Annotated in this window: 205 protein-coding genes, 2 tRNA genes, 1 other RNA gene, 2 pseudogenes and 1 riboswitch; of the genes and pseudogenes, 90 read left to right on the plus strand and 120 right to left on the minus strand. The window is 66.9% G+C overall.

The features are described 5' to 3' along the window. Positions 1-398: 398 nt before the first annotated feature. The 3 genes from tyrS to J0A90_RS11595 form a co-directional block, all read right to left on the minus strand. Complete coding sequence (gene tyrS / locus J0A90_RS11585) at positions 399-1,598, minus strand: tyrosine--tRNA ligase (protein ID WP_207036153.1); 1,200 nt, start codon at positions 1,596-1,598, stop codon at positions 399-401. Between the two features lie 92 nt (positions 1,599-1,690). Further along, the gene (locus tag J0A90_RS11590; protein ID WP_207036155.1) at positions 1,691-2,830 is read right to left on the minus strand and encodes a PilT/PilU family type 4a pilus ATPase; all 1,140 of its coding nucleotides are present in this window, start codon (positions 2,828-2,830) and stop codon (positions 1,691-1,693) included. Between the two features lie 84 nt (positions 2,831-2,914). Continuing rightward, positions 2,915-3,955, minus strand: a complete 1,041-nt coding sequence (locus J0A90_RS11595) for a type IV pilus twitching motility protein PilT (RefSeq protein ID WP_207036158.1) — start codon at positions 3,953-3,955, stop codon at positions 2,915-2,917. 40 nt (positions 3,956-3,995) lie between these two features. Between J0A90_RS11595 and J0A90_RS11600 the strand changes: the two genes are divergently transcribed. The 5 genes from J0A90_RS11600 (at position 3,996) to metW (ending at position 8,042) form a co-directional block, all read left to right on the plus strand. Continuing rightward, positions 3,996-4,712: a YggS family pyridoxal phosphate-dependent enzyme gene (locus tag J0A90_RS11600; RefSeq protein WP_207036160.1), complete on the plus strand. Its 717-nt coding sequence runs from the start codon at positions 3,996-3,998 to the stop codon at positions 4,710-4,712. Between the two features lie 37 nt (positions 4,713-4,749). After that, a complete protein-coding gene (proC, locus tag J0A90_RS11605; protein ID WP_207036162.1) occupies positions 4,750-5,589 on the plus strand; it encodes a pyrroline-5-carboxylate reductase in 840 nt (279 codons plus the stop codon). 28 nt (positions 5,590-5,617) lie between these two features. After that, positions 5,618-6,208 (plus strand): YggT family protein, encoded by a 591-nt coding sequence (locus J0A90_RS11610; protein WP_207036164.1) that lies wholly within the window; start codon positions 5,618-5,620, stop codon positions 6,206-6,208. Between the two features lie 80 nt (positions 6,209-6,288). Beyond that, positions 6,289-7,446: a homoserine O-acetyltransferase gene (locus tag J0A90_RS11615; protein ID WP_207036166.1), complete on the plus strand. Its 1,158-nt coding sequence runs from the start codon at positions 6,289-6,291 to the stop codon at positions 7,444-7,446. Next, a complete protein-coding gene (gene metW / locus J0A90_RS11620; protein ID WP_035476190.1) occupies positions 7,446-8,042 on the plus strand; it encodes a methionine biosynthesis protein MetW in 597 nt (198 codons plus the stop codon). The genes J0A90_RS11615 and metW overlap by 1 nt, the downstream gene beginning before the upstream one ends. Before the next feature lie 7 nt (positions 8,043-8,049). On the opposite strand, the gene sfsA is transcribed toward metW, so the two are convergent. Continuing rightward, positions 8,050-8,820, minus strand: a complete 771-nt coding sequence (sfsA, locus tag J0A90_RS11625) for a DNA/RNA nuclease SfsA (RefSeq protein WP_233076725.1) — start codon at positions 8,818-8,820, stop codon at positions 8,050-8,052. Beyond that, the gene (locus J0A90_RS11630; RefSeq protein ID WP_207036167.1) at positions 8,817-9,986 is read right to left on the minus strand and encodes an aminotransferase class I/II-fold pyridoxal phosphate-dependent enzyme; all 1,170 of its coding nucleotides are present in this window, start codon (positions 9,984-9,986) and stop codon (positions 8,817-8,819) included. The genes sfsA and J0A90_RS11630 overlap by 4 nt, the downstream gene beginning before the upstream one ends. Positions 9,987-10,261: 275 nt before the next feature. On the opposite strand from J0A90_RS11630, the gene dksA reads away from it, so the two are divergent. The 9 genes from dksA to J0A90_RS11675 all read left to right on the plus strand — a co-directional run bounded on the left by dksA (position 10,262) and on the right by J0A90_RS11675 (position 19,105). Next, entirely contained in the window at positions 10,262-10,699 is a 438-nt protein-coding gene (gene dksA, locus J0A90_RS11635; RefSeq protein WP_035476187.1) for an RNA polymerase-binding protein DksA, read from the plus strand. A 283-nt stretch (positions 10,700-10,982) separates the two neighbouring features. Next, the gene (gluQRS, locus tag J0A90_RS11640) at positions 10,983-11,861 is read left to right on the plus strand and encodes a tRNA glutamyl-Q(34) synthetase GluQRS (RefSeq protein WP_207036169.1); all 879 of its coding nucleotides are present in this window, start codon (positions 10,983-10,985) and stop codon (positions 11,859-11,861) included. An 897-nt stretch (positions 11,862-12,758) separates the two neighbouring features. After that, positions 12,759-14,192, plus strand: a complete 1,434-nt coding sequence (gene pcnB, locus J0A90_RS11645; protein ID WP_207036171.1) for a polynucleotide adenylyltransferase PcnB — start codon at positions 12,759-12,761, stop codon at positions 14,190-14,192. Beyond that, on the plus strand, positions 14,185-14,679 hold the full coding sequence (gene folK, locus J0A90_RS11650; RefSeq protein WP_207036173.1) for a 2-amino-4-hydroxy-6-hydroxymethyldihydropteridine diphosphokinase: 495 nt from the start codon (positions 14,185-14,187) through the stop codon (positions 14,677-14,679). Before pcnB ends, folK begins: the two co-directional genes overlap by 8 nt. A 111-nt stretch (positions 14,680-14,790) precedes the next feature. Further along, on the plus strand, positions 14,791-15,582 hold the full coding sequence (gene panB, locus J0A90_RS11655) for a 3-methyl-2-oxobutanoate hydroxymethyltransferase (RefSeq protein ID WP_207036175.1): 792 nt from the start codon (positions 14,791-14,793) through the stop codon (positions 15,580-15,582). Then, positions 15,582-16,445, plus strand: coding sequence for a pantoate--beta-alanine ligase (panC, locus tag J0A90_RS11660; protein ID WP_207036177.1), 864 nt, complete (start codon positions 15,582-15,584; stop codon positions 16,443-16,445). Before panB ends, panC begins: the two co-directional genes overlap by 1 nt. Continuing rightward, complete coding sequence (locus tag J0A90_RS11665) at positions 16,438-16,944, plus strand: GNAT family N-acetyltransferase (protein ID WP_207036178.1); 507 nt, start codon at positions 16,438-16,440, stop codon at positions 16,942-16,944. The genes panC and J0A90_RS11665 overlap by 8 nt, the downstream gene beginning before the upstream one ends. Before the next feature lie 41 nt (positions 16,945-16,985). Further along, positions 16,986-17,942 (plus strand): type I pantothenate kinase, encoded by a 957-nt coding sequence (gene coaA / locus J0A90_RS11670; RefSeq protein ID WP_207036180.1) that lies wholly within the window; start codon positions 16,986-16,988, stop codon positions 17,940-17,942. A 137-nt stretch (positions 17,943-18,079) separates the two neighbouring features. Next, the gene (locus tag J0A90_RS11675) at positions 18,080-19,105 is read left to right on the plus strand and encodes an acyltransferase (protein WP_207036182.1); all 1,026 of its coding nucleotides are present in this window, start codon (positions 18,080-18,082) and stop codon (positions 19,103-19,105) included. 111 nt (positions 19,106-19,216) lie between these two features. Here the strand turns inward: J0A90_RS11675 and pnp are convergent, their stop codons facing one another. From pnp to rlmE, 15 genes are all read right to left on the minus strand, one after another. After that, complete coding sequence (pnp, locus tag J0A90_RS11680) at positions 19,217-21,346, minus strand: polyribonucleotide nucleotidyltransferase (protein WP_207036184.1); 2,130 nt, start codon at positions 21,344-21,346, stop codon at positions 19,217-19,219. 443 nt (positions 21,347-21,789) lie between these two features. Further along, positions 21,790-22,059 (minus strand): 30S ribosomal protein S15, encoded by a 270-nt coding sequence (gene rpsO / locus J0A90_RS11685; protein ID WP_035476178.1) that lies wholly within the window; start codon positions 22,057-22,059, stop codon positions 21,790-21,792. Between the two features lie 141 nt (positions 22,060-22,200). Then, the gene (gene truB / locus J0A90_RS11690; RefSeq protein ID WP_207036186.1) at positions 22,201-23,127 is read right to left on the minus strand and encodes a tRNA pseudouridine(55) synthase TruB; all 927 of its coding nucleotides are present in this window, start codon (positions 23,125-23,127) and stop codon (positions 22,201-22,203) included. Continuing rightward, the gene (gene rbfA, locus J0A90_RS11695; protein WP_207036189.1) at positions 23,127-23,618 is read right to left on the minus strand and encodes a 30S ribosome-binding factor RbfA; all 492 of its coding nucleotides are present in this window, start codon (positions 23,616-23,618) and stop codon (positions 23,127-23,129) included. The genes truB and rbfA overlap by 1 nt, the downstream gene beginning before the upstream one ends. A 45-nt stretch (positions 23,619-23,663) precedes the next feature. After that, entirely contained in the window at positions 23,664-26,186 is a 2,523-nt protein-coding gene (gene infB, locus J0A90_RS11700; RefSeq protein ID WP_207036191.1) for a translation initiation factor IF-2, read from the minus strand. 27 nt (positions 26,187-26,213) lie between these two features. Continuing rightward, positions 26,214-27,707, minus strand: a complete 1,494-nt coding sequence (gene nusA, locus J0A90_RS11705; RefSeq protein WP_035476175.1) for a transcription termination factor NusA — start codon at positions 27,705-27,707, stop codon at positions 26,214-26,216. A gap of 142 nt (positions 27,708-27,849) precedes the next feature. Continuing rightward, positions 27,850-28,311, minus strand: coding sequence for a ribosome maturation factor RimP (gene rimP, locus J0A90_RS11710; protein WP_106418827.1), 462 nt, complete (start codon positions 28,309-28,311; stop codon positions 27,850-27,852). Positions 28,312-28,470: 159 nt separating this feature from the next. Continuing rightward, a tRNA-Met gene (locus J0A90_RS11715) sits at positions 28,471-28,547 on the minus strand. Between the two features lie 118 nt (positions 28,548-28,665). Further along, positions 28,666-28,752 (minus strand) — tRNA-Leu (locus tag J0A90_RS11720). A 79-nt stretch (positions 28,753-28,831) separates the two neighbouring features. Continuing rightward, positions 28,832-29,212: a preprotein translocase subunit SecG gene (gene secG, locus J0A90_RS11725; protein ID WP_207036194.1), complete on the minus strand. Its 381-nt coding sequence runs from the start codon at positions 29,210-29,212 to the stop codon at positions 28,832-28,834. 4 nt (positions 29,213-29,216) lie between these two features. Further along, positions 29,217-29,966 (minus strand): triose-phosphate isomerase, encoded by a 750-nt coding sequence (gene tpiA, locus J0A90_RS11730; protein ID WP_207036196.1) that lies wholly within the window; start codon positions 29,964-29,966, stop codon positions 29,217-29,219. A gap of 79 nt (positions 29,967-30,045) precedes the next feature. Next, positions 30,046-31,431: a phosphoglucosamine mutase gene (gene glmM / locus J0A90_RS11735; protein ID WP_207036198.1), complete on the minus strand. Its 1,386-nt coding sequence runs from the start codon at positions 31,429-31,431 to the stop codon at positions 30,046-30,048. Beyond that, the gene (gene folP, locus J0A90_RS11740) at positions 31,424-32,293 is read right to left on the minus strand and encodes a dihydropteroate synthase (RefSeq protein WP_233076727.1); all 870 of its coding nucleotides are present in this window, start codon (positions 32,291-32,293) and stop codon (positions 31,424-31,426) included. The genes glmM and folP overlap by 8 nt, the downstream gene beginning before the upstream one ends. Positions 32,294-32,527: 234 nt before the next feature. Then, complete coding sequence (gene ftsH / locus J0A90_RS11745; RefSeq protein WP_035476169.1) at positions 32,528-34,492, minus strand: ATP-dependent zinc metalloprotease FtsH; 1,965 nt, start codon at positions 34,490-34,492, stop codon at positions 32,528-32,530. A 288-nt stretch (positions 34,493-34,780) separates the two neighbouring features. After that, positions 34,781-35,440: a 23S rRNA (uridine(2552)-2'-O)-methyltransferase RlmE gene (gene rlmE, locus J0A90_RS11750; RefSeq protein WP_207036202.1), complete on the minus strand. Its 660-nt coding sequence runs from the start codon at positions 35,438-35,440 to the stop codon at positions 34,781-34,783. Positions 35,441-35,717: 277 nt separating this feature from the next. On the opposite strand from rlmE, the gene J0A90_RS11755 reads away from it, so the two are divergent. After that, a complete protein-coding gene (locus J0A90_RS11755; RefSeq protein ID WP_207036204.1) occupies positions 35,718-36,044 on the plus strand; it encodes a YhbY family RNA-binding protein in 327 nt (108 codons plus the stop codon). Positions 36,045-36,163: 119 nt separating this feature from the next. Here J0A90_RS11755 and greA read toward each other — a convergent pair whose 3' ends face one another. The 4 genes from greA to dapB all read right to left on the minus strand — a co-directional run bounded on the left by greA (position 36,164) and on the right by dapB (position 42,307). After that, entirely contained in the window at positions 36,164-36,640 is a 477-nt protein-coding gene (greA, locus tag J0A90_RS11760) for a transcription elongation factor GreA (protein ID WP_035476167.1), read from the minus strand. Beyond that, positions 36,633-39,866 carry a carbamoyl-phosphate synthase large subunit gene (carB, locus tag J0A90_RS11765; protein WP_207036207.1) on the minus strand — a complete coding sequence of 1,078 codons (3,234 nt, stop codon included), beginning with the start codon at positions 39,864-39,866 and terminating at the stop codon, positions 36,633-36,635. The genes greA and carB overlap by 8 nt, the downstream gene beginning before the upstream one ends. A gap of 103 nt (positions 39,867-39,969) precedes the next feature. Beyond that, entirely contained in the window at positions 39,970-41,127 is a 1,158-nt protein-coding gene (gene carA / locus J0A90_RS11770) for a glutamine-hydrolyzing carbamoyl-phosphate synthase small subunit (protein ID WP_207036209.1), read from the minus strand. Between the two features lie 358 nt (positions 41,128-41,485). Continuing rightward, positions 41,486-42,307: a 4-hydroxy-tetrahydrodipicolinate reductase gene (dapB, locus tag J0A90_RS11775; RefSeq protein ID WP_207036211.1), complete on the minus strand. Its 822-nt coding sequence runs from the start codon at positions 42,305-42,307 to the stop codon at positions 41,486-41,488. Positions 42,308-42,543: 236 nt separating this feature from the next. Here dapB and J0A90_RS11780 point away from each other — a divergent pair, with 236 nt between their 5' ends. The 3 genes from J0A90_RS11780 to J0A90_RS11790 are packed head-to-tail and all read left to right on the plus strand — an operon-like array spanning position 42,544 to position 45,486. Then, complete coding sequence (locus tag J0A90_RS11780; RefSeq protein WP_207036878.1) at positions 42,544-43,650, plus strand: ABC transporter substrate-binding protein; 1,107 nt, start codon at positions 42,544-42,546, stop codon at positions 43,648-43,650. Then, positions 43,640-44,743, plus strand: coding sequence for an iron ABC transporter permease (locus J0A90_RS11785; RefSeq protein ID WP_207036213.1), 1,104 nt, complete (start codon positions 43,640-43,642; stop codon positions 44,741-44,743). The genes J0A90_RS11780 and J0A90_RS11785 overlap by 11 nt, the downstream gene beginning before the upstream one ends. Then, positions 44,737-45,486, plus strand: a complete 750-nt coding sequence (locus J0A90_RS11790; RefSeq protein WP_035476162.1) for an ABC transporter ATP-binding protein — start codon at positions 44,737-44,739, stop codon at positions 45,484-45,486. The genes J0A90_RS11785 and J0A90_RS11790 overlap by 7 nt, the downstream gene beginning before the upstream one ends. A gap of 46 nt (positions 45,487-45,532) precedes the next feature. Here the strand turns inward: J0A90_RS11790 and J0A90_RS11795 are convergent, their stop codons facing one another. Continuing rightward, positions 45,533-46,462 (minus strand): DMT family transporter, encoded by a 930-nt coding sequence (locus J0A90_RS11795; RefSeq protein WP_207036215.1) that lies wholly within the window; start codon positions 46,460-46,462, stop codon positions 45,533-45,535. A 143-nt stretch (positions 46,463-46,605) separates the two neighbouring features. On the opposite strand from J0A90_RS11795, the gene J0A90_RS11800 reads away from it, so the two are divergent. Both J0A90_RS11800 and J0A90_RS11805 read left to right on the plus strand, forming a co-directional pair. Beyond that, positions 46,606-47,670: an esterase-like activity of phytase family protein gene (locus tag J0A90_RS11800; protein ID WP_207036217.1), complete on the plus strand. Its 1,065-nt coding sequence runs from the start codon at positions 46,606-46,608 to the stop codon at positions 47,668-47,670. A gap of 246 nt (positions 47,671-47,916) precedes the next feature. Beyond that, complete coding sequence (locus J0A90_RS11805; protein WP_207036219.1) at positions 47,917-49,572, plus strand: OFA family MFS transporter; 1,656 nt, start codon at positions 47,917-47,919, stop codon at positions 49,570-49,572. Between the two features lie 180 nt (positions 49,573-49,752). Here J0A90_RS11805 and J0A90_RS11810 read toward each other — a convergent pair whose 3' ends face one another. Further along, a complete protein-coding gene (locus J0A90_RS11810) occupies positions 49,753-50,841 on the minus strand; it encodes a substrate-binding domain-containing protein (RefSeq protein WP_233076729.1) in 1,089 nt (362 codons plus the stop codon). 191 nt (positions 50,842-51,032) lie between these two features. Between J0A90_RS11810 and J0A90_RS11815 the strand changes: the two genes are divergently transcribed. Genes J0A90_RS11815 through J0A90_RS11830 form a run of 4 tightly spaced genes read left to right on the plus strand, consistent with a single transcriptional unit; the run spans position 51,033 to position 56,286 of the window. Further along, the gene (locus J0A90_RS11815; protein ID WP_207036224.1) at positions 51,033-51,539 is read left to right on the plus strand and encodes a formate dehydrogenase subunit gamma; all 507 of its coding nucleotides are present in this window, start codon (positions 51,033-51,035) and stop codon (positions 51,537-51,539) included. Beyond that, positions 51,539-53,095 (plus strand): NADH-quinone oxidoreductase subunit NuoF, encoded by a 1,557-nt coding sequence (locus tag J0A90_RS11820; RefSeq protein ID WP_207036226.1) that lies wholly within the window; start codon positions 51,539-51,541, stop codon positions 53,093-53,095. Before J0A90_RS11815 ends, J0A90_RS11820 begins: the two co-directional genes overlap by 1 nt. 2 nt (positions 53,096-53,097) lie before the next feature. After that, positions 53,098-55,986: a formate dehydrogenase subunit alpha gene (fdhF, locus tag J0A90_RS11825; RefSeq protein WP_233076731.1), complete on the plus strand. Its 2,889-nt coding sequence runs from the start codon at positions 53,098-53,100 to the stop codon at positions 55,984-55,986. Positions 55,987-56,022: 36 nt separating this feature from the next. Continuing rightward, a complete protein-coding gene (locus J0A90_RS11830) occupies positions 56,023-56,286 on the plus strand; it encodes a formate dehydrogenase subunit delta (protein ID WP_207036228.1) in 264 nt (87 codons plus the stop codon). A 127-nt stretch (positions 56,287-56,413) separates the two neighbouring features. Here J0A90_RS11830 and dnaJ read toward each other — a convergent pair whose 3' ends face one another. The 3 genes from dnaJ to grpE all read right to left on the minus strand — a co-directional run bounded on the left by dnaJ (position 56,414) and on the right by grpE (position 60,352). Further along, entirely contained in the window at positions 56,414-57,565 is a 1,152-nt protein-coding gene (gene dnaJ / locus J0A90_RS11835) for a molecular chaperone DnaJ (protein WP_207036230.1), read from the minus strand. 98 nt (positions 57,566-57,663) lie between these two features. Beyond that, positions 57,664-59,604: a molecular chaperone DnaK gene (gene dnaK / locus J0A90_RS11840; protein WP_207036232.1), complete on the minus strand. Its 1,941-nt coding sequence runs from the start codon at positions 59,602-59,604 to the stop codon at positions 57,664-57,666. A 124-nt stretch (positions 59,605-59,728) separates the two neighbouring features. Continuing rightward, complete coding sequence (grpE, locus tag J0A90_RS11845) at positions 59,729-60,352, minus strand: nucleotide exchange factor GrpE (RefSeq protein WP_035476152.1); 624 nt, start codon at positions 60,350-60,352, stop codon at positions 59,729-59,731. A gap of 256 nt (positions 60,353-60,608) precedes the next feature. Here grpE and recN point away from each other — a divergent pair, with 256 nt between their 5' ends. Further along, positions 60,609-62,282, plus strand: a complete 1,674-nt coding sequence (gene recN / locus J0A90_RS11850) for a DNA repair protein RecN (RefSeq protein ID WP_207036235.1) — start codon at positions 60,609-60,611, stop codon at positions 62,280-62,282. Positions 62,283-62,394: 112 nt separating this feature from the next. Here recN and fur read toward each other — a convergent pair whose 3' ends face one another. Beyond that, on the minus strand, positions 62,395-62,844 hold the full coding sequence (fur, locus tag J0A90_RS11855) for a ferric iron uptake transcriptional regulator (RefSeq protein ID WP_035476150.1): 450 nt from the start codon (positions 62,842-62,844) through the stop codon (positions 62,395-62,397). Positions 62,845-62,916: 72 nt separating this feature from the next. Between fur and J0A90_RS11860 the strand changes: the two genes are divergently transcribed. Further along, on the plus strand, positions 62,917-63,339 hold the full coding sequence (locus J0A90_RS11860) for an outer membrane protein assembly factor BamE (RefSeq protein WP_035476149.1): 423 nt from the start codon (positions 62,917-62,919) through the stop codon (positions 63,337-63,339). Between the two features lie 21 nt (positions 63,340-63,360). On the opposite strand, the gene J0A90_RS11865 is transcribed toward J0A90_RS11860, so the two are convergent. Together J0A90_RS11865 and J0A90_RS11870 are read right to left on the minus strand one after the other, a co-directional pair. Then, on the minus strand, positions 63,361-63,735 hold the full coding sequence (locus J0A90_RS11865; protein WP_207036237.1) for an RnfH family protein: 375 nt from the start codon (positions 63,733-63,735) through the stop codon (positions 63,361-63,363). Positions 63,736-63,739: 4 nt separating this feature from the next. Further along, on the minus strand, positions 63,740-64,174 hold the full coding sequence (locus tag J0A90_RS11870; RefSeq protein WP_207036239.1) for a type II toxin-antitoxin system RatA family toxin: 435 nt from the start codon (positions 64,172-64,174) through the stop codon (positions 63,740-63,742). 123 nt (positions 64,175-64,297) lie between these two features. Here J0A90_RS11870 and smpB point away from each other — a divergent pair, with 123 nt between their 5' ends. The 4 genes from smpB (at position 64,298) to J0A90_RS11890 (ending at position 66,308) form a co-directional block, all read left to right on the plus strand. Next, complete coding sequence (smpB, locus tag J0A90_RS11875) at positions 64,298-64,777, plus strand: SsrA-binding protein SmpB (RefSeq protein WP_035476147.1); 480 nt, start codon at positions 64,298-64,300, stop codon at positions 64,775-64,777. 78 nt (positions 64,778-64,855) lie between these two features. Continuing rightward, positions 64,856-65,234: a transfer-messenger RNA gene (ssrA, locus tag J0A90_RS11880) on the plus strand. A gap of 433 nt (positions 65,235-65,667) precedes the next feature. Then, positions 65,668-66,000, plus strand: a complete 333-nt coding sequence (locus J0A90_RS11885; RefSeq protein ID WP_207036880.1) for a type II toxin-antitoxin system RelE/ParE family toxin — start codon at positions 65,668-65,670, stop codon at positions 65,998-66,000. After that, the gene (locus J0A90_RS11890; RefSeq protein ID WP_207036240.1) at positions 65,997-66,308 is read left to right on the plus strand and encodes an addiction module antidote protein; all 312 of its coding nucleotides are present in this window, start codon (positions 65,997-65,999) and stop codon (positions 66,306-66,308) included. Before J0A90_RS11885 ends, J0A90_RS11890 begins: the two co-directional genes overlap by 4 nt. A 213-nt stretch (positions 66,309-66,521) precedes the next feature. On the opposite strand, the gene J0A90_RS11895 is transcribed toward J0A90_RS11890, so the two are convergent. Next, the gene (locus J0A90_RS11895) at positions 66,522-66,713 is read right to left on the minus strand and encodes a hypothetical protein (RefSeq protein ID WP_207036242.1); all 192 of its coding nucleotides are present in this window, start codon (positions 66,711-66,713) and stop codon (positions 66,522-66,524) included. Positions 66,714-67,151: 438 nt separating this feature from the next. Here J0A90_RS11895 and J0A90_RS11900 point away from each other — a divergent pair, with 438 nt between their 5' ends. After that, a complete protein-coding gene (locus J0A90_RS11900; RefSeq protein WP_370635779.1) occupies positions 67,152-69,599 on the plus strand; it encodes a mechanosensitive ion channel domain-containing protein in 2,448 nt (815 codons plus the stop codon). 126 nt (positions 69,600-69,725) lie between these two features. Here J0A90_RS11900 and J0A90_RS11905 read toward each other — a convergent pair whose 3' ends face one another. The 5 genes from J0A90_RS11905 to hemC form a co-directional block, all read right to left on the minus strand. Beyond that, positions 69,726-70,646 carry an ROK family protein gene (locus J0A90_RS11905; protein WP_207036244.1) on the minus strand — a complete coding sequence of 307 codons (921 nt, stop codon included), beginning with the start codon at positions 70,644-70,646 and terminating at the stop codon, positions 69,726-69,728. An 84-nt stretch (positions 70,647-70,730) separates the two neighbouring features. Then, positions 70,731-71,954, minus strand: a complete 1,224-nt coding sequence (locus J0A90_RS11910; RefSeq protein ID WP_035476143.1) for a heme biosynthesis HemY N-terminal domain-containing protein — start codon at positions 71,952-71,954, stop codon at positions 70,731-70,733. Further along, positions 71,951-73,483 carry a uroporphyrinogen-III C-methyltransferase gene (locus J0A90_RS11915; RefSeq protein WP_207036246.1) on the minus strand — a complete coding sequence of 511 codons (1,533 nt, stop codon included), beginning with the start codon at positions 73,481-73,483 and terminating at the stop codon, positions 71,951-71,953. Before J0A90_RS11915 ends, J0A90_RS11910 begins: the two co-directional genes overlap by 4 nt. A gap of 140 nt (positions 73,484-73,623) precedes the next feature. After that, a complete protein-coding gene (locus tag J0A90_RS11920) occupies positions 73,624-74,370 on the minus strand; it encodes a uroporphyrinogen-III synthase (RefSeq protein WP_207036248.1) in 747 nt (248 codons plus the stop codon). Next, positions 74,370-75,311, minus strand: coding sequence for a hydroxymethylbilane synthase (hemC, locus tag J0A90_RS11925; protein ID WP_233076733.1), 942 nt, complete (start codon positions 75,309-75,311; stop codon positions 74,370-74,372). Before hemC ends, J0A90_RS11920 begins: the two co-directional genes overlap by 1 nt. A gap of 282 nt (positions 75,312-75,593) precedes the next feature. Between hemC and argH the strand changes: the two genes are divergently transcribed. From argH to J0A90_RS11960, 7 genes are all read left to right on the plus strand, one after another. Beyond that, positions 75,594-77,006: an argininosuccinate lyase gene (gene argH / locus J0A90_RS11930; protein WP_035476140.1), complete on the plus strand. Its 1,413-nt coding sequence runs from the start codon at positions 75,594-75,596 to the stop codon at positions 77,004-77,006. Next, complete coding sequence (locus J0A90_RS11935; protein WP_207036252.1) at positions 76,996-77,241, plus strand: lipoprotein; 246 nt, start codon at positions 76,996-76,998, stop codon at positions 77,239-77,241. Before argH ends, J0A90_RS11935 begins: the two co-directional genes overlap by 11 nt. Beyond that, on the plus strand, positions 77,238-78,500 hold the full coding sequence (gene lysA / locus J0A90_RS11940) for a diaminopimelate decarboxylase (RefSeq protein ID WP_207036254.1): 1,263 nt from the start codon (positions 77,238-77,240) through the stop codon (positions 78,498-78,500). The genes J0A90_RS11935 and lysA overlap by 4 nt, the downstream gene beginning before the upstream one ends. Next, positions 78,500-79,333, plus strand: coding sequence for a diaminopimelate epimerase (gene dapF / locus J0A90_RS11945; protein WP_207036255.1), 834 nt, complete (start codon positions 78,500-78,502; stop codon positions 79,331-79,333). The genes lysA and dapF overlap by 1 nt, the downstream gene beginning before the upstream one ends. A gap of 131 nt (positions 79,334-79,464) precedes the next feature. Then, positions 79,465-80,205, plus strand: a complete 741-nt coding sequence (locus J0A90_RS11950) for a DUF484 family protein (protein WP_207036257.1) — start codon at positions 79,465-79,467, stop codon at positions 80,203-80,205. Continuing rightward, positions 80,189-81,091 carry a tyrosine recombinase XerC gene (locus J0A90_RS11955; protein WP_207036259.1) on the plus strand — a complete coding sequence of 301 codons (903 nt, stop codon included), beginning with the start codon at positions 80,189-80,191 and terminating at the stop codon, positions 81,089-81,091. The genes J0A90_RS11950 and J0A90_RS11955 overlap by 17 nt, the downstream gene beginning before the upstream one ends. A gap of 5 nt (positions 81,092-81,096) precedes the next feature. Next, a complete protein-coding gene (locus J0A90_RS11960; RefSeq protein WP_207036261.1) occupies positions 81,097-81,828 on the plus strand; it encodes an HAD family hydrolase in 732 nt (243 codons plus the stop codon). A gap of 60 nt (positions 81,829-81,888) precedes the next feature. On the opposite strand, the gene yihA is transcribed toward J0A90_RS11960, so the two are convergent. Further along, positions 81,889-82,509, minus strand: a complete 621-nt coding sequence (yihA, locus tag J0A90_RS11965; protein WP_035476133.1) for a ribosome biogenesis GTP-binding protein YihA/YsxC — start codon at positions 82,507-82,509, stop codon at positions 81,889-81,891. Between the two features lie 282 nt (positions 82,510-82,791). On the opposite strand from yihA, the gene J0A90_RS11970 reads away from it, so the two are divergent. After that, complete coding sequence (locus J0A90_RS11970) at positions 82,792-83,430, plus strand: thiol:disulfide interchange protein DsbA/DsbL (RefSeq protein WP_035476132.1); 639 nt, start codon at positions 82,792-82,794, stop codon at positions 83,428-83,430. Positions 83,431-83,434: 4 nt separating this feature from the next. After that, positions 83,435-84,265, plus strand: coding sequence for an endonuclease/exonuclease/phosphatase family protein (locus tag J0A90_RS11975; protein WP_207036263.1), 831 nt, complete (start codon positions 83,435-83,437; stop codon positions 84,263-84,265). Between the two features lie 105 nt (positions 84,266-84,370). Here the strand turns inward: J0A90_RS11975 and nuoN are convergent, their stop codons facing one another. The 13 genes and pseudogenes from nuoN to ndhC all read right to left on the minus strand — a co-directional run bounded on the left by nuoN (position 84,371) and on the right by ndhC (position 99,791). Next, positions 84,371-85,828, minus strand: coding sequence for an NADH-quinone oxidoreductase subunit NuoN (nuoN, locus tag J0A90_RS11980; RefSeq protein WP_233076734.1), 1,458 nt, complete (start codon positions 85,826-85,828; stop codon positions 84,371-84,373). Then, positions 85,825-87,351, minus strand: a complete 1,527-nt coding sequence (gene nuoM, locus J0A90_RS11985) for an NADH-quinone oxidoreductase subunit M (RefSeq protein WP_233076735.1) — start codon at positions 87,349-87,351, stop codon at positions 85,825-85,827. Before nuoM ends, nuoN begins: the two co-directional genes overlap by 4 nt. Before the next feature lie 90 nt (positions 87,352-87,441). Continuing rightward, positions 87,442-89,307, minus strand: a complete 1,866-nt coding sequence (gene nuoL, locus J0A90_RS11990) for an NADH-quinone oxidoreductase subunit L (RefSeq protein ID WP_233076736.1) — start codon at positions 89,305-89,307, stop codon at positions 87,442-87,444. Continuing rightward, positions 89,304-89,612 carry an NADH-quinone oxidoreductase subunit NuoK gene (gene nuoK, locus J0A90_RS11995; RefSeq protein ID WP_035476129.1) on the minus strand — a complete coding sequence of 103 codons (309 nt, stop codon included), beginning with the start codon at positions 89,610-89,612 and terminating at the stop codon, positions 89,304-89,306. The genes nuoL and nuoK overlap by 4 nt, the downstream gene beginning before the upstream one ends. A gap of 140 nt (positions 89,613-89,752) precedes the next feature. Continuing rightward, positions 89,753-90,253: pseudogene (gene nuoJ / locus J0A90_RS12000) on the minus strand (NADH-quinone oxidoreductase subunit J); the annotation flags it as partial. Between the two features lie 138 nt (positions 90,254-90,391). After that, a complete protein-coding gene (gene nuoI, locus J0A90_RS12005; RefSeq protein ID WP_035476127.1) occupies positions 90,392-90,940 on the minus strand; it encodes an NADH-quinone oxidoreductase subunit NuoI in 549 nt (182 codons plus the stop codon). A gap of 12 nt (positions 90,941-90,952) precedes the next feature. After that, positions 90,953-91,936 (minus strand): NADH-quinone oxidoreductase subunit NuoH, encoded by a 984-nt coding sequence (gene nuoH, locus J0A90_RS12010; protein ID WP_207036266.1) that lies wholly within the window; start codon positions 91,934-91,936, stop codon positions 90,953-90,955. After that, positions 91,933-94,716 carry an NADH-quinone oxidoreductase subunit NuoG gene (nuoG, locus tag J0A90_RS12015; RefSeq protein ID WP_207036269.1) on the minus strand — a complete coding sequence of 928 codons (2,784 nt, stop codon included), beginning with the start codon at positions 94,714-94,716 and terminating at the stop codon, positions 91,933-91,935. Before nuoG ends, nuoH begins: the two co-directional genes overlap by 4 nt. Before the next feature lie 15 nt (positions 94,717-94,731). Further along, on the minus strand, positions 94,732-96,072 hold the full coding sequence (gene nuoF, locus J0A90_RS12020; protein WP_207036271.1) for an NADH-quinone oxidoreductase subunit NuoF: 1,341 nt from the start codon (positions 96,070-96,072) through the stop codon (positions 94,732-94,734). 31 nt (positions 96,073-96,103) lie between these two features. Beyond that, entirely contained in the window at positions 96,104-96,607 is a 504-nt protein-coding gene (gene nuoE, locus J0A90_RS12025; protein ID WP_207036273.1) for an NADH-quinone oxidoreductase subunit NuoE, read from the minus strand. Between the two features lie 19 nt (positions 96,608-96,626). Continuing rightward, the gene (gene nuoC / locus J0A90_RS12030) at positions 96,627-98,408 is read right to left on the minus strand and encodes an NADH-quinone oxidoreductase subunit C/D (RefSeq protein WP_207036275.1); all 1,782 of its coding nucleotides are present in this window, start codon (positions 98,406-98,408) and stop codon (positions 96,627-96,629) included. Positions 98,409-98,541: 133 nt separating this feature from the next. Next, the gene (locus tag J0A90_RS12035; RefSeq protein WP_207036277.1) at positions 98,542-99,219 is read right to left on the minus strand and encodes an NADH-quinone oxidoreductase subunit B family protein; all 678 of its coding nucleotides are present in this window, start codon (positions 99,217-99,219) and stop codon (positions 98,542-98,544) included. A gap of 116 nt (positions 99,220-99,335) precedes the next feature. After that, complete coding sequence (gene ndhC / locus J0A90_RS12040) at positions 99,336-99,791, minus strand: NADH-quinone oxidoreductase subunit A (protein WP_207036279.1); 456 nt, start codon at positions 99,789-99,791, stop codon at positions 99,336-99,338. Between the two features lie 370 nt (positions 99,792-100,161). Between ndhC and thiD the strand changes: the two genes are divergently transcribed. Beyond that, positions 100,162-101,007 carry a bifunctional hydroxymethylpyrimidine kinase/phosphomethylpyrimidine kinase gene (gene thiD, locus J0A90_RS12045; RefSeq protein WP_207036281.1) on the plus strand — a complete coding sequence of 282 codons (846 nt, stop codon included), beginning with the start codon at positions 100,162-100,164 and terminating at the stop codon, positions 101,005-101,007. A 200-nt stretch (positions 101,008-101,207) separates the two neighbouring features. After that, positions 101,208-102,251: a TRAP transporter substrate-binding protein DctP gene (gene dctP / locus J0A90_RS12050; protein WP_207036283.1), complete on the plus strand. Its 1,044-nt coding sequence runs from the start codon at positions 101,208-101,210 to the stop codon at positions 102,249-102,251. A gap of 128 nt (positions 102,252-102,379) precedes the next feature. Here the strand turns inward: dctP and J0A90_RS12055 are convergent, their stop codons facing one another. Beyond that, positions 102,380-103,663, minus strand: a complete 1,284-nt coding sequence (locus J0A90_RS12055) for a TRAP transporter large permease (protein ID WP_207036284.1) — start codon at positions 103,661-103,663, stop codon at positions 102,380-102,382. Between the two features lie 88 nt (positions 103,664-103,751). Continuing rightward, the gene (locus J0A90_RS12060) at positions 103,752-104,372 is read right to left on the minus strand and encodes a TRAP transporter small permease (RefSeq protein WP_207036286.1); all 621 of its coding nucleotides are present in this window, start codon (positions 104,370-104,372) and stop codon (positions 103,752-103,754) included. A gap of 284 nt (positions 104,373-104,656) precedes the next feature. Here J0A90_RS12060 and dtd point away from each other — a divergent pair, with 284 nt between their 5' ends. Further along, positions 104,657-105,094 carry a D-aminoacyl-tRNA deacylase gene (dtd, locus tag J0A90_RS12065; RefSeq protein WP_207036288.1) on the plus strand — a complete coding sequence of 146 codons (438 nt, stop codon included), beginning with the start codon at positions 104,657-104,659 and terminating at the stop codon, positions 105,092-105,094. 319 nt (positions 105,095-105,413) lie between these two features. Beyond that, positions 105,414-106,190: an SDR family NAD(P)-dependent oxidoreductase gene (locus J0A90_RS12070; RefSeq protein ID WP_207036290.1), complete on the plus strand. Its 777-nt coding sequence runs from the start codon at positions 105,414-105,416 to the stop codon at positions 106,188-106,190. A gap of 268 nt (positions 106,191-106,458) precedes the next feature. On the opposite strand, the gene chaB is transcribed toward J0A90_RS12070, so the two are convergent. After that, positions 106,459-106,689 carry a putative cation transport regulator ChaB gene (gene chaB / locus J0A90_RS12075; protein ID WP_207036292.1) on the minus strand — a complete coding sequence of 77 codons (231 nt, stop codon included), beginning with the start codon at positions 106,687-106,689 and terminating at the stop codon, positions 106,459-106,461. Between the two features lie 113 nt (positions 106,690-106,802). Further along, entirely contained in the window at positions 106,803-108,716 is a 1,914-nt protein-coding gene (locus tag J0A90_RS12080; RefSeq protein WP_207036294.1) for an ATP-binding cassette domain-containing protein, read from the minus strand. A 67-nt stretch (positions 108,717-108,783) separates the two neighbouring features. Between J0A90_RS12080 and J0A90_RS12085 the strand changes: the two genes are divergently transcribed. Together J0A90_RS12085 and J0A90_RS12090 are read left to right on the plus strand one after the other, a co-directional pair. Further along, positions 108,784-109,353 carry a TIGR02444 family protein gene (locus tag J0A90_RS12085; RefSeq protein ID WP_207036296.1) on the plus strand — a complete coding sequence of 190 codons (570 nt, stop codon included), beginning with the start codon at positions 108,784-108,786 and terminating at the stop codon, positions 109,351-109,353. Positions 109,354-109,441: 88 nt separating this feature from the next. Beyond that, positions 109,442-110,209 (plus strand): FKBP-type peptidyl-prolyl cis-trans isomerase, encoded by a 768-nt coding sequence (locus tag J0A90_RS12090; protein WP_207036298.1) that lies wholly within the window; start codon positions 109,442-109,444, stop codon positions 110,207-110,209. A gap of 39 nt (positions 110,210-110,248) precedes the next feature. Here the strand turns inward: J0A90_RS12090 and J0A90_RS12095 are convergent, their stop codons facing one another. Then, complete coding sequence (locus J0A90_RS12095) at positions 110,249-110,821, minus strand: hypothetical protein (protein WP_207036300.1); 573 nt, start codon at positions 110,819-110,821, stop codon at positions 110,249-110,251. A gap of 87 nt (positions 110,822-110,908) precedes the next feature. Between J0A90_RS12095 and J0A90_RS12100 the strand changes: the two genes are divergently transcribed. Next, complete coding sequence (locus J0A90_RS12100) at positions 110,909-111,829, plus strand: AEC family transporter (protein ID WP_207036302.1); 921 nt, start codon at positions 110,909-110,911, stop codon at positions 111,827-111,829. A gap of 274 nt (positions 111,830-112,103) precedes the next feature. On the opposite strand, the gene J0A90_RS12105 is transcribed toward J0A90_RS12100, so the two are convergent. Then, entirely contained in the window at positions 112,104-113,024 is a 921-nt protein-coding gene (locus J0A90_RS12105) for a LysR family transcriptional regulator (RefSeq protein WP_233076737.1), read from the minus strand. A 135-nt stretch (positions 113,025-113,159) separates the two neighbouring features. Between J0A90_RS12105 and J0A90_RS12110 the strand changes: the two genes are divergently transcribed. Further along, positions 113,160-114,101 (plus strand): DMT family transporter, encoded by a 942-nt coding sequence (locus tag J0A90_RS12110; RefSeq protein ID WP_207036305.1) that lies wholly within the window; start codon positions 113,160-113,162, stop codon positions 114,099-114,101. 7 nt (positions 114,102-114,108) lie between these two features. On the opposite strand, the gene trmB is transcribed toward J0A90_RS12110, so the two are convergent. From trmB to J0A90_RS12130, 4 genes are all read right to left on the minus strand, one after another. Beyond that, the gene (gene trmB, locus J0A90_RS12115; RefSeq protein WP_207036307.1) at positions 114,109-114,834 is read right to left on the minus strand and encodes a tRNA (guanosine(46)-N7)-methyltransferase TrmB; all 726 of its coding nucleotides are present in this window, start codon (positions 114,832-114,834) and stop codon (positions 114,109-114,111) included. A gap of 65 nt (positions 114,835-114,899) precedes the next feature. After that, positions 114,900-115,697 (minus strand): thiazole synthase, encoded by a 798-nt coding sequence (locus J0A90_RS12120; protein WP_207036309.1) that lies wholly within the window; start codon positions 115,695-115,697, stop codon positions 114,900-114,902. Between the two features lie 28 nt (positions 115,698-115,725). Then, positions 115,726-115,926 (minus strand): sulfur carrier protein ThiS, encoded by a 201-nt coding sequence (gene thiS, locus J0A90_RS12125; RefSeq protein ID WP_035476393.1) that lies wholly within the window; start codon positions 115,924-115,926, stop codon positions 115,726-115,728. 160 nt (positions 115,927-116,086) lie between these two features. Continuing rightward, positions 116,087-117,559: a sodium:alanine symporter family protein gene (locus tag J0A90_RS12130; protein ID WP_035476390.1), complete on the minus strand. Its 1,473-nt coding sequence runs from the start codon at positions 117,557-117,559 to the stop codon at positions 116,087-116,089. Between the two features lie 275 nt (positions 117,560-117,834). On the opposite strand from J0A90_RS12130, the gene J0A90_RS12135 reads away from it, so the two are divergent. Next, complete coding sequence (locus tag J0A90_RS12135) at positions 117,835-118,233, plus strand: DUF423 domain-containing protein (RefSeq protein WP_207036311.1); 399 nt, start codon at positions 117,835-117,837, stop codon at positions 118,231-118,233. A 15-nt stretch (positions 118,234-118,248) separates the two neighbouring features. Here the strand turns inward: J0A90_RS12135 and J0A90_RS12140 are convergent, their stop codons facing one another. Both J0A90_RS12140 and J0A90_RS12145 read right to left on the minus strand, forming a co-directional pair. Next, positions 118,249-118,665 (minus strand): PaaI family thioesterase, encoded by a 417-nt coding sequence (locus tag J0A90_RS12140; RefSeq protein WP_035476385.1) that lies wholly within the window; start codon positions 118,663-118,665, stop codon positions 118,249-118,251. 470 nt (positions 118,666-119,135) lie between these two features. Next, a complete protein-coding gene (locus J0A90_RS12145) occupies positions 119,136-121,304 on the minus strand; it encodes a malate synthase G (protein ID WP_207036313.1) in 2,169 nt (722 codons plus the stop codon). 254 nt (positions 121,305-121,558) lie between these two features. On the opposite strand from J0A90_RS12145, the gene J0A90_RS12150 reads away from it, so the two are divergent. From J0A90_RS12150 to J0A90_RS12160, 3 genes are read left to right on the plus strand one after another with little or no spacing between them, the layout of a single operon-like run. Then, positions 121,559-122,575 (plus strand): alpha/beta hydrolase, encoded by a 1,017-nt coding sequence (locus J0A90_RS12150; protein WP_207036315.1) that lies wholly within the window; start codon positions 121,559-121,561, stop codon positions 122,573-122,575. Beyond that, positions 122,572-123,090, plus strand: coding sequence for a hypothetical protein (locus tag J0A90_RS12155; protein WP_207036316.1), 519 nt, complete (start codon positions 122,572-122,574; stop codon positions 123,088-123,090). The genes J0A90_RS12150 and J0A90_RS12155 overlap by 4 nt, the downstream gene beginning before the upstream one ends. A gap of 39 nt (positions 123,091-123,129) precedes the next feature. Beyond that, positions 123,130-124,248 (plus strand): aminotransferase class I/II-fold pyridoxal phosphate-dependent enzyme, encoded by a 1,119-nt coding sequence (locus J0A90_RS12160; protein WP_207036318.1) that lies wholly within the window; start codon positions 123,130-123,132, stop codon positions 124,246-124,248. Positions 124,249-124,264: 16 nt separating this feature from the next. On the opposite strand, the gene rhtB is transcribed toward J0A90_RS12160, so the two are convergent. From rhtB to J0A90_RS12175, 3 genes are all read right to left on the minus strand, one after another. After that, positions 124,265-124,891 (minus strand): homoserine/homoserine lactone efflux protein, encoded by a 627-nt coding sequence (gene rhtB, locus J0A90_RS12165; protein WP_207036321.1) that lies wholly within the window; start codon positions 124,889-124,891, stop codon positions 124,265-124,267. Positions 124,892-124,983: 92 nt separating this feature from the next. Next, positions 124,984-126,504, minus strand: a complete 1,521-nt coding sequence (locus tag J0A90_RS12170) for a YifB family Mg chelatase-like AAA ATPase (protein ID WP_207036323.1) — start codon at positions 126,502-126,504, stop codon at positions 124,984-124,986. Between the two features lie 262 nt (positions 126,505-126,766). After that, complete coding sequence (locus tag J0A90_RS12175; protein WP_207036325.1) at positions 126,767-127,084, minus strand: accessory factor UbiK family protein; 318 nt, start codon at positions 127,082-127,084, stop codon at positions 126,767-126,769. Positions 127,085-127,368: 284 nt separating this feature from the next. Between J0A90_RS12175 and J0A90_RS12180 the strand changes: the two genes are divergently transcribed. The 3 genes from J0A90_RS12180 (at position 127,369) to glnK (ending at position 129,605) form a co-directional block, all read left to right on the plus strand. Next, the gene (locus J0A90_RS12180; protein WP_035476366.1) at positions 127,369-127,707 is read left to right on the plus strand and encodes a P-II family nitrogen regulator; all 339 of its coding nucleotides are present in this window, start codon (positions 127,369-127,371) and stop codon (positions 127,705-127,707) included. Between the two features lie 28 nt (positions 127,708-127,735). Beyond that, positions 127,736-128,986: an ammonium transporter gene (locus tag J0A90_RS12185; RefSeq protein WP_207036327.1), complete on the plus strand. Its 1,251-nt coding sequence runs from the start codon at positions 127,736-127,738 to the stop codon at positions 128,984-128,986. A 280-nt stretch (positions 128,987-129,266) separates the two neighbouring features. Then, entirely contained in the window at positions 129,267-129,605 is a 339-nt protein-coding gene (gene glnK / locus J0A90_RS12190) for a P-II family nitrogen regulator (RefSeq protein ID WP_035476361.1), read from the plus strand. 119 nt (positions 129,606-129,724) lie between these two features. Here the strand turns inward: glnK and J0A90_RS12195 are convergent, their stop codons facing one another. Then, complete coding sequence (locus J0A90_RS12195) at positions 129,725-130,501, minus strand: ferredoxin--NADP reductase (protein WP_035476359.1); 777 nt, start codon at positions 130,499-130,501, stop codon at positions 129,725-129,727. Positions 130,502-130,655: 154 nt separating this feature from the next. On the opposite strand from J0A90_RS12195, the gene J0A90_RS12200 reads away from it, so the two are divergent. Continuing rightward, positions 130,656-131,582 carry a LysR family transcriptional regulator gene (locus tag J0A90_RS12200; RefSeq protein WP_035476357.1) on the plus strand — a complete coding sequence of 309 codons (927 nt, stop codon included), beginning with the start codon at positions 130,656-130,658 and terminating at the stop codon, positions 131,580-131,582. 140 nt (positions 131,583-131,722) lie between these two features. On the opposite strand, the gene J0A90_RS12205 is transcribed toward J0A90_RS12200, so the two are convergent. The 10 genes from J0A90_RS12205 to hemE all read right to left on the minus strand — a co-directional run bounded on the left by J0A90_RS12205 (position 131,723) and on the right by hemE (position 141,416). Further along, on the minus strand, positions 131,723-132,145 hold the full coding sequence (locus tag J0A90_RS12205) for a host attachment protein (RefSeq protein WP_035476355.1): 423 nt from the start codon (positions 132,143-132,145) through the stop codon (positions 131,723-131,725). Positions 132,146-132,239: 94 nt separating this feature from the next. Then, the gene (locus tag J0A90_RS12210) at positions 132,240-134,072 is read right to left on the minus strand and encodes a methyl-accepting chemotaxis protein (RefSeq protein ID WP_207036331.1); all 1,833 of its coding nucleotides are present in this window, start codon (positions 134,070-134,072) and stop codon (positions 132,240-132,242) included. 168 nt (positions 134,073-134,240) lie between these two features. Then, positions 134,241-134,636: a RidA family protein gene (locus J0A90_RS12215; RefSeq protein WP_233076738.1), complete on the minus strand. Its 396-nt coding sequence runs from the start codon at positions 134,634-134,636 to the stop codon at positions 134,241-134,243. Between the two features lies 1 nt (position 134,637). Beyond that, positions 134,638-135,366: an amino acid ABC transporter ATP-binding protein gene (locus J0A90_RS12220; protein WP_207036885.1), complete on the minus strand. Its 729-nt coding sequence runs from the start codon at positions 135,364-135,366 to the stop codon at positions 134,638-134,640. 146 nt (positions 135,367-135,512) lie between these two features. Beyond that, positions 135,513-136,622 carry an amino acid ABC transporter permease gene (locus tag J0A90_RS12225; RefSeq protein ID WP_051896484.1) on the minus strand — a complete coding sequence of 370 codons (1,110 nt, stop codon included), beginning with the start codon at positions 136,620-136,622 and terminating at the stop codon, positions 135,513-135,515. Position 136,623: 1 nt separating this feature from the next. After that, positions 136,624-137,814: an amino acid ABC transporter permease gene (locus J0A90_RS12230; protein ID WP_207036333.1), complete on the minus strand. Its 1,191-nt coding sequence runs from the start codon at positions 137,812-137,814 to the stop codon at positions 136,624-136,626. 137 nt (positions 137,815-137,951) lie between these two features. After that, on the minus strand, positions 137,952-138,980 hold the full coding sequence (locus J0A90_RS12235; RefSeq protein WP_207036335.1) for an amino acid ABC transporter substrate-binding protein: 1,029 nt from the start codon (positions 138,978-138,980) through the stop codon (positions 137,952-137,954). 531 nt (positions 138,981-139,511) lie between these two features. Beyond that, on the minus strand, positions 139,512-139,889 hold the full coding sequence (locus tag J0A90_RS12240) for a VanZ family protein (RefSeq protein WP_207036337.1): 378 nt from the start codon (positions 139,887-139,889) through the stop codon (positions 139,512-139,514). After that, complete coding sequence (locus tag J0A90_RS12245; protein ID WP_207036340.1) at positions 139,886-140,383, minus strand: thiol-disulfide oxidoreductase DCC family protein; 498 nt, start codon at positions 140,381-140,383, stop codon at positions 139,886-139,888. Before J0A90_RS12245 ends, J0A90_RS12240 begins: the two co-directional genes overlap by 4 nt. Continuing rightward, the gene (hemE, locus tag J0A90_RS12250) at positions 140,355-141,416 is read right to left on the minus strand and encodes a uroporphyrinogen decarboxylase (RefSeq protein WP_207036342.1); all 1,062 of its coding nucleotides are present in this window, start codon (positions 141,414-141,416) and stop codon (positions 140,355-140,357) included. The genes J0A90_RS12245 and hemE overlap by 29 nt, the downstream gene beginning before the upstream one ends. A gap of 126 nt (positions 141,417-141,542) precedes the next feature. Here hemE and ribA point away from each other — a divergent pair, with 126 nt between their 5' ends. Together ribA and J0A90_RS12260 are read left to right on the plus strand one after the other, a co-directional pair. Further along, complete coding sequence (gene ribA / locus J0A90_RS12255; protein WP_035476335.1) at positions 141,543-142,178, plus strand: GTP cyclohydrolase II; 636 nt, start codon at positions 141,543-141,545, stop codon at positions 142,176-142,178. 139 nt (positions 142,179-142,317) lie between these two features. Then, positions 142,318-143,052 (plus strand): hemolysin III family protein, encoded by a 735-nt coding sequence (locus J0A90_RS12260; RefSeq protein ID WP_233076739.1) that lies wholly within the window; start codon positions 142,318-142,320, stop codon positions 143,050-143,052. On the opposite strand, the gene soxR is transcribed toward J0A90_RS12260, so the two are convergent. Further along, positions 143,022-143,525, minus strand: coding sequence for a redox-sensitive transcriptional activator SoxR (gene soxR / locus J0A90_RS12265; protein WP_233076740.1), 504 nt, complete (start codon positions 143,523-143,525; stop codon positions 143,022-143,024). The genes J0A90_RS12260 and soxR overlap by 31 nt on opposite strands. Positions 143,526-143,700: 175 nt before the next feature. On the opposite strand from soxR, the gene J0A90_RS12270 reads away from it, so the two are divergent. After that, a complete protein-coding gene (locus J0A90_RS12270) occupies positions 143,701-145,548 on the plus strand; it encodes an ABC transporter ATP-binding protein (RefSeq protein WP_207036347.1) in 1,848 nt (615 codons plus the stop codon). 7 nt (positions 145,549-145,555) lie between these two features. Here J0A90_RS12270 and J0A90_RS12275 read toward each other — a convergent pair whose 3' ends face one another. The 10 genes from J0A90_RS12275 to J0A90_RS12320 form a co-directional block, all read right to left on the minus strand. Then, positions 145,556-146,056, minus strand: coding sequence for a DUF421 domain-containing protein (locus tag J0A90_RS12275; protein WP_207036349.1), 501 nt, complete (start codon positions 146,054-146,056; stop codon positions 145,556-145,558). Positions 146,057-146,245: 189 nt separating this feature from the next. Next, positions 146,246-148,063 carry an allophanate hydrolase gene (gene atzF, locus J0A90_RS12280; RefSeq protein ID WP_207036350.1) on the minus strand — a complete coding sequence of 606 codons (1,818 nt, stop codon included), beginning with the start codon at positions 148,061-148,063 and terminating at the stop codon, positions 146,246-146,248. Further along, complete coding sequence (gene uca, locus J0A90_RS12285) at positions 148,060-151,677, minus strand: urea carboxylase (protein WP_207036886.1); 3,618 nt, start codon at positions 151,675-151,677, stop codon at positions 148,060-148,062. Before uca ends, atzF begins: the two co-directional genes overlap by 4 nt. A gap of 130 nt (positions 151,678-151,807) precedes the next feature. Then, positions 151,808-152,446, minus strand: coding sequence for an urea amidolyase associated protein UAAP2 (locus J0A90_RS12290; RefSeq protein WP_207036352.1), 639 nt, complete (start codon positions 152,444-152,446; stop codon positions 151,808-151,810). A gap of 14 nt (positions 152,447-152,460) precedes the next feature. Then, positions 152,461-153,195, minus strand: coding sequence for an urea amidolyase associated protein UAAP1 (locus J0A90_RS12295; RefSeq protein WP_207036354.1), 735 nt, complete (start codon positions 153,193-153,195; stop codon positions 152,461-152,463). Next, on the minus strand, positions 153,192-154,013 hold the full coding sequence (locus tag J0A90_RS12300; RefSeq protein ID WP_207036356.1) for an ATP-binding cassette domain-containing protein: 822 nt from the start codon (positions 154,011-154,013) through the stop codon (positions 153,192-153,194). The genes J0A90_RS12295 and J0A90_RS12300 overlap by 4 nt, the downstream gene beginning before the upstream one ends. Then, positions 154,010-154,837 (minus strand): ABC transporter permease, encoded by an 828-nt coding sequence (locus J0A90_RS12305; protein WP_207036358.1) that lies wholly within the window; start codon positions 154,835-154,837, stop codon positions 154,010-154,012. Before J0A90_RS12305 ends, J0A90_RS12300 begins: the two co-directional genes overlap by 4 nt. A 36-nt stretch (positions 154,838-154,873) precedes the next feature. After that, positions 154,874-155,926: a putative urea ABC transporter substrate-binding protein gene (locus J0A90_RS12310; protein WP_207036360.1), complete on the minus strand. Its 1,053-nt coding sequence runs from the start codon at positions 155,924-155,926 to the stop codon at positions 154,874-154,876. 69 nt (positions 155,927-155,995) lie between these two features. Continuing rightward, positions 155,996-156,133, minus strand: a riboswitch (guanidine-I (ykkC/yxkD leader). A 223-nt stretch (positions 156,134-156,356) separates the two neighbouring features. Next, positions 156,357-156,692: a multidrug efflux SMR transporter gene (locus J0A90_RS12315; RefSeq protein WP_207036362.1), complete on the minus strand. Its 336-nt coding sequence runs from the start codon at positions 156,690-156,692 to the stop codon at positions 156,357-156,359. Beyond that, the gene (locus J0A90_RS12320; RefSeq protein ID WP_207036364.1) at positions 156,689-157,036 is read right to left on the minus strand and encodes a multidrug efflux SMR transporter; all 348 of its coding nucleotides are present in this window, start codon (positions 157,034-157,036) and stop codon (positions 156,689-156,691) included. The genes J0A90_RS12315 and J0A90_RS12320 overlap by 4 nt, the downstream gene beginning before the upstream one ends. Before the next feature lie 492 nt (positions 157,037-157,528). Between J0A90_RS12320 and J0A90_RS12325 the strand changes: the two genes are divergently transcribed. Then, positions 157,529-158,113, plus strand: coding sequence for a TetR/AcrR family transcriptional regulator (locus J0A90_RS12325; protein WP_035476326.1), 585 nt, complete (start codon positions 157,529-157,531; stop codon positions 158,111-158,113). 10 nt (positions 158,114-158,123) lie between these two features. On the opposite strand, the gene J0A90_RS12330 is transcribed toward J0A90_RS12325, so the two are convergent. From J0A90_RS12330 to J0A90_RS12350, 5 genes are all read right to left on the minus strand, one after another. Continuing rightward, complete coding sequence (locus tag J0A90_RS12330) at positions 158,124-158,723, minus strand: methyltransferase domain-containing protein (RefSeq protein WP_207036365.1); 600 nt, start codon at positions 158,721-158,723, stop codon at positions 158,124-158,126. Positions 158,724-158,805: 82 nt separating this feature from the next. After that, complete coding sequence (gene djlA, locus J0A90_RS12335; RefSeq protein ID WP_035476322.1) at positions 158,806-159,582, minus strand: co-chaperone DjlA; 777 nt, start codon at positions 159,580-159,582, stop codon at positions 158,806-158,808. Positions 159,583-159,592: 10 nt separating this feature from the next. Next, positions 159,593-161,665 (minus strand): 1-deoxy-D-xylulose-5-phosphate synthase, encoded by a 2,073-nt coding sequence (locus J0A90_RS12340; RefSeq protein ID WP_207036366.1) that lies wholly within the window; start codon positions 161,663-161,665, stop codon positions 159,593-159,595. Positions 161,666-161,683: 18 nt separating this feature from the next. Then, on the minus strand, positions 161,684-162,586 hold the full coding sequence (locus J0A90_RS12345; protein ID WP_207036367.1) for a polyprenyl synthetase family protein: 903 nt from the start codon (positions 162,584-162,586) through the stop codon (positions 161,684-161,686). Next, complete coding sequence (locus tag J0A90_RS12350; RefSeq protein WP_207036368.1) at positions 162,576-162,845, minus strand: exodeoxyribonuclease VII small subunit; 270 nt, start codon at positions 162,843-162,845, stop codon at positions 162,576-162,578. Before J0A90_RS12350 ends, J0A90_RS12345 begins: the two co-directional genes overlap by 11 nt. Positions 162,846-163,252: 407 nt before the next feature. On the opposite strand from J0A90_RS12350, the gene serA reads away from it, so the two are divergent. Further along, positions 163,253-164,503, plus strand: a complete 1,251-nt coding sequence (gene serA / locus J0A90_RS12355) for a phosphoglycerate dehydrogenase (RefSeq protein WP_207036369.1) — start codon at positions 163,253-163,255, stop codon at positions 164,501-164,503. Between the two features lie 161 nt (positions 164,504-164,664). Here serA and J0A90_RS12360 read toward each other — a convergent pair whose 3' ends face one another. From J0A90_RS12360 to J0A90_RS12385, 6 genes are all read right to left on the minus strand, one after another. Next, positions 164,665-165,111, minus strand: a complete 447-nt coding sequence (locus J0A90_RS12360; RefSeq protein WP_207036370.1) for a group 1 truncated hemoglobin — start codon at positions 165,109-165,111, stop codon at positions 164,665-164,667. Between the two features lie 13 nt (positions 165,112-165,124). Continuing rightward, positions 165,125-165,994 (minus strand): DUF3034 family protein, encoded by an 870-nt coding sequence (locus J0A90_RS12365; protein WP_207036371.1) that lies wholly within the window; start codon positions 165,992-165,994, stop codon positions 165,125-165,127. Positions 165,995-166,013: 19 nt separating this feature from the next. Next, a complete protein-coding gene (locus J0A90_RS12370; RefSeq protein ID WP_207036373.1) occupies positions 166,014-168,479 on the minus strand; it encodes an EAL domain-containing protein in 2,466 nt (821 codons plus the stop codon). Beyond that, a complete protein-coding gene (locus J0A90_RS12375; RefSeq protein ID WP_207036375.1) occupies positions 168,480-169,178 on the minus strand; it encodes a Cupredoxin in 699 nt (232 codons plus the stop codon). It lies immediately after the preceding gene. A 182-nt stretch (positions 169,179-169,360) separates the two neighbouring features. Next, positions 169,361-169,540, minus strand: coding sequence for a hypothetical protein (locus J0A90_RS12380; protein WP_207036377.1), 180 nt, complete (start codon positions 169,538-169,540; stop codon positions 169,361-169,363). A gap of 123 nt (positions 169,541-169,663) precedes the next feature. Beyond that, positions 169,664-171,730 (minus strand): TonB-dependent receptor, encoded by a 2,067-nt coding sequence (locus J0A90_RS12385; protein WP_207036379.1) that lies wholly within the window; start codon positions 171,728-171,730, stop codon positions 169,664-169,666. Between the two features lie 265 nt (positions 171,731-171,995). On the opposite strand from J0A90_RS12385, the gene J0A90_RS12390 reads away from it, so the two are divergent. Next, the gene (locus J0A90_RS12390; RefSeq protein ID WP_207036381.1) at positions 171,996-172,793 is read left to right on the plus strand and encodes an SDR family NAD(P)-dependent oxidoreductase; all 798 of its coding nucleotides are present in this window, start codon (positions 171,996-171,998) and stop codon (positions 172,791-172,793) included. A gap of 70 nt (positions 172,794-172,863) precedes the next feature. Here the strand turns inward: J0A90_RS12390 and J0A90_RS12395 are convergent, their stop codons facing one another. The 3 genes from J0A90_RS12395 to J0A90_RS12405 all read right to left on the minus strand — a co-directional run bounded on the left by J0A90_RS12395 (position 172,864) and on the right by J0A90_RS12405 (position 176,207). Then, the gene (locus J0A90_RS12395) at positions 172,864-173,619 is read right to left on the minus strand and encodes a YdiY family protein (protein WP_207036383.1); all 756 of its coding nucleotides are present in this window, start codon (positions 173,617-173,619) and stop codon (positions 172,864-172,866) included. Positions 173,620-174,117: 498 nt separating this feature from the next. After that, positions 174,118-175,356 carry an amino acid deaminase gene (locus tag J0A90_RS12400; protein WP_207036385.1) on the minus strand — a complete coding sequence of 413 codons (1,239 nt, stop codon included), beginning with the start codon at positions 175,354-175,356 and terminating at the stop codon, positions 174,118-174,120. Between the two features lie 92 nt (positions 175,357-175,448). Continuing rightward, on the minus strand, positions 175,449-176,207 hold the full coding sequence (locus tag J0A90_RS12405; protein ID WP_207036386.1) for an IclR family transcriptional regulator: 759 nt from the start codon (positions 176,205-176,207) through the stop codon (positions 175,449-175,451). A 275-nt stretch (positions 176,208-176,482) separates the two neighbouring features. Here J0A90_RS12405 and J0A90_RS12410 point away from each other — a divergent pair, with 275 nt between their 5' ends. The 8 genes from J0A90_RS12410 to J0A90_RS12445 all read left to right on the plus strand — a co-directional run bounded on the left by J0A90_RS12410 (position 176,483) and on the right by J0A90_RS12445 (position 184,255). Continuing rightward, complete coding sequence (locus J0A90_RS12410) at positions 176,483-177,319, plus strand: transporter substrate-binding domain-containing protein (protein ID WP_207036388.1); 837 nt, start codon at positions 176,483-176,485, stop codon at positions 177,317-177,319. 71 nt (positions 177,320-177,390) lie between these two features. Continuing rightward, a complete protein-coding gene (locus J0A90_RS12415) occupies positions 177,391-178,056 on the plus strand; it encodes an amino acid ABC transporter permease (RefSeq protein WP_207036390.1) in 666 nt (221 codons plus the stop codon). 1 nt (position 178,057) lies between these two features. Beyond that, positions 178,058-178,732 (plus strand): amino acid ABC transporter permease, encoded by a 675-nt coding sequence (locus J0A90_RS12420; RefSeq protein WP_207036392.1) that lies wholly within the window; start codon positions 178,058-178,060, stop codon positions 178,730-178,732. Continuing rightward, on the plus strand, positions 178,729-179,493 hold the full coding sequence (locus tag J0A90_RS12425) for an amino acid ABC transporter ATP-binding protein (RefSeq protein WP_233076742.1): 765 nt from the start codon (positions 178,729-178,731) through the stop codon (positions 179,491-179,493). Before J0A90_RS12420 ends, J0A90_RS12425 begins: the two co-directional genes overlap by 4 nt. A 150-nt stretch (positions 179,494-179,643) precedes the next feature. After that, complete coding sequence (locus J0A90_RS12430; protein ID WP_207036394.1) at positions 179,644-180,507, plus strand: MurR/RpiR family transcriptional regulator; 864 nt, start codon at positions 179,644-179,646, stop codon at positions 180,505-180,507. A gap of 16 nt (positions 180,508-180,523) precedes the next feature. Next, entirely contained in the window at positions 180,524-181,999 is a 1,476-nt protein-coding gene (locus tag J0A90_RS12435) for an amidohydrolase family protein (protein WP_207036395.1), read from the plus strand. Positions 182,000-182,060: 61 nt separating this feature from the next. Further along, entirely contained in the window at positions 182,061-182,453 is a 393-nt protein-coding gene (locus tag J0A90_RS12440) for a RidA family protein (RefSeq protein WP_106418911.1), read from the plus strand. Positions 182,454-182,764: 311 nt separating this feature from the next. Next, positions 182,765-184,255, plus strand: a complete 1,491-nt coding sequence (locus tag J0A90_RS12445; protein ID WP_207036397.1) for a sodium:solute symporter family protein — start codon at positions 182,765-182,767, stop codon at positions 184,253-184,255. Between the two features lie 130 nt (positions 184,256-184,385). Here the strand turns inward: J0A90_RS12445 and J0A90_RS12450 are convergent, their stop codons facing one another. Further along, positions 184,386-184,868, minus strand: a complete 483-nt coding sequence (locus tag J0A90_RS12450) for an ureidoglycolate lyase (protein ID WP_207036399.1) — start codon at positions 184,866-184,868, stop codon at positions 184,386-184,388. A 303-nt stretch (positions 184,869-185,171) separates the two neighbouring features. On the opposite strand from J0A90_RS12450, the gene J0A90_RS12455 reads away from it, so the two are divergent. The 8 genes from J0A90_RS12455 (at position 185,172) to J0A90_RS12490 (ending at position 194,620) form a co-directional block, all read left to right on the plus strand. Beyond that, complete coding sequence (locus J0A90_RS12455; RefSeq protein WP_207036401.1) at positions 185,172-186,122, plus strand: 4-hydroxyproline epimerase; 951 nt, start codon at positions 185,172-185,174, stop codon at positions 186,120-186,122. 27 nt (positions 186,123-186,149) lie between these two features. Further along, positions 186,150-187,094, plus strand: coding sequence for a dihydrodipicolinate synthase family protein (locus tag J0A90_RS12460; protein ID WP_207036403.1), 945 nt, complete (start codon positions 186,150-186,152; stop codon positions 187,092-187,094). Positions 187,095-187,649: 555 nt separating this feature from the next. Then, positions 187,650-188,600: a galactofuranose ABC transporter, galactofuranose-binding protein YtfQ gene (gene ytfQ, locus J0A90_RS12465; RefSeq protein ID WP_207036405.1), complete on the plus strand. Its 951-nt coding sequence runs from the start codon at positions 187,650-187,652 to the stop codon at positions 188,598-188,600. Between the two features lie 97 nt (positions 188,601-188,697). Continuing rightward, positions 188,698-190,260 (plus strand): sugar ABC transporter ATP-binding protein, encoded by a 1,563-nt coding sequence (locus J0A90_RS12470; RefSeq protein ID WP_207036407.1) that lies wholly within the window; start codon positions 188,698-188,700, stop codon positions 190,258-190,260. Next, on the plus strand, positions 190,257-191,291 hold the full coding sequence (locus J0A90_RS12475; protein ID WP_233076743.1) for an ABC transporter permease: 1,035 nt from the start codon (positions 190,257-190,259) through the stop codon (positions 191,289-191,291). The genes J0A90_RS12470 and J0A90_RS12475 overlap by 4 nt, the downstream gene beginning before the upstream one ends. After that, on the plus strand, positions 191,288-192,262 hold the full coding sequence (gene yjfF / locus J0A90_RS12480; RefSeq protein ID WP_207036888.1) for a galactofuranose ABC transporter, permease protein YjfF: 975 nt from the start codon (positions 191,288-191,290) through the stop codon (positions 192,260-192,262). The genes J0A90_RS12475 and yjfF overlap by 4 nt, the downstream gene beginning before the upstream one ends. 128 nt (positions 192,263-192,390) lie before the next feature. Continuing rightward, complete coding sequence (locus tag J0A90_RS12485) at positions 192,391-193,053, plus strand: GntR family transcriptional regulator (RefSeq protein ID WP_207036889.1); 663 nt, start codon at positions 192,391-192,393, stop codon at positions 193,051-193,053. A 214-nt stretch (positions 193,054-193,267) separates the two neighbouring features. After that, a complete protein-coding gene (locus J0A90_RS12490) occupies positions 193,268-194,620 on the plus strand; it encodes an FAD-binding oxidoreductase (protein ID WP_207036409.1) in 1,353 nt (450 codons plus the stop codon). Positions 194,621-194,677: 57 nt separating this feature from the next. On the opposite strand, the gene J0A90_RS12495 is transcribed toward J0A90_RS12490, so the two are convergent. After that, a complete protein-coding gene (locus J0A90_RS12495) occupies positions 194,678-195,541 on the minus strand; it encodes a bifunctional allantoicase/(S)-ureidoglycine aminohydrolase (protein ID WP_207036411.1) in 864 nt (287 codons plus the stop codon). Positions 195,542-195,849: 308 nt separating this feature from the next. Between J0A90_RS12495 and J0A90_RS12500 the strand changes: the two genes are divergently transcribed. Then, positions 195,850-197,289, plus strand: coding sequence for a YfcC family protein (locus J0A90_RS12500; protein WP_207036414.1), 1,440 nt, complete (start codon positions 195,850-195,852; stop codon positions 197,287-197,289). Between the two features lie 49 nt (positions 197,290-197,338). Here the strand turns inward: J0A90_RS12500 and J0A90_RS12505 are convergent, their stop codons facing one another. The 6 genes from J0A90_RS12505 to puuE form a co-directional block, all read right to left on the minus strand. Beyond that, the gene (locus J0A90_RS12505) at positions 197,339-198,181 is read right to left on the minus strand and encodes a MurR/RpiR family transcriptional regulator (RefSeq protein ID WP_207036415.1); all 843 of its coding nucleotides are present in this window, start codon (positions 198,179-198,181) and stop codon (positions 197,339-197,341) included. A 193-nt stretch (positions 198,182-198,374) separates the two neighbouring features. Further along, on the minus strand, positions 198,375-199,103 hold the full coding sequence (locus J0A90_RS12510; RefSeq protein WP_233076744.1) for an amino acid ABC transporter ATP-binding protein: 729 nt from the start codon (positions 199,101-199,103) through the stop codon (positions 198,375-198,377). Next, on the minus strand, positions 199,084-199,740 hold the full coding sequence (locus J0A90_RS12515; RefSeq protein WP_207036418.1) for an amino acid ABC transporter permease: 657 nt from the start codon (positions 199,738-199,740) through the stop codon (positions 199,084-199,086). Before J0A90_RS12515 ends, J0A90_RS12510 begins: the two co-directional genes overlap by 20 nt. Beyond that, positions 199,737-200,420, minus strand: a complete 684-nt coding sequence (locus J0A90_RS12520; protein WP_207036419.1) for an amino acid ABC transporter permease — start codon at positions 200,418-200,420, stop codon at positions 199,737-199,739. The genes J0A90_RS12515 and J0A90_RS12520 overlap by 4 nt, the downstream gene beginning before the upstream one ends. A 14-nt stretch (positions 200,421-200,434) precedes the next feature. After that, positions 200,435-201,250 carry a transporter substrate-binding domain-containing protein gene (locus J0A90_RS12525; RefSeq protein WP_207036421.1) on the minus strand — a complete coding sequence of 272 codons (816 nt, stop codon included), beginning with the start codon at positions 201,248-201,250 and terminating at the stop codon, positions 200,435-200,437. Positions 201,251-201,569: 319 nt separating this feature from the next. Then, positions 201,570-202,502 (minus strand): allantoinase PuuE, encoded by a 933-nt coding sequence (puuE, locus tag J0A90_RS12530; protein ID WP_207036423.1) that lies wholly within the window; start codon positions 202,500-202,502, stop codon positions 201,570-201,572. 442 nt (positions 202,503-202,944) lie between these two features. Between puuE and J0A90_RS12535 the strand changes: the two genes are divergently transcribed. From J0A90_RS12535 to J0A90_RS12545, 3 genes are all read left to right on the plus strand, one after another. After that, positions 202,945-203,688, plus strand: coding sequence for an aspartate/glutamate racemase family protein (locus tag J0A90_RS12535; protein ID WP_207036425.1), 744 nt, complete (start codon positions 202,945-202,947; stop codon positions 203,686-203,688). Positions 203,689-203,969: 281 nt separating this feature from the next. Beyond that, positions 203,970-205,334, plus strand: coding sequence for an NCS1 family transporter (locus J0A90_RS12540; protein ID WP_207036427.1), 1,365 nt, complete (start codon positions 203,970-203,972; stop codon positions 205,332-205,334). Between the two features lie 125 nt (positions 205,335-205,459). Continuing rightward, positions 205,460-206,911 carry an NCS1 family nucleobase:cation symporter-1 gene (locus J0A90_RS12545; RefSeq protein ID WP_207036429.1) on the plus strand — a complete coding sequence of 484 codons (1,452 nt, stop codon included), beginning with the start codon at positions 205,460-205,462 and terminating at the stop codon, positions 206,909-206,911. A gap of 80 nt (positions 206,912-206,991) precedes the next feature. Here the strand turns inward: J0A90_RS12545 and J0A90_RS12550 are convergent, their stop codons facing one another. Both J0A90_RS12550 and uraH read right to left on the minus strand, forming a co-directional pair. Beyond that, positions 206,992-207,750: a GntR family transcriptional regulator gene (locus tag J0A90_RS12550; RefSeq protein ID WP_207036431.1), complete on the minus strand. Its 759-nt coding sequence runs from the start codon at positions 207,748-207,750 to the stop codon at positions 206,992-206,994. 71 nt (positions 207,751-207,821) lie between these two features. Next, on the minus strand, positions 207,822-208,181 hold the full coding sequence (gene uraH / locus J0A90_RS12555; RefSeq protein WP_207036432.1) for a hydroxyisourate hydrolase: 360 nt from the start codon (positions 208,179-208,181) through the stop codon (positions 207,822-207,824). 167 nt (positions 208,182-208,348) lie between these two features. Here uraH and uraD point away from each other — a divergent pair, with 167 nt between their 5' ends. From uraD to pyrB, 3 genes are all read left to right on the plus strand, one after another. Next, positions 208,349-208,876, plus strand: a complete 528-nt coding sequence (uraD, locus tag J0A90_RS12560) for a 2-oxo-4-hydroxy-4-carboxy-5-ureidoimidazoline decarboxylase (protein WP_207036434.1) — start codon at positions 208,349-208,351, stop codon at positions 208,874-208,876. A gap of 129 nt (positions 208,877-209,005) precedes the next feature. Then, positions 209,006-209,947, plus strand: a complete 942-nt coding sequence (locus J0A90_RS12565) for an IclR family transcriptional regulator (protein WP_207036436.1) — start codon at positions 209,006-209,008, stop codon at positions 209,945-209,947. Between the two features lie 111 nt (positions 209,948-210,058). After that, positions 210,059-211,099 (plus strand): aspartate carbamoyltransferase, encoded by a 1,041-nt coding sequence (gene pyrB / locus J0A90_RS12570; protein WP_207036438.1) that lies wholly within the window; start codon positions 210,059-210,061, stop codon positions 211,097-211,099. Between the two features lie 60 nt (positions 211,100-211,159). On the opposite strand, the gene ruvX is transcribed toward pyrB, so the two are convergent. From ruvX to J0A90_RS12595, 5 genes are all read right to left on the minus strand, one after another. Further along, positions 211,160-211,615: a Holliday junction resolvase RuvX gene (ruvX, locus tag J0A90_RS12575; protein ID WP_207036440.1), complete on the minus strand. Its 456-nt coding sequence runs from the start codon at positions 211,613-211,615 to the stop codon at positions 211,160-211,162. Then, on the minus strand, positions 211,615-212,172 hold the full coding sequence (locus J0A90_RS12580) for a YqgE/AlgH family protein (RefSeq protein WP_035470720.1): 558 nt from the start codon (positions 212,170-212,172) through the stop codon (positions 211,615-211,617). Before J0A90_RS12580 ends, ruvX begins: the two co-directional genes overlap by 1 nt. A 190-nt stretch (positions 212,173-212,362) precedes the next feature. Further along, on the minus strand, positions 212,363-213,319 hold the full coding sequence (gshB, locus tag J0A90_RS12585; protein WP_207036442.1) for a glutathione synthase: 957 nt from the start codon (positions 213,317-213,319) through the stop codon (positions 212,363-212,365). A 104-nt stretch (positions 213,320-213,423) separates the two neighbouring features. Next, positions 213,424-215,586, minus strand: a complete 2,163-nt coding sequence (locus tag J0A90_RS12590; RefSeq protein WP_233076745.1) for a prolyl oligopeptidase family protein — start codon at positions 215,584-215,586, stop codon at positions 213,424-213,426. Positions 215,587-215,772: 186 nt separating this feature from the next. Beyond that, the gene (locus J0A90_RS12595; RefSeq protein WP_207036444.1) at positions 215,773-217,350 is read right to left on the minus strand and encodes an FMN-binding glutamate synthase family protein; all 1,578 of its coding nucleotides are present in this window, start codon (positions 217,348-217,350) and stop codon (positions 215,773-215,775) included. A gap of 238 nt (positions 217,351-217,588) precedes the next feature. Here J0A90_RS12595 and J0A90_RS12600 point away from each other — a divergent pair, with 238 nt between their 5' ends. After that, entirely contained in the window at positions 217,589-218,968 is a 1,380-nt protein-coding gene (locus tag J0A90_RS12600; protein ID WP_207036446.1) for a GntP family permease, read from the plus strand. 177 nt (positions 218,969-219,145) lie between these two features. Beyond that, positions 219,146-220,279 (plus strand): alkene reductase, encoded by a 1,134-nt coding sequence (locus tag J0A90_RS12605; protein WP_207036449.1) that lies wholly within the window; start codon positions 219,146-219,148, stop codon positions 220,277-220,279. A 168-nt stretch (positions 220,280-220,447) separates the two neighbouring features. On the opposite strand, the gene mmsB is transcribed toward J0A90_RS12605, so the two are convergent. Then, positions 220,448-221,365, minus strand: coding sequence for a 3-hydroxyisobutyrate dehydrogenase (gene mmsB / locus J0A90_RS12610; RefSeq protein WP_207036451.1), 918 nt, complete (start codon positions 221,363-221,365; stop codon positions 220,448-220,450). Positions 221,366-221,494: 129 nt separating this feature from the next. Next, positions 221,495-222,988 (minus strand): CoA-acylating methylmalonate-semialdehyde dehydrogenase, encoded by a 1,494-nt coding sequence (locus J0A90_RS12615; protein WP_233076746.1) that lies wholly within the window; start codon positions 222,986-222,988, stop codon positions 221,495-221,497. 191 nt (positions 222,989-223,179) lie between these two features. Between J0A90_RS12615 and J0A90_RS12620 the strand changes: the two genes are divergently transcribed. The 3 genes and pseudogenes from J0A90_RS12620 (at position 223,180) to J0A90_RS18765 (ending at position 225,561) form a co-directional block, all read left to right on the plus strand. Then, entirely contained in the window at positions 223,180-224,088 is a 909-nt protein-coding gene (locus J0A90_RS12620; protein WP_207036453.1) for an AraC family transcriptional regulator, read from the plus strand. 405 nt (positions 224,089-224,493) lie between these two features. Next, positions 224,494-225,240: pseudogene (locus tag J0A90_RS18760) on the plus strand (PAS domain-containing protein); the annotation flags it as partial. A 21-nt stretch (positions 225,241-225,261) separates the two neighbouring features. Further along, entirely contained in the window at positions 225,262-225,561 is a 300-nt protein-coding gene (locus J0A90_RS18765; protein ID WP_370635790.1) for a methyl-accepting chemotaxis protein, read from the plus strand. Positions 225,562-225,702 lie beyond the last annotated feature (141 nt).

Consider the following 225,702-nt stretch of genomic DNA (forward strand, 5'->3'; position numbering starts at 1 on the left):
ACCCGAAAGTGACTCAAGTGCTTGTCAGCGCTTGCTTTCTGGGTCGCCGTAAGGAGAGGCGTATTTTAAGGATCTTGGCGAAGATGTCAACGTCTTTCTTGTCGATTCTTGCCCGGTTCTCGTTGCTGCCTGAGAACCGATCCTGGAAAAGCGAGGGGCTTATTCTGCTGCCCCCGAGGCTAAGTGTCAATCGATTTTTTCAATCTTTTCAACAGCTTAGCTAGCTTTCCTGCTGCCTCCGAGAACCTGTCTCGGCGTCAGCGGATGCGTACTTTACGGATCTCCTCCGGCCTTGGCAAGGGGAAATGTCGAAAAAGTTGACCAGGCGGTCCGGCGCCGCCTCCAGAAATGCATGACGCCCGCACAGGGCGGGCGTTATAGGGACGCGGCGGAAACGATCAGCCGAGGGTGACGCGGGCGTAGCGCTTCTTGCCGGCCTGAATGATGTAACTCTTGCCGGTGGCCAGCAGAGCACTCGGCGCGACCACCTCGCCATCGACCTTCACCCGGCCGTTCTTGAGCATATCCTTGGCCTGGGCACTGTTGGTGGCCAGGTCGGCGCGGTTGAGCACCGCGGCGATCGGGGCTTCGGTTGCGCCGTCGAAGCTCACCTCGACTTCGGGCAGGTCTTCGGGCAGCTCGCCGTCCGCCAGCTGGTTGCCGGCGGAACGGTGGGCATTGGCCGCGGCCTCGTCGCCGTGGTAGCGGGCGATCAGCTCACGCGCCAAGGTCATCTTGATGTCGCGCGGGTTGGCCCCCTGCTCGATATCGCGGCGAATCGCCTCGATATCGTCGTTGGACTTCAGCGACAGCAGTTCGAAGTAGCGCCACATCAGACTGTCGGGCATCGATACCAGCTTGTTGAACATCACCCCGGGGGCGTCGTCCACGCCGACATAGTTGTTGAGCGACTTGGACATCTTGTTGACGCCATCCAGCCCTTCGAGCAGCGGCATGGTGATGACCACCTGCGGCTCGCGACCGAAGTGCTTCTGGATCTCGCGCCCCATCAGCAGATTGAACTTCTGATCGGTACCGCCGAGTTCGACGTCCGCCTCGAGGGCGACCGAATCGTAGCCCTGGACCAGGGGATAGAGAAACTCGTGGATCGAGATCGACTGCCCTGCGCGGTAGCGCTTCTCGAAGTCGTCGCGCTCGAGCATGCGCGCCACGGTGCTCTGGGCGGCGAGTTCGATCATGTCCGCCGCTGACATCTGACCGAACCATTCGGCATTGAAGCGTACTTCGGTCTTGGCCGGATCGAGGATCTTGAACACCTGTTCACGATAGGTCTGGGCGTTGGCCTTGACCTCTTCTTCGGTGAGCGGCTTGCGGGTGACGTTCTTGCCGGTAGGGTCGCCGATACGTCCGGTGAAGTCTCCGATGAGGAAGATCACTTCGTGACCCAGGTCCTGGAACTGACGCATCTTGGTCAGCAGCACGCTGTGTCCCAGGTGAAGGTCGGGTGCCGTGGGATCGAACCCGGCCTTGATACGCAGCTTGCGGCCCGATTCGAGCTTCTTGACCAGCTCCTCCTCGACCAGGATTTCCTGCGTGCCCCGCATGATCAGTGCCAGCGCCTCGGCGACCTCGCTCATCGTATCCGTCTCCACTCCAAACGCCATCGGTCTTGAAAGGCGGCAATAGTAGCATGACTCCGGGGTGCCGTTGAGCCGCGGCCAGCGGTGGTTCAGTCGTCGTCGGCCAGGGTGAACCGGCCTTCGCCAGCCTCGCCGCCGGCCTCGCCAGACGCCCCCGCTTCGCCATACTTGATCAGCATGCGCAGATCGTTGGCGGAGTCGGCGTGAGAGCGCGCAACGCGCTCATCGATCAATCCCTGGCTATAGAGGGCGTAGAGCGACTGATCGAAGGTCTGCATGCCCAGCTCCCGCGAACGCCGGATCAGCGGCTTGAGTTCACTGATCTCGCCGCGCCGGATCAGCTCGCTGATCAGCGGCGACTGCAGCATCACCTCGGTGGCCAGACAGCGCCCCTCGCCATCGCGCCGTGGCAGCAGTTGCTGAGCCACGACGGCGCGCAGGTTGAGCGACAGATCCATCCACACTTGGTCGTGGCGCTCGGACGGGAACAGATTGAGGATCCGCTCCACCGCCTGGTCGGCGTTGTTGGCGTGGAGTGTGGCGAGACACAGATGCCCGGTCTCGGCGAAGGCGAGCGCCAGCTCCATGGTGTCGCGACTGCGAATCTCGCCGATCACGATCACGTCCGGCGCCTGACGCAGCGCATTCCTGAGGCCGATCTCGTAGGACTCGGTGTCGATGCCCACCTCGCGCTGATTGATGATCCCGCGCTGATGTGGATGCATGTACTCGATCGGGTCTTCGATGCAGATGATATGCCCACCGCTGGTGCGGTTGCGGTGCTGGATCATCGACGCCAGGGTGGTGGACTTGCCGCTGCCGGTCCCCCCGACCACCAGTATGAGGCCGCGCCGGATGGTCGGCAGCGTGGCGACCGCCTCGGGAAGCCCCAGGCTCTCGAGCGCCGGAATGTCATAGGCGATGCGGCGCACCACCATCGCTTGCTGACTGCGCTGGAAGAAAGCACTGACCCGGAACCGCCCCTTGCCGCTCAAGCTGAGCGCAAAGTTGGCCTCATGCTCGCGCTCGAAATCCTCGCGCCCGCCTGGCGGCAAGGTGGTCGCCACCAGCTCGCGCACCTGTTCGGGGCGCAGCGGCACGTCACCCAGCGCGACCAGCTTGCCATCGAGCTTGAGACAGGGCGGTGCGCCGGTGGAAATCAGCAGGTCGGAGGCCTGCTTGGCGATCATGATATCGAGAAGCTGTTCAAACCATTGGTGCGGCGTCATGACGAGTCCTGAACGAAAAAACGGCTGCGACAGGCCCGGGGCCCGCCGCGCTCACCGGGCAGCGGTGTCGGTGGCCTCCCGGCACTAGCTCTCGAACCCTGTACGGGATTTGGCCTGCGCTTCCTGACGCGAGACCAAGCCATCGGCGACCAGTCGGGCGAGCGCGGCATCCAGGGTCTGCATGCCCAGATTGCCACCGGTCTGGATCGCCGAGTACATCTGCGCCACCTTGCCCTCGCGGATCAGATTGCGGATCGCGGAGTTACCAAGAAGGATCTCATGCGCGGCGACACGCCCCCCACCCTCCCCGGCACGCTTGAGCAACGTCTGCGAGATCACCCCCTGCAGCGACTCCGACAGCATCGAGCGCACCATGCCCTTCTCGTCACCGGGGAAGACATCGATGATACGATCGATGGTCTTGGCCGCCGAGGTAGTGTGCAGGGTGGCAAAGACCAGGTGCCCGGTCTCGGCGGCGGTCAACGCCAGACGCACCGTCTCCAGATCACGCAGCTCGCCCACTAGGATTACGTCTGGGTCCTCCCGCAGGGCGGAACGCAGCGCCGGCGCGAAGCCCTTGGTGTCACGGTGCACCTCGCGCTGATTGATCAGACAGCGCTTGCTCTGATGGACGAACTCGATCGGGTCCTCGATGGTCAGGATATGCTCCTGGCGATGACTATTGATGTAGTCGATCATCGCCGCCAGCGTGGTGCTCTTGCCCGAACCGGTCGGGCCGGTGACCAGCACCAGACCCCGCGGCAACATCGCCAGGCGCCGGAACACATCGCCCAGATCGAGCTCTTCGAGCGAACGCACGAGACTCGGAATGATCCGGAACACCGCGCCGGCGCCGCGCCCCTGGGTGAAGACATTGACTCGAAAACGAGACACGCCGCTCACCTCGAACGAGAAGTCGGTCTCCAGGTCGGCTTCGAAGTCGCGCCGCTGGCGATCGTTCATCACATCATAGATAAGCCGCCTGACCTGACTGTCATCGAGCGCCGGCACGTTGAGACGCCGCATGTCACCATCGACGCGAATCATCGGCGGCAGACCCGCCGAGAGGTGCAGGTCCGAGGCGTCTTGCTTTGCCGAGAACGCCAGCAGTTCGGTAATATCCATGGGCTTTTATACGATCCCCTGCATAAGGTCGCTGTCTAGTATGCCAGAAGCGTCGGTGCCCCAGTCTCTCCACGCGGCCAATGAGCGCCTGCAGGCGGCGTTGCAGGCCGCAGGACGCCCCGCCGAGGCGGCCCGTATCCTGGCCGTCAGCAAGACCAAGCCTGCCGCCATGCTGCGTCAGGCCTATGACGCCGGTCAACGCGCATTCGGCGAGAACTACCTGCAGGAGGCACTGGAGAAGCAGGCCCAACTGGCCGCGCTCGACGATATCGAGTGGCATTTCATCGGCGCCCTGCAGTCGAACAAGACCCGTGACGTCGCCGAGCACTTCGCCTGGGTCCACAGTGTCGAGCGCGAGAAGATCGCCCGCCGGCTGTCGGATCAACGACCGCCGACGCTCGCCCCGCTCAATGTCTGCCTGCAGCTCAATGTCAGCGGCGAGGCGAGCAAGGCCGGCGTCGACGCCGATGCACTACCGGCCCTGGCCGAGGCGCTGCTGGCGCTGCCCAATCTGCGCCTGCGCGGCTTGATGGCGCTGCCGGCGCCGAGCGACGACCCGGCCCGCCAGCGCGAGGCCTTCCGCGCCGTGCGCGAAGCCTTCGAGGCACTGCGCAGGCGTTTCCCCGAGGCGCCGCTGGATACGCTTTCGATGGGCATGAGCGGTGACCTCGAAGCCGCCGTCGCCGAAGGTGCCACGCTGGTACGCCTGGGCACCGCGCTCTTCGGCAGCCGCCCTCCCGCCGGCGCCCGGCCGTGAGGCCACCCTTTTCTTCGCTGCGATACAGGACTTCGTCATGACCGACTCATCCCAGGCCAGCCACATCAGCTTCATCGGTGCTGGCAACATGGCCAGCGCCATCTTCGGCGGCATGCTCGACAGCGGCTATCCGGCCGCCGCCATCACTGCCACCTCGCGCAGCCAGGAGCGCCTCGACGCCATCGCCGCGCAGTATCCGATCCACACCACCCGCGACAATCTCGCCGCCGTCGCCACGGCCGACGTGGTGGTGCTCGCGGTCAAGCCGCAGATGATGCGCGAACTGTGCCTGTCGCTGCGTGAGGCGGTGCAGGCGCGCCGCCCGCTGATCGTATCGGTGGCCGCCGGGCTCGAGGCGGCCACGCTGGAGCAGTGGCTGGGCGGCGAGCTGGCCGTGATACGCTGCATGCCCAACACCCCGTCACTGGTCGGCGCCGGCGCCAGCGGCCTCTACGCCAACGCCCGCGTGGACGCCGCCCAGCGCAGTCTGGCGAGCGAACTGCTGGGGGCGGTGGGGCTGGTCGAGTGGGTCGAGGAGGAGGCACAGATCGACGCCGTGACCGCTGTCTCCGGCAGCGGCCCGGCCTACTGTTTCCTGTTCATGGAGTCGCTGGAAGCCGCCGGCATCGCGCTGGGGCTGGCGCCGGAGAGCGCGCGTCGGCTGGCGCTACAGACGGTCTTTGGCGCGGCCAAGATGGCGCGGGAGAGCGAGTTCGAACCGGCCGAGCTGCGCCGCCGCGTCACCTCGCCCAATGGCACCACCGAGCGCGCCATCCAGAGCTTCCAGGATGCCGAGCTACCGCGCATCGTGGCCGAAGCCGCCGAGGCCGCCGCAGAGCGCGCCCGCGAGCTGTCACGCGAACTGAGCCAGAACTGAAGTTGCCGAATCACTAGGAGATCATTCGATGGGCAGTCATCTCGGAAGCGCCGGTCTGATGCTGGTCAACAGCCTCGCCAGCATCTACCTCTTCGTCCTCATGCTGCGCTTCTTGCTGCAGTTCTCGCAGGCGGACTACTACAACCCCATGAGCCAGGGGATCGTCAAGGCGACCCAGCCAGTGGTGGCGCCGCTGCAGAAGTTCCTGCGCCCGCTCGGGCGGATCGACATCGCCACCCTGTTCGCCGGCTTCCTGCTCAAGGCGATCGTGATCATCGCCATCTTCCAGTTCGCGGGCTTCGGCATGCCGCCGCTGCAGGGCATCCTGCTCGCGTCCATCGCCGGGGTGCTCAACGCCATTCTGAAGATCTACTTCTTCGCCCTGATCATCATGATCATCCTGAGCTGGGTGGCACCCCGCGCGAGCCATCCCGGCGCGCTGCTGGTGATGCAGATCGTCGAGCCGATCATGGCCCCGGTGCGCCGGGTCATCCCGCCGCTGGGCATGATCGACCTGTCGCCGATCGTGGTCTTCATCGCCATCAACCTGCTCGACAGCCTGCTGGTCGGCGCACTCGCCCGCGCCGCCGGCCTGCCGGGCGCCCTGGTCGGATTCTGAACGCCGCCACCGCCCCCGGTCGCACGCTGTGCCCGGGTGGCGGTCGTCTGCCCCGCTGATTCTGGAGACCTCCGCGTTTCATGTCCGCTTCCTTCCCGCCCGATTCGGTCGGCCTGGTCACGCCCCAGACCGCGACCTTCGACACGCCGCTGCCGCTCGCCTGCGGCAAGACCCTGGCGCGCTTCGAGCTGGTCTACGAGACCTACGGCACGCTCAACGCCGAGCGCAGCAACGCCGTGCTCATCTGCCATGCGCTCTCCGGCCACCACCACGCCGCCGGCTACCATGGCGCCGACGAGCGCAAGCCCGGCTGGTGGGATGCCTATATCGGCCCCGGCAAGGTGATCGACACCGACCGCTTCTTCGTCGTCTCGCTCAACAACCTCGGCGGCTGCCACGGCAGCACCGGGCCGGGTAGTGTCAACCCCGAGACCGGGCGGCTGTGGGGGCCCACCTTTCCGGTGCTCACCGTGGCCGACTGGGTGCATAGCCAGGCGCGCCTGGCCGATCACCTCGGCATCGACCGCTTCGCCGCGGTGGTCGGTGGCAGCCTCGGCGGCATGCAGGCACTGCAGTGGACGATCGCCTACCCCGAGCGGGTCGCCAATGCGGTGGTGATCGCCGCCACGCCGCGCCTCTCGGCCCAGAACATCGCCTTCAACGAGGTCGCGCGCCAGGCGATTCGTTCCGACCCCGACTTCTTCGACGGCTGGTACGCCGAACGCGAGGCGATCCCCAAGCTGGGGCTGAAGCTGGCACGCATGATCGGCCACATCACCTATCTCTCGGAGCACTCGATGGGCTCGCGCTTCGGCCGCGACCTGCGCAGCGACCAGCTCAACTTCGGCTACGACGTCGAGTTCCAGGTCGAGTCCTATCTGCGTCACCAGGGCGACACCTTCTCGACCCGCTTCGATGCCAACACCTACCTGCTGATGACCAAGGCGCTGGACTACTTCGACCCCGCCGGCCAGCACGACGGCGATCTCGCCGCGGCGCTGGCCCCGGTCGCCTGCCCCTATCTGGTGATCAGTTTCACCACCGACTGGCGCTTCGCCCCGGCACGCTCGCGCGAGCTGGTCGACGCCCTGCTGCGCGCGGGCAAGGCGGTGAGCTACGTCAACGTCGACTCGCCCCACGGGCACGACGCCTTCCTGCTGCCCAACGACCACTACCAGGCGGTGTTCGGCAGCTTCATGCAGCGGGTCCATGCCGATATTTGCGGGGAGAGCCGCTGATGCGCGCCGATCTCGAACTGATCTACGACTGGGTGCCCGCAGGCGCCCGCATTCTCGACCTCGGCTGCGGCGACGGCACCCTGCTGGACACCTTGGGCCAGCGCAAGGGGGTCACCGGCTACGGGCTGGAGATCGACCCGGCGGGGCTAGCCGCCTGCCTGCGCCGCGGGGTCAACGTGATCGAGCAGAACCTCGACGACGGCCTCGGCAACTTCGACGACGACGCCTTCGACGTGGTGGTGATGACCCAGGCCCTGCAGGCGCTGCGGCGACCCGACAGCATGCTGGTCGAAATGCTGCGAGTGGCCCCGGAGTGCATCATCGCCTTTCCCAACTTCGCCTTCTGGAAGCACCGCCTGCACCTGAGCCTGCGCGGTCGCATGCCGGTGTCGCGTTCGCTGCCCCACGCCTGGTACGACACCCCCAACATCCACCTGTCGACCTTCCGCGACTTCGCCAACCTGTGCCGCGAAAAGGGCGTACGCATCGCCGACGAAGCGGTGGGCAGCGCCGATCACCAGCCACACTGGACCTCGCGGCGCTGGCCCAATCTGTTTGGCGAGACGGCGATCTTCCGGGTCTGCCGCGGACGCTAGCTCGGCCTCAGTCTGCCGACGGCGGCAGTCGACGCTCGAGATCGACCGCCAGCCGGCGCGCCAGGCGCATGCCTAGCGGCCGGCCATCGCCCTGGCGCAGGTCGCAGCCATAGGCCAGCACCTCCACCCCCTGATCGGCCACCTCGCGTAGCCGAGCGGCGTAGGCGGGATCGAGATGCGCCGCTGGCGCCACGTCTTGAATGCCGGTATGCGCCACGCAGAACAGCAGCACGCTGCGCTGGCCCGCGGCAGCGAGTGTGGCCAGCACATCGAGATGGCGCCGCCCACGCTCACTCACCGCATCGGGAAAGTAGCCGTGGCCGTCGCGCTCCTTCAGCGTCACCTGCTTGACCTCGACGTAGCAGGCGTCACCGGAGGCCAGGTCGAGGCGGAAGTCGAGCCTTGCGCCCTCGACCTTGACCTCCGGCGTCAAACGCGCGAAGTCGGCCAGCGGCGCCACGCGTCCGGCCCGCAGTGCCGCCGCCACCAGGGCGTTGGCACGCCCGGTATGCACCGACACCCAGTCGACCCCGCCCTGACCGTCCGGCAGCTCGATCAGCTCCCAGGTCCAGGCCAGCTTGCGTGCCGGATTGGTGCTCGGCGACAGCCACACCCGGCAGCCGGGCACGTTCACCGCGCGCATCGACCCGGTATTGGGGCAGTGCGCCACCACCTCGCGGCCGTCATCGAGCTGCACATCGGCCAGAAAGCGCTTGTAGCGGCGCAGCAGCGTGCCGGGCACCAGCTCGATCCGGGGCGGGTCCTGGCGCAGGCTCACCCGCGCCCCCGTCGGGCCAGAAAGCGCTCGAGACGTGCGACCGCCTCTTCCAGTCGCGCCACCCCGGTGGTGAAGGCGATCCGCACATGGTGGCCCCCACCGCGCACGGCAAAGTCGGTGCCCGGGGTGATCGCCACGTTCTCTTCGTCGAGCAGCGCGCGGCAGAACGCCTCGCTGTCGTCGGTATGGGCAGAGACGTCGAGCCAGACATAGAACGCGCCCTGGGGCGGCTGCGCCGGCGCCAGGCCGAGCCGCGCCAACCCTGCGAGCAGCGCATCACGACGCAGCTGCAGCTCGGCGCGGCGCGCTTCCAACTGGGCCAGGCACTCGGGCGAGAAGGCAGCCAGGGCGGCGTGCTGGGAGAGGGTCGGCGGCGCCAGGAAGACGTTCTGGGCCAGCCGCGACAGCGGCTCCACCGCGGCTTCGGGGGCCACCAGCCAGCCCAGCCGCCAGCCGGTCATGCCGAAGAACTTGGAGAAGCTGTTGACCACGAACGCCTCCGGCGCCGCGCTCACCGCGGAGACCGGCGCGACGTCGTAGCACAGCCCCTGATAGATCTCGTCGACCAAAAGCGCCGCGTCGCGTGCCGCCACCGTCTGCGCCACCGCCGCAAGCTGCGACGCCGACAGCATATGGCCGGTGGGGTTGGAAGGCGTGGCCAGCATCGCCAGCCGCGTGGCGGGCTGCCAGTGCTGCGCGAGCAGCGCCGCATCGAGCTGCCAGCCGCTCTCCGGACCGACCGGAACACAGTCCACCGCGGCCTCGGCCAGCGCCATGAAGTGGCGGTTGCAGGGATAGGTAGGGTCGGCCATCAGCACTCGGTCACCGCGCTGCACCAGCAGCTGACTGGCCAGCAGCAGCGCCCCGGAAGCGCCGGGGGTGACGATCACCCGACGCGGGTCGAGTGTTACCCCGTGGCAGCGCTGATAGTGTTCAGCGATCGCCTCGCGCAGCGCCGGCAGGCCGCATGCCGGCGTGTAGCGGGTGTGCCCCGCCGCCAGCGCCTGCTGGCCCGCCGCGACCACCGCCTCGGGGGAGGGGAAATCGGGCTCGCCGATCTCCAGATGAATGACGTCGTGACCGGCGGCCTCGCGGGCCTGAGCCGCTTCCAGCAGGCGCATGACACGAAACGGCGCTACCGCCGCCAGGCGATCGCTCCAGTACATCTTCTATCGACTCCTCTCAGCGGGACACGCGGCAGGACGGATACCGGCCGCAGCGGCCGGCTCCCCCCTACCGCTCCGTTTGGATGGCGCCACCGCGGCGCGCGGCGATATACCGGTCGCAGCGTCGCGATGGCCAAAAATAAAGCGCGGCTTTAGTTGCAATGCGGTAACTTTTTCGCTAAACAAGCATGGCTTCGGGCGGCGGCTGATGCTGCCCATGGTCGATTCTCGACCGAATCACACGCGTCACGACACTTGTGTAACGAGGCAGCCCCATGCCAGTAGCAGAAAAGAAAACGGAAGCGCCCAAGGCATTCACCCCGTACCAGCCGGCACCGGGTGAAGAGTACATGAACGAAAAGCAGCTTGCGCACTTCCGTGAGATCCTGCTGGGCTGGAAACAGGATCTTATGGAAGAGGTCGATCGCACGGTGCGCCACCTGCAGGAAGAGGCGAACAACTTCGCCGATCCCGCCGACCGGGCGACGCAGGAAGAGGGCTTCAGCCTCGAGCTGAGAACGCGTGACCGCGAGCGTAAACTGCTCAAGAAGATCAACGAAACGATCGACAAGATCGACGAAGACGATTACGGCTTCTGCGAAGCGTGTGGCGTCGAGATCGGCATCCGCCGCCTCGAGGCACGCCCCACCGCCACCCTGTGCGTCGACTGCAAGACGCTGGCGGAGCTGAAGGAGAAGCAGCTCGGGGGCTGATCGCGCCAATTAGGGAAACGCTGAATAAATCGCCGAGCAAGATGAAGAGCAAGGCGCCCGGAACGCAGAAAGCGAGACATAACTTGGGGTTAGGCGAGCTTTCTAGTACCGCGTAACGCAGCTATTCGCTTGTGTAGGCATTTATGCAGTGATTCCTTAGCTCGGCGGTCCATGGATCGCCTGGGCCAGCAGCAGACGGGCACCGACGGGTGCCCGTTTTGTTTTTCCCGTTCTGCTGGCGCTTCCCATCACGCCGGCTTTCCCAGACCATCATGGAGAGACGATGCCCTACATCGGTCGTTTCGCCCCCACGCCTTCCGGCCCACTGCACCTGGGATCGCTGGTCGCCGCCCTGGGTAGCTGGCTCGACGCGCGCGCCGCCGGCGGGCGCTGGCTGCTGCGCATCGAGGACATCGACCCGCCACGCTGCCCGCCCCAGGCCGCGGCGACCATTCAACGCCAGCTGGCGGCCTTCGGCCTTACCTGGGACGGCGAGATCTGCTTCCAGCACCGGCGCGACGACGCCTACCAGGCCGCGCTCGAACGCCTGGCCGCCACCGGCCGGGTCTACCCCTGCGGCTGCTCGCGCAAGGAGTGGCAGCATCTCGGCCACTACCCCGGCTGGTGCCGCGAGCATCCGCGCCATCCCCAGCGCCCCCAGGCGTGGCGCCTGCGCACCGACCTCGGCCCCAATCCGGTGGTCTGGCAGGACCGGCTGTTCGGCACCCAGCGGCTCGACCCGACCACCCAGGGCGATGTGGTGGTCAAACGCAAGGATGGCCTGTGGGCCTATCAGCTGGCGGTGGTGGTCGACGATGCCGCCCAGGGCATCACCGACGTGGTGCGTGGCTTCGACCTGCTCGACAACACCCCGTGGCAGCGCCAGCTGCAGCAGGCCCTGGACTACCCCGAGCCGCGCTATCTGCACCTGCCACTGATTCGCGGCGAGGACGGGCAGAAACTCTCCAAGCAGAATCTGGCGCCACCGCTGCCACTGGATGACGCCACCGTGCGCCCGCTGCTCCACCGGGCGCTCGCGCTGCTCGACCAGCGCCCCCCTGCGGAGTTGCACCGGGCCCCGGTCACCACCCAGCTAGCGTGGGCGGTGGATGCCTGGTCCCCGCGGGCGCTGACACCCCATGCCTACCGCGATCTGACGTGAACACCGGCGGCGCGCGCGTCTACCCCCTTCGACTGACGACCATGGTCTAAGCGCAATTCATGTCATTTTGCGTCACCCTTGTCGCCATTGCAGGAGGGGTTCTGCACCAAGAACAAGCATCGGATGGCTTTTCTGCCCCGTTTTGAACCACCCCTCTCAGGCATACGGGCCGACAAGATCAAGACCTGGCCTCAAGGAAAAAGCTAAACCATTGATCAAAAAGAAAAAACCAGGGGATGGCACGCCCAGTGCACTCACATTGGACAAGAAGAACAAACGACATCCACCGGTCGCACCAACAATAACAATTGCGACAGGAAGACAGCACTGACGCCAACAACGACAACTCAGGCGTCGACTCGAACGACTCGCTGCCGCCGGAGCGACAACAACGACAACGGCCTCCAGGCAGCCAGAGGGACAACAACGACAACGCCCTCGAGTCATGCATGCAACCAGGACGCGACGTTCTTCGGTAGGCCGGGCAACAACAACAACGCGCCCCGTAACCCGAAGACTTCCCGAAACAACGACAACACTCGGGAAAAGGCATTGCCTGTCGTGGTTGGATTATTGTTTTGAATACGAGGTGGTCGCCACCCGCGGTATCGTGATGCTCTGCGTCGATGATGCCACCGCTCGGTGACTGTGTTGCGTATTCAAGGCGATGCGCCATCACGAACAAAAAGAAGCGGCATGGACGTTGCAGAAAATGCTTAAGAGGGGAGGCCGATGGCCTCCCCTTTTTGCTGTGCGCCGGTCTTGCCGTGTGCGACTCACCCTCGAGCCAGCGGAGACAGGGAGACGAGGCTGGACAGATGGCCAGGGCTTCGCTATGCAAGCCTCCGGGGCTCCGCTACACTGGGGCTTTGCTATCTCGCGAGTCGACTTCGCCGCATGTTCAAAGGATTTTCCCGCTTTCTACAACGTCCCGGTGAACGTTTGAAGAGTCTCTTCGGCCCCGAGTCCGCCCGCGCCGACGCCGCCGAACCGGTCCTGCAACAGATCGTGCTCCCCCGCGACGAGCACAGCGTATCGCGCAAGAATCTGAGCGAAAACGCCCTCAAGGTGCTCTACCGGCTCAATGGCGCCGGCTACGACGCCTATCTGGTGGGCGGCTGCATCCGTGACTCCCTGCTCGGCCGGCAGCCCAAGGACTTCGACGTCGCCACCAGCGCCACCCCCGACGAGGTGCGCCAGCTGTTTCGCAATTCGCGCATCATCGGCCGGCGTTTCCGTATCGTTCACGTGCGCTTCGGTCGCGAGATCATCGAGGTCACCACCTTCCGCGGCAGCCACGGCGAGGGCGATGACGGCAACGTCAGCCAGCAGTCCGACGAAGGGCTGCTGCTGCGTGACAACGTCTGGGGCAGCGTGGAAGAGGACGCTATCCGCCGCGACTTCACCGTCAACGCCCTCTATTACAGCGTCAGCGACTTCAGCATCTACGACTGGACCGGCGGCATCGCCGATCTCGACCGCCGCCTGCTGCGCCTGATCGGCGACCCCGAGACGCGCTATCGCGAGGATCCGGTGCGCATGCTGCGTGCCGCCCGCTTCGCCGCCAAGCTCGATTTCGCCATCGAAGCCGGCACCGAGGCGCCAATTCGCGAACTCGCCCCGCTGCTGCTGCAGATTCCGCCGGCACGTCTGTTCGAAGAGGTGCTCAAGCTGTTCCTCTCCGGCCACGCGGTGCAGAGCTTCCGCTGCCTGCGCGAACTCGGGCTCTACGCCATGCTGTTCCCGGAGAGCGACGAGGCGCTGGCAGACCTGCCCTGGGCAGAAGCCCTGGTCGAGCAGGCGCTGGCCAACACCGATGCCCGCCTGGCCGAGGATCGCCCGGTCACCCCGGCCTTCCTCTTCGCTGCGCTGCTGTGGCCGTGCGTGGTACAGCGCACCGCCCGCTTGGCCCACGAGCAGGAGCTGCCCGATGTCCCCGCCCAGCAGGCGGCGGCACAGCAGGTCATCAGCCGTCAGCTCCAGCACACCTCGATTCCCAAGCGTTTCAGCATCCCCATGCGCGAGATCTGGGATCTCCAGCAGCACCTGCCGCGCCGGCGCGGGCGCAAGGTGTTCCAGACGCTGGAGCATCCGCGCTTCCGCGCCGCCTACGACTTCCTGCTGCTGCGCGAGCAGGCCGGCGAGCTCACGCCTGAGCTGGGCGAGTGGTGGACCGAGTTCCAGCACGCCGACGAGAGCCGTCAGCACGAGTTGATGAAGCAGGTCGGTGGTGGCCACCCGGCCTCCACCAACGGCAAGCCCAAGCGCCGCCGCCCGCGCAAGCGCCGTCGCCCCAGCAACCGCGCCGCACCGCCGACCCTGGATGAGTGATTCCACCGGCGCGCTGGCCTATATCGGCCTCGGCAGCAATCTCGAGGCACCGCGCGATCAGCTCGAGCGCGCCCTCGCGGCGCTCGCGGTCCTGCCGCTGAGCACCCTGGTGGCGCGCTCCTCGCTCTATGCGAGCGCCCCCGTGGGTCCCCAGGACCAGCCCGACTTCGTCAATGCCGTGGTGGCCCTGCGCACCCGCCTCTCGCCACTGGCACTGCTCGATCAGTTGCAGGCGCTGGAGCAGCGCCACCGTCGTGTGCGCCTGCGCCACTGGGGGCCGCGCACGCTGGACCTCGACCTGCTCAGCTACGCCGACCTGAGCCTGCACACCCCGCGCCTGACCCTGCCGCATCCGCAACGCCTGGCGCGGCGCTTCGTGCTCGAACCCCTGGCCGAGATCGACCCCACGCTGGTACTCGACGGCATCCCGGTGGGCGAACGCGCCGCCGCCCTGGCGCACCAGCCGCTGCACCGCCTGCCGGCGTGAGCCCCGGCGCACCGACGACAGCCTAATGTCGTGTTGCGTCCCCCGAACAACGCTTTACACTCGGCCCCGCGCCCAAGGTACCCGGCGTTCGATACCTGCGAGAGAACCGTGATGAAGCCCGTTACCCTGAATACGCTGCGCGAACTCAAGACGCGCGGCGATACCTTCAGTTGCCTGACCGCCTATGACGCGACCTTCGCCCGCTGCGCCGATGAGGCCGGCATCGAAGTGCTGCTGGTGGGCGACTCCCTCGGCATGGTGCTGCAGGGTCACGCCAGCACGCTGCCGGTCACCCTCGATGACCTCTGCTACCACACCGCCTGCGTGGCCCGCGCCAAGCGCCAGAGCCTGCTGATGGTCGACCTGCCGTTCATGAGCAACGTCGACACCGCGCAACTGTTGCGCGACGCCGGCACCCTGATGCGTGCCGGCGCCGAGATGATCAAGATCGAGGGCGAGGCGTGGATGGCCGAGGGCGTCAACGAGCTGCACCGACGCGGCGTGCCGGTGTGCGCGCATCTCGGCCTGACCCCGCAGAGCGTGCACCGTTTCGGCGGCTTCAAGGTCCAGGGCCGCGAGCGCGATCAGGCCCAGCGCATCATCCATGACGCCCAATGCCTGGTAGATGCGGGCGCGGCGGTGATCCTGCTGGAGTGCGTGCCGGCGGATCTGGGCAAGGCGGTGCGCGACGCCGTCGCCGCACCGGTGATCGGTATTGGCGCCGGCGACGAGGTCGACGGCCAGATCCTGGTGATGCACGACGTGCTGGGGCTCAACAGCGGCTACGTGCCGCGCTTCGTCAAGAACTTCCTGAGTGGCCGTGACAGCATCGCCGACGCTTTCCGCGCCTATCACGAGGCGGTCAAGGCGCGCACCTTCCCGGCCGAGGAGCACACCTTCTGATGCACACCCTGCACGCCATTGCGCCGCTGCGCGAGTGGCTCGACGGCGAGCGCCGTCACGGCCGGCGTATCGCCCTGGTACCGACCATGGGCAACCTGCATGCGGGCCATCTGGCACTGGTCGAGCGGGCCCGCGAGCTGGCCGACGTGGTAGTGGCGACGCTGTTCGTCAATCCTCTTCAGTTCGGCCCGGGCGAGGACTTTGCACGCTACCCGCGCACCCTGGCGGCCGACAGCGAGCAACTCGAACGCCACGGCTGTGACCTGCTGTTCGCCCCCAGCGTGGAGGCTCTCTACCCGCAGGGGCTCGAGGGTCTGACCCGGGTGCGGGTACCCGGCGTCTCGGAGGGGCTCTGCGGCGGCAGCCGCCCCGGCCATTTCGACGGCGTCGCCACCGTGGTCTCGCTGCTGTTCCATCTGACCCAGCCGGACGTCGCCTGTTTTGGCGAGAAGGATTTCCAGCAGCTGGCGGTGATTCGCAAGCTGGTCGCCGATCTGCACTTCCCGATTCAGATCGAGGGCGTGGCCACGGCGCGTGCCGACGATGGCCTGGCGCTCTCCTCGCGCAATGGCTATCTCTCCGCCGAGGAGCGCCAGCGCGCCAGCGCGCTCTACCGCAGCCTGCGCGAGTGCGCCGCCGCGCTGGCCGAGGGTGAACCCATCGATACCAGTCTGGCCCGGGCGCGCCAGGCCCTGACGGACGCGGGCCTGACGCTGGACTATCTGGAACTGCGTGATGCCCACCTGACGCCGCTGGCGCCCCAGGCCAGCGGTGCGGCGCGGCTGCTGGGCGCCGTCTATCTGGGCCGCACCCGGCTGATCGACAATATCGCGGTCACCCTGCCAGAGCCCGCGCATGCCTGAACGCCGCTGGCGTGCGGCGCTGCCGGGCGATCTACGCGTGATCGCCGGCTGGATCGACTCGCCGCAGGCACTCGAACGCTGGGCCGGCCCGGGGCTCTGCTGGCCGCCGGAGCCCGCTAGCCTGTGGCGCGAGTTCGGCGGCGGCGCCACGCCCGCCTTCACCCTGCGCGAGGGCGCGCATCCCGTCGCCTTCGGCCAGCTGGTGCCCAAGGCGGGCGACCACTGGCACCTGGCCCGGCTCATCGTCGCCCCCGAGCGCCGCGGTCAGGGGCTGGGGCGCAGCCTGTGCCGACACCTGCTGGCACAGGCCCGGCAGCGCCAGGCTCGCTGCGTCACCCTCAATGTGTTCCGAGACAACCTGGCCGCATTCGCCCTTTATCAGGCGCTGGGCTTCGTCGCCCAAGGTACGACGGACGCCCGCGGCATCCAGCCGATGTGGCTACCGCGGTTTGCCGATTCCGGCCACACCACGGACAATGAGTGCCCGGAAGACGGCTGAGCGCCGCCTGCCGACTCGACGATCATGGTCAGAGACAGCCAATGAACCAACTGAGACCGGACCCGTTCTCACCCTACCAGTTCTACTCGGCGCAGCAGTGGGCTGCCTTTCGCGCCGATACGCCGCTGACGCTCGCCTCCGAGGAGGTGCAGCGGCTGCGCTCGCTCAACGACCCGATCGATCTCGACGAGGTGCGGCGCATCTATCTGTCGCTGTCACGGCTGCTCTCCTCCTACGTCGAGGCCAGCCAGCAGCTCTACGCCCAGCGCAAGCGCTTCCTCGACATCGACGACACCCAGAAGACGCCGTTCATCATCGGCCTGGCCGGGTCGGTGGCGGTGGGCAAGTCGACCACCGCGCGTATTCTCAAGGAGCTGCTGGCGCGCTGGCCGTCGAGCCCCAAGGTCGATCTGGTCACCACCGATGGCTTCCTCTATCCCAACGCGGTGCTCAAGGACAAGGCCCTGATGACCCGCAAGGGCTTCCCCGAGAGCTACGACATCGGCGCGCTGCTGCGCTTTCTCTCGTGGATCAAGGCGGGGGTGCGCAACGTCCAGGCACCGCTCTACTCGCACCTCACCTACGATGTGCGTGAGCGTGAGTTCCAGACCGTCGACCGCCCCGACATCCTGATCGTCGAGGGCATCAACGTGCTGCAGGTGCGCGACCTGCCCGAAGACGGCAAGATGGTGCCGTTCGTCTCCGACTTCTTCGACTTCTCGATCTACATCGACGCCGAAGAGCGGCATATCCACGACTGGTATCTGGAGCGCTTCAAGCTGCTGCGCCAGACCGCCTTCCAGAACCCCGACTCCTTCTTCCACCGCTATGCCCAGATCGGCGAAGCCGAGGCGCTGGAGATCGCCGAAGGGCTGTGGCGCGACATCAACCGCCGCAACCTGCGCGAGAACATCCTGCCCACCCGCCCGCGCGCCGACCTGATCCTGCGCAAGGGACGCGATCATCTGGTCGAACAGGTGGCACTGCGCAAGGTGTGAGCCTCGCCGGCTGTGCAAACTTGCCGCACAGAACTTGTCCCGACATAGCATTTTGTCAGCCTGTGTGACGGCGGCGAACTTTCGCCGTCGTTTACCCTCGGATAGCTGTCAACTTTGGTCGAAGACAGGAAGGCGGGATGCTGGTTTCGGTTCAGGCGCTGCGCGCCCTGGCGGCGTGGATCGTCGTCTTTCACCACTTCATGCAGGTGTTCTTCGGCTTCCAGGCCGATAACTGGGTCGAGTATCTGCTTTCCACCCGTGGCCAGGTGGGGGTGGATATCTTCTTCGTCATCAGCGGCTTCGTGATCACCGTCTCGACCCGCGGCAAGCGCCTCTCGATGCCCCAGTTCCTGCTTCAGCGCTGCGCGCGTATCGTCCCCGCTTACTGGCTGTACACCGCAATCACCGCGCTGGTGATCGTGTTCACCAGCGACGTGATGCCGGAGTACGGCTTCAGTGTCATCGGGCTGGTCAAATCGCTGCTGTTCATCCCTGCCGAGAACCCGGCCGGCTACGGCTACTACCCGATCCTACCGGTGGGCTGGACGCTCAACTTCGAGATGCTGTTCTACCTGGTGTTCGCCGCTTCGCTGCTGCTGGCGCGGCCGTGGCGCCTGTGGGGGCTGGTGATCGCGATCGTGGCGATCAATACGCTGTTTGCCCCCCAACCCTTCATCAGTAGCTTCTATAGCGACCCGATCATCTTCGAGTTCCTGCTCGGGGTGGGTATCGGCGTCTACTACGCCCGCCACGGGCTACCCACCGGGCGGCTGTGGCCGCTGCTGCTGATCGGGCTCAGCGTGGCGACGCTACTCGCCTTCGACGACCCTTCCGGCGCTCAGCGCTTTTTCGCCTGGGGGCTGCCAAGCGCCTTGCTGGTGATCGCCTGCATCGCACTGGAGCCATACATCGGCGACAACCGGGTGTTCAAGCGCATGGGCGACTGGTCCTACTCGACCTATCTGCTCCATGTCATCGTGCTGTGGTGCGGCAACTACCTGCTCACCCAGCGCCTGGGGCTCGGCCCTTATCTCACCCTAGCGATCTGCCTGCCGATCATCGCGCTGCTCTCCTGGATCAGCTTCGAGCTGGTGGAAAAGCGCCTGTCGCGACGGATCAAGCGCTGGCTGCCGGCACCCCGCACCACCGCCGTCAGCGCCTGAGAGGGTATTGACAGAAGTGTTCCTCAAAAAAGCGCTCGTCACAAAAACGCCCGGCCCGCACGAGGCGGACCGGGCGTGGTCGAGCGAGCAGCGGGCGTGGTGCCCGCAGGCTTACTCGGCGGTGACGAGCGAGGCTTCGAAGGCGGCCTGCTCTTCCGGGGTGATCTCCTTGATCGACAGCTTGACGCGGTTGCGGTTGTCGATATCGAGCACCTTGACCGTGACTTCCTGGCCTTCGCTCAGGTAGTCCTTCACGTCGTTGACGCGCTCCGGCACGATCTGCGAGATGTGCACCAGACCGTCGGTGCCCGGCATGAAGTTGACGAAGGCGCCGAAGTCGGCCAGACGCACCACCTTGCCACGGTAGAGCTTGCCGATCTCGGCTTCGGCGGTGATCGCTTCGACGCTGTCGATGGCGCGCTTGGCCGCGGCGCGGTCTTCGGCGTAGATGCGCACGGTGCCGTCGTCGTCGATGTCGATGGAGGCGCCGGTCTCTTCGCAGATACCGCGGATGGTGGCCCCACCCTTGCCGATGACGTCACGGATCTTGTCCGGATCGATCTTGATCGTCTGCATCGCCGGCGCGTAGTCGGAGACTTCGTTGCGGCTCTCGGCGATGACCGCGTTCATCTTGTCGAGGATCTCGAGACGCGCCTGGTGCGCCTGGGAGAGCGCGGTCTCCATGATCTCTTCGTTGATGCCCTCGATCTTGATGTCCATCTGCAGTGCGGTCACGCCCTGGGCGGAACCGGCCACCTTGAAGTCCATGTCGCCGAGGTGATCTTCGTCACCCAGGATGTCGGTGAGCACGGCGAAGCCGTCATCGTCCTTGACCAGGCCCATGGCGATACCCGCCACCGGCGCCTTGATCGGCACGCCGGCATCCATCAGCGCCAGCGAGGTGCCGCAGACGGACGCCATCGAGCTGGAACCGTTGGACTCGGTGATCTCGGAGACCACGCGGATGGTGTAGGGGAAGTCGTCCTCGCTCGGCAGCATCGCCTGCACACCGCGGCGCGCCAGCCGGCCGTGGCCGATCTCGCGGCGCTTGGGGCCACCCATGAAGCCGGCTTCGCCGACGCTGTAGGGGGGGAAGTTGTAGTGCAGCAGGAAGCGATCCTTGCGCTCACCTTCCAGCGACTCGATCAGCTGGGCGTCACGCAGCGTGCCCAGGGTGGCGATGACCACGGCCTGGGTCTCGCCGCGGGTGAACAGCGCCGAGCCGTGGGTGCGCGGCAGCACGCCGACCTTGACGTCGAGCGGACGCACGGTCTTGTGGTCGCGGCCGTCGATACGCGGCTCGCCGGCGATGACGCGACGCCGTACAGTGTGCTTCTCGAGGCTGGCCAGAGCGCCGCTCACCTCGTCGGCACTGAACTGCGGGCTGTCGCCGGCGGCGAACTGGGCCAGCGCGTCGCTGCGGATCGCGGCCAGCGCATCCTGACGCGCCATCTTGTCGGTGATGCGATAGGCCTCGCCGATCTTGGCTTCGAAGGCGCCGGCGATGGCGCTCTTGAGCGCGGCGTTGTCGGCCGCCGGCTGCCAGTCCCACTTGGGCTTGCCCGCTTCCTGGGCGAATGCCTTGATCGCTTCCACCGCGACCTGCATCTCCTGGTGGGCGTAGAGCACGCCGCCGAGCATTTCGTCTTCGCTCAGCTCCTGGGCTTCGGACTCGACCATCAGCACGGCCTTGTCGGTACCGGCGACGACCATGTTGAGCTCGGTGGTGGCGAGCTCGTCCACCTTGGGATTGAGGAAGTAGCCACGCGACTCGGTGAAACCGACGCGGGCGGCACCGATCGGGCCGTTGAACGGCAGCCCGGAGATCGCCAGTGCCGCCGAGGTGCCGAGCATCGCAGCGATGTCCGGGTCCTGGTTACGATCGGCGGAGAGTACGGTACAGATGACCTGGACTTCGTTCATGAAGCCCTTGGGAAACAGCGGGCGGATCGGGCGGTCGATCAGACGCGAGGTCAGCGTCTCTTTCTCGGTGGGGCGCCCTTCACGCTTGAAGAAGCCGCCGGGGATCTTGCCGACCGAGTAAGTCTTCTCCTGGTAGTGCACGGAGAGCGGGAAAAAGTCCTGGCCGGGCTTGAGATCCTTGCGGCCGACGACGGTACACAGCACCACGGTGTCGTCCATGGTGACCAGCACGGCGCCGGTAGCCTGACGGGCGACGCGCCCGGTTTCGAGAGTGACGGTGCTGGCACCGTACTGGAAGGTGGTTTCGACCGGATTCACGGGTATTCCTTCAACTTGTCGGATTCATGTGGGTCTTTTGACTCGACGACCATTCTAGGCGTTCGCGCGGGCGAGAGCTACCGACGTCGCCCGCGTGGCGCACGCCGCACAGACGCGAAAAATCGCCGTGGAAAGCGCCTGCCAAACTCTCTGCCGATGGGCGCCGGAGGCGGGGCGAAGCGAGGGTCCTTTGCCAGGGATGGCAAAGGTAGCGCACAGGGACGTGTTTACAGCGCCCTCGCGCAGTCCTGCCGCCGGGAAAGCCCATCCAGCCTGGTGTGAAAGGCGTGCGAAAGATGTTTCAAGGAAAAGGCGGAGGAGCGGGGCGAAGTGATGCCTCGGGTGCCGCGCAGGACGCCAGCACGGACATAAAAAAACAGGCAATCCCGAGCGGGATTGCCTGTCTCGAACACGCGCTGCCGGCAAGGTGCCGGCAGACGGTATCAGCGACGCAGACCGAGCTTCTTGATCAGCGACTGATAGCGGTCGAAGTCCTTACCCTTGAGGTAGTCCAGCAGCTTGCGGCGCTGGTTGACCATGCGGATCAGACCACGACGGGAGTGGTGATCCTGCTTGTGATCCTTGAAGTGGCTCTGCAGGCCATCGATGTTGGCGCTCAGCAGGGCAACCTGCACTTCAGGGGAACCGGTGTCGTTCTCGCCCTGACCGAACTCTTTGACGATTTCGGCTTTCTTTTCGGCAGTCAGTGCCATGAAACACTCTCCTAAGCAATATGCTTGAGTGATGAATGTCGGAGACCACGCATATTTGCAGTCTCCCGATGATCGCCGAAGCGCGCTTCGGCGTGTGGCGTCGAGCCAGGCTCGCCGCCGTCACTACCCTGGCGTCGGAATTCAGCCCGACGCCAGAGCCGCGGTATCGACCAGGCGCTTGGGCGCAATCTCCGTCGCCCCGGTCGCCTCGACCAGCCCCAGAAAGGCGTGGTCGAGATAGAGTCTTGCCGTGCTGCCAGATGCCAACGTGCCGGCGGCCACCGCGGCGCGCTGCCCGTGAAGCAGGCGGTCGGCGGTCTCGGCGTCCACCGCGAGCGGTGGCAGATGGTCGAGCATCGCATCGGCCGGCAGCAGCTGCGCTAGCCGAGCGTCGTCGTCCATCGCCTCGAGCGCTGCGAGCGTCACCCGGTTGGCGCTGTCGAAAGGCCCTGTCTGCAGCCGCTCGAGCGCCGTGATATGCGCGCCGAAACCGGCTTCGCGGCCGATATCCTCGGCCAGCGTGCGGATATAGGTGCCCTTGCTGCAGCGCACCTCGAGCCAGAATCCATCGGGCTCCCAGCCGAGCGGGCGCACATCATACACCGTCACACGGCGCGGCGCACGTGCCACCGTCTTGCCCTCCCGCGCCAGCTCGTAGAGCTTGCGCCCTTGGTGCTTGAGCGCGGAGTACATCGGCGGCACCTGCTCGATCTCGCCGTGAAAGCGCGTCAGCAGCGCCTCGATGGCCTCGCGATCCAGCCGCTCGGGGAGCGCCTGGCGGGCGATCACTTCGCCTTCGGCATCGCCGGTGTCAGTGACCTCACCCAGCTTTACCCGGGTACGGTAGACCTTGTCGGCCTCCAGCAGATGCGCGGAGAACTTGGTCGCCTCGCCGAGACAGATAGGCAGCAGCCCGGTCGCCATCGGGTCCAGCGTACCGGTGTGCCCCGCCTTGCGCGCCTGATACAGACGTCGGACCCGCTGCAGCGCGTGGTTGCTGGACATGCCCTGGGGCTTGTCCAGCAGCAGCACGCCATCGATCGCCAGGCCCTTGCGACGCCTGGCCATCAGCGTGGCTCTCCATCACCCCGCTGAGGCTCTCCATCACCCCGCAGCGGCGCGCCATCACCCCGCTGCGGCGCGTCATCATCAGACGGCGCGTCATTCTCGGACGCCGCGTCGTCGGCAGGCTCATCGTGACGCTTGTCGCTGGCCACCGCTTCGTCGATCAGCGCCGAGAGGTGATGGCCGCGCAGCACGCTTTCGTCGTAGTGGAAGCGCAGCTCCGGCACGTGACGCAGCTTGATGCGACGCGCGATCTGCGAGCGCAGGAAGCCGGCCGCACGCTTGAGCACGCCCAGGTTCTCACGCACCCGCTCGGCGTCGTTCTCGCCCAGCAGGGTCACGAAGACATCGGCATAGCCGAGGTCCCGGCTGACCTTCACCGAGCTGACGGTGACCATGCCCAGCCGCGGATCCTTGATCTCGCGCTGGATCAGCACGGCCAGCTCCTGCTGGAGCTGGTCGGCGACCCGGTCGGTTCGTTTGAATTCGCGCATCGTTAGCTCCGTGGCCCCGGAGGCCGTGCCCCCGGGGATCGCCGCTTACAGCGAACGTTCGACCTTGACCTGATCGAAGACCTCGATCTTGTCGCCGACCTGAACGTCGTTGTAGTTCTTGACGCCGATACCGCACTCCATGCCGTTACGCACTTCGTTGACGTCATCCTTGAAGCGACGCAGGGACTCCAGATCGCCTTCGTAGATGACCACGTTGTCGCGCAGCACACGGATCTTCTTGTTGCGATGGACGGTGCCCTCGATGACCATACAGCCAGCGATCGCGCCAATCTTCGGCGCCTTGAACACGTCGCGCACTTCGGCGATACCGACGATCTCTTCCTTCCACTCCGGCGCCAGCATGCCACTCATGGCCTGCTTGACCTCGTCGATCAGCTGGTAGATGACGCTGTAGTAGCGCAGATCCAGCCCTTCACGCTCGACGATCTCGCGTGCGGAGGCATCGGCACGCACGTTGAAGCCGACCAGAATCGCCTCGCTGGCGAGCGCCAGGTTGGCGTCGGTGCCGGTGATACCACCAACCCCGGAGGAGACCACGGCGACCTGGACTTCGTCGGTGGAGAGCTCTTCGAGTGCCCCACGGATCGCCTCCAGCGAGCCCTGCACGTCGGCCTTGAGCACGACGTTGACCTTGGCCACCTCGTCCTGGCCCATCTGGCTGAACATGTTCTCCAGCTTGGCCTTCTGCTGGCGCGCCAGGCGCACTTCGCGGTACTTGCCCTGACGGAAGTTGGCGATCTCGCGCGCCTTCTTCTCATCACTCAGCACCATGAAGTCCTCGCCGGCTTCCGGCGTACCGTCGAGACCCTGGATCTCCACCGGCATCGACGGGCCCACCGACTCGACCTGCTGGCCGAGTTCGTTGGTCAGCGCCCGTACGCGGCCGTAGTGCAGGCCGGCGAGCACGATGTCGCCGCGGCTCAGGGTACCGTTCTGAACCAGCACGGTGGCGACCGGACCGCGGCCGCGATCGAGCCGCGACTCGACCACCACACCCTTGCCGGGCGCTTCGGGAACGGCCTTGAGCTCGAGCACTTCGGAGACCAGCAGCACGGACTCGAGCAGCTGATCGATGCCGTCACCGGTCTTGGCCGAGACGGGCACGAACTGGGTATCGCCGCCCCACTCTTCCGAGATCACGCCGTGCTGGGAGAGCTCGTTACGAATGCGGTCGAGATCGGCACCCTCTTTGTCGATCTTGTTGATCGCCACCACCAGCGGCACGCCGGCCGCCTTGGCGTGCTCGACCGCCTCGATCGTCTGCGGCATCACGCCGTCGTCGGCAGCCACCACCAGGATGACCACGTCGGTAGCCTGGGCACCGCGGGCACGCATGGCGGTAAAGGCCGCGTGTCCGGGGGTGTCGAGGAAGGTCACGCCACCGTGCTCGCCTTCGACGTGATAGGCACCGATGTGCTGGGTGATCCCGCCGGCTTCACCGGTCGCCACCTTGGTGCGACGGATGAAGTCGAGCAGCGAGGTCTTGCCGTGGTCGACGTGCCCCATCACCGTCACTACCGGTGAACGGGTGATCTCGTCGCCCTCGTAGGAGATGTTCTCGAGCACTTCGGTCTCGAGCGCATCTTCCTTGACCAGACGCGGCTTGTGGCCCATCTCCTCGACCACGATCGCAGCCGTGTCCTGGTCGATGGTCTGGTTGATGGTGACCGCCGCGCCCATGCTGAACATGGCCTTGATCACTTCGTTGGCCTTGATCGACATCTTGTCGGCGAGGTCGGCCACGCTGATCGACTCGGGGATCGCCACTTCACGCACGATCGGCTGGGTCGGCTTCTGGAACCCGTGCTGATTGTCGCCACGCCCACGACGGGTGCCACGACGCTCGGCACGCTTGACCTTCTTGCCGCCGCGACGCCGCTCACCGCGATCGTCGTCGTCGTCACGCCGACCACGACGGCCGCCGCTGTCGCGTTCCTTCTCCTTCTTGGGATGCGCGCGACGGTTGTCGGTACGCTGCTCCTTGGGCGGCGGCTCGACGAACGGCTGGCTGTTGGAGACCGGCTCGTCATCTTCGACCTGCGGCTCCTGGGGAATGTCATCGCCCGGGGCAGTGGGGGCCGGTGACGGCGCCGCGGCCTTGTTGGAGCTCTCCTGGCCTGCGCTCTCGGCGGCAGCCTTCGCGGCCGCTTCGGCCTGCGCCTGCTGCTCGGCCTGCTGCGCCTGATGATCGGCCATGTCGCCGACCAGCTGACGCGGACCGGACTCCTCGACCGGCGCCTCTTCGGCCGGCTCGGCGTCGCGCTTGACGTAGGTACGCTTCTTGCGCACCTGCACCTCGATGGTCTTGCCACGCTCGCCCGAGCGGATCTTGCTGCGGGTGTTGCGCGTCAGCGTGATCCGGTTGCGCGGACCCCGACCCCCACCATGACTCTTGGTCAGGTGGTCGAGCAGGCGCTGCTTGTCTTCTTCGGATACGGCGTCACTCTCCTGCTTGTGCGGGAGGCCTGCATCTTTCATCTGTTCTAGCAAGCGGGAGACATCGCGTCCCACCTTGCCGGCAAACTCTTTTACGGTCATGTCTGACATTACGACCCTCCTGAACCCGTGACCACGTTACTCTTCGCTCTGAAACCAAGGCGCACGGGCAGTCATGATCAGTGCCGCTGCGCGCTCCTCGTCCACGTCGTCGATATCCTTCAGATCCTCGATGGACTGTTCCGCAAGGTCCTCCATGGTGACGATGCCACGGCTGGCGAGAATGAATGCCAGGTGGCGGTCCATGCCGTCCATCGTGAGAAGGTCTTCGGCGGGCTGAGCGCCGTCCAGTTCCTCTTCCGAGGCGATAGCCAGGTTGAGCAGCTCATCCTTGGCCCTTGCTCGCAGTTCCTCGATCAGATCCTCATCGAACTCTTCGATCTCCAGCATCTCCTCGAGCGGCACGTAGGCCAGCTCCTCGATCGTCGTGAACCCTTCCTCGACCAGGATGCGGGCGACGTCTTCGTCGATCTCGAGATGGTTGATGAAATATTCGATCAGGCTGTCGACTTCCTGCTCGCGCTTGCCCTCGGCCTCGTCCACGGTCATGACGTTGAGCGTCCAGCCCGTCAGCTCGCTGGCGAGCCGCACGTTCTGACCGCTGCGGCCGATGGCCTGAGCGAGGTTGTCCTCGGCGACGGCGACGTCCATCGAATGGGCGTCTTCATCGACGAGAATGGAAGCGACTTCCGCCGGCGCCATGGCGTTGATCACCAGCTGGGCGGGGTTGTCGTCCCATAGAATGATGTCCACGCGCTCGTTGCGCAGTTCGTTGGACACCGCTTGCACGCGCGAACCGCGCATACCGACGCAGGCACCGACCGGATCGATGCGCTTGTCGTTGGTCTTGACCGCGATCTTGGCGCGGGCGCCCGGATCGCGTGCCGCGCCCTTGATCTCGATCAGCTGCTCGGCGATCTCGGGCACCTCGATCTTGAACAGCTCGACCAGCATGCCGGGCTTGGTCCGCGACAGGATCAGCTGGGAGCCGCGGGCTTCCGGATCGACCTTCCACAGCAGCGCGCGCACGCGCTCGTTCATGCGATAGCGCTCGCCGGGGATCATCTCGCCGCGCGGCAGGAAGCCTTCGGCATTCTCGCCCAGATCGATGATGAGGCCATCGCGTGTCGTCTTCTTGACGATACCCGCGACCAGCTCGCCCTCGCGCTCGGCGTACTGCTTGACGATCTGCGCCCGCTCGGCCTCGCGCACCTTCTGCACGATGACCTGCTTGGCGGTCTGCGCCGCGATACGGCCAAAGGCCACCGACTCGATCTGCTCTTCGACGACGTCGCCGAGGGCCAGCGGCGGATCGCGCTGTTCGGCTTCGGACAGCGGGATCTCGCGCTCTTCGCTGAGATACTCTTCGTCTTCGACCACGGTCCAGCGGCGGAAGGTGTCGTACTCACCGGTGCGCCGGTCGATCTCGACCCGAACGCTCACGTCCTGACCTTCGAAACGCTTGCGCGAGGCGCTCGCGAGCGCCGCCTCGACGGCTTCGAAGATCACGTCTCGGGGAACGCTCTTCTCGTTGGAGATGGCGTCAACGACCAGCAGTATCTCTTTGCTCATGCCTATGCCTCGCCGAAAAACCGGTTCTGTGGAAACGCCTTGCTCGCATCGAAGCGTGGATCCGGCGCCTCTTCTTGTGATCGATGGGTGGTGTCGACAGCGCGATCGGCGGCTACCGATCCACCGACAGTGATGTTCGGCGTCAGTCGTCGAACTGCGGCACGACGCGCGCTTGATCGATGCTCTCGATGGGGAAGCAGTACTCTTCGCCATCGATCTGCAGCAGCACATCGTCGTCCTCGACGCCGGCCAGCAGCCCCTGGAACTTGCGCCGGCCATCGAACGCCGTGCGCAGCTTCAGCTGCACGACGTGACCACGAAAACGCGAGAAGTGATCCAGGGTATAGAGCGGGCGGTCGAGCCCGGGAGAGGAGACTTCCAGGCTGTAATGGCTCGTGATCGGATCCTCGACATCGAGCACACCGCTCACCTGGCGGCTGACGTCGGCGCAGTCGTCCACCGAGATACCGTTGGGGCTATCGATGAAGATCATCAACTTGGAGTGCTTGCCCTGAGCCAGATACTCCAGGCCCCACAGCTCGAAACCCATGGCGGTGACCACGGGTTCGATGATCGCATATAGTGCTGCGTCCTTGGTGACCACAGACGACTCCTACAGCAGTTGCATCAGGCACCTGACCGGGAGTTGAGAGACATGCAAGGTGCTAGGTGGCTGACTGACGTTGGCGTCAGCAGGCTAAGTTGAGAACGACAAAGCCGCTAACAAAAAGCCCCTTCTCTTGAAGGGGCCTTTCAAAAAACTTGGTAGCGGGGGCCGGATTTGAACCGACGACCTTCGGGTTATGAGCCCGACGAGCTACCAGACTGCTCCACCCCGCAACATCAGGTTGGCGATTATAGGAACGGCTCCGCGATGGGTCAAGGAGCGCCGCTATTCACGCAATCAACCGGTTTCGTTCAGAGGTCTGGAATCCAGATCGATTCTCAGGCTTGACGATGGTGCCGAAGGCGGGACTTGAACCCGCACGACCGTAAGGTCACTACCCCCTCAAGATAGCGTGTCTACCAATTCCACCACTTCGGCATCAGGGGAGTGTCACGCTCGATAGCGTTGACACAGACTCACGAACCCTAACCTGGCACTCGCGAGTTTTCCTTCTCACTCAAGGATTTGACGATTTTTGCGGCGTCCCTTCCTCGAGTGCTGGCGCAGCATTATTCCCGGTTTGGTCGCCGTCGTCAAGGGTCGGCGCACCATTATGTTGCTGCTCGATCACCTGGGCGTCGGGAATGCCGCTCTGCGGCGCGCTGCTGGCGCTGGATGCGAAGTAGGCCAGCGCCAGCGAGGTGACGAAGAACAGCGCGGCCAGACCACCGGTCAGCTTGGACAGGAAGCCGCCGCTGCCGCGGGAGCCGAACACCGTCTGCGAGGAGCCACCGCCGAATGCCGCACCGGCCTCGGCGCCCTTGCCCTGCTGCAGCAGGACGAGCACCACCAGTGCGATGGCGATGAGTACGTGGATCATCAAAACTGCTATCTGCATGAAATCAACCTGCTGACTGACAAATCGCTATGAAATCGTCGACCTTGAGCGACGCACCGCCGATCAGGCCGCCGTCGATATCCTGCTGTGCGAGCAGCTCGGCGGCATTGCTCGCATTCATGCTCCCGCCGTAGAGCAGGCGCAGCTCTGCGGCGAGTTCGCGGTCGAACCCCGCCTGATAGGCGCGGATCGCCGCCATGACTTCCTGGGCCTGCGCCGGGGTCGCCGTGCGTCCGGTACCGATCGCCCACACCGGCTCGTAAGCGATCGTCAACTGACGTCGCTGCGCCGGCTCGAGCCGCGACATGACATAGCCCACCTGGCGCAGCACCACCTCTTCGGTGCGCCCGGCGTCGCGCTCTTCGAGCGTCTCACCGACGCACAGGATCGGGCGAATGCCGACCCCCAGCGCCGCGATCACGCGATCGAACACCGCCTCGTCGTCCTCGCGGTAGAGCTGACGCCGCTCCGAGTGGCCGACGAGCACCGACTCGACGCCGAACTCCTTGAGCATCTGGCCGCTCACCTCGCCGGTACGTGCGCCGGCGTGTAGCGGATTGAGCGTCTGCGCGCCGAGCCCGATCGGCGTGGCGGCGAAGGCTTCCGACGCGGCCTGCAGATAGGGAAAGGGAGGATGGATCAGCACCTCGACCGACGCCGGCAGCGTCGTCTCGGCAAACGCCCGCGCGAAGGTCTCGACCAGTTCCGCCGAGCCATTCATCTTCCAGTTACCCGCGATCAGCGGCTTGCGCATGCTACCTCCCGTCGGTGGTGCGACATGGTATAAAAGCCTTGACAGCAAGACAACAAGAGAACTCGCGCTCCCTGCCGCCTCAGGTGATCAGATTCTCGACGCTCGCCGCGATCCGCCCGGCCATCGCGGCGACGTCGAAGCGCGGACGCCCCTCCACCATGACCCGAATCAGCGGTTCGGTGCCCGAGGGGCGCAGCAATACCCGGCCGCCATCGCCGAGCTCCTGCTCCACCGCCGCCACGCTCTGGTGCAGCTCGGGGCTTTCGAGCAGCGCCTTGGCATCGCTGCCGCCGGGCAGGCGCACGTTGACCAGCGCCTGGGGGGCCTTCTCGAAACCCTCCAGCAGCTGCGACAGGGTAGCACTTTCGCGCACCATCACCGCGAGCACCTGCAGCGCCGAGACGATACCGTCGCCGGTGGTCTGCACGTGGCGGCAGAGAATGTGCCCGGAAGACTCGCCGCCCAGCAGCCAGTCGTTGGCCAGCAGGCGCTCGGTCACGTAGCGGTCGCCGACCTTGGCGCGCTCGAACGGAATCCCCTGGCGCTCGAACGCCGCGGCCAGGCCGAAGTTGCTCATCAGCGTCCCCACCACACCGCCGCGCAGCTTGTCACGGGCGTGCAGGTCGCGGGCGATGATGTAGAGGATCTCGTCGCCGTCGACCAGGGTACCGTCGGCGCCGACCAGCAGCACGCGATCGCCGTCGCCATCGAAGGCGATGCCGAGGTCCGCCTCGCGCTCGCGTACCGCCGCCTGTAGACGCTCGGGATGAGTCGAGCCGACGCCGTTGTTGATGTTGAGCCCATCCGGCTCGGCGCCGATCACGCTGACATCGGCCCCGAGCTCACGGAAGACGTTGGGCGCAATGTGATAGGTGGCACCGTGGGCACAGTCGAGCACGATGCGCAGGCCGTGCAGCTCGAGCCGGTTGGGCACCGTCGACTTGCAGAACTCGATGTAGCGCCCGGCGGCATCGTTGATACGTACCGCACGCCCCAGGCGATGGGGGGCCATGGTCTCGAGCGGCTGGTCGAGCTCGGCCTCGATCTCCAGCTCGACCGCATCGGCGAGCTTGAGCCCCTCGGCGGAGAAGAACTTGATGCCGTTGTCCTGATAGGGGTTGTGCGAGGCCGAGATGACGATACCGGCATCGGCGCGGAAGGTCCGCGTCAGGTAGGCAATCCCCGGCGTGGGCATCGGCCCCAGCAGCGAGACATCAGCCCCCGCCGCCGACAGACCGGACTCCAGCGCCGACTCGAACATATAGCCCGAAATGCGCGTGTCCTTGCCGATCACCACCTTGGGCCGCGGTGCCTGCTGGGATTTCTGACGCGTTTGCTGGTCGGCGATCCGACGCGCCAGCACCCGCCCCATGGCCCAGCCCAGCTTGAGAATGAAGTCGGCGGTGATCGGCGCCTCGCCGACCGTGCCGCGAATACCGTCGGTACCGAAATAGCGTCTACTCATGGACTCCTCGCTCCTGCAGCACTGCCCAAGCCATGTCGATCGCATCACGCGTGGGGGCGACGTCGTGCACGCGCAGGATGCGCGCGCCACGCTCGAGCGCCATCACCGCCAGCGCCAGCCCACCGGGGAGGCGCTGGCTGACCTCGCGCCCCAGCGTCTCGCCGATCATGCGCTTGCGCGACACCCCTACCAGCAGCGGCAGGTCGAGCGCGTCGAGTGCGCCCAGCCGGTTGAGCAGTTGAAGATTGTGTTCCAGTGTCTTGGCAAAACCGAAGCCCGGGTCGACCAGCAGCCGCGCCCGCGGGATCCCCGCCTGCTCGCAGGCGGCGACGCGCTGGCGCAGGAAGTCGATCACCGCCGCCTCGATCGGCTCGGCATAGTGCGGCGCCTGCTGCATGGTCTGGGGCTCGCCCTGCATGTGCATCAGGCAGATCGGCAAGGCGCTCTGCGCCGCCGCGGCCAGGGCGCCGTCACGGGTCAGCGCGCGCACGTCGTTGATCAGCCCCGCCCCCGCCTGCGCCGACTCGGCAATGATCTGCGGCGCGCTGGTATCCACCGACACCAGGGCATCGAACTCGCGCACCAGCATCTCGACCACCGGCAGCACCCGCTCGCGCTCGGCGTCGAGCGCCACCGGCTGCGCCCCGGGGCGGGTCGACTCGCCACCGACATCGATGATATCGGCGCCCTCGGCGAGCATGCGCTCGGCATGGCGCCGGGCATCGTCGAGGCGCTGATGCCGGCCGCCATCGGAGAACGAATCCGGGGTGACGTTGAGAATCCCCATCACGCGGGGACGGGTGAGGTCTAAGAGGTGCTTGCCGCAGTGCAGCATCGATCCGGCGTGGGGCGTTTCCGTCATGGGCCTCGGCTCGCCAAGAAGCGGGAAAAAAGAATCGATCAAAAAAAGAGAGTCACTCTAAGCAGCGCCGCCGCCGGACGCAAGCGCTTGGCTTCCGAGCACAAGCACTACGCACCGGACACGAGCGCTACGCCACCAGACACAAGGGCGCTGACAAACTCACACCGCCGAGAACGCAACAGGGCGCCCTGTCGGCGCCCTGCTGCGAGTGGAACGGTGTAAGCGGCGTCCGGTTCAGGAACCGGCGGGCCCGCCCAGCGGATCGGAGGGGCGTCGACCCGGCTCCTCGTCCTTGGGCTCGTCCTCGTCCGGCTGCGCCTCGCCACCGCCGACCGGCTCGCCGGTACCGGCGCTCGGCCCCTGATCGTCCCAGTCCTTCGGCGGACGCGGCTTGCGCCCTTCCATGATGTCCTTGAGCTGATCGGCGTCGATGGTCTCGTACTGCATCAGCGCTTCGGCCATCAGGTCGAGCTTGTCGCGGTTCTCCTCGAGGATCTTCTCCGCCGTGGTGTAGCACTCGTCGATGATGCGGCGGATCTCCTTGTCGAGACGCGTCGAGGTCTCGCCGGAGTTGAGCTTGCCGCCGCCCTGACCCGGGCCACCGAGGAACTGGTGCGACTCGTCCTCGTCGTACATCAGCGGCCCCATCTCGTCGGAGAGACCCCACTTGGCGACCATGCTGTGGGCCAGCTCGGTTGCACGCTTGATGTCGTTGGAGGCGCCGGTGGTGACACCGTTGGGGCCCAGCGTCATCTCCTCGGCGATACGGCCGCCGAACAGCGAGCAGATCTGGCTGATGATCTGCTGGCGCGAGTAGCTGTAGCGATCCTCCAGCGGCAGGAACATGGTCACCCCCAGCGCACGCCCGCGCGGGATGATGGTGACCTTGTAGACCGGGTCGTGCTCCGGCATCAGCAGGCCGATGATCGCGTGTCCGGACTCGTGATAGGCGGTGTTGAGCTTCTCCTTCTCGGACATCACCATCGAACGCCGCTCGGCGCCCATCATGATCTTGTCCTTGGCCAGCTCGAGCTCTTCCATGCTCACGGTGCGGCGATTGCGCCGCGCCGCGAACAGCGCCGCCTCGTTGACCAGGTTGGCCAGATCGGCACCCGAAAAGCCGGGCGTGCCGCGGGCGATGATACTGGCCTTGACGCCGTCACCCATCGGGACCTTGCGCAGGTGCACGTTGAGGATGTGCTCACGCCCACGAATGTCGGGCAGCGGTACGGTGACCTGGCGGTCGAAGCGGCCCGGGCGCAGCAGCGCCGGGTCGAGCACGTCGGGACGGTTGGTGGCGGCGATAACGATGATGCCGTCGTTGGCCTCGAAGCCGTCCATCTCGACCAGCAGCTGGTTGAGCGTCTGCTCGCGCTCGTCGTGGCCGCCGCCCATGCCGGAGCCGCGATGGCGGCCGACGGCGTCGATCTCGTCGATGAAGATGATGCAGGGCGCCTGCTTCTTGGCCTGCTCGAACATGTCACGCACACGCGAAGCGCCGACACCCACGAACATCTCGACGAAGTCGGAGCCGGAGATGGAGAAGAACGGCACCTTGGCCTCGCCGGCGATCGCCTTGGCCAGCAGCGTCTTGCCTGTCCCCGGCGGCCCCACCATCAGCACGCCGCGGGGAATCTGGCCGCCCAGACGCTGGAACTTGGAGGGGTCCTTGAGGAAGTCGACCAGCTCGACCACTTCCTCCTTGGCTTCGTCGCACCCGGCGACGTCGGCGAAGGTGGTCTTGATCTGATCCTGACTGAGCAGCTTGGCCTTGGACTTGCCGAAACTCATGGGGCCGCCGCGACCGCTACCGCCGCCCTGCATCTGGCGCATGAAGAAGAAGAAGATGCCCAGGATCAGCAGGATCGGGAAGCTGGCGATCAACAGCCGCGTCCACAGGCTCTGCTCTTCCGGCTTCTTGCCGACCACTGTGACCTTGTGCGACAGCAGGTCATCCATCAGCTTGGGATCCTGCGCCGCCGGGCGGATGGTCTGGAACTGGGTGCCGTCGCTGCGCTCGCCACTGATGGTGTAGCCATCGATGGTCACGCTGCGCACTTGGTCGTTCTGCACCTGCTGCACGAATTGGGAGTAGCTCATCGTCTGCGGCGAGCTATCCACGCTGAAATTGTTGAACACCGTCAGCAGCACGGCTGCGATGACCAACCAGAGAATTAGATTCTTCGCCATGTCGTTCAAGACACCACCCTCATAGTACGAATCTCGCCGCCTGCGTCTGCCATGCTCTCGACCCTACCTCAGATGGGGGCTCGCGGCCATGCTTGCAAGCCGTGTCCGCGCGAAAGTCGGTCAGATAGACACCACGTGTATCGGCCTGCCGAGGTGGTGAATGCCGCCTCGAACCGGCCCTGAAATCTGCTCTATCCCGATACTGCCTTGTCTTTATCCCGATACTGCTTTGTCTCTGCTCTCGATGGGCGCGCTGTCGAAGCCCAACCCTGGCTCGACGCCCAACCCGGGCGCTGCCTAACCTTTGAACCCCTGGGCCAGCAGGTAGACCTCACGCGAGCGAGCCCGGGACGCCTCCGGCTTGCGCGTCACCACCTTGGTGAAGCTGGCGCGCAGCTCGCGCAGGTAGTCATCGAAACCCTCCCCCTGGAACACCTTGGCCAGGAAGTTGCCCCCGGGCGAGAGCGTCTGCCGGGCCAGGTCGAGCGCCAGCTCGACCAGATACATCGCCTGCGGCTGATCGATCGCCGCCATGCCGCTCATGTTGGGCGCCATGTCCGACAGCACCAGATCGACGGGCCGCTCACCGAGCTCGGCCAGAATCGCCTCGAGCACGCTCTCCTCGGTGAAATCGCCCTGAATGAAGCTGACCCCGGCCAGCGCATCCATCTCGAGGATGTCGGAGGCGATCACCACCCCTTCGGCGCCGACCTTCTCCGCCGCCACCTGACTCCAGCCGCCCGGCGCCGCGCCCAGATCGATCACGCCCATCCCCGGGCGCAGCAGCGCGTCGCGCTGATCGAGCTCGAGCAGCTTGTAGCTGGCCCGCGAGCGGTAGCCATCCTTCCACGACTGCTGCACGTAGCGGTCGTCGAAGTGCTCTTTGAGCCAGCCGGCGCTGCTCTTGCTCTGCCGCGTCGCGGCGCCGGTCTTGCCTGGTGTCGAGGAGCGGGTCACGAATGGCCACCTGCGGATACGAAAAATGATGGAACGAAAACGGGAATCGGCCGCTGGAACGGGCCGCTGGATGCTGCCGGACCACGCAACCAGGGGGGAGAAGCCGGGTGCAGCGGCCGGACACACGCCGGAATCGGCCGTGTCACAAAGGGCTTTGGCGCCTGCCGCCTTTCCTGGCGCTGCCGAAACCCGTACCATGCGCGTTTCGACAGTGCGGTGGTGGGACCGATTGCAGCACCGCTAAATCTTATTAGTGAAGTCCAACGGTCAGGTTACCATGAGCTTGTCATCGGCACAAAAGAAAGCCTTCCGCAGCATCGGCCACCATCTCCAGCCGGTCGTCACCGTGAGCGAGAACGGTCTTGGCGAAGGCGCCCAGCAGGAACTCGAGCGCGCGCTGCGCGACCACGAGCTGATCAAGGTCAAGCTGGCGATCCCCGAGCGCGAGGATCGCCAGGCGATGATCGAAGAGCTGATCGCCGTCTCCGGCGCCGAGCTGGTCCAGAGCCTGGGCAAGGTGGCGCTGCTCTACCGCCACAACCCCAAGGCCAACCCCAAACTCTCCAACATCGCCCGCGCCGAGAACCACCACGGCCGCCACTGAGTCCGAGGCCTGCGAACCGCAGACATCAGAAGGCGCCCGAATGAAAAGAAGCCGCGACAGTGTCGCGGCTTCTTTCGCTTTCAACGCCGTTTGACCGACGCGCAGCTGCGCGCGTGCGATCAGATATGCTCGACGCCGGAGATCTCGTACTCCACGTCGCCACCCGGCGTGCGCACGTTGACCACATCGCCTTCGCTCTTGCCGATCAGGGCCCGGGCAATCGGCGAGGTGACCGAGATCTTGCCCGCCTTGATGTTGGCCTCGTCCTCACCGACGATGCGATAGCGCACCTCTTCGTCGGTTTCCAGGTTGAGCAGATCCACGGTGACCCCGAAGATCACCTTGCCGGTGCGCGGCATCTTGGCCACGTCGATCACCTGAGCATTGGAGAGCTTGCCCTCGATCTCCTGGATGCGCCCTTCGATGAAGCCCTGCTGCTCACGCGCGGCATGGTACTCGGCGTTCTCCTTGAGATCGCCATGCTCGCGCGCCTCGGCGATCGCCGCGATCACCCGCGGACGCTCCTCGCCCTTGAGATGGTTGAGCTCTTCGCGCAGCGCCTGCTCGCCGTGGACGGTCATCGGGACCTTATTCATTGACTGCTCCTGCATGCTGTTCCTGAAGCCGCCGCACCGTGATCTCGTTGCCATACTCCAGCGCCATGCAGACGGCACGCGCCCCGGCCAACGTCGTGGCATAGGGAACCTTGCGTGCCAGCGCGGTACGCCGGATGACCGAGGAGTCATTGATCGCCTGACGGCCTTCCGTGGTATTCACGATATAGGCGATCTCGTCGTTCTTGAGCAGATCGACGATATGCGGACGGCCTTCATAAACCTTGTTGACGACGGCGACCGTCAGCCCGGCCTGCTCCAGAGCCTGGGCCGTGCCACGGGTCGCCACGAGATCGAAGCCCAAGGCTAGCAGAGATTGGGCAACCTCGATAACACCCTGCTTGTCCGGCTCGCGCACCGACAGGAACGCCTTGCGCTCGCCGCTGAGCTTGGGAATCGCTTCCCCCGCGCCCAGCTGTGCCTTGTAGAAGGCCTCGGCAAAGGTGGTACCGCTGCCCATCACCTCACCGGTGGACTTCATCTCCGGCGACAGGATCGGATCCACGCCGGGGAACTTGTTGAACGGGAAGACCGCTTCCTTGACGCTGTAGTAGCCCGGGATGATCTCGCAGGTGAAGTCCTGCTCCGCCAGCGTCTTGCCGGCCATGCAGCGCGCCGCGATCTGGGCCAGCGAGGTGCCGATGCACTTGGAGACGAACGGCACCGTGCGCGAGGCGCGCGGGTTGACCTCGATGACGTAGATCTCGCCATCCTGCCACGCCAGCTGCACGTTCATCAGGCCGACCACGTTGAGCTCGACCGCCATCTGCTTGACCTGCTCGCGCATCGCGTCCTGGACGTCGGCGGGCAGCGAGTAGGGTGGCAGCGAACAGGCGGAGTCACCGGAGTGCACGCCGGCCTGCTCGATGTGCTGCATGATGCCGCCGATCACCACCTGCTCGCCGTCGGAGACGGCGTCGATGTCGATCTCGACCGCCGCCTTGAGGAAGTGGTCGAGCAGCACCGGCGAGTCGTTGGAGACCTTGACCGCGTGAGTCATGTAGCGCTCCAGCTCCTCGGCCGAGTAGACGATCTCCATCGCCCGGCCGCCGAGCACGTAGCTGGGCCGCACCACCAGCGGGTAGCCGATCTTCTCGGCCTTGACGAAGGCGTCCTCGAAGCTGCGCGCGGTGGCGTTGGGCGGCTGCTTGAGCCCCAGCTTGTCGATCATCTGCTGGAAGCGCTCGCGATCCTCGGCGCGGTCGATCGCATCCGGCGTGGTGCCGATGATCGGCACGCCGGCGGCCTCCAGGGCGCGGGCCAGCTTCAGCGGGGTCTGGCCGCCGAACTGCACGATCACCCCGACCGGCTTTTCCTTGTCGGCGATCTCGAGCACGTCCTCCAGGGTCACCGGCTCGAAGTAGAGCCGGTCCGAGGTGTCGTAGTCGGTGGAGACGGTCTCCGGGTTGCAGTTGACCATGATCGTCTCGTAGCCGTCTTCGCGCATGGCGAGCGCGGCGTGGACGCAGCAGTAGTCGAACTCGATGCCCTGGCCGATGCGGTTGGGGCCACCGCCGAGCACCATGATCTTCTGGCGGCTGGAGGGCTCGGCCTCGCACTCCTCTTCATAGGTGGAGTACATGTAGGCGGTGCTCGAAGCGAACTCGGCGGCACAGGTGTCGACACGCTTGTAGACCGGGCGGATATCGAGCTGGTGGCGACGTGCGCGCACCTCGCTCTCGGCCACGCCCCAAAGCGCTGCGAGACGCGCGTCGGAAAAGCCCTTGCGCTTGAGCCGGAACAGCTCGTCGGCATCGAAGTCGTGCAGCGCGCGCTTGGCCACCTCGCCTTCCAGATGCACCAGCTCCTCGAGCTGGACCAGGAACCAGCGGTCGATATTGGTCAGCGCGAACACCTCGTCCACGCTCATGCCGCTGCGCATGGCGTCGGCGACGTAGAAGATACGGTCGGCGCCGGCGGCCTGCAGCTCACCCTGGATCAGCGCCATGTTCTCGGGACCGAAGTCGGTGACCTTGGGGTCGAGCCCGTCGACGCCGATCTCCAGGCCGCGCAGCGCTTTCTGCATCGACTCCTGGAAGGTCCGGCCGATCGCCATCACCTCACCGACCGACTTCATCTGGGTGGTCAGGCGGTCGTTGGCCTGAGGGAACTTCTCGAAGGTGAAACGCGGAATCTTGGTGACCACGTAGTCGATCGACGGCTCGAAGGAGGCCGGCGTGGCACCGCCGGTGATGTCGTTCTGCAGCTCGTCGAGGGTGTAGCCCACTGCCAGCTTGGCGGCGATCTTGGCGATCGGGAAGCCGGTGGCCTTGGACGCCAGCGCCGAGGAGCGCGACACCCGCGGGTTCATCTCGATCACCACCATGCGCCCGGTGTTCGGATCGACGCCGAACTGCACGTTGGAGCCGCCGGTCTCGACGCCGATCTCGCGCAGCACCGCAAGCGATGCGTTGCGCATGATCTGATACTCCTTGTCGGTCAGCGTCTGCGCCGGGGCCACGGTGATGGAGTCGCCGGTGTGCACGCCCATGGGGTCGAAGTTCTCGATCGCGCAGACGATGATGCAGTTGTCGTTCTTGTCACGAACGACCTCCATCTCGTACTCCTTCCACCCCAGCAAGGATTCGTCGATCAGCAGCTCGTGGTTGTTGGAGAGTTCGAACCCGCGACCGCAGATCTCCTCGAACTCCTCCTTGTTGTAGGCCACGCCGCCGCCGGAGCCGCCCATGGTGTAGGAGGGGCGGATGATCACCGGGAAGCCCAGCTCGCCCTGGATCTCCCACGCCTCGTCCATGGTGTGGGCGACCTTGGCCTTGGGGCACTCCAGGCCGATGTTCTTCATCGCCTTGTCGAACAGGTCGCGATCTTCGGCCTTGTTGATGGCGTCGGCGTTGGCGCCGATCATCTCGACGCCGTGCTTGGCCAGCACACCGTGCTTGTCCAGATCCAGAGCGCAGTTGAGCGCGGTCTGCCCGCCCATGGTCGGCAGGATCGCCGAGGGGCGCTCGCGCTCGATGATCTTCTCCACCGCCTGCCAGGTGATCGGCTCGATATAGGTGGCGTCGGCCATCACCGGGTCGGTCATGATGGTGGCCGGGTTGGAGTTGACCAGGATGACGCGATAACCCTCTTCGCGCAGCGCCTTACAGGCCTGGGCCCCGGAGTAGTCGAATTCGCACGCCTGCCCGATGACGATGGGGCCGGCGCCGATGATCAGAATGCTGTCGAGATCCGTACGTTTTGGCATGCGCTAACACTCGTCGAATAAGGTGGTGCCGGCGACGGCCGCCGGCCCTGAAAGAGTCAAATCCCGCTGCTGGCTGTTCGCATCAGCCACCGCTGTCGGCGCCTCAGGCGGCGCCCTGCTGATGCTGCTGCATCATCGACACGAAGCGATCGAACAGCGGTGCCACGTCCTGCGGCCCGGGGCTAGCTTCCGGGTGCCCCTGGAAGCTGAAGGCCGGGCGGTCGCGGAGCTCGATGCCCTGCAGGGTGCCATCGAACAGCGAGCGATGGATCGCCCGCACGTTGTCCGGCAGGCTCGACTCGTCCACCGCGAAACCGTGGTTCTGGCTGGTGATCATGACGTGACCGCTGTCGAGATCCTGCACCGGATGGTTGGCGCCGTGGTGGCCGTGGTTCATCTTGAGCGTGCGCGCCCCGGCGGCCAGCGCCAGCAGCTGGTGGCCGAGACAGATGCCGAACACCGGAATGCCGCTCTCCAGGATCTCGCGGATGGCCGCGATGGCGTAATCGCACGGCTCCGGGTCACCGGGGCCATTGGCCAGGAACACGCCGTCTGGGTTCATCGCCAGCACCTCGCTGGCCGGGGTCTGCGCCGGCACCACGGTCAGACGGCAGCCGCGCGAGGCGAGCATGCGCAGGATGTTGCGCTTGACGCCGTAGTCGTAGGCCACCACATGGTAGGCCCGCTCGCCCTGGGCGGTGTCGGCGTAGCCCTGACCCAGGGCCCATTCGCCTTCGTCCCATTCGTAGGTCTCGCGGCACGACACCACCTTGGCCAGATCCATGCCCTTGAGCCCGGGGAAGGCACGCGCCGCTTCCAGCGCACGTGCCACCGCGTCGTCGCCGCTGGCCTGCGCGCCCGCCAGAATGGCGCCGTTGAGCGAGCCCTTGCTGCGCAGCAGCCGGGTCAGACGACGGGTGTCGATATCGGCGATGCCGAGCACGCCGTTGGCGGCGAGATAGTCGGACAGGCTCTGCTCGCTGCGAAAGCTGCTGGCCAGCAGCGGCAGATCGCGGATCACCAGCCCGGCCGCGGCGATCGCGCCGGACTCGACGTCCTCGCGATTGATGCCGGTATTGCCGATGTGCGGATAGGTCAGCGTGACGATCTGGCGGGTATAGGAGGGGTCGGTGAGGATTTCCTGATAGCCGGTCATGGCGGTGTTGAACACCACCTCGCCGCTGGTCTGCCCATCGGCACCCAGCGCAGTGCCGTGAAATACACTGCCATCTTCGAGCGCCAGTATCGCAGGTCTATTCAAGGCCTCATCCTCCTCAGCGGGTCACCAACGAATGGCAAGGGAACGACACCCCCTGCCCTAGGGTCTGCCGGCCGTCGCCAAGCGCGAGATCATGAGGTGCACAGTCGGGTCGTCGGGCTAAGCCAGGTCGTAAAAAAGCGGGACGAAATCCGGAAGACCGGTTCCATCCCGCTGTGTTGTCCTGATCGGAATCGTCCTGATCGACACGATCCTGGTCGACGTGCTCATCGACTGCATTGCCTGCGGCTGCTCTCTCGCGGTGGCGTTCGCCCGGCCAAATTGGCGCGATGATACCGGAAAGTGGCCGCCGGCTCTACCCCGAAGTCAATCCCACCTTGGCGGTAGCCGGCGACGCGACTCAGGCTTTCAGACCGAGCACATCCTGCATGTCGTAGCGCCCGACCCCACGCGTGGCGAGCCAGCGTGCCGCGCGTACCGCGCCCTTGGCGAAGGTCATGCGGCTGGAAGCCTTGTGAGTGATCTCGATGCGCTCACCCTCGGTGGCGAACATCACCGTGTGCTCACCGACGATATCGCCCGCCCGGACGGTGGCGAAGCCAATCTCTTTGTCGCTACGCGGCCCGCACTGCCCGACCCGCTCGAAGACGCCGTACTCCTTGAGCGGACGCGCCAGAGCATCGGCCATCACCTCGCCCATCTTCAGCGCGGTACCGGAGGGCGCATCGACCTTGTGACGGTGGTGGGCCTCGATCACCTCGATGTCGTAGCCCTCGTCACCGAGCGCCCGCGCCGCGGTGGCGAGCAGATTGAGGGTGAGATTGACCCCGACGCTCATGTTGGGGGCGAAGACCATCGCCACGCGCTCGCGGTAGCCGTCGAGCTCGGCCAGCTGGGACTCGTCGAGGCCGGTGGTGCCGATCACGATCGCCTTGCCGTAATCGGCACAGAAGGCGAGGTTGGCCAGAGTGGTGGCGGGCGAGGTGAAATCGATCAGCACATCGAAGTCGTCGGCGATGGCAGCCAGGTCGTCCGTGGCGGCCACGCCCAGGCGCCCGAGGCCGGCGAGTTCGCCCAGGTCGGCGCCGACCAGCGAGCTGCCGGTGGAGACGCTGCCGCCGGCCAGGCTGACGTCGTCATCCTGCTGTACGGCACTGACCAGGGTGCGACCCATACGACCGGCGGCACCGACGATGGCGATACGGGGGGCGTGAGAAGGCATGCGATCTCCAGCGGTAGGGTAAGCGTCGCGGCAGTATAACAACTGCCGCCAGCGCCCGCGCGGCGCCGGCTGACGCCCCCTATGACGCGCTGGACGCCCCAGCGTCGCTGCGACATACTAGCGCGTCATCGCAAATAAGAATCATGCGTAACTAATCCATTCGCCCCTCATAGCCGGATCTCGCCGTGACTCAGCCACGCTCCCTCTTCGCCGGATACGCCGCCAGGCTCGCCCGCATCGCCGTCATCACCTTCGCCCTCGGCGGTGCCGCCAGCGCCTGGGCCGACCCGATCACGGTAACCGATATCGCCGGGCGTCAGGTGAGCGTCGATGCCCCCGTCAAGCGCGTCATCCTCGGCGAGGGGCGCCAGATCTATCTGCTCGCCGCGCTCGAGCCCGACAACCCGTTCGCCCATGTGGTGGGCTGGCGCCACGACCTCGCCGAGGCCGACCCGGACAACTACGCCGCCTACGCCGCCAAGTTCCCCGAGATGAAGCAGATCCCGACCTTCGGCGGCTTCAAGGATGGCACTTTCGACGTCGAGCAGGCCGCCAGCCTGCATCCGGACGTGGTGCTGATGAACCTCGAGGCCAAGGCCGCCACCGAAGACGCCGGCTATGACACCAAGCTGGCTGCGCTGGGCATTCCGATCGTCTATGTCGATTTCCGCGAGAAGCCGCTCGAGCACACTATCCCCTCGATGCGCCTGATGGGCCGCCTGCTCGGCGACAGCCAGCGCGCCGAGGCTTTCATCGACTTCTCCCAGGCGCAGATGGCCCGGGTCACCGACAAGATCGCCGCCGCCGACCCGGCGCGACCCAAGGTGTTCATCGATCGCGCCGGCGGCTACTCCGACGACTGCTGCATGAGCTTCGGCCCCGGCAACTTCGGCGAGTATGTCGAGCTGGCCGGCGGCCACAATATCGCCGACGGCATCATTCCTTCGACCTTCGGCACCCTCAATCCCGAGCAGATCATCGCCGCCGACCCCGATCAGGTGGTGGTCACCGGCGGCAACTGGGGCGCCTACGTGCCCGGCGGCAACTGGGTCGGCGTGGGGCCGGGCGCGGACATGCAGAAGGCCCGAGCCAAGCTCGAGAACCTGACCCACCGCACCGCCATGAGCGGCATCGAGGCGGTGAAGAGCGGCCAGTTCCACGCCATCTGGCACCAGTTCTACAACAGCCCCTACTATTTCGTCGCCGTGCAGCGCCTGGCCAAGTGGTTCCACCCAGAACTCTTCGCCGATCTCGACCCCGAGGCCACCCTGCGCGAGCTGCATCGGCGCTTCCTGCCGGTGGACTACGCCCCCGGCTACTGGGTATCCCTGCATGACGACTGAGAGCTCCCGCGCGGCCGCCGCGCCGTCGCGTTCGGCTGCCTTCACGCCGGCCGCGGCCGACGATGCCAACCTCTATCGCCGGCTGGTGCTGCGACGCCAGCTGATCCTGGCCGCACTGGCCCTGGCACTGTTCGCCAGCCTGTGCGTCGACCTTGCTCTGGGGCCGGCGCGCTTCGGCCTCGACCAGGTGATCGCGGCGCTGTTCACGCCGGGCTCGGTCGAGGATTCGCTGCGCGTGATCCTGTGGCAGATCCGCATGCCGGTGGCACTGATGGCGCTGGTGGTGGGCGCCAGCCTGTCGATCGCCGGCGCCCAGATGCAGACCATCCTCAGCAATCCGCTGGCCAGCCCCTTCACCCTCGGTATCTCCGCCGGTGCAAGCTTCGGCGCCGCGCTGGCGCTGGCCTTCGGGGTGACTCTGGTGCCGGCACTGGTCGACTACGCGATCCCGCTAAACGCCTTCATCATGGCGATGCTGACCGCGCTGGCGATCCATTTCCTGAGCATGCGCCGCGGGGTGACGATCGAGACCATCGTGCTGCTGGGCATCGCCATGGTCTTCATCTTCAACTCGCTGATGGCGCTGATCCAGTTCTTCGCCAGCCAGCAGGCGGTCTCCGCGGTGGTGTTCTGGACCATGGGCAGCCTGACCAAGGCGACCTGGCCCAAGCTCGGCATCGCCTTCGCCGTGCTCGCGGTGGTGGTGCCACTGTTGGCGCGCCACGGCTGGGCGCTGACCGCCATGCGTCTGGGCGACGCCAAGGCCGAGAGCCTGGGCGTCAAACCGCGGGCGCTGCGCCTGGAGGTGCTGATCATGGTCTCACTGCTGGCGGCGATCGCGGTCTCCTTCGTCGGCACCATCGGCTTCGTCGGGCTGGTCGGGCCGCACATCGCGCGCCTGCTGCTGGGTGAAGATCAGCGCTTCTTCCTGCCCGGCTCGGCGCTGTGCGGGGCACTGATGCTCTCGGTGGGCTCGGTGCTGTCGAAGGTGATCATCCCCGGCACCATCATTCCGATCGGCATCATCACCTCGCTGGTGGGGATTCCGTTTTTCCTGTTCTTGATCCTCAACCACAAGAAGAACGCATGGTAACGCTGACGCTAGACCGCCTCTCGGCGCGCTACGGCCGCCGCCAGATCCTCGCCGACATCTCCACGCCGCCGCTCCACGGCGGCCAGGTAGTAGCGCTGCTCGGCCCCAATGCGGCGGGCAAGTCGACCCTGTTCCGGCGCATCCTGGGGCTGCTTGAGGGGGATGGCGAAGTGCGCATCACCGGCACCCGCAGCGAGCGTCCGATCGCCTACATGCCCCAGGACAACGGCGCCACCGCGGTGCTGACGGTCTACGAAGCGGTGCTGCTGGCGCGTATGCAGGGGCGCCGTCTCAAGGTGGCAGATGCCGATCTCGCCGAGGTCGACAAGGCGCTGGCAGAGCTCGGCATCGACACTCTGGCCGGACGTGACATCGGCAATCTGAGCGGTGGCCAACGGCAGTTGGTGGGCGCGGCCCAGGCGCTGGTGCAGTCCCCAGACATCCTGCTGCTGGACGAGCCCACCTCGGCGCTCGACCTGCACCGCCAGATCAGCCTGCTCAGCATCCTGCGCCGGCTGGCTCAGGAGCGGAACATGCTGATCATCGCCGCACTCCACGATCTCGGCCACGCCCTGCGCTTCGCCGATCAGGCGCTGGTGATCGAAAGCGGACGGCTGGTCGACTGCGGCCCCTGCGAACAGGTGGTGACACCCCCGATGCTGCGCCACACCTTCCAGGTCGAGGCACGCATCGAACCCTGCTCCCAGGGGCGGCCACAGTTGATCGTCGAAGCCGCCATCTAGGTACTGCACGAAAACTACCTACCCGCGGCGACTTCTCGTATACGACCTAGTCGCCCGCGCCCTGTCCACTGGTGCCCAGGCGCCGCCGTGGCCACCCCAGCCGCCGCCCTTCCAGCGCCGCCAGCATGGCGCCCCCCAGGACCAGCGGCAGGGCCAGCACGAAGCCGCTCGAGAGCGGCTGCCCGAACAGCCACAGATCCGCCAGTATCGGCCAGATCAGCGCCACATACTCGAACGGCGCCAACCGAGAAACCTCGGTCATGCGCAACGCCAGCGTCATGCAGATATGCGCCGCACCGCCGAACAGCCCCGCCAGCACCAGCAGCACCAGCGTCGGCCAGGCGACCGAGACCCAACCCAGGGTGGCGGTGGCGAGCCCCGCCAGCGTGGTCACCAGCACGAAGTAGAACGCGATCGAGGCGGGTGTCTCGGTGCGCGAGATACGCCGCACCGTGAGCAGCGCCCCGGCAGTGAGCAGCGCGGCGGCGATACCCAGGGCGTAACCGGTGATCCGCGCCTGCGCCGGGGCGCCGCGCAGCTCGGGCAAAATCAGCACACCCACGCCGACGAGCACCAGCGTCAGCGCCACCAGACGATGACGCGTGAGGCGCTCACCCAGCAGCAGGATGCCGCCCAGTGCCAAGGCCACCGGCGCCAGTTGAGCCAGCAGGGTCGCCTCGGCCACCGGCAGCCGTGCCACCGCCGCGAAGGAGGCGAACATCGCCGCCGCCCCCAGCCCCGAGCGCAGCAGATGGCCCAGCGGGCGCCGGGTGGCCAGGGCGCGCGGGAACTCGCGCCGCCACAGCATGAAGACGACGATCGGCAGCAGCGCGAAGGCCGAGCGGAAGAACACGGTCTGCCCCAGCGGCACCTCATCGCTGACCGCCTTGACGCAGACCAGCATGCCGGCGAACAGTAGCCCCGAGAGCAGACGCAGCAGAATGCCGGCCAGCGGCCGATCGGTGGTGTCATGCATGGTAAAGGCGTCTCCTCGAGGACGGGATGATTCGGCTTCAGCGAGCGCCACATTATACCCGGCTGCGCCGCATCGCGCCGAAGGGCAACGGTGCGGATGGCAATCGACTAGAGTAGAAAAGTCCCCTGATCACCGGAGCCGTCATGTCCGCGCGTTCCCGCTCTCGCTCCCCGCTGGCATCCGCCGCCCTGCTGGCCCTGACCACGCTGGGGCTGGCCGGCTGCAGCGCCACGCCGCAGCAAACCGCCCTGGCCCCCGATGCGCTGCTCGCCAGCACCCCCAACATCCGCTGGTGCGGCACCCTGGCACTGCCCGGCAAGTGGCAGGATGGGACTCCGGTCGGCGGGCTCTCCGATCTCGGCTGGGATGCCGACGAATCGCTGCTGTTCCTGATCTCGGACCGCGGCTGGCTGCACCGTGCCCGACTCAGCTTCAGCGGCAGCGGTGAACTGCGCGGCTACGAGCCGCTCGACACCTACCCGCTGCGCGACGTCAACGGGGCGATTCTCAGAAGCCGCCGCAGCGACGCCGAGGCGCTGGCACTCGAACACGCCAACGATGGCATTCGCGGCAACACCCAACTGGTCATCGGCTTCGAGGGCGCGCCGGCGGCGGATGGCAACGGCGACGCCCGGTGGCAGCGCTTCTACCCCTCGGGGCTGGCCAGCGAACCGCCCCACCGCCCCGCGGCGCTATCCGACGTCGCGGCCAACGGTGGGCTGGAAGCGCTGACCGATACCCCCGATCACGGGCTGATCGGAGGTATCGAGCAACCGCCCACGGGTTGGCCGCCCAAGCTCACCCGGCTGTTCACCCTCGATGGCCAGCACAGCTGGCGCTATCCGCTCAGCGACGACCCCCACGCTGCACTGACCGCCCTGGAGACCCTCGACGGCGATCTGCTCGCCCTCGAACGCGCCTTCACCCCGCCGGCCTCACTGGTGATACGGCTGCGCCGTGCCCATCTCGCCAGCGACGGCAGCGTAGCGGTCACCGACCTGGCCCGGCTGGCCAACGGCGACGGCTGGTCGGTGGATAACTTCGAGGGGCTGACCCGCCTCGGCGGCCGGCGCTATCTGATGGTGAGTGACGACAACTTCAGCCTGATGCAGCGCACTCTGCTGACCTGCTTTGCCGTGGTCGAACCAGGCGTGGTCGAACCAACCGCTGCCGAACCAGCCGCTGTCGAAGCAGACATCGCACCCTGAGCGTACCGGCCGCGCCCGCCCCTATGCATATCCATGCATAATGATTTTCGCTAGTTGCCAGCCACCCCGGTGGGATTCGATCCTGCGCACGACGTCTTCCGTGACTGCCTGCGACCTGATAGGCACAGCTTTTCATAGGTGACGACTTCCTCAAGACGGCCGGCCCGCGGCCGATGTAGTGCACGCGGGTGCCATCCGGCCACCGCGTCTGCGCCGACGATACGAAAAACGAAAAGAGGATCGAGCATGAGTGGGATCGACCAAGCCGCCCAGGGCGCCAGCGGCAGTGCCGGTGCGGGGTTCTTCGCCCGCGAGCGCACCATCGCGGGCCCCAATTTCAATCGCTGGCTGGTGCCGACCGCGGCACTGGCCATTCACCTGTGTATCGGGATGGCCTATGGGTTCTCGGTGTTCTGGCTGCCGATGAGCCAGCAGATTGCCGATGCCCCGGCCAGCTGCAGCAATCTCGGCCTGCTGCAGGCACTGACCACCACCAGCTGTAACTGGAGCGTGGCCCAGGTCACCTATGTCTTTGGTATCTTCATCGCCATGCTCGGCGTCTCCGCCGCCATCTGGGGCGCCTGGCTCGAGCATGCCGGCCCACGCAAGGCCGGCTGTATCGCCGCACTGTGCTGGGGCGGCGGCCTGATCGTCGGCGGCATCGGAGTCATGCAGCATCAGCTGTGGCTGGTCTACCTCGGCTGTGGAGTGCTCGGCGGTATCGGCCAGGGGCTGGGCTACATCACCCCGGTCTCGACCCTGATCAAGTGGTTCCCGGACCGCCGCGGCATGGCCACCGGCTTCGCCATCATGGGCTATGGCGGCGGCGCCATGGTCGGCGCACCGCTGGCGGTGATACTGATGAAGCACTACGCCGCCGACGGCGGCACCGGTGTGGCCATGACCCTGATCACCATGGGTGTGATCTACGCCATCGTCATGGCCTGCGGCGCCATCGGCTTCCGCGTCCCGCCCAACGGCTGGAAGCCGGCCGGCTGGGTGCCGCCGAAGAAAGCCAGTGCCAATGCCATGATCGCCCACGGTCACGTGCACCTGAACACCGCCTGGAAGACCAAGCAGTTCTGGCTGATCTGGGGCGTACTGTTCCTCAACGTGACCGCCGGGATCGCGGTGATCTCGATGGCAAGCCCGATGCTGCAGGATGTCTTCGGCGGCGCCCTGGTGGGTCTGGATGACCGCGAGGCGGTGCTCAGCGCCGCGCAGAAAGCCGCCGTGGTGGCCGCCGCGGCCGGTCTGGTGGGCCTGATCAGTCTGTTCAACAGCGTCGGACGCCTGTTCTGGGCCTCGCTGTCGGACAAGATCGGGCGCAAGAACACCTACTACTGCTTCTTCGTCATCGGCATCGTGATGTACTGCCTGCTGCCGATGTGGGGCCACCTGGGCATGGCCGGGCTGTTCGTGATCTCGATCTGCGTGATCCTGAGCATGTACGGCGGCGGCTTCGCCACGGTGCCGGCCTATCTCGCCGATATCTTCGGCACCCAGATGGTCGGCGCCATCCACGGCCGCCTGCTCACCGCCTGGACCGCTGCCGGTCTGGTCGGCCCGCTGATCATCGCCGCACTGCGCCAGGCCCAACTGGATGCCGGCGTCGAAGCCAGCCTGGTCTATGACCGCACGCTCTACATCATGGCCGGCCTGCTGTTCCTGGGCCTGATCTGCAACGCCCTGGTCAAGCCGGTCAAGCCAGAGCAGCAGATGAGCGACGAGGAGCTGGCCCAGGAGCGCGCGCTGCAGAAGGAAGACACCGTCTCAGCCAACGCCGAGACCGCTGCCCGCGGCAGTTTCGGTATCGGCGGCGTGCTCGCCTGGCTGGGTGTCGGCGTGCCCTTCCTGATCGGGCTCTACATCGCCCTGGCCAAGGCTGCCGCGCTGTTCTGAGGCGGCGCTTCGCCCACCCGTGCCGGCGCACCGAAGACGTGCCCGGCGCGGGTATCCTATGAGCCCATTTCCCAACCCTCTGACGATGGGCGCCGGATAAGCCCGCGTCGTCTAGCGGTTGTGCAAGACGCTCTACGCCAGAGGCGCCCCCAGGGGCGCCTCTGGCGTTTCAGATGCCGCTCAAGAGCCGGCCGCCAGCGCCCCACCCTCGTCACCTCGATCTTCCGCCAGCAGCGCCTCGAAGGTCTGCACCTCGCCACAGCGATCCGGCGCATAACCGCTGAGCGCCTCCAGCCGGGCGCGAAAGGGCGCCGAACTCATGAATGCCAACAGCTCCTGAACATTGTGACGCCGCAGACGCTCTTCGGGACACACCAGCAGATAGTGCTCGCTGGCCAGTCCCAGGAAATCGAGCCCGAACTGCGCCGCCGCGGCCTCCAGCCCGAAACCGACATCGGCCATGCCAGAGGCGACGTAGGCGGCCACCGCGGTATGCGTGAACTCCTCCTGCTCGGCGCCCTGGATCTGCGCTTCGGCGATCCCCGCCTCGGCCAGCAGCAGCCGGAACAGCAACCGCGTGCCGGAGTGGATGTCGCGATTGATGAAGCGCTCGCCGGGGCGGGTCAGGTCGGCCAGCCCGGCGACTCGCTCACGCTCGCCTCGGCGCAGGATCAGCCCCTGGCGCCGGGTGACGAAGCGGATCACCCGCAGCCGCTGCCGCGACAGCGCCGGTTGGTAAGCCTGCATCACCTGCGCCGCCAGGCGCGGCGAGGTGGGCAGGTGAAAGCTGGCCAGATCGCAGTCACCGCGCTCCAGCGCGTTCAGCGCTTCTTCCGGCTGGCAGTAGCGCAGGTCGAGCTCGCCGGCGAAGCCCGGCAGCAGCGCCACGGCATAGCCGTGGGTGGCGTGCAGGCGCAGCACCGGGTGGGCGCCCGCGACCAGTTGCTGCAACTGATGGTTGAGCTCCGAGGCCATGCTGTCGATCTGCGGCCCCAGACGCGCCTTGACCCGCTGCTCGGACCACGACAGCGTCTCGCCCAGCGGCGATAGCCAGGTGCCGTGCCCCTTGCGCATGTCCACCAGCGCCATGCCGAAAAAGTTTTCGGCGCGATTGAGCAGATTCCAGGCGTGGCGATAAGAGATCCCCGCGGACTGGGCCGCATGGGTCAGCTTGCCGCTCTCGCGCAGATTCGCCAGCAGCGCGAACAGTACCGGATCGAGCAGCTCGCCCTCGTCGCTGCGAAACAGCCACGCGGGGGTGATATTCAACTTTTTTCTAAGCATTTTCGTTCATATTTTGCGCGCTCGATGGGAGTGCTAGTTTGGTCTTCAGCGGCATCCACTTAAATCAGTTAAGAACAATATTTCATATAAGACGATGGACTGACGCGGGCTCCTGACAAACCCGATCGCGGCAGGCCATGCACACGACCAGCCACCGACTCGATGAGAAACAGGCCATGTCACACCCCACTCCGCAGCCCGCCGACACGGCGCTGGTGGCGCAGCTCCAGGCCGTGATCGACCAGCACGCCGCGCGCCCCGGGGCCATGCTGCCATTGTTGCACGCCATTCAGGCGCAGCACGGCTATATCCCCGACGCCGCCGTACCCATGATCGCCGAGGCGCTGCGCCATACCCGCGCCGAAGTGCACGGCATCATCAGCTTCTACCACCACTTCCGCACCCATCCCCCGGGGCGCCACGTGATCCAGGTGTGCCGCGCCGAGGCGTGCCAGGCAGTGGGCGCGCGGGCGCTGGAAGCCCACGTCAAGTCCGCGCTGGGGGTCGACTATCATGAGACCACGGCGGATCGCGAGTTCACCCTGGAGCCGGTCTACTGCCTCGGTAACTGTGCCTGCGGGCCGTCGCTGCGGGTCGACGACGAGATCCACGGACGCATGGACGCCGCCGGTTTCGACCGTCTGGCGGCGCAGCTGAGCGCCACCGTGGTGGAGGTGAAGTGATGACGACCACGATCTATGTGCCGTGTGACACCACCGCCCGCTCGCTCGGCGCCGACGCCGTGGCGGCGCGCCTGACACGGGCCGCCGAGCGCCTGGGTGTGGACATCCAGCTCAAGCGCAACGGCTCCCGCGGGCTGTTCTGGCTGGAGCCGCTGGTGGAGGTGGAGACCGCGGCGGGCCGGGTGGCCTATGGTCCGGTCGCCCCCACCGACGTCGACGCCCTGGTCGACGCCGGCCTGTTCGAGGGCCGGCAGGAGCACGCGCTGGCCCTCGGCGACATCGAAGCCCATCCCTATCTGGCGCGCCAGCAGCGGCTGACCTTCTCGCGCATCGGTCTGACCGACCCGCTCTCGCTCGAGGATTACACCGCACGACAGGGCTTCGCCGGCCTGAAACAGGCGCTGGCGCTGACGCCCCAGGCTATCGTCGACGAGGTCAAGGCCTCGGGGCTGCGCGGACGTGGCGGCGCGGCCTTCCCCACCGGCATCAAGTGGCAGACCGTGCACGACACCCCGGCGGCGCAGAAGTACATCGTGTGCAACGCCGACGAGGGCGACTCCGGCACCTTCGCCGACCGCCTGGTGATGGAGTGCGACCCCTTCATGCTGATCGAGGGCATGACCATCGCCGGGCTCGCCGTGGGTGCCACCCAGGGCTATATCTATCTGCGCTCGGAGTATCCGCTGGCCCATGCGATGCTCGACGAGGCGATCGCCCGCGCCGAGGCCGCCGGCTACTTGGGGGAGAACATCCTCGACAGCGGCCACGCCTTCCACCTCGAAGTCCGCCTGGGCGCCGGGGCCTATATCTGCGGCGAGGAGACCTCGCTGCTGGAGAGCCTGGAGGGCAAGCGCGGGCTGGTACGCGCCAAGCCGCCGCTACCGGCGATCGAGGGTCTGTTCGGCCAGCCCACCGTGGTCAACAACGTGCTCTCGCTGGCCGCGGTGCCGTTCATCCTCGACCAGGGCGGCCAGGCCTACGCCGACTACGGCATGGGCAAGTCCCGCGGCACCCTGGCGCTGCAGCTGGCCGGCAACGTCGCTCGTGGCGGGCTGGTCGAGCTGGCGTTCGGCACCACCCTGCGCGAGCTGATGGAGAGCTTCGGCGGCGGCACGCGCAGCGGCCGCCCGCTCAAGGCGGTGCAGGTGGGCGGCCCGCTGGGCGCCTATCTGCCGGAGAGCCAGTGGGATACCCCGCTCGACTATGAAGCCTTCGCCGCCTTCGGTGGTGTGGTCGGCCACGGCGGCGTGGTGATGTTCGACGACAGCGTCGACATGGGCGCCCAGGCGCGCTTCGCCATGGAGTTCTGCGCGGTGGAGTCCTGCGGCAAGTGCACCCCGTGCCGGATCGGCGCCGTGCGCGGCGTCGAGGTGATCGACCGTATCCGTGCCGGCGACGCCGCCGACGACAATCTGGTGCTGCTCGCCGACCTGTGCGAGACCATGGTGGACGGTTCGCTGTGTGCCATGGGGGGCATGACCCCCTTCCCGGTGCAGAGCGTGATGAAGCACTTTCCCGATGACCTGACCCGGCCCCAGGCCGAAGGCGGGAGGTAAGCATGTTGCAATATTTCGAACCCGACGCATCCCACGCCGCCCAGTTCGCCCGCGACCTGGGTACCCCGGCGCGCTTCTCCGAGACCCAGGTGGCACTGACCATCGACGGCCACAGCATCAGCGTGCCCGAAGGCACCTCGGTGCTGCGCGCCGCGGCGCTCGCCGGCATCACCATTCCCAAGCTGTGCGCCTCGGACAACCTCGAAGCGTTCGGCTCGTGCCGCCTGTGCGCGGTGGAGATCGAGGGCCGCCGCGGCCTGCCGGCCTCCTGCACCACGCCGGTCAGCGAGGGCATGGCAGTCACCACCCAGAATGCTCGGCTGGCCAAGCTGCGTCGCAACGTGATGGAGCTCTACATCTCCGATCACCCGCTGGACTGCCTGACCTGCCCCGCCAACGGTGACTGCGAGCTGCAGGACATGGCCGGCGCGGTGGGCCTGCGCGAGGTGCGCTACGGTTTCGAGGGGGCCAATCATCTCGACGCCGAGACCGACGCCTCCAACCCCTACTTCAGCTTCGACCCCAGCAAGTGCATCGTCTGCTCGCGCTGCGTGCGCGCCTGCAACGAGGTCCAGGGCACCTTCGCCCTGACCATCGAGGGGCGCGGCTTCGACTCCAAGGTCGCCGCCGGGCAGAACGAGCCGTTCATGGACTCCGAGTGCGTCTCCTGCGGCGCCTGCGTGCAGGCCTGCCCCACCTCGACGCTGATGGAAAAGAGCGTGATCGAGCAGGGCGTGCCCGAGCACAGCGTGGTCACCACCTGCGCCTACTGCGGCGTCGGCTGCTCCTTCGAGGCGCAGATGAAGGGCGATCAGCTGGTGCGCATGGTGCCCTACAAGGGCGGTGACGCGAACCACGGCCACTCCTGCGTCAAGGGTCGCTTCGCCTTCGGCTACGCCACCCACAAGGACCGCATCAAGGAGCCGATGATCCGCGACTCGATCGATCAGCCGTGGCGTGCGGTCTCATGGGAAGAGGCGATCGGTTTCGCCGCTCGGCGTCTGCGCGAGATCCAGACCCAGTACGGACGCGAAAGCGTCGGCGGCATCACCTCCTCCCGCTGCACCAACGAGGAGACCTATCTGGTGCAGAAGCTGATCCGCGCCGCCTTCGGCAACAACAACACCGATACCTGTGCGCGGGTGTGCCACTCGCCCACCGGCTACGGGCTGAAGACCACCCTGGGCGAATCCGCCGGTACCCAGACCTTCGATTCGGTGATGAAGGCCGACACCATCCTGGTGATCGGCGCCAACCCCACCGACGCCCACCCGGTGTTCGCCTCGCAGATGCGCCGCCGCCTGCGCCAGGGGGCGACCCTGATCGTAGCCGACCCGCGGCGGATCGACCTGCTCAAGACACCCCACGGCGGCAAGAGCCTGCACCTGCCGCTCAAGCCCGGCACCAACGTGGCGCTGGTCAATGCCCTGGCCCACGTGGTGGTCACCGAGGGGCTGGAGGATCACGACTTCATCGCACGGCGCTGCGAAGGCGACGCCTATCGGCAGTGGCGCGACTTCATCAGCGAGCCGCGCAATGCCCCCGAGGCGCTGGAAGCCGAGACCGGCGTGCCGGCGGCCAAGGTCCGCGAAGCCGCCCGCGCCTATGCCACCGCCGGCAACGGGGCGATCTACTACGGTCTCGGCGTGACCGAGCACAGCCAGGGCTCAACCATGGTGATGGGCATCGCCAACCTCGCCATGGCCACCGGCAACATCGGTCGCGAAGGGGTCGGCGTCAACCCGCTGCGCGGTCAGAACAACGTCCAGGGCTCCTGCGACATGGGCTCCTTCCCGCATGAGCTGCCCGGCTACCAGCACGTCGCCGACCCGGCGGTGCGCGAGAAGTTCGAGGCGGTCTGGCACACCCCGCTGGACGACGAGCCGGGGCTGCGCATCCCCAACATGTTCGACGCTGCGATCGCCGGCACCTTCAAGGCGCTCTACGTGCAGGGCGAGGATATCGCCCAGTCGGACCCCAACACCCAGCACGTGGAGTCGGCCCTGCGCGCGCTGGACTGCCTGATCGTGCAGGACATCTTCCTCAACGAGACCGCCAAGTACGCCCACGTACTGTTGCCGGGGGCCACCTTCCTCGAGAAGAACGGCACCTTCACCAACGCCGAGCGGCGCATCAACCGGGTGCGCCGGGTGATGCCGCCGGTGGCCGGCAAGGAAGACTGGGAGGTCACCCAGGACCTGGCCAACGCCCTGGGCTATCCGATGCACTACACCCATCCGTCCGAGATCATGGACGAGATCGCCAGCCTCACGCCGACCTTCACCGGGGTCAGCTACGCCAAGCTGGAGAAACTCGGCAGCATCCAGTGGCCGTGCAACGACGCCTTCCCCGACGGCACGCCGACCATGCACGCGCTGGACTTCCCCATCGGCAAGGGGCACTTCGCGATCACCGAGTACGTCGCCACCGAGGAGCGCACCAGCCGCCGCTACCCGCTGCTGCTGACCACCGGGCGTATCCTCAGCCAGTACAACGTGGGTGCCCAGACGCGGCGCACCGCCAACAGCGCCTGGCATGCCGAGGACGTGCTCGAGATCCACCCCAGCGACGCCGAAGTACGCGGCATCGCCGATGGCGACTGGCTCGGCATCAGCAGCCGCGTGGGCCAGACCGTGCTGCGCTGCCGCATCAGTGAGCGCATGGCACCGGGGGTGGTCTACACCACCTTCCACCACCCCGGCAGCGGGGCCAACGTGATCACCACCGACAACTCCGACTGGGCCACCAACTGCCCCGAGTACAAGGTGACGGCGGTCCAGGTGGAGAAGGTGTCGCAGCCCTCGTCGTGGCAGCAGCACTTCCAGCACTTCGACGCGCGCCAGCAGCACTATCTGGCCGCCGCCGACGACGCCCCGGCCGCGCTCAAGTGAGCGCGGCAGGATTCGGCCAACCGGGGAGAGACGGACATGAGCGATAACACGGCGTCGCTGATCAAGATGATCAATCAGATCAGCCTCAACAACCGCCATCACGGCGACGATGCCCAGGCGGCCGAGCAGGTCGCCACCCACCTCAAGAAGTTCTGGGCGCGCCCCATGAAGCGCGACATCATCGCCTACGCCGACGAGGACGGCAGCCAGCTCGATCCGGTGTCGAAGCTGGCCATCGACCGGCTCAAGGCCCTCTCGAGTACGGTCAAGGACTGGGAGGAGACCTCGGACGCGGGCTAGCCGCCGCGACCCGCGGGGCGATACATCACCATCAAGACATTGCCACTAATACAGCGCCACCAAGAAAAAGCCCCCGTCGGACGAATCCGGCGGGGGCTTTCTCATGGCCCTGCGAGCGGCGCCGAGGTCAGGGCTTCATATCTTCGAAGAAGCGCTTCACGCCGTCGAACCAGCCCTCTTTCTTGGGCGAGTGGCGGCTGGCACTGCCCAGGCTCTCCTGGAACTTGCGCAGCAGCTCTTTCTGCTCCTCGGAGAGATTGACCGGCGTCTCCACCACGACCTTGCACAGCAGGTCGCCGGCGGGGCCACCGCGCACCGGCTTCACGCCCTTGCCGCGCAGCCGGAACAGCTTGCCGGTCTGGGTCTCGGCGGGGATCTTGAGCTTGACCCGACCCTCCAGGGTCGGCACCTCGAGCTCGCCACCCAGGGCGGCGTCGACGAAGTTGATCGGCACTTCGCAGTGCAGATGACGCCCGTCACGCTCGAAGATCGGGTGCGGCTTGATATCGGCCTGAACGTAGAGGTCGCCCGCCGGCCCGCCGTTGAGCCCGGACTCGCCCTCGCCGTTGAGACGAATACGGTCGCCGGTATCCACCCCGGCCGGGATTTTCACCGACAGCGTGCGCGTCTCGCGGACGCGGCCCTCGCCGTGGCACTTGCGGCACGGCACCTTGATCACCTGGCCGCTGCCGTGGCAGGTCGGGCAGGTCTGCTGCACGGCGAAGAAGCCCTGCTGCATGCGCACCTGACCCTGGCCGTGACAGGTCGGGCAGGTCTCCTTGCTCGAACCGGGCTCGGCGCCGCTGCCGTCGCAGTGCTCGCACTCGACGTGGCGCGGTACGCGGATATCGACCGTGGTGCCGAAGACGGCATCCTCGAGATCGAGCTCCAGGTTGTAGCGCAGATCGCTGCCGCGCTGGGGCGCGTTGGGGTTGCGCCGCCCACCGCCGCCGCCACCGAAGATATCGCCGAAGACATCGCCGAAGATATCGCTGAAACCGCCGGCCCCGGCACCGCCGAAACCGCCGCCACCGAAACCGCCGCCGGCCTGGCCGTCGACCCCGGCATGACCGAACTGGTCGTAGGCCGCGCGCTTCTGGTCGTCGGACAGCACCTCGTAGGCATCGGAGACCTCGCGGAATTTCTCCGCCGCCTGCTGATCGTCCGGATTGCGATCCGGATGGTACTTCTGTGCCAGCCGGCGATAGGCCTTCTTGATCTCCTTGCCGTCGGCGCCCTTGTCGACGCCCAGCACTTCGTAGTAGTCACGCTTGGACATGACGTTGTTCGCCTCCGTATCGATGCCGTGCAAACGACAACGCGGGAGTCGTGTCTGGCTCCCGCGCTGCTGCCGTCACACGACGTCAGACGTCGTGATTATTGCTTTTTCCGATCGTCGTTGACTTCCTCGAACTCGGCGTCAACCACGTCATCCTCTTTCTTGCCGCTGGCCTGGGCGTCGTCAGCCTGGGCACCCGCGTCCTGACCGGCGCCTTCGCCCTGCTCGGCGTACATCTTCTGCGCCAGGTTGCCGGAGGCTTCGGTGAGCGCGTCGAGCTTGGCCTGGATGGCGTCCTTGTCGTCACCCTTGAGCGCTTCTTCGAGTTCGCCAATGGCGCTCTCGATCTTGCTCTTCTCGTCGGCGTCGACCTTGTCGCCGGCCTCTTCCAGCGTCTTGCGCGAGGCGTGGATCATGCCGTCGGCCTGGTTGCGCAGGGCGACCAGCTCTTCGAACTTCTTGTCCTCGGCCTCGTGCGCTTCGGCATCCTTGACCATCTGATCGATCTCTTCGTCGGAGAGACCGCTGGAGGACTTGATCACGATCGACTGCTCTTTGCCGGTCGCCTTGTCCTTGGCCGTGATGTTGAGGATACCGTTGGCGTCGAGATCGAAGGCGACTTCGATCTGCGGCACGCCGCGCGGTGCCGGCGGAATGTCGGCGAGGTCGAAGCGACCCAGAGACTTGTTCTGCGCCGCCTGCTTACGCTCACCCTGCAGCGCGTGGATGGTCACGGCCGTCTGGTTGTCCTCGGCGGTCGAGAAGGTCTGGGTCTTCTTGGTCGGGATCGTGGTGTTCTTCTCGATCAGCGGCGTCATCACGCCACCCAGGGTCTCGATGCCCAGGGTCAGCGGGGTCACGTCGAGCAGCAGCACGTCCTTGACGTCACCGCCGAGCACGCCACCCTGAATCGCGGCACCCATGGCCACGGCTTCGTCCGGGTTGACGTCCTTGCGGGCGTCCTTGCCGAAGAACTCGGCGACCTTCTGCTGCACCAGCGGCATGCGGGTCTGGCCGCCGACCAGGATGACGTCGTGAATCTCGCTGTTGGAGAGACCGGCGTCGTCCATGGCGGTCTTGCACGGACCCAGCGAGCGGCTGACCAGATCTTCGACCAGCGACTCGAGCTTGGCCCGGGTGACCTTGATCGCCAGATGCTTGGGACCGGTGTTGTCGGCGGTGATGTAGGGCAGATTGACTTCGGTCTGCTGGGCCGATGAGAGCTCGATCTTGGCCTTCTCGGCGGCTTCCTTCAGACGCTGCATGGCCAGGCTGTCACCGGACAGGTCGATGCCCGAATCGCTCTTGAACTGCTGCACCAGGTAGTCGATCAGCTTGAGGTCGAAGTCCTCGCCACCCAGGAAGGTGTCACCGTTGGTGGCCAGCACCTCGAACTGCTTCTCGCCGTCGACGTCGGCGACTTCGATGATCGAGATATCGAAGGTACCACCGCCCAGGTCGTAGACCGCGATGGTACGGTCGCCGGTGGAGCGATCCATGCCGTAGGCCAGCGCAGCCGCGGTCGGCTCGTTGATGATGCGCTTGACCTCGAGACCGGCGATGCGGCCGGCGTCCTTGGTCGCCTGACGCTGGGAATCGTTGAAGTAGGCCGGCACGGTGATGACCGCTTCGGTCACTTCTTCACCGAGATAGTCCTCGGCGGTCTTCTTCATCTTCTTGAGCACTTCCGCGCTCACCTGCGGCGGTGCCAGCTTCTTGTCGTTCACCTGCACCCAAGCGTCGCCGTTATCGGCCTCGACGATGCGGTAAGGCACCATCTTGATGTCCTTCTGGACGACGTCGTCCTTGAACTTGCGGCCGATCAGGCGCTTGACGGCGTAGAGCGTGTTGGTCGGGTTGGTGACCGCCTGACGCTTGGCCGCCTGGCCGACCAGGGTCTCGCCGTCATCGGTGTAACCGATGATCGAGGGCGTGGTGCGAGCGCCTTCGGCGTTCTCGATCACGCGAGTCTTGTCACCGTCGAGCACGGCGACGCAGGAGTTGGTCGTACCCAGGTCGATACCGATGATGCGTCCCATAATTCCTCACCTCTAACAATTCGTTGACGATTCGATACGTTGTCTTGGCGGCGCGTGTGTGGCGCGATTGACTGCTATCTGGGGGCTTTCGGGCGCCTTTCAAGCCCCGTCGGCCCAGATTGCGTCAGGCCGACTTGCTGACGATGACCATCGCCGGCCGCACCAGACGCCCGTTCAGGGTGTAACCCTTCTGCATCACATCCATGACCGTGTTGGGGTCGAGCTCCGGATTGGGCACCATGCTCATCGCTTCGTGGAACTGCGGATCGAACGGTTCACCCTGCGGGTCGATCTGCTCGACGCCGAACTTGGCGAGCACATCGAGCTGCATCTTCAGGGTCATCGACACCCCCTCGCGGTGGGTCTCGTCGACTTCCTGCATGCTCTCCAGCCCCTTTTCCAGACTGTCGACCACCGGCAGCAGCTCCTTGACGAACTTCTCCAGGGCGAACTTCCGTGCCTTCTCGGCATCCTGCTCGGCGCGCCGGCGGGCATTCTGGGCCTCGGCGGCGGCGCGCATCGACTGATCCTTCGCTTCGGTGAGCGCCTGCTCCAGCTCTTCGACCCGCGCAGCCAGCACTTCTGCCTCGGGGTTGGCGTCGCCGCCGGTCTCGCCAGGCTCATGCTCGAGTTCGTCGGCAACCGCGTCGAGATCACCCTCGAGCGGCGCCTGGGTCGGCTGCGGTTCGCCATCGCGCTCGGCGCGCTCGATCTCTTCGTCGACGGGCTTCTGCGGATCTCTGACCATGAGTCTCTCCCGATATGGATGTGATGAAAGCACCAGTATGAAGACAGCGTCGGCGTCATCGACGCTCGCTATTGATGTCCAAGTGACTGCCTATATGGGGCTGCCCGCGACGATCTCAAGCGTTGGCAGACGTTGCGTGAGCGTCCGTGCACGCCACGCGAGCCTCGGGCAGCGCGGGGTGGATTGAAGCGCCGAACCGACTACTGTATAAACGAACAGACTACTGTATGGCCGCCATCGATCCTCGGGAGGCAGCATGCTGATCCAACTCGCCATTCGCGACTTCGCCATCGTCGACACCCTCGATCTGGAGTTCCAGTCCGGCATGACCGCCATTACCGGTGAGACCGGGGCGGGCAAGTCGATCCTGCTCGGCGCCCTCGGGCTCTGCCTGGGCGAACGCGCCGATGCCGGCGGCGTGCGTCATGGCGCCGAACGCGCCGATCTCAGCGCGCGCTTCGATCTCAGCGGCCGCGCCGAGGCGCGGGCCTGGCTCGCCGCGCGCGAACTGCCGAGCGAGGATTGCCTGCTGCGCCGGGTGGTCACCGCTTCCGGACGCTCCAAGGCGTGGATCAACGGCCAGCCCTGCACCATCGCCGACCTGCGCGAGCTCGGCGAGTGTCTGATCGACGTTCACAGCCAGCATGCCCACCAGGCGCTGCTCAACGAGGAGACCCACCGCCGCTTGCTCGACGATGCCGCCGGCCAGCGCCGCGCGGTCGACGAGCTGGGGGCGCTGTACCGCCAGTGGCAGAGCCTGCGCAAGCAGTATCGTCAGCGCAGCGAGAACGACGAGGAGCGCGAGGCCAAGCGCCAACTGCTGCGCTATCAGGTGGAGGAGCTGGATCAACTGGCGCTGCAGGCGGACGAGCTGGAGTCGCTGGAGCAGGAGCAGGAGACCCTGGCGCATCTGGAGGAGACGCTGCGCGAGGCGCAGTTCGCCGCCGACTGCTGCGACCACGACGAAGGCGGCGCGCTGGGCCTGCTGCTGCAGGCGCACACGCGCCTGTCGCGGGTGCCGGGCAGTGACCGCGGCAGCCTGGCGGAAGCGCTCGGCATGCTCAATGATGCCCAAATCCAGCTCGAGGAGGCGGCCCGGGAGCTGCATCACTTCGTCGAGTCCACCGAGCTCGATCCGCAAAGGCTTGCTTGGGTCGACGAGCGCCTCGGCGAGATCCACCGCATTGCGCGCAAGCACCACGTCATGCCCGACGAGCTGGTCGCGCTGCATCAGCGCCTGAGCGCCGAGCTGGCCGACCTCGACGGCGGCGACGACGATCTCGACAGCCTGCGCGCGCGGCTCGAGGAGACGCGCCAGCAATACCGCGACGCCGCCCGCCAGATCAGCGAAGCGCGCCAGACCAGCGCCACCGAGTTCGCCCGCCAGGTGCAGGAGCAGCTCGCCTTCCTGGGCATGGAGAAGGCGCGCTTCGCGGTCGAGGTCACCCCACTGGAGACGCCGCAGCCACACGGCGTCGACCGCGTCAGCCTCTTGATCAGTGCCAACCCCGGCCAGCCACCGCGGCCGCTGGCCAAGGTCGCCTCCGGCGGCGAGCTCTCCCGCGTCAGCCTGGCGATCCAGGTGGTGGCGGCCAGCCACAGCACCCTGGCCACGCTGGTGTTCGACGAGGTCGACGTAGGCATCTCCGGCGCCACCGCCGAAATCGTCGGCCAGCTGCTGCGCCGGCTGGGCCAGAAAGCCCAGATCATGACCGTGACCCACCTGCCGCAGGTCGCCGCCCAGGCGCACCAGCATCTGCACATCGAGAAGCAGTCCAGCGACGAGGCCACCCGCACCCAGATGGCGCAGCTCGACGAGGCGGGCAGAGTGCGCGAGATCGCGCGCATGCTCGGCGGCGTCAAGCTCTCGGAGCGCACCCTGGCCCACGCCCGCGAGATGCTGGCGGCGAGCCAGACCGGGGCGCACTGAGCGTCACCGGCGCCTCGCCACCGGGACCGATCCCACCACACACAACGCAGAACGCCGACCCCTGGGGGTCGGCGTTCTAGTGATGTATCCGGTGCCCTGGCGGGCCTGGGTGTCACTTCTTGCTGCTGTCCTGGCGCGTCGCCTTGGAGCCGCGCGGGCGGACGTAGAGCACCAGCGCGTGCTCGACCAGCTCGTAGCCGTGCTCCTCGACGATCTCGCGCTGGCGCCGCTCGATCTCTTCGTCATAGAACTCGACGATGTCGCCGGACTCCAGGTCCACCATGTGGTCATGGTGCTCTTCCTGGGTCATCTCGAACACGGCATGGCCGCCGTCGAAATTGTGACGCACCACCAGGCCGGCGGCCTCGAACTGCGTCAGCACACGGTATACGGTAGCGAGGCCGACGTCTTCTCCCGACTCCAGCAGCGCCTTGTAGACGTCCTCGGCACTCATATGGAGCTCTTCTTCCATACGTGTCGCTTCGAGAATCTGCAGGATCTTGACACGCGGCAGAGTGACCTTGAGTCCCGCCTTGCGCAATTCTTGGTTTTCGTCTGCCATGGTCGCTCTTCGCAGTGGCGTCCCGTGTCGGGTATGATCAATCCACGCAACGATAGTGAAAGACGGACTCAAATGCAAAACCTGATCAGAACGGCCGTACTCGTGCTCGCAGCGTCTCTCATCGCTGGCTGTAGCTACTTTGGCGTCTACAAACGCGACCTCGTCCAGGGCAACCTCATCACCCAGGACATGGTGTCTCAGCTCCATACCGGCATGAGCCGCGCCCAGGTCGTTCAGGTCATGGGAACGCCGCTGATGGAAGCGCCCTTCTCCTCCGACCAGTGGGACTACGTCTTCTACCTCGACAAGGCCTACGGCGGCACGGTGGAGAAGCGAGTCACGCTCACCTTCGCCAACGACCAGGTGGTCGACATCCAGAAGTCCGGTGACATGAATGCCGACGTCGAACTCGACCAGGACAGCGGCCCGGGGCCGGCGGTCGAGGGTGCCGGCGAAGGTGCTGCGGTGCCGCAGGTCGGCCCCACAGGCCTTTAACCTCTCTCTACCGAGTGCGACTCAGCGCGGCGGCCTGCGGGCCGCCCGCTCACGTCGCGCCTGCTTGGGATCGATACGCAGCGGACGGTAGACCTCGACCCGCTCCCCCGGCAGCAGTTCGCGCTGCTCGGGTTGGGCGAGACGTTCACCGAAGATCCCCAGCGGCGCACTCGCCAGCCAGGCCTCGTCGAGGTCGGCAAAATAGGCCGGCAGATCGGCACGCATCACCGCCTCCCGCGCGGTCAGCCCCGCCGACCACGCGAGCGTGACGATACGCTGATGCGTCGGCGTGGCGTACGCCACCTCGACCAGCGCACCGCCCCCCACCGGCGCCTCGCCTGGCGCCTCGCCCGGCTCGGCATCGCTAACCTCGGAGACATCGGCTGCGAAAGGCATGGCGTCAGCGCCCATAGACCTGATCGGCGCGCCGGGTGAAGGCGTCGATCAGCTGCCCCGCGACCTGCTGGAACAGCCGACCGAAGGCCATCCCCAGCAGCCGGTTGCTGAACTCGAACTCCATCTCCAGCTCCACCTTGCAGGCGTTCTCGCCCAGATCACGGAACAGCCAGCACCCGTCGAGGCGCTTGAACGGGCCGTCGACCAGCGACAGATCGATGCGCCCGGGGCGCTTGAGATCATTGCGCGTGGTCACGGTCTGCTCGACGCCACCCTTGGCCAGGGTCATGCTGCCGATCAGATAATCCTCTCCGCGTTCGACCACCCGGGCTCGACGGCAGCCGGGGAGGAATTCCGGATAGCGTTCAAAGTTATTGACCAGCTCGAACATCTGTTCCGGGGTATGCCGGACAAAAGCAGACCGGTGCACGCTTGGCATGTAGCTCTCCACTGATTTATCGCCCCGATGCGCGTATCATGGGGCTATTTCTCACATGCTTGAATGGTAGCACGCTCGCCCCCAGGTCTGCGGGCGTACCGGATATCGCCGCGAAGAGGTGTCATGGGTAAGAAGAAAGGCAACGCGCCCGGCAACAACACGATCGCCCAGAACAAGAAGGCTCGTTTCGAGTATCACATCGACGAAACCTTCGAGGCGGGTCTCTCGCTGAGCGGTTGGGAGGTCAAGAGCCTGCGCGCCGGCAAGGCCCAGCTCACCGACACCTATATCCTGATCAAGAACGGCGAGGCCTGGCTGCTGGGCAGCCACATCACGCCGCTCAATACCGCCAGCACCCACGTGGTGGCAGAACCCGATCGTACGCGCAAGCTGCTGCTGCATCGTAAGGAGATCGCCAGGATCTTCTCGCGGACCCAGGAGAAGGGTCACACCTGCGTGCCCCTCAAGCTCTACTGGAAGAAGAATCTGGTCAAGTGCGAGCTGGCGCTGGTGCGCGGCAAGCAATTGCACGACAAGCGCGCCACCCAGAAGGAGCGCGACTGGAATCGCGAGAAGGCGCGGGTGATGCGCGACCACGCCTGAGGCGCGACGTCGAGGGTTCGATTCGACGATTGAGATGGCGTGGGGTCATCCCCAACTGATAGAATACTGGGGTTCCACGGGGGCGACATGGCTTCGACGCCGGTGACAATCCCTGAGGTGCATGCCGAGAGCGTAACGTATCTCGTAAATCCAACGTTACGATTAAATAGTCGCAAACGACGAAAACTACGCTCAAGGCGCACTGGCAGCCTAAGAACTGCTAGCTGTTGTCTGGCCTCGAAGCGATGTGCCCATTCATCGCGGAGAGGATACGAGCTAAAGCTGATGGGACCGCGTATGTCAGCGCTCTCCTGACATGCGTTAAACCTTAGAGAGATCGCAAGGTGTCATCCTGCCCGTCGGAGGTCACTGCGCTAAATCAAAAGACGGAACTAAGCATGTAGAGCCGATGGGTGAGTGCCGGCGGACGGGGGTTCAATTCCCCCCGCCTCCACCAAACAAGGGTTTCAGGGCATACCAAGACGTGTCACGAGACCAGCAAACAAGGGCCTTCGGGCCCTTTTTTGTTGTCTGGGCATATCCCCCTGCGCCCACGCAATGCCCCTCAATGTCGCGCCCCACCCATCTGCAGGGTATCAGCACCCCTTTCAGCGCGATTTAGCCCCGTAGCGAAGGGGTCTCAGAGGGTGTTTACAAATTCGGCGAGCGAAGGCAAGACAAGGCAAAATCGGTCGAAAAAGCGGAGTTTACGCGGGATAAATGAGTATTTTGAGGCCGATTTTAACGCCGTATTGCCGAGCGCAGGCATTTTGTAAACACCCTCTCAGCAGCCTAGCAAAATCCTTAGACCATCCTTCACGTCATGCCAGCGGCTTTCGAAAACCGAACACATCTATCCCACCAGTAGCTTAAAAGCTACAATGAAGATCATGATCGAGCTGACGCATTACCTCACTGCCGATGGCCATGACCCGTTCCAGCAATGGCTGGATACGCTCAAGGCGAAGGATCGGCAGGCAGCCATGCGGGTGCTGACCCGCCTTAACCGGCTGGCGGCGGGCAATCCGGGCGATGCCAAAGCCGTGGGGGCTGGCGTGCTCGAGCTACGAGTCGACTATGGGCCCGGCTATCGCGTCTATTACGCCAAGGTGGGCAAGCGTTGGGTCATGCTGCTGGCTGGCGGCAGCAAGAAGCGCCAGCAGGCAGACATTGAACAGGCCAAAGCGTTTCTCAAGGACCATCACAGGAGGGTCAAGCGATGAGAAGCCACGACGATGCCGTGATCGAGATGCTGCGAGAAGATCCCACCATGGCGGTAGACTATCTGCGCACCGCATTCGATGAGCTGGACGAGGAAGGAGGAGAGACCGCCTTTCTCATCGCGCTGCGCCATGTGGTCGAATCCCAAGGTGGCATGGCAGCCGTTGCCGAGAAAGCCAAAGTGTCCCGAGAAAGCCTCTACCGGGCTCTTTCGCCTAAAGGCAACCCGACACTGCGCACCATGACCGCCGTCATCAAGGCGACGGGCATTCACTTCCACGATCTGACCACGCCGCGGCAGTCTGCTTGATGCGATGGTACCACCCCATATCACTCTCGATGGGGGCATATCTGGGGGCACATCGGATCATGGATTACTGAAAACGCTTACTGATCTGACACATAGGCGATTTTTTCAGTGGACCCCGCCTCCACCAACACCAGAAAAAAGCACCTCGAGAGAGGTGCTTTTTTGTGCCTGGACGCTTGGCCCGGATCTTCAGGGCGGTCATCGAGCTAAAGGCTACAGCGCCGGGTGACGCCCACCGCGGCGGGGCCCGGCCGCCGCCATGGCGCGCTCCAGGTCCTGGCTCTTGCACTTGAATGCCGAGCAGCCGGCACAGCGAATATCCTGCGCCGTCTCGTCGAGTGTCGGCAGCAGAAAGCGCTCGCCGCCGCAGACGTTGCAGCGCAGTTCGAGGGTCACATTGAGCATGATCGGTCCCTGACAGGGCACCAGCGCAGGCTGGCGCCAGACTTGAGGTGGAAGAGACAGCGCGACGGCATCCGAGCCGACGGCTCGACTGAGCGTGGCAAAGAATCGCGCCTTGTCCAGCGCTATCGCCACCGTCGCTGGCAAATCCATCCCGATTCAGTGGCAAGCGGGCACGGATTGACTAGCCTCAAGAGATACGGCGGCGGCTGAATTTCCGCGCGACGATAAAATGTTACCCTAAGGATGTTTAAGTTGAGTGCGGACCGTCGTCAGCCGCCGTGTGCGCGTGCGTTCACCTCGCCGGCATGACGATATCCCCTCGTGGCACGGTCATTGAGACACGGTGCCCGAGACTGGCCCTGCAAACAGGGCCCTAAAGACATAGTCCTTAACGACATAGCCCTTACTACCCTGCCCTTCAGACAAGGAGGTTGAAGCGTGCCCATCCCTCGCCCCGATCGCTGGCCGAGCCGCTGGCTACTCTTGATACTGCTGTTCTTCGCAGCGCCGCTGATGGCGCAACAGAGTGCCGGCCCGGGGGCGTCGTCGAGCGCGCCCGCCGAGCAGAGCGCTCAGGAAGGCCCCGCCTACTCGACGATGGCCGACCTGCTGGAGAACGAGCAGTCGCGCCAGGCGCTGATCGATCAGTTGCGCAAGCTCGCCGCCGAGCAGCCCCAGGCCGGCGAGTCCGAGGGCAGTGCGCCCGCGGACGCAAGCGCCAGCCAGGCCACCAGCGACAGCAGCGAGAGCGCCGACAAGGCCAAGGCTGCCGAGGATGTCTCCTTCCCGCGGCGCATGGCGCAGATCACCAGTGCCTTCGCCGATGATATCGGCGGGCAGTTCACCGCCGTGGCGACGCTGGTCAGCGGTTTCTTCGGTAGCGGCGACGCCGCCGCCAGCAGTGGCCCCGCCTTCAGTCTGAGCGACTTCCTCGATGCCGCGCTGGAGCTGGCCATGGTGATCGTCGCCACCGTGGTCGCGTTCTTCGTGCTGCGGCGCCTCGCCGGGCCGCTGTTCAACCGGTTCAGTCGCTGGTCGCTGCAGGGTGACGGCCGTGCCCACCTGCTGCGCGTGATCGTCAGCGTGATCCTGGCCGCCGTGGTCGACGTCGTGGTGGTGGTGCTGGCCTATGTTGCCGGCAACCTCGTCGCCACCTTCCTGGTCGGCGAGAGTGGCACCTTGAACACGCGCTTCTCACTGTTCCTCAACGCCTTCCTGATGATCGAGCTGTTCAAGTGCGCACTGCGCGTGCTGTTCGCCTCCAGCCACGAAGGTCTGCGTCTGGTGCCCATCAGCGCCGCCCAGGCACGCTACTGCAACGGCTTCCTGGCCACCCTGGCCGGCTTCATCGGTTACGGCATGCTGGTGGTGGTACCGATTCTGAATCTCAACCTGTCGCCGGCCTTCGGCAAGGTGATCAGCGTGCTGATCATGCTGATCGCTCTGCTCGCGGCGATGACCGTGATTCTCAAGAAGCGTCTCGCGGTACGCGACCTGATTCTGGGCAAGGCCGAGCAGGCCAGCATGGCCGCCTCACGCATCGCCCTGCGCGTGCTGGCCGGCGTTTGGCACGTGATCGCCATTCTGTATGCGCTGATGGTGTTCGGCGTGACCCTGCTGCATCCCGAAACCGCGCTGCCGTTCGTGCTGATCGCGACCCTTAAGACGATTCTCTACATCGGCATCGGCATGCTGGCCTCGGGCCTGCTGACCCAACTGATCGGGCGGCGTATCACGCTTGGCGATGACATTCGCCGGCGTCTGCCGATGCTCGAGGGGCGCCTCAACGCCTATGTGCCGAGCTTCCTCAAGGTGATCCGCATGATCATCCTGGTTGCGGTAGTGCTGTACACCCTGGACGCCTGGGGCGCCTTCGACCTGGCCGCCTGGTACGCTAGCGAAGCCGGCGCGCACGCCGTCGCCACCGTAATCCAGGTGATTCTGATTCTGGCCGTGGCCGCCATCGTGTGGATCGGTCTGGCCAGCCTGATCGAGAACTATCTCAATCCGGAAACTGGCGGCGGCGCCCCGACCGCCCGCGCCCAGACCCTGATGAGCCTGTTCCGCAACGCCCTGGCGATCACCCTTATCATCATGACGGTGATGATCGTGCTGTCGCAGATCGGCATCAACATCGGCCCGCTGATCGCCGGCGCCGGGGTGCTGGGTCTGGCCATCGGTTTCGGTGCCCAGAAGCTGGTCCAGGACGTCATCACCGGGGTCTTCATCCAGCTCGAGAATGCGATGAACACCGGCGACGTCGTCACCGTGGGTGGCGTCACCGGCACCGCCGAACGCGTCAGCATCCGCTCGGTGGCGATCCGCGACCTCTCCGGCACCTACCATATCGTGCCGTTCTCGTCGGTGGGCACGGTCTCCAACTTCATGCGTGAATACGGCAACCATGTCGGCGAGTACGGCATCGCCTACCGCGAGAACATCGATTACGCCATCGAGCAGCTGCAGGCGGCATTCGAGGAGCTCAAGGCGAGCGAGGAGCATGGCCACAAGCTGCTGGCCCCGATGACCGTGGCGGGCGTAGTCGCCCTGGCCGACAGCTCGGTCAATATCCGTGTGGTGATCAAGACCACCCCGGGCGACCAGTGGGGTGTGGGCCGCGCCTACAACCGCCTGGTCAAGCTCTACTTCGACAAGGCCGGTATCGAGATCCCGTTCCCGCACACCACGCTCTACTTCGGCGAGGATCGGGACGGCTCGGCGCCGCCAGCCCATGTGCGCGTGCTGCGCGACGACAAGCGCGACATTCCGGGTACCGCTCACGAGGCCGCGTCCTCCGAGCAGCCCGATACGCGATCGCACGATGCCACGCACAACAAACCGACCCATGACGACGTCGACGACGATGCCGGTGAGGACCCGCGCTGAACGCCACGACGTGAAAGCAAGAGCGAGAGAGTAAGAGATAGAGAGCAAAAGAAAGAGGCCGCCCTTCGGGGCGGCCTCTTGCGTTCTGGGAGCATGTCGGCAAGCGAGAGCCCGCCCGGGTGGCGCCTACACCGCGTCGGGAAGGAAACCGGCCCCCCGCATGGCAGCCCCGCGCACGCCGCTAGCGGCTCCCAAATTCGAGGCCACCACCCGCGGCACGACGACACCGGGAAAGAGATGACGCCCAAGCGCCGCTGGCAGCGCAGCGACCAGCTCAGGCAAGGTCGAGAGCCCACCGCCGATCACGATCGCCGCCGGGGCCAGCAGCTTGGTGACGTTGGCCAGCGCCTCGCCGAGCAGATCGACGTGACAGCGGTGGGCAAGCTCCGCCGCAGGGTCGCCCGCCCGCCAGGCGGCGTACCAGCTCTCGGCGCGCTGCGCCTCACCGCCGAAGTGGCGAAACAGCTCCACCAGCCCGGGGCCGGCGATATAGCGCTCGAGACAGCCGTGCAGACCGCACCCGCAGGCCAGACGCGGCAGGTGGTAGCGCTCACTGGCTGCCGCCGAGAGCGGCAGATGCCCCCACTCGCCGGCCAGGCCACCGCACCCGCCGAGCAGACGCCCCTCGACGATCGCCCCGCCGCCGGCCCCGGTGCCCAGGATCGCACCGAAGGCATGGCGCTCGCCGACAGCCGCGCCGCCCGGGCCGACTTCCGAGAGGATGAAGCAGCGGCTGTCGTTGTCGAACACAACCGGGCGGTCGAAGTGGGCCTGCAGCGAAGCCGCCAGCGGCAGCTCGCGCAGACCGGGCAGATTGGCGGTGACGAGACACCCGTCGGTGTCGACCACCCCGGGCAGGCCCAGCCCCAGGGTGCCCCGCGCACCGAAGTGGGCGTCGGCCACGGCGACCATCGCTGCCAACCGCGCCAGCAGCGCCGGGCCATCCGCCGCGGGGGTCGCCTCGCGCCAGGTGGCGAGACGCTGCCACTGGGAATCGAACACCGCGAGCTCGATCTTGGTGCCGCCGACATCGATACCGTAGTGCATGCCTGTTCCTTGGATGAACGCCTCGCGGCGACAAAAAAAGGGCGCCCACGGGCGCCCAGGAGAGCAATCGATGGGTTGTCGCGCTCAGCGCGTCACATCGCTGGGCTGGGGCAGCGCCGGCAGCGACTTGTCCAGCAGCGTGACGCTCTGGCGATAGTAGAGCTGGCTCTTGCTGTGGTCACCGAGGTTGGCATAGAGCCGCGCGAGTTCCGCACACACCACTCCGCTCGGGCGCTGGCGCTGGCTCGCCTCGAAGTACTCCTGCGCCTTGCCCCAGTAGGCGTTGCGCAGCGAGAGACGGCCCAGGGTGAGCAGCAGATCGGGGTCGTTGGGCCGCTCCTGCAGCCACTTCTCGGCGTACGCCAGCTGGCGCGCGGCGTCGACGTTGAGCAGGCCGTAGCGCAGCACCAGACGCGTGTCCCAGTGCTCCTTGAGGGCGTTGCGCAGCAGGCGTTCGGCATCGCCCTCCTCGCCGCCCTTGATCAGCGCATCGCTGTAGAGCAGAACCAGCTCGACGTCGCTGCGCAGCGCATCGGGCATATCCGCCCAGAGTGCCCGCACCCGCTGCAGATTGCCCTCCTGCTGAGCGGCGTGGATCAGCAGCTCGCGGTTGGCGCGCTGCTCGAGTTCGCGGCGCTCGTCGTCGGTGATCAGGCGGTGCTTGTCGAGCCGCGGCAGCAGCCGGCGCAGGCCGTCCCAGTCGTTGACGCTGAGATAAGCCTGCTTGAGCAGCTTGAGCACCTGCGGATGCTCCGGCAGCTGCTGCTCCAGGCGGGTCAGGGTGGCCAGCGCCTCCTCGAACTGTTGGCGGTCGAGCATCAGCTGCGCCTGCACCAGACCCACCGCAGTGTCGGCGCCCTCGGTGCTGTGGTGGGCGCGTTTGAGCAGCACGTCGGCCTGCTCGTAGCGGCCCTGATAGTGCGCTGCCAGCGCCGCCGAGAGGTAGTTGACCAGCGGCGTGCCGGAGTCGTCGGCGGCCTTGGTCAGGGCCTTTTCGGCACGTTTCCAACGCCCCTCGGCCAGCGCCACCAGGCCACGCACGGTGCGCTTCATGGCGGTGCGGTGACGGGTGCGGCTGTTCCACACCTTGAGCCGGCTCATCGGCCGGCGCAAGCGCATCAGCGCGCGCAGGCCGAAGTGCAGCACCAGAAAGGCGATCAGCAGCAGCACGCAGCCGAACCAGAACGAGGTCTGGATCGAGGTATCGCCGACACGGATGAACCAGTATCCCGGCAGCGACTGCATCAACTGCCCGAACAGCGCGCCGACCGCCAGACCGAAGACGATCAGCAGGATCAGCTTTCTCATGCGCCCTCTCCCTGTGCCGATCCGTTCTGCGTCGCCTGACCGCCGTTCGCGTTACTACCACCGGTGCCGTTACCGAAGCGCTTCTCGATGAACTGCTTGAGCAGCTGCGACGACTGGCTGATGTCCGGCAGCTCCGGGCGCACGTTCTCGTCGCGCAGCGAGGAGAGCTTGTCGAGCGCGTTCTCGACGCCCTGATTGTCGGTGTCGTAGTAGCCCTTGATCAGCTCGATCGCCTTGCCCAGGCTGGCCTGGTAGAGCTTGGGCTCGGCCTTGAGCAGCGCCAGCTGCGCCTGCTCCAGCAGCATGCGCACGTTCTGGCGCAGATAGGACTCCTGCTCGGGGGTGATCAGCGCCTCCAGCGGCTGGTCGTGGCGCCGCACGGTGACCAGATCCTTGAGCTCGCGCCCCAGGATGGCGAGCTGCTCGCGCCAGCCGCCACTGGGCTGGGCGTCGCCCTTGCCGGCGGCAATCTGCTCGATGTCCTGTTTCAGCGGCAGGCGGGCCAACTGCTCCTGCTGCGCCATCAGCGCCAGGTAGATACCGGTGCGGTCGATCACCGGCACCGAGTCGAGCGAAGCCAGCTCCGACTGGATCGCGCGGCGGATCGGCACCAGCGCCGGGTTGTCCGCCTCGCGCAGGCGAGCGTCGGCGGCCTCGAGCAGCGCCTTGGCGCCGGGCACGTCGCGCTCCAGCTGCAGCCGCTGGTTGGCCAGGCGCAGCAGGTACTCGGCTTCGGCGTGGAGCCACTCGCGCGGATCGGCCTGCTGCTGCTTGGCCAGCTCCGCGAGCACCTTGTCCAGAGTCTTGTCGAGGCTCTGGCGGTACTGGTCGAACTCACCGCGCATCATCTTCAGCGACTGCTGGCGGTTCTGGTCGAGATCGCCGACGCGCGCGCTCAGGTCGTCGATGGCGCCGCGGTTGGACTGGACCTGGTCCAGCTTCTGCTGCTGTTGCTGCAGCAGTTGCCAGCCGCGGTAGCCGATGAACGCCACGGCGATCGCCAGCACGATGACCAGGATCAGCGCCAGCAGGCCGAGCTTGCTGCTCTTACCGTTCTTGCCGCCGCCGCCACTGCGGCTGCCATCATGACTGTTGCCGCCTCCGCCGCTGCCGCCAGGCTTGGCGCTGGAAGACGCGGCCCCGCCGCCATCGCGCGACAGCGGGCCGGCCGGCTTGGCAGCCTTGGTGCTCGTCTTGTTCTTGCCCTTGGCGGCGTCGCGCTTGCCCTCACCGCCCTGGCTGGCGGTGCCAGCGCTCTTGGCAGCGTCAGTCTGGGCGCTCTCCTGTTTAGCAGTACTGGCCGCCTTGCCGCTGGCGCGAGAGGTACTGGGTTCGGCGCTGGCATCCGGCTGCGCCACGTCCGGTTTGACCGGGTCGGTATGGCCGGCGGTATCGGCAGCGGTGTCGGGTGTCGACGCGGCAGTCGACGAAGCGGTCTTGTCCTGCTCGGCTTTCCGAGCGTCGCCGTCGGCCGGATTGTCGGAAGCGGAGGCCGACTGCGGTTGTTGATCGTTTCGTTGCTTGCTCATCTACGCTGCCTTTACTCGTGATCACCCTGATCGAAGGTGGCGCCCGGACGGCGCGTCGGGTTGGCGACGCTGCCATCGGAGCAGGATCGAACCGGCGCTCGGCGGCGGGCCGGTAAGCCGGCACCGCCGAGCGCACGAGGTCAGCTCGCGCGCAGCGCAGTCACCGCCGCGGCCAGTGCCTCCGGCGCAGGCCCGGACGCCACATGAAGCGAGCCGAATCCCAGCTGTCTCGCCAGTGTAGCCAACCGTCCACTCGAGACGATTAGCGGTTGGTTCAACGCTATCTGGCCACACCCGGTGGCCAGATGTTGCAATATTTCCCCGCTGGTCACCACCAGCGCCGCATAGTCGCCCTGGGCCAGCCAGGTTGCCGCCGGGGGGGCCGGCTGACGATAGCAGCGGCGGTAGAGCGTCAGCGTATCGAGCTGCGCGCCGCGCGCCGTCAACTGCTCGGCCAGCACCTCGCGTCCGCCCTCGCCGCGGGCCAGTAACAGGCGCTTGCCCGCCACTGCCCGCAGCGAAGGCGCCTCGAGCAACCCCTCACTATGCTCGCCGGCACCCGCCGGGGGCAGCACGCAGGGCACCCCCAGTTCCTGATGCAGGGTCGCCGCCGTGGCTTGGCCCACTGCATAGAAGCGTAGCCGCTGGGGTAGCTGCGGCCAGTATGACCCAATCGCCTCGGCCAGAGATACGCCCGCCTGCGGGCTCACCACGATGACGCCCTGAAAAGCGTCGAGGTCGAGCACCAGCGCCCGAGCGGCGGGCGACAGCGCCACCGGCTCGAACGCCAGCACGTCGAGTGCCACCGGTTCGCAGCCGGCCGCGCGCAGCGCCTGCGCCAGCACCGCGCCGCGCTCACCGGGGCGCGTGATCAGGACCCGAGTCATCAGCCGTTACCGTAGACCTCGGCCAGAATGTCGCCGGCGCCCTGCTCCAGCAGCGACTCGGCGATACGAATCCCCAGCGCTTCCGGCTCCATCGCCGAGCCGCGCCCCTCGGCGCGCAGCACCTGCGAGCCATCCGGATGCCCGACCAGCCCGCGCAGCCACAGGGTGTCGCCAGCGTTCTCGAGCACCGCGTAGCCGCCGATCGGCACCTGGCAGCCGCCGTCGAGACGCGTATTCATGGCGCGCTCGGCGCGCACCCGGGTCGCCGTGGGGCCATGGTCCAGCGCCGCCAGCAGCGCCACCAGCTCGGCGTCGTCGTGGCGGCACTCGATGCCCAGTGCGCCCTGCCCGCAGGCGGGCAGGCTCTCCTCCGGCGACAGCTCGGCGGTGATCCGCTCGCCCAGCTGCAGCCGCTGGAGACCGGCGGTGGCCAGGATGATCGCCTCGAAATCGCCGGCATCCAGCTTGCCCAGGCGGGTCTGGACATTGCCACGCAGTGGCAGCACTTCCAGATCCGGACGCCGCGCCGCCACCTGCAGCCCACGGCGCAGGCTGGACGTGCCCACCCGCGCCCCCTGGGGCAAGGCATCGACGCTCGCGTAGGTATTGGAGACGAAGGCGTCGGTCGGCGCCCCGCTCTCGAGAATCACCGACAGCCCCAGGCCATCGGGGAAGTGCATCGGCACGTCCTTCATCGAGTGCACGGCGAGATCGGCGCGACCGTCGAGCATCGCCTCCTCCAGCTCCTTGACGAACAGCGCCTTGCCGCCGATCTTGGCCAGCGGCGTGTCGAGGATCTTGTCGCCACGGGTGGAGAGCGGTACCAGCTCGATCTCCAGATGCGGGTGCTGCTGCGCCAGTAGCGCCTTGACGTGTTCGGCCTGCCATAGCGCCAGCGCACTCTTGCGGGTGGCGATTCTCAATCTGTTAGCGTCGAGCACGCGGGTCTCCGAAGTCTGGGGCACGGGGGGACAAAGACCACCCGCCGCGGGGTGTACGTTCGTCGGCACGAATCTTGTAGGCATGATAAAGCAGTCACCCGGCCAGGAAAAATCACGCTCCCTCGACCTGGTAGCGGCCGCGCTCGCCCCCGTCCCACGCGGCCGCGACTCTGGTACACTCCAGACAGCGTTTCGCCGGCCCGCGCGCGCCATGCGCGACCCGCGATCACACCCGGCCACCCGGCACCCACACCCGGTCAACCTAGGCAGAGTTCGTATTCGATGACGCAGGCAACCAACCAATCCTGGGGCGGACGTTTCAGCGAGCCCACCGACGCATTCGTCGCCGCCTTCACCGCTTCGATCTCCTTCGACAAGCGGCTCTATCATCACGACATCCGCGGCTCCGTGGCCCACGCCACCATGCTGGCCCGGGTCGGCGTGCTGACCGAGGCGGAGCGTGATCGCATCATTCAGGGCCTGGGCGAGATCGAAGCCGAGATCGAACGCGGCGAGATCGAATGGTCGGTCGACCTGGAAGACATCCACATGAACGTGGAAGCGCGGCTCACCGACAAGATCGGCATCACCGGCAAGAAGCTCCACACCGGGCGCTCGCGCAACGACCAGATCGCCACCGACATCCGCCTCTACCTGCGCGACGAGATCGACGCCGTGGCGGCGGAGCTGGCGCGCCTGCGCCGCGGCCTGATCGAGCTCGCCGAAGCCGAGGCCGATACCATCATGCCCGGCTTCACCCACCTGCAGACCGCGCAGCCGGTGACCTTCGGCCACCATCTGCTGGCGTGGCAGGAGATGCTGGCACGCGATCACGAGCGCCTCTTCGACTGCCGCAAGCGGGTCAACGTGCTGCCGCTGGGCGCCGCCGCCCTGGCCGGCACCACCTACCCGATCGACCGCCACGTCACCGCCGAGCTGCTGGGCTTCGAGCGCCCGGCGGAGAACTCGCTGGACGCGGTCAGCGATCGCGACTTCGCGATCGAGTTCACCGCCTTCGCCAGCATCCTGTTGATGCATCTGTCGCGCATGAGCGAAGAGATGGTGCTGTGGGCCAGCGCCCAGTTCGACTTCGTCGACCTGCCCGACCGCTTCTGCACCGGCTCTTCGATCATGCCGCAGAAGAAGAACCCCGACGTACCCGAGCTGGTGCGCGGCAAGACCGGTCGCGTCTACGGCCACCTGATGAGCCTGCTGACGCTGATGAAGTCGCAGCCGCTGGCCTACAACAAGGACAACCAGGAGGACAAGGAGCCGCTGTTCGACACCCTCGACACGGTCAAGGGCTGCCTGCGCGCCTTCGCCGACATGGCGCCGGCGCTGCGCGCCAAGCGCGCCAACATGCTCGAGGCGGCGCGCCGCGGCTTCTCCACCGCCACCGATCTGGCCGACTATCTGGTGCGCGCCGGCGTGGCCTTCCGCGATGCCCACGAGATCGTCGGCAAGGCGGTGGCCTACGGCATCGAGTCGGGCAAGGATCTCTCCGAAATGTCCCTCGACGAGCTTCAGCGCTTCTCCGACACCATCGGCGCGGACGTCTTCGAGGTGCTGACCCTGGAGGGCTCGGTGGCGGCGCGCAACCATATCGGCGGCACCGCTCCGGACCAGGTGCGCGCCGCGGCCAGCCGCGCCCGCGCGGCCCTCGACGCGCTTCAGGAGGCCCCGCATGTCGCGTAATCTGCTTCTCGTTGCCCTGCTCGCCCTGACCGGGCTGGCGGTGGCCGGCTGCGGCCAGAAAGGCCCGCTCTATCTGCCCGATAACGATCAGGCAGCCAAGACCTACGACCCCCAGGGCGCCCACGCCGAGGCACAGCCGGGTGATGCCGCAGCGCGCAGCGACGGCGCCAATGCCCAGCCGCAGCCTCAGCCCGAGACTCGGTCCCAGGAACCCCAGGCGGAGACAATGCCTTGACGTTCGAAGCTTTTCCCCGGCATGACGGCGAACTGTACGCCGAAGCGGTCCCGCTGGCGCAGATCGCCGCCGACTACGGCACGCCCTGCTACGTCTACTCGCGCGCCGCGTTGACCCAACAGTTCCGCGCCTACAGCGACGCCCTGGGCGATATGCCACATCTGGTCTGCTATGCGTTGAAGACCAACTCCAACCTGGCGGTGATCGACCTGCTGGCGCGCCTCGGCGCCGGCTTCGACATCGTCTCCCAGGGCGAGCTGGAGCGCGTCCTGGCCGCTGGCGGCGATCCGGCCAAGGTGGTCTTCTCCGGCGTCGCCAAGCAGGCCGACGAGATGGCGCGGGCGCTGGAGGTCGGCATCAAGTGCTTCAACGTCGAATCGCGCCCGGAGCTCGAGCGCCTCGAGCGTGTCGCCGCCGAGCGCGGCCAGGTGGCCAACGTCTCGATCCGGGTCAACCCGGACGTCGACGCCGGCACCCACCCCTACATCTCCACCGGGCTCAAGGACAACAAGTTCGGCGTCGCCGCCGACGAGGTGCTCGATCTCTACACCTGGGCGGCCGAGCGCGAGCATCTCAAGGTCGTGGGGGTGGACTGCCACATCGGCTCCCAGCTCACCGAGCTCTCGCCCTTCCTGGATGCCCTCGACCGCCTGCTGGCACTGGTCGACCGCCTCGCCGAGCGCGGTATCGTGCTCGAACATCTCGATCTGGGCGGCGGCCTCGGCGTGGTCTACCAGGACGAAGTGCCGCCGCCGGCCGAGGCGCTGGTGGCCGCGGTGCGCGAGCGCCTGGCCGGGCGCGAGCTGACCCTGATCTTCGAACCGGGCCGCTCGATCGCCGCCAATGCCGGCGTGCTGCTGACCCGGATCGAGTATCTCAAGCCGGGCGAGAGCAAGAACTTCGCCATCGTCGACGCCGGCATGAACGACATGATTCGCCCCTCGCTCTATCAGGCGTGGCAGCGCATCGAGGCGGTCGACACCCGTACGCCGCGCCCCAGCGCCTGCTACGACGTGGTCGGCCCGGTGTGCGAAAGCGGCGACTTCCTGGGCAAGTCGCGCGAGCTGGCGGTGGCCGAGGGCGACCTGCTGGTGGTGCACGCCGCCGGCGCCTACGGTTTCGTCATGGCCTCGAACTACAACAGCCGCGGCCGCCCGCCGGAGGTGCTGGTGGATGGCGAGATTTGCCACCTGGTGCGCCAGCGCGAGTCGCTGGCGTCACTCTGGGCGCTGGAGTCGCGGCTGCCGGAGACGTCGTGATGCTGTTGAATTTCACCAAGATGCACGGTCTCGGCAACGACTTCATGGTGGTCGACCTGATCAGCCAGCGCGCCTACCTGCGCGACGAGCAGATCCGCCGTCTCGCCGACCGCCACTTCGGGATCGGCTTCGACCAGCTGCTGCTGGTGGAGCCGCCGCGCCAGCCCGACATGGATTTCCGCTACCGTATCTTCAATGCCGACGGCGGTGAGGTGGAGAACTGCGGCAACGGCGCGCGCTGTTTCGCCCGCTTCGTGATCGACCAGCGCCTGACCCACAAGCGCGAGCTGCGCGTCGAGACCCTGGGCGGTCCGCTGACGCTCAAGGTCGATCCCGACGGCCGGGTGCGGGTGGACATGGGCGCGCCGCGCTTCACCCCGGCCGCCGTGCCGTTCAGCGCCGAGCACGACGCCCCGCTGCATGAGCTTCAGGTCGAGGACCAGACGCTGGCGCTGAGCGTCGCCTCGATGGGCAACCCGCACGCGGTGATCGAGGTCGAGGACGTCGACAGCGCCCCGGTGGAGACGCTCGGCCCGACTCTTCAGCGCCACCCGAGCTTTCCGCGTCAGGTCAATGTCGGCTTCATGCAGATCGAGTCGCCCCACGCCATCCGCCTGCGCGTCTTCGAGCGCGGCGCCGGCGAGACCCTGGCCTGCGGTACCGGCGCCTGCGCGGCGGTGGCCTGCGGCATCCGCCGTGGCGTGCTCGCGAGCCCGGTCGAGGTGACCCTGCGCGGCGGAAACCTGACCCTGGAGTGGGCCGGGGGCGACGCGCCGATGATCATGACCGGCCCGGCCGAGCGGGTCTTCGAAGGGCGCGTGCCGCTGAGCTGAGCGCGCCCGCGGCGTCGCCACCAGCGTGACGCCGACACCATAACAACGATGGGACAACCACCGGTGGGCGCGGGTGCCGCCACGACGGCGCCCCGCCCCGCGCCCACCCGGGACGACAGGAGAACAGCCGCATGTCACGTGTCCAGGTCCCCGAGCCGCGCCAGACGCTCGACCCCGACCGGGTCGCCGAGTGGCTGGCCCAGCACACCGACTTCTTCGTCGGGCGCGAGGGGCTGCTGCAGCAACTCAAGGTGCCGCATCCGCATATCCCCGGCGCCGTCTCGCTGCTCGAACGCCTGGTGGCCGACCTGCGCCAGCGCGCCGAGAGCGCCGAGTGGCGGCTGGAGAACCTGCTCGAGTCGGCGCGCTACAACGAGGCGCAGTACCGGCGTACCCGCGAGCTGGTGCTGGGACTGATCGAGGCCGAGGATGCCGACGCCCTGGCCGAAGCGCTGTCGACCCAGCTCGCCGAGCGCTTCCGCACCCAGGCCATCGGGCTGTGGCTGGAGGCCGCGCCGGACTGCCATGCCACGCCCCGCGATGCGCGCCAGTGGCAACCGCCGCGCTTTCGCCTCGACGCCGAGGCGCGCCGGCGTCTGGAACTGCTGCTCAACGAGCAGAGCAGCCGCTGCACCACGCTCTCCCGCGCCGACTGGGCGCACCTGCTGCCCCACTGCCAGGCCCCGGAGAGCGCCGGCTCCTGCGCCATCACCCGGCTCACCCAGGGCGAGACGCTGGGCTTTCTGATCCTGGCCAGCCACGACAGCGAGCATTTCCGGGCCACTCTCGACACCCTTTTCACCGAGTATCTCGGCGAGGTGGTCAGCCGTCTGCTCAAACGCGCCGAGCGCCCCCATGCAGGCGACGCTTGACGCCTTTCTGGCGCGCCTGGCCCGGCGCGCCAGAAAGGCCACGCTCGACGCCTACCGGCGCGACGTGACCCAGCTCGCAACCTGGCTCGAGACCCAGGGCATCGCTACCTGGCAGGCGCTCGATGTCGCTCTGGTGCGCCGCTACCTGGCCCACGAGCGCACCCGCGGGCTGGCGCCGCGCACCCTGGCTCGGCGCCGCGCGGCGCTATCGCGCTTCGCCGACTTCCTGGTCAGCCAGGGCGAGCTCGACCACAACCCGGTCAAGCTGACCCAGGCGCCGCGCCAGCCGCGCCATCTGCCCAGCCCGGTCGATGTCGACCTGCTCGGTCGCTTTCTCGATACGCCCCACGACGGCGATCCGCTGGCCATCCGCGATCAGGCCATGCTCGAACTCTTCTACGCCTGCGGGCTGCGTCTGGCGGAGCTGGCGGGGCTCGATCTGGACGCCCTCGACGCACGCCATGTGCGCGTACTGGGCAAGGGCGGCAAGCCGCGTCAGGTGCCGGTCGGGCGCCGCGCGGCAGCGGCCATCCACGACTGGCTGGGGATACGCAGCACGCTCGCCGGCGACGGCGAACGCGCGCTGTTCGTGGCCCAGCACGGCGGCCGGCTCGGCCACCGTGCGATCCAGAGCCGGCTGGCCGAGTGCGCCAAGCGCCGCGGCCTGCCCGAGCATCTGCACCCGCACCGCCTGCGCCACTCGTTCGCCAGCCATCTGCTCGAATCGAGCCAGGACCTGCGCGCGGTGCAGGAGCTGCTGGGACACGCCAATCTCTCGACCACCCAGATCTACACCCGGCTCGACTGGCAGCAGCTCGCCGAGGTCTACGATCAAGCCCACCCGCGTGCCCGGCGCAAGCCGGGTGCCCCCCACGACGAAACCTGATCGCCATGCCGCTCGACGCCATCACCTTCGATCTCGACGACACTCTGTGGCACAACGGGCCGGTCATGGCCCATGCCGAACCCACCCACTACGCCTGGCTGCTGGAGCAGATCGACGCTCGCCCGCAGGCCGACGGCCGGCGCCTGGCGGAGACCTTTCCGCTGGAGGCCTACCAGCAGGTGCGTCAGCGCTTGATGCAGCGCTTTCCGCTCAGCCGCGGCGACCACAGCTGGATCCGCGAGCGCGCCATGCTCGAGCTTTTGCGCGAGCACGGCCTGCCCGAGGCGGAGGCAGAGCGCTGGGCCGCCGCCGGCTTCGAGCGCTTCATGCAGCTGCGCCATGCGGTGGAGCCATTCCCGGAAGTGGTGCCGATGTTCGAGGCTTGGGCGCGGCGCTACCGCCTGGGAGTGATCACCAACGGCAACGTCGACGTGCGCCGCCTGGCGCTGGGCGACTATTTCGACGTGATCATCCTGGCCGGCGAGATGCACGCCCCCAAGCCCGACACCCGCCCGTTTCTCACCGCCATGGCGCGTCTCGGCACCCAGCCGCACCGGGCACTGCACGTGGGCGACCATTGGCAGGAAGACGTGCTCGCGGCGCAGCGCCTGGGCATGCATGCGGTATGGATCGATGCCAAGCAGGAGGGAGAGCGCGAATTACCCCCGCGGGTGACGCGGATCACCCACGTCAGGGAGCTACCGGCAGTGGTCGAACGGATCGATCGAGAAGCATAGGGTACCGGGGCGATAACTAGCGGGCCGCGGGCAGAGCCGCGCGTCGCCGGCGCCCCGGGCTCAGCGGGCGGCCAGCCAGCGATCCATCACCGCGTAGGTCTGGTCGAGGCCCTGGCGCTTGAGCGCTGAGAACAGCTGTACGCTGACCAGATCCTCCCACTCGGCGAGCTGACGCTTGACCTGATGCAGCGACGCCTTCGCCGGCCCCTGCTTCAGCTTGTCGGCCTTGGTCAGCAGGATATGTACCGGCAGTTCACGGGCATCGGCCAGCTCCAGCAACTGGATGTCGAAGTCGCTCAGCGGGTGGCGCACGTCCATCAGCAGAATCAGCCCGGCGAGGCCGCTGCGCCTTTGCAGATAGTCGGCAAGATGCGACTGCCACTCTTTCTTCATCGCCTCGGGCACCTTGGCGTAGCCGTAGCCGGGCAGGTCCACCAGGCGCAGAGTGTCACCGTTCTCCAGACCGAAGAAGTTGATCAGCTGGGTCCGACCCGGGGTCTTGGAGGTCCGCGCCAGCGCATTCTGCTGGGTGAGCGCGTTGATCGCGCTCGACTTGCCGGCGTTGGAGCGCCCGGCAAAGGCGATCTCGACGCCATCGTCCGGCGGGCACAGCGCCAGCTTGGGGGCGCTGATCAGAAAGCGGGCCGTCTGGTAGTTGCGGCGCGGGGGCGTCGAGGTCATGGCAAGGGCTCTGCGGGCGGGCGTGATCGGTCGCGCGCAGTGTATCACGCCTGTGCCACCGGCGAATGCGGCACCAATATGTGGCGCGCCGAGCCTCTCCCCGGCTGTGCCGCTCTACTTTTCCCTGTCATTCTGGCAGGCTACCCTCAGTGACATGAGGAGACGTCGGCCGCGATGGGCAGGGAACCTCCTTCCCCCCGGGCGCTCAAACCCGAGTAGCTCGTCGCCGCAACGACCCCGCGTCGAGACGTCCGTTTTCGATCCATCAGGAGCAGTACACGCATGATCAAGTCGCTTGTGGCGCTAATGGCAGGTCTCACCTTCTCCGGCGCCGTGATGGCCGCCGGCATCGTCGAAGGCAAGGATTATCAGGTCATCGATCAGCCGATGAAGTCCGAAGCCCCGGCGGACAAGATCGAAGTCACCGAGGTGTTCTGGTACGGCTGCCCGCACTGCTACGCGCTGGAGAAGCCGCTCAACGAGTGGGTCGCCACGCTCCCCGACGACGTCGAGTTCGACCGCATGGCGGCGCCGCTGGGCAAGGTGTGGGAGCAGCATGCCAAGGCCTTCTACGCCGCCAAGTCGCTGGGCATCGAGCACGAGATGCGCCAGGACTTCATGGATGCGATCCACAAGCAGGGCAAGCGCCTGACCGACGAGGATGACATCGCCGAGTTCTTCACCCACTACGGGGTGACCAAGGAGCAGGCGCTCAAGGCGCTCGACTCCTTCGGCGTCAAGAGCCAGATCCAGCAGGCGGTGGCCAAGATGCGCTCGTATCAGCTGATGGGCGTGCCCGACCTGATCGTCGATAACCACTATGTGGTGACCCCGGACTCCGCCGGCTCGCTCGAGAACATGCCGAAAATCGCCAGCGCGCTGATCGAGAAGGTGCGCGAGGAGCGCCAGGAGGCCAAGTGACACCATGTCCGTAGCCGCCTCGACACCCGCCAGCGAGATCGCGCCGACACTGAAGCTGCTGACCTGCAATCTGCAGGTCGGCATTCACACCTCGGCCTACCACCACTATGTGACCCGCAGCTGGCAGCACCTGCTGCCGCACCCCAAGCGCAGTTCGCGCCTGGACCGGGTCGCCGGCGCGCTGGCCGGTTTCGATATCGTCGGCCTGCAGGAGGTCGATGGCGGCAGCTTCCGCTCCAACCATGTCAATCAGGTCGAGTACCTGGCCCGGCGCTCGGCCTTCGAGTACCACTTCCAGCAGCTCAACCGCAACCTGGGGCGAGTGGCCCAGCACAGCAACGGCCTGCTCTCGCGCCTTTCGCCCACGCATATCGACGAACACCGCCTGCCCGGGATGCGCGGCCGCGGCGCCATCCACGCCCGCTACGGCAGCGGTCCCGACGCGCTGCACGTGTTCGTTGCCCATCTCGCCCTGAGCCAGCGTGGGCGTGCGCGCCAGCTCGACTATCTCGGCGAGATCATCCGCCCGCTGCGCCACGTGGTGGTGATGGGCGATCTCAACTGCACGCCCGAGCAGCTGCAGAGCCATGCCCGTTTCTGCCACGCCCTCGAGCTCGAACCGCTCAAGCCGCTGCCGAGCTATCCCGCCTGGCAGCCGCGACGCGCGCTCGACCATATCCTGCTGTCGGCCTCGCTCAAGCCGGAAGGCTCGCGGGTGCTCGACGCCATGTTCTCGGATCACCTGCCGGTCGCCGTCGACGTCCATCTACCCGCCGCCTGCCGCGTCAGTATCGGCCTGTCACGTCACGAACGGCGCCACGACGACCCCGCCTGAACGCGCCTCAGAACCCCCTCGTCATTCGTCTGATCCGCTGAACGCCCAAGAAAAAGCGCCTCCGAAGAGGCGCTTTTGCGTGGGTGCGAGAACAGCGCGGCGGCGTCAGTAGGCGCTGTTGCCGGCGACCCAGTGGACCCAGTCGATCATCGGCGTGGGGTAGAGCCCCAGCAGGATCACCAGCGTGGCCACCCCGAGTACCACCATGCCCCCGGCGCGTTCGGCCCAGTCGTGGGTGGCGTCGCGGCTCTGCATGCCCGGCTCGTGCAGGAACAGCGTCACCATCACCCGCAGGTAGTAGTAGAGGCCGATGGCACTGCCCAGCACCACGGCACCGACCAGCCACCAGCGATGCGCCTCCACCCCCACCGCAATGATGTAGAACTTGCCGATAAAGCCGGCGGTGAAGGGAATCCCCGCCAGCGACAGCATCGACACGGTCATCACCGCGGTCAGGTAGGGGCGGCGCCAGAACAGGCCACGGTAGTGGTGCAGCGGGCTGGCATCGGCGCTACCCCCAGTGGGCGTGTAGGGGCTGGAGACCAGCGTGACCACACCGAAGGCGCCCAGAGTGGTGATCACGTAGGTCACCAGATAGACCCCCACCGTCTCCACCGCCAGACCGTCGTTGACCACCAGCGCCACCAGCAGATAGCCGAAATGGGCGATCGAGGAGTAGCCGAGCAGCCGCTTGAGGTCGTTCTGGGTCAGCGCCAGCAGGTTGCCCACCAGCATGGTCACCACGGCGATGAACCCGAGCAGGTCGTGCCACCAGTTCTCGTGCAGCGCCAGCGCCGACTGGAACAGCCGCAGCAGGACCAGGAATACCGCCACCTTGCTCGCGGTGGCGAGGAAGGTGGTCGCCGGCCCCGGCCCGCCCTGATAGACGTCCGGCGTCCACAGGTGGAACGGCACGATCGACAGCTTGAACGCCAGCCCCACCAGCAGCAGCCCGGCACCGGCCAGCAGCCAGGGGTCACTGCCCTGGGTCGCCAGCGCCTGGCCCAGGGCGTCGAAATCGAGGGTGCCGGTCATGGCATAGAGCAGCGCCATGCCGAAGAGCAGAAAGGCGGTGGCCGCCGCCGACAGCACCATGTACTTGATGCCACTCTCCAGCGCACCGCGATCGCGCAGGGTATAGGCGAGCATCCCGAACAGCGGCATCGACAACAGCTCGATACCGAAGAACAGCGTCGCCATGTGACGCGCCGAGACCAGTACCAGGCCACCGGCCGCAGCGCTCGTCAGCAGCAGGTAGAACTCGTCTCGTGGCCCCTCGTAGCCCTCCAGATAGTGGTGCGCCAGGGTCACGCAGGCGAGCGTCGACATCAGCACCAGCACACCACCGAACCGCGCCAGGTCGTCGACCACCATCAGATCGGTGACCGCCACCGTGTCCTGTGACCAGCCGAACAGCAGCGCCAGCAGCGCCGCGTTGAGGCCGACCGCAGTGAGAATCGCGCTCAGTGCATGGTGCCGTCGCCAGGCGATCGAGAGCATCACCACGATCACGGTGAGACAGACCAGAATCAGCGGAGAGATCGCCATCAGCGCCGCCATCATTGTGCACCTCCCATCATCGCACCGGCCTGCTGAAAGCTCTGCTGCACCACCTGCATCGCCCCGGCCGAGGTCTCCAGCATGGGCTGCGGATAGACCCCGAAGAAGATCACCAGCGCCACGATCCCGAACAGCAGCGCCAGCTCACGTCGATCCAGCCCGCCCAGCGAGCTCTCCTCCTTGGGTGGCCCGTAGTAGACCCGCTGCATGATGAACAGCGAGTAGATCGCGGCCAGGATCAGCCCGACGCTGGCGATCGCCACGGTCCAGGGGGCGACACCGAAGCTGCCGAACATGACCATGAACTCACCGACGAAGTTGGCGGTACCCGGCAGCCCCAGCGAAGCGGCGACGAATACCAGGGCGAAGCCCGGCAATCCACGGATGCGCCCCCAGAGCCCTCCCATCTGGCGCATGTCGCGGGTATGCAGGCGCTCGTAGAGCTGACCGGAGAGAATGAACAGGCCGGCGGCGGAGAAGGCGTGGGCCACCATCAACGCGACCACGCCCTGCAGCGCCAGCTCGGTACCGGCATAGATACCGATCAGCACGAAACCCATGTGGGAGATACTGGTGTAGGCGATCAGGCGCTTCAGGTCCTGCTGGCCACAGGCCAGGATGGCGCCGTAGAAGATGCCGATCAGCCCCAGCGTCATCGCCACCGGCGCGAACGCCTGCGACGCTTCGGGGAATAGCGGCAGCGCGAAGCGCAGCATGCCGTAGGCCGCCGTCTTGAGCAGAATACCGGCGAGGTCGACGCTACCCGCGGTGGGGGCCTGGGCGTGGGCATCGGGCAGCCAGCCGTGCAGCGGCACCACCGGCAGCTTGACCGCGAAGGCGACGAAGAAGCCGAGCATCAGCCACCACGCCACCTGCGGGTCCATCGGCGTATCCAGCAGGTCACCGTAGGCGAAGGTGTAGACCCCGGTGGCCGCGTGGTGGACGAACACCAGCCCGAGGATCGCGATCAGCATCATCAGGCCGCTGGCCTGGGTGTAGATGAAGAACTTGGTCGCCGCCCCGATGCGCGAACTCCCCTTGGAGCCGCTGTGGCCCCACAGCGCAATCAGGAAGTACATCGGCACCAGCATCATTTCCCAGAACAGGAAGAACAGGAACAGGTCGATGGAGAGGAACACCCCGACCACCCCGCCCAGGATCCACAACAGGTTGAGGTGGAAGAAGCCAACCCGACGCACGATCTCGTTCCACGAACAGACCACCGCCATCGCCCCGAGCAGCCCGGTCAGCGCGATCATCAGCAGCGACAGCCCGTCCAGCGCCAGATGCAGCTTGATCCCGAAGCGCGGGATCCAGTTAGCCTGCCACTCCAGCACCCAGGCGTGGGTGGCGCCCTGGGCGGGCAGCGGGAAGTCACTCCCGGCCCAGATCCCGAGCACCATCACCAGCTCCAGGAGCATGGTAGCCAGCGCGATCCAGCGCGGTGCCCGGTCGCCGAAGCGTTCGGCCTGCCAGCACAGCAGCCCGCCGATGAAAGGGATCAGAATCAGCCAGACCAGAATCATGAATCAGCCACCCGCGATGATGTGAAAAGCGTCGTTCGAGCGTTCACCGCCAAACGTCCCGTCTCTCTTGCTTGCTGCGCGTGCATCGCCTCACCCCACCAGCAGATAGACGAGCAGCAGCGTGGCGCCGAGCACCATCGACACCGCATAGTGGCGCAGTCGCCCGGTCTGGGTCAGACGCAGCCCGTCATGCGAGAGCCGCGCCAGCCACGGCAGCAGATTGCACAGCGAGTTGATCCAGTCGCCGCGGTTGAGCCGCACCAGGCCGCGATAGGGGCGTACGAACAGCCAGTCGTAGAGCGCATCGAAACCCCAGGCGTTGTGCCAGAAGTGCCACAGCCAGGCGCCGCGGGGGTCGGCCACGCCACGCCGGACCAGATCGCGCCGGCGCCGGAACAGCCACAGCGCCAGCAGTACACCGCCCACCGACACCGCCATGGCCACCAGTTCGAGCACGTGTTCGCCGCCACCTTCGGTATTCGGACCGGCCGGCAATACGTTGCTCAGCGGCGGGGTCAACTGGGCGCCGATCGCGGTCGACATCACGATCAGCACCACCAGTGGAATGCCATGGACCAGCCCCCTGTCGGCACGCGCCTCGCGGGCGTGATCGCTCTTGGGCTGACCGTGGAAGGTACCCAGGATCAGACGCACGGTGTAGATCGAGGTGAGCAGCGCGCCGAACACCCCCGCCAGCATCAGCACCCAGTGTCCGGCGCCCAGCGCCGAGACCAGGATCGCGTCCTTGCTGTAGAAGCCGGCGGTCACCAGCGGCAGCGCCGCCAGCGCCGCCCCGCCGACCACGAAGCCGGCGTAGGTGAGCGGCAGCTTGCGCCACAGCCCGCCGAGCCGGCGCATGTCCTGCTCGTGATGGGTGCAGATGATCACCGAACCGGCGGAGAGGAACAGCAGCGCCTTGAAGAAGGCGTGGATCATCAGGTGGAAGATCGCCGCGCTGTAGGCGCCCACGCCCAGCGCCAGGAACATGTAACCGATCTGGCTCATGGTCGAGTAGGCCAGCACACGCTTGATGTCGGTCTGTGCCAGCGCCGCGAAGCCGGCGAGCGTCAGCGTCAGCGCGCCGACCACCCCGACCAGCAGCAGCACGTCCGGGGCCAGCTCGAACAGCCCGTGGGTACGCGCGATCAGATAGACCCCGGCGGTGACCATGGTCGCCGCGTGGATCAGCGCCGACACCGGGGTGGGGCCAGCCATGGCGTCGGCGAGCCAGGTCTGCAGCGGCAGCTGAGCCGACTTGCCCACCGCACCGCCGAGCAGCATCAGCGCCGTCAACTGAGCCATCGGGTCGCCCTGAACCCACAGCTCCGGCGCCCGCGCCAGCAGCGTCTGCAGATTGAGCGAGCCGAGCTGGACGAACAGCAGGAACATGCCGATGGCGAGGAAGACATCGCCGGTACGGGTGATCACGAACGCCTTGAACGCCGCCCAGCCGTTGGCCGGCGTGCGGTAGTAGTAGCCGATCAGCAGGTAGCTGCACAGCCCCACGCCCTCCCAGCCGAAGTAGAGCAGCAGCAGGTTGTCGCCCAGCACCAGCAGGATCATGCTGAACACGAACAGGTTCATGTGGCAGAAGAAGCTCGTCACACCATCCTCGCCGCGCATGTACCAGGCGGCGAAGAGGTGGATGAAGAAGCCGACCCCGGTGATCACCCCGAGCAGGGTCAGCGACAGGCCGTCGAGCATCAGCCCTACGGTGGGCTGGAAGTTGCCCACCGAAATCCAGTGCCACAGGGTCAGCGTGTGCGCCGCCTGGCCGTGGTCGTAGAAGTCGAGGCCCACCCCCAGGGTGCAGAGCGCGGCCAGCCCGATCGAGACCACCCCGACCGTGGCGCTGGCACGCTCGCTCAGGCGCCCGAAGGAGAGCGCCAGAATCACCCCGCCCAGCAGCGGGAAGAAAAAGGTGCCCGTCAGCAATATGTCTGTGAAGTGGTTCATCCGCGCAACCTGCTCGCCGCATCGATATCGAGAGTCTTGAAGCGCCGGTAGAGCTGCATCAGCAGCGCCAGCCCCACGCTCGCTTCCGCCGCCGCCAGGGTGATCACCATCAAAAACATCACCTGGCCGTCGGCCTGGTGCCAGTGGGTGCCACCGACGATGAACGCCAGCCCCGCGGCGTTCATCATGATCTCCAGGCTCATCAGCACGAACAGCATGTTGCGCCGCGTCATCAGTCCGGCCAGCCCCAGCACGAACAGAATCGCCGCCAGTAGCAGGCCATGCTCCATGGGTATGCCGCTCATGCCCCTCTCCCCTGTCGATCCGCCGTCTCGTCGCCGGCCGCCGCGCCGGGCCGTGCGCCAGCCGCTGCGCTGCGGGGCGCGCTGTTGGCCGCGGCCATCTTGTCGGCCCGCTCGCGCTGACGTTCGCGCGCCAGGTCCGCTTCATCGTGGGCCTCGCTGCGCCCCAGGTGCGAGGCGGCCACCAGCGCTGCCAGCAGCAGCATCGCTGCCAGCTCGACCACCACCATATAGGGGCCGAACAGCGTGATGCCGACCATCTTGGCGGTCAGCGTCTCGCCGCTGATGATGCCGTCATAGCCGCCACGAACCAGGGTCACCACCATCACCACCAGCAGCACCGCCGCGAGCACCGCCGGCCCCATCCACAGCCGGGGGGCGAGCCAGGCGCGCTCCTGCTCCACCGCAGACTCGCCCAGATTGAGCATCATCACTACGAACACGAACAGCACCATGATCGCGCCGGCATAGACGATGATCTCGAGCGCCCCGGCGAAGGGCGCGCCCAGGGCGAAGAACACCATCGCCACGCTGATCAGCGACACGATCAGATAGAGCAGCGCGTGGACCGGATGGATCCCGGTGACCACGCGCAAGGTCGCGAGTATCGCGACCAGACCGCTCAAGTAAAACGCGAGTTGCATGACTCTCTCCCGGCAAACTGGCTACCCGACAAACTGGCTACCCGACTCTCGCCTGCCCCGCAGCGTCGCACTCAGCGGCGCTGGCGCGACTCGCCACGCCCACCACCGGCCGACGCACGGCAGCGCGTGGATAACGCCTCACGGCAGCAGCGACTTGACATCGATCGGCTCGGCCTCGTTCTGCGCCTGCCCCTTGTCCTTGCCCGCGATGGACAGTCCGGCGACACGGTAGAAGTTGGTGTTGTGATCCTTGCCCGGCCCGTCGATCAGCAGATCCTGCTTCTCGTAGACCAGCTCCTGACGTCTGAACTCGCTCATCTCGAAGTCCGGCGTCAGCTGGATCGCCGAGGTCGGACACGCCTCCTCGCACATGCCGCAGAAGATGCAGCGCGAGAAGTTGATGCGGAAGAACTCCGGGTACCAGCGGCCATCGTCACGCTCGCCCTTCTGCAGCGAGATACACGCCACCGGACAGGCCACCGCACACAGGTTGCAGGCGACACAGCGCTCCTCGCCATCGGGGTCGCGGGTGAGCACGATGCGCCCGCGGTAGCGCGGCGGCAGATAGACCTGCTCCTCGGGGTACGACAGCGTCTCGCGCTTGCGCCAGGCGTGGCTGAACACCATCCACAGGGTGCGCAGCTGCGTGCCGGTACCGGTGACGATCTTCTTGATCTGACTCAGCATGAGCTCCCTCCCTTATGCGCTCGGGTCGATGAGCAGAATCATCGCCCCGGTAACCAGCAGATTGATCAGCGTCAGCGGCAGGCAGACCTTCCAGCCGAAGCTCATCACCTTGTCGTAGCGCGGCCGCGGCAGCGCCGCGCGCAGCAGCACGAACAGTACGACGAAGAACACCGTCTTGAGCAGGAACCAGACGATCGGCGGCAGCAGCGGGCCATGCCAGCCGCCGAAGAACAGCGTCACCAGCAGCGCCGAGATCAGCACGATACCGATGTACTCGCCGACGAAGAACATGCCCCACTTCATCCCCGAATACTCGATGTGGTAGCCGTCGGCCAGCTCCTGCTCCGCCTCCGGCTGATCGAACGGATGGCGGTGGGTGACCGCGATACCGGCGATGACGAAGGTACAGAAGCCGAAGAACTGCGGCACGATGAACCACAGGTTCTCCTGGGCGTTGACGATGTCGCGCATATTGAACGACCCGGTCATGGCGACGATGCCCATCAGCGCCAGGCCCATGAAGACCTCGTAGGAGAGCGTCTGCGCCGAGGCGCGCAGCGCTCCCAGCAGGGCGTACTTGTTGCCGCTCGACCAGCCGGCGAAGAGCACCGCATAGACGTTGATGCCAGCCATGGCGAAGAAGAACAGGATGCCGATGTTGAGATCCGCCACGCCCCAGCTCGGGGTGATCGGGATCACCATGAACGACAGCAGCAGCGAGGCCATGGCGATCGCCGGCGCCAGCACGAAGAAGGTGCGATCGGCGAACGGCGGGATCCAATCCTCCTTGAAGAAGATCTTGAGCATGTCGGCGGCGATCTGCAGAAGCCCGAACGGACCGACCCGGTTGGGGCCGTAGCGGTCCTGCCACAGCGCCAGCAGACGCCGCTCGATCATGCTCAGCAGTGCTCCGGAGATCACCACCACTAGCAGGATCACCACCGCCTGGATCATCGCGATCAGGCTCGCCTCTACCTGAGGTGTCCACCAGCTCATGCCTGTGCCTCCCCATCAGCGGCCGCGGTGTCGAGGGCGACACGCCCCCAGCCGAGTGTGGCCGGCAGCGCCCCCACCAGCGGCGCCAGCGTGCCCTGGGGCAGCGCCACCAGGCCCCGCGGCAGGTCACGCCCGAGGCGCGCCGGCAGCGTGATGCGGGTGTCGCCGAAGCTCACCGCTACCGGGTCGTCGGCGGCAATACCCAGCGCCTCGGCGTCGGCGTCGTTGAGCGTCACCGCCGGCGGCGCCATGCGCGACTGGATCGGCTCGGCGCGGCGCGAGGTCTCGTCGCCGCCGAACAGCTGCGGCAGCGCGATCATCTGCCACTCGCCGTCGCGCGCGGCAAAGGCCGCGGGGATCGCATCACAGTAGCTCGCCTCGCCGGCGCCGGCGTCCCGGAACAGGCGGATGCCCGGGTCGCCGGCACGCAGATGGCCGCCGACCTCGTCCTGGAACTTGTTCCACGCCTGCGGCGAGTTCCAGCCCGGCGCCCAGGCGAACGGCACCTCGCGGCGGGGCTCGCGGTAGCCGGCGTAGCCCTCCATCGAGAACGCGAAGGGTGTATCCAGATCCACCGGCGCCCGCGGCTCGTTGACATCGAGGTTGGCACGCATGGCGGTGCGCCCGCTGTAACGGTGCGGCTCGCGCGCCAGCTTGAGACCGTGGATGCGGAACTGGGCCTCGGGCATGGCGTGGTGCAGCGGGGCGAAGGCCGCCGCCGCGCCGGCCACCGCCTCGGTGAGGTCGTCGAACAGTACCGTGGTCATCGGCTGACGCTCGAGGGTCGCCTGCAGCGCGTGCAGCCAGCGCCAGCTCTCGCGGATGCGCGTGTCGGGGCGCAGGTAGCTGGGATCGAAGACCTGATAGAAGCGCTGGGCGCGGCCTTCCAGACTGACCAATGTGCCATCGCTCTCGGCGAAGGTGCCCGCCGGCAGGCCGATGTCGGCCTGCTCCCAGGTCGCGGTGCGCTGGTGGTCGATCACCACCAGTGCGCTGGCCCGGGCCAGGGCGGCATCGATCCGCGCCGCCGGCAGGCGTGCATAGAGATCGTTCTCCAGGATCACCACGCCGTCGGCCTCGCCCTGCTCGAGCTGGGCCAGGGCCCAGTCGAGGGACTCGCCGCCGAGCAGGCCGAGGCCGACGCTGTTGGCCTCACGGCGCACCAGGGTGAGCCCGGCGCCGGCCTTCTGCCGCCGCGCCAGCGCCCGGGCCACGTTGCCAGCGGCCTCGATCACCGCCAGCGAGGCGAGCGCCTCGCCGGCGATCACCAGCGGCCGCTCGGCGGCCAGCAGCGCATCGGCGATCTCACCGACCAGCGCCCGGGTCTCGTCATCGAGCCCTTCGACCGCCGGTGCGGTGGGGTCGAGGGCGTGGGCCACGGCGAAACCCAGCCGCGCGATATCGTCGGGTGCCGCACGCCGGGTACGGGTGGCGATGGCGTCGAGCTTGGTCGCTTCCGGCGTGGCCAGGAACAGCGGATGCGCCGCGTCCTGGGCGATGGTCTTGACCGCTTCGGCGTTCCACTCGGGGATACCGCGCTCGGCCCCCAGCTCGACGCCCTTGCCGCGCACCGCCTGGCGCACCGACAGCGCCAGCCGCGCGGCGCTCTGGAGCAGATCCTCGCCGAGCACCAGCACCGCATCGCACGCCTCGATCTCGCGCAGGCTCGGGGTAGCCACACCGCTGTCCCGATTGAGTGCCTGCATGCGCTGCAGGCGCTCGAGCTCGCCGGCCTCGATGCCGGTGGAGAAGCGCTCCGCACCGACCAGCTCGCGCAGGCGGTGGTTGCTCTCGAGGCTGGCCCGCGGCGAGCCGATGCCGATCAGCCGCTTGGCACCGCGCAGGGCGTCGGCGGCGCGGTCGAGCGCTTCGTCGATCTCCATCAGGGTCACGCCCTGGGCGGCAACGCCGCGCTGGCTGCGCTGGAACAGTTCGGGCCGGGTCGGACGATCCTTGCGGTTGACGTAGCCGTAGCCGAAGCGCCCGCGGTCGCACAGGAAGTAGCGATTGACGTCGCCGTTGTAGCGATTCTCGATGCGCCGAATATCGCCGTAGCGCTCACCGGGGCTGATGTTGCAGCCGCTGGCGCACTGGTGGCAGATGCTGGGGGCGAACTGCAGATCCCACTTGCGGGTGTAGTGATCGGAGTGGGTCTGGTCGGTGAACACCCCGGTCGGGCACACCTCGGTGAGGTTGCCGGAGAACTCGCTCTCCAGCGTGCCCTCTTCATAGCGCCCGAAATAGACGTTGTCATGGGCCCCGAAGGCGCCGAGATCCTCGCCGCCGGCATAGTCCTGGTAGAAACGCACGCAGCGGTAGCAGGTGATGCAGCGGTTCATCTCGTGGGCGACGAAGGGCCCCAGGTACTGATTGCGGTGGGTGCGCTTCTTGAAGCTGTAGCGGCGCCGGTCGTGGCCGGTCATCACCGTCATGTCCTGCAGGTGGCAGTGGCCGCCCTCCTCGCACACCGGGCAGTCGTGCGGGTGGTTGACCATCAGCCACTCGATCACCGTCTCGCGGAAGGCCTTGGCCTCCTCGTCGTCGATCGAGATGTAGGCGTCGTCCTTCACCGGCGCCATGCACGACATCACCAGCATGCCGCGGGTGTCGTCGGCATCCTTGTACTGTTTCACCGCACACTGGCGGCAGGCCCCCACGCTGCCCATCGCCGGATGCCAGCAGAAATAGGGGATGTCCAGGCCCAGCGAGAGGCAGGCGTGGAGCAGGTTGTCGCTGTCTTCGACCTCGTAGTCGTTGCCGTCGACATGAATGGTGGCCATAGCGTCACGCGCCTCCTAGATGCTGCCGACCGGAATCGGGTCCGCGTGCGCTTCGCCCCGGGGCCGGGTGATGCCACGCTCGAACTCGTCACGGAAATAGTGGATCGCCGAGGCCAGCGGCATCGCCGCGCCTGGCGCATGAGCGCAGAAGGTCTTGCCGGGGCCCAGGTCCCGCGCCATCTGCTCGAGCAGCTCGATATCGCCGGGCTCGCCCGTGCCCGCCTCCAGCGAGCGCAGCAGCTTGACGCTCCAGGGCAGGCCATCGCGGCACGGGGTGCACCAGCCGCAGGACTCGCGGGCGAAGAACTCCTCCAGATTGCGCGTCAGCGAGACCATGCTCTGGTCGTCGGCGACCACGGTGATCAAGCCGGTGCCGAGGCGGCTGCCGGTCTTGCCGATGGTGTCGAAATCGAGCGCCAGGTCGAGGTGCTCCGGCAGCAGGAAGCCGGTACTGCCACCGCCGGGGAGCCAGCTCTTGAGCGTGAGCCCATCGCGCATGCCCCCGGCGAGTTCGAACAGCTCACGTCCGGTGATGCCCATCGGCAGCTCCCACAGCCCCGGGCGCTGGACCTTGCCCGAGGCGCCGTAGAGCTTGGTGCCGCCGTCGCTGCTGCGCTCGCCGGAGAGCGCCTGGAACCAGTCGGCGCCGTGATTGACGATGCCCGGCACGTTGCACAGGGTCTCGACGTTGTTGACCACGGTGGGCAGCCCCCAGGCGCCGGACTGCCCCGGGAAGGGCGGTTTGGCCCGCGGGTTGGCGCGTTTGCCCTCCAGCGAGTTGATCAGCGCGGTCTCTTCGCCGCAGATGTAGCGCCCGGCGCCGGTGTGCAGGGCGATATCGAAGTCCCAGCCGCTGCCGCGCACATCGCTGCCCAGCCAGCCATCGGCGCGGGCGTCGTCGAGCGCGCGCAGGATCGAGGCGGCGGCGCGGTGGTACTCGCCGCGCAGGAAGATATAGCCCTGCTTCGAGCGGTTGGCGTAGCCGGCCAGGATCATGCCTTCGATCAGCAGGTGCGGCTGCTGCTCCATCAGCAGGCGATCCTTGAACGTCCCCGGCTCCATCTCGTCGGCGTTGCAGACGATATAGCCGCGCGGCACGTCATCACCCTTGGCGGTCAGGCTCCACTTCATGCCGGCGGAGAAGCCGGCGCCACCGCGTCCGCGCAGGTTGGCGCCCTTCACCTCGGTGGTCAGGCTCTCGTAGGTGTGCTGCTCCAGCGCCTTGGTCACCGCGGCGTAGCCGCCGGTGTCGCGATACTCGGCGAACAGCACCGGGCTGGCGTCGTCGTGCAGGCGCCAGGTCAGCGGATGGGTCTCGGCACGGCGTTCGCTGGCCGGCTGCAGAATGCGGCTCATCTCGGATTCTCCCGCGTCTTGGGCATCGGGCTCATGCGTAGGCCTCCAGCAGCGCCGGCAGCGCCTCGGGGGTGACCGGGCCGTGCAGGTCCTCGCCGATCAGCAGCGTCGGCCCGCGGTCGCAGGCCCCCAGGCAGCACACCGGCAGCAGGGTGAAGCGCCCGTCCGCCGTGGTCTGACCCATCTGGATGCCGAGGTGATCGATCAGCGCGTCGCGCAGCTGCTCGTAGTCGGTGAGAAAGCACGAGCTGCTGTCGCAGATCAGGATCACGTGGCGCCCCACCGGCTGCCGGAAGATCAGGCTGTAGAAGGTGGCCACGCCTTCGACGTCGGCGACCTTGATGCCCAGGGTCGAAGCGATCGCCGGGATGGCGCCGTCGGGCACGTAGCCGTGGCGCTTCTGCACGATCTTGAGCGCCTCGATGCTGGCCGCCTGCGGATAGGGGTAGTGCGCACGCTCCTCGAGGATCGCCACACGGTCGGCGGGGTCGAGAACGAAGGCGTCGCTGGCGATGGTGGCTGTGTTTTGCGTCATAACGGTCTCTCCAGCGGCCTCACCGATCCACGTCGGCCATGACGAAGTCGATACTGCCCAGGTGCGCGATCAGATCCGGCACGAAACCGCCGCGCATCACCGCCGGGATCTGCTGCAGATGGGGGAAGCTCGGCGTGCGGATCCGCGTGCGGTAGCTCATGGTGCTGCCGTCGCTGGTCAGGTAGTAGCTGTTGATGCCCTTGGTCGCCTCGATCATCTGCATCGACTCGTTGGCCGGCAGCACCGGGCCCCACGAGACCTGCAGGAAGTGGGTGATCAGGGTCTCGATGTGCTGCAGCATCTTCTCCCGCGGCGGCGGCGTGGTCAGCGGATGGTCCGCCTTGTAGTCGCCGGCGGGCATGTGATCGATGCACTGCTGCAGGATGCGCACGCTCTGGCGCATCTCCTCGATACGCATCATGCCGCGGTCGAAGGCGTCGCCGTTGGCCGCCGTGGGCACTTCGAAGTCGAAGTTCTCGTAGCCGGAGTAGGGGCGCTTCTTGCGCAGGTCGAAGTCGAGCCCGGTGGCGCGCAGGTTGGGACCGGTGACGCCCCAGTCGAGCGCTTCACGGGTATTGAAGGCGGCGACGAAGCGGGTACGGTCGCGCACGATGGCGTTCTCCATCATCGCCTTCTCGTACTCGGCCAGGCGCTTGGGCATCCAGTCGACGAAGCCCTGTACCAGCTTGTCCCAACCCTTCGGCAGGTCGTGGGCGGTGCCGCCGATGCGGTACCACGCCGGGTGCATGCGGAAACCGGTGATCGCCTCGATCACCTCGTAGGCCTTCTGGCGGTCGGTGAAGGTGAAGAACACCGGGGTCATCGCCCCCAGATCCTGCAGATAGGTGCCCAGGAACAGCAGGTGGCTGTTGATGCGGAACATCTCCGCCATCATCACGCGAATGGTCTTGGCGCGATCGGTGACGGTGATGCCGGCCAGCTTCTCCACCGCCAGCACGTAGGGCAGGTTGTTCATCACCCCGCCGGTGTAGTCGATGCGGTCGGTATAGGGGATGAAGCTGTGCCACGACTGGCGCTCGGCCATCTTCTCGGCACCGCGGTGGTGATAGCCGATGTCCGGCACACAGTCGACCACCTCTTCGCCATCGAGCTGCAGCACGATGCGGAAGGCGCCGTGGGCCGAGGGGTGGTTGGGGCCGAGGTTCAGGAACATGAACTCGGTCTCTTCGCCCTGGCGCTTCATGCCCCACGCCTCGGGGTCGAAGCGCAGCGCCTCCTGCTCCACCTCCTGGCCCTTGACGGTCAGGGTGTAGGGGTCGAACTCGGTGGCACGGGCGGAGTAGTCCTTGCGCAGCGGATGTCCGCTCCAGGTCGGCGGCATCATGATCCGGGTCAGATGCGGGTGGCCGCTGAAGTGGATGCCGAAGAGATCGAAGACCTCACGCTCGTACCAGTTGGCGTTGAGGAAGATATCGCTGATCGAAGGCAGCGTCAGGTCGCGCTCGGCGAGCGCCACCTTGAGCATGATGTCGGCGTTACGCTCCACCGAGAGCAGCTGGTAGAAGACGGTGAAGTCCGCCGGCGGCAGGCCGCGGCGGTGGGTGCGCAGGCGCTCGTCGACCGCGCTCAGATCGAAGAGCATCGAGAACGGCCCGTCGAGCCGGCGCAGGCGGTCGAGCACTTCGCGCAGACGCTCGCGGGCGACCCATACCACCGGCATGCCGGTGAGCGTCTCCTGCGGTGTGAACACGGCATCGCCGAAGTGCCGGCAAAGCTCCGCCACTACGTCGGCGGCGGGCGCGGCGGCACGGGAATTCATGGTGTCATCGGCTGCGGTCATGGCAGGCGGTCCCGGTCAATAAATCAACCAACGGTCATCTCGGAAGGTGTCTATCAGCTGCCTGCGCTCGACAGCCTGATACCTCCGGCAATGGCCACGAAAAACAGCGTCAGTGCTGCACGCCAGGCGTTGCCTAGATGCCGTCCGGGGTCCGCAGCTCCTTGACCGCAATCCGCCGGTCGCGATGCTTCTCGCGCTGGGAGGGCATCTCCGCGCGGTAGACGCCCTGGTCGCCGACCACCCAGGAGAGCGGCCGCCGCTCCTCCTGGATCGAGTCCTGGAGCAGCTGCAGCCCCTGCAGGAAGGCCTCCGGACGCGGCGGGCAGCCGGGCACGTAGACGTCGATGGGCAGGAACTTGTCGACGCCCTGAACCACCGAATAGATGTCGTACATACCGCCGGAATTGGCGCAGGAGCCCATCGAGATGACCCACTTGGGTTCGAGCATCTGGTCGTAGAGCTGCTGGATGACGGGGGCCATCTTGATGAAGCAGGTGCCGGCGATGACCATGAAGTCGGCCTGACGCGGGGAGGCACGAATGACCTCGGCGCCGAAGCGGGCGACGTCGTGGGGCGCGGTGAACGCCGTGGTCATCTCCACGTAGCAGCAGGAGAGACCGAAGTTGTAGGGCCACAGCGAGTTCTTGCGGCCCCAGTTCACCGCCGAGTTGAGCACGTCTTCGAGCTTGCCCATGAACACGTTGCGATGAACCTGTTCGCGCATGGGGTCGTCGACGCGTTGGCGTTGATCGAGGGGATAGCGATCAGACGCGTTGTCGCCTCCCTCCGCTCGGGTCAGGGTGTATTGCATGGTCAGCCTCGACAAGCCGGATAAAGTAGCGGTCATGGGCATGTCGGCCGGTCAGGACGCCGGCATGCCGAATAATCGTTGATCGACGACCGTTCATGCGGTCGTTCTCGCCCGGGTCAGCGCGCATGGCGCTCGGCACCGGGAACGGCAGCCAGTTCACGCGCACGCGGCGCGTCTTCGCGCCCGCGCTTGCGCGGCGCCCAGTCGAGTGCGCCGACGCGGGCGTCATAGACCAGGCCTGCCAGTAGAATGAGGATGAATACCGCCGCCCCGGCGAATCCCGTCCAGCCCACCTCACGCACGGAGACGGCCCAGCCGAACAGGTAGACGGCCTCGATATCGAAGATCACGAAGAGCATGGCGACGAGGTAGAACTTGACCGAGAAGCGCTGGCGCGCGCTGCCGGCACCGACGATGCCGGACTCGAACGGGAGGGACTTGCTGCGTCCGTGACTCTTGCCACCGAGCAGGCTGGCGGCGCCGATCATGAAGCCACACAGTGCGATGACCGCGACCACGAACAACCCCGTGGCCCAATATTCAGCGATCCAGGCGGTGACTTGGTCGGACATGTGCTCCCTCACACGGTGATCCCGCGGCGCCTGCGGGCGCTGACGAGACAAGACGGCTGACCGAACGGCGCTTCGACGCGCGGTTGGGTATTCGTAATTTTACTACTTTACGCCTATTCCCATGCGCCGTCAGCTTGCTAATTCGTCCAATTGCAAAACTTTCAAAAGGCCGCGCAAACGACCCGGCAATCGCTCTAAAACAAGCGCCATGTCCACGATAGGCATCATGATGAAGCCCATGGCAGCGACGACGCCCTGTCGCGGCAGCGGACCGTGCGGCGAACGATCTAGCAGCGAACTCTCTATCGGCCGTGCGGCGCTTTGCTTTACCTTAGGCTAGTCCTTTTAGCCACTGTTGCAACGACCCGACATGCTTTTTTCCCGCCCGCCCAACGTCCTCACCATCGCCGGTTCCGACCCCTCCGGCGGCGCTGGCCTGCAGGCCGACATCAAGACCTTTTCCGCCCTCGGCGTCTATGCCACCAGCGTGATCACCGCAGTCATCGCCCAGAATACCTGTGGCGTCGCGCGGGTCGAGCCGATCTCTGCGACGATGATCCGCACCCAGCTCGACAACCTGCTCGACGACGTCGTCATCGACGCGGTCAAGATCGGCATGGTCGCCAGCCGCGAAGTGGCCGAAACCCTGGCCGCCGGGCTTGCCGCGCGGCGCCCGCGCTGGATCGTGCTCGACCCGGTGATGGTGGCCAAGAGCGGCGACCGCCTGGTCGACGACGCCGGGCTGGCGGCGGTGCGCGATATCCTGGTGCCGCTGGCCGACGTGATCACCCCCAACCTGCCGGAGGCCGCCGCCCTGCTCGGGCGCGATACGCCGCGCTCGGCGGCGGACATGGAGGCGCTGCTCGGCGAGCTGGCCGCACTCGGCGCCCCCTATGGCCTGCTCAAGGGCGGCCATCTGTCGCAGGCGCGCTGCCCCGACCTGTTGTGGACGCCCCACGGCAGCCGCTGGCTCGACGCGCCGCGGCTGGAGACGCGCCACCTGCACGGCGCGGGCTGCGCGCTCTCCTCGGCGATCGCCGCCGAGCTGACACGGGTAAGCGTGGCGGCCGAGGGCGCGGAGGCGCCGACGCAGCCCCAGGTCGAGCGCGCCATCGAGGCCGCCAAGCAGTGGCTGCACGCGGCGCTGGCAGCCGGCGAGCGTCTCGAGGTGGGTCAGGGCAAGGGGCCGCCGCATCATTTCCACGCCTGGTGGTGATACCGGGTTCGGGTCACCTGGCGACCCGGTGGCCGTCGCCGGGCACGACCGGCAGATAGCGGCTAACGTGATACAGTGAAACAGCGCGATCACGGGAAGCCATCATCGCGTCACGCGATTTGACACTCCGGGCTTCCTGTTATCTTCTGAAATGGGATTGAAAGAACGATTAAATACAACGACCTACTAGAGGTATCCGTATGCAGACGCGACATATCGCCACCGGCATTCTGGCCCTGAGCATGATGGGCAGCGCTTCGGTCGCCCTCGCCGACACCTGGCGATTCGGCCTCGAAGAGACGGAAGGCAGCGTGCAGTACGAATACGCACAGGCTTTCAAACAGCTCATCGAAAAGAAGAGCGACGGTGACATTACCGTACAGATCCTGCCCTACGGCGTCTGGGGCTCGAGCTACTCGACGCTCTACGATGCCATTCAGAACGGCTCCATCCCGCTCTCCTTCGGCTCGGGCTTCCTCGGCGGCACGGTACCCGAGAGCCAGCTGATGAGTCTCAACTACGTCATGCCCAACGACCAGTTGGAGACGGCCGAGATTCTCAACTCCGACGCCTTCATGAAGAGCGACGCCTGGCAGCAGTCGTTCCGCACACGCGACCTGGTGCCGCTGGCGGCACTGCCCGAGGGCTACCAGGTGTGGACCGCCAACAAGGCCATCCATACCCCGGCGGACATGAAGGGGCTACAGATCCGGGTGATGGACAACAGCCTTCTGCGCGCGACCTATCAGGCCTACGGCGCCTCGCCCATCACCATCGCTTACGGCGAGCTCTACAGCGCCCTGCAGCAGGGCCAGGCCGAGGGCAATATCCAGCCGGTCTGGGCCCACGAGAACATGGGCTTCTACGAAGTTCAGGACTACATGATCTTCGCCGAGCAGTCGCAGTTTATCGCCAACCTGATCGCCAACGAAGATTGGTATGACGGTCTCTCCGACGACCAGCGCCAGCTGCTCGACGCCACCATCCACGAGATGGTCAAGAAAGGTGACGAGATCCAGAAGCAGCTCAACCAGGATCGTCTGAAGACCATCGAAGAGAAGAGTGACATCAAGATCATCCGTCTCGATCAGGCGCAGCGCGACGAGTTCCGCAAACTCGCCAAGCCGATCCGCGACGACTTCGTCAATATGGTCGGCGAGCGTGGCGGCAAGGCACTGGACATCCTGCTCGAGCAGGAGAAGGCGCGCGGCGACAAGTCGGGCGACGACAGCCAGAGCAGCTGAACCGCTCGCACCAACTAACCAAAACCTGAAGCGCCCCGCCAGCGTCATGCTGGCGGGGCGCTTTTCTTGCCGTCGCGTCTAGGTCAGGGGGATCGCCGGACGCGCACCCCCTTGGCTCCCTAGGTGCGCTAGTCGCCACCCAGCGACGGCAGCAGCAGCGATATCTCGGGGAAGGCGATCAGGATCAGCGTCGCCAGCAGCAGGATCACGATGAACGGCGGCGTGCCGCGGATCACGTCGATATAGGGGCGCCGGAACACCGCGATGGCGGTGAAGATATCGCAGCCGAAGGGCGGCGTCGCCGAGCCGATCGCCGCCTGCAGGGTGACGATCACGCCGACATGGATCGGGTCGAGACCGGCGGACTGCACCAGCGGCTTGAAGATCGGCACCAGGATCAGGATCACCACGATCGGATCGACGAACATGCAGCCGACGAAGAACGCCGCGGCGATCAGCGACAGCGCCAGGAACTGATTGTCGCCGATCGAGTCGATCAGTGGCCCGAGGATCTGATTCGGCACCCCGGCGGTCGCCAGCGCCTGGGAGAAGGCGGCACCGATCGCCACCAGGATGAACACCACCGCGGTGATCAGACCGGTGGAGAGGGCGATGCTGCCGAGATCCCGGATCGACACCTGGCGGTAGATCACCACCTCCAGCAGCAGCGCATAGGCCACCGCCACCGCCGACGCCTCGACCGCGCTGAAGAAGCCACCGTAGATGCCGCCCACCACCAGCAGCGGGAAGCCCATGGGCAGGATCACCCGCTTCAGCGCCCGGGCACGCTCGCCCCAGCTCGCCCTGGGCTCGGGGTCGATGCCCTTGACCCGCGAGTCGATCCAGCAGTAGACCGCGAACAGCACCAGGATCAACAGCCCCGGCAGAATGCCGGCGAGGAACAGATCGCCGATCGAGGTCTGCATCGCCACGCCGTAGATGATGAAGCCGATACTCGGCGGGATCAGCAGCGCGATGTCGCTGGCATTGATGATCAGTGCCAGGGTGAAGTCGTCCGAGTAGCCCTTTTTCAACAGGCGCGGGCGCATCGGCCCGCCCATCGCCACCACCGTCGCCTGGGTCGAGCCGGAGACCGCGCCGAACAGCGCACAGGAGGCCGCGGTGGTGATCGGCAGCCCGCCGCGCAGATGCCGGGTGAAGGCATCGACCACGTCGAGCAGGCGATTGGCGGTATGCCCTTTGGTCAGGATATCCGCGGCGAAGATGAACATCGGCACCGCCGCCAGCACCCAGCTGCCGACCCCGCTGATCATCCAGCTGACCGCCTGATCGGGGCCGAAGAACGTCATGCCGGTGAACATCATGTAAAGCGTACCGGCCGCCAGTGGCACCATCATGGGAAAGCCCAGCAGGAGCAGCACCAGCATGATCAAGCCCAATCCCATCAGCATGAGAGGCATCCTTCTTCGATTATCGTTATTGGCGTGGTCTTCGTTGGTGGCGTCAGCCGTCGGATGATACGGCCCTGCCCCGCCACCCTCACGGTTGGGTGTCGGCGGCGCGTTCGGCAGCCGCGTCGTCCAGCACGCTGTCGTCGTAGCCCTCACGCTCGGTGAGCGAGCGCCACACGCCGGGGCTGATCATGTTGCGCAGCGCGGTGAGCACGTACTGGATACCCGCCAACACGAAGCCGATCGGCAGCGCGGTATAGACCATCCAGAAGGGAATGTGCAGCGCCGCGCTGGTGCGACCACGATCGTGCAACGCCACCACGTACTCGAAGGACTTGAAGCAGAAGTAGAACATCAACAGCGCCGTGCCCAGCGAGATCACGATCAGCAGCGCCTTGCGCGCGCGCCCCCCGAGCTGGTCGTAGATCGCGGACATGCTGATGTGGCGGGCGTGACGGGCGGCGTAACTCACCCCGACGAAGGTGATCACCACGATCAGCATTTCGGTGATCTCGTAGGTGCCGGCGATGCCCTGGCTGAACAGCAGGTTGCCGACCACATGGGCGCTCATCAACAGCGCCATGGCCAGAATGCAGCCGCCGATCACCACGCGTTCGAGCAGCCCCAGCAGCCGGTCCAGCGCCAGCAGGGCCCCGAGAAACCCGCCGCGGGAGCGCTGCTCGTCGCGCTTGGCAGAAGTCGAGTTCATGACGTTGTCCTTATTATCAAGGGGAGTCGTTGCCCGCGCTCCCGCCCTCGTGCCCACCGTCGGCGGCGTCCTCCGGAGACCTCGCCGGGGCGCACAGCGCGACGCCACGAATGCGGGGCGCTTACCCAAGGTTAGCGCGTAAAGCCCGGTGTCTGCCACGTAACACCGTGTCTTACCCCACCCGGAGGCCGTCCGGGCGCGTCATGCGCACGGCCTGCCGTCGGCGCCGGGCGATGCTAAGCTTGGGTATCGTTCAGCGACCCCTGATGGAGCCCCGCCCTACCATGCGAGCCCTGATTCAACGCGTCACCCACGCCAGCGTAGCGGTCGACGGCGAGCGCATCGGCGCGATCGACCACGGGCTGCTGGCCCTGATCGGCGTCGCCGCCGACGACGATCGTGCCCGCGCCGATCGCCTGCTGCACAAGCTGCTCCACTACCGGGTGTTCAGCGACGCCGAGGGGCGCATGAACCGTAACCTGCAGCAGGTCGAGGGCGGGCTCCTGCTGGTGTCGCAGTTCACCCTGGTGGCGGCCACCTACAAGGGGCTGCGGCCGAGCTTCTCCAGCGCCGCGCCGCCGGCGCTGGGGCGCGAGCTATTCGACTACCTGCTGGATCAGGCGCGTGCCGCCTGGCCGCAAACCGCCACCGGGCGCTTCGGCGCCGACATGCAGGTGTCGCTGACCAACGATGGACCGGTCACCTTTCTGCTGGAGACCTGAGAGGGTGTTTACAAATTCGACGAGCGAAGGCAAGACAAGGCGAAATCGGCCGAAAAAGCGGAGTTTACAAGGGGTAAATGAGTATTTTGAGGTCGATTTCAACGCCGTATTGTCGAGCGCAGGCATTTTGTAAACACCCTCTGAGAGGGTGTTTACAAAATGCCTGCACGCCCGGCCGCCGGTGCGCTGCCGCCGCGACTCCAGTCAGGCAGACAGTCGCAGATGCAGACACGAATAACACGGCAGCATCTCGACGCTGCCACATAGCGCAATACCACAGGGAATGCGGCCACGGCCGCCACGCAGAGGAAGCCAATACATGACCACACCGCTCGCCATCATCACCGGCGGCGCCCAGGGTATCGGCCGCGCCACGGTCGAGCTGCTGCTGTCGGAGGGCTGGCGCGTCGCCGCCCTGGATCGCGACCCCGAAGCGGTCGCCGAACTCGACGAGGCCTACATCGACGCGCCGCTGCTGGCGATGGTGGTCGACGTCAGCGACGAGCTGCAGGTGCAGGAGGCGTTTGCGCATATCAACGGCTGGCAGCAGGAGCACGGCAAGGCCGATGGCTTCGACCTGCTGGTCAACAATGCCGGGATCGCCGACCCCGAATGCGGCCCGCTGGAGGCGCTGGCGTTGGCCGACTGGCGCCGCTGGCAGGAGAGCCACCTGACCGGTGCCTTCCTATGCACCCGCGCCGCCATTCCCGGGCTACGCCAGCGCCACGGCGCCATCGTCAATATCGCCTCGACCCGCGCGCTGCAGTCCGAGCCCCACTGCGAATCCTATGCCGCGGCCAAGGGCGGGTTGCTGGCGATGACCCATGCGCTGGCGGTCAGCCTGGGGCCGGAGATTCGGGTCAATGCGATCTGCCCCGGCTGGATCGAGACCGGGCCGTGGCAGAAGGCGGCGCAGCGCAGCCAGCCCGAGCACCGTGAGATCGACCGCACGCAGCACCCGGTGGGGCGTGTGGGCGAGCCGCAGGACGTGGCTGCCACCGTGGCCTTTCTGGCCAGCGACAAGGCAGGGTTCATCACCGGGCAGCACATCAGCGTCGATGGGGGGATGACCAAGAAGATGATCTACGCCGAGTAAGAGGGTTTTCACAAAATGCCTGCGCTCGACGATACGGCGTTGAAATCGACCTCAAAGTACTCATTTACACCGCGTAAACTCCGTCTTTTCGGCCGATTTCGCCTTGTCTCGCCTTCGCTCGTCGAATTTGTAAACACCCTCTAAGCCGGACGGCAAGCCATCGCGCTTGCCGAACCTCTCACCGCTCGAACATCACGGCAAAAGCCCCACTCCCTAGGAGATGGCCGCGAGCAGATAGCCCCGGGGAGATAGGCCCGGGGAGATAGCCTCAATCCTTGGGATGCCACTTGCCGTCGTCGCCCTTGGCGTACTTGGCTTCGACGGCCTTCCACGCCACGGCGTGGGCGACCTCCTCGCGGGAGCTGTCGCCGCGCCGATCCTCGGGCTTCTTGTACTGCTCCCAGGCGCTGTTGAACGCCTCCTGGTAGATGGTCCGGGCGTGGGGCGGCAGCACCTTGCGCGCGCTCTCGGGAATATCGTCACGGCTGTCGTAGGGCATGGGGCATTACCTGGCTGCGAAATCCACCCTCCAGTGTAGCCTCGTCATGGCGGTGTCAACGCCAGTCATCGCGATGCCGACGCCAGTCATCGACAGTCGGCTCGCGACGCGCCTCAAGAGGCCGCCTGCAGCTCGGCCTCGAGCGTCTCCAGTGCCTCCTCCGCCGCCAGCCACTCGCCTTCGAGCGTCTCGACCCGCCCCTGCAGCTCGCCCTGCTCGCGCACCAGCCGGGTCAGCTCCTCCTTGCGCGCGGCCTCGTAGAGCGTGGGGTCGGCGAGTTGGGTCTCCAGCGCGGTGAGCTCACTCTGGGCGCGCTCCAGAGCTTTCTCCGCGGCGTCGCGGCGCTTGCGCAGCGGCTTGGTCTGCTCGCGCAGCTCGGCGGCGGCACGTCGCGCCGCCTTGCGGTCGCCGCTGTCGCTGGGGCGGCGCTCGTCGCGGGCGGCCTGGCGCTGCTCGCTCTCGCGCGCCTTGAGCCACTGGTGATAGTCGTCGAGATCGCCATCGAACGGCGTCACCCGGCCGTCGACCACGCGCCAGAACAGATCGACGCTGGCGCGCAGCAGGTGGCGGTCGTGGGAGACGATCACTACCGCGCCCTCGTAGGCGGCCAGGGCCTCGGCCAGCGCTTCACGCATGTCCAGATCGAGGTGGTTGGTGGGCTCGTCGAGCAGCAGCAGGTTGGGCTTCTCCCACGCCACCAGCGATAGCGCCAGGCGCGCCTTCTCGCCCCCGGAGAAGCGGGAAACATCGCCGAAGACATCATCGCCGCGGAAGCCGAAGCCGCCCAGGAAGTCACGGATCGACTGGTCGCTGGCGGTGGGCGAGAGCCGCTGCACGTGGGTGAAGGGCGTGGCGCCGAGGTCGAGATGCTCCAGCTGATGCTGGGCGAAATAGCCCACCACCAGATTTTCCCCGGGTACCCGCGCACCCGCCTGGGGCGAAAGCTCGCCGATCAGGGTCTTGATCAGGGTCGACTTGCCGGCGCCGTTGGGGCCGAGCAGCCCGATCCGCTCTCCCGGCAGGATCGACACGTTGACGCCTTCGAGGATGCGCGCCTCGGGATAGCCGAGATCGGCGCGATCCAGCGACAGCAGCGGGCTGGAGATCTTGTCGGCGCAGGGCAGCTCGAAGCGGAACGGCGAGTCGGCCCGCGCCGCGGCAATGGTTTCCATGCGCTCGAGCATCTTGAGCCGGCTCTGGGCCTGGCGCGCCTTGGTCGCCTTGGCCCGGAAGCGCTCGACGAAGCGCTCGATCTCGGCGCGGCGCGCCTGCTGCTTCTCGAACTCGGCCTGCTGCTGGGCCTGGCGTTCGGCGCGGGCGCGCTCGAAGGCGCTGTAGTTACCGCGATAGAGGGTCAGCCGCGCCTGATCGATATGCAGGATGTGATCGCACACCGCATCCAGGAAGTCACGGTCGTGGGAGATCAGCATCAGGGTGCCGGGATAACGGGTGAGCCACTGCTCCAGCCACAGGAGCGCATCGAGATCGAGGTGGTTGGTGGGCTCGTCGAGCAGCAGGATCTCCGACGGCGTGAACAGGGTCCGCGCCAGCCCCACGCGCATGCGCCAGCCGCCGGAAAAATCCGCCAACGGGCGGTAGAGATCGCGCTGGGCGAAACCCAGCCCGGCCAGCAGCTGTTCGGCCCGGGCCCGCGCGGTGTAGCCGTCGAGCGCCTCGATCTGGCCGTGCAGCGCCGCCTCGCGGTCATGCTCGCCCGCGGCCTGGGCCGCCGCCAGCGCCTGCTCGGCCTGGCGCAGGGCGACATCGCCGTCGAGCACGAACTCGACCAGGGCGCGCTCGATCGCCGAGACCTCCTGCGCCATGTGGGCGATACGCTTGCCGCCGGCGATCTCGACGCTACCTGCGTCGGCGCCGAGCTCGCCGCGGATCAGCGCGAACAGGCTCGACTTGCCGGCACCGTTGGCGCCGACGATGCCCACCTTGTGGCCCTCGTGCAGCATCAGGTCGGCACCTTCGATCAGCCGGCGCGTGCCGCGTTGCAGGGCGAGTTGGCGGAATGCAATCATGCCGGGCTCCAGAGCGCATCGAATGGGCGCTCATTCTATCAGCCAACGCCGCCGACACGGAGTGCCGATGACCACCGCCGACGCCGCGGACGACCTGTGGGATTTCGCCCTGGCGCGCTACGCCCGCCCCGGCGCCCAGGCGCGCTGTCTGAGCCTGCAGGACGACCACGGCTATGACGTGTGCGAGCTGCTGTGGCTCGCCTGGCTCGCCGAGCACGGCCGCGAGCCCTCCCCTGACGCCACCCAAGGGCTGGCCGAGGTGCGCCACTGGCAGGAGACGATGACCCGGCCGCTGCGCCAGCGGCGGCGTGAGCTCAAGGCCGCGCTCGAGACCCGCCCGCGTCTGAGCGAGCTGCGCCAGCGCCTGCAGCAGGCGGAGCTGCTGGCGGAGCGCGAGACGCTTATCCGCCTGGCCGAACTGCCGAGCCGCCGCGCCGCGTCGAGCGAGCCGCCGGCGTACTACGACCCGCTCGCCGCGGCGCAGGCACTGTGCGCCGCCTGGGCCACGCCGACGCGGGCAGCAGCGCAACCGACCACGGATCTCGGCACGACATCACCGGCTTACGCCACGTTACAGCCACTGCTGACCCTGTGGCTGGCCGCCACGCCGGATGCGGAACCAAATCCCAGCTGTTAGAGTCCCAACAGCAGCGCTACACCGATGCCTGAGGCGTTTTCACCCCGAGCCAGCATCGGCTTCAACCCCGACTCTCCAAGGAGACTGCATGAAACGTTTGGTAACCGCCGTCGCGATCGGCAGTATGATGACGCTGCCGCTGGCGGCTTTCGCCCAGGACAAGGTCGACCTCGACAGCGACCAGGCCAAGCTGAGCTACAGCATCGGTGCCACCCTGGGCCAGGGCCTGTCGCAGGACGTCAAGAACCTGGATGTCGACGCCTTCGCCGCGGCGATTCGTGACGTCTACGGCGATCACAAGCTGCAGATGAGTGACGATGAGATCAGCAAAGCGCTGACCCAGTACCAGCAGCAGAAGATCGCCGAGCAGAAGGCCGAGCAGAAGAAGGTCGCCGACGCCAATCTCAAGGAGAGCGAAGCCTTTCTCGCCGCCAACGCCAAGAAGAAGGGCGTGAAGACCACCGATTCGGGCCTGCAGTACCAGGTGCTGAAGTCCGGTGACGGCGCCTCGCCCAGCGACGACGACACGGTCAAGGTCAACTACGAAGGCAAGCTCCCCGACGGCACCGTGTTCGACAGCTCCTACAAGCGCGGCGAGCCGATCTCGTTCAAGGTCGGCCAGGTCATCCCGGGCTGGCAGGAAGCGCTCAAGATGATGCATGTCGGTGACACCTGGCTGATCACCGTGCCCTCCGACCTGGCCTACGGCGCAGCCGGCACCGGCGGCCCGATCGGCCCCAACCAGGCGCTGCAGTTCAAGGTCGAACTGCTCGGCATCAACCCCGACGAGGGTGACGCCAAGGGCGACAAGGCGGCCAAGGGCAGCGACGCCAAGACGAGCAGCGACGGCAAGTAAGCCGCTCTCCCCCCGCCCTACCCCTTTAGACGCCGGCCATCAGGCCGGCGTCTGCGTCCATAAGCAGTCCTTCTCACTGGCACTGCGCTTGGCCTCGCGCCGCGACAGCGCATCGGCCAGCCCGGCGCTGTCGAAATCGAACCAGCTGCCCTTGAGGCCGTGGTCGCTGACCACCACCACCTGGGCCCGCCACGCCTCCACGTAGCCGCTGCACAGCCCCAGATCGCCGTAGCCGACGAAACGCTCGCGCTCCCCCGGCATCCGCGTCAGATTGAAGCGCTGGGAGCGGATGTTCATGTGGCGCCCGATGAACTCCACGTAGACCTGCTTGGCCGCCAGCCCGTAGACATCGACCTCGAAGCGCAGGTCGCCGCGCTCGGGTGCTTCGTTGAGTGAGTAGGTCAGCCCGGAATCGAGACCCAGCCCCGCCTGGCAGCCACCGTCGAGCAGCACGCAGCCGTGCTCCGGCGGGTACCAGGTGATCTCGCTATCGGACTCGCGCAGATAGTAGTCGAGCAAATACCACAGGGCGACGACGATGGTCGCCAGGGTGACGCCGATCAGCAGCGTGAGCATGCGTGGCCGTGCGGTATCTTCGTCGTAGACAGCCATGGACGTGACGGGGCTCCCGGCAGAGACAAGGGATCGCTACCATGGGCGTTCGAGGCGGCGTGACGACAACCACACTCAGGACGCTAGATGAGCGATATCGCAGGGGCACTCGGCCCGCTTTTCCTTCTGATTCTACTCGGTGCGGGCCTGGGTTGGGCACGTTTTCCCGGCGCCGATTTCTGGCCCCAGCTGGAACGCCTGATCTACTACCTGCTGTTCCCCGCCATGCTGGTGGCGACCCTGGCCGATGCCGATGTCGCCCGGGTGCCGGTGCTGCGCCTGGGCGTGGCGCTGCTCGGCGGGATGCTGGCGCTGGCACTGGCGGTATGGCTGGCGCGCCGGCGCCTGGCACTGGATGCCGCTGCTTTCACCTCCACCTTCCAGGGCGTGGTGCGCTTCAACACCTATGTCGGGGTGGCCGGCGCCGCGGCCCTTCACGGTAGCGCCGGCACCACCGTGGCGGCAGTCGCGGTGGCGCTGATGGTGCCCACCGCCAACCTGCTCTGCGTGCTGGCATTCATCGCCAGCGGCACCCTGGGCCGCGCCAGTCTGGGGCGCAGCGCCCTGGCGCTGGCGCGCAATCCGCTGATCCTGGCCTGCCTGCTGGGGATCGCGCTCAACCTGAGCGGCATCGGTCTGCCCGGCTGGAGCGCGCCCGCGGTGGAGCTGCTCGGGCGTGCGGCGCTGCCGCTGGGGCTGGTCGCGGTAGGCGTGGCGCTGCGCCCGCAGGCGCTGTGGCGCGGCGGACGGGCGTTCTGGACCTCGAGCGCGCTGAAGCTGATCGTCACACCGCTGACGGTGGCCGCCCTTGCCGCGCTGGCCGGCCTCTCCGGCATCGAGCGCGATGTGGTGCTGCTGTTCGCCGCGCTGCCGACGGCGACCTCCGCCTATATCCTGGCGCGCCAGCTGGGCGGCGACGCCGAACTGATGGCCGCGATCATCACCGGCCAGACGCTGCTGGCGATGCTCTCGCTGCCGCTGCTGCTGCCACTGCTCGGGGTCGGCTGAGCGCCTAAATAAAAAAGATTCTCGTTTCGCTTGCAATCCCAAATGAGAATGATTACCTTTGACTTGTGGCGTCGCCAAACGCCACTGACCAACGTCAGGAATGTCAGGTTCCTGCCATGGTTATCTCCTCATCAAGCTAGTCACGGTCCTTCGCGCCGCCCTGCCCAGGGCGGCTTTTTTTGTGCTCGCCATCTCTGCGCAGCGTCTACTGATACGCGCTCTACGATGTGACAGCGCCGGGCACGGTCCGACAAGTCAACGCGTCACGCAGTGCCTAGCTGGGGCTCCGCGCGCTCAGGGCATCCCACTGCCACGGCCCGCGCCCACTCAGGCGCTGACGCAGCAGCTCCGCCAGCGCCTCCACCGCGGGCTGGGAGGCGTCATCGATAGCGCGAGCGAAATGCAGGCGCGCCTCGCAGCGCCGCAGCACAGGCAGGCCGTCGCTCTCGTCCAGCGCGCGCATGGCGCCGGTCACCCGTTCGCGGTCGAGCACTCCGATCGCCATGCCGGTCTCGATCGCCTTCTCCACCGCGTGGATGCTGGTGCTGGTGAAGATCGCCCGCCACGGCCGCTGCGCCGCATCGAGGGCATCGGCCGCCAGCTGGCGGTAGGGGCACTCCGCCGGGTGCACCGCCAGCGGCACGATCTCCTCCTGGTGCAGCGCGCCCTGGGCCGGCCCTGCCCACACCGGCGTGGGATGCCACAGGGGCTCGCCGCCCTCCAGCCCGGCGGCATGGTCGAGCACCACCGCCAGATCCAGACGTCGCGCCCGCAGCCCCCGCGCCAGCCGCCCGCTGGTGTCGGTGGTGACATCGAGCAGGATGCCCGGATGGCGCGCCATGAACTGCGGCAGGGTGTCGTCGAGCAGCTCGCGCGCATAGTCCTCGGGGATACCCAGGCGCACCCGCCCGCTCAGGCGCTCGCGGCTGAAGCGGCTGACCAGGGTGTCGTGTGCCCGCAGCAGCGCCTGCGCCTCGCGCAGCAGCAGCTCGCCGCTGGCGGTCAGGGTCACGCCGCGCGGGCCGCGCTCCAGCAGGCGCACGTCGAGCTCGGTCTCCAGCCGCTTCATCTGCATGCTGATGGCGCTCAGGGTGCGGTGGCGCACCTCGGCGGTGGCCGCCAGCGAGCCGCTCTGGGCGACCACCTGGAAGGTGCGCAGCAGCTCCAGATCGAGGGTCGATCCGACTTCAAACATATTGAATCCTTATCGATTTTTATTCGATTCATTGAAGCCTGCATGGCGTCCAGACTCAAGCCGCATCACCCCGACATGGGTGCCCCGAGAAAGTCAGCCCGAGACAGTCACCCCGCGACGAGAGGAGGCGTCGGCATGCGCCACGCGACACTGAACGCAGTCCTGATGAGTGGCTTCGTGCTCTGCTGGAGTTCCGGCTTCATCGGCAGCGAACTGGCCAGCCGCGCCCCCTTGAACGCGCTGGACCTGTTCGCCTGGCGCTTCGTCATCGCCGCCGCACTGGCCGCGCTGTGGTGGCGACTGCTCGATCGGCGGCCAGTGGCGCTGTCGGCCTGGCTGCGCGAGATGGCGGTCGGTGCCCTCACCATGGGCGGCTATCTGCTGTGCGTGGTACTCGCCATCGGTGAGGGCGTCAGCGCCAGCGTCACCGCGCTGATCACCGCCCAGCAGCCGCTGCTGGCGGCGGCGATCGCCACGCTGTGGCTGCGCGAGCAGCTACCGGCGGCGGCCTGGCTCGGCCTCGGCGTGGCCGGCAGCGGCGTGGTGCTGTGCATCGCGGGGGACTGGCAGGGGGCAGGCGGCGCTGGCGGCTGGGCCTATGCGCTGCCACTGCTGGCGGTGATCAGCGTGACCCTTGGCAGCGTTCTCGCCGCCCGGCGCCCGTCGGGACTGGGACTGGCGGCATCGCTCACCGCGCAGTTGAGTGCGGCAGCGCTGATCTTCGGTGTGGCCGCGACGGGCGCCGGCGGCCTGGCGCTACCCGGCAGCGCGCTGCTGACCTGGCAGACGCTGGGCTGGCTGGTGCTGCTGTCGAGCTTCGGCGGCTACGGCTTCTTCACCGTCTGCCTGCGGCGTCTCGGCGTCAACGCGGTCTCCAGCGCCATCTATCTGACGCCGCCGGTGACCCTGGCGTGGAGTGCGGGGATGTTCGGCGAGCACGTGGCGCCGCTGCAACTCGGCGGCATGGCGCTGGCCCTGGCCGGGGTGGCGCTGGCTCTGCTCGCCCAGCGCCGCGGCCGCCACACCCGCGGCGCGGCGCACTATCCGCGGCGTCCCGGCGGCGGCGAGTGCGCCTGAGCCAGGGTCAATCGCGACGAAAAATCAGATCCCAGACCCCATGACCCAGACGCTCGCCGCGACTCTCGAACTTGGTCAGCGGGCGGAAGGCGGGACGCGCCACATAAGGTGCGCTCTCCGCGGGGGCGGTGTTGGTATAGCCCGGCGCCGCCGCCATCACCTCGGCCATGTGCTCGGCGTAGGCTTCCCAGTCGGTGGCCATGTGCAGGGTGCCGCCGGGCTTGAGCCGGGTGCGCACCAGCTCGACGAACGGCAGTTGCACGATCCGCCGCTTGTGATGTTTCTTCTTCGGCCAGGGATCGGGGAAGAACAGCTGCAGGGTGTCGATGCTCTCCGCCGGCAGGCACTGGGCCAGCACCGCCAGGGCATCCTCGCGATAGACGCGCAGGTTGGTCAGGCCACGCTTGTCGGCTTCGTCGAGCAGCTTGCCGACACCCGGCGCATGCACTTCGATACCGATGAAGTCGGTCTCCGGGTGGGTCTCGGCCTGCTCGACCAGCGACTGCCCCATGCCGAAGCCGATCTCGACCACCCGCGGGGCGTCACGTCCGAACAGCGTCACCGGGTCCTGCAGCCCGTCTTCCAGGGTCAGCCCCCAGCGCGGCCAGACCTCCTTGAGGCCGCGCTCCTGGGCGGCGGTCATGCGCCCGGCGCGCAGCACATAGCTCTTGATGCCGCGCTGATGCGGGGTGTCGGTGGCGGTCTCGGTGGGGTCCGTCGGCTTGTCGGTCATGCGGCGTGGCTATCGTCTTGGTGGGTGTAAAGAGACCCACCGCCGAGGCGGCGGGCACAGGCAGGTCAGGGGTTGATGCGCCCGGCGAACGGCGATGACGGGCTGGCGCTGTCGCGGCGCGGCATGCGCTCGGCGAGAAACGCCTCGCGCCCGGCTTCGATCGCCTTGCGCATGGCGCCGGCCATCATCACCGGGTGGCGGGCATGGGCGATGGCGGAGTTCATCAGCACCCCGGCGCAGCCCATTTCCATCGCCAGGGCGGCGTCTGAGGCGGTACCGATACCGGCATCCACCAGCACCGGCACTTCGGCCTGCTCGAGAATCAGGCGCAGCGTGGCCGGGTTGAGCAGGCCGTTGCCGGAACCGATCAGCGAACCCAGCGGCATCACCGCACAGCAGCCGCGACGCTCGAGCTCCTTGGCCACGATCGGGTCGTCGCTGGTGTAGACCATGACATCGAAGCCGTCGTTGACCAGCGTCTCGGCGGCAGCCAGAGTCTCGACCACGTTGGGATAGAGGGTGTGCTCGTCGCCCAGCACCTCGAGCTTGACCAGGTTGTGGCCATCGAGCAGCTCCCGCGCCAGACGGCAGGTGCGCACCGCATCCTTGGCGGTGTAGCAGCCGGCGGTATTGGGCAGCAGGGTGTAGCGCTCGGGCGAGATCACGTCGAGCAGGTTGGGCGCGGCCGCATCCTGGCCCAGGTTGGTGCGCCGCACGGCGAAGGTGACCACGTCGGCCCCGCTGGCCGCGACCGCGGCCGCGGTCTCGTCGAAGTCGCGGTACTTGCCCGTACCCACCAGCAGGCGCGAGTGGAAGCGACGGCCGGCGACCGTCAGCGGGGTATCCTCGATCAGCTGCGACATGCGTGACTCCTGATAGACGTGACGGCGCTCAGCCGCCACCGATGGCATGCACGATCTCCACGCGATCGCCCTCGGCAAGCGCGGTCTGCGCATGCTGGCTGCGTGGCACAATCTCTTCGTTGAGCTCGATGGCGACACGGCGCCCGCCCAGGCCCAGCGCCTCGACCAGGCGCGCGAGCGTGGGGTCGTGATCGAGCTGGTGGGGTTCACCGTTGAGCTGGATCTGCATGACGACGCTCCAGAGGTCTCCAGTCGTGGGGGCGTATTGTAGCGTCTTGCGCCGGACACGGCACGCCTACCCCCGCACTTCGCCCGCCGCGCCGCGGCCGTCAGGCGCACACAAAAAAGCCGGCCCCTGGGGGCCGGCTTGCCAACTTACGTAGCGCACCTCAGTCGTCGCGGCGCGGCCAGACGTCGGCCTCGACCTGCTCGGGACGCTTGAGCACGCCCTTGGGATCGAAGGTCGGCTCGCGCACGCCCTGGCGCCGCTGGGTTTCGTAGTCGCGCAGCACACGCAGGGCGATCGGGCACAGCAGCAGGATGGCGATCAGGTTGGTGGTCGCCATCAGCCCCATGGCGAGGTCGGCGAAGTCCCACACGAATTGCAGCTTGGCGATCGAGCCGATCATCACCATCGCCAGCACGGCGATACGCAGCACCGATACGGCAGCCTTGGCGTGACGCTTGAACAGATACTCGATGTTGATCTGCGAGTAGGAGAAGTTGGCGATGATCGAGGTGAAGGCGAACAGCAGGATGGCGATGGCGATGAAGATCTCGCCGAAGCTGCCGAGGTGGTCGACCATGGCATCCTGGGTCAGCTGGATACCCACGATATCCTTGCCCGGCGAAGTGGTCATCAGCTGCTCGTAGACCCCGGAGAGCAGAATCACCACCGCGGTGCAGCTGCAGATCACCAGGGTATCGATGAACACCCCGAACGACTGTACCAGCCCCTGCGCCGCAGGGTGCTTGACGTCGGCCTGGGCGGCGGCGTTGGGCGCCGAGCCCATGCCCGCCTCGTTGGAGAACAGCCCGCGCTTGATGCCGTTCTCCATCGCGATCTTGATGGTGTAGCCCACCGCACCGCCCACCGCCGGGCCGTAGCCAAACGCGCTCTTGACGATCAGCGCCAGCATCGCCGGCACTTCGGAGAGGTTGGAGAGCAGCACCCACAGCGCCACCAGGAAGTAACCGATGGCCATGATCGGCACGATCTTCTCGGCAGTACGCGCCACCGACTTGAGCCCGCCGTAGATGACCAGCGCGGTGAACGCGACCAGCACCACGCCGGTGATCCAGTTGGGGATCGAGAACGCCTGCGCCATGCCCTGGGCGATGGTATTGGACTGGGCGCCGTTGAACGCCAGGCCATAGGCGATGAGCAGGAAGATCGCGAACAGCACGCTCATCCAGCGCTGGCCCAGCGCGCGCTCGATATAGTAGGCCGGCCCGCCGCGGTAGACGCCATCGGCGTTACGCTGCTTGTAGACCTGAGCCAGGGTCGACTCGATGAACGAGGTGGCGAAGCCCACCAGCGCGGTCATCCACATCCAGAAGATCGCCCCGGGGCCACCGACCCACAGCGCGATCGCCACGCCGGCCAGGTTGCCGGTACCCACCCGGGCGGCCAGCGAGGTGGCGAAAGCCTGGAAGCCGCTGACGCCGGAGCCGGAGCCGCGGCTGGTGAAGGTGACCCTCGCCATGTGCGCGAACAGGCGGAACTGCATGCCCCGGGTCAACACGGTAAACAGGATACCCGCCCCCAACAGCAGGTAGAGCAGAATATAGGTCCAGACGAAATTGCTGATCGGGTTCATGATCGCGTAAATCGCGTCACGGAGCGTGTCGATGAATTCCATTTCGGAGATCCTTGGTGGAAAGCGGTGACCCGAGCCGTCCCAGACGGCTGCCGAAGCGGCTTTTTACGCGCTAGACTGACGAGCGTCAAATCGCGGCACGCGTCGCGCGGTGTGCAGGACCGCTCCTCGAAGCTGTGCGCAACACGCACGAACTCCGCAGAAAACGCCCCGACACCCGAACGCGTGCTCTGGATACGCGTCACCGGTCCAGGTTGCCAGGCGGCCCGACGGTGCGGGCGCGCCTTACAGCATAGTCAGCGCAAGGAAAACGCAACATGCCCCAAAAGTGTAGCGCCGCGCGCCCCGCCTGGGTCGGCGTGGCCATCAGCGGCCTGCTGGTGGTGGTCGCCGGCGCCTTCGGCGCCCACGCCCTGGCCGACCGCCTCACGCCGCGCTATCTCGACGTGTTCCATACCGCGGTGCGCTATCAGGCCTGGCACACCCTGGCGATCATGGCGCTGCTGGCGTGGCGCGCGCAGCAACCGCTGCGCGGGCAGCTGGCGGCCATCGCGCTGTGGTTCACGGGCATGGTGCTGTTCAGCGGCTCGCTCTATCTGCTCACCCTGAGCGGTATCACCGCCCTGGGTATCGTCACGCCCTTCGGCGGGCTGTTGCTGATGGCGGGCTGGGTGATGCTGGCGATCGCTGCCTGGCGTCAACGCCCATCGGCGTGATGGCAGCCGGTGGCGTCAATCGTCGCGGTCGGGCAGCACATAGGTCGCGGTGACCAGCGCCACCGGGTCGTTGTCGCCGGTGGAGAAGAGCTGCACCTCTCCCACCGCCAGACGCCGGCCCAGCTTGAGGATGCGCGCGTTGGCGATCAGGTCGCGGTCACCGCGGGCGCGGCGCAGGAAGTGGCAGTTGAGGCTGCTGGTCACGGCCATCGCCTCGGGGCCGATCTCGGCCAGGATCGCCACGTAGAGGCAGACATCGGCCAGCCCCATCATCGATGGCCCCGAGACGCTGGCGCCGGGGCGCAGGTGTTCGTCCTCGATCGCCAGGCTCATGGTGGCACGCATGTGGTCGACCGCTTCGATGGTCCCCTGGCGATGTGGAAAGACGTCGTCGAGGTAGTCCTCGATCTCGGCGGCGGTCATCACGGTCATCGAACTCTCCCCGGCAGCGGTTCTCGGCACGCCGGACCTCATGCCCAGGCACAGGACGCTCGAGAACGTTGCGCCCAAGATAGCGCAAGCCGCGCATCAGGCACAGCGGGGCGCTCTGGCCTGTCCCTAGGGTTTGTACGAAAAGTCAGCGAGCGAAGGCAAGACAAGGCAAAAATCGGCGAAAACGGACCGGGCTGGCGCTCCAGTTTACGGGGTATAAATGAGCATTTTGAGCCGATTTTTAACGCCGTATTGCCGAGCGCAGGTAGTTCTCGTACAAAGCCTAAGATCATTCCGACGAACATCGTGAGCGTAGCGCCGCCTCACACTCGCTGCCCCACACTCCCCCCCCAAACACGCCGACGCCAGCGACCGGGGTCGCTGGCGTCGAGATCGGGCGGTTACCGCCTTTACCTTGTGCTTCTTTCACACCGGTGGCCGGGATGGGCTTACTCGGTGGCAAGGCGCCCTCAGCCCTTGGCCTTGTCCACCGCGCGCCAGTGATGCAGCAGCGGCTCGGTGTAGCCGGAGGGCTGCTCGCGCCCCTTGAAGATCAGCTCGGAGGCCGCCTGGAAGGCACTGGAGTCGGCCAGGTGCGAGGACATCGGCGTGTAGTCCGGGTCATGCGCGTTCTGCTCGTCGACCACCTTGGCCATGCGCTCCAGGGTCGCGCGCACCTGGGCCTCGTCGACGATGCCGTGGTGCAGCCAGTTGGCGATGTGCTGGCTGGAGATACGCAGCGTGGCGCGATCCTCCATCAGGCCCACGTCGTGGATGTCCGGCACCTTGGAGCAGCCCACGCCGTGCTCGACCCAGCGCACCACGTAGCCGAGGATGCCCTGGCAGTTGTTGTCGAGCTCCTGCTGGATCTCCTCGGCACTCCACGCCGCCTCGGGGTCCACCGGCACCGTCAGCAGATCGTCGAGTAGATCGCTCTCGCCCTGCTCCTCGAGCTCGCGCTGGATCGCGGCGACATCGATCTGGTGGTAGTGCAGCGCGTGCAGCACCGCGGCGGTGGGCGACGGCACCCAGGCGGTATTGGCACCGGCCTTGGGGTGCCCGCTCTTCTGCTCCAGCATCGCCGCCATCAGGTCCGGCATCGCCCACATGCCCTTGCCGATCTGGGCACGCCCGCGCAGGCCACAGGCCAGCCCGACCTGGACGTTGCTGCGCTCGTAGGCGGCGATCCAGCGGCTGCCCTTCATGTCGCCCTTGCGCAGCATCGGCCCGGCGTTCATCGCCGTGTGCATCTCGTCGCCGGTGCGGTCGAGGAAGCCGGTGTTGATGAAGGCGACCCGCGCCTTGGCGGCCTCGATACACGCCTTGAGGTTGACCGAGGTGCGCCGCTCCTCGTCCATGATGCCCATCTTGAGGGTGTGCTCGGCCAGCCCCAGCAGCGTCTCGACGCGGGCGAACAGCTCGTCGGCGAAGGCGACCTCCTTAGGGCCGTGCATCTTCGGCTTGACGATGTAGACCGAGCCGGCGCGCGAGTTGCCGCCGTCGCGCGCCAGATCGTGCATGGCGATCAGCGCGGTGACCACCGCATCGAGCATGCCCTCGGGGATCTCGTTGCCGTCGCCATCGAGGATCGCCGGCGTGGTCATCAGATGGCCGACATTACGCACGAACATCAGCGAACGCCCCGGCAGGGTCAGGCTGCCGCCGTCGGGCTGGATGTACTCGCGATCCTCGGCGAGGCGGCGGGTGACCGTCTTGCCACCCTTGTCGAAGCGCTCTTCGAGGTCGCCTTTCATCAGGCCCAGCCAGTTGCGATAGACCAGCGTCTTGTCCTCGGCGTCGACCGCAGCGACCGAATCCTCACAATCCATGATGGTGGTCACCGCGGCCTCGACCAGCAGGTCCTTGACCCCGGCCGGGTCGGTCTTGCCGATGGCGTGACTCGAGTCGATCTGGATCTCCAGATGCAGGCCGTGGTTCGAGAGCAGCACCGCCTCGGGCGCGCCGGCCTCGCCGCGATAGCCGACGAACTGGCTGGGGTGCTGGAGCCCGGTCTCGCGTCCGCCTTCCAGGACGACCGTCAGCCTGCCGTCGCGGATCAGGTAGCGCGTGGCGTCGCGGTGCGAGCCGGTGGCCAGCGGCGCCGCCATGTCGAGTACGTTGCGCGCGTAGGCGATCACCTTCTCACCGCGCTTGGGGTTGTAGCCCTTGCCCTTCTCGGCGCCGTCGCTCTCGGCGATGACGTCGGTGCCGTAGAGCGCGTCATACAGGCTGCCCCAGCGCGCATTGGCCGCGTTGAGCGCATAGCGCGCGTTGCTCACCGGGACCACCAGCTGCGGGCCGGCCTGGCGCGCAATCTCGGCATCGACGTTGGCGGTGCTCGCGGTCACACTGGCCGGCGCCTCGACCAGATAGCCGATATCGGAGAGGAACCGGCGGTAGGCGGCCATGTCACGAATTTCACCCGAGTGCTCGGCGTGCCAGCGGTCGAGCTCCGCCTGCAGCCGGTCGCGCTCGGCGAGCAGTTCGCGGTTGCGCGGCGCCAGCTCGTGGATCAGCGCATCGAAACCGCGCCAGAAGGTGTCGGGGTCGAGCCCGGTGCCGGGCAGCGCTTCCTGTTCGAGAAAGCGCTCGAGCTCGGTCGCCACCTGCAGACGGTGATGAGAAACACGCTGCGTCATACTAGCCTCCAGTGCGGGCCGCGGCCCGGCGTCAGAAGAGACGGACGCCGCACGGGCGGCGCCCCGGAAATTAGTTTGTGGAAATCATTTCCACATAAATCATTCGCCCATGATAGAGCGCGCTGCCGGCGATGTCTCGTTCGACCTTGGTCCACCTCATCGCCTCCGCCACCATACCGCCGGCGTCAGGCAACCTCCGTCATGGTTTCACAGGCCACTGGCGGTTAGCATGAGAGGTCTCAGGAGACTCGCGCATGCTCGACTTTTCGCCATTGAAGGCCCTCGGTCCCATCCACCGTATCGCGTCGCCCGGCACCTCGCCACTCGCCGCCTACCTGGACCACTACCATCTGACACCACTGCTCGACGCCCATCCCGGCACCCAGCTCCACGCCGGCTTCCTGAGCGCGGCGGGCGACGCCGGCAAGACCTTCGACCTGTGGTGCCAGGTGTGGGCGCCCCCGGCCCCGCGCGGCACCCTGTTCGTGGTGCACGGCTACTTCGACCATCTGGGTCTCTACGGCCATCTGCTCGCGCGACTGCTGGCGCAGCAGTGGCAGGTGGTACTGTGGGATCTGCCCGGCCATGGCCTCTCCAGCGGCGCACGCTCGACCATCGATGACTTCACCGACTACGTGCTCTGCTTCAATGCCGTCGAGGCCGCGATGCAGGCGCACGAGCTGGCGCCGGGGCCCTGGCTGGCGGCCGGCCAGAGCACCGGCGCCTCGATCGTCGCCACCGACACCCTGAGCCGTGGCAGCGAGGCGCCATGGCAGGCGCTGGTGCTGCTGGCGCCGCTGGTGCGCCCGTGGGGCTGGAATCAGTCGCGCTGGCTGCACAGCCTGGCCAGCCCGTTCGTCGACACCATTCCGCGCAAGTACCGCCCCAACACCAACAATATCGCCTTCGCCGACTTCCTGCGCCTGCACGACCCGCTGCAGGACGATCGCCTGGCCCTGACCTGGGTCAGTGCCATGCGCCGCTGGATGCCGACCCTGCTCAAGCGCCCGCCGGCCGAGCTGCCGGTGCTGATCCTGCAGGGCGAGCAGGACATGACGGTCGACTGGCGCTGGAATCTCAAGGCGCTCAAGCGCAAGTTCCCGCGCGCCGAGATCGTGCGCCACCCGGAAGCGCGCCACCATCTGGTCAACGAGTCGGCCACCATCCGTGACACCCTGTTCGACCAGCTCGATCGCTTTCTCGCTGCCCCCGGCACGCCGGCAGCGACTCAAGCGCCGCCGCCGCAACAGCCCCCGGAAACGACGCCGTGAGCCGCCGGGCGCTCAGAGCCCTCGTCGGGCTCGGCCTGATGACGCTGCTGAGCGCCTGCAGCGGGCTCTCGAGCGCCCCCGAGACGCCGCGCCAGGCGCTGCGGGGCCTGGCAGCGAGCGCCGCCACGGGGCTGCTGAAGCAACCGCCGTGGCCCGCCGCGCAGACACCGAAGATCACCGTGCTGCTGGGTCCGGCGGAGGTCGCCGCGCGCCTGCCGATCTCGGCCGCGGCGCTCAACGAGGCCCTGGGGCGCGCCCTGCTGAGCCAGCCGGACTCTCCCCACGTGCTCGACTGGGTTCCGGCGCAGCTCGACGGCGCCACCCCCGACCAGTGGCTGCTGCAGGCCAGCCTGAGCGCCGATGCGCCACCGCTGGTGCTGAGCGACCGCACCCTGCAGCCCTACCGGCTACGCTTCGACCTGACCCATGTCGCCACGCCGTCCGAGCACTGGCAGTGGCAGGCCAGCGGCGCGCTCGATCTCGACGCCCTGCCCGGATCCCGCGGCGCGCCCTGAACCGTCTCCCCCTTTCATTTGCAGCCGGATCGAGAGCCCATGCCACGCTTTGCCCGCCACCTCGACACCCAGGATGGACCGCACAACCCCTTTCCCGGGCTGCCCGCGCTGGAGCGCCGGCTTGGCCATACGCTGCCGCACCGCATCGGCTCCAACGAAGGGCTCGACATGCCGCACCGGGCGCTCAGCGCGCGCTTCGGCCCCGAGCTCGCGGCCCTGGCGCGCACCTACGGCGACGCCGAGGCGTGGTCACTGCGCGCGCACCTGAGCCAGGCCCTCGACCTGCCCCACGACGCCCTGCTGGTGGACGCCGGTGCCGACAGCCTGATGGCGCTGGCACTGCGCGCACTATGTGACTCCGGTCCCTGTGATTCCGGCAGCCCGGTGATCACCAGCGCCGGCACCTATCCGACCTGGAGCTACTTCGTGCGCGGCCACGGCGACCGCGAGGTCGAGGTCGACTACGCCAGTGCTACCGGCCACCTAGCGCCGGATCTCGACGCCCTGGCGGCAGCGGCGGTGCGCGAAGGCGCGCGGGTGGTCTATCTGGCCAACCCTGACAACCCCAGCGGCCACCTCCACCGCGACGCCGACGTGCTGGCCCTGCGCGACGCTCTACCCGACGACTGTACGCTGGTGCTCGACGAGGCCTACCACGACTTCCGTGACGACGCCTGGGCGCCGGCGGCGAGCGCGGTGTGGCCGGGGGTGATACGCCTGCGCACCTTCTCCAAGGCCCACGGGCTGGCCGGGTTGCGCGTCGGCTACGCCATCGCCGCGCCCGAGACCCTGGCCGTCATGATGAAAGTGAGGATTCACTACGCGGTTTCGTCGCTGGCGCTGGCGGCGGCCGAAACCCTGCTGGCAAACCCGGAGGAGACCCGCGCCCATGTCGCCGCGGTCATCCAGCGGCGCGAGGCCCTTTCAAGCTGGCTCGCAGCGCAGGGCTCCGAGGTGCTACCCAGCGCCACCAACTTCGTGACCGTGCGCCTCGACAGCGCCGAACGCGCCGCGGCCGTGCACCGTCGTCTGCTCGACGAGGGCACGCTGATCCACCGCCCGGCGCATCCGGCCCTGGGCCATATACTGCGGATCAGCGCGCTGGATGACGCCCTGGTGCCGGGGCGGCTCGATGCCGTCGCCGAGGCGCTGCGCTGAACCTCTATGGTCCGGCTCAGGCGCGACGATAGAGCGCCAGCACCCCAGCCGCCAGGATAAAAAACGAGCCAAAGACACGGTTGACGATGCGCATGCGCGAGGCCGAGGTGATGAAGGCCTTGAACTGGCTGGCCAGCACCGCATAGCCGCCCATGACGAGGACATCGACGCCCAGCAGGGTGACACCCATCACCAGCAACTGGCCGGCATGGGATGCCGCCGGCTCGCCCATGGCGATGAATTGCGGAAACAGGGCGACCAGAAATACCGTCGCCTTGGGGTTGGTCAGGTTGACCAGCGCGGCCTGCCAGAACTGCCGGTGCGGGGCGCTCTCTGCGCGACCCTGGATGGCGACCGCCCCGCTCGTGCGCCACTTCTGGATGCCCAGCCACACCAGATAGGCGACCCCGATCCACTTGATCACCAGGAAAGCGGTGGTCGAGGAGGCCAGCAGCGCCCCAAGACCGACCGCCACCACCAGGATCTGGATCGCATAGCCCAGCTGCAGCCCCAGAATGGTGGGCAAAGTGGCGCGAACCCCGTGGGTCATGCCGCTGTTCATGGTATTGATGGCACCGGCGCCGGGAGACAGGCTCACCAGACAAGCCGCCAGCAGAAAGGTGAGCCAGATACCGAAAGTCATCGTCTTGCTCTCTCAAGCGTAGGGAGGAGGCAGTTTACCACCGAGGCGATGACCGCTTGGCGACAAGGGGGCTTAGGCTCACGCCCCCACACTCAGCCCCGCAGCGGATCGCCGGCGTTGAGCAGCCGGTCGAGCTGGCGGTAGCCGATCGCTTCCATCAGTTGGGCTCGCCCGACCCGTGGCTCTTCGCCCAGATCGGTCAGGGTCAGGGCGACGCGCAGTACCCGATGATAGGCGCGGGCCGAGAGCTTGAGCCGATCCAGCACGCCGGCGAACCACTCGCGCTCGGCCACGCTGAGGGCACAGGCGGCTTCCAGCTCCGGGCCGGGCAGCTGGGCGTTGAGCCAGCCGCGGGCGCGCTGACGCTCGCGCGCCGCCAGCACCCGCTGACGTACGCTGGCCGAGGCTTCGCCCGGGGTCTGATCGGTCAACTGAGTGGCCGGCAGCGCCGGGACTTCCACCTGCAGATCGATACGATCGAGCAGCGGCCCGGAGAGGCGCGACTGATAGCGCTGGATCTGTGCCGGGCTACAGTGGCAGCGCTGGCGCGGGTCGCCAAGGTGGCCACAGGGGCACGGGTTCATCGCTGCCACCAGCTGGAAGCGGGCCGGAAAACGGCGCTGGTGGTTGGCCCGCGAGATCAGGATCTGGGCCGACTCCAGCGGTTCGCGCAGCACCTCCAGCACATGGCGATCGAACTCCGGCAGCTCGTCCAGGAACAGCACGCCGTGATGCGCCAGCGAGATCTCGCCAGGGCGCGGCTTGGAGCCACCGCCCACCAGCGCCACGCTGCTCGAGGTATGGTGCGGGTTACGAAACGGGCGCTGACCCCAGCGATCCATGATCGAGAGCCCGCACACCGAGCGCACCGCCGCCACCTCCAGCGCCTCGTCACTGCTCAGCGGCGGCAGGATGCTGGCCAGGCGGCTCGCCAGCATGGTCTTGCCGGTACCCGGCGGGCCCGCCAGCAGCAGGTTGTGCCCGCCGGCCGCCGCCACTTCCAGCGCCCGGCGCGCCTGGTGCTGACCTTTGACGTCGGCCATGTCGGGCTGAACCATCTCGGCGCGCGGCGGTGTCCCAAGTTGGTGCGCCGCGAGCCGCTCACGGCCCAGTAGATGCCCCACCACCGCCAGCAGATGCCCCGCCGCGAACACCTCGCACCCCTCGGCCAGGGCCGCCTCGTCGGCATTGGCCGCGGGCACGATCAGCCCCCGCCCGGCGGCCCGTGCGGCCAACGCCGTCGGCAGTACGCCGGTGACAGGGCGCAACGTGCCATCCAGCGCCAGCTCGCCGACCACCTCGAGCTGCTGAGCAGCCTCTACCGGTATCTGGCCGGAAGCCATCAGGATGCCCAGGGCGATCGGCAGGTCGAAGCGGCCGCCATCCTTGGGCAGGTCTGCGGGCGCCAGATTGAGAGTGATACGACGAGTGGGAAACTCGAAACCGGCGGTGAGCAGCGCGCTGCGCACCCGCTCCCGGCTCTCGCGCACGGCGGTCTCCGGCAGCCCCACCAGGGTCACCCCCGGCAGGCCGTTGCTGAGGTGCACTTCGATCAGCACTTGCGGCGCCTCGAGCCCGAGGCTGGCGCGCGTGCGCACGATGGCTAGGGTCATTTCGCCTCCGTGACGGCGCGTCCCGGCCGATGCCCGGGACACAGGCGGGCCGGCGGCTCGTCACCGCCGGCCCAAACAGGATAAGGGGCCGATTATCCTGTTATCGCCTTTACCGCCTGACCCTTTAGCGCAGGTGCGTCAAGACTCCGATCAGAGGGCTATTCATCCCCCCGCTCAGGGCTGTCTATCACCCCGCTCAGGGCTGTTCACCAACCCGCTCAGGGCTGTCCATCACCTCGCTCAGGGCTATCCATCACCCCGCTCAGGGCTGTACGCCATCGCGGCTGCCGTCGGTGTCGTCCTCGGCCAGCGTCGTGTCGGGCTGGGAGGCGCACTCGCTGTGCAGGGCGTTCTCGAGCGCCGCCACCTGGGCTTCCAGCGCCTCGACCCGCTCCCGGGTGCGGGTGAGCACGTCCATCATGATGTCGAAGTCCTCGCGCGAGACGATATCCATGCGCTCCATGGCGCCGCGTAGCACCCCCTGGACGTTGCGCTGGATGTCGCCCGGGGCCTGGGAGGCACCCTGCAGCTTGTCGCCGATCTGCTTGGCCAGACGCTCGAAACGGTCGTGTGTCGACATGGTGTGATCTCCTGATTCGTGACTGCCCTTCAGCATACGCAAACTGCGCCACTGGCGCCCGCGCCAGATGCTTGCAAGCGGCACGATCAGCCGGCGCGCCTTCTCAGTGCAACGGCACGCGGTGTACGCATCAATTTGGTGCGAAGAGTCGGCCCACGTTCGGCTAACCGCGCGCTTCCGCCCCGCGCTCTCAAATTAAGTGAATGATTGTAAAGACGTTATTACCGACTGGCATGGCTTCTGCGTAGTCCGTTCAGGCGCAAGCCGACTACGGGAGACAAGGGATGAAGCTCATCACCGCCATCATCAAACCCTTCAAGCTCGATGACGTGCGCGAGGCGCTGGCCGATAACGGCGTCCAGGGCATCACCGTCACCGAGGTGAAGGGCTTCGGCCGTCAGAAAGGCCACACCGAACTCTATCGCGGCGCGGAATATGTCGTCGACTTCCTGCCCAAGGTGAAGATCGAGGTCGCCGTCGAGGACGACCGCGTCGACGGGGTCCTAGACGCCATCCGCGAGGCCGCCAACAGCGGCAAGATCGGTGACGGCAAGCTGTTCGTCACGCCACTCGAAGACGTCATCCGGATTCGCACCGGAGAACGCGGGGCCGACGCCGTATAAAACGGCGCGGAACGAGGAGACACACAGAATGAACGATCAAGTCGTACAACTATCCTATGCGCTCGACACCTTCTACTTCCTGGTGACCGGCGCCCTGGTGATGTGGATGGCGGCCGGTTTCGCCATGCTCGAGGCGGGCCTGGTGCGCGCCAAGAACACCACCGAGATCCTGACCAAGAACGTCGTCCTCTACGCCATCGCCTGTACCATGTACCTGCTGGTCGGCTACCACATCATGTACTCCAGCGAGAGCGGCGGCGTCATCCCCAGCCTGGGCTTCCTGATCGGCGCCGAGCACAGCGTCAGTGACGTCATGAGCAGCGGCGGCGACGTCTACTACTCGGCCCGCTCCGACTTCTTCTTCCAGGTGGTGTTCGTCGCTACCGCCATGTCGATCGTTTCCGGCGCCGTGGCCGAACGCATGAAGCTGTGGGCGTTCATGGCCTTCGCGGTGGTGATGACCGGCTTCATCTACCCGGTGCAGGGCTACTGGAAATGGGGCGGTGGCTTCCTCGACGCCGCTGGCTTCCAGGATTTCGCCGGCTCAGGTGTGGTCCACCTGTGTGGCGCCACCGCCGCGCTGGCCGGCGTGCTGCTGCTGGGTGCGCGCAAGGGCAAGTACGGCAAGAACGGCGCCATCTATGCCATTCCGGGCGCCAACCTGCCGCTGGCCACTCTGGGTACCTTCATCCTGTGGCTGGGCTGGTTCGGCTTCAACGGTGGCTCCGAGCTGATGGTCTCCAACGTCGATGAAGCCAACGCGGTCGCCCAGGTGTTCGTCAACACCAACGCCGCCGCTGCCGGTGGCGTGATCGCCGCGATCATCCTGGCCAAGCTGTGGTTCCGCAAGGCCGACCTGACGATGGCCCTCAACGGTGCCCTGGCCGGCCTGGTCGCGATCACTGCCGAGCCGCTGGCCCCCACCGCGCTGGGTGCGACGCTGATCGGTGCGGTCGGTGGCCTGCTGGTGGTGTTCGCCATCGTGAGCCTCGACAAGCTCAAGATCGATGATCCGGTCGGCGCTATCTCGGTGCACGGCGTGGTCGGCATCTGGGGCCTGATCGCGGTGCCGTTCTCCAACACCGATGCCTCTTTCGGCGCGCAGCTGCTGGGTATCGCCTCGATCTTCGCCTGGGTGTTCATCGCCAGCCTAGTGGTCTGGGGCATCCTCAAGGCGGTCATGGGCCTGCGCGTCTCCGAAGAAGAAGAGTACGAAGGTGTCGATATCGCCGAGTGCGGTATGGAGGCCTATCCTGAATTCAACGTCGGCAAGAAGTGAGCCGATTCACCGAGTGAGCTGGCGTGCTCCCCTGGCCCCCTTCGGGGGGCCTTTTTTCATTCCCGCCCATCGCGGTGTATGTTTAAGATAGAGCCCACCGGTTACGGTGTTCGTTCGAGCTAGAGAGTCGCCGGGCAGTCGTCAGAGGCGCTAGGCCAGGGCCGCGGGCCAAGGCTGGGCCAAGACCTGGAGCTGTACCCATTTCGCACAGGCCTCGTTCGCACATCGCGACGAGACGATCCGTTCAGAAGAGCGCCACGCACGCGAGGAGAATTTCCCCATGAAACTGGTCACCGCCATCATCAAGCCCTTCAAGCTGGACGACGTGCGAGAGTCCCTGTCAGAGATCGGCGTGCAGGGCGTCACCGTCACCGAGGTCAAGGGCTTCGGGCGTCAGAAGGGCCACACCGAGCTCTACCGTGGTGCCGAGTACGTGGTCGACTTCCTGCCCAAGATCAAGCTGGAAGTGGCCGTGGACGACAGCATGAGCGACCAGGTGATCGATGCCATCACCAAGGTCGCCAATACCGGCAAGATCGGCGACGGCAAGATCTTCGTCTCGCCGCTGGAGCAGGTGATCCGTATCCGTACCGGTGAGACCGGCAAGGACGCGGTGTAAGGCGCAAGCGCTCGCCCCGCCTGCGCGAAAAAGCCCTCGTCGACACCGCGTCGACGAGGGCTTTTTTGCGTTTCTTCACACAAGTCCAGGCTCCCCGGGCGGTCACGCCCGGGGAGAGATCACTTCTCGACGAAGGCGCGCTCGATCACGTAATCCCCCGGCTCGCCCATACGCGGCGAGATGGAGAAGCCCAGCTCGTCGAGCAGGTCGCTGGTCTCGTCGAGCATGGCCGGGCTGCCGCAGATCATAGCGCGATCCTGCTTGGGGTCCAGCGGCGGCAGGCCGGTATCCTCGAACAGCTTGCCGCTGCGGATATGGTCGGTCAGACGCCCGGTGGTATGGAAATCCTCGCGAGTCACGGTGGGGTAGTAGACCAGCTTTTCGCTGATCTCCTCGCCCAGATACTCGTGCGCCGGCAGCTCCTTGCCGATGAAGTCGGCATAGGCGAGCTCGCTCACCTGGCGCACGCCGTGGATCAGCACCACCTTCTCGAAACGCTCGTAGACTTCCGGATCTTGGATCAGGCTCATGAACGGTGCCAGACCGGTACCGGTGGAAAGCATGTAGAGATTGCGCCCCGGCAGCAGGTCGTCGCATACCAGCGTGCCGGTGGGCTTGCGGCTGACCATGATCTGGTCGCCGACCTGCAGGTGCTGCAGGCGCGAGGTGAGCGGGCCGTCGGGCACCTTGATGCTGAAGAACTCGAGGTGGTCCTCGTAGTTGGGGCTGGCGATGGAGTAGGCGCGCACCAGCGGCTTGCCTTCCACTTCCAGACCGATCATCACGAACTGACCGTTCTTGAACCGCAGCCCGCGATCGCGGGTGGTGCGGAAGCTGAACAGGGTGTCGTTCCAGTGATGGACGCTGAGGACTTCTTCCAGCGCAAACTTGCTCATGCCAGGCTCCTTTGAACGGATCGGAAAAAGATCAGATCGAAAAAGAATAAATGACTGATCCGAGTAGATGCCGAAATTATAAGAAGCGAATGCTATTCTGTTAAGTGGATTATCTGGATAAGGTTTATCGATCCTGTCGATATAGGAGTCGGCCATGCGCTACACCCTGCGTCAGCTCGAGGTGTTCGTCGCCATCGCCCAGCATCAGAGCGTCTCGCGCGCGGCCGAGACCCTGGCGCTGTCGCAGTCGGCAACCAGCGCGGCACTGGCCGAGCTGGAGCGCCAGTTCGACTGCCAGCTGCTCGACCGTATCGGCAAGCGGCTCAAGCTCAACGCCCTGGGCTTCCAGCTGCTGCCCAAGGCAGTGGCGCTGCTCGACCGCGGCGAGGAGATCGAAGAGCTGCTCAAGGGCCAGCGCGGCATCGGCTCGCTGGAGGTCGGCGCCACGCTGACCATCGGCAACTATCTGGCCACCCTGCTGATCAGCGACTTCATGCAGCGCTATCCCGAGAGCCGGGTGCGGCTGCAGGTGCGCAACACCGCCTCGATCGTCGAGCGGATCGCGCTGCACGAACTCGATCTGGGGCTGATCGAGGGCGACTGCCAGCACGACGACATCGTCATTCAGCCATGGATCGACGACGATCTGACCGTGTTCTGCTCGCCTCGCCACCCGCTGGCCGCCGAGGGCAGCGCCGATATCGAGCGCCTGCTGCGCGAGTCGTGGATCATGCGTGAGGTGGGTTCGGGCACCCGGCGCACCCTGGAGCACGCCATGCGCCACCGGCGTGGCCGCTTCGACATTCTACTGGAGCTGGAGCACACCGAAGGGATCAAGCGCGCGGTGGAGTCGGGGCTGGGGATCGGCTGCGTCTCCCGGCTGGCGCTGCGCGACGCCTTCCGGCGCGGCAGTCTGGTGCCCATCGCGACCCCGGAGCTCGACCTGACGCGCAGCTTCGCCTTCATCTGGCATCGCCACAAGTACCTCACCACGGCGATGCGCGAGTTTCTCAGGCTATGTCGCGAGATGACCGCCGACGCCCGGCGCAGCGACGAGATCGATCTGCCGCCGGTGCCGTGATCTCGGCAGACGGGTAGCGGGCTTGCGTGACGTGACCGCCACCAGTAAGCAGACAGCAAAAACGCGGATGGCGTCAGACGCCATCCGCGTTTCGTCACGACCCGGGATGTTCAAGGCCGAAGACGTTGGCGGGTCGGGTCTCAATGCCAGCCGAGCTGTGCGGCGATATCCGCCTCGCTGGCCTTGGAGAGATCCTTGTCGATGGACTGGGTGACCATCTCGAGGGTGGGCTTGTCGAGCTTGTCGCGCAGTTGGCCCAGGAACTGCGGCGCGGCGATCAGAATCAGCTCGTCGGCCTTGCCCTGGGTACGCGCGTCGCGCAGGTAGCCGGCCACTTCCTTGGCGAAGAACATCGCCTGCTTCTCGGAGGTGGCATCCTCGTTGCCGGTCTGACGCCGGCTCGGCCCCGAGGTCGACTCACCCTTGCCGCCGGTGCGCAGATCACCGGTATGCAGTTGCGATTCCGGATGCGTCAGCGTCTCGATCTCACGCATGACCCGCGCCTCGCGGGCGAAGATACGCGCACGCGCGGCATCGGCGACCACCACGTAGACCTTGTCCATGAGCCATTCTCCTTTTCCGTGGAAGGGCCATGTCCGTGGCGCGGACATGGCCGTGGATAGCACGCTCTAAGCGTGGTCGAGAATGGCGCTACGCTCAAGCGTGGCTGAGCGCCGGCCGCGCGTCGTCGGCGTCGAGCTTGAAGCCGCCGACGATCGCCGCCAGCTGGGTCGCCTGGTCGTGGAGCTGTTCGGCGGCAGCCGTGGACTGGGCCACCATGGCCGCATTCTGCTGAGTCATCTGGTCGAGCTCGCCCACCGCCTGATTGACCTGCCCCACTCCCTGGCTCTGCTCCTGGGCGGCGACGTTGATCTCCGAGAGCGTCGCCGCCACCCGCGAGATGGCATCGACGATCGCACTCATGCTGTCACCGGCGGAGCGCATCAGCTCGGTGCCCTCACGGGTCTGCGCCACCGAGGTGCCGATCAGCGCCTTGATCTCGTCGGCGGCGTTGGCCGAGCGGCTCGCCAGCTGGCGCACCTCGCCGGCAACCACCGCAAAGCCGCGCCCCTGCTCGCCGGCGCGCGCCGCTTCCACCGAGGCGTTGAGCGCGAGCAGGTTGGTCTGAAAGGCGATCTCCTCGATCAGGCGGACGATATCGGCGATCTGCTCGGTGCGCCCGTTGAGCGCCTCGATGGTCTCCACCGCACGCCCCACCACCTCACCGCCGCGCGCCGCGCGCTCGCTGGCATCGCGGGCCAGCTGGTCGGTCTCGCTGGCGGCAGTGGCGGTGTTCTCCACCGTGCCGGAAATCTGCTCCATGGCGCTGGAGGTCTCCTGCAGATGGCTGGCCGCAGTCTCGGTCTGGCGCGACAGGTCCTGGCTGGCACGGGCGATCTCCTCGGAGGCCTGGCGCACCGCCTGGCTGGTGACATTGACCTGACCCAGCACCTCGGAAATCTTGCCGGCGAAGGCGTTGAACGCCATGGCGATCTGGGCGATCTCGTCGCGCCCGTCGATCGTCAGGCGGCGGCTCAGGTCACCGTCACCGTCGGCGATATCGGCCATGGCGTCGCGTGCCGCCTTGAGCCGGCGAAAGCCCGGCGACACCAGCAGCCACAGCAGCAGTGAAACGATCAGCGCCGCCACCAGCAGCGACACCAAGGTGGTCTTGAGCAGGCTGCTGGCGCCGGCATTGGCCTCGGCGCGATCCAGCGCGATCACCAGGCGCCAGTCGGTACCCGGCACCGCCACCGCGTAGAGCAGCACCGCGCGGCCGTCGATCACGCTCGGCGTCGGCAGCGGGCTCTGGGTCACCGCCGCGAGCTTGGCGGCATCGAGATCGGCGGCGATCGCACTCGCCGGCTTCAGGCTCAGGTCGGCATCACGATAGGCGACGATGGTGCCGTCGGTGTCGGCGAGGAAGGCGAAGCTCTTGGGAGTGGGCTGGATCGAGAGCACGTTCTCCTGCACCTCGTCGAGGGGCACATCGGCGCCGGCCACGCCCAGCAGCTTGCCATCACGCTGGATCGGCGTGGCGAAGGCCACCACCAGCTTGTTCGTCACCAGATCGAGATAGGGGTCGCTGGCGGTAGTCTGCCCTGCCGCTACCGCGCCGCGGTACCAGGGGCGCTGGGTCGGATCGTAGTCCGCCGGCGGCTCCCAGCCGTCGTTGGTGATCAGGCGCTTGTCCGGCGTGCCCAGATAGACCTGACTGAAGCCGCCGGCGCTGGCGGTCTGCTGCAGCGCGGGGATCAGCGTGTCGCTACCCACCGCCGGGGCCACCGCCTCGATCAGCTTGCGCTTGGAAGCGGCCCAGGCGGCGATCGCATCGCGGTGCCCCCTGGCCACCGACTCGAGCAGATCCTGATTGACCGACTGCTGATGGCGGCTGACCAGCCAGTAGCTGATGCCGCCGGTGGCCGCGAGCGCGACCAGGATCATCGCCAGGCATCCGGCCATGATACGAATCTTGAAGGATTTCAGCATGCTAAGTCCGTTGAGAGGGTCCGTTGAAGGTTGGCTCGACTATCATCGGCCTCCCGATAACGAACTTTACGCCGGCTGAAAACGCCGCCTCCGGCGACCCCGAAACGCGTGCGCGAGCCCGCGCCGGAGGCCTCGCTGACCTCCGCCGGGGCTCGTCTGCCGCTCGCGTCAGCCGGTGGCCGGCGGGATCCAGGCGATCATGTCGACCTCGACGTCGGCGCCGCCGGCCAGCCCGGTGACCCCGATGCAGGTGCGCGTCGGCAGCGGTGCCTCGAAGTAGCTGGCGTAGACGCCGTTGACCTCGTCGAAGTGGCCCATGTTGGTGATGAAGACCCGGCTCTGGACCACGTGTTCGAAGCCGCTGCCCACCGCCTCCAGCACGATCGCCAGGTTCTGCATCACGCGGTGGGTCTGTTCGGTGAAGGTGCCCAGGAGCATCTCGTTGGTCTCCGGCACCGTCGGCATCTGCCCGGTGATGAACACCAGATCCCCCACCCGGCAGGCGTGGGAGAAGGGCGCGATCGGCTGCGGCGCACCGGCGACCATGCGCTTGTCGATGCCCATGTCAGTGCCCCAGGATCTGGCTCAGGAACAGCTGCGTACGCTCCGAGCGCGGGTTGTTGAAGAAGGTTTCCGGCGGCGCCTCCTCGATGATCTGGCCCTGGTCCATGAAGATCACCCGGTCGGCCACGGTCTTGGCGAAGCCCATCTCATGGGTCACGCAGAGCATGGTCATGCCCTCGTGGGCGAGCTCGATCATGACATCGAGCACCTCCTTGATCATCTCCGGGTCGAGCGCCGAGGTGGGCTCGTCGAACAGCATCACCTCCGGGCGCATGCACAGTGCACGGGCGATCGCCACGCGCTGCTGCTGGCCGCCGGAGAGCTGGCCCGGGTACTTCTTCGCCTGGTTGGCGATCTGCACCCGTTCCAGGTACTCCAGGGCGGTCTTCTCGGCTTCCGCGCGGGGCTTCTTCTGCACCCAGATCTGCGCCAGGCAGCAGTTCTCCAGCACCGTCAGGTGCGGGAACAGGTTGAAGTGCTGGAACACCATGCCGACATTGCGCCGGATCTGCTCGATCCGCTTGATGTCATGGTTCATGGGGATGCCGTTGACCGTGATCGAGCCCTGCTGGTGCTCCTCGAGATGGTTGATACAGCGGATCATGGTCGACTTGCCCGACCCCGAAGGGCCGCAGATGACGATGCGCTCGCCCCGGGTCACGGTCAGGTCGATGTCGCGCAGCACGTGGAAGCTGCCATACCACTTGTTGAGATGCTCGATCTGGATCATCGGCTCATCGCTGGAGGCCGAGCCCGCGACCGCTTGCGCTTCACTCATGGCTTGATTCCTGCCTTCATTGTCATTGTCTCGCCCATACCCCGAGCGGCACTCGCCAGCCCGGGGCGTCATGTTTCAGGCGCTGGCCACTGGCGGGCTCAACGCCGATAGCTGGTATTGAGGCGCCGCTCGATGTACTGGCTGTAGCGCGACATGCTGAAACAGAAGATCCAGAACACCAGCGCCGCGAACACATAGCCCTCGGTGGAGAAGCCCAGCCAGTTGGAGTCGGTGAGCCCGGCACGGATGATCGCCAGCAGATCGAACAGCCCGATGATCAGCACCAGCGAAGTGTCCTTGAACAGCGCAATGAAGGTGTTGACGATCCCCGGGATCACCAGTTTCAGCGCCTGCGGCAGGATGATCAGCCCCATGCGCTGCCAGTAGCCCAGGCCGAGCGCCTGCCCGGCCTCGTTCTGCCCCTTGCCGATCGCCTGCAGCCCGCCGCGCACCACCTCGGCCATGTAGGCGCTCCAGAAGAACATGATGCCGATCAGCGCCCGCAGCAGCTTGTCGAACTCGACGTTGCCGGGCACGAACAGCGGCAGCATCACCGAGGCCATGAACAGCACCGTGATCAGCGGCACGCCGCGCCAGAACTCGATGAAGATGACGCACACGCTCTTGACGAACGGCATCTTGGAGCGCCGCCCCAGGGCCAGGATCACCCCCAGCGGCAGCGACCCGACGATACCCACCGTGGCCACGGTCAGAGTCAGCATCAGGCCGCCCCAGGCACGGGTGGGCACCTCGGGCAGGCCGAAGTGACCGCCCAGCAGCAAAAACCAGGCGATGATCGGGAAGCCGACCAGCGTGAACAGCCCGACCAGACGCTTCTTGGGCAACCGCGGGATCGCCAGCCACGCCACCAGCACCGCCATCAGCGCGAACACGATGTCCACCCGCCAGCGCTCGGCGGCCGGATAGAAGCCGTAGATGATCGACTCGAAGCGGGCCGAGATGAACACCCAGCAGGCGCCGCTGCCGGTACAGTCCTCACGGGTCGAGCCGAGGAAGTTGGCATCGACCACCGCCCACTTCAGAAACGGCCACAGAATCCACGCCAGCAGGCCGATCACCGCCACCGAGACCACGCTGTTGAGCGGCCCATTGAACAGATTGGCGCGCAGCCAGCCGCTGATCCCGCGGCGCTGATCCGGGGCCTCGCGCGCCTCGATCATCTGAGTGCGAAATGTCGATTCACGCATCTCATCGCTCCTTCAGCAGGGTGCGGGCGTTGTAGAGGTTCATCAGAAACGACACCGTCAGGCTGATGACCAGATAGACCGCCATGGTCATGGCGATGATCTCGATCGCCTGCCCGGTCTGGTTGAGCGTGGTGCCGGCAAACACCGCCACCAGATCGGGATAGCCGATCGCCGTGGCCAGCGACGAGTTCTTGATCAGGTTGAGATACTGGCTGGTCATCTGCGGCACGATCACCCGCATCGCCTGCGGAATCACGATCTTGCGCAGGGTGATGGCGCCGGGCAGGCTCAGCGAGCGCGCCGCTTCGGTCTGGCCGTGGGAGACGGAGAGGATGCCGGAGCGCACGATCTCGGCGATGAACGCCGCGGTGTAGATCGACAGCGCCAGCCACAGCGCCACCAGTTCGGGCAGGATGTTGATCCCACCGCGGAAGTTGAAACCGCGGAGTTCGGGGAGCGTCCACGCCAGCGGTGAGCCGCTGGCCACGAACACGATCAGCGGCGCGCCGATGACGATCGCCGCCCCGATCCAGTAGACCGGCAGCGCCTGGCCGGTGGCCGCCTGCCGGCGCTTGGCGAAGCGCGCGAAGAGTAGCGTGGCGACCACCGCGATCAGCAGCGCCCAGAGCGTGGCGGAAAACCCCGCCAGCGGCTGCGGGTCGGGCATCACCACCCCACGCACGTTGAAGAAAAACAGATCGAACAGCGACAGGCTCTCCCGCGGCGAGGGCAGTGCCCGCAGCACGGCGTAGTACCAGAACAGGATCTGCACCAGCAGCGGGATATTGCGGAAGATCTCGACGTAGATGGTGGCCAGACGCGCCAGCAGCCAGTTGGACGACAGCCGGGCGATGCCCACCGCGAAACCGATCAGGGTCGCCGCGACGATGCCCAGGGCGGAGACCAGCAGGGTGTTGAGCAGGCCGACGACGAAGGTGGTGCCGTAGCTGGAGTCGCTGGTGTAGTCGATCAGTGACTGCGGAATCGAGAAGCCGGCACGCCCCTCGAGGAAGCCGAAGCCGGTCTGGATACCGCGGGCTTCGAGGTTGTTCAGGGTGTTGTGGATAAGATAACCGATGAAGAGCGCCAGGATCAGAAACAGCACGGCCTGGACGATCAGCGCACGAACGGTGGGATTCCGCCACAGCGGCCCCTGCCCTCGGCGAGGTAGCGAGGTGGATGGACGCAGCATGAGAAGTCGGGTCTCTACTCGAGCGGTGAGCGGCAACGGCTCCCGGTGCACAGGCCGGGAGACGACGTCGGGAAACGTCTGCTGGCCGCCCGCCGCAAGCGCCCTATCGGGCACGCGCGGCGGGCGGCTTCACGCACTCAGCGAACCGGCGGCGCGTACTGGATACCACCCTGATTCCACAGCGCGTTGATGCCACGCTCGAGACCCATCGGCGAGTCCTTGCCCACGGTGCGATCGAACATCTCGCCGTAGTTGCCCACCATCTTGACGATGTTGTAGGCCCAGTCGTTGCCGATGCCCATCTGCTCGCCGAAGTTGCCATCCTTGCCCAGCAGGCGGGCGACATCCGGGTTGGGCGGGTTGTCGCGCATCTGATCGACGTTCTGGCTGGTTACCCCCAGCTCCTCGGCGTCGAGCATCGCGAACAGCGTCCACTTGACGATATCGAACCACTGATCGTCGCCCTGGCGCACTACCGGGCCCAGCGGCTCCTTGGAGATACGCTCGGGCAGAATCTCCACGCTGGAGGGGTCGGCGAGCTGCAGGCGCAGCGCCGCCAGCTGCGAGGAGTCGGAGGTGAGCACGTCACAGCGGCCGCTGTCGAAGCCCTGGGCGGTCTGGTCGGAGGTGTCGAAGGCGACCTGCTGGAACTGCATGTCGTTGGCCTTGAAGTAGTCGGCCATGTTGAGTTCGGTGGTGGTGCCGGACTGCACGCAGATGGAGGCCCCATCCAGTTCCTTGGCACTCTTGATGCCGAGGTCCTTGCGCACCAGGAAGCCCTGGCCGTCGTAGAAGTTGACCCCGGTGAAGTTGAGGCCCAGCGAGTTGTCGCGGGTCGCGGTCCAGGTGGTGTTGCGCGAGAGCACATCGATCTCGCCGGACTGCAGCGCGGTGAAGCGCTCCTTGGCGGTCAGCGGTGAAAACACCACCTTGGTCGGGTCGCCCAGCACGGCGGCGGCGATGGCGCGGCACACTTCGACATCGATGCCGGTCCACTTGCCGTTCTCGTCGGGGGAGGAGAAACCGGTGAGCCCGGTGCTGACACCGCACTTGAACTCGCCGTTGCTTTTCACGTTGTCCAGGGTGGCAGCCTGAGCCTGCGACGCCGCCAGGGCAGTCAGTGCAGCGGCGGAGAGAAGAGACAGGCTTTTGTTCTTGTGGCGCATGGTGGAATCCACTCCCTTGCGTTGTCATTTGAGTGCATGTCGAAGCATGCCCAGATGAAATTAGCAAAGTCCGTTCCACTTTCGCGCTAGCGCCTGAAAATCCTGGATTCAACGCTCGCCTAGGACGCTTACGATCTCCACCTGCATGCTCAAGGTGACTCGAACTGCGAAAACACGGGCAACATTCTGTTTCAAAAGCGTGCGTGAGATACCGCCACGCACCAAAAGGAGGCGCCGCACCATGGCGCTAGCGTTGAATCGAGCCACCGGTGGCGAAGACGATGCCACCAATGGATAAGGAAAAAACGATCGACTAAGGAAAAGCCGATGATCGGCGGCCGGCCCCGTCGCGACAAAGCATGGACGCGCAAAGCGTGGACGGGAAAAAGCGAAGCGTGCAGGACGACACGGCACGCAGGAAAAACGCACGCCGGACTCGGGAAGACAAAGGCGAGAGCGAGCGCACGGACGGATGGGTAAGTGTACGGGCGAGTGAGCAGGTGAAAGATCGCAGCGCCGCGGCCCCCCGGTTCAGGCCGCGCCAGCGCGCCGCCGGGCGAGCCAGGTCGCACCCAGGCCCACTGCCAGCGCGCCCAACGTATTGGCCAGGATATCGGCCCAATCACCGCCGGCGCGGCCGGGCACCCCCAACTGCAGATACTCGATGAGAATTCCGTAGGCCAGCGCCGCCAGCGCCGAACACCACCAGCGCCGGCTGGCCAGGCCCAGCCACAGGGTCAAACCGGCGTAGCCGAGCAGGTGGTTGAACTTGTCCCACGGCAGGTGCGAGGGCATCTCGGCCGCCGGCGTCAGGCTGCCCCAGGCCACCGCGCCGGCCCAGATCAGCGCGGCCAGTGCCGCCAGGGCCCGCCACGTCGCGAGCCGACGCCCGTTCGCTGGCCGAGTCATCGCGCCCCCTCGGCCAGCGTCGTCGGCAATCCCAGACATGTGCAGAGGCCGGCATCGAGACGTTCGCGCCAGCGTGGGTCATCCTCAAGTCGCGCGTCGTTATCCGGTGCCAGACGCCGACGGTAGCGTCCGATACCGCGGTAGACGGCGTTGCGCAGCGGCGCCGGCACCCAGCGCAGCCACGCAAGCAATCGCCAGCCCCCTCGCAGCCGGCGCCCCAGCCGCCACAGCGCCTCGCTCTCCTCGTAAAGCTCACCGCCGGTGACATAGCGGATCGTATCGCAGCGCGCGAGCTCGCGGCCGAAGTGGCGCCCCACGCACTGCCCCAGCGCGCTATCGAGCCCGCTCAGCGCCAGCGTCGCGCCTGCATCACGCTCATGCGCCAGCAGCCAGCGCACCGCACGCCGGCAGAACGGGCAGTCGGCATCGAACAGCAGCAGGCCGTCGATGCCGCTGGCGCCGGCTTCAGCGGTGATAGGCCGGGCTCGCGGCATGCAGCGCGTCGAAGAAGGCCGTGACGTGGTCGGGATTGGTGAACTGGCTGATGCCGTGACCCAGGTTGAAGACGTGGCCTGGGCCATGACCGTAGCTGGCCAGCACCCGCTCGACCTCGGCACCGATCCGCTCGGGCGGCGCGAACAGCACGTTGGGGTCGAGATTGCCCTGCAGCGCCACGCGCTCACCGACCCGCCGCCGCGCGTCGCCCAGCTCGGTGGTCCAGTCGAGACCGACGGCATCGCAGCCGCTGTCGGCGATCGACTCCAGCCACTGCCCGCCGTTCTTGGTGAACAGGATCACCGGCACCCGGCGGCCATCGTGCTCGCGGATCAGCCCACCCACGATGCGCCGCATGTAGGCCAGCGAGAACGCCTCATAGGCCGGGGTCGACAGCGCCCCACCCCAGGTGTCGAAGATCTGCACCACCTGAGCGCCAGCACGGATCTGGGCATTGAGGTAGTCGGTCACCGCGGTGGCGAGCAGGCCCAGCAGGGTGTGCAGCGTTTGCGGGTCGCCGTAGAGCATCGCCTTGATATGGCGGAAATCCTTGCTCGACCCGCCCTCGACCATGTAGGTCGCCAGGGTCCAGGGGCTGCCGGAGAAGCCGATCAGCGGCACCCGGCCATCGAGCTCGCGGCGGATGGTGCGCACCGCATTCATCACGTAGTCGAGATCGTGCTCGGCATCCGGCGCGCTGAGCGCCGCGACCTCGGCAGCGGTGCGCACCGGATGGCGGAACTTGGGCCCCTCGCCGGTCTCGAAATAGAGCCCCAGCCCCATGGCGTCGGGGATGGTGAGAATATCGGAGAACAGGATCGCGGCATCGAGCGGGTAGCGCGCCAGCGGCTGCAGCGTCACCTCGCAGGCCAGGTCGGCGTTGCGGCACAGGTCCATGAAGCTGCCGGCATCGGCGCGGGTGGCGCGGTACTCCGGCAGATAGCGGCCGGCCTGACGCATCATCCAGACCGGCGTGCGGTCCACCGGTTGGCGAGCCAGGGCCCGCAGCAGGCGATCGTTTTGCAGTGTCATAGCGCTCTTCGCACGGGAGATTTGCCTGCAGTGTAACGGATACACGCGCAAGCCTGATATAATGCTGCCCCTCAACGTCAGGGTGAGCCCGCGCCTTACCCGCAGGGCCCGTTTCGCGAGGTCAACGTGTCGATCCGTTTCATCGCCGCATCGCAGCTGCCCACACCCTGGGCGACCTTCACGCTGCACGGCTTCCAGGAAGAGTCCACCGGCAAGGAGCACGTCGTGCTCACGCTCGGCGATGTCACCACGCCGGAGCCGGTGCTGGCTCGCGTCCACTCCGAGTGTCTGACCGGCGATGCCCTGTTCTCGATGCGCTGCGACTGCGGCTACCAGCTGCAGGAAGCGCTCAAGCGCATCGCCGACGAGGGGCGCGGTGCACTGCTCTACCTGCGCCAGGAGGGGCGCGGCATCGGCCTGCTCAACAAGATCCGCGCTTATGCCCTGCAGGACACCGGCGCCGACACCGTGGAGGCCAACGAGCGCCTCGGCTTCGGCGCCGACCAGCGCCGCTACGATATCTGCGTGCCCATGCTCGACCACCTCGGCATCTCTGCGCTGCGCCTGATGACCAACAATCCGCGCAAGGTCGAGGCGCTCAGCCGCGACGGCGTGCGTATTGACGAGCGTCTCGCGATCACCACCGGGCGCAACCCGTTCAACGAGCACTACCTGACCACCAAGGTTGGCAAGCTCGGCCACATGATGGCGCTCGACGACTTCACCCCCGCCAGCGACGTCGACATCGAGCGCGACGCCTGAATCGCCGCCGCCGGGCCTTTCGGCGGCGTCATCGTTGCGTCATCATGACTCGGGAGACTGAACGTCGTCCCGGCGTGCGGGTCCAACCCACGTCTATGCTCACGATCCTGCCACGCGTCCCGCAGGAGGCTCAGCCGTCATGCCCGATTCCGCTTCGCGCCCTCTCTCGTCTTCTCGATACCCGACATCACACCCCGAGCACGCCTCGCCGTCCCAACCCGCAGAGGAGGAAGAGTACACCCGGCTGGAGGAGTGGCTGCACAGCATCAGCCACGGCATCGGCGCCGCGCTGAGTCTCGCCGGCATGATCGTGCTGATCGTGCTGGCCAGCATCGCCGCCGAGGTCGACCCGTGGAAGATCGTCAGCGTCTCGCTCTACGGCAGCTGCCTGCTGGCGCTCTACACCGCCTCGACGCTCTATCACGGCTTTCGCAGCCAGCGCCTGAAGCGCGCCTTCCAGGCCTTCGATCACTGCGCCATCTATCTGCTCATCGCCGGCACCTACACCCCCTTTTTGCTGGTCAACCTGCGCGGGCCCATGGGCTGGGCGCTGTTCGGCGTGATCTGGGGGCTGGCTCTGGGCGGCATCGCCCTGCGCCTGATCTGGCCGCAGCGCTTCAACCTGCTGCGGGTCTTCATCTACCTGATCATGGGCTGGCTGATCGTGATCGCCTCCGATAGCCTCACCACGCAGCTATCCCCCACCGGCCTTGCCCTGCTGGTCGCCGGCGGCATCACCTACACGGTCGGTGTGCTGTTCTACGCCGTGCGCGCAATCCCCTTCCACCACGCCATCTGGCACCTGTTCGTGATCGGCGGCAGCGTCTGCCACTTCCTCGCCATCTATAACGCGGTGCTGCCGTTCGAGACGTGATTCGATGCCAGCCGCTGCGCGCCTTCGCCGTCGCCGCCGAGCACGTCACCGGGGTTGCGTAGCGGGCACTGCGCCAGAGACAGACAGCCGCAGCCGATACAGCCATCGAGCTGGTCGCGCAGCAAAGTGAGCTGAGTGATGCGCTCGTCCAGGGCCGCCCGCCAGCGCTCCGACAAGCGCCGCCAATCCGCCGCCGTCGGGGTGCGCGAGTCGGGCAGCGTGGCCAGCGCCTGCTGGATCTCCGCCAGCGGCACGCCGGTGCGCTGGGCAATCTTGATCACCGCGACCCGGCGCAGCACGTCGCGGGTGTAGCGGCGCTGATTGCCGGCGTTGCGCCAGCTATGGATCAAGCCCTTGGTCTCGTAGAAATGCAGCGTCGAGACCGCCACGCCGCAGCGCCGGGCGACATCGCCCACGCTGAGCGCCTGCTTGGTCGCGGCGAGCCGGCGGGGCAGGGTGTTGGAACTCTCCATTGGGCTTTACCTCAACCATACTTAAGGTCTTACGCTGGCGGAAAACGTCCGCCGCGGCAAGCGCCGACGGCGGTACTCGCGACGACACCGACATACAATGAGCTCAGGCTTCCACCGGCCAGCGCCACGCGTCGCCGGTACCGCCACGCTCTTCCTCAGTGATTGCAGGTTTGCCATGTTCCAATGGTTCGAAAAACGTCTCGACCCCTTCCCGTCGGCGGAGCCCCAACGCCCGCCGGATACCCTGATCGCCTTCTGCCTGCACTATACCCGTGGGGCCTGGCCCTACCTGCTGGCGGCGACCACGCTGATGGCGCTGATCGCCGGCGTCGAGGTGTGGATGTTCGGCTTTCTCGGCAATATCGTCGACTGGCTCGCCGACCAGAACCGCGCCACCTTCCTCGCCGACCAGGGCTGGAAGCTCGCCGGCATGGCGCTGGTGGTGCTGGTGGCGCTGCCGGGGATGGTGTGGCTGCACTCGCTGTTCCAGCAGCAGACGATGATGGGCAACTATCCCATGCGTATCCGCTGGCAGGCGCACCGCTATCTGCTGCGCCAGTCGATGGGCTTCTATCAGGACGAGTTCGCCGGACGCATCGCGACCAAGGTGATGCAGACGTCATTGGCCGTGCGCGAGTGCGTGATCAAGCTGTTCGACGTGCTCAACTACGTCAGCGTCTACTTCCTGGGCACGCTGTTGCTGGTGGGCAGCGCCGACTGGCGCCTGGCCATACCGCTGGTGGTCTGGCTGGCCGGCTATCTGGTGCTGCTGCGGGTGTTCGTGCCAGTCATGGGCCAGGTGTCGGAGTCCCAGGCCGACGCCCGCTCGCGCATGACCGGGCGCATCGTCGACAGCTACAGCAATATCCAGACGGTCAAGCTGTTCTCCCACGCCAGCCGCGAAGCGGCTTTCGCGCGTGAAGGCATGGCCGGCTTTCTGGTCACGGTCTACCGCCAGATGCGCCTGGTCACCGGTCTCTACGGGCTGCTCTATCTGCTCAATGCGCTGCTGCTGTTCAGCGTCGGCTGGCTGTCGCTGTCGCTGTGGCTCGACGAGGCGGTGAGCGTGGGCGCGGTCGCCGTGGCGCTGGGCCTGGTGATGCGTCTGTGGGGCATGTCGCAGTGGATCATGTGGGAGGTCTCGGCGCTGTTCGAGAACATCGGCACGGTGCAGGACGGCATGTCGACGCTGTCACTGCCGCACCAGATCGAGGATCGCGACGACGCCACCCCGCTCGAGGTCTCTCGCGGCGAAATCGTGTTCGACCATATTCGCTTCCACTACGGCAAGGGCAGCGGTGTGATCGACGATCTGGCGCTGACCATCCGTCCGGGCGAGAAGATCGGCCTGATCGGCCCCTCCGGCGCGGGCAAGTCGACCCTGGTCAACCTGCTGCTGCGCTTCTATGAGCTGGAAAGCGGCGCCATCCGCATCGATGGCCAGGATATCGCCACGGTCACTCAGGAGAGTCTGCGCGCCAAGATCGGCATGGTCACCCAGGACACCTCGCTGCTGCATCGCTCGGTGCGCGACAACCTGCTCTACGGCCGCCCGGACGCCAGTGACGAGATGGCCTGGCGCGCCGCCCGCGAGGCCCACGTGGCCGAGTTCATCGAGGGGCTGAGCGATATCCAGGGGCGCACGGGCTTCGATGCCCACGTCGGCGAGCGCGGGGTCAAGCTCTCCGGCGGCCAGCGCCAGCGTCTGGCGATCGCCCGGGTGATGCTCAAGGACGCGCCGATCCTGATTCTCGACGAGGCGACCTCGGCGCTGGACTCCGACGTCGAGGCTGCCATTCAGGAGAATCTGGACCGGCTGATGCAGGGCAAGACGGTGATCGCCATCGCCCACCGCCTCTCCACCATCGCCGCCATGGACCGGCTGGTGGTGATGGAGCAGGGGCACATCGTCGAGCAGGGCACCCACGCCGAGCTGATCCGCGCCAACGGCCTCTACGCCCGGCTGTGGCAGCGCCAGTCCGGCGGTTTCCTGGAGAGCGAGGCGCTCGACGCCGAGGCGTGATCGAGGCTCAGCGCGACGGCACACCCTCGACGCCGGCCAGCGCCGAATCGCTGCTCCCGGCGTCGGGGATCACGCTGAAAGTGCCGTCGGTCTCCAGCACCACGGCGTGCACGCTCTCGATGTCGGCGATGCCGCGCTCGCGCAGCGCGGCCAGGATCTCCACCGCCACCACCCGCTCACGGGCCATCGCCGCGTGGCGCAGGGTGCCGTCGTAGAGCAGCAGGGTCGGGCGCGACTTGACCAGATCCTCGACCCGCTTCGAGCGCACCGAGGTGAAGGTGATCACGAACTGCAGCGCGACGATCAGCACGAACGCCACAACGCTCTGCGCCAGCGACACCGTCGGCGTGATCAGCGCCGTGGAGAGGGTCGAGCCCAGGGCGATGGTGATCACGAAGTCGAAGGCGTTCCACTTCGACAGCGTGCGCTTGCCGGAAAGCCGGATGATCACGACCAGCGCGACAAAACTCAGAAAGCCGACGATGAGGGTATGGGCAATCGGGGACAAGGGCAGGCTCCGCTGAAGACAAGAACCCTCAGGCTAGGCGCCAGAATGGCGCCGCGCTAACCACCGCAGCGTTCCTCGCCCTCTTGGCTCCATCCCGCTACCGCCCTACCCCTGCGCCATCTAATGCGCCCTGCCTGAGCTTTCTCCTACGTTCCAACCCCAGTTCTCACCTGGGGCCGCGACACGTGCTCAGACACTGGCGGCGAGCCAGCCGCGCCATCCGCCGAAGCGGGTCACGTCCTCGGCCGGCCCGTCATGTTCCAGAGCCCCGGCGGCCGCGATAAAGCCGCAGCACCAGGTGCCGTCATCAAGCTCTACCTGCCCCAGCCCGAGCGGCGCGGGGATGCCGGCGAGAAAACTGCCGACGTTTGCAATCGGCAGGCGCCAGACCTCCACGTCGATGGCGGCGCCATCGACGTCGTCGCGCACCATTGCCGGGCGTGCCGGCGGGCCACCGGCCAGCGCATAGAGCCGATAGCGCGGGCTGGAGCGGGTCACGGCGACCTTCACCGCGCCCCGTCGCCTGAGCTGATGATTGAGCGCCAGGCCGTCGAGATGCGCACCACACACCACCAGCGCCAGGCTGCCATCGCGGGCCTCGGGCAGCGCTGGTGAATGCGCACGCGCGAGACCGGTGGCGCCCAGTGGCAGCTCGAGACGCCGTTCTAGCGCCCGCCCCAGGCTCAACAGCGTCAGATCGGTGAAGGCTGGCCCGAACAGCGTGACGCCAAACGGCAGGCCGCCCTCGGTGAAACCGGTGGGCACGGCAAGAGCGCTGTAGTCGAGCAGGTTCATGAAGTTGGTCCAGGTACCCAGCTGCGAGTTGACGGCGATGGGCGCCGCGGCCACTTCGGCCTTGGTCGGATGGGTCACGGTGGTCGGCGCCAGCATGACATCGACCCCGGCGAGCAGGACATCGGCCTGGCGCTTGTACTCGGCTAGCTGATAGCGGGCGGCGAAGGCATCCACCGCTAGCGGCTTTCCGCCGCCCTCGATCACCCGACGGGTCACCGGATGCAGCACCTCGGGACGCGTCTCGATCCACTCGCGCACCGCATGGTAGCGCTCGGCGACCCAGGGGCCCTCGTAGAGCAGACGCGCCGCGGCCAACAGCGGCGCACAGTCGAGCTCGACCCTGACCCCGCCCAACGCCTCGAGATCGGCGATGGCCCGGCGCATGCCGGCGCTGTAGGCCTCGTCGGTGGCCCACTGTGCTTCCGGCGGCACGCCGAAGCGAAAGTGCGCCGGTGCCTCGCCGTAGGCCTGGCCGGCCACGGCGAAGTCGTGGCGCCGCGACCAGGCGCAGTCGGGATCGTACGCAGCGGCGACGCTCAGTACCGCATGGGCGTCGTCGGCGCTCAGCGCGAACAGGCTGATGGTGTCCAGGGTGGCGCAGGCCGGCACCACGCCGGCGGTGCTCAGCAGCCCCAGCGTCGGCTTGACGCCGAACAGGTTGTTGAAGCAGGCCGGCACGCGCCCCGAGCCGGCGGTATCGGTGCCCAGGGCGAAGCTCACCTGGCCCTGGGCGGTGGTGACCGCCGAGCCGCTGCTCGAGCCGCCGGGGATGTAGGCGGCGTCGAAGGCGTTGCCGGGCACCCCGTAGTCGTCCGGCGCGCGTTCGCCGACCAGCCCGGTGGCGAACTGGTCGAGGTTGGTCTTGCCCAGCGGAATGGCGCCGGCGTCGATCAGGCGTTGCACGACGAAGGCCGACGCCTCGGGCGTATAGGCGTAGGCCGGGCACCCCGCCGTGGTGGGCACACCGGCGAGATCGATGTTGTCCTTGATCGCGAAGGGGATGCCGTAGAGCGGCAGTGTCTCCGGGTCGGCGCCGTCGAGGCGCCGCAGATAGGGTTCGAGCTGCTCGCGCGACAGCCGGGTGATCCAGGCGGGATCGGCGGCGCGCGCCTCGGCGTCCGCCAGCAGTTCGGCGACCAGCTCGCGCGGGGTCAGTTCATGGGTACGATAGCGCGCCAGCAGCGCGGTGAGGGTAATGTCGATGACACTCATGCCGGGGTCTCCTGGTGGGCGCTCTGTGCGAGGATCACGATCGGCTGGCCGGGGGCGACGGCGCCGCCCTCGCACAGCGGTAGGCGGGTCACCGTGCCCGCCTCGCGGGTGGTGATCTCGACCTCCATCTTCATCGACTCGACCAGGGCGACGACCTGGCCGGGCGTCACGACATCGCCAACGCTGACCATCAGCTTCCACAGACTGCCGGTGACCGGGCTGTCGACGCCCGACTCGTCGCTGTCGAGCTCTGTCGCTTCGCCAGCCTCCGGCGTCTGGTCCTCGAAGGTGAACTGGCCGTTGGCACGCCAGGCGGCCATCTCCTGTTGGAAAGCGGCCTCGCGACGTTCGCGGAAGCGGTCGATGCGTTCGGCGTGGGCGTCGATCTCGGCCTGGTAGTCGGCGAGTCGGAAGCGCGTGCGCTCGATCTCGAGCGGATAGCGCCCGTGAGGGAAGTCACGGCGGATGCGCAGCAACTCGTCATGGCTGACCTCGAAGAAGCGCAGCTGATCGAAGAAGCGCAGCAGCCAGGGGTTGTCGAAGTGCTCGGTGCGGCGATAGCGGTTCCACATCTGCAGGGTGCGCCCGACGAACTGATAGCCGCCGGGGCCCTCCATGCCATAGACGCACAGATAGGCGCCGCCGATGCCCACCGAGTTCTCGGCGGTCCAGGTGCGCGCCGGGTTGTACTTGGTGGTGACCAGGCGCTGGGCCGGATCGAGCGGGGTGGCCACCGGGGCGCCGAGATAGACGTCGCCTAGCCCCATCACCAGATAGCGGGCACCGAAGACGATCTCACGGACCTGCTCGATGCTATCGAGCGCATTGATGCGGCGGATGAACTCCAGGTTGCTGGGACACCAGGGCGCATCCGGGCGCACGCTGCGCTGGTACTTGTCGATCGCTTCCTGGCAGGCGGGGTCGTCCCAGGAGAGCGGCAAATGCACGGTGCGCGCTTCGACCTCCAGCGACGCCACATCGCGCAGTTCCCCCTCGGCACGTTCGAGATGCGCCAGCAGCTCACCCAGGTCGAGTTCATCAGGCTCGTAGTGAATCTGCAGCGAGCGGATGCCCGGAGTGAGTTCCCGCAGGCCGGGCAGCGGGTTGTCGCGCAGCCACAGCATCCAGGCGTGGGCGCGGAAGCGCAGCGCGATGTCGAGCTCCATGGCGCCGAACTCGACCAGCAGGAAGTCGTCGCCGGCGCGCCGGTAGACGAGCCGCTCGCCGGCACTGGCGGCCGCCACCTTACGCAGCACCGGGCTGCCGCGCTGTGCGATCAAGGCCACGGAGTCGTCGCCGCTCAGCGTTGCCAGCTGGGCCTGCTGGCGCGCCTCGAGGGCGCGGGCGGTGGCCAGATCCACCGGCACGAAGCGAACACGATCACCGGCGGTGAGCTGGCCGAGTTTCCAGCGCTCGGCCCGCACCACCGTCGCCGGGCAGACGAAGCCCCCCAGTGAGGGGCCGTCCGGGCCGAGAATCACCGGCATGTCGCCGGTGAAGTCGATGGTGCCGAAGGCGTAGGCGTTATCATGGATGTTCGACGGATGCAGCCCGGCCTCGCCGCCGTCGGCCCGTGCCCACTCGGGGCGAGGGCCGATCAGGCGCACCCCGGTGCGGCTGGAGTTGTAGTGGACTTCCCACTCGTGGGCGAAGAGCGTGTCGATATCCGCCTCGGTGAAGAAATCCGGCGCCCCGTGCGGGCCATAGAGCACGGCAATCTCGCGCACCGGGGCGTCGGCGCCGCCGAAGCAGGGTCTGAGCGCCTCTGGCAGAATGCGCGGCGCGGTGGGCGCCAGCTCGGGCAGGGCCAGCATGTCGCCGCTGCGCAACGCGCGGCCGGCATGGCCGCCGAACTGGCCCAGGGTGAAGGTGCTGCGCGAGCCGAGATAGCGCGGGCAGTCGATGCCACCGCGTACCAGCAGGTAGGCACGCGCGCCGGCATGTGCCTTGCCCAAGGTCAGGGTAGCGCCGGCGGGGATCTCCAGCACCTGCCAGAAAGCCACCGGCTCACCGTCTAGATCGGCGGGCAGCTCGCAGCCGGTGAGCGCGATCTGGGTGGCACGGTGGAAGCGCAGCGCCGGGCCGGTCAGGGTGATCTCCAGCCCCGCCGCATCGGCCGGGTTGTCGAGCAGGCGGTTACCAAGACGGAACGACCAGTCGTCGAAGGGGCCCGAGGGGGGCACGCCGACGTCCCAGTGGCCCTGGCGTCCGGGGTAGTCCTGAATCGTGGTCAGCGTGCCGGCAGTGAGCACCTCGATGGCCGGCGGCGCCCAGGCGAGATCGGCCAGCCAGCGGGTGTGCAGCTCGGCATCACGGAAGCGGGCATCCCGCAGCACATGGGACAGCCAGGTGCGGTTGGTCTCGAAACCGTAGACGCAGGCGCCCGCCAGGGCGTCGGCCAGGCGCGTGCGGGCGGTGTCGCGATCGTCGGCGTGGACGATCACCTTGGCCAACATCGGATCGAACAGCGCCGAGATCTCCAGCCCCGCCTCGATGGCATGGTCGACGCGCAGCCCTGGCGCCTCGGGGAAGGTGACCTCGGTGAGCAGACCGGCGCTGGGCCGAAAATCGTGACTCGGGTCCTCGGCGTAGAGGCGTGCCTGGATGGCATGGCCGCGCGGCTCGAGTTCACGGATCAGCGTCTCGAGTGGCGCCAGCTCGCCGGCGCCGAGACGGATCATCCACTCGACGAGATCGACGCCCCAGACGGCCTCGGTGACACCGTGCTCGACCTGCAGGCGGGTGTTGACCTCGAGGAAATAGAAGCGCTCGCGCTCGGCATCGTAGATGAACTCCACGGTGCCGGCATTGCGATAGGCGACGGCCTCACCCAGGCGCACGGCGGTGGCGTGCAGTTCACGCCGCACGGCCTGTGGCAGATCGGGTGCCGGGCACTCCTCGATCACCTTCTGATGGCGGCGCTGGGTGGAGCAGTCGCGCTCACCGAGGGCGACCACCTGGCCCTGGCCGTCGCCGAACAGTTGGACCTCCAGATGCCGCGCCCGGGCGATGTAGGCCTCGACAAAGACGCCAGCATCGCCGAAGTTGCGCTCACCGAGGCCGCGTACCGAGTCGAAGGCGCGTTCGAGCTCGCTGGCATCGGCGCACACCTGCATGCCGATGCCGCCGCCGCCGGCGGTGGACTTGAGCATCACCGGGTAGCCGATGCGGGCGGCCTCCCGCCGTGCCGCATCGAGGTCGTCGAGCAGCCCGGAACCGGGCACCAGCGGCACCCCGGCGCGTTCGGCCAGCGCCCTGGCCTCGTGCTTCAGGCCGAAGTCGCGAATCTGCTCGGGGGTGGGGCCGAGAAAGACCAGCCCGGCCGCCTCGCAGGCCTGGATGAAGTGAGTGTTCTCGGAGAGAAAGCCGTAACCGGGGTGCACTGCCTCGGCGCCACTGCGTCGAGCGATATCGATCAGCTTGTCGATGGCGAGATAGGTATCGGCGGCGCCGCCCTCACCGAGGGAGTATGCCTCGTCGGCGGCGAACACATAGGGCGCGTCGCGGTCGGCTTCGGCGTAGACCACCACCGAGCCGATACCCAGGCGCAAGAGCGTGCGCTGAATACGCGCGGCGATGGCCCCGCGATTGGCGATCAGAATTTTACGGAACATGACATTGGTCCATGACTCGGCGGGCCGTCCCGCCAGGACTGGGGTCGTCATGGAGTCGTCTCCATGACCAATGACGCGGCATACGAGGCTGGCGAGTCGTCGCGAACGCTGGCCAGACAGGTCGGTCTCGCTAATCCCAGATCAGCAGCTCGATCGGCGTCGGGTCATACCCATTGCACGGGTTGTTGAGCTGCGGACAGTTGGAGATCAGCACCACCACGTCCATCTCCGCGACCATCTCCACGTACTTGCCCGGCGCCGAGATGCCATCCTCGAAGGTCAGCCCCCCCTCTTCGGTCACCGGGACGTTCATGAAAAAGTTGATGTTGTGGGTAATGTCGCGCTTGGTCAGGCCGTATTCGGGGTGGTCGGCAATCGCCTGCATCCAGTTGTCACGGCACGAGTGCATGTGGCGCTTTTCCAGGTCGTAGCGCACGGTGTTGCTCTCGCTGGCGCAGGCCCCACCCAGTGTGTCGTGACGACCGCAGGTGTCAGCGGTGATGGTCAGCAGTACCCGGCCCTCGTTGGAGCGCAGCTTCGAGCCGGCACTCAGATAGACCTCGCCCTGCTCGCGCAGGGTGTCCATGGCGCTATAGCGCTCGGCGGTGTCGTGGGCGTTGAAGAACAGCGTGTCCGCGGCCTGGTTGCCCTCCAGGTCGAGCAGCCGCAGGGTCTGGCCGGCACGGACGATACCGATGTAGTGATCGCCGGCCTCGACCGTGGTGCGGCTGACGGCGTTCTCGGGGCGCTGGTTACTCTCGATGATCATGTCGCGATGCTCCCTTACAGGCCGAGGTGATAGAGGCGGTTGTTGGCGAAGCCACGGGCGTTCTCCGGCCGCGAGCGGTAGCAGATGTCGTCCTCGGTGGGGGCCGGCGCGGTCCCCAGCGCGATCTCCACCCCGCGGTGTGGATAGTCAGAGCTGGGATCGAGCGGATGTGGACAGGTGTGCAGGATCACCAGCGTATCCATCTCCAGGCGCAGGGTGACGCTGGCGCCGGGCTGACAGTGCCCCGGAACATAGCGCAGGCGCCCCTGGGCATCGCTCTCCACCTTAGAGAACAGGTTGAGGTTGGCAGCCATGTCGCGCCGGCCGAGACCGTACTTGGCCAGCTCGACCAGGAAGCTGTCGTAGCCGGTTCGGGTCCAGGCGTTGTGCGCCTGTTGATAGCTGACCGCCTGCCAGCCCTTGGCGAGCAGGTGGTGCGGCATCAGGTTGCCGCCGACGCTGTCGTGCCAGCCCAGATCGTCGGCGACGATCGAGGCGAAGATGCGCCCCATGTCGGAGTAGAGGCAGTGGCCGCGGGTCAGCTTGAAGGTGTGCTGGGCTTTCAGCGTATCCGGCAGATTGAGACGTTCGAGCAGATTCTCGGGGTTGTAGCAGAGCAGACCGACGTTGGTGTCGGCCTCGCGGGCCGTCAGCGTCAGCGTGGTGCCGCGGCGCAGGCGCAGCGACCAGTGGTGCCCACCGGGGAGGTACGTGGTATAGCGCGCGTCGTCGCCGGAGTGGGTACTCATGTCAGCGTCTCCTGGGAGGTCGGGTGAAAGCGGCCGGCGGCATCGAGACGCTCGACGAGCGCCTCGGGCGGGCGCTGCTGCGCCCCGACCGGCAGGTCGTAGGTGATGGTGGCGCCATAGGCGTTGGGCGCCTGGGGGTCGTGGCGGACCTTGTCGAACACCCATAACCGGGTGCCCAGCGCGAAAGCCTCTTTGACGTCGTGGGTGATCATGAAGATGGTCAACTGCTGCTCGCGCCACAGCCGCGTGATCAGGCCGTGCATGTCCTGGCGGATACCGGGATCCAGCGCGCCGAAGGGTTCGTCGAGGAGCAGGATACGCGGCTTCATCATCAGCGCCTGGGCGATCGCCAGACGCTGCTGCATGCCACCGGAGAGCTCGTGCGGGTACTTCTCCAGTGCGCCTGCCAACCCCACCTCGGTGAGCCTGGCAACGGCGTTGTCGCGGGCCCGTCGGCGGGCCGCGCCGTAGAGCTTGCCCAGCAGCGGCGAACGTGCGAACTCCTCGGCAATGGTCACGTTGCCGAGCACGCTGAGGTGCGGGAACACCGAGTACTTCTGGAACACCACCCCGCGATCCGGGCCGGGTTCGTCGGGCAGCGGGCGGCCATCCAGACGCAGGCTGCCGCGCGAGATGCGCTCGGTGCCCAGCAGCAGCTTGAGGAAGGTGGTCTTGCCGCAGCCGGACGCGCCGACCAGGGTGACGAACTCACCGCGCTCGACGCGGAAGCTCAAGCGCTCGAGCACCAACTGATCGCCGTAGCGCTTCTCCAGATGCTGCGCTTCCAGCAGCGCGGGCTGTCTCTCTGTCGAACTCATGACGCATCGCCCTCCTCGGCGTGGTACCAGGGGAAGGCGCGCTGCGAGACCAGTGCCAGGGCGCGGTCGAGGAGGAACGCCAGCAGCGTGATCCAGGCCACGTAGGGCAGGATCACATCCATGGCCAGATAGCGGCGCACCAGGAAGATGCGATAGCCCAGTCCATCCTGGGCAGCGATCGCTTCGGCCGCGATCAAAAACAGCCAGGCGCTGCCCAACGCCAGCCGGGTCGAGGCGAGCAAGCGCGGCGTGAGCTGGGGCAGCAGGACCCGCAGCAGGACCTGCCAGGAGTTGGCGCCCAGCGTCTGCGCCTTGATCAGCTGTTCGTCCGGCAGGCGCAGCGCATGGCTCTGCAGATCGCGAATCAGAAACGGCGTGACGCCGATGACGATCAGCGCCACCTTGGCCATCTCGCCGGTGCCGAAGGCGATGAACAGCACCGGCAGAATGGCCATCGGCGGCACCAGCGAGAGAACCGTGACCAGCGGCGACAGCTTGGCCCGCAGCAGCGGCAGGCCGCCCGTCAGTAGCCCGATCGTCAGCCCGATCAGAGCGCTGATGGCGACCCCGAGCCCCAGCCGCTCGAGACTCGCCAGCGTATCGCCCCACAGCGGAATGGAGCCGGTGCGCACACTGGCCTCGGTCGCCAGCTGGTGAAAGGTCTCCAGCATGGTGGTGGGCGCCGGCAGCAGGCGCTCGTTGGGATTGGCGGCGAGCCTGGCCCGGGAGAGGCCAAGATAGACCAGCCCTAGCAGCGCAAAGGGAAGCGCCCCCAGCAGCCAGCGGCCGCCGCGCGACGGCCGGACGTTGATGAGTCGTTTCATGGAGGGAGCCTCGTCAGGTCGATGGCGTGGCGTCGCTCACTCGTGCGAGGCGGCGTAGGCTTCCGTATAGGTCGGATCGAAACGCAGCTTGATGTTGTCCTTATTACCGAACACCCCACTGGGGTTCTGAATGCCGACGAAGCCGGGGTTGGGCGCCATCTCGCCCAGCAGGCCGTGCTTGAAGCTGAATTCGGCGACGCGCCGCATGGTCTCCAGCAGCGCCTGGCCGCGCAGCAGCGAGGCCGCTTCGACGGGGTCGGTATACAGGTGGGTAGCGGCGAGCTGATGGCGATAACCGGCGAGACCGGTACCAGCGGCCTCGGCCATTTGCGACAGCGCCGCCTCGTCGCCCGCCGCCATCTTCTGCATCACCTCGTACCAGGCACCGACCAGGGCCCGGCCGAAATCGGGGTTTTCCTTCAGGGTGTCGGTATTGACCACCATCAGATCGAGGATTTCACGCGGGATCTGGTGCGAGCTGTAGACCAGATGGGCGTCATCGAGCTGCTCGATCGCACTCAGTTGGGGGTTCCAGGTCACCACCGCCTGGACATCGTCGTGGGGGAAGATCGAGACGATATCGGCATCCGTGGTGTTGACGGTCTCGATGTCGCGCTCGCTCAGCCCGACGCTCTCCAGCGCCCGCGCCAGCAGATAGTGCGAGACGCTGAACTGCACCAGATTGACCTTGCGTCCCTTGATGTCGGCGAGGTCGTCGCTGCCCTTGAGCACGACGCCATCGTTGCCGTCGGAGTAGTCATTGACGATCAGCGCGGTGGAGTCGACGCCGCTGGCGGCGGGCAGGGTCAGGGCATCCATGTTGGTCATGGCACAGCCGTCGACATTACCGGAGGTGTACTGATTGACCGATTCGATGTAGTCGTTGACCTGCACCACATCGATGTCGATACCGTACTTGTGGGCCCATTTGTCGACGATCCCTTGGGTATCGGCATAGCCCCAGGGCATCCAGCCGGCGTAGATAGACCAGCAGACCGAGAAGTGATCGCGCGACTGCGCGAAAGCGGCAGGGGTCGCAGCCAGCGAGGCAGCGGTGAGCAAGCTCAGGAAGGCGTGGCGTAGGGTCATGGATTCGAGTCTCCGACGGCGGTGATGGACAAAACGCTGGGAGTATCGGTAGCAGCATGCTGCACCTGATCCTCCCGGGCTTTTGTCCCGCCGTGTAACCTGATCCGCCGCGCCCGTTCGACCGGCTCGGTAGGCATCAGGTCGGCAGCTCTCGGACCAGCCATCGTGCGCGACACCCTCACGACCGGAACCCTAGCCACCCATTGAAACCGAATTGTTCATCCACGGTAGCGAGTGCTACCGATCACTCCCAGTTCGTTCTCTTGCTGCATCATGCTCAAGCAAGAACCCGGCCAGAAACGAATAAACCTTCATTAACATGAGACTAGCTGCCATGGGCAGACCGTGCGGCTGTCTGCGCGTGGCACCGATGCGCCAGGATGGCACGCCTCAGGCGGCCCACGCGTCAATCCGGTGCATCATTCCGCTCCTAGCTCGCCAGCTTCAACCCGACCACCGCGACCACGATCAGGCCGACGAAGGCGAGCCGCAGCGGCCGGCGCGACTCTCCCCACAGCCACATGCCCAGAAGCGTGCTGCCGAGGGTGCCGATGCCGGTGAAGATGGCGTAGGCCACGCCCATGTCGATCGAGCGCATGGCGATGGATAGCAGCCCCAGCGAGCAGCCGAAACCCACCACCAACAGCGCCACGCCGCTGGCACGCTGGCCACGATGAACGCGCGCGAAGCCGCTCACGCCGACGATCTCGCAGACGCCGGAGGCGAGTAGCGCCAGCCAGTGCCAGGTGGTGATATCGAGCGTCATGCGCTCACCTGCTGCAGCCCGATCACGCCCACCATCAGCAGCACCAGAAAGCCCAGCACCGGCCACTGGAACGCCACCCCGAACAGCAGCCAGTCGGCGATCACGGTACCCGCCGCGCCCATGCCGACGAACACCGTGTAGACGGTGCTGGTGGGGAGATAGCGCACGGCGCGGGAGGCCAGCCACAGACTGGCCACCGCCAGGCCGACCGTGAGCCCCCACTCGAGGCGGCTGTCGGCGTGCTTGAGCCCGCTGGCCCAGCCCACTTCGGCGAGCCCGGCCAGCGGCAGAAGCCCCCAGCGGGCGCGCAGACGGAAACGTCGAGTTCGATGTGTTCGGCTCATGCTGGCTCTCCCCTGCTCGTCTCGGACGAATGACCGGACTAAGAGGGTGTTTACAAGATGCCTGCGCTCGGCAATACGGCGTTAAAATCGGTCTCAAAATGCTCATTTACCCCGTGTAAACTCCGCTTTTTCGACCGATTTTGCCTTGTCTTGCCTTCGCTCGCCGAATTTGTAAACACCCTCTAAGAACGCCTTTCACAACCGCTATACGACGTGGGCTTATCCGGCGGCAGGGCGTCGCGAGGGCGCTGTGAACCCCTCCCTGGGCGCTACCTTTGCCATCCCTGGCAAAGGACCCTCGCTTTGCCCTGCCCCCGGCGCCCATCGTCAGATGGGTTTGGAAACGGGCTCTAACCGTGGATCGGCGATACAGTCTTTGTCGCTGTCGCCGTCGTCGCTATAGCCTTACTAACTAACGGTCGTTAGTTTATTGATACCCATCAACTCTGGCAAGCTCTCGCTTTTCCTCGCCCCCTCGCCCAGGAGTGCCGCTTGGACACCCGCAGCCATCTCAAGCAGATCGCCCTGACGCGCTTCGCCCGCCACGGCTACGAGGGCGTCAGCCTGGCCCAGATCGCCACCGACGCGGGGATCAAGAAGCCCTCGATCTACAACCACTTCGAGAGCAAGGCCGCGCTCTTTCTCGAACTCGCCGACGACGCCGAGAACACCCTCCTGGCGCTGGTGACGGAGAGCCTGGCCAGCCAGCGCCAGGCGCCCTTCGAGCAGCGCCTGCGCCATCTGGTGGAGTGCTGCTGCACCATCTCCTACCGTGAGCACCAGGGGGTGTTCTACAAGCGCTTTCTGCTCTTTCCCCCCCAGGAGCTCAGCCGCGAGGCGCGCGACATCAGCGCCCGTGCCGAGCAGCGTCTCGACCAGCGTCTGGGCGAGATCTTCCACGCCGGCCAGGCGGATGCCGCCCTCGACCCGACGCTGGACGAGGCGGCCTTCATAGCCGCCTTCTACTGCCTGGTGGATGGGCTGCTGTCGGAGACCTTCATGTACGACAAGGCCGCGCTGGCGCGGCGCTTCGAGGGGGTGTGGCGGGTCTTCTGGCGCGGCGTGCGCGCGGGCTGAACGGCGCCGCTCACGCCGCCAGCGGTTTGCGCCAGGCCTGATAGCAGTGGCGGTTGCGCGCCTGGGCCACCACCGAGTGGGCGCGCAGGCCGGGAATATCGATGGCTTCCAAGCCGTCGAGCGCGGCGATGGTATCCGGCGGGCAGGCGTTGCGCGGGGCGATGTCGTTCCAGCCGAGCAGGAACAGCCCGCCCGGGCGCAGGCAGCGGCTGGCACCGATGAAGGCGGCTTCGATCGCCGCCGGGTCGTCGAGCCCCCAGCCCAGCACGCCGTTGCAGATCACCGCGTCCAGCGAGGCGGGGGCGAGATACGCCTCCAGATGAGCCATGTCAGCGATGATATGGCGCGCACCGCCGAAGACCGCCTTGGCCGGGTCGATCTCCATGGTGATCACCTCGGCCGAGGACAGTAGCGCGGGGTAGTGACGGGTGTACCAGGCGCAGCCGACCAGCAGCACGTCCGCTACCGCCGGGTCGGCGTCGAGCGCCGGCAGCACGCACTCCTCGAGCAGGCGACGATCCCCGTAGCGGTAACGCAGGACCAGGCCGCGCCGGTCGATGGCGCCGAGCAGTCTGGCGGTGGTGCGATAGAAACCGGCTTTCCCTGGCATGCAGGACGTCCTGTGAGCGCAGATCCGGTTCGATCCTATCCAAGCCGGGGCACGGCGTCGATGCCGGCCGCGGCGGGCGGTGTCAGGCGCGGCTCTCGCGCTGCTTGCGGATCACTTCGTAGGCGTTGCTGATCTCGGCAGTGCGCTCCTTGGCCATCTCGCGCATGCTCTCCGGCAGCCCCTTGCCGGCCAGCTTATCCGGGTGGTTCTCGCTCATCAGCTTGCGATAGGCGCGCTTGACCTCGGCATCGCTGGCCTCTTCGGAGATGCCCAGCACCCGGTAGGCGTCCTCCAGGCTCTGGCCGCTGCTCGCCTGGCTGCCACCGGCCTGGTGCGGGCCGCCGCGCAGCATCGCTTCGATCTGCTGGATCTCGGCCTCCGAGAAGCCCAGGCCACGGGCCACACGCAGCAGCATGGTGTGCTCGGCTTCGTGCATCTGGCCGTCGGCGGCGATCGCCGCCAGCTGCACCTGCAGGAAGACCTGCAGCAGCGCGCGCTGGCCGCCGGTGACCCGGCGGATGGTGGCAACCTCGGCGTCGAGATCGAACTCGGGGCTCTTGCCCCGGTTGAACGCCGCCTTGGCCCGCTCGCGCATCTCGCCATTGAGGTGCAGGCGATCGAACAGCATCTCGGCGGTGCGAATCTCGTCGCGGGTGATATGGCCGTCGGCCTTGCAGATACAGCCCATCACCGCAAAGGTGGATTCGAGAAACTGGTGCTGGATGCCCACCACCCGCCCCACCACGGATTGGCGCAGCTTGCGGCTGATCCACCAGCCGATCCCGGCCCCGATCAGAAGACCCGGCAGTTTGCCGGCGAGGTAGCCGATGAAGGCGCCGATCAGAATGGCAATAGACATGGAAGTCCTATCAGTTGTCGTTGAGGTTCAGGCGGGCGCGAATCGCCGCCTCGATCCCGGCGGCATCCAGGCCGCAGTCACGCAGCAGTTCGGCGGGCTTGCCGTGCTCGACGAAGGCATCGGGGATGCCCAGATTGAGCACCGCCGGCGTCAGCCCCTCCGCCGCCAGCAGCTCGTTGACCCCGCTGCCGGCGCCGCCGGCGACCACGTTCTCTTCCAGGGTGACCAGCAGCTCGTGGGTCTGCGCCGCGGCGACGATGGCGTCGCGATCCAGCGGCTTGACCGAGCGCATGTTGAGGTGTGTCGCTCCGAGCCGCTCGGCGACCTCGGCCGCTGGCGTGTTCAGGCTGCCGAAGGCGAGCAGCGCCACGCGTTCGCCCTCACGCCGGGTCTGCGCGCGGCCGATCGGCACCTGCGCCTCGAGGTCCTGAGGCAGCTCGCTGCCGGGGCCGGTACCCCGGGGGTAGCGCACTGCCGCCGGGCCGGGGTGGTGATAGGCGGTGGTGAGCATGGCGCGACACTCGGCCTCGTCCGCCGGCGCCAGAACCACCAGACCGGGCACACAGCGCAGGAAGGAGAGATCCAGCGCGCCGTGGTGGGTCGGGCCGTCTTCGCCCACTAGCCCGGCACGGTCGATGGCGAAGGTGACATCCAGGTGCTGCACCGCGACGTCGTGCACCAGCTGATCATAGCCGCGCTGCAGGAAGGTCGAGTAGATCGCCACCACCGGCTTCATCGCCTCGCAGGCCATGCCGGCGGCCAGGGTCACCGCGTGCTGCTCGGCGATCGCCACGTCGTAGTAGCGCTCGGGATAGGTCTGCGAGAAACGGATCAGGTCGGAGCCTTCGCGCATCGCCGGGGTGATGCCGATCAGGCGCGTGTCCACCGCCGCCATGTCGCACAGCCAGTCGCCGAAGACGTTGCAATACTTGCGCGGCTTCGGGCGCAAAATATCTTCGCTGCGCGGTTTCGGGCGCAAAGCATCTTCGTTGCGCGGTTTCGGGCGCACAATATCTTCGCTGCGCGGCTTCGGGCGCAACATCTCTTCGCTGCGCGGCTGCGGGCGCGATGCATCGTCGGGCTTGGACGTCGAGGCTGCCGCGGCGGGCGGGCGCTCGGCGTCGACCCGCGGCGGCGCCGGCGGCTTGCGCTCGAGCTTGGTGATGGCATGAAAACCGATCGGGTCGGCCTCGGCGGGCCGGAAGCCGCGCCCCTTGCGCGTGCGCACGTGAAGAAACTGCGGCCCCTCCTGATCACGCAGCGCCTCCAGCGCCTGGTTGAGCGCCGCCAGGTCGTGGCCGTCGATGGGGCCGATGTAGTGAAAGCCCATCTCCTCGAACAGCGTGGCCGGGCTGATCATGCCCTTGACGTGTTCCTCGGTGCGCCGCGCCAGCTCCAGCGCCCCGGGCAGGTGCGAAAGCACCCGCTTGCCGTTCTCGCGCACCGCCGCATACGGCTTGCTGGTGAGAATGCGGGTCAGGTAGCTGGCCATGCCGCCGACGTTCTCGGAGATCGACATCTCGTTGTCGTTGAGCACCACCAGCAGGTTGGCCTTGACGTGGCCGGCGTGCGCCAGCGCCTCGAAGGCCATGCCGGCGGTCAGCGCGCCGTCGCCGATCACCGCGCAGGCGCGGCGCTTCTCGCCCTTGGCACGCGCGCTCAGGGCCATGCCCAGTGCGGCCGAGATCGAGGTGCTTGAGTGGCCCACGCCGAAGGTGTCGTAAGGTGACTCCTCGCGCCGCGGAAAGGCCGCCAGGCCGCCGTACTGACGAATCCCGGTGAGCGCGTCGCGGCGCCCGGTGAGGATCTTGTGCGGATAGGCCTGGTGGCCGACATCCCACACCAGGCGGTCGTGGGGGGTCTGCAGCGCGCGGTGCAGCGCCACCGTGAGTTCGACCACGCCGAGCCCGGCGCCGAAATGGCCGCCGCTGACACCGACGCTGTAGAGCAGGTAGGCGCGCAGCTCGTCGGCGACCTGGCGCAGCTGCGCCAGCGTCATCCGGCGCAGCCCGGCCGGCGCATCGAGCGTGTCGAGCAGCGGCGTCAGCGGGCGCTGCGTGGGGATCTCGTCGAACAGCTTCATAGAATAGGTCGTTACCGGTCAGTGATCGCGATCGATCATGAAACGGGCCAGCCACGCCAGCGGCGCGCCCGCGTCACCCAGCGGCGCCAGCGCCGCGAGGGCTTCGTCGAGGAGCTCGCGGGCCCGCGCCTGGGCGCGCTCAAGCCCCAGCAGCGCAGGATAGGTCGGCTTGTCGCGGTGCGCATCGGCGCCCGAAGTCTTGCCCAGGGTCTGGGTATCGCCGGTGACGTCGAGCACGTCGTCGTGGATCTGAAACGCCAGGCCGATGGCCGCGGCGTAGCGGTCGAGCGCCGCCACCCGCGGGTCGCTCTCGGCCACCGCCACCAGCGCCCCCAGACGCACGCCGGCGCGGATCAGCGCGCCGGTCTTGTGCTGGTGCATCGCCTGCAGCGCGGCGAGGTCGAGCGGTGTGCCCACCGCGGCGAGATCGATCGCCTGCCCCGCCGCCATGCCGTCACGGCCGGCGGCCTGGGCCAGGGTCGTGACGAGCGCGGCGAGGCGCGGATGCTCGCGCGAGGCGAGCACCTCGAAGGCCAGCGACTGCAGGGCGTCGCCGGCGAGAATCGCCAGCGGCTCGTCGAAGGCGCGATGCACCGTCGGCCGGCCGCGGCGCAGGTCGTCGTCGTCCATCGCCGGCAGATCGTCGTGGACCAGCGAGTAGGCGTGGATCATCTCCAGCGCGGCGGCGGCGGGGTCGAGCGCATCGTTCTGCGCGCCCAGCGCCTGGCCGGCGAGGTAGACCAGCACCGGGCGCAGCCGCTTGCCGCTGCCGAGCACGCTGTAGCGCAGCGCCTCGTCGAGCGCCGCCGACACTCCCGGCGAGCGCTCCAGCCAGGCCGCCAGCACCTGCTCGCTGCGCGCCCGCGCGGCGGCGACGGCGACCTCCGACGAGGTCTGCTCGTGCACGTGCTCAGGGCTCATGCGGCGGCTCTCCAGCAGTCTCGAACGGTACCGACTGCAGCGTGCCGTCGGCCTGTTCGAGCAGCGCCTGCACCTTGAGCTCGGCGCCATCGAGGCGGCTCTGGGCGTCGCGGGTCAGACGGATGCCGCGCTCGAAGGCGGCCAGTGAGGCTTCCAGCGTCAGTTCGCCGGATTCGAGCTGCGCCACCAGCCGCTCCAGTTGGGTCAGCGTGGTGGCGAAGTCCTGGGGAACGTCCTGTTCGGCCATCTTGTCAGACATGGTGCACTCATAGCGTCGCTCCCTGTGCCTCGCACGGGCGCGGGCGGGAGCCGGGTCGAGGGCGCGGCGGCCAAGCCACCGGCACCAAGCGAAAACGGTCTTCGAGTATACACCGCCGCCCCCGGGGGTCGTCTGCCCTCGGGGTGAAATCGTCGCGCGGTTTGCGCATTGTCGGCGTCGGTTCGGCCCCGTCTCGGGTGCCTGCCACGACACGCTCACGATTGCACGGCATTCATGTCTGCGTGCGTCATTTTCATCCTCACCCGCGACGTCTGTGTTACGCTATGCGCCCGCTGGCGGCGGCCTCCCGACACTGTGTGAGCTCGCGCGACGTCCGCTTTCGCCGACGGATTTCCCATCACCGCGACGCGCTCGCGACAAGCCGATGAAGAAAGGTTGATCCCCCAATGGCCAAGACGTCTCTGGACAAGAGCAAGATCAAGTTTCTGCTGCTCGAGGGCATTCATCAGTCCGCCGTGGATTCGCTGCTCAACGCGGGCTACACCAACATCGAAACGCTCTCCACGTCACTCAGTGAAGAAGAGCTGATCGACAAGATCCGTGACGTCCACTTCATCGGCATCCGCTCGCGCACCCAGCTCACCGAGCGGGTCTTCGCCGCCGCCGAGAAGCTCACCGCGGTGGGCTGCTTCTGCATCGGCACCAACCAGGTCGACCTCGACGCCGCCCTGGCACGCGCGATCCCGGTATTCAACGCGCCCTTCTCCAATACCCGCTCGGTGGCCGAGCTGGTGCTGGCCGAAACCATCATGCTGCTGCGCGGCATCCCGGAGAAGAACGCCCGCGCCCATCAGGGCGGCTGGCTCAAGTCGGCCAAGAACTCCCACGAGGCGCGGGGCAAGACCCTGGGGATCGTCGGCTACGGCAGCATCGGCGCACAGCTCTCGGTGCTCGCCGAGTCCCTCGGCCTCGACGTGATCTACTACGACGTGGTCACCAAGCTGGCGCTGGGCAACGCCCGCCAGGTGGGTAGCCTCGAAGAGCTGCTGGCACGCGCCGACGTGGTCAGCCTGCACGTGCCCGACCTGCCCGCCACCCGCTGGATGATCGGCGCCGAACAGATCGCGCTGATGAAGCAGGGCGGCATTCTGATCAACGCCTCGCGCGGCTCGGTGGTCGAGATCGAGCCGCTGGCACAAGCGCTCCAGAGCGGCAAGCTGCTGGGCGCGGCGATCGACGTCTTCCCGGTCGAGCCCAAGGGCAGCGACGAGGAGTTCGTCTCGCCGCTGCGCGGTCTGGAGAACGTGATCCTGACCCCGCACATCGGCGGCTCGACCCTGGAAGCCCAGGAGAACATCGGCATCGAAGTGGCCGAGAAGCTGGTCACCTACTCCGACAACGGCACCACCATCACCTCGGTCAACTTCCCCGAGGTGGCACTGCCCTCGCACCCGGACAAGCATCGCCTGCTGCACATCCACGAGAACGTGCCCGGGGTGCTCTCGGAGATCAACCGCGTGCTGTCGGAGAACGGCATCAACATCGCCGGCCAGTTCCTGCAGACCAACGACAAGGTCGGCTACGTGGTGATCGACGTCGACAAGGCCTACGGCCCGCAGGCACTCGATGCGCTCAAGCAGGTCAATCATACCGTGCGCCTGCGCGTGCTCTACTCCGAGACCGACTATCGCGCCTGATCCCGCTCATCGCGCCCGAGGCGCGGCACTTGTTGCCAGACCTTCTGAGGAGGAGCGCAGGCTAAGCCCACTTCTTCAGATCCGAGGCCCGCGCCACCCGGCGCGGGCCTCGGCGTATCTGGCCGACGGATCACCGTCTGACCACCTCTCACCGCCAGGGGTCACTGATAGCGCATGATCGCGGCGTGCTGCGCGGCCAGGCGTTTGAGCAACTGGTTGCGTGCAGAAGCGGAGATCGGCTGGTCGAGCAGCGTCGCCTGGAGCGCATCGACCAGACGATTGAAGTCGGCCTCATGGATGCCCATGTGCTGGTGCGCCTTGTCCATCGGCGCGCCGCGGTAGATACAGGGGCCATCGCTGATCACGCACAGGTAGTCCTGCAGCGAGCCGACGAAGTAGTCGATGTTGGTGTTGGCGAAGAACGCCACCAGCTCGGGGTCATCGGCGAGGCGATAGGTGAAGTCCTCGACGATGGCATGAATGCCCTGCTCGCCCCCGAGCTTTTGATAGAGGGTCGGCGCGGGCTTTGGCGGCGAGGCAGCACAGCCGCTCAGGAGCAGCGCCAGCAGCGCCGCGGCCCAGCGCCCACGTGAGTGAATGGGATACATCACAGGCTCCCCGTCAAAGCGCCAGTTGCAGCGAGAGATAGCCGCCGCGCTGGTTCTCGAGCCCGGCGATATCGCCGAGATCGAGCCAGGCCCCGGTCAGCGAGAGGTGGCGGGTCAAGAAAAGCGCGGTGAACACATCCTGCCACGCCTGCTCCTCGGCAAAGCCGAGGTTGTCGGGCTTCTGCCGATACTCCACCCCGACCACCCAGGCCGGGGTCAGGAACAGCCCCAGCGAGCCTTCGGCCACCAGCGAGCGCCCGCTGTCGCGATCGCCGCCGAAGCCGAGCAGCCCGCCCTGGTTGGCGCGGGTCGAGCGCAGCGTCAGGTTGGCCAGCAGGTTACGCCCGGCCACGGCGTCGAAGAACAGCTTGCTGCCGGCCAGATAGAGATCGTTACCCTGGGTCGCCTCGGCGCCCACCGCGTGCGCCAGCGCCTGCCCCTGATCGAGCCGCTTGTGCTGCACGCCAATGCTCCAGCTGCCCCAGGGGTGGTAGAGCGGATCGCCGAACAGGCGCAGCTTGGCGCCGTAGATCTCCTGCTCGAGCACGCCGCCCAGGGTGTCGAGCGCCAGCCGCTGGCGGGCGTAGGAGAGTTCCACCCGGTCGTGCCAGTTGACCCCGATCCCGCGCACGCGCAGGCCGTAGTCGTCCAGCCACGCCTCGCTGGCGGCCACGCTCACCGCCACCTCGGTATCGCTGGCGGTGCCGGCGAGCACGCCCCAGGGCGAGAGTCCCCCACCGGCGGCCCCCTCGATCTGGGTCACGCCACCGGTGCCCAGCAGACGGCTCCCCGCCTGTGCCGGCGTCGCCAGCGTGGCAGCCGCGGCCAGCGCAGTGGCACCCACCGACAGGCGCCGCAGCCAGCGGCGTAGGTGTCTCGCCATCAGGCGTCTCCTCGCAAGGTCATGGTGTCGAAGGCTCGGGCGGTTGCAGAGGCCGGCGCACGCCGGGCGGATAAGCGGCGATCCACTCGGCCACGGCGGCCGCGGGCAGCGGACGCGAGATGCCGTAGCCCTGCAGATAGTCGCAGCCGAGCTCGACCAGCAGCGCCCTCGCGGCGTCGGTCTCGACACCCTCGGCGACCACCTCGAGCCCCAGGTTGTGGCCGAGCTCGATGGTCGAGTGCACGATGATGCGGTCGTCGGAGTGCTGATCGAGCTTGAGAATGAAGGATTTGTCGATCTTGAGCTGGCGTACCGCCAGGTGCTTGAGCTGGCCCAGCGAGGAGTAGCCGGTACCGAAATCGTCGATCGCGGTGCTGGCGCCGCGCCGCGACAGCTCGGCCAGCACCCGGCGCGACACCTCCGGGTCGGAGATGATAGCGCTCTCGGTCACCTCCAGCCCCAGCCGGGACGGGTCCAGACCATACGCGGCCAGCGCCTGATCGAGCCGCTGCGGCAGCGCCGGGTCGATCACGTCCTGGGCCGAAAGATTCACCGCCACCGCCAGGCACAACCCCGCCTCGGCCTCCCAGGCGGCCAGTTGCCGGCACACCGTGTCCAACATCCAGCCGGTCAGATGGGAGATGATCCCGGCACTCTCGGCCAGGGTGATGAACTCGTCCGGCGGGATGAAACCGAACTCCGGATGCTGCCAGCGCATCAGCGCCTCGAGCTCGACCAGCGCGCCATCGACGGCGGCGATCTTGGGTTGGTAGACCATGCTCAACTGCCCCCGCTCGGCCGCCAGTTGCAGATCACGCACCAGCGTCATTTCGCGCAGACGCTTCTCGTCCTGCCCTTCCACATAGCGCAGATAGCCGAGCCGTTGCTGCTTGGCCATGGCCATGGCGACCTCGGCCCGCCGCAGCAGCAACGGTGCGCTGCCCCCATGCTCGGGGAAGTTGACCTCGCCATAGACGAGCTGCAGGCGCAGCGGCGATTGCTCGAGCTCGATCGGCTGCGCCAGCCCCTCGCGCAGCGACGCCAACCAGCGCGCCTCGACGGCTCCCGAGTCGATCAGCAGCAGAAACTCATCGCCCCCCAGGCGGTAGGCGTGACGCATCGGCGCCGGGCAGTCAGCGAGCCGTCTCGCCAACTGGCGCAGAGCCTGATCGCCGACGGCGTAGCCGAAGGTATCGTTGATATGGCGGAAACCGCAGATCGACAGCCGCAGCAGCGTGAACGGGGAGCCCGCCGCGACCGCCTCGGCGATGTCCTGCTGCGCCGAGTGGCGATTGGCCAGCCCGGTAAGCTGATCACGCCGCGCCTGCTCGCGCTGCTGGCGTTCGCGGCTCTCGATATCGCGCTGCATCGCTATCAGGGTACGCCCGAGCAGGCCGATCTCACCGCCTCTGTCGGTCGGCACCTCAGTGATCCGCTCGCCGCGGCCGATCCCTTGGGCCACTTGGGCCAGCCTTATCAATGGCCGTGACATGCTGCGCGCACTGAAGGCGGCGACCAGCGCGGTCAGCGCCAGCGTCACCGCAAAGATCGCCGCTAGCCGCCAACCGAGGGCCTGGAATACCGCCAGCAGATCCGCACGCGAGTGCTCCACCACGGCATAGACTTGGCCCCGATCTGCATCCGCGGGGATCTCGGAGGTCATCAGCGGCGAGGCGAGCACCAGCGCGTCCAGCCTGGAGTCGACGCCACTGTGGTACAGATACTCGCCGCGCGCCAGATCCGCGCGCAGCGCGCTCAACGCCGCGGGCGGCATTTGGGCCAACGCGCCGGCGACATAGCCCTTCATACCGCCGGAAATATCGCCCTTCATATCGCCCGGTGCTTCGTCTACGGCATCGCCCGCTGTGTCGTCTACGGCGTCACCCGGTGCCGCCGACGCCTGATCCGCGCCACTCACCAAAAAACTGACCTGCAGCCGAGTCAAGCGGCCAATCTCCTCGGCCAGCGGCGTATCGAGCAAAAACCCCATGCCGACCCAGCCGATCAGGTTGGGCGCGCGCACCGGGAGCATGACGAACTGATAGGGGCGCGGGCCCTGCAGCACCACACCGGTCGCCTCGCCGGCCTGACGTACCTGTCGCCATAGTCGCGGGAACGGCATCGGCGTACCGGGGGCGTGATGGCTACTGGCCACGATGGTGCCGTCCGGCGCCGCCAGCAGCACCATATCGGCGCCCACCCGCTGGCCATGGTTGGCCAGAACGCTGGCCAGCGTGCCCACATCCTGAGAGGCGATCGCGCTCTTGAAGCCGAAGTCCGAGGTCAGGATGCCGACACTGTCGCGCAACTGTTTGCCGCGCTCGTCGAGCAGCTGGCGCATCACCCCGAGCCCCACCTCCAGCTCGCGCCCGCCCTTGTGCATGACATCGCGATGGATGGTGCCCAGGGTGGCGATGGCGGCGACCAGCTGGGCCACGACCATCACCGCCAGCATGATCAGCAACAGACGTCGGCGGAACGACACTCAGCGGGCCTGCGTCTGTTCGAGCGCGTGCCGAAAGCGCTGCTGCAGAGCCGAGGGCTCGGGCACCGAGGGCAGGCTCGCCGCGAGTTCGAGCGCCACTTGGCGCGTCTCATCGGCGCCGATCTCGCCTTCCCACCACACGAGATGCGTGTCTTCCAGGCGTGGGTGCCACACGCGCAGCCGGTGCCGCCCTGGCGGCAGCGCGAACGCGGCGCGGCCATCGTCAGCGGTGAGTGCGCGGTAAGGTGCCTCGCTGACCACGATGAAGGCCTCCATGGCGTCATGGATATTACAGCCGAGCACGACCACCCCGGCGCGATCGAAGCGCACCGGCGGCGGCGTTTCCTGCAGGTAGAGATCGAGGCTGAACGGGTGCGCCGGCGAGAAGGAGTAGACCTGATGGCGAGTGGTATCGCGATTGGGAAAGCTGACCTCGGCACCCACCGGCACCAGCAGCACGTGCGGAATGAACGTGGCATGGCGCTGAACGATCTGGTAGCCATCGGAGGCGGCGCGGGTCGCACCCGCTGTGGACGGCGCGTAGACCTCGATCACCGCCTCACTCAGCGGCGCGCCGGTAGCGGCGTCGGTGATCTGCAGCTGAGCGCTGACGGCGGGGGCCGCCCACGCCAGCAGCATCAACGCCAGGGCCGCCAGCGGTGCGCTCAGGGTCCAGCGGTGCGAAGGGGTCGGGCACATCTCGGCGCTCTCGCTCGGCGGCGGCGCGCGGACGTCGCGGCCTCCCGCCGACCTGCCCGCGCACCGCCCACCTAAAGGGGGGTGGCAGTACGTAAAACGTCTATCGGCGACTCGATCTTGAACTTTACTTTGCCACATCGCGTGCCGCGCAAGCACGCGTACGGTCCCGGCGTGGCGGGCGCTCAGGGCAGCTCGCCGCTGCCCTGCTGCCCGCGGGTGGCATCCGCTGGATTGGCGGTGGGGCCATCCTGGGGGACGCCGGGCTGAACCTCGCGCTGGCCATCGGCGTAGGTGTTGACGGTACAGCCGGCGAGCAGCGACAGCAGCAGTGCGGCTAGAGCAAAAGAGAGTAGATGACGCATGATGAGTTCCTCGTGATCCCGCCGGGCACCCTGTGGACGGCCCGGTGTCGTTATGATGGCGCTCGAAAAGCGCTGAATGGATCGCCGAACGCGATGCCTTTACGGCGCCCGTGTCGTGACACCCTAAAAATCGATGCCGATACCAGCATAGACCGTTCGCCCTGGCGCCGGCTCGAAGTAGCGCGCATTGCTGGCGTTGATGCGCACGTTGGCATAGTGCTCCACCGCGAACAGATTGCGCACACCGACATAGGTCTTGAGCCAGGTATCGCCACCCAGATGCCAGCCGTCGCCACCGCGCAGATTGACCAGCCAGTAGTCGCCGACGCTCACCTCGCCGGCGTTGTCCGCCACCATATCGCCCACGTACTGGGTCTCGACGCTGGCGAAACGCTGGCCGCCCCCCTCCCAGCTCAGGCGGTTGACCCAGGTCTGCTGCGGCAGGCCGGGGATGCGCTTGCCGTCGTAGCGACCCTGGGTATCGGAGAAATGCTCGAAGTGGTAGCGCGCCAGCGTCAGGGCGCTGTCGAGGCGCCAGCCGGGGGTGAACTGCCAGCCGAGCGCGACCTCGAGGCCATCGCGCTCGCTGTCACCGGCGTTCTGATAGAAGGTACGCCCGGATTCGCCCTCGTAGGGCACCAGCTCGTCACGCACCCGCACCGAGAACAGCGCGACGTCGTAGTCGACGCCATTGGTGAAGCTGCCGCGCGCGCCCAGCTCGCGGCTCCACGCCTTCTGCGGCTCGATATCGCCGTTGAAGCCGCCAGCGCCGCTGGGATTGGCGAACTCGGAGAAGGTCGGCGTCTCGTAGGCGGTGGCGGTGTTGGCATAGAGCTGATGGTTGGCGCGGTAGCGGTAGCTGATACCCGCGCTGGTGCTCCATTGATCGAAGGTCCGCTCGCCGCTGTCATCGCCGTCCTCGTTGGCGGAGTCGATATAGGCGTCGTCGATCTTCATTTTGACCCGGTCGTAGCGACCGCCGAGGGAGAGCGTCCAGCGCTCGTCGAGGTCGAGATCGCCCTGCACGAAGGCCCCCAGCGAGGTCGCCGTCTGGGTCTCGTCGGCCGCCGTGCCGGTGACCTCGCCGCTGAAGGCGACGCTCTTACGTCCACGATCGTCGCGCTGATGCGCGACATCGACCCCGGCGACATAGCGCAGCGGCATCTGCGCCAGGTGCACGGTCTGGTGGTACTCGGCGCTACCACCATAGTAGTCACGCTGATAGTCGATCAGGCTGTCGCCGGGATAGGGCAGTTGCTGCTCGAAGTCGCGGCGCAGATAGAAGCCCTTGAGATAGAGCGCCCCGGGCCCCGCCGAGAGATCCTCGTACTGCAGGCCGAATACCTGCTGATCGACGTTCTGGCCGGTGTCGTACTTCTCGGTGAAGGCCCCGGCCTGATCGCGGTCGGCATGCACCTGTGCCCGGGTCAGTCCGCTGGGATCTTCGGACTCGGGATTGTCGAGCAGATTGACGATGGCGGTGAGCGCACGGTCGCTGCCCAGCTCGCGGCGCAGCTTGGCGTTGAGCAGATACTTCTCGGTGGCGCTGTGGTCGCGGTAGCCCGAATAGTCGAGGGCGGAGAGGCTGACATGGTGCGACCAGGGGCCATTGACCCCGCCGTTGCTCACCGCGTACTTCTGATAGCCGTGGCTGCCCCCTTCCATACGAATGTGGCTACCCGGATCGTCGCGCCCGTCCGCCGTGGTCACGCTGATCACCCCGCCGGCGGCATTGCCGTACTGCACCGCGGCCGGCCCGCGGATCACCTCGATGCGTTCGGCGCTGTCGAGATCGATGGCGTCGAGCTGGGCCTGACCGTCGGGCAGCGTATAGGGGATACCGTCGACCATCACGGTGATACCGCGTACACCGAACGGCGCCCGCGCGCCGAAACCGCGGATGGCGATGCGCTGCCCCTGGGCGAAGTTGTTGCGGTTCTGCAGATAGAGGCCAGGAACGAGGTCGAGCGACTCGTCCAGCCTGACCCGCTGCTGGCCCTGCTGGATCGCTTGGCGGTCGACCACGGAGACGGCCGCCGGCGTGGCGTAGAGTTCCCGCGCCAGGCGTGGCGCGGTCACCTCGATGACCGGCTGGGCCTCGGGCGCGGCACTGGCCGTCTGGGCCAGCGCGCCCAGCGGCGCGAGCAGCACCCCGGCGCCGAGCGCCCGGGAGAGAATTCGGATTGTCATGGCGTTCCCTGCGAGATCCCCCGTCATGGCGCGACGACGATGCCTGCAGAAGACGCATGGCGGCTGCCGCTGTGCGGGGGTGTCCGGTGATGATGGCGAGAAGCGCCCACTATGCCGCAGCCAGCCAGGGCTGACAAAACCGAGTTGGCGCCGCGCGCCAATCGTGACCATGCTCAAGGCTCGGGTGTCATTGCCCCTGCGGCGGCGGCGCCATCTTCTGCAAGTTCATTCTGTGTAAGTTCATCGTCTGCAAGGAGGCAAACGCATGGATCTCGCCATCAGCGGCAAGACCGCACTGGTGACCGGCGCCCAGGGCGGCATCGGTCTGGCGACCGCGCGGCGGCTCGCCGCCGAGGGCGTCAATCTCGTCCTCAGCGACATCGACGCCGAGGCGCTCGAGGCGGCGGCGGCCGATCTCGACAGCGCGACGCTCTGCGTCACCGCCGATGTCACCGATCAGGCCCAGGTCGATGCCCTCGTCGCCCGCGGCCGCGAACGCTTCGGCCATATCGACATGGTGGTCCACGCCGCCGGCATCACCGGCGCCAAGGGCGACCCGCTGACGCTACCGGACGCCGATTACGAAGAGGCGTGGCAGATCGACTTCTTCTCCGCCGTGCGTCTGGCGCGCGCGACCATCCCGGCGATGCGCGAACAGGGCTGGGGGCGCTTCGTCTGCCTCACCTCGGAGAACACCGTACAGCCCTACTGGGAGGAGGCGGTCTACAACACCGCCAAGGCGGCGCTGAGCGCCTTCATCAAGAATCTCTCCTACCGCGAGGCGGCGCACGGGGTGCTGTGCAACACCGTGGCCCCGGCGTTCATCGCCTCACCGATGACCGACGGCATGATGCACCAGCGCGCCAAAGCGCTGAACTGCTCCTTCGACGAGGCAGTGGCGAGCTTTCTCGACGAAGAGCGCCCGGGCATCGTCGCCAAGCGCCGCGGCGAGGCGGACGAAGTCGCCTACATCATCGCCATGCTGCTCTCCCCCCACGCCTCCTTCGTCAACGGCAGCAATCTGCGCGTCGATGGCGGAGCGGTGATGTCGGTACAGAACTGACGTCCGAACCCTCTGACCACGGGCGCAGGATGAGCCCACGTCGCCTGGCGGCTGTAAAGGGTGCTCTTGATCACATGTGGTAGACCAGCGACACCCCGGTCGTGGTATCGGTCTGGCTGGAGGCTCCCGGCGGCGGGTTGTCGTTGAAGTCGGCCTCGTAGGAGAGCTTGAGCGCCAGGTCGTCGTTCATCGCCACGACCAGCGCCGTCTCGGAGCGCCCGATGATGTTCTCGCGCGACGACTCGGTGGCCAGCGTCTGCGTGAAGCGCGAGTTCTCGGAGAACTGCCAGCCGTAGTCCAGTCCGGCGTAGAACAGCGCCAGATCGTCACTGCCGTCGCCGGTGTACTCGTCGTGACGCACCCCGGGGCCGACCTCGACCGAGAGCGAATGCGGCGGCCCCTCCAGGAGCTGGCGGCCGTAGCCACCGATCAGCGTGCTCTGCGAGTCATAGCCGGAGAAACGGTCCTTGTCCCAGCGCGCCAGCCCGAACAGATAGTTGGCGCGGGAGAGGTTGTAGCGCGTGCGACCCTGGACGAAATACTCCTCGGCGGAGGTCTCGTCATCGTCGCTGGCGCTCTTGGCCCCCAGCTTCAAGTTGTAGGACCAGGGCGCATCGAACCAGGTCATGTCGGCGCCGGCCAGCAGGCTCTCGCTGTGGCTGTTGCCGCTGATCTTGTGATAGCCCAGTTCGGCCTGCCCTTCGAACGGCTTCTCGGCCTCGGCCGGATTGTCCAGCGCCTCGAAATCCTCGAGCTGGGCCTGGGCACCGCCGGCCAGCGCCAGCAGCCCGGCGCCCAGCAGCCACTGCCGGGCCCGCATCAGCATCTTCGCTCTTCCTTGATGAATCACGTACACCTCCTTATCTACCTGCCATTAACGCTACTGCCGTCCCGCATACGGCCGGGCGGCAGGAAGCGCGCTCCGCCGCGGCGCGGTCGGGCGAAAACGGGGGATATAGACCACTAGTGCTTTAGAAGGTGCGGCAGCAACCAGGGTGTGTACGAAAAACCAACGCGCGTAAACCGTTCTCGTACAAGGCGGGCGTGAACGGCGCGGCAAGCCGGCCGTGGGGTTGGGGCAAAAAAATGGCGAGCCAATGGCTCGCCAAGCTTCCGTCTGTGAATAAGGTCTCTTACCCGACGGAAGAGCGCTCGGGTGGGCCACCGCCGCCGCGGGCGATGGCCACAATAAGTAGAGAGGCGTCGACGTCGGGCACGGGGCACCCGCATCGCTCACCGGATGCCAAGTTAAGCGAGCGGGATGCCGGCGTCAATATTTATGGAAAGGATTTCCAATTTTGTGATGCGGCATGTCGGCGTGGCGTCAGAAGCAGGTTTCCAGGGTCTGCTCGACATTCAGATCGGCATCCACCAGCAGCAGGCGACGCCACTTGTCAAAGGTCAGACAGGGGTGCGAGGTGCCGAAGGCGATCACGTCACCCACCGCGACCTCGGCCCCGGCGGGCAGCTCGAGAAACAGGTGCTGATCCATGATGTGCACGCTGCGCCAGCCGTCGACCTCGCACGGCGTCGCCTGACCCTGGGGATAACGGCGCAGGGCAATGGGCAGATCCGGCTCGTGACCGATATCGCGCTTGCCCAGGGCGACGATCGCGCGCCCCGGCTCTGGCAGCGACTGCACCTGGGCGAAGACCTCCAGCGCCGGCTGCAGCTTGCCCGCCAGCCCGGGGTGGCGCGACTTGATCTCGGCCATGGCGCCGGCATAGAGCTTGTGGTCGTGGACCACGTAGCAGCCGGGGCGCAGCACCGGAGTGTAGTGCTGGCGCAGCTCGGCGCGGTCGAAGCCCTCGGCGATCAGGTCGAACCACTTGGAGCCCGAAGCGGTGACGATCGGCGCCTCGCGCGCCAGCGCCCCGCTCTCGCGCAGGCTGCGCACCGTCTCAACCAGCCGCGCGGCGTAGGCGCGCACTGCCGCGACCTCGTCGCCGCCGTGGATCAGTCCTTCGTAGCCCTCGACCCCCACCAGCGCCAGCGCCGGCTCGGCGGCGATCGCCGCCACCACCGCCGCGACCTGGTCAGCGTCGCGACAGCCGCAGCGCCCGCCGGCGACGCCCAGCTCCACCAGCACCTGTAGACGCAGCCCGCGGGCGGCGAAGAAGGCACCCAGCGCGCGCACGTTGTCGACCCCGTCCACCACGCAGTAGTAATCCAGCCCCGCGGCGATGGCATCCGCCACCAGCGCCATGTTGGGCTCGCCGATCAGCTGGTTGACCATCAGCACACGCTCGATGCCGTGGGCGTACGCCGCCGCCGTCTGCACCGCGGTCGCCAGGGTGATCCCCCAGGCCCCCGCCGCCAGCTGACGCTTGAACAGCTCAGGCGCCATGGTGGTCTTGCCGTGGGGCGCCAGCTCGGCGCCGTGGTCGGCGGCGAAGCGCTGCATCCAGGCGATGTTGTGGGCCAGCGCCGGTGCCAGCACGGCTGCCGCCGGCAGCGGTACGTCGCGCAGCAGCTTGGCCGGTGTCGACGCAACGTAGGGCGTGCCCTTCTCGATCACGGGGACACTGCGGGTCACGGAAACAGGACTGGGCGAGTGGTGCATGACGGGCCTCCGGAGGCAGAGCGAAAGATGCCAGAGAAAAGATGACGGCACGGGAAGAGAACCAGCGGCGCCGGCGCACGCCGGCACCCGGTTCAGTCACCGTGGGACAGCGTCGCGGCGGCCTCGCGCAGGGCCTCGACGAGGGTCTCACGGCGCACCTGATCGGCATTGCGCCCTACGGTGAAGCAGAGCGTTGCCCGGGCGATGGTATCGCCCTCGTGAATCGGTACCGCCATGCAGCAGGCGAAGCTGTCCACCAGCCCTTCGGTGAGCGCATAGCCGCGCTGGCGCGTGTGTTCGATCTCGGCGAGGAAGGCGTCGATATCGATCTGCTCACCGCTGGGCAGCACGAAATCGGCCTCCGGCACCAGCCCCAGGATCACCTCCCGCGACATGCCGCCGAGCAGCACGCGCCCCGAGGCGGTCCACGGGATCGGCACCTTGACCCCGACCTCGGAACTGATCCGAAACGGGCGCGCGCCGTTCTCGTTGAGCATGACGGTGTACTTGTCGCCATCGAGCATGCACAGCTGCGTGGTCTCGTCGAAGCGCGCCGAGAGCTGACGCATCACCGGCCGCGCCCGGCGCAGCAGATCGTTGTGGTCGGCGTAGTCGAGGCCTAAGTAGTGCATCGCCCGGCCGAAGAAGATACGCCCGTCGCTGCCGGTCTCCAGCCAACCGGCCTCGCTGAGCAGATTGATCAGCTCGTAGACGCTGGAGCGCGGCGCGCCGGTGGCCGCCATCAGCTCCTTGGGCGTCATCGGTTCGCGATGCAGATGCAGCTGCTCACACAGCGAGATGACGCGGTCGATGCCGCGCGCCCGGGACGTCGATGTCGTGGATTGACGCATATCACCTCTTCGTTGGCCGGCATGAAAGGCCAGGATACCCAGGCGCTGATCGTCAGGATAAGCCCCCTTGCGCGGCGGGCTGGAATGCGCGCAGTATAGATTTATCCGGTAACCCAGACAACAGTCCGAAATATCGGACGATTGGTCGTTTCACACGACCGATCATTTCAGACAGCCGATCATTTCAGATAGACAGGAACGCCGGATCGCAGCCGCACACAGCAGCCGCAAACAACATCAGCCGCAAACAACAGCAACAACAGGTGAGCCTACCCATGACAACGATTCACAAGATGCTGGGCGCCATCTCGGTATTCGCCCTCTCCTCGATGAGCGTCGCCGACGTGCACGCCGACACCCTGCAGGACGTGCTCGCGCGCGGTGAGCTGATCGTCGGCACCGGCAGCGCCAATCCGCCCTGGCACTTCACCCAGAATGGCCAGACCGTCGGCTTCGATGCCGATATCGGCCATATCCTGGCCCAGGGGCTGTTCAACGATCCCAGCAAGGTGCGCTTCGTCAATCAATCTTCCGATGCGCGCATCCCCAACCTGCTGACCAACAAGGTCGATATCTCCTGCCAGGCGATGACCGTGACTGCGGCGCGTGCCCAGCAGGTCGCGTTCACCGTGCCCTACTACCGCGAGGGCGTCGGCCTGTTGATGCTCGACGGCGGCGACTATGCCGACTTCGCCGCGCTCAAGGCGGCCGGCAGCGACATCACGGTGGCGGTGCTGCAGAACGTCTACGCCGAGCAGATGGTGCATCAGGCCCTCCCCGAGGCGAAGGTGGACCAGTACGAGAGCCAGAACCTGATCTATCAGGCGCTCAACTCGCACCGCGCCGACGCCGTGGCCACCGACCTCTCCACGCTGAAGTGGTACATGAAGAACAACAGCGGCCGCTATACCGACGCCGGCTACGCCTGGAATCCGCAGTCGTACGCCTGTGCGGTTTCGCCGGATGACGCGCGCTGGCTGCAGTTCGTCAACACCACCCTCGAACAGGCGATGAACGGGGTCGAGTTCGAGCGCTACGCCGCGGCTTTCGAACAGTGGTTCGGCGAGCGCCCGCCGGCGCCCGAGACCGGTTTCCCCAGCGAGATGCGCTGAACTCCGGGACCCCCGCGCCAGCCGCTGGCGTGGGGGTCTATCCTCGAATCGCCGCCGGTGAATGAACTGTCATGAGCTATCACTTCAACTTCGCTCCGATCCTAGCGCAGTGGCCGCTGCTGCTGAGCGGTATCGGGCTGGGCCTGCTGCTGGCACTGGTTTCCATCGCGATCGGCTCGCTGCTGGGGCTGGTCGTCGCCTTCGCCACCCGGGCACCGAGCCGCTGGCTGGCGAGTCTCGCCTTCGCCTGGATCTCGATCCTGCGCAATCTGCCCATCCTGGTGATCGTGCTGTTTCTATTCTTCGGCATGCCCCAATTGGGCCTGTCACTGGACAAGATCAGCAGCTTCATCGTCGCCCTGTCGCTCTACACCAGCGCCTACATGGCCGAGGTCTTCCGCGCCGGGCTGCTGAGCGTGCCGCCGGGCCTGATCGAAGCGGGCCAAGCGATCGGCCTGACCCGGTCGCGCATTCAGCGCGATATCGTGCTGCCGATCATGTTCCGCAACGCACTGCCGGCGTTCGGCAACAACTTCGTCTCGCTGTTCAAGGACACCTCGCTGGCCGCCACCATCGCGGTGCCGGAGCTGACCTACTATGCGCGCAAGATCAACTCCGAGACCTTCCGCGTGATCGAGGTGTGGCTGGTCGCCTCGCTGCTCTACATCGTCTGCTGCTACGCCATCACGCTGATTCTGCGGGCGCTCGAGAAGCGCCTGGTCCTGGAGGCGAACTGAGATGCAGTGGGACTACTTCTTCAATCAGGTGATCAGCCACCGGGATGCGCTGCTGCAGGGCACCGCGGTCACCATCGGCGTCTCGCTGTCGGCCATCGTCGCGGGCACACTGCTGGGGGTCGCAATCGGCGTCGCCGTAACCTACGGCATCAAGCCGCTGCGCTGGCCGGCACGCGCCTACATCGACATCATCCGCGGCACTCCGGTGCTGGTACTGGTGCTCGCCACCTTCTACATCTCCTCTGCCGTGGGTCTCGACTTGGGCGCCTTCCAGGCCGGGGTGCTGGCGCTGACGCTGTTCTGCGCCTCGCATGTCGGCGAGATCCTGCGCGGCGCCCTGCAGGCGCTGCCGCGTGGGCAGATCGAGGCCGGCCGCGCCATCGGTCTCACCTTCGCTGGCATCTTCCGCCACATCCTGTTCCCCCAGGCGCTGCGCTACGCGCTGCCGACCTGGATCACCGCCGCGGTGGAGATGGTCAAGGCGTCCACGCTGCTCTCCGTGATCGGCGTCGCCGAGCTGCTGCTCACCACCCAGCAGATCATCAGCAACAATTTTCTCAACATGCAGTTCTACCTGCTCGCGGGATTGATCTACTTCCTGATCGACTTCGCCATCGAGCAGGTCGGACGCTACGTCGGCCGGCGCCTCGACCGCCCCGCCAGGAGAACGACATGACTCCCATCGTGGAAGTGCGCGCGCTGCACAAGCGCTTCGGTGAACTCGAGGTGCTCAAAGGCATCGATCTCGTGGTGAACGAGGGCGACGTGGTCTCCATCATCGGCTCCAGCGGCTCGGGCAAGACGACTCTGCTGCGCTGCCTCAACCTGCTCGAGGAGTTTCACCAGGGCGAGGTGCGGATCGGCGGCGAGAGCATCGGCTATCGCCAGCGCAACGGCCAGCGCGTGCGCGCCAGCGAGCGCGAGATCGCCGGCCAGCGGGCGATGACCGGCATGGTGTTCCAGGCGTTCAACCTGTTTCCGCACATGAGTGCGCTGGACAACGTCACTCTCGGCCTCACCCGGGTGCGCGGCATGTCCCGGCACCAGGCGGTGGAGCTGGCCGACCACTGGCTGGAGCGGGTGGGCATGCTGGAGCGCCGCGATCACCGCCCCGCCCAGCTCTCCGGCGGCCAGCAGCAGCGGGTCGCGATCGCCCGCGCCATCGCCATGAACCCGCGCGTGATGCTGTTCGACGAAGCGACCTCGGCGCTCGACCCGGAGCGGGTCGGCGAGGTGCTCGAGACCATTCGCAGTCTCGCCCAGGAGGGCATGACCATGGTGCTGGTCACCCATGAGATGCGCTTCGCCCGCGATGTCTCCGACAAGGTGGTGTTCATGGATGGCGGCCGCATCGCCGAGCAGGGCCCACCCGCGACGCTGTTCTCGACCCCCGAGTCACCGCGACTGCAGGCGTTTCTCAAGACCTCGTCACTGTGACCGCGAGCGCGCCGCCCCGACGCAACGGGGCCGGCGCTGCACGTCGACCGAGGCCAAAAGAAAATAACTTTCACGGATTTATGAATTAGGATAGAAAATAACAAGCCTGCTTTTCCCGCCCGTCACCGGCTGTCACCAGAGGAGATCTCAGTGAGCCAGCAGATCGACATCCTGTCGTTGATCACCGCCCGTCTCCCCAGCCTGCGCGCCGCCGAGCGCAAGGTCGCCGGGCTGATCTTCGATGATATCGATTTCGTCGCCGAGGCGAGCATCGGCGAGATCGCCACCCGAGCCGGGGTCAGCGACGCCACGGTGACACGCTTCGCCCGGGCGGTGGAGTGCCGCAACGTACGCGACCTCAAGACCCGCCTGACTCGCGCTCTGGCCGCAGGGCGCCGCTTCATCCAGGAGGCGAACGAGGAGGATGGCCTCGGCGTGATCTACGACAGCGCCACCCAGACCCTGGCGCTCAACCGCACGCTGATGGAGCAGGCCGACGTCGAGGGTGCGGTGGCGATGCTGGATAGCGCGCGCCAGATCCTGGTCTTCGGCGCCGGCGGGGGCTCCACGGTGATGGCCCAGGAGCTGCAGTTCCGGCTGGTGCGCCTGGGCTATGCGATCAGCGCCTATCCGCAGGCGCTGCTGCCGCGCATGGTCGCTGCCACCCTGGAGCCGGAAGACGTGGTGGTGGCGATCTCGGCCAGCGGCTACACCCCCGAGATCAACGATGCCGCCGAGCTGGCCCGCGAGTACGGCGCGCGGGTGGTCGCGATCACCGCGGTCGGCTCGCCGCTGGCCGGCATCGCCGACCTGGCGCTGCCGCTGGCCTCACGGGAGACCGACTTCATCTATTTTCCGTCGTCATCACGCTACGCCATGATGGCCGCCGTCGACATGCTGGCGCTGGGCCTGGCACTGCGCCACCGGGCGCGGACCCGCGACAAGCTGCGGCGGCTCAAGATCACCCTCGATGCCCATCGCGGCGGCGACGATCGCCAGCCGCTCGGCGACTGAGACGCCAGGAGCGCCCATGTCCAACCTCTATGATCTGCTGATCCGCAGCGCCAGCATCATCGATGGCAGCGGCAGCGACGCCTTCGTCGCCGATGTCGCCATCGACGGCGAGCGCATCGCCGCCGTAGGCGACCTGGCCGAGGCCCATGGCCGCGAAGAGATCGCAGCCGCGGGGCTGACCCTGACCCCCGGCTTCATCGACGTTCACACCCACGACGACACCAACGTCATCCGCACCCCGGAGATGCTGCCCAAGCTCTCTCAGGGGGTGACCACGGTGGTGGTCGGCAACTGCGGCATCAGCGCCAGCCCGGTCAGCCTCGATGGCGAGGTGCCGGACCCGATGAACCTGCTCGGGCGCGCCGAGGATTTCCGCTACCCCACCTTCGCCGCCTACGCCGAGGCGGTGGCCGCGGCGCGTCCCAGCGTCAACGTCGCCGCGCTGATCGGCCACACCAGCCTGCGCAGCCAGGTGATGGACCGCTTCGACCGCCCCGCCAGCCCGGCCGAGATCGCGGCCATGCGCGCCCAGCTCGAGCACGCCCTGGCCGAGGGCGCCCTGGGGCTCTCTTCGGGGCTCGCCTACCGCAACGCCTTCCACGCCCCCAGCGCCGAGATGAACGCCCTGGTCGAGGCGGTGGGGCACGCCGGCGGCGTCTATACCACGCATCTGCGTGACGAGTTCGCGGGGCTACCCGCGGCGATGGAGGAAGCCTTCGCCACCGCCGCCCACGGCCAGGCGCCGCTGGTGATCTCGCATCTCAAGTGCGCCGGCGCCGGCAACTGGGGCAATGCGCCACTGGCGCTGGCCAAGCTCGACGAGGCCGCGCACCGCCACGGCGTGCACTGCGACTGCTACCCCTACACCGCCGGCTCCTCGACGCTGGACCTGGGCCAGGTCACCGACGAGATCGATATCTTCATCACCTGGTCCGACCCGCACCCCGAGATGGCGCGTCAACCGCTGAAGACGATCGCCGCGCAGTGGCAGCTGTCGCTGGAGGACGCCGCGCGGCGGCTGCAGCCGGCCGGGGCGGTCTATCACAACATGAGCGAGGCGGACATGCGCCAGGTGCTGGCGCATCCGCTGTCGATGGTGGGTTCCGACGGTCTGCCCAACGATCCGCATCCGCACCCGCGTCTGTGGGGCGCCTTCCCGCGGGTGCTGGCGCACTACAGCCGCGATCTGCAGCTGCTGCCGCTGGCCGCGGCGGTGCACAAGATGACCGGGCTTTCCGCCGCCAACTTCGGCCTCACCGACCGCGGCGAGATCCGCCCCGGCGCCTTCGCCGACCTGGTGCTGTTCGACCTCGACACCCTCGAGGACACCGCCACCTACAGTGCACCGATCGCCAAGGCCCGCGGCATCGAGCTGGTGGTGGTCAACGGTGCGATCGGCTATCGCCACGGCCAGGCCAGCGCTACCCGTAACGGGCGCCTGCTGCGGCGCGAGGTGCGGCTGTCACCGCGCCCCTCGCGGCCCGCCGCCTGATATTTCGCATCGGCCCCGCGCGCCGCGTGGGGCCTTCCCTGACCCAGAAAGGAGATTTTGCATGAGCATCAAGCGTTATGGCGTCGAAGGCGGCGTCGGCACCGGCGGCCAGAAGCTGCCCTTCGCCCGCGCCACCGAAGCCGGTGGCTGGCTGTTCGTCTCCGGCCAGACGCCGATGACCGATGGCGAAGTGGTCGAAGGCAGCATCGTCGAACAGTCGCGGCTGGCCTTCGCCAACTGTCTGAAGATCGCCGAAGAGGCCGGCTACGGCGTGGAGGACGTGGTCCATGTCACCGCCGTACTCACCGACGCGCGCTACTTCAGCTCGTTCAACAAGGTGTTCAAGGAAGTGTTCGGCGACCACCCGCCGGCGCGGATCTGCAGCGTCCAGGACCTGGTGGTGGACTGCAAGGTGGAGGTCGATATCAAGTGCTACCGCGCCGATCGCGTTTGATAAATGCCTGCACGGACGCATCGCTTTGTTGCACGGTACTCGGGAACTCGCCTAACCCCCAGTTATGTCTCGCTCCCTGTGTGCCGTGCGCCTCGCGCTGCATTCCGCTCGGCTATTTATCCGATTTTCTTGGCGCTGGCCAAAGCTTCGGTAGTCAGCAGTGAAGCTTTGGAAGGCAAGTTCGAGTAACAGCAAGAAAGGTGGCCGCGCCCCGGCAAGGGCGCGACCGCAGTGAAAAACCCCACGGGACATGACATTTCACACTGCTCCGGTCGCGGCAACGACCGGGACGACAATTATAAGAGGTAGCCATGAACAGCCAAGTCTTCCTCGGCACCTTCGTCGCCTACGTGATCGTGATGATCGCCTTCGGCTGCTGGGTATCACGTCACAGCCGCGGTAACGGTGACGACTTCCTGCTCGGCGGGCGCAGCCTGCCGCTCTTTCTGACCATCGGCACTACCGTGGCGACCATGGTCGGCACCGGGTCGAGCATGGGCGCGGTCGGTTTCGGCTACGCCAACGGCTGGGCCGGCGCCCTCTACGGTATCGGCGGGGCGATCGGCGTGCTGCTGCTGGCGTTCTTGTTCGCCCCGGTGAGACGCCTGCGCTTCATGACCATGAGCGAGGAGCTCTCCTACTATGTCGGCGCCAACCGCCTGGTGCGCAACGTCGTCGCGGTGCTGATCTACATCGCCTGCATCGGCTGGCTCGGCGCGCATATCCTCGGCGGCGGCCTCTACCTGTCGTGGATGGCGGGGATCGACCTGACCACGGCGCGCATCCTGGTCGCGCTGGGCTTCGGCATCTACTGCGTGATCGGCGGCTACATGGCGGTGGTATGGACCGACACTGTGCAGGCGGTGGTGCTGTTCGTCGGCTTCATCGTGATGGCGATCATCGCGCTGGTCGAGGTCGGTGGCTTCTCCGGCCTAGGCGCCAACATGGATGCCAGCGCCATCACCTTCCTCGGGATCGGCAAGATCGGCCTGGTGCCGGCGCTGTCGCTGGCGGCGGTGATCGCGGTCGGCGTGCTGGCGACCCCCTCCTACCGCCAGCGCATCTACTCCGGCAGCTCGGTGGCCTCGGTACGCAAGTCGTTCGTGATCACCGGCGTGCTCTACCTGTTGTTCTCGATCATTCCGGCGATCATCGGCATGGCGACCCATGCCCTCAACCCGAACCTGGACAACAGCAACTTCGCCTTCCCGTTCCTCGCCACCGAGATCCTGCCGCTGTGGCTGGGCCTGCTGCTGCTGGTGGCGGGGCTTTCGGCGACCATGTCCAGCGCCAGCTCCGACGCCATCGCCGGGGTCTCGATCCTGCTGCGCGATATCTACGTACTGTTCACCGGCCACACGCCGTCTGCGCGCAAGGTCGTGGGGCTCTCCCGGCTGGCGCTGGTCGTCACCATCGGCCTGGCGCTGCTGTTCGCGCTCACCTCCAACAACGTCATCAGCTACATCACCAGCATGATCGCCACGGTGATGGCAGGGATGTTCGTCTGCGGCGTGCTCGGGCGCTTCTGGCCGCGCTACACCTGGCAGGGGGCCATCGCCACCCTGATCGCCGCGTCGGCGACCTCGCTGACCGTGATCAATGTCGATGCCTGGGCCGCGTTCTGGGGCAACCCCAGCATTCCCGCCGTGCTGGTCGCACTGGTCGTGGGTGTCGTCGTCAGCCTGGTCACGCCCGCCTCGAAGGTGACGCCGCAACAGGCGCTCGAGATCATCGACGCCGAGCGCGAACGCATGGAGCGGGAGGAAAACCCCGCCAGCGCGCTCAGCGGCAAGCCAGTCTGATAAAACCGCCGCGTCAAGCTTCTCGCTGCCCCGCCCTGGCGGGGCAGCGTCGCGTTAGAGGGTGTTTCCAAACCCTCTGATAACTGCCGCAGGATGAGCTCACGTCGTCCAGCGGTTTTAAAAGGCGCTCTTAGACGACGACCCGAATCCTCATCTCCCGCTCGTCGAGATTGTCGGCACCGCCACGGTCCACGACCAGAAACTCCCCCTGGCGCTCCAACACCGAGTGGATCGCATGCCAGGTCCCGGCCCGGTAGTTGACCCCCTGGCGGCCGTCGGTGACGAAGGCGCGAATCGCGCTCGGATCGATGTCGTCGCCCGGCGGCGCCACCACGACCACGAAGCGCTCTTCGTGCAGCGGCATGAACGCCTGACTGCCCAGCGGATGACGCTCGAGCAGATCGACCTCCAGCGGCAGCGTCACCGGCTGGCTGACGAAGAGACTGATCAGCGGCGGCGTGGCGTCATCACGGATATCGACCTTGGCCAGCGCATGGTGGCGCTGGGTGCGGCCGGCGTTGATCGCGAACGACTCGCCGATGCGCGCATCGATCACCTCGCCGAAAGGCGCGAAGGCTGCTGCGGTCAGCGGCTGCGCGTTGAGTTCCTGCATCTGCTCTGCTCCTGTCATCACTCACGGGCTTGTTCCGTCTTCGGTTTTACCCCATGAGGCCGCGCGCGTCGCGCCGTTTCAGGGTCCGTTGACGCGGTCGTCGTATACAAACGCGGTCACTGCGCGTGCCATCGGGGTGGCATGTTGACGATGCCGGACATCCCGCCATCTATCGCCACGGCCAACCCATCCACTCCTAGCGACTCCTAGCCACCCCTTCCCTTATCCCTCCGAGGATTGTATAAAATATAAAATCATCGATCACAGCCCCTCTTTTCTGCCCTCTGAGCACGGGAGAACCCCATGCAGCGTATCCACGTCATCGACTCCCATACCGGCGGCGAGCCGACCCGGCTGGTGATGTCGGGTTTTCCGGCACTGACCGGCGACATGGCCGCCCAGCGCGAGCTGCTGCGACGCGAGCACGACCAGTGGCGGCGAGCGTGTCTGCTCGAACCGCGGGGCAACGATGTGCTGGTGGGGGCGCTCTACTGCGAGCCGGTCTCGCCGGACGCCAGCTGCGGGGTGATCTTCTTCAACAACACCGGCTATCTGGGCATGTGCGGCCACGGCACCATCGGGCTGGTGGCCTCGCTTTATCACCTCGGCCGGCTGGCGCCGGGTACCCACCGCATCGACACCCCGGTGGGGCAGGTCAGTGCCATTCTCCACGATGACGGCGCGGTCACCGTGGGCAACGTGCCCGCCTACCGCTACCGCCAGCGGGTGCCGGTCGAGGTGCCAGGCTACGGCGTGGTGCATGGCGATATCGCCTGGGGCGGCAACTGGTTCTTCCTGGTGGGCGAGCACGAGCAGACGCTGACGCTGGCCAACGAGGAGGCGCTGACGGCCTTTACCTGGGCGATCCGCCAGGCGCTGGACGCGCAGGCCATCACCGGCGAGAACGGTGGCCACATCGACCATATCGAGCTGTTCGCCGCGGATACCCACGGCAACCCGCCGGCCCACAGCCGCAACTTCGTGCTCTGCCCCGGCAAGGCCTACGACCGCTCCCCCTGCGGCACAGGGACCAGCGCCAAGCTGGCCTGCCTGGCAGCGGACGGCGAGCTCGCCCCCGGCGAGACCTGGGTCCAGGCCAGCATCACCGGCAGCCGCTTCGAGGGGCGCTACGACTGGCAGGGTGATCGCATTCTGCCCTTCATCACCGGCACCGCCCACGTCACCGCCGATGCCATCTTGCTGATCGATGACAACGATCCGTTCGCCTGGGGCATCGCTTCCGACCACGCATGACTTGCGAAAACAAGGCCAGAGGACACCATGACCGACTCCATTTTCAGCGGCTGCATTCCCGCACTGATGACCCCCTGCACCGCACAGCGCACTCCCGACTACGACGCCCTGGTTGCCAAGGGGCGTGAGCTGATCGATCTCGGTATGCGCGCAGTGGTCTACTGCGGCTCCATGGGCGATTGGCCGCTGCTCAGCGAGGCCCAGCGTCAGGAGGGCGTGGCCCGTCTGGTCGCTGCCGGCGTCCCTGTCATCGTCGGTACCGGTGCGGTCAATTCCAAGGAAGCGGTCGCCCACGCCGCGCATGCGGCCAAAGTCGGGGCTCAAGGCTTGATGGTGATTCCCCGTGTTCTCTCCCGCGGTACCTCCAGCCAGGCCCAGCGCGCACACTTCTCCGCCATTCTGGCCGCCGCACCCGAGCTGCCGGCGGTGATCTACAACAGCCCCTATTACGGCTTCGCCACCCGCGCCGAACTGTTCTTCGCACTGCGCGAGGCGTTTCCCAATCTGGTCGGTTTCAAGGAGTTCGGCGGCGCCGAGGATCTGCGCTATGCCGCCGAGCACATCACCTCCCAGGACGACGACGTCAGCCTGATGGTGGGGGTCGATACCCAGGTGGTGCACGGCTTCGTCAACTGCAACGCCAGCGGCGCCATCACCGGGGTCGGCAACGCTCTGCCACGGGAGGTTCTCAAGCTGGTCGAACTCAGCCGCCAGGCCGCCAGCGGCGACCCCGAGGCGCGGCGCCTGGCGCTGGAGCTGGAGCGCGCGCTGGCGGTGCTCTCCTCGTTCGACGAGGGCGCCGATCTGGTGCTCTACTACAAGCACCTAATGGTGCTCAACGGCGACACCGAGTACCGCCTGCACTTCAATGAGAGCGACGCCCTCACCCCGGCCCAGCAGCGCTACGCCGAGACCCAGTACGCCCAGTTCCGCGAGTGGTATGCGCGCTGGTCGCAGGCACTCGATGCCTGAGCCACGGCCAGGCCGGGACGACGCTCCTTTCCGGTGATGCTCCCCTGCATCAGACGTTTCAGCGGCCCCCACGGGGGCCGCGCCCGCTTTCCCTCCCCCGCATCTTTTCCCCTACGTTTCATCTCCCCACATTTCTTCCCCACACTTCATCCCCGACTCGCATTCAAAACGCGCCCACCATCTCAGTTCAGTGAGCGATAACCTTTTTAAAATCGACTCGACCAAAGCGTGATTGGTTTTCAATGACTTTCGTCGCTCAATAAAAAGCCAAGAGATACCTCGTCATAAAAGGCGAAGTTTTTTAAAACGCACTCATCACGCAATAAAACAGTGGTGTACGAGCCTGTATCTCATGCGCCACCGGCAGGATCGAGCAATCGAATAAATACCGCCGACAGCGTGTCGAGAACGGTCTTCGCGACAACGACCCCAGGGTCTGAATCCGCCAGACCGATAGCCCCACACCGACACCCTCGCGGCAGATCAATCGCCTCATTGGCGCGCATCGCCTGCCACGAAGACGGGCAAAACCGGCGCCATCACGGGAGACCACCGATGAAGAAATCACTCGCCCTCAGCCTCGCGTTGATGGGGTTCAGTGCCACCGCGTCCGCGGCACAGGTCGTCGGCTTTTCACAGATCGGTTCGGAGTCGGGCTGGCGCGCGGCGGAAACCACCATTACCCGCAAGCAGGCCGAGCAACGCGGGATCGATCTCAAGTTCTCGGATGCCCAGCAGCGTCAGGAGAACCAGATCGCCGCGCTGCGCTCGTTCATCGCCCAGGGGGTGGATGCCATTCTGCTCGCCCCCGTGGTGGCCACCGGCTGGGACAACGTGCTCAAGGAGGCCAAGGAGAGCGAGATCCCGGTGATTCTGCTCGACCGCCAGATCGATGCGCCCAAGGATCTCTACATGACCGCGGTGGGCGCCGACAGCGTGCACGAGGGTGAAGTCGCCGGTCAGTGGCTGGTCGACAAGGTCGCCGGCAAGCCGTGCAACGTGGTCGAGCTGCAGGGCACCACCGGTTCGTCGGTGGCGATCGAGCGCAAGCAGGGCTTCGGGAAGGCGATCGCCGACCACCCCAACCTCAAGATCGTGCGCAGCCAGACCGGTGACTTCACGCGCTCCGGTGGCAAGGAGGTGATGGAGAGTTTCATCCGGGCGGAAAACGGCGGGCACGATATCTGCGCGCTGTTCTCGCACAACGACGATATGGCGATCGGCGCCATCCAGGCGATGAAGGAAGCCGGCCTGCACCCCGGCAAGGAGATTCTGACCATCTCCATCGACGCCGTGCCCGACTACTTCAAGGCGATGGCCAACGGCGACGCCAACGCCACGGTGGAGCTGACGCCCAACATGGCAGGCCCCGCCTTCGACGCGCTCGAAGCCTACTGGAAGGATGGCACCCAGCCGCCCAAGTTCATCCAGACCGACTCCAAGCTCTACACCCAGAGCGACGACCCCGAGGGCGAATACCAGCGGCGCAAGGATCTGGGCTACTGAGCCACGCCTGCGGCCGGCATCGCACGCTGCCGGCCTTCCGCTCTCTCCCTGCGGCGCTCTCGACGCCGCCGGGTCCGCTCACTCGGGATGACCGACCATGCTGCTTGCCATCCAGTCACTGACCAAGACCTTCGTCGGCATGAAGGCGCTCGATGGGGTCGACTTCGAGCTCGACCGCGGCGAGGTGCACGCACTGCTGGGCGAGAACGGCGCCGGCAAGTCGACCCTGATCAAGTGCCTCACCGGTGCCTATCGCCGCGACGCCGGCACGCTCTTGCTGGATGACGCGCCGATCTCACCGGATTCCACCGCCCAGGCCCAGGCGCTGGGCATCGGCACGGTCTACCAGGAGGTCAATCTGCTGCCCAACCTGACCGTGGCCCAGAACCTCACCTTCGGCCACGAGCCGCGCCGCTTCGGCATCGTCGACACCCGAGCCCAGCGCCGCCAGGCGGCGGCGATGCTGGATGGCTACGGGCTCGCCATCGACCTCGACCGCGACCTCGGCAGCTACTCGGTGGCAGTGCAGCAACTGGTCGCGATTGCCCGCGCGGTGGCGCTGTCAGGCAAGGTGCTGATTCTCGACGAGCCCACCGCGAGTCTCGACGACCGCGAAGTGCAGATGCTGTTCGCGGTGGTGCGCCGGTTGCGCGACCAGGGCCTGGGCATCCTCTTCGTGTCGCACTTCCTGGACCAGGTATATGCGCTGTGCGACCGCATCACGGTGCTGCGCAATGGGCGCAAGATCGTCACCACGCGCTGCGACGAACTCGACCGGGTGCGGCTGATCGAGCACATGCTGGGGCGCGAACTGGCAGCCGAGGAGCATGACGCCAGGCGTGCCGAGGGCCACACGCAGGCCGCCGGGGAGCCGTTGCTCGCCTTCGAGCAGGTGGGCCGCCGCGGGCATATCGAGCCGTTCGATCTCAGCGTCCAGCGCGGCGAGGTGATCGGCATGGCCGGCCTGCTGGGCTCGGGGCGCACCGAGACCGCCGAGGTGATGTTCGGCATCAAGCGCGCCCACAGCGGCCGCGTTCGCGATGTCGAGAGCGGGGGCGGAGATGGGGGCGGAGATGGAGGCAAAGGCGCGGACGAGCTGCACCTGCGCGGCCCGCGCGACGCCATCGCCGCCGGCTTCGGCTTCGCCCCGGAAGACCGTAAGACCGACGGGATCGTCGCCGAGCTGTCGATCCGCGAGAACATCATCCTGGCACTGCAGGCTCGCCGCGGCTGGATGCGGCCGATCCCCCGCGCCGAGCAGCAGCGCCTGGCCAACGACTACATCGCACGCCTGGATATCCGCACCTCGGGGCCTGAAAAGGCGATCGGCGAGCTCTCCGGCGGCAATCAGCAGAAGGTGGTGCTGGCGCGCTGGCTGGCGATGAACCCGCGCTTTCTGATTCTCGACGAGCCGACCCGCGGCATCGATGTCGGCGCCCACGCCGAGATTCTGAGCCTGATCCGCGAGCTGACCGCCAAGGGCATGGCCGTGCTGGTGATCTCCTCCGAGCTGGACGAGCTGATCGCCGTGTCCGACCGCGTGATCGTGCTGCGCGACCGGCGTCAGGTCGCCACTCTGGTGGGCGCGGAGATCGGGCTGGAAGCGGTAGTGCAGGCGATCGCCAGCACCGACACCCGCGCCGAGGAGACTCCCGCATGATGCCCGCCGGCGTGAAACGCGTGCTGCCGCAACTGATCACCCTGGCCGTGCTGGTGGCGCTGGTCAGTGCGGTCTTCCCCGACTTCCTGCAGCTGCACTACAGCGACGGGCGGCTGATCGGCCCGGTGATCGACGTGCTCAAGCGCGGTGCGCCGGTGGCGCTGCTGGCGATCGGCATGACCCTGGTGGTCGCCACCGGCGGTATCGATCTCTCGGTGGGCACGGTCATGGCGATCACCGGTGCGGTCGCCGCGGCGGCCATCGTCGCCGGCCACGGGCTGCTCTGGGCGCTGGGCCTGGCGCTGGCCGCCGGCCTGTGCGCGGGGCTGTTCAGCGGCTGTCTGATCGCCTTCCTCGGCATCCAGCCGATCGTCGCCACCTTAATCCTGATGATCTCCGGGCGCGGTATCGCCCAGCTGATCACCGAAGGGCGCATCCTGACCTTCAACCTGCCGGGGTTCAGCTTCCTCGGTTCCGGCCATCTGTTCGGCATCCCGGTGCCGGTCTGGCTGTGGCTGGCGGCGGCGACGCTGACCGTGGTGGTGGTACGGCGCACCGCGCTGGGGCTCTTGGTCGAAGCGGTGGGCATCAATCGCCGGGCCAGTGCACTGGCCGGGATCAACGCCCGTGTCATTCTGCTCGCGGTCTACATGATCTCAGGGCTGTGTGCGGCGCTGGCTGGGATCGTCACCACCGCCGACATCCGCGGGGCGGACGCCAACAACGCCGGGCTGTGGCTGGAGCTGGACGCCATCCTGGCCACGGTGATCGGCGGCAACTCGCTGCTCGGCGGGCGTTTCTCGATCCCGGCGGCGGTGATCGGCGCGCTGATCATCCAGACCATCAATACCGGCATCCTGCTGGCGGGCTTCCCCACCGAATACAACCTGGTCATCAAGGCAGCGCTGGTGGTCGCCATCCTGGTGCTGCAGTCGCCCCTGCTGGCGGGCGACCTGAAGCGGGTGGCCGCGCGCCTGACACGCCAGCGCCATCCCGCCCCGACGGCGAACAAAGAGAGGGCGAGCCCATGATCAATCCCCGGCGCTATCCGCTGCTGGCGACCATCGCGATCTTCGTCATCGCCTACGCCATCTGCTATGTGCAGTTTCCCTACATGCTCTCGACCCGGGTAGCCGGCAATCTGCTGACCGACAACGCCTATCTGGGCATCGTCGCGGTCGGCATGACGGTAGTGATCCTCTCCGGCGGCATCGACCTCTCGGTGGGCGCGGTGATCGCCTTCTCCGGCGTTTTCATCGCGGTCATGCTGCGCGACACCGGGCTGCACCCGCTGCTCGTCTTCGCTCTGCTGCTGGCCCTGACCACCGCTTTCGGCGCGGCCATGGGTGCACTCATCCACCGCCTGGGCATGCCGCCATTCATCGTCACCCTGGCCGGGATGTTCCTCGCCCGCGGCGTGGCCTACATGCTGACCATCGACTCGGTGGCGATCGATCACCCCTTCTTCGATACCCTCCAGAGCACCTACTGGCTGATGCCCGGCAAGGGGCGGCTGACGCTGATCGGGGTGATCATGCTGCTGGCCTTCGTGGTGGGCCACGTGGTCGCCCACCGCACCCGCTTCGGCGCCAATGTGTTCGCCCTCGGCGGCGGCCAGCAGACCGCGCGGCTGATGGGCAGCCGGGTCGGGCGCACCACGGTGATGATCTACGCCTTCTCGGGGCTGATGGCGGGCCTCGGCGGTATCGTCTTCGCGCTCTATACCGGCTCCGGCTATCCGTTGGCGACGGTCGGCACCGAGCTGACCGCGATCGCCACCGTGGTGATCGGCGGCACCCTGCTCAGCGGCGGCGCCGGCTATGTGTTCGGAACCCTGTTCGGGGTGCTGACCATGGGGCTGATCCAGACCTATATCGTCTTCGACGGCACGCTCTCGAGCTGGTGGACCAAGATCGCCATCGGCGTCCTGCTGCTGGCCTTCATCGTGCTGCAGAAGGCGCTGCTGCGACTGGGCACGCCGCGCGGCGCGGCGCCGGCCTGATATCTCGCGCGCCAGCACGCTCGCCCCCGCGCACGCACCAGGAACCAGGAACCAGGAACCAGGGAACGGATGGACGCCATCGGGGCATTTGTACACAATATGCAAAATTCCCACGTAGTCCCCCTATCATGGCATTCAAGACCCGGGCCCAGTACGTCGCCGACGACCTGCGCCAACGCATTCTCGGCGGCGAATTCAGCGGCGGTACCCAACTGCGCCAGGATGCCCTGGCCAAGGATTACGACGTCAGCCGGATTCCGGTACGCGAGGCACTGCTGACCCTGGAAGCCGAGGGGCTGGTCGAGTTCCACGCCCACCGCGGCGCCTTCACCACCGAACTGTCGGTGGCCAAGATCCGCGAGCTGTTCGACCTGCGCGTGCTGGTCGAGGGCTACGTGCTCGAACGTGCCATCCCGCGCCTGACCCCGGCGGACCTGGCACAGGCCGAGACCATCCTGAGCGACTACGACGCCGCCCTGAATGCCGGCCACCAGATCGATCACTGGAGCGATTTCAACTTCGGCTTTCATCGCGCCCTCTACGCCCCCGCCGAGCTGCCCGAGGCGATGGCGATGATCGCGCAGCTCAATACCAAGTCGGATCGTTACATCCGCATGCAGCTGCTCTACACCCGCCAGATCGAAAAGGCGGAGCGCGAGCACCACGCGCTGCTCGATCTCGCCCGCCAGGGTGACGCCACGGGCGCCTGCCAGGTGCTCGAACGGCATATTCTCGACGCCTGCGAGGGGATCGTCGCGGTACTCGAGCGCAATCTGGCCGGCGAGGTTTGAGAACCATCCGCCCCGCGCATTCACCGGCGACAGCCTCGACGAGGTTGCTCGCCGTCTCTGTGCGCCGCGTGTGATCCCCGCGCCCCGCCTGCAATAGCCATCGACAAGCGCCCTGGCGGCGGGCATGATGGATTTTATACAATCTACAAAGCCATCATCGTGATGCGCGCCAACACGAGTCACCGGCGCGCTACCCAGCGCGAGACGCCTGCCCATGCCCACTCTCTCCACCGCCCCTGCCTCGCCGAATGCCCGGGGCTCTTCGGACGCCCGAAGCGCTTCAGATGCGGATATCGCCGTGGTCGGCGCGGGCATCGTCGGCGTCTGCTGCGCGCTGGCGCTTGCTCGCCAGGGCCAGCGCGTGCTGGTGCTCGACCCGCAGCCACCGGGCATGGGGGCCTCCTTCGGCAATGCCGGTCATCTGGCCACCGAACAGGTCTTCCCCATCGCCGATGCCAGCATCCTCAAGCGCCTGCCATGCATGCTGCTCGACCCGCTGGGCCCGCTGCGCCTGGACTGGCGCCACCTGCCGCGCGGGTTGCCGTGGTTCGCGCGCCTGCTTTGGAACCTGCGCCCGGCGCCCTATCGCGCCAGCGTGGCCGGGCTCGGCGCGCTCAACGGCGCCAGCCTGGGCGCCTGGCAGCGGCTGCTGGCCTCGGTGGAGGCCGCCCCCCTGCTGCACCAGCAGGGCTCGGTACTGGCCTACGAGAAGCCGGATTCGCTGGCGCTGCTGACGGCGCTGGCCGAGCGCACCCGCGCCCAGGGCGTGCCGGTGGAGCCGTGGGACGCCGCCAAGCTCCATGCCGCGGCGCCGACACTCTCGCCACGCCTGCGCGGCGGGCTCTTCTTTCCCGCCACCGGCCACTTCCTTAATCCGCTGCGGGTGGTGGAAACCCTGGCCGAGGCGGCGCGGCGCGAAGGCGTGCGCTTCATTCGCGAACGGGTGCAAGACGCTTACACATCGGCGGATGGCGTGACGCTGACCACCGCGCAGCGCACGCTGCGGGCCGCCCGCGTGCTGATCGCCTGCGGCGCCCACTCGGCCGCGCTGACAGAGGCGCTGACCGGCGTCCGCGTGCCGCTGGACACCGAGCGCGGCTACCACCTGATGCTGCCGCGGGAGCCGGCACGGCTGCCGTTCGCGGTCACCGCCTTCGAGCGCCGTTTCATCATGACGCCGCTGCCCGACGGCCTGCGCCTGGCCGGCACGGTGGAGTTCGCCGGGCTCGAGCGCCCGCCCAACCTGGAGCGCGCCTGGCAGTTGCACCGTCTCAGCAAGGGGCTGTTCACGCACGAGCTGGACATCACCGATGCCAGCACCTGGATGGGCTTTCGCCCCTCGCTGCCGGACTCGCTGCCGATCATCGACCGTGCCCGCGGCGGTCGCGTGCTGCTGGCGTTCGGTCACCAGCACCTGGGGCTGACCCAGGCGGCGATCAGCGCCGAGATGATCGCCGCGCTGGCGAATCCCGGCGATGCTCCCCTCGCCCCCGGCAACCCGGATGCAGCCCACGACCTGCCGGCGTTCGTGCCTTACCGCCTGACGCGCTTCGGCCGCGAGCGCTGACGATGGGCGCTAAGTCAATCGGCGCTAAAGTGATGAACGCCAGGCCCGGGCCTTGGATCAGCGGCGTGACAGCCGCAGCGGCATCTGCCGATTGACGTCCTTGTACAGCAGATAGCGGAACGGCCCCGACCCGCCGGCATAGCAGGACTGCGGGCAGAAGGCGCGCAGCCACATGAAGTCGCCGGCCTCGACCTCGACCCAGTCCTGATTGAGGTGATAGACCGCGCGCCCCTCGAGCACATAGAGGCCATGCTCCATCACATGGGTCTCGTCGAACGGGATCACCCCGCCCGGCTGGAAAGTGACGATGGTCACATGCATGTCGTGGCGCAGGTCGGCAGGGTCGACGAAGCGTGTGGTCGCCCAGCGGCCGTCGGTATCCGGCATCGGCGTCGGCGCGATCTCCTGCTCGTTGGTGACGAAGGCCGGCGGCACCTCCACCCCCTCGACGACCTCGTAGGCCTTGCGGATCCAGTGAAAGCGCACCGCCTCGCCGGCGTGATTGTAAAGCTGCCAATCGCACCCCGGCGGCAGGTAGGCGTAGCCCCCCGGGGTCATGACATGCGTCTGGCCGGCCAGGGTCAGGGTCATCTCCCCTTCGACCACGAACAGCACGCCCTCGGCCTCCGGGTCCGGCTCGGGGCGCTGGCTGCCGCCGCCGGGAGCGACCTCCATGATGTACTGGGAGAAGGTTTCGGCGAAGCCGGAGAGCGGGCGCGCCAGCACCCACAGCCGGGTCTTCTCCCAGTGCGGCAGGTAGCTGGTAACGATATCGCTCATCACCCCTTTGGGGATCACCGCATAGGCCTCGGTGAACACCGCACGGTCATGGATCAACTGGCTCTGCGGCGGCAGACCGCCATGCGGGGCGTAATAGCGGCGTGGCGGCTGAGCGCCGCGGGGAGCATCGGATTGCGACATGGGTCCTCCTCGGTGAAGGCGCGGTGTCACCCGGGCGACTCGCGATCGAGCCCCGGGCCGGCACAGGCCCGTGAAACATCAAGCAAAGTGCATGAAACGCCAATGAAACCAGCGTAACGGAAGAGGGCTTTTCGCGGCCATCGAGTTGTGAAACTATCGATCGGGTCCGAACGGCCCCGCGTCTCGGACACGCCCAGGGCGTCACCACAAGGATAAACCGGGGGCGGCGTCATACGCCGCAGGCACGCGCTCTCCGCCGGCTCGTCCGGCCATCACAACAGCAACACGACAGAGAGGACGAAGCGTCCATGAGCCCATCATCCGAGGCGGATCTTGACCGTTCGCACAAGAAACGATCGTTTCATATACCGCATATCTACGCCATTCTTTTCCTCTTCATCATCCTCGCGGCCATCGCCACCTACCTGATCCCCGCCGGCGTCTACGAGCGCGTGCCGGGGCCAGCGGGACGCACCACCATCGACCCGGCCTCGTTCCATTACGTGCCCGCCACGCCGACCGGGCTGACCGACTTCCTGCTGGCGATCCCCAGCGGCCTGATGAGCGCCGGTCAGGTGGTGTTCTTCACCCTGATCATCGGCGGCATGTTCGCGGTGCTGCGGCGTACCGGCATCATCGAACTGGGTGTGGATAACCTGACGCGCCACTTCGCCGGACGCAGCCTGTGGGTGATTCCGGTACTGATGACGCTGTTCGCCGTCATCGCCACGCTGATCGGCACCCAGGAGCTGTCGCTGGTTTACGTGCCGGTGATCCTGCCGCTGATGATCGCGCTGCGCTTCGACTCGGTGGTCGCCGCCGCGGTCGCGCTGTGTGCCACCACCGCCGGCTTCACCGCCGGCGTGCTCAACCCGATCAACACCGGGCTCGGCCAGCAGCTCTCTCATCTGCCGCTCTATTCGGGCTTCGGCCTGCGCCTGGTGGCACTGGTCGCCATGCTCGCGGTGGCCGTGGCGTGGGTGCTGCGCTATGCCCGCCGCGTGCGTGACGACGCCAGCGCCAGCCTGCTCGACGACGACGCCGGCGAGCACGCCAAGCGGCACCGCTACCAGCATGCGCTGGATGCCGACAAGCCGCGCGCCAGCGGACGCCAGAAGGCCGCCATCCTGGCCGCCCTGGGCTTCTTCGCCGCGCTGGTCTACGGCGTGCTCGGGCAGGGCTGGTTCATGCTCGAGATGGCAGGGCTGTTCATCGTGATGGGTATCGTCGTCGGCCTGATCGCCGGACTTAAGGTCGATGCCATCTGTGAAGGCTTCAACGAGGGCTTCCGCGACGTCATGGTCGGCGCCATGATCGCCGGTATCGCCCGCGCCGTGGCCGTGGTACTGGAAGATGGCCAGGTGCTCGACACCATGGTCCACGGCCTCGGGGTCGCGGTGGGCGGGCTGCCCACGCTGTTCTCGGCGCTGGGCATGTATCTGGCCCAGCTCGGCTTCAACTTCGTGGTCCCCTCCGGCAGCGGTCAGGCGCTGGTGACCATGCCGATCATGGCACCGCTCTCGGACCTGCTCGGGGTGACCCGCCAGACCGCGGTCCTCGCCTATCAGCTGGGCGACGGCATCGGCAATATCCTCTACCCCACTTCCGGCTACTTCATGGCCACCCTGGCCCTGGCCGGCGTGCCGTGGCAGCGCTGGGTGCGCTTCTTCCTGCCGCTGTTCGGCGCCTGGGTGGCGATCGCCGTGGCCTTGCTGCTGTTTGCCCAGGCCAGCGGCTGGCAGGGTTAGGGTGGGTACGAAAACTGCCGCCGCGTCGACGGCGCGGCGGCAGTCGGGTTCAGGGGCCCAACTCGTCGAGCGACTCATACAGGTCGGTGATGCCATCGATCCGCGCCCGTCCCGATGCCAGCCGGCGGTGCAGCAGGGCGTTGACCAGTAGGCAGATCAGGCTCATCGGCGCGGCGTAGCTGTCGAAGGCCGAGACGCTGTCCAGCGGGCACTCGAGCCGCCAGGTGACGCGCTCGGCGTAGCGCGCTGTGGTGGCATCGCCGATCAGCACACAGCGCTGCCCGCGCGCCGCCAGGGTCTCGACCAGCGCCTCGAACACCCGCGGCCGGCGGCGGAAGCCGAACAGCACCACCAGGGTCTCGGGATCGAGCTCGGCGAGCTCCTCGGCCAGCGACTGATTGGGCGCCGGCCACAGCGCCACGCCGGGGCGGCACTGCAGTAGCTGCTGGCGCAGATGCAGCGCCAGCGGGTAACTGTTGCGATAGCCCACCACCGCCAGCCGCGGCGCGGCGTCGAGCGCGTCGATCACCGCCTCGAAGCTGGCCGCCGAGAGCCCATCGAGGCAGCGCTGCAGATTCTCCTGCTCGCGGGCCAGGTGCCGGGCACAGCGCTCGGCGCCCTCGCCCAGGGCGTCGCTGCCCGCCGCCAGCGGCACGCCGAAGTGGCGCAGCTCCCGAGCATGCGCCTTGACCGCCTTGAAGTCGGCGTAGCCCAGGCGCCGGAACAGCCGCGTCACGGTGGCCTTGGAGACCCCGGAGAGACGCGCCAGATCGGCGGCACTGTAGATCGCGAGATCCTCGAAGTGATCCAGAATGAAGCTGGCGACGCGCCGCTCCTGCGGCGCCAGTTCGCCGAAGCGCTGCTGGAGCTGACGTCCGATATGGCCCTGCATGGGTGCTGTCCCTGCCTCTCGTTCCCTGACTCTCGTTACCTGAATCTCGTCACCTGACTTACATTCCCTGTCTCACACTCCCTGACTCACACTCCCGGGCGCATCATGTTCTGACCAGAGCTGCGGCCACTCTATCATCGATATCCCCCACCGCCGCGTCCGGGGCCACAAGCCGTATCCCCCCGACACCGGCTCATAGCACCGAGGCGATGAACTGGGCGAGCTCCGGCGTCTGCGGCCGGGTGAATAGCGTCTGCGGGTCGCCGGATTCATGGATCCGCCCCTGATGCATGAAGACGACGCGGTCACTGACGTCGCGGGCGAACTTCATCTCATGGGTGACCAGGATCAGTGTCATCCCTTCACTGGCCAGGTCTTCGAGCACGCGCAGCACCTCGCCCACCAGTTCGGGGTCGAGCGCCGAGGTCACCTCGTCGCACAGCAGCACCTTGGGATGCATCGCCAGGGCCCGGGCAATCGCCACGCGCTGCTGCTGGCCGCCGGAGAGCTGGGCCGGATAGGCGTCGACCTTCTCGGACATCCCCACCTTGTCGAGCACCTCCGCGGCGATCTTGCGGGCCTCGGCGCGGGGCGTCTGCTTGACCACCACCGGTGCCAGCATCACATTCTCGACCACCGTCTTGTGCGGGAACAGGTTGAAACTCTGAAACACCATGCCGACGTTCTGACTCAGCTCCCCCGGCGACATCGCGCTGCCATCGAGACGCTGATCGGCCAGATGGATGGTGCCCCAGTCGTGTTGCTCGAGCTGGTTGAGGCAGCGCAGCAAGGTACTCTTGCCCGAACCGCTGCGGCCGATGATCGACACCACCTCGCCGGCCTCGATCTCCAGATCGATGCCCTTGAGCACCTCCAGCTCGCCGAAGGATTTATGCAGGTCTTTAACGGATACCAGCGCCATAGAGCTTTTTCTCCAGGTGACGGGCGTAGCGGGACAGCGGATAGCAGAGGATGAAATACCCGAGCGCCACCAGCGCGAAGATGGTGAAGGGCGCGAACGCCGCGTTGTTGAGCATGGTGCCGGCCTTGGTCAGCTCGACGAAGCCGATCACCGAGGCCAGCGCGGTGCCCTTGATGACCTGTACCGAGAAGCCGACGGTGGGCGGCACCGCCAGGCGCAGCGCCTGCGGCAGGATGACGTGGCGCATCGACTGCAGATAGTTGAGTCCGAGCACCCGGGAGGCCTGCCACTGGCCGCTGGGTACCGCCTCGACGCAGCCGCGCCAGATGTCGCACAGGAAAGCGCTGGTGAACAGCGTCAGCGCCACGCTGGCCGCGGTCCAGGCGGAGACATCGAGCCCCAGTGCCGCGGCACCGAAATAGGCCAGGAACAGCTGCATCAGCAGCGGCGTGCCCTGGAACAGATCGACGTAGAGCCGGATCGACCAGCGGATCGGCTTCAGCCCGCCCATGCGCAGCAGGGTCAACATCAGCCCGACGGCGGCTCCGCCGATGAAGGCGATCAACGACAGGACCACCGTCCAGCGCCCTGCCAGCAGCAGGTTGCGGACGATGTCCCACAGCGTGAAATCGGTCATGCCGAACCTCCCTGGCGAAACGCGAACAGGCGGCGTCCGGCGAACTCGAACGCCAGCCGCAGCCCCACCGCCAACAGCAGATAGATCAGCGTCACCACCAGATAGACTTCGAAGCCGCGGAAGCTGCGCGACTGGATGAAGTTGGCGGCGTAGGTCAGATCGAAGACCGAAATCTGGGACACCACCGCGGAGCCCAGCATCACGATGATGCACTGGCTGATCAGCGACGGATAAACCCGCGAGAACGCCGGCACCAGGACCACGTGCCGGAAGCTCTGCAGACGCGATAGCCCCAGCGCGCGGGCGGCTTCATGCTGGCCTCTCTGGGTCGAATCGATCCCCGCGCGCAGGATCTCGGCGGTATAGGCGCCGAGATTGAGGATCATCGCCAGCAGCGCCGCGACCGTGGCGCTGATCGGAACGCCCAGCGCCGGCAGGCCGAAGAACAGAAAGAACAGCTGGACGATGAACGGCGTGTTGCGGATGACCTCGACATAGCCGCCCAGCAGGCGGCCAATGAGGCTCGGCCGGCCGTTGACGGCAGCGTCCCGCAGGTAGGCGACGACGATCGCCAACGCGATCCCGGCCAGCGTCGTCACCGCAGTCAGCCACAGCGTCGTCATCAAGCCGTGGAGGATCTGCGCCGTGTAGGGCAGCAGCGTGGAGAAATCCAGCGTCATGACCGCTTACCCACTCAGGAGGAGAGATCGTCGGGCAGCGCGGTGTGGAACCACTTCTGCGACATCGATTCCAGCGTGCCATCCTGCTTGGCCTGCTCGATCAGCGCATTGACGCGTGCTTTCAGCGCCTCGTTGCCCTTGGCCAGGCCGATATAGCAGGGCGAATTCTTGATCCGCAACACCATGGTCGGTGCCCGCTCGGTATTGCGCTCGGCGATCTGTGCCGCGACCACGTTACCGGTGGCGATGTAGTCGACCTGGCCGGAGAGAAAGGCGGAGATCGTGGTGGCGTTGTCCTCGAAGCGCTGGACGGTGGTATCGCTCGGCACCAGATCGGAGAGTTCCATGTCCTCGACCGAGCCGCGGGTCACGCCTATGGTCTTGCCGGCGAGCCCGGCGGCGTCTGCGACCGGTGCGGCAGCGGGCGTGCCGAACACGCCGAGGAAGAACGGCGCATAGGCCTCGGTGAAGTCGATCACCGCGGCGCGCTCGGGGTTCTTGCCCAGACTCGAGATCACCAGATCGACCTTGTCGGTCTGCAGGAACGGGATGCGATTGGCACTGGTGACGGTCACCAGCTTCAGATCGACACCCATCTGGTCGGCCAGATAGTGCGCCATGTCGATGTCGTAGCCCTGCGGTTGCAGGTCGGTGCCCACCGAACCGAAGGGCGGGAAGTCCTGCGGTACCGCCACCCGCAGTGTGCCGCGCTGTTCGATGGTGGCCAGGTCGCTGGCCTGGGCCGATAAAGCCGTGAAGCCGGCGACGACGGTGCAGCAGAGCGCCAGCACGAGTTGACGCGAGAATCGATTCTTGACGCAGGCGAACATGCCATACCTCCCCGAGAGAGCTTGTCAGTTGTTATGCCGATAGCGTGATGCCGATAGAGAAACGATTGACGACTTCTCTATCGGAGGAGAAACGTTGGTTTCACATCACGTCTTAGCAAGCTCGGCGCCAGATCGGTTATCTGCGCTGTCGATTCAGGGAGTTAGCCAGTGAAAAAAGCCCGACATCACGGTCTCGAGGACCCGGCCAGGGAGAGAGAGTGGTCGAAACGGGGGCAAGGGAGCGCGCCCACGCACCATTAAGAGGCGTCGGGGGTGCCGGGCTCGATTCAGGTGAGCCGAACCCGGCGCGAGCGGCCCGTTAGGCGGGCGGGTGCTGGCTGGCCCAATGGCGGGCGATATCCACACGCCGGGTGATCCACACCCGGTCGTGGGCCTCGAGATGATCGAGGAAGCGCTGCAGCGCACGGAAGCGCCCGGGGCGCCCGATCAGCCGGCAGTGCAGGCCGATCGAGAGCATCTTGGGCGTCTCCGCCCCCTCGGCATAGAGCACGTCGAAGGCGTCGCGCAGATACTGGAAGAACGGCTCGCCGTGATCGAAACCGGTCGGCGAGGCGAAGCGCATGTCGTTGCTGTCCAGGGTGTAGGGCACGATGAGGTGGCGCTGGCTGCGCCCCTGACTGTCGTCGACATCGCGCCAGAACGGCAGATCGTCGCCGTAGTAGTCGCTGTCGTAGAGGAAGCCACCTTCGTCGACCAGCAGACGTCGCGTGTTGGGGCTGTCGCGGCCGGTGTACCAGCCCAGCGGGCGCTCGCCGTAGAGCGACTCGAAGATCGCCAGCGCGCGCTGTAGATGCGCCCGCTCCACCGCCTCCGGCACGTGCTGGTAATGGATCCAGCGATAGCCGTGGCAGGCCACTTCGTGGCCCAGCTCACGGAACGCCTGGGCGGCTTCCGGATTACGCTCCAACGCCATCGCCACGCCGAACACCGTCAACGGCAGGCCGCGCCGTTCGAACTCCTTGAGCACCCGCCACACCCCGGCGCGGGAGCCATATTCGTAGATCGACTCCATGCTCAGATGACGATCGGGGTAGGCCTCGGCCCCGGCGATCTCGGAGAGAAACTGTTCGGAGTGGCTGTCGCCGTGCAGTACGCAGTTCTCCGCGCCCTCTTCGTAGTTGAGCACGAACTGCACCGCGACACGCGCCTGGCCGGGCCAGTTGGCCTGGGGCGGGTTACGGCCGTAGCCGATCAGGTCGCGGGGATAGCCGTCATGCGCGGGAGACGTCATTGCAGAATTCCTTGTTCTAGTACCGGGTGCAGTGCCGGTATCCGCTGCCGGTGTCCACTCGGCGCGCGATCGGCGGCACGAAAATGCATGCATACAAGGGAAACATGAATTGTATCCAGTCACGCTGCAAGCCTGCCCATGATGCGCCGACACGAGCCGACTGTCTCGCGCTCAGGCATCGCGCCAGATGCTGTATACGCAAGCGCCTGGCGAAAAAGCACTCGATGGCAGATGCCAACCTACTGACATGGCTTGAAAAGCTCGCTGATGGCCGCCCAGACGACGTCTCCAGGGCGGCGTGGGCGAGGTCATCCCGCTTGCGTTGCGCCGCCATCTCGCTTAGATTTTTTGTATACAAAGACTATAGCTCACTGCCCATACCGCCAGGCCTCGATGCCCTGTTGCTGCTGCGCGTCGAGCCTCGTTCAGGAGTCACTCCCCGATGCGGATTCGCGTCATCAATCCCAACACCACCGCCAGCATGACCACGACCATCGGCGAGGCGGCCGCACGCATCGCGGCGCCGGGCACCGAGATCGTGGCGACGACCCCCAAGAGCGGCCCGGTTTCCATCGAGAGCCACTTCGATGAAGCCATCAGTGCCGTCGGCGTGCTCGAAGAGGTCATGGCGGGAGAGCGCGAGGGCGTGGATGCCTACATCATCGCCTGCTTCGGCGACCCGGGGCTGCTGGCCGCCCGCGAGCTGACCCGTGCCCCGGTCATCGGCATCGCCGAGGCGGCCTTCCACATGGCCACGCTGATCAGCACCCGCTTCTCCATCGTCACTACCCTGGGTCGCACCGGCATCATCGCCGAGCACCTGCTCGACCAGTACGGCTTTCGCCATCACTGCCGCCGCGTGCGCGCGGCCGAGATCCCGGTGCTGGACCTGGAGAGTGACGGCGACGCGGCGCTGACCCGCATCATCGAGGAGTGTCGGCGCGCCCGTGACGAAGACGGCATCGGCGCCATCGTCCTGGGCTGTGGGGGAATGGCCGACCTGACCGCTGAGATCAGCGACGCCGTCGGCCTGCCGGTGGTCGAGGGTGTGACCGCCGCGGTCAAGCTCAGCGAGGCTCTGATGGGGCTGGGCCTGGGCACCAGCAAGATCGGCGATCTGGCCTTCCCCCGGCCCAAGGCCTTCACCGGGCGCTTCGAGCATCTGTCTCACATGACGCGTACCTGACGCTTCCAGGACACTCACGAGACTCTCGCAAGTCACTCTCGCAAATAACTCTCACAAATAACTCTCACAAATAACTTTCGCACATAACTCTCACAAGACATCGAGCGAGTGACACGAGCCACGAGGGCCGAACCCTGTTGGACAGGCCGCCCCGGTCACACAGCCATCAGCCAGGATAGCGCCACATGAAACCCTAGAGCCCAAGCAGCACGCCGCAAGAGTTCGCCCGGTTCACGGCCGGGACAACAACAATAGTGATCCCATCTTGCGAGGACGACAGCATGCGTCATGATTCCAATGCGGCTCGGACCCTATCGGCCGAACCAACCGACACGGCCACCAAGGCCGCCGGCCAGGAGTCGCTGGCCCCACAGCAGACCCGCATCATGGGTCGCACCTCCTATCTACTGGCCTGGTTCGGCGGCTGCGTGTCGATCGGCACCTTCACCATGGGCTCCAGCGTGGTCGGCACGCTGAACCTGGTCCAGGCGACGCTGGCGATCGCCATCGGCTGCTTCGTGATCGGTATCGCCCTGGCCCTGAACGGCGCCGCCGGCTACAAATACGGCATCCCTTTCATGGTCCAGGCGCGCAGCGCCTTCGGCTTCAGCGGCACCCGCCTGCCGGGGCTGGTGCGCGCCGTGCCCGCCATCGTCTGGTACGGTTTCCAGAGCTGGATCGGCGCCGGCGCGCTGAACATGGTCTCGGCGACCCTGTTCGGCTTCGACAACCTGATCTTCTACTTCATTGCCTTCCAGTTCCTGCAGATCGCCCTGTCGGTGACGGGCTTCCAGGGCATCAAATGGCTGGAGAACATCGGCAGCGCCTTCATCCTGGCCTCGCTGGTCTACATGTTCTACAGCACCACGCAGCGCTACGGCGACGAGCTCTCGGCCAGCCTGCTGACCATGAAGGGCTCCTGGGGCATGCCCTTCTGGGGCGCGACCATGCTGTTCCTGGGCATCTACAGCACCATGATGCTCAACGTCAGCGACTATTCCCGTGAGCACAAGGAGGGCAGCGGCCCGGGGTTGTTGACCACCCTCTACGCCATGTCGATCCTGCCCTGCACGCTGTTCATGGGGCTGATCGGCTATATGGTCTCCGAAGCCACCGGCGTCGCCGATCCGATCAAGGTGTTCGCCAATGCGGTCGACAATACACCGCTTCTGATGACCACTCTGCTGTTCATCGCCTTCGCTCAGGTCACCACCAACGTGCTCAACAACGTGGTGCCGCCGACCTACGTGCTGATGGATACCTTCAAGCTCAAGTACCGCACGGCCGCGGTGGTCGTCGGCCTGCTGGCCTTCGCTACCTTCCCCTGGGAGCTGGTCAAGGATGAGTCCGCCGCCGGCCTGCAGGTCTTCGTGCAGACCTACTCCGCCTTTCTCGGTCCCATCTTCGCCATCCTGGTAGTCGACTACTACCTGATCCGCCGCCGCACCCTGGATCTGGGCAAGCTGTACGACTCGAGCGGGCCCTACCGCGGCGTGAACCTCGGGGCCGTGATCGCCACCCTGGTGGGTGTGGTCGCGGCCTTCAGTGTCTCCACCGTCTCCTGGTACGCCAGCCTGCTTCCGGCCGGGCTGACCTACTTCCTGCTGATGAAGTACTGGTCTCCATGCCAGCGCTTTTGCGACTGAGGCCACGGCATCGAGGGCATCGAGGACATCGGGAACGACGACAGGGCGGGCAAGGATGCTCTCCGAGAGCGGGCGCTGCGCAGCACAGGGCCTGGCATCAATCACAATGACAACTGGCCTTCACCATGACCGACCAAGAATTGAACATCCGGCATATCGACCGGACGCTCTTCAACGAAGACCTTGCCCCTCTGCCGAAGCACAAGCGTAGCTGGGGCTGGTTCGAGATATTCAATGTCTGGGCGAACGACATCCAGAGTCTGTTCGGCTACACCCTGGCCGCTTCGCTGTTCATCTCCTACGGGCTCAACGGCTGGGCGGTGATGGCGGCGATCATCCTTGCCGGCTTCGTGGTGATGTGGCTGGTCAATCTGAGCGGCAGGCCCAGCGTCAAGTACGGCATTCCCTTCCCGGTGATGATCCGTGCCAGCATGGGCGTGCGCGGCGCCAACCTGCCGGCGATGCTGCGCGCGATCATCGGCATCTTCTGGTACGGGGTGCAGACCTACTTCGCCTCGACGGCGCTGACGCTGCTGCTGACGGCGCTGTTCGGCGACCCCGGCGGGCAGTGGCTGGGCCTGTCGGCCATCGGCTGGCTGTCGTTCGTGGTCGTCTGGCTGTTCCAGATCACCCTGTTCTGGCAGGGCGTCGACAAGATCAAGCACTTCCTCAACTGGGCGGGGCCGCTGGTCTATGTCGTCATGCTCGTGCTGATGATCGTCGTCTGGTTCCAGGCCGGCAGCGACCTGCTGCCCGCGGTCAGCACCATCTTCAGCACCAGCAGCGACTATCAGGGCAGCGCCGTGGGCGCCTTCCTGACGATCACCGGCACCATGATCGCCTACTTCGCGGCGGTGGTGATCAACTTCGGCGACTTCTCGCGCTTCGTCAGAAGCGAACGCGACATGAAGCTCGGCAACCTGCTGGGTCTACCGCTCAACGTGGCCATCTTCTCCTTCATCGCCCTGATCATCACCGCCGGCACCCTGGTGCTGTTCGGCGTACCGCTGACCAACCCCTCGGAAATCATCGAGCGGGTCGACTCGCTGCCGCTGACGCTGCTCGCCGCGGTCACGTTCTTCGCCGCGACCGTCGGTATCAATCTGGTGGCCAATTTCATTCCGCCGGCCTATGACCTGGCCAACCTCTTCCCGCGCCGGATCAGCTTTCGCGTCGGCGGGCTGATCACCGCGGTGATCGCGTTCTTCGTCGGTGCGCTGTGGGTCGCCGTGATCAGCCACATCGGCATCCCCGGTTTCGTCAATGCGCTCGGTGCCGTGATCGCGCCCTTCTACGGCATCATCGTGGTCGACTACTACCTGGTGCGACGCCAGCGGCTGGATATTCAGGACATGTTCTCGAGCGACCCCGGTGGCGCCTACCATTACGTCAAGGGCTGGAACCGACGTGCCCTGATCGCCTTCGGCCTGGCCGCGCTGTTCTCCATCGCCTCGGTGTGGCTACCGGCGCTGCAAGCGCTGGGCGGCTACGCCTGGCTGATCGGCGCCGCCCTGGGCGGCGGGCTCTACTACCTGCTGATGATGAAACAGCCCGAACGCAAGGCGGTGGCCACCTGATCGGTGAGCGCGACCCTGCCACAAAAAACCCCGCCATCGGCGGGGGTTTGCGTGTCGACGATGCCTCGGCAGGGCACCTTTCAGGACGAAAATATCGTGTAGAGATCCGGCGTCTCATCCGCTTCGTCATGAATGGAGAGCGAGGCCTCGATCGCCTTGAGATGGCGCTGCATGAAGGCCACCGCGCGCTCGCCACGCCCGCTCTCGAGCAGCGTTACCAGCTCGTCGTGGTCATGGGATTCACAGCCCAGATGACCGCGCCCGCCGTAGACCGCCAGGATCAGCGACGAACGCGAGCAGAGGCGCTCGATGAACTCCGCCAGCGGGGCGTTGCCGGCCAGCTCGGCGAGACGCTGATGGAAGCGCGCCGAGAGCTGGATCGCCTGGCTCTGCTCCCCGGCGCGCAGTGCGCGACGCTCGCTCGCCGCCAGCTCGCGCAGCGCCGCGACGTCTGCCGGCGTCAGGCGCCGGGCGGCCCACGGCATCAGCTGACACTCCACCAATTGGCGCGCGGCGAAGACATCGCGCGCCTCCTCGATGCTCGGCCGGGCGACGCTGGCGCCGCGGCGCGGGGTCAACGTGACCAGATGCTCCAGCGCCAGACGCTGCAGGATCTTGCGGATGCCGGTGCGGCTGACGCCGAAGACCTCGGCCAGGGCGTCCTCGCGCAGGCGCGCCCCCGGCTTGAGCCGATGTTCGACGATCGCCTCGCGGATACGCCGATAGATCTCCTGGTGCCGCTCGGCACCGTCGCCGGCCTTGCCCGCCCCGCGACGACGCGCAGGCTTGGCCGCAGGCGGCTGGCTCGCCGCCGTAGTGCCATCGGCGCGTTTCCCCATGCTGTCAGACTCCTTGAATGCATCCCTGCAATTGTATTGGCCGGGCGGTGGGCTGCCCACGCCGCGGCAGATCAGCTGCCGCGGTAGGTCGAGTAGCCGAAGGGTGAGAGCAGCAGCGGCACGTGGTAATGCTCGCCGGGGACATCGACCGTGAAGCGGATCGGGATGAGATCGAGCAAGCCCCCCGGCGCGCCGCTGGCGGCGAGATAGTCGCCGGCGTGGAAGATCAGCTCGTAGCAGCCGGCGCGGAACTCGGCGCCGGCCAGCAGCGGTGCGTCGCTGCGCCCGTCGGCATTGGTCTGCAGCGTCGCCAGCCGAGTGCGGCGTTCGCCGTCGAGGCGATAGAGCTCGATGCGCAGATCCACGGCCGGGCAGCCGCGGGCGGTATCCAGTACATGGGTGGTCAGGTAACCAGAGTCGGTATCGCTCATGCACGCCTCGCGATCGAAAGCGGAGAAAGGGGCACCAGCGCGCGTCGACAGCCCGCTGCCGGGAAAGGCTGGATCGACACGAGCGCTTGGCGGTAGCTTAGAGCCAGCCCCACGGAACGTGACTCTATTCAAAGCGCTTCATATACCAGATTCAAGGGACGGCCCCGATGTCGGATCATCTGCACCCACGCCCCAGCCAGCTCACGCGCGAGGATTTCATCGCCAGCTACGGTGATATCTACGAACACTCGGCGTGGATCGCCGCCGCCGCCTGGGACAGCGGCCTCGATAGCCGCCACGATACTCCCGCGGGGCTCGCCACGCGGCTGCGCGAACCGGTCGACGCCGCCTCCCCCGAGGCCCAGCTCGCGCTGATCCGCGCCCACCCGGACCTGGCCGCCAAGGCCGCCGTGGCCGCGACCCTGACCGCGGATTCGCGCCGCGAGCAGGCCGGGGCCGGGCTCGACCAGTGCACCCCGGATGAGTTCGCCCGCTTCGAGCAGCTCAACGCCGCCTACCGCGAGCGCTTCGGCTTCCCCTTCGTGATCGCCGTACGCGGTCTCGACCGCCACGCCATTCTCGACGCCTTCGAACAGCGCCTGGCACAGACCCCGGAGGCCGAGCGCCACACCGCGCTTGCCCAGATCCACCGGATCGCCCTGCTGCGCCTGGAGGCGCGCGCCACCCCCGCCTGACGTCGGCCCACGAAGACAGCCTACTACCGCTCGGGTTATCCTGAACGATGCCCGGCGCCACCCGCATGGCGCGCGCCGGGCTCAGCCAGGAATCTCAATCACGAATCTCAACCACGAGAGCGGCAGCGGGTGACGGAACGAAAGCGGCAGCGGGCGAGCGACACCAACCAGCAACGGGCAGCGGACACGACGCAACCGCAGGCACCCGAGACGGCAGCGCAGCGGACCACCGGCGAGAAGCGCCGAGCGGTCGGGCGCCCCGCCGGTGGCGGCAAGAGTGCTGGCAAGAGCGGCGGTGGCCACAGCCAGTCGCTGGTGCGCGGCCTGACCATCCTTGAGGCGCTGGCCGCCGCGCCCAACGGGCTGGCACTCTCGGAGGCCGCCGATGCGGTCGGCCTGGCCCCTTCCACCGCCCACCGGCTGCTGCAGGCGCTGCACCAGCAGGGCTTCATCACCCAGGATGGCAGCAACGGCCTGTGGCGGATCGACGTCAAGACCTTCCGTATCGGCAACAGCTTTCTCGAGGCGCGCGATTTCGTCGCCACCGCGCGCCCCTTCCTGCGTCGGCTCACCGCGCTCAGCGGCGAGACCGCCAACCTGGGCATTCGTGACGACGGCATGGTGGTCTATCTGGCCCAGAGCGAATCGCCGCAGATGATGCGCATGATCACCCGCCTGGGCTCGCGCGCGCCGCTGCACGCCTCGGGCGTGGGCAAGGCATTGCTGGCGTGGATGCCCGAGCCGGAGTTCGAGCGCATCATGGGCGGGCGCGTGCTCGAGGGCGAGACCCCCAATACCCTCACCGATCTGCCCACGCTACGCGCCCAGCTGGAGACGATCCGGCGCCAGGGCTATGCGGTCGACCGCGAGGAGCACGCCATCGGTCTCAACTGCGTCGCCGCCACCCTGCACGACGAGAGCGGCCTGCCGCTGGCGGCGATTTCGGTCTCCGGCCCGGTGGCGCGGATCGACGACTCGCGCCTGCCCAAGCTGGCCGCGCTGGTCGCCGATACCGCCCGCGAGATCACCGCCAGACTCGGCGGCAAGACGCCCAGCGAACCGCCGGCCTGAGGCGCGGGGCGGGGACCGCGACGCGCGGCGGATGATCCCGGCGAGCCTCGGCGCTACACTATCGCCCGGCCAGACCGGCCCCGATACCGCCACCCGCCAGTGAGGTCCGCCATGTCCCCGCACCTGCTCTCCGTCGACTCTCTCAATCGCGACGCCGTGGATCATCTGATCCGCCTCGCCGAGCGCATGGAACCGATCGCCCAGCGGCGCCAGGTGACGCGGGTATTGGAGGGGGCAGTGCTCGGCAATCTGTTCTTCGAGGCCAGCACGCGCACGCGGATCAGCTTCAACGCCGCCTTCTGCCGCCTCGGCGGCAGCGTCTGCGACACCACCGGCTTCACCTTTTCGTCGATGGCCAAGGGCGAGTCGCTCTACGACACCAGCCGGGTGATGGGCGGCTATGTCGATGCCATCGTCATGCGTCACCCGGAGCAGGGCTCGGTGGCGGAGTTCGCCGAGGCGACCCGGGTGCCGGTGATCAACGGCGGCGACGGCCCCGGCGAGCACCCCAGCCAGGCGCTGCTCGACGTCTATACCATCAGCAAGGAGTTCGCGCGGCTGGGCAAGCCGCTGGCGGGGGCGCATCTGCTGCTGACCGGGGATCTCAAGTACGGGCGCACGGTGCACTCGCTGATCAAGCTGCTGTCGCTCTACGATCCCCTGCGCATCACCTTGGTATCGCCGCCGGGGCTGGAGATGCCGCAGCACCTGATCGACCTGGTCGCCTCCCGCGGCCACCGTATCGAGACCCGGCCGAGCCTGGCCGAGGACTTTGCCGATGTCGACGTGATCTACGCCACGCGCATCCAGCGCGAGCGATTCACCGCGGAGATGACCGAGAGCTTCACCGAGCTGACCGCCGATTTCGTCGTCGACCGCGGCTTCCTCGACCGCCGCTGCTCGCCCACCACCGTGGTCATGCACCCGCTGCCGCGGGACAGCCGCCCCGGCGCCAACGACCTCTCCACCGATCTCAACGGCGACCCGCGCCTGGCGATCTTCCGCCAGACCGACAACGGTATCCCCATGCGCATGGCGATCTTCGCCCACCTGCTCAAGGTGGAAGAGGAGATCACCCGCGACCTGCGCGAGGTGCGCTGGTTCGTGCCGGAGACCTTCGGCGTCGACGATCGCACGCTGAAGGCCCAATAAGACATACCGGATCGAGCGACAGGCGGGATCGAGCGGCAAGCGTGACACCCGGATGCAGTGTCACGCCTGCCCGCGGGTGAACCAGTTCTCCAGAATCAGCTGTGCGGCGATGCCATCGACACCGCGGTCACGGTAGTTGCCGCGGTGGCCACCCTGGGCGGCGATCTGCTTGGCCGCCTGGGTGGTACCGCGCTCATCGAACATCTCGACCGGCTTGCCGAAGCGCCCATGCAGGCGGTTGCCGAACTTGCGCGCGCGCACGCTCATCTCCGACTCGCTGCCGTCGTCGTGGATCGGCAGCCCCACCACCAGCAGGTCCGGCTGCCACTCCGCCAGCAGGCGTTCGATCTGCGCCCAGTCGGGAATGCCGTCCCGCGCCGGCAGCGGATCGAGCCCGCTGGCCGAGCCCAGCATCTCATTGCCCACCGCCACGCCGATCCGCCGGGTGCCGTAGTCGAAGGCCATCACCAGACGCTGGCCGCGCTTGTCGCTGGCGCCGCCGCCGAGGCTTGCCATCAGGCGTGCCCGGCGTCGCGGGTCATCAGGTTGAGGTCGACCCCGAGCCGCCCGGCGGCGGCCGCCAGGCGCTGCTCCGGGGGCTGGCGGAACAGGATGTCGCCGTCACCCTCGACCGTCAGCCAGGTGTTCTGCTTGAGCTCGTCCTCGAGCTGACCGGCCTTCCAGCCGGCGCAGCCCAGGGTGACCAGAAAGTGCTCCGGGCCGCGCCGCTGGGCGATCGCCTGGAGCATGTCCATCGAGGTCGTCAGGGCGATGTCCTCGGCCACCTGGATGCTGGAGTCCCACTCACCGGCGCTGCCACGGTGCAGGATGAACCCGCGGTCGCGATAGGTCGGGCCGCCGTCGTAGACCAGGATCTCGTTGTGCGGCCCCGGCTCGGACTCGATGTCGAGCTGCTCGAACAGCCCCTGCAGGGTGAGTTCGGAGGGCCGGTTGACGATCACCCCCAGGGTGCCATCGTCATCGTGATCGCACAGATAGGTCAGGGTGCCGGCGAAATTGGGATCTTCCAGGTGCGGCATCGCCATCAGGAAGTAGTGTTTCAGGCTTTGCATGAGACTCCGTCGAAATCGCAGCGCGCCGCCGGCCTGCCGGCACGCCTGAGGTCAGCTTGCAGTGTAACACCCGCGTATCCCGGCGTTGTCGTCGGGGCGAGGTAAGTCGCAGCGGCACCGGGTGCTACGCGCCCTTGATTGGCGCGCAGCGTGACAGGACACGCCGAGATGGGGTCGTGTCGCGGCGGAATCAAGCCAGACGCGTCTCGATCGCGGCCATCAGCAGCCCCGGGATATCGGTACCGCGCTGGTCGTCGATCTCGCGCACGCAGGTCGGGCTGGTGACGTTGATCTCGGTGATGTAGTCGCCGATCACGTCGAGCCCGACGAACAGCAGGCCGCGCTCGCGGATCGCCGGCTTGACCTGCTCCACCAGCCAGTAGTCGCGCTCGGTCAGCTCGCGGGAGACCCCGCGCCCACCGGCGGCCAGGTTCCCGCGGGTCTCGCCGGCGCTGGGAATGCGCGCCAGGCCGTAGGGCACCGGCTCGCCATCGACCAGCAGAATGCGGGTGTCGCCCTCCTTGATCTCAGGCAGGTAGCGCTGGGCCATGATCTGGCGCTGGCCGCGCTCGGTGAGCTGCTCGATCACCGCGCCGAGATTGCGCCCCTCGGGGCCGATATGAAAGATCCCGGTGCCGCCCATGCCGTCGAGCGGCTTGAAGATGGTATCGCCATGCTCGGCCTGGAAGGCGCGCAGCACCGCCGCATTGGCGGAGACCACGCTGGGCGGGATGCACTGGGTGAACTGCTGGGCGAACAGCTTCTCGTTGCACTCGAACAGCGCCCGGGTCGGGTTGACCACCAGGGTGCCTTCGCGTTCGGCGAACGCCAGCAGGTGCACGGCGTTGAGGAAGTGGCCGTCCACCGGCGGGTCCTTGCGCATCAGGATCACGTCGAGCTCACCCAGCGGCATCGCCTCGCGCTCGCCGAGGTCGAACCAGTGATCCGGATCGTGGTGCACATCGAGCGTGCGCACGCTGCCCATGGCGCGCCCTTCGTAGAGGTAGAGATCCTCCTGCTCGAGGTAGTAGAGCGACCACCCCTTGGCCTTGGCTGCCCACAGCAGCGCCAGGGTGGTGTCTTTCTTGTAGGCGATATCGGCGATGGGATCCATCACCACGCCCAGCTTGACGGTGTTCTGACTCATCGGTGAGGTCTTCCGTGTCGGTGTGTCCCGCCGGGCGAACGGGCGGGAGAAGCGTGGCGCTCAGTATGCCCGAGCGCCACGCGCAGCACCAAGACGCCGGCGCCCTAGCTCGCTCCCAGTCTTTGCCACAGAAAACGCCACGCCAGCGCGCCGAGCCGGGCGCGCTGGGCGTTGTCGGCAGCGCCGCCGTGGCCGCCTTCGGTGTTCTCGTAGTAGTGGACGTCGCCTGCGCTCATCGCTTCCATCTTCGCCATCATCTTGCGCGCGTGCCCGGGGTGCACGCGGTCGTCGCGGGTCGAGGTGGTGAACAGCACCGCCGGGTAGTCCACGCCCTCGCGCAGGTTATGGTAGGGCGAGTAGTCCTTCAGGAAGCGTTCCCAGTCGTCGCTGTCCGGATCGCCGTACTCGGCCATCCATGAGGCGCCGGCGAGGAGCTGATGGTAGCGCTGCATGTCGAGCAGCGGGACTTCACATACCGCAGCGGCGAAGTGATCCGGGTAGCGAGTGATCATGTTGCCCACCAGCAGGCCGCCGTTGGAGCCGCCCTGGATGCCCAGTTGGCGGGGTGTGGTCACGCCGCTGGCGACCAGGTCCGCGGCCACCGCGGCGAAATCCTCGAACGCCTTGTGGCGATCCGCCTTGAGCGCGGCGCGGTGCCAGCGCGGGCCGTACTCGCCGCCACCGCGGATATTGGCCACCGCGTAAGCGCCGCCCCGGGAGAGCCAGCAGCGCCCCACGTCGGGGGCATAGTGCGGCGTGAGCGATATCTCGAAACCGCCATAGCCGTAGAGCAGCGTGGGCAGCGCTGTTTCACGTGAAACGTCGTCAGCGCCCGCCGGCAGCACGAGGAAATAGGGTACGCGGGTGCCGTCGGTGCTGGTGGCGAAGCGCTGCTCGACCCGCATGCCGCTGGCATCGAAGAAAGCCGGCGCCTGCTTGACCGGCGTGGGCGCCGCGGACGCGGTCTCGGCCTGGGCCAGGTCGAGGCGCGATAGTGTGGTCGGGGTCAGATAGTCGGTGACCACGACGAAGACCTCGTCGCTGGCCTCGTCGTCCACCGCCGAAAGACCGACCTCACCGGTGGCTGGCAGGGCGTCGAGGGCAAAGCTCGACCATTCGCCCTCGGCGCGTGGTTCGAGGCGCACGAAGCGGTGTTTGACGTCTTCGAGGATATCCAGCACCAGGTAGTGGCGGGTCCACTCGAACCCTTCCAGCGAGCGCCGGGCATCCGGCGTGAACAGCACGCGGAAGTCGCGGGCGCCGGCCTTGAACGCGGCGTAGTCGATCGCCAGCAGCGCCCCGCTGGGATAGAGGGTCGTCTCTGGCATCCAGTCGTCGCGCAGCAGCACCAGCAGCCACTCGCGGTGCACGCTGGCCTGGGCCGAGAGCGGCAGGTCGAGCGGCAGCTGGGTGCCATCGGGTAGCCGTTCGATCAAGCGCTGCTCGTAGAACGCCAGGGCGTGGTGGATGAAGTCGCGCTCGAAGCCGCGGGTGTGATCGCGAAAAGCGACCGCCATCAGATCGCTCTCCGCCGCCTCGAACAGCGTCTCCGCTGCGGCCAGAGGCTGCCCCCGCCGCCAGCGCTTGACGCAGCGCGGATAGCCCGAGCTGGTGAGCGCGCTCTGCCCCGCGGCATCGGCACCGAAATCGGTATAGACGTAGACCGTGTCGCGGTCGATCCAGCTCACCCCGCCCTTGGCCGCGGGCCGCTGGAAGCCCTCCTCGACCCAGCGCTTGTTGACGAGATCGAACTCGCGCGTCACGTCGGCGTCGGTGCCGCCCGGAGAGAGTGAGACCAGCGCCCGCTCCCAGGTGCCCGACGGATCCTCGGGCTCGAGGCAGTGCGCGCCGTGCCACACCCAGCTCTCGCCCTCGGCGGCGTTGAGCGCGTCGACGTCGATCAGCACTTCCCACGCCGGCCTGGCCTGGCAGTAGTCGGCCCAGTGGGTCCGCCGCCACACCCCGCGCGGATGGTCGGCATCCTGCCAGAAGTTGTAGTAGTGCTCACCGCGCTTGACCACGAAGGGGATGCGGTCGTCGGCATCGAGGATCTCACGCAGTTCGGCGGTCAGGGTATCGAGCTCGGGCCCGCCCAGGGCATCGAGGGTCTCGCGGTTGTGTGCCTCGACCCAGGCCAGTGCCGCCGGGTCGTCGATCGCCTCCAGCCAGCGATGTGCATCGGCCTCGGCGGTCACGTCGAGGTCGGCCCCTGCGCCCGCGGCATCGGGCGTTTCGGCAAGATAGGGAAGTCCGGGGAAGCGGCGCATCGCGCGTCTCCTGTCTGTCGTCGTGGGCATCGAGCCCTAGGGTTTGTACGAAAAGTCAGCGAGCGCAGGTAGTTTTCGTACAGAGCCTAGAGCCTAAGCCATGAGCAGAGTTCCACCGAGCGCGGATCTTCGCGCCCCGCTACGTGCGCCCTGATCCACGCGCCGGGGTCTGCCCCCGGCGCCGGCTCAGAAGTGGTCGACGGCGGCGGCGCGCCAGTCGGCCTGCCACGCCGCGGGAATATCGTCACCCAGTAGCTGGCCGTCGTTCAGCCGCGGCAGCTCGAACGCCGCGTAGCCGCGCGCCGGCGCGTAGCTGCTGCGGTGGCGGATATGGTCCGGGGTCAGCGCATCGAAACGCTCGAGCCCCATGGCGCCGGTGATCGCGGCAAAGCCATCCAGGGTCGCGCGGTGATAACGCGCCACCCGCTCGGCCTTCTCCGGCACGTTGATCGCGCGTGCCCGCTTGGGGTCCTGGGTGGCCACGCCCGTGGGGCACTTGTTGGTGTGGCAGCGCCGGGCCTGGATACAGCCGACCGCGAACATGAATGGGCGCGCGGCGTTGCACATGTCGGCGCCGAGCGCGGTCTTGACCACCATGTCGTAGCCCAGGGCGACCTTGCCGCTGGCGACCAGGCGGATCTTGTCGCGCAGCCCGGCACCGCGCAGGGCGTTGTCGACGAACGGCAGCGCCTCGTCGATGAACACGCCGAGGCGGTCCGAGAACTCCTGCGGCGCCGCACCGGTGCCGCCCTCGGCGCCATCGATGACGATGAAGTCGACCAGGGTACCGGTCTCGATCATCGCCTTGCAGATACCCAGGAACTCGTGGCGCACGCCGAGACACAGCTTGATGCCCACCGGCTTGCCGTCGCAGAGCTCGCGCAGCTGGGCGACGAACGCCATCAGCTCACGCGGGTTGGAGAACTCCGGATGCGCGGGGGGCGAGGCGCAGTCCTGGCCGGCCTCGATCTGGCGCGTGCTGGCGATTTCCTGATTGACCTTAGCCCCCGGCAGCAGCCCGCCGTGAGAGGGCTTGGCCCCCTGGGAGATCTTGATCTCGACCATCTTGACCTGATCACGGCGCGCCTTGTCGCGAAAGGTCTCGGCGTCGAAACGGCCATTCTTGTGGCGACAGCCGAAGTAGGCGGTGCCCAGCTCCCAGATCAGATCACCGCCGTGCTTCTCGTGATAGGGGCTGATCGCCCCTTCACCGGTGTCGTGAGCAAAGCCGCCCTGCTTGGCCCCCAGGTTCATCGCCTCGATGGCGTTGCCCGAGAGCGAGCCGAAGCTCATCGCCGAGATGTTGAGGCGCGATGAGCGGTAGGGGCGTGTGCACTGGGGGCCGCCAATGGTGATGAAGCGCTGCTCGTCGGGCACTTTGCGCGGCGCCATCGAGTGGAAGGAGAAGTTGTAGCCGGCCGCATCGACGTCACGGATGGTGCCGAACGGCGAGGTGTCGCCGGTGCCATCGGCACGGGCGTTGATCAGGTTGCGCTGCTCACGGGAGAAGGGCCGCCCGCTGGTCTCGGACTCAAAGAAGTACTGGCGCAGCTCCGGGCGTACGAACTCGAGCATGTAGCGCAGGTGACCGATCAGCGGGTAGTTGTAGAGCACGTTGGCGGTGGAATTCAGATCGCGCCAGCCGATCAGCGCCAGTGGCACCCACAGCAGCAGCAGCCACAGCCAGGGATGCCAGATCACGCCGACGGCGATGATCAGCGCCAGCGTCACGGGAACGAGAAGATAAAAGAGGCGACGGTACATGTCGTGGTGTCCATCCGAGGAGTCGGACCCTCAGTGTTGGTCGCGGTGACCGATTGTTCAAATCGGTAACAGGTCCCTCGCGCCTTCCCTCTTCACTCTTTCCTCTTCCCCCTCCAGCCTCCAGCGATTGTCCGACATTGATCATTCAATATCTGACATAAAGACCATCGTCGACTGTCGTCGTTGCCCACTTCATGCCACTTTGATAGATCAGGTTTCCCTACTAGAGGTCTCTCCCATGGACGGCTGGACGCAAACCCTGTCGGCCGGGCCGCTGCTCGGCATCGCCGCCGCCGCGATCGCCCTGCTGCTGGTTCTGATCATTCGCTTTCATCTGCACGCTTTCCCCACCCTGGTGCTGGTCAGCCTGCTGACCGCCTTTGCCACCGGCATCCCCGCCGGCGCCATCGTCGATACCATGACCGACAGCTTCGCCGGCACGCTGGGCTCGGTGGCGCTGCTGGTCGGCTTCGGCGCCATGCTAGGCAAGCTGGTGGAGCACTCCGGCGGTGCCCAGGTGCTGGCCGAACGCATGGTGTCGCTGTTCGGCGAGTCGCGCGCACCGTTCGCACTGGGTATCGCGTCGCTGATCATGGGCTTCCCGATCTTCTTCGATGCTGGGCTGATCGTGATGCTGCCGATCATCTTCGCGGTGGCCAAGCGCCTCGGTGGCCCGGTGCTGCTCTATGCGCTGCCGGCGGCGGCGGCGTTTTCGGTGATGCACGTGTTCGTGCCGCCCCACCCCGGCCCGGTCACCGCCACCGAGCTCTACGGTGCCAACCTGGGCCTGGTGCTGCTGGTGGGTATCCTGATCGCCTTCCCGATGTGGTACCTCTCGGGTTACCTGTGGGGGCGTTTCGCCGCCAGCCGCTTCGACTTCAAGCTCGAAGTCAGCCTGTTCGGCGGCCAGGACAACGACACCATCGAGAACCCGCCCAGCGTGGGCACGGTCATCGCGCTGCTGCTGCTACCGCTGGCGCTGATCTTTCTCAACACCGGGCTCGATTTCGCCCGCGCCGCCGGCGTGGCCGACAGCGACGCCACCTGGTTCCAGTTCCTCTCCTCGCTGGGCGAGACGCCGATCGCGCTGCTGATCTCGGTGCTGGTGGCGATCTATGTGCTGGGCAGCCGCCGCGGCGAGGGCGGTAGCGCGCTGGAGAAGATCGTCGACTCCTCGCTGGGGCCGATCTGCTCGGTGATCCTGATCACTGGCGCCGGCGGCATGTTCGGCGGCGTGCTGCAGGCCTCCGGCATCGGCGGTGCGCTGTCCGACTCGATGAGCGATCTGGGCATGCCGGTGATCGTCGCCGCCTATCTGGTCGCGGTGGTCATGCGCCTGGCCCAGGGCTCGGCCACGGTGGCGCTGGTCACTGCCGCCGGGCTGATGGCGCCCGCCGTCGCCAGCGGCGACTTCTCGGCCATGCAGGTGGTCGCGATCACGCTCGCTACCGCCGCCGGCTCGGTGTTCGCCGGCCACGTCAACGACTCCGGCTTCTGGCTGGTGGGGCGGCTATTGGGGATGGACGTCAAGACCACACTGATGACCTGGACCGTGCAGCAGGCGCTGGAGTCGATGGTCGGCTTCCTGCTGGCCGGCGTCGTCTATCTGCTGTTCTGATCCAACCAAGGGGAAATATCAGGGATATCAATCGGGGTAGAGATCCAGCGTATAGTCAGCGCCTATCGCAACGGTAGTCAGCGACATTGGTTGGTCGGCTAATCGTTAACTAGACTTTGGTCGACCTGCCGATACCGGCAACCAATTCCGTCGCCAGTCTGGAAAGGAGTTCTCGATATGGCATCGCTGTTCGAACCGTTCGATCTCAACGGCACACGGCTCAATAACCGCATCGTCATGGCGCCGATGACCCGCTCGCGCGCGCCGGACGATATCCCCAACGAAATGGGCGCACTCTATTATCGCCAGCGCGCCTCCGCTGGCCTGATCATCTCAGAGGGCACGCCGATTTCGCGCCAGGGGCAGGGCTATCTCTACAACCCCGGTATCTTCGGCCCCGACCAGATCGCAGGCTGGGCCAAGGCGACCCGTGCGGTACACGAGCGCGGTGGTGTCTTCTTCGCGCAGATCTGGCACGTGGGCCGGGTCTCGCATACTTCGATCCAGATCGCCGGCCAGCCTCCGGTCGGCCCCAGCGAGCAGCAGGGTGGTATGGCCTTCGGCTACAACGAGGCCGGTACCCCGGACATGCTCGCGGCGAGCCAGCCGCGCCGGCTCGAGACCGCTGAAGTCCGCGAGATCGTGCGCGATTTCGCCCAGGCGGCGGTCAATGCCCGCGAGGCGGGCTTCGACGGGGTCGAGGTGCATGGCGCCAACGGCTATCTGTTCGAGCAGTTCCTCAACCCCCACGTCAACGACCGCGACGACGCCTATGGCGGCTCGCGGGAGAATCGCTGTCGCCTGCTGCTGGAGGCCGTCGACGAGGCGAGCAAGATGATCGGCGCCCACCGGGTCGGCGTCCGGCTATCGCCCTTCGGCACGCTGTTCGACATGCCAGAGTACGACGACAACGGTGAGACCTATCTGTATCTCGCCCGTGAATTCGACAAGCGCGGACTGGCCTATGTCCACCTGCACGATCAGGGTGGCCAGGGCATGCCGCCGATGCCGCGCGAGTATCTGCGCCGGTTCCGCGAGGTCTACCACGGTAATCTGCTGCTCGCCGGCAACCTGGATCAGGCCGAGGCACAAGCACTGGTCGACGAAGGCACCATCGACCTGCCGGTATTCGGGCGTCTCTACACCTCCAATCCGGATCTGGTCGAGCGCATGCAGAACGGCTGGCCGCTGGCCGACTTCGACCCGGATACCTTCTACGGTGGCGATGCCCGCGGCTATGTCGACTTCCCCACCTATGCCGAAGAGCAGGCGCGCAAGGCGCGCGAGCAGGCGATCCAGGCGAAGTCCTGACATCCTGAAAGCCCGAGCGCCGCGTCAGATCATTGCGGCGCTCGATAGGCGCGTCACGCTGCGCACGCCACTCAGAGCGGCCAGCCCAGAGCAGCTAGCCCAGACGCCCCGGCCAAGCGCCGGGGCGTCTGCGTGTCGTCAACCATGGCGCTCTCTCGCCGAGGGCGATCACTCATGTCCGCGCGCCTCGTTCCCGCGCGCATAGAAGCGCTGAATGCTGGAGAAGTCGTGGCCCTCGCCACCGGCGGCGGCGTGAAAGCCATAGAGACTCTTGGCCAGCGCCCCCAGCGGCGTGGTCGAGTGGCTCCTGAGCGCGGCCTCCTGGGCCAGACGCAGATCCTTGTTCATCAGCGTGACCCCGAAGCCGCCCTGATAGTCGTGGCTGGCAGGGGCATCGGGCATCACCCCGGGCCAGGGGTTGTAGACCTTGAGTGCCCAGTTGCTGCCGGAACTCTCGGCCATGATCGCCGACAGCACGGCGGGGTCGAGGCCGTTGTCGACGCCGAGCTGCAGCGCCTCGGCGGTGCCCGCCATGAGAATGCCCAGCAGCATGTTGTTGCAGATCTTGGCGGTCTGCCCGGCGCCGCTGTCGCCGGCATGGAAGACGTTGCGCCCCATCGTCTCCAGCACGGGCCGGGCGCGCTCGACCGCCGCCGCCGGGCCGCCGCAGATGAAGGTCAGGGTGCCGGCGCGGGCCCCGCCCACGCCGCCGGAGACCGGGGCATCGAGCATGACCCGCCCCAGCTCGCCGGCACGCGCCGCCAGCGCGCGGGAGGTCGCGGCATCGATGGTGGAGCAGTCGATGATCAGCGCCGCCGGGTCGATCGTCTCGAGCAGGCCGGCGTCAGCGGCGCCGTCGCCCAGATAGAGCCCCTGGGCCGCCGCCGCCGAGGGCAGCATGCTGATCACCACCTCGGCCCCGGTGACCGCCTCACGCGGCGTAGCGGCAGCGCTCGCACCGCTGGCCACCGCCGCCTCGACCAGCGCCGGCAGCAGATCGAAGACACGCACCGTATGCCCCGCCTTGACCAGATTGGCGGCCATCGGCCCGCCCATGTTACCGACACCGAAAAATGCGATGTTCATCGTCCACTCTCCCCTGAGATGGCGTATCCGTCTCTCGTCCTGACCTACCCGTCTCTCTCGTTCTCACGTATCTGCCCCAGGCCCTGACCTATCCGCCCAGAGCCCTGGGAGGCTGGCCGCGGCGGCGTCTCACTGCAGCTGTATGGAAAGATTGGGCCCGGCCACGGCTTCCTCCTCGAACCAGCGACTGGTGACCGTCTTGGTCTCGGTGTAGAAGCGCACCGCCTGCTTGCCGTAGGCGTGCTGATCACCGTAGAACGAGCCCTTCCAGCCGGTGAAGCTGAAGAACGGCAGCGGCACCGGGATCGGCACGTTGATGCCCACCTGGCCCACCTCGACCCGCTGCTGATAGCGCCGCGCCGCCGCCCCGCTGGCGGTGAAGATCGAGGTGCCGTTGCCGTAGGGGCTGGCGTTGACCAGCGCGATCGCCTCGTCGAGGGTGTCGACGCAGATACAGCAGAGCACCGGACCGAAGATCTCCTCACGGTAGATCGCCATCTGCGGGGTGACCTCGGTGAACAGCGTCGGCCCCACCCAGTTGCCATCGGGCAGCCCGGCCACCTGGCAGTCGCTGCCATCCAGCCGGCAGGTCGCCCCTTCGGCCTTGCCGCGGGCGATCAGATCGAGAATCCGCGCCTTGGCCTGAGGGCTGATCTGCGGGCCGTAAGCGGCATCGGGATCGTCCCAGGCGCCGGGGCGCAGCTCGGCGAAGGCGGCGGTGAGCGGTTCGATGCACTCGCGCGCGCTGCCGACGAACACCGCCACGCTGATCGCCATGCAGCGCTGGCCGGCGGCGCCGCAGGCGGACCCCACCAGGGCGTTGATCACTTGGGTCGGGGCGGCATCCGGCATCACCACCATGTGGTTCTTGGCCCCGGCGAAGCACTGGGCGCGCTTGAGATGGTCGGTGGCGGTACGGTAGACGTGCTGGCCCACCGCCACCGAGCCGACGAACGAAACCGCGGCGATCTGCGGGTGCGTGAGCAGCGCATCGACCTGCTCGCGGCCACCGTGGATTACCTGCAGCAGATCCGGCGGCGCGCCGGCTTCGAGAAACAGCTCGGCCAGCCGGTTGGGGGTCATCGGGTCCTGCTCCGAGGGCTTCAACACGAAGGCGTTGCCGCAGGCGATCGCCAGCGGGAACATCCACAGCGGGATCATCGCCGGGAAGTTGAACGGGGTGATCCCCGCGCACACGCCCAACGGCTGGGTCCAGGAGTGGGTATCGATGCCGCGGGCCACGTTCTCCAGCGTCTCGCCCATCATCAGCGACGCCACGTTGGCGGCCTGCTCGACCACTTCGATCCCGCGCCACACGTCACCCTTGGCATCCTCGAAGGTCTTGCCGGTCTCCCGCGAGAGCCCCGCGGCGATCTCCGCCTGATGGGCCTTGAGCAGCGCCTGATAGCGCATCATCAAGCGCGCCCGCTCGCTCACCGGCACCTCGCGCCAGCGCTCGAAGGCCGCCCGCGCCGAGGCCACGGCGCGCTCGATCTCCTCCGGGGTCGCCGCCGGCGCCTCGCACAGCACCCGCTGCGTGGCGGGGTCGGTGACCGCGATCCAGTGCTCGCTCTCGCTCTGGGCGAATTCGCCCGCGATCAGTTGAGGCAGTCTCAAGGTCATGGTCAGCTCCTGAAGCGCTGACAGACCGAGCTGACGCCAATGGCCGCCGTGGCGTGGTCCACCGGCGGCGCCGCGCGGTCCGTCTGTGAGGATGATCCCGAGCCGTGTCGAGCCGGGCCGTTCGATCAATGGCTAAGGTGTACCACGCGCCTGGCGGTCATAAGATGGTGGAAATTGCCGGGAGATGGACAATGTTGCGCCAGCCGTTGCCACCATTGTCGGCCCAGACCTCGCCCTGGCCGCTGCCGCTGAGCGGGCGCCGGGTGGTGATCCCCCAGGCGGCGATCGCCACGCTGGAGACCCACCCGCTGTGCCGTGAGTGTCTGCCCCATGGGGTCGGCTTCTATCCCCACGCCGCCGGCCACCGGATGCGGCGGCCGGCCCCGCGTGATCATCTGCTGATCTACTGCGAGGCGGGGTCAGGCATGGTGGAGTGCGCGGGTCAGCTCTTTCCGGTGCGCGCCGGCGACGTGCTGCTGCTGCGCCCGCAGCGCGCGCATCGCTATCGCGCCAATCCACGTGACCCGTGGACGATCTACTGGGTGCACCTGGGCGGGACGGCGGCGGCGGACTACTTCGATGCCATCGCCGAATCCCACGACGAGGTGTGTATCCCTATCGGCCACCATCCGCGAATCGTCGCCGAGTGGGAGCTGCTGCTGTCGGTGGTGACGCGCTTTCGCACGCTGCCGCTGATCCACGCCGCCAATCAGCTCAAGGCGCTGCTGACCTACATCGCCCTGGTGCGCCATCAGCGCGAGGCGCGCCACGCAGCGCTGGACGTCGCCCGAGTCAACGCCTGGCTGCAGGCGCACCTCGACCGCCGGGTGGAACTCGCCACCCTGGTCGAGGCCACCAGCGAGCTCTCGCGCTGCCAGTTCATCCGCGAGTACAAGCGCCAGACCGGGCAGACGCCGATGCAGGCGTTCCAGCACTTCAAGATCAGCCGCGCCTGCTACCTGCTCGATGTCACCCCGCTCGGCGTAGGCCAGATCGCCGCCGACCTGGGCTACGACGACCCCTACTACTTCTCGCGTCAGTTCAAGAAGGTGATGGGCGTGGCACCCCGCGACTACCGCCGCGAGCGTGCCACGCATTGAATGCCCCCGCTCGTCTCCAGCGCTCCACCTAGGCCGGCAATGCGTCTGCAAGCGCAAGTTTCACCACAGGCGCCCTACATTAAATTTACTTCAGGCCGATAATCTCCCGCCCAGCACTCGAACTTTAATTCGAAATCAGGAAAGGACTCCGGGACGATGCATTGGCCCATTACCTCCAAGACACCCCAGGCGCTCTCCCGCCTGCTGACACAGCTCGAATTCGGTGAAGCCCCGAGCTTCGGCAATACACGCGAGTCACGCCGCCTGGGCCCCATCGTCGAGCGCATCGCCGAGCTGATCGACCGCGCCGGCGACAGCGGCGATACCGAGACCGCCGAGGCCTTGGAACACCTCCAGCAGCGCTTCGACCTGATCTGCGATGTCACCTCCGACGGTCTCTGGGACATGACCGTGCGCAACGGTAACGCCGCCGACCCGAGCAATCCGTTCCAGTGGTCGCAGCAGTTCCGCCGCCTGCTCGGTTTTCGCGATACTCAGGACTTCCCCAACGTGCTGGGTAGCTGGTCGGACCGGCTGCATCCGGAAGACAAGGCGCGCACCCTGGCGGCGTTCAAGGCCCACCTGGCGGACAGCAGCGGGCGCACGCCGTTCGACGTCAAATATCGGCTCGCCACCCGCAGCGGCGATTACCGCTGGTTCCGCGCCCAGGGCGATACCCTGCGCGATGCCCACGGCGCGCCGCTGATCGTTGCCGGTTCGCTGCGTGACATCCACGATCAGGCGCTGCGCGAGGCCGAACTCGACAAGGTCGTGACCCGCTTCGAACTCTCGCGCGAGATGCTCAATGACGGTCTGTGGGACATGGAGGTGATCGCCGGCGACCCGGTCAATCCCCACAATCCCTTCTGGTGGTCGCCGCAGTTCCGCCGCCTGCTGGGATTCGAGACCGTGGAGGAGTTCCCGGACGTGCTGGAGAGCTGGTCCAGCCGCCTGCACCCCGAGGACAAGGAGGGCGCCATCCAGGCGTTCGGCAATCACTTGAACGACTATTCGGGGCAGACACCCTACGACATCACCTTCCGCCTCAAGTGCAAGAACGGCGCCTATCGCTGGTTCCGCGGGCGGGGTCAGACCCGGCGCGATGCCGACGGCCGGCCGCTGCGCGTGGTCGGGGCGCTGGTGGATATCCATGCTCAGCACGAGCAGTCACTGATGCAAGAGGCACAGCAGGCGCAGCAGGCCCGGCTGGAACGGACCATCGCCAGCGTCGACGATATCGTCTCGACCATTCAGCGCATTGCCGATCAGACCAATATCCTGTCGCTCAATGCGACCATCGAAGCCGCGCGGGCGGGAGAGAGCGGGCGCGGGTTCGCGGTGGTCGCCAGCGAAGTGCGCAAACTGGCCAACGAGATCCACGACGCCACGCGGAAAGCACGCGAGCTGGTCAACCGTGCCACGACCGAGGATGGCAACGCGGCGTCATCCGCGGCCGCTCTTAGCCACGCCTGACAGGCAGGGGCCGCCGGCGCCCGGCTCTCCCGGTGCGACTCGCGGCCCCGCCCAAGGTAGATAAGAAAAGAGGGTGGATACGAAAAGAGGGTAGGTACGAGAAGAGGATAGATAGGAAAAATCGGCGAGCGCAGGCAGGTG

This window comes from Salinicola sp. DM10 (assembly GCF_017306975.2).
Lineage (GTDB): Bacteria > Pseudomonadota > Gammaproteobacteria > Pseudomonadales > Halomonadaceae > Salinicola.

Bases quoted from the DNA above. Each gene is read 5' to 3' on its own strand.
- tyrS (WP_207036153.1), bottom strand. From the start codon at position 1,598: ATGAGCGAGGTCGCCGAGGCGCTGGCACTGATCATGCGGGGCACGCAG.
- J0A90_RS11590 (WP_207036155.1), bottom strand. From the start codon at position 2,830: ATGACGCCGCACCAATGGTTTGAACAGCTTCTCGATATCATGATCGCC.
- J0A90_RS11595 (WP_207036158.1), bottom strand. From the start codon at position 3,955: ATGGATATTACCGAACTGCTGGCGTTCTCGGCAAAGCAAGACGCCTCG.
- J0A90_RS11600 (WP_207036160.1), top strand. From the start codon at position 3,996: ATGCCAGAAGCGTCGGTGCCCCAGTCTCTCCACGCGGCCAATGAGCGC.
- proC (WP_207036162.1), top strand. From the start codon at position 4,750: ATGACCGACTCATCCCAGGCCAGCCACATCAGCTTCATCGGTGCTGGC.
- J0A90_RS11610 (WP_207036164.1), top strand. From the start codon at position 5,618: ATGGGCAGTCATCTCGGAAGCGCCGGTCTGATGCTGGTCAACAGCCTC.
- J0A90_RS11615 (WP_207036166.1), top strand. From the start codon at position 6,289: ATGTCCGCTTCCTTCCCGCCCGATTCGGTCGGCCTGGTCACGCCCCAG.
- metW (WP_035476190.1), top strand. From the start codon at position 7,446: ATGCGCGCCGATCTCGAACTGATCTACGACTGGGTGCCCGCAGGCGCC.
- J0A90_RS11630 (WP_207036167.1), bottom strand. From the start codon at position 9,986: ATGTACTGGAGCGATCGCCTGGCGGCGGTAGCGCCGTTTCGTGTCATG.
- dksA (WP_035476187.1), top strand. From the start codon at position 10,262: ATGCCAGTAGCAGAAAAGAAAACGGAAGCGCCCAAGGCATTCACCCCG.
- gluQRS (WP_207036169.1), top strand. From the start codon at position 10,983: ATGCCCTACATCGGTCGTTTCGCCCCCACGCCTTCCGGCCCACTGCAC.
- pcnB (WP_207036171.1), top strand. From the start codon at position 12,759: ATGTTCAAAGGATTTTCCCGCTTTCTACAACGTCCCGGTGAACGTTTG.
- folK (WP_207036173.1), top strand. From the start codon at position 14,185: ATGAGTGATTCCACCGGCGCGCTGGCCTATATCGGCCTCGGCAGCAAT.
- panB (WP_207036175.1), top strand. From the start codon at position 14,791: ATGAAGCCCGTTACCCTGAATACGCTGCGCGAACTCAAGACGCGCGGC.
- panC (WP_207036177.1), top strand. From the start codon at position 15,582: ATGCACACCCTGCACGCCATTGCGCCGCTGCGCGAGTGGCTCGACGGC.
- J0A90_RS11665 (WP_207036178.1), top strand. From the start codon at position 16,438: ATGCCTGAACGCCGCTGGCGTGCGGCGCTGCCGGGCGATCTACGCGTG.
- coaA (WP_207036180.1), top strand. From the start codon at position 16,986: ATGAACCAACTGAGACCGGACCCGTTCTCACCCTACCAGTTCTACTCG.
- J0A90_RS11675 (WP_207036182.1), top strand. From the start codon at position 18,080: ATGCTGGTTTCGGTTCAGGCGCTGCGCGCCCTGGCGGCGTGGATCGTC.
- rpsO (WP_035476178.1), bottom strand. From the start codon at position 22,059: ATGGCACTGACTGCCGAAAAGAAAGCCGAAATCGTCAAAGAGTTCGGT.
- truB (WP_207036186.1), bottom strand. From the start codon at position 23,127: ATGGCCAGGCGTCGCAAGGGCCTGGCGATCGATGGCGTGCTGCTGCTG.
- rbfA (WP_207036189.1), bottom strand. From the start codon at position 23,618: ATGCGCGAATTCAAACGAACCGACCGGGTCGCCGACCAGCTCCAGCAG.
- infB (WP_207036191.1), bottom strand. From the start codon at position 26,186: ATGTCAGACATGACCGTAAAAGAGTTTGCCGGCAAGGTGGGACGCGAT.
- nusA (WP_035476175.1), bottom strand. From the start codon at position 27,707: ATGAGCAAAGAGATACTGCTGGTCGTTGACGCCATCTCCAACGAGAAG.
- secG (WP_207036194.1), bottom strand. From the start codon at position 29,212: ATGCAGATAGCAGTTTTGATGATCCACGTACTCATCGCCATCGCACTG.
- tpiA (WP_207036196.1), bottom strand. From the start codon at position 29,966: ATGCGCAAGCCGCTGATCGCGGGTAACTGGAAGATGAATGGCTCGGCG.
- glmM (WP_207036198.1), bottom strand. From the start codon at position 31,431: ATGAGTAGACGCTATTTCGGTACCGACGGTATTCGCGGCACGGTCGGC.
- folP (WP_233076727.1), bottom strand. From the start codon at position 32,293: ATGACGGAAACGCCCCACGCCGGATCGATGCTGCACTGCGGCAAGCAC.
- J0A90_RS11755 (WP_207036204.1), top strand. From the start codon at position 35,718: ATGAGCTTGTCATCGGCACAAAAGAAAGCCTTCCGCAGCATCGGCCAC.
- greA (WP_035476167.1), bottom strand. From the start codon at position 36,640: ATGAATAAGGTCCCGATGACCGTCCACGGCGAGCAGGCGCTGCGCGAA.
- carB (WP_207036207.1), bottom strand. From the start codon at position 39,866: ATGCCAAAACGTACGGATCTCGACAGCATTCTGATCATCGGCGCCGGC.
- dapB (WP_207036211.1), bottom strand. From the start codon at position 42,307: ATGCCTTCTCACGCCCCCCGTATCGCCATCGTCGGTGCCGCCGGTCGT.
- J0A90_RS11785 (WP_207036213.1), top strand. From the start codon at position 43,640: ATGACGACTGAGAGCTCCCGCGCGGCCGCCGCGCCGTCGCGTTCGGCT.
- J0A90_RS11790 (WP_035476162.1), top strand. From the start codon at position 44,737: ATGGTAACGCTGACGCTAGACCGCCTCTCGGCGCGCTACGGCCGCCGC.
- J0A90_RS11795 (WP_207036215.1), bottom strand. From the start codon at position 46,462: ATGCATGACACCACCGATCGGCCGCTGGCCGGCATTCTGCTGCGTCTG.
- J0A90_RS11800 (WP_207036217.1), top strand. From the start codon at position 46,606: ATGTCCGCGCGTTCCCGCTCTCGCTCCCCGCTGGCATCCGCCGCCCTG.
- J0A90_RS11805 (WP_207036219.1), top strand. From the start codon at position 47,917: ATGAGTGGGATCGACCAAGCCGCCCAGGGCGCCAGCGGCAGTGCCGGT.
- J0A90_RS11815 (WP_207036224.1), top strand. From the start codon at position 51,033: ATGTCACACCCCACTCCGCAGCCCGCCGACACGGCGCTGGTGGCGCAG.
- J0A90_RS11820 (WP_207036226.1), top strand. From the start codon at position 51,539: ATGACGACCACGATCTATGTGCCGTGTGACACCACCGCCCGCTCGCTC.
- fdhF (WP_233076731.1), top strand. From the start codon at position 53,098: ATGTTGCAATATTTCGAACCCGACGCATCCCACGCCGCCCAGTTCGCC.
- J0A90_RS11830 (WP_207036228.1), top strand. From the start codon at position 56,023: ATGAGCGATAACACGGCGTCGCTGATCAAGATGATCAATCAGATCAGC.
- dnaJ (WP_207036230.1), bottom strand. From the start codon at position 57,565: ATGTCCAAGCGTGACTACTACGAAGTGCTGGGCGTCGACAAGGGCGCC.
- dnaK (WP_207036232.1), bottom strand. From the start codon at position 59,604: ATGGGACGCATCATCGGTATCGACCTGGGTACGACCAACTCCTGCGTC.
- grpE (WP_035476152.1), bottom strand. From the start codon at position 60,352: ATGGTCAGAGATCCGCAGAAGCCCGTCGACGAAGAGATCGAGCGCGCC.
- recN (WP_207036235.1), top strand. From the start codon at position 60,609: ATGCTGATCCAACTCGCCATTCGCGACTTCGCCATCGTCGACACCCTC.
- fur (WP_035476150.1), bottom strand. From the start codon at position 62,844: ATGGCAGACGAAAACCAAGAATTGCGCAAGGCGGGACTCAAGGTCACT.
- J0A90_RS11860 (WP_035476149.1), top strand. From the start codon at position 62,917: ATGCAAAACCTGATCAGAACGGCCGTACTCGTGCTCGCAGCGTCTCTC.
- J0A90_RS11865 (WP_207036237.1), bottom strand. From the start codon at position 63,735: ATGCCTTTCGCAGCCGATGTCTCCGAGGTTAGCGATGCCGAGCCGGGC.
- J0A90_RS11870 (WP_207036239.1), bottom strand. From the start codon at position 64,174: ATGCCAAGCGTGCACCGGTCTGCTTTTGTCCGGCATACCCCGGAACAG.
- smpB (WP_035476147.1), top strand. From the start codon at position 64,298: ATGGGTAAGAAGAAAGGCAACGCGCCCGGCAACAACACGATCGCCCAG.
- J0A90_RS11885 (WP_207036880.1), top strand. From the start codon at position 65,668: ATGATCGAGCTGACGCATTACCTCACTGCCGATGGCCATGACCCGTTC.
- J0A90_RS11890 (WP_207036240.1), top strand. From the start codon at position 65,997: ATGAGAAGCCACGACGATGCCGTGATCGAGATGCTGCGAGAAGATCCC.
- J0A90_RS11895 (WP_207036242.1), bottom strand. From the start codon at position 66,713: ATGCTCAATGTGACCCTCGAACTGCGCTGCAACGTCTGCGGCGGCGAG.
- J0A90_RS11905 (WP_207036244.1), bottom strand. From the start codon at position 70,646: ATGCACTACGGTATCGATGTCGGCGGCACCAAGATCGAGCTCGCGGTG.
- J0A90_RS11910 (WP_035476143.1), bottom strand. From the start codon at position 71,954: ATGAGAAAGCTGATCCTGCTGATCGTCTTCGGTCTGGCGGTCGGCGCG.
- J0A90_RS11915 (WP_207036246.1), bottom strand. From the start codon at position 73,483: ATGAGCAAGCAACGAAACGATCAACAACCGCAGTCGGCCTCCGCTTCC.
- J0A90_RS11920 (WP_207036248.1), bottom strand. From the start codon at position 74,370: ATGACTCGGGTCCTGATCACGCGCCCCGGTGAGCGCGGCGCGGTGCTG.
- argH (WP_035476140.1), top strand. From the start codon at position 75,594: ATGACGCAGGCAACCAACCAATCCTGGGGCGGACGTTTCAGCGAGCCC.
- J0A90_RS11935 (WP_207036252.1), top strand. From the start codon at position 76,996: ATGTCGCGTAATCTGCTTCTCGTTGCCCTGCTCGCCCTGACCGGGCTG.
- dapF (WP_207036255.1), top strand. From the start codon at position 78,500: ATGCTGTTGAATTTCACCAAGATGCACGGTCTCGGCAACGACTTCATG.
- J0A90_RS11950 (WP_207036257.1), top strand. From the start codon at position 79,465: ATGTCACGTGTCCAGGTCCCCGAGCCGCGCCAGACGCTCGACCCCGAC.
- J0A90_RS11955 (WP_207036259.1), top strand. From the start codon at position 80,189: ATGCAGGCGACGCTTGACGCCTTTCTGGCGCGCCTGGCCCGGCGCGCC.
- J0A90_RS11960 (WP_207036261.1), top strand. From the start codon at position 81,097: ATGCCGCTCGACGCCATCACCTTCGATCTCGACGACACTCTGTGGCAC.
- yihA (WP_035476133.1), bottom strand. From the start codon at position 82,509: ATGACCTCGACGCCCCCGCGCCGCAACTACCAGACGGCCCGCTTTCTG.
- J0A90_RS11970 (WP_035476132.1), top strand. From the start codon at position 82,792: ATGATCAAGTCGCTTGTGGCGCTAATGGCAGGTCTCACCTTCTCCGGC.
- J0A90_RS11975 (WP_207036263.1), top strand. From the start codon at position 83,435: ATGTCCGTAGCCGCCTCGACACCCGCCAGCGAGATCGCGCCGACACTG.
- nuoN (WP_233076734.1), bottom strand. From the start codon at position 85,828: ATGATGGCGGCGCTGATGGCGATCTCTCCGCTGATTCTGGTCTGTCTC.
- nuoM (WP_233076735.1), bottom strand. From the start codon at position 87,351: ATGATTCTGGTCTGGCTGATTCTGATCCCTTTCATCGGCGGGCTGCTG.
- nuoL (WP_233076736.1), bottom strand. From the start codon at position 89,307: ATGAACCACTTCACAGACATATTGCTGACGGGCACCTTTTTCTTCCCG.
- nuoK (WP_035476129.1), bottom strand. From the start codon at position 89,612: ATGAGCGGCATACCCATGGAGCATGGCCTGCTACTGGCGGCGATTCTG.
- nuoI (WP_035476127.1), bottom strand. From the start codon at position 90,940: ATGCTGAGTCAGATCAAGAAGATCGTCACCGGTACCGGCACGCAGCTG.
- nuoH (WP_207036266.1), bottom strand. From the start codon at position 91,936: ATGAGCTGGTGGACACCTCAGGTAGAGGCGAGCCTGATCGCGATGATC.
- nuoG (WP_207036269.1), bottom strand. From the start codon at position 94,716: ATGGCCACCATTCATGTCGACGGCAACGACTACGAGGTCGAAGACAGC.
- nuoF (WP_207036271.1), bottom strand. From the start codon at position 96,072: ATGAGCCGCATTCTGCAGCCGGCCAGCGAACGCCGTGCCGAGACCCAT.
- nuoE (WP_207036273.1), bottom strand. From the start codon at position 96,607: ATGACGCAAAACACAGCCACCATCGCCAGCGACGCCTTCGTTCTCGAC.
- nuoC (WP_207036275.1), bottom strand. From the start codon at position 98,408: ATGACCGCAGCCGATGACACCATGAATTCCCGTGCCGCCGCGCCCGCC.
- J0A90_RS12035 (WP_207036277.1), bottom strand. From the start codon at position 99,219: ATGCAATACACCCTGACCCGAGCGGAGGGAGGCGACAACGCGTCTGAT.
- ndhC (WP_207036279.1), bottom strand. From the start codon at position 99,791: ATGTCCGACCAAGTCACCGCCTGGATCGCTGAATATTGGGCCACGGGG.
- thiD (WP_207036281.1), top strand. From the start codon at position 100,162: ATGCTTTTTTCCCGCCCGCCCAACGTCCTCACCATCGCCGGTTCCGAC.
- dctP (WP_207036283.1), top strand. From the start codon at position 101,208: ATGCAGACGCGACATATCGCCACCGGCATTCTGGCCCTGAGCATGATG.
- J0A90_RS12055 (WP_207036284.1), bottom strand. From the start codon at position 103,663: ATGCTGATGGGATTGGGCTTGATCATGCTGGTGCTGCTCCTGCTGGGC.
- J0A90_RS12060 (WP_207036286.1), bottom strand. From the start codon at position 104,372: ATGAACTCGACTTCTGCCAAGCGCGACGAGCAGCGCTCCCGCGGCGGG.
- dtd (WP_207036288.1), top strand. From the start codon at position 104,657: ATGCGAGCCCTGATTCAACGCGTCACCCACGCCAGCGTAGCGGTCGAC.
- J0A90_RS12070 (WP_207036290.1), top strand. From the start codon at position 105,414: ATGACCACACCGCTCGCCATCATCACCGGCGGCGCCCAGGGTATCGGC.
- chaB (WP_207036292.1), bottom strand. From the start codon at position 106,689: ATGCCCTACGACAGCCGTGACGATATTCCCGAGAGCGCGCGCAAGGTG.
- J0A90_RS12080 (WP_207036294.1), bottom strand. From the start codon at position 108,716: ATGATTGCATTCCGCCAACTCGCCCTGCAACGCGGCACGCGCCGGCTG.
- J0A90_RS12085 (WP_207036296.1), top strand. From the start codon at position 108,784: ATGACCACCGCCGACGCCGCGGACGACCTGTGGGATTTCGCCCTGGCG.
- J0A90_RS12090 (WP_207036298.1), top strand. From the start codon at position 109,442: ATGAAACGTTTGGTAACCGCCGTCGCGATCGGCAGTATGATGACGCTG.
- J0A90_RS12095 (WP_207036300.1), bottom strand. From the start codon at position 110,821: ATGGCTGTCTACGACGAAGATACCGCACGGCCACGCATGCTCACGCTG.
- J0A90_RS12100 (WP_207036302.1), top strand. From the start codon at position 110,909: ATGAGCGATATCGCAGGGGCACTCGGCCCGCTTTTCCTTCTGATTCTA.
- J0A90_RS12105 (WP_233076737.1), bottom strand. From the start codon at position 113,024: ATGTTTGAAGTCGGATCGACCCTCGATCTGGAGCTGCTGCGCACCTTC.
- J0A90_RS12110 (WP_207036305.1), top strand. From the start codon at position 113,160: ATGCGCCACGCGACACTGAACGCAGTCCTGATGAGTGGCTTCGTGCTC.
- trmB (WP_207036307.1), bottom strand. From the start codon at position 114,834: ATGACCGACAAGCCGACGGACCCCACCGAGACCGCCACCGACACCCCG.
- J0A90_RS12120 (WP_207036309.1), bottom strand. From the start codon at position 115,697: ATGTCGCAGCTGATCGAGGATACCCCGCTGACGGTCGCCGGCCGTCGC.
- thiS (WP_035476393.1), bottom strand. From the start codon at position 115,926: ATGCAGATCCAGCTCAACGGTGAACCCCACCAGCTCGATCACGACCCC.
- J0A90_RS12130 (WP_035476390.1), bottom strand. From the start codon at position 117,559: ATGGAATTCATCGACACGCTCCGTGACGCGATTTACGCGATCATGAAC.
- J0A90_RS12135 (WP_207036311.1), top strand. From the start codon at position 117,835: ATGCCCCAAAAGTGTAGCGCCGCGCGCCCCGCCTGGGTCGGCGTGGCC.
- J0A90_RS12140 (WP_035476385.1), bottom strand. From the start codon at position 118,665: ATGACCGTGATGACCGCCGCCGAGATCGAGGACTACCTCGACGACGTC.
- J0A90_RS12145 (WP_207036313.1), bottom strand. From the start codon at position 121,304: ATGACGCAGCGTGTTTCTCATCACCGTCTGCAGGTGGCGACCGAGCTC.
- J0A90_RS12150 (WP_207036315.1), top strand. From the start codon at position 121,559: ATGCTCGACTTTTCGCCATTGAAGGCCCTCGGTCCCATCCACCGTATC.
- J0A90_RS12160 (WP_207036318.1), top strand. From the start codon at position 123,130: ATGCCACGCTTTGCCCGCCACCTCGACACCCAGGATGGACCGCACAAC.
- rhtB (WP_207036321.1), bottom strand. From the start codon at position 124,891: ATGACTTTCGGTATCTGGCTCACCTTTCTGCTGGCGGCTTGTCTGGTG.
- J0A90_RS12170 (WP_207036323.1), bottom strand. From the start codon at position 126,504: ATGACCCTAGCCATCGTGCGCACGCGCGCCAGCCTCGGGCTCGAGGCG.
- J0A90_RS12175 (WP_207036325.1), bottom strand. From the start codon at position 127,084: ATGTCGACACACGACCGTTTCGAGCGTCTGGCCAAGCAGATCGGCGAC.
- J0A90_RS12180 (WP_035476366.1), top strand. From the start codon at position 127,369: ATGAAGCTCATCACCGCCATCATCAAACCCTTCAAGCTCGATGACGTG.
- J0A90_RS12185 (WP_207036327.1), top strand. From the start codon at position 127,736: ATGAACGATCAAGTCGTACAACTATCCTATGCGCTCGACACCTTCTAC.
- glnK (WP_035476361.1), top strand. From the start codon at position 129,267: ATGAAACTGGTCACCGCCATCATCAAGCCCTTCAAGCTGGACGACGTG.
- J0A90_RS12195 (WP_035476359.1), bottom strand. From the start codon at position 130,501: ATGAGCAAGTTTGCGCTGGAAGAAGTCCTCAGCGTCCATCACTGGAAC.
- J0A90_RS12200 (WP_035476357.1), top strand. From the start codon at position 130,656: ATGCGCTACACCCTGCGTCAGCTCGAGGTGTTCGTCGCCATCGCCCAG.
- J0A90_RS12205 (WP_035476355.1), bottom strand. From the start codon at position 132,145: ATGGACAAGGTCTACGTGGTGGTCGCCGATGCCGCGCGTGCGCGTATC.
- J0A90_RS12210 (WP_207036331.1), bottom strand. From the start codon at position 134,072: ATGCTGAAATCCTTCAAGATTCGTATCATGGCCGGATGCCTGGCGATG.
- J0A90_RS12215 (WP_233076738.1), bottom strand. From the start codon at position 134,636: ATGGGCATCGACAAGCGCATGGTCGCCGGTGCGCCGCAGCCGATCGCG.
- J0A90_RS12220 (WP_207036885.1), bottom strand. From the start codon at position 135,366: ATGATCCAGATCGAGCATCTCAACAAGTGGTATGGCAGCTTCCACGTG.
- J0A90_RS12225 (WP_051896484.1), bottom strand. From the start codon at position 136,622: ATGCGTGAATCGACATTTCGCACTCAGATGATCGAGGCGCGCGAGGCC.
- J0A90_RS12230 (WP_207036333.1), bottom strand. From the start codon at position 137,814: ATGCTGCGTCCATCCACCTCGCTACCTCGCCGAGGGCAGGGGCCGCTG.
- J0A90_RS12235 (WP_207036335.1), bottom strand. From the start codon at position 138,980: ATGCGCCACAAGAACAAAAGCCTGTCTCTTCTCTCCGCCGCTGCACTG.
- J0A90_RS12240 (WP_207036337.1), bottom strand. From the start codon at position 139,889: ATGACTCGGCCAGCGAACGGGCGTCGGCTCGCGACGTGGCGGGCCCTG.
- J0A90_RS12245 (WP_207036340.1), bottom strand. From the start codon at position 140,383: ATGCCGCGAGCCCGGCCTATCACCGCTGAAGCCGGCGCCAGCGGCATC.
- hemE (WP_207036342.1), bottom strand. From the start codon at position 141,416: ATGACACTGCAAAACGATCGCCTGCTGCGGGCCCTGGCTCGCCAACCG.
- J0A90_RS12260 (WP_233076739.1), top strand. From the start codon at position 142,318: ATGCCCGATTCCGCTTCGCGCCCTCTCTCGTCTTCTCGATACCCGACA.
- soxR (WP_233076740.1), bottom strand. From the start codon at position 143,525: ATGGAGAGTTCCAACACCCTGCCCCGCCGGCTCGCCGCGACCAAGCAG.
- J0A90_RS12270 (WP_207036347.1), top strand. From the start codon at position 143,701: ATGTTCCAATGGTTCGAAAAACGTCTCGACCCCTTCCCGTCGGCGGAG.
- atzF (WP_207036350.1), bottom strand. From the start codon at position 148,063: ATGAGTGTCATCGACATTACCCTCACCGCGCTGCTGGCGCGCTATCGT.
- uca (WP_207036886.1), bottom strand. From the start codon at position 151,677: ATGTTCCGTAAAATTCTGATCGCCAATCGCGGGGCCATCGCCGCGCGT.
- J0A90_RS12290 (WP_207036352.1), bottom strand. From the start codon at position 152,446: ATGATCATCGAGAGTAACCAGCGCCCCGAGAACGCCGTCAGCCGCACC.
- J0A90_RS12295 (WP_207036354.1), bottom strand. From the start codon at position 153,195: ATGAGTACCCACTCCGGCGACGACGCGCGCTATACCACGTACCTCCCC.
- J0A90_RS12300 (WP_207036356.1), bottom strand. From the start codon at position 154,013: ATGAGTTCGACAGAGAGACAGCCCGCGCTGCTGGAAGCGCAGCATCTG.
- J0A90_RS12305 (WP_207036358.1), bottom strand. From the start codon at position 154,837: ATGAAACGACTCATCAACGTCCGGCCGTCGCGCGGCGGCCGCTGGCTG.
- J0A90_RS12310 (WP_207036360.1), bottom strand. From the start codon at position 155,926: ATGACCCTACGCCACGCCTTCCTGAGCTTGCTCACCGCTGCCTCGCTG.
- J0A90_RS12315 (WP_207036362.1), bottom strand. From the start codon at position 156,692: ATGACGCTCGATATCACCACCTGGCACTGGCTGGCGCTACTCGCCTCC.
- J0A90_RS12320 (WP_207036364.1), bottom strand. From the start codon at position 157,036: ATGAGCCGAACACATCGAACTCGACGTTTCCGTCTGCGCGCCCGCTGG.
- J0A90_RS12330 (WP_207036365.1), bottom strand. From the start codon at position 158,723: ATGCCAGGGAAAGCCGGTTTCTATCGCACCACCGCCAGACTGCTCGGC.
- djlA (WP_035476322.1), bottom strand. From the start codon at position 159,582: ATGTCTATTGCCATTCTGATCGGCGCCTTCATCGGCTACCTCGCCGGC.
- J0A90_RS12340 (WP_207036366.1), bottom strand. From the start codon at position 161,665: ATGAAGCTGTTCGACGAGATCCCCACGCAGCGCCCGCTGACGCCGCTG.
- J0A90_RS12345 (WP_207036367.1), bottom strand. From the start codon at position 162,586: ATGAGCCCTGAGCACGTGCACGAGCAGACCTCGTCGGAGGTCGCCGTC.
- J0A90_RS12350 (WP_207036368.1), bottom strand. From the start codon at position 162,845: ATGTCTGACAAGATGGCCGAACAGGACGTTCCCCAGGACTTCGCCACC.
- serA (WP_207036369.1), top strand. From the start codon at position 163,253: ATGGCCAAGACGTCTCTGGACAAGAGCAAGATCAAGTTTCTGCTGCTC.
- J0A90_RS12360 (WP_207036370.1), bottom strand. From the start codon at position 165,111: ATGTATCCCATTCACTCACGTGGGCGCTGGGCCGCGGCGCTGCTGGCG.
- J0A90_RS12365 (WP_207036371.1), bottom strand. From the start codon at position 165,994: ATGGCGAGACACCTACGCCGCTGGCTGCGGCGCCTGTCGGTGGGTGCC.
- J0A90_RS12375 (WP_207036375.1), bottom strand. From the start codon at position 169,178: ATGTGCCCGACCCCTTCGCACCGCTGGACCCTGAGCGCACCGCTGGCG.
- J0A90_RS12380 (WP_207036377.1), bottom strand. From the start codon at position 169,540: ATGCGTCATCTACTCTCTTTTGCTCTAGCCGCACTGCTGCTGTCGCTG.
- J0A90_RS12385 (WP_207036379.1), bottom strand. From the start codon at position 171,730: ATGACAATCCGAATTCTCTCCCGGGCGCTCGGCGCCGGGGTGCTGCTC.
- J0A90_RS12390 (WP_207036381.1), top strand. From the start codon at position 171,996: ATGGATCTCGCCATCAGCGGCAAGACCGCACTGGTGACCGGCGCCCAG.
- J0A90_RS12395 (WP_207036383.1), bottom strand. From the start codon at position 173,619: ATGCTGATGCGGGCCCGGCAGTGGCTGCTGGGCGCCGGGCTGCTGGCG.
- J0A90_RS12400 (WP_207036385.1), bottom strand. From the start codon at position 175,356: ATGCACCACTCGCCCAGTCCTGTTTCCGTGACCCGCAGTGTCCCCGTG.
- J0A90_RS12405 (WP_207036386.1), bottom strand. From the start codon at position 176,207: ATGCGTCAATCCACGACATCGACGTCCCGGGCGCGCGGCATCGACCGC.
- J0A90_RS12410 (WP_207036388.1), top strand. From the start codon at position 176,483: ATGACAACGATTCACAAGATGCTGGGCGCCATCTCGGTATTCGCCCTC.
- J0A90_RS12415 (WP_207036390.1), top strand. From the start codon at position 177,391: ATGAGCTATCACTTCAACTTCGCTCCGATCCTAGCGCAGTGGCCGCTG.
- J0A90_RS12420 (WP_207036392.1), top strand. From the start codon at position 178,058: ATGCAGTGGGACTACTTCTTCAATCAGGTGATCAGCCACCGGGATGCG.
- J0A90_RS12425 (WP_233076742.1), top strand. From the start codon at position 178,729: ATGACTCCCATCGTGGAAGTGCGCGCGCTGCACAAGCGCTTCGGTGAA.
- J0A90_RS12435 (WP_207036395.1), top strand. From the start codon at position 180,524: ATGTCCAACCTCTATGATCTGCTGATCCGCAGCGCCAGCATCATCGAT.
- J0A90_RS12440 (WP_106418911.1), top strand. From the start codon at position 182,061: ATGAGCATCAAGCGTTATGGCGTCGAAGGCGGCGTCGGCACCGGCGGC.
- J0A90_RS12445 (WP_207036397.1), top strand. From the start codon at position 182,765: ATGAACAGCCAAGTCTTCCTCGGCACCTTCGTCGCCTACGTGATCGTG.
- J0A90_RS12450 (WP_207036399.1), bottom strand. From the start codon at position 184,868: ATGCAGGAACTCAACGCGCAGCCGCTGACCGCAGCAGCCTTCGCGCCT.
- J0A90_RS12455 (WP_207036401.1), top strand. From the start codon at position 185,172: ATGCAGCGTATCCACGTCATCGACTCCCATACCGGCGGCGAGCCGACC.
- J0A90_RS12460 (WP_207036403.1), top strand. From the start codon at position 186,150: ATGACCGACTCCATTTTCAGCGGCTGCATTCCCGCACTGATGACCCCC.
- ytfQ (WP_207036405.1), top strand. From the start codon at position 187,650: ATGAAGAAATCACTCGCCCTCAGCCTCGCGTTGATGGGGTTCAGTGCC.
- J0A90_RS12470 (WP_207036407.1), top strand. From the start codon at position 188,698: ATGCTGCTTGCCATCCAGTCACTGACCAAGACCTTCGTCGGCATGAAG.
- J0A90_RS12475 (WP_233076743.1), top strand. From the start codon at position 190,257: ATGATGCCCGCCGGCGTGAAACGCGTGCTGCCGCAACTGATCACCCTG.
- yjfF (WP_207036888.1), top strand. From the start codon at position 191,288: ATGATCAATCCCCGGCGCTATCCGCTGCTGGCGACCATCGCGATCTTC.
- J0A90_RS12485 (WP_207036889.1), top strand. From the start codon at position 192,391: ATGGCATTCAAGACCCGGGCCCAGTACGTCGCCGACGACCTGCGCCAA.
- J0A90_RS12490 (WP_207036409.1), top strand. From the start codon at position 193,268: ATGCCCACTCTCTCCACCGCCCCTGCCTCGCCGAATGCCCGGGGCTCT.
- J0A90_RS12495 (WP_207036411.1), bottom strand. From the start codon at position 195,541: ATGTCGCAATCCGATGCTCCCCGCGGCGCTCAGCCGCCACGCCGCTAT.
- J0A90_RS12500 (WP_207036414.1), top strand. From the start codon at position 195,850: ATGAGCCCATCATCCGAGGCGGATCTTGACCGTTCGCACAAGAAACGA.
- J0A90_RS12505 (WP_207036415.1), bottom strand. From the start codon at position 198,181: ATGCAGGGCCATATCGGACGTCAGCTCCAGCAGCGCTTCGGCGAACTG.
- J0A90_RS12510 (WP_233076744.1), bottom strand. From the start codon at position 199,103: ATGGCGCTGGTATCCGTTAAAGACCTGCATAAATCCTTCGGCGAGCTG.
- J0A90_RS12515 (WP_207036418.1), bottom strand. From the start codon at position 199,740: ATGACCGATTTCACGCTGTGGGACATCGTCCGCAACCTGCTGCTGGCA.
- J0A90_RS12520 (WP_207036419.1), bottom strand. From the start codon at position 200,420: ATGACGCTGGATTTCTCCACGCTGCTGCCCTACACGGCGCAGATCCTC.
- J0A90_RS12525 (WP_207036421.1), bottom strand. From the start codon at position 201,250: ATGTTCGCCTGCGTCAAGAATCGATTCTCGCGTCAACTCGTGCTGGCG.
- puuE (WP_207036423.1), bottom strand. From the start codon at position 202,502: ATGACGTCTCCCGCGCATGACGGCTATCCCCGCGACCTGATCGGCTAC.
- J0A90_RS12535 (WP_207036425.1), top strand. From the start codon at position 202,945: ATGCGGATTCGCGTCATCAATCCCAACACCACCGCCAGCATGACCACG.
- J0A90_RS12540 (WP_207036427.1), top strand. From the start codon at position 203,970: ATGCGTCATGATTCCAATGCGGCTCGGACCCTATCGGCCGAACCAACC.
- J0A90_RS12545 (WP_207036429.1), top strand. From the start codon at position 205,460: ATGACCGACCAAGAATTGAACATCCGGCATATCGACCGGACGCTCTTC.
- J0A90_RS12550 (WP_207036431.1), bottom strand. From the start codon at position 207,750: ATGGGGAAACGCGCCGATGGCACTACGGCGGCGAGCCAGCCGCCTGCG.
- uraH (WP_207036432.1), bottom strand. From the start codon at position 208,181: ATGAGCGATACCGACTCTGGTTACCTGACCACCCATGTACTGGATACC.
- uraD (WP_207036434.1), top strand. From the start codon at position 208,349: ATGTCGGATCATCTGCACCCACGCCCCAGCCAGCTCACGCGCGAGGAT.
- pyrB (WP_207036438.1), top strand. From the start codon at position 210,059: ATGTCCCCGCACCTGCTCTCCGTCGACTCTCTCAATCGCGACGCCGTG.
- ruvX (WP_207036440.1), bottom strand. From the start codon at position 211,615: ATGGCAAGCCTCGGCGGCGGCGCCAGCGACAAGCGCGGCCAGCGTCTG.
- J0A90_RS12580 (WP_035470720.1), bottom strand. From the start codon at position 212,172: ATGCAAAGCCTGAAACACTACTTCCTGATGGCGATGCCGCACCTGGAA.
- gshB (WP_207036442.1), bottom strand. From the start codon at position 213,319: ATGAGTCAGAACACCGTCAAGCTGGGCGTGGTGATGGATCCCATCGCC.
- J0A90_RS12590 (WP_233076745.1), bottom strand. From the start codon at position 215,586: ATGCGCCGCTTCCCCGGACTTCCCTATCTTGCCGAAACGCCCGATGCC.
- J0A90_RS12595 (WP_207036444.1), bottom strand. From the start codon at position 217,350: ATGTACCGTCGCCTCTTTTATCTTCTCGTTCCCGTGACGCTGGCGCTG.
- J0A90_RS12600 (WP_207036446.1), top strand. From the start codon at position 217,589: ATGGACGGCTGGACGCAAACCCTGTCGGCCGGGCCGCTGCTCGGCATC.
- J0A90_RS12605 (WP_207036449.1), top strand. From the start codon at position 219,146: ATGGCATCGCTGTTCGAACCGTTCGATCTCAACGGCACACGGCTCAAT.
- mmsB (WP_207036451.1), bottom strand. From the start codon at position 221,365: ATGAACATCGCATTTTTCGGTGTCGGTAACATGGGCGGGCCGATGGCC.
- J0A90_RS12615 (WP_233076746.1), bottom strand. From the start codon at position 222,988: ATGACCTTGAGACTGCCTCAACTGATCGCGGGCGAATTCGCCCAGAGC.
- J0A90_RS12620 (WP_207036453.1), top strand. From the start codon at position 223,180: ATGTTGCGCCAGCCGTTGCCACCATTGTCGGCCCAGACCTCGCCCTGG.
- J0A90_RS18765 (WP_370635790.1), top strand. From the start codon at position 225,262: ATGCAAGAGGCACAGCAGGCGCAGCAGGCCCGGCTGGAACGGACCATC.